Origin of the sequence: Chitinophaga sp. 22308, assembly GCF_052045305.1 — a bacterium.
GTDB classification, from domain to species: domain Bacteria; phylum Bacteroidota; class Bacteroidia; order Chitinophagales; family Chitinophagaceae; genus Chitinophaga; species Chitinophaga varians_A.
Genome location: NZ_JBQEOP010000009.1, coordinates 1 through 230,686, shown reverse-complemented (window position 1 = coordinate 230,686; position 230,686 = coordinate 1). Strand labels below are relative to the sequence as shown.

Sequence of the window (230,686 nt, the reverse complement as noted above, 5' to 3'; positions counted from 1 at the left end):
CTACGAGGATTATATACGTTACCTGCACCGCAGGGACAGGCAGACCGAAGAGGTGTGGTGGAAGGAGTATTTATCGGGCCTGCAGGAAGGGTGCCTGTTGCCGTTTATTGGCACTACTGCAGCCAGGAATAAGGGCACCGGTGAATACAGGGAACATGTCATCTATATGGAAAGTGCTGCTGCCGAGCGTTTCGCCCAACAGTTCCATATCACCCAGAACACCCTGATGCAGGGTTTATGGGCCTTCCTGCTGTACCGCTATACTGGTAGCAGGCAGGTGGCCTACGGCGTGACAGTGTCCGGCCGTCCGGCTGAACTGGAAGGAGTGGAACAGCGGGTGGGACTTTACATCAACACACTGCCGCTGCACACAGCAATAGACGATGGGCAGGAAATTGTGCCCTGGCTGCAGGACCTTCAGGCCAAACAAACACAGGTACGCAGTTATCAGTACACTTCCCTGATAGACATACAACGGTGGGCAGGCATCCCCGGTGATCTCTTTGATACGTTGCTGGTATTTGAGAACTACCCTGTGAACCATTTGCTGGCCGGACAGCCCTGGAAGCTGAAGGCAGGTAACGTAGAGATGAATGAGCAGACCAATTACCCGCTTAGTATGGCCATCTCCACCGGTGAAAAAATAACAGTACGCTTCAGTTATAATGTCTCCCTGCTGGACGATAGCTATGTAAATGCCATCGCCGGCCATTTTGAACAGGTGTTTACACAAATAGTAACGCAGGAGGCAAGTCACATCGGCGCATTGAACTGTATCACCCCGTCAGAAAAAATACAACTCACTGACACGTTCAACGATACAATAAAAGATTACCCGGCAGCCAGCAACCTGGTAGAGCTGGTGCGTAAACAAGCTGCCGGCAGGCCTGACGCCATTGCGGTAATAATGGATGGGCAACGCCTGTCATATGCTCAGCTGGAAGAGCAGTCCAACCGGTTGGCACATTACCTGCGCGAACTGGGGGTTACAACAGATACGCTGGTACCGATATGCCTGGAACGCTCACCGGAAATGATCATCTCCATACTGGGCATTATGAAGGCGGGCGGCGCTTACGTGCCTATGGATATCGATTACCCTGCTGACAGGATACAGTATATCCTGGACGATACCACTGCCGGGATAGTGATAACCAGTAAAAACGGGAAACATAATATTCCCGGAGGGCTCTCGGTTATCTTTATAGATGCTGACGGAGAGAAGATCAGCAGATATCCTGCGGTACCGCTGCCACATACGGTAGCTCCGCATGACCTGGCGTATGTTATTTATACTTCGGGGTCTACCGGCCGCCCTAAAGGCGTTATGGTAGAACATGCAGGCATGCTCAATCACCTCTATGCCAAAATAAATGACCTGCAGATCACTGATACATCGGTGGTCGCTTACACCGCTTCACCCACATTCGATATTTCTGTCTGGCAAATGATGTCGGCATTGCTGACAGGAGGCGCTACCGCCATCTACAGCGAGGAAACAGTATTACAGCCAACGACGCTGCTGCAGTCAATTGACCGCGACGGAGTAACTATATGGGAAGTGGTGCCGTCTTACCTCGGAGCACTGCTGCAGGAGCAGGCCACGGTCGCATTGCAACAACTGCAATACCTGCTGGTGACCGGGGAAGTACTGCCACGGCATATACTGGCGCAGTGGTTCGAGCATCCGCTGTATGGGCATATTCCGGTTGTAAATGCCTATGGACCTACAGAAGCGTCCGATGATATTTGCCATCATATTATGCACCAGACACCGGAGAGCCTGAATGTGCCACTCGGTAAGCCTCTGCAGAATATGCATATATACATACTGGACTACCAGAACAACTTATGCCCTGTAGGTGTGCCGGGAGAGATATGCGTGTCCGGCATTTGCGTGGCACGTGGTTATCTCAACCAGGCTTCGTTGACGGCCAGACGTTTTGTGGCGGACCCTTTCCGTCCGGGCGTGCGGATGTATCGTACCGGTGATGTTGGCCGTTGGCTGCCTGACGGTACTATTGAATACAGGGGCCGTGCTGACGACCAGGTGAAAGTAAGAGGATACCGCATCGAGCTGGGTGAAATCGAAAATGTATTACAGCAATATCCCGGTATCAAACAGGCCGTGGTGCTGGTGAAGGATACGGCCACCGGTAAACAGCTGGTCGGCTACATCGTCTGCCACAGCACATTTGACAGAGACGGCGTTTCCGCTTATCTTAAAGCACAGCTGCCTGCATATATGGTACCTGCCATTTGGATAGCGTTGGACAGTTTCCCGCTTACTGCCAATGGTAAAATAGATAAACAGGGATTGCCTGCACCTGACGCCTCCTGGCGTGCTGATAACTATATGGCCCCCCGCAATGAAAGGGAACAGCTGCTGGCAGGCATTTGGAGCGAGTTGCTGAACATTGAGGCCGTGGGCATCCACGATAACTTCTTTGAGATCGGCGGACATTCCCTGCTGGCCATGCGCCTGACAGCTGCCCTGCGGAAATATGAACAGCTGGACATCCCCGTCAGACAAATATTTGAACATCCCACTATTGCCGGGCTCTCCGTGTATATGGCCGGATTAGCAAAAGAAACGTTGCCGCCGGTAACGAAGACGCCAGCCTACCCGCAGCACCTCCCGCTTTCGTATAGCCAGGAACGTTTATGGTTCATTGACCAGCTTGAAGGAAGCGTGCAGTACCACATGCCCGCCATCCTGCGCATGGAAGGTGCATTGGACAGGAAGGCGCTATGGAATGCCTTGCAGACGATTGTCAATCGCCATGAGGTGTTACGCACGGTCATCCGCACATCCGGCGGACAGCCTTATCAGCACATCCTTGAAAAAGATAAATGGGACTGGACGGTCATCACCGGCGATTATGACGTGGACGCACTGATACGTGTGCCATTCAACCTGTCGGCTGATTATATGTTGCGCGCCCACCTGGTACAGGAAGGGAAAGAAACACACATATTGGTGTTGACGCTGCATCATATTGCCGCAGATGGCTGGTCTGTAAGGATCATCGTAAATGAACTGACAGCTTTGTACAAGGCATATAGCGCGGCAGAAAAACCATTACTGCCGGCATTGGAGGTCCAGTACGCCGATTACGCCATCTGGCAACGCAACTATGTCTCTGGTAAAGTACTGGAAAGAAAACTTGATTACTGGAAAGATAAATTAACCGGAACTACGCCGCTCCAGCTGTCAACAGATTATCCCTATCCCGCGGTACAGACGGGCAGGGGCGCCTCCAGCCATTTTCATCTCAGCAAGGAGATGGCTGATGCATTGCAGGGTTTTTCACAGCAACAGGGTGTTACGCTCTTTATGACATTGCTCGCCGCTTTCAAGGTGTTGTTATATCATTACAGTGGGCAGGAGGATATATGTGTAGGCACTCCTGTAGCCGACAGAACGCAACTGGAAACAGAAAACCTGATCGGCTTTTTTGTGAACACACTGGCACTCAGAAGCAACCTGGCGCATAACCCGGCTTTCACGGAGCTGCTGCAACAAGTGAAGCAAACCACTTTGGATGCCTATGATCATCAGGACGCACCTTTTGAGAAGGTGGTGGAAGTGGCCATAAAAGAGCATGACAGGAGCCGCAGCCCTCTCTTCCAGGTGATGATGGCGTTACAGAACATGCCGGAAGCGTCTATACTGGAGCTGGAAGACCTCCGCCTTTTACCGGTGAGCGCGGAACAGACCACCTCCAGGTTTGACCTTACATTTATCTTGTCTGTAACATCGCAGGGGCTGGAAGGTAATATTGAATACAGTACCGACCTCTTTAACGGTAATACGATCAACCGCATGGCAGCTCATTTTGAGCAATTGTTGACAGATATCCTCAGGGCGCCTGCAACGCCGGTAGCTTTGTTGTCCGTATTGTCGCCGGCGGAAACGCATGCCATAACAGTTGACTTTAATGATATACCTGCCAGTTATACTTTACAGCCGGACAAAACGGCCCTGGACCTCTTTGCTGCATGCGTAGCGAACGCGCCGGATGCACCGGCCGTGCTGCAAGGGGATAGCATGCTGACATATAAAGCGCTGGATGAGCGGTCTTCGCAGCTTGCCCGTTACCTGCAGGATAAAGGAGTGACAGCAGAAACTTTAGTGCCGGTATTTATTAACCGTACACCGGAAATGATCATCGCGGTCATGGGCATTCTGAAAGCTGGCGGAGCTTTTGTGCCTGTTGATCCGGAATATCCTGCGGAGCGTGTTCAGTATATGTTGTCCGATACAGGGGCTACATTATTGATAAGCAACCGCGCTACCATACAGCGTTTGCAGGTGAAACAGCAGCCGGATGTCATCCTGCTGGATGATGAACAGCATATTATAGATGCTTATCCTGTCACCCAACCTGCTACCTGTCCTTCCCCTGATCAACTGGCTTACGTGATCTACACGTCCGGTTCCACTGGTCGCCCCAAAGGGGTCATGGTAGAGCACAGAGGCGTATATAACCTCGTGCAGAGCCAACGGGACGCACTGCATTTACGCCCTGGCATGAGGTCATTACAGTTTGCTTCTTTCAGCTTTGATGCGGCCTGTTATGAAATATTCAACACCCTGACGAGCGGAGGTACGCTGGTATTGCCAGAGGAAGAAGACCTGTTGTCAGTCGCGCGTTTCGCTTCATTACTGGAACGTCAGCACGTGGAACTGGTGACGTTGCCGCCTTCCTATCAGCGCGTTGTAAAAGACGTGCTCGGACCGGTGAAAACGGTGGTGTCCGCAGGTGAAGCCTTGCGGGTGGAAGACGCCCGTCATATGATGAAAAAAGGTGTCCGCGTGGTGAATGCCTATGGACCGACAGAGAATACCGTGTGTTCTACGCTCACCGGCGACCCGGTACGACCGGATAACACAGTGGTGATAGGACGGCCTGTCGCCAATGTGCAGGTATATATTCTTAATGCCTGGGGTGGTCTGTGCCCGGTAGGTGTAAAAGGAGAGATATGCGTATCCGGCCCTGGCCTGGCGCGTGGCTACCTGCACCGTCCTGACCTCACAGCAGCCAGTTTTGTCACTACGCCATCCGGTTATAGGATCTACAAAACAGGCGATGTGGGCAGATGGTTGCCCGATGGTAACATCGAATACCTCGGAAGGGCCGATGAACAGGTGAAGGTGCGTGGCTATCGTATCGAGCTGGAAGAAATTGAGAATGTAATAGAAGAACACAGCGAAGTAAGCCAAGCGGTGGTGCTGGTCCAGCCCACTGACCAGCATGATAAAATGCTGACCGGCTATATCGTCCGCCAAGGCAGTATAGACCAGGAAGGCCTTTTGTCCTGGCTAAGGACCAGGTTGCCGCAATACATGGTCCCTGCCATGCTTACGTTCCTTGATGAGCTGCCGCTGACGCCCAGCGGGAAAATAGATAAGAAAGCCCTTTTACGGTTAGACCTTGGTATTGCGCGTACGAAGGAATATGTAGCGCCTGCTGGCGAAACAGAACAAACACTTGTCACGATGTGGGAAGCGCTGCTCAACGTGCAACGTATAGGCGTTCACGATAATTTCTTCGAGATTGGCGGACATTCCCTGTTGGCGATGCGTGTTCTTGCGGCTGTGCAGGAGACTTATGGCGTAACGCTTCCGGTAAGCACATTCTTCCAGCTGCCTACTATCAGCGCACTGGCGGTACATATCCAGGTCAACCGGCAGGACGTGCAGCTGAACAAGGCGGATACCAGGTCTATCAATTTGTAAAGAATAAATTATTACACATGACAAATACCAGGTTAACCGATATAACCAATCTGTTGAAACGCGCCAATGATAACGGTATAAAGATCATATATGACGAGGGTGAGCTGATCGTGCAAATGCATAAAGACAATGAACCTGATCCTTCGCTGCTGAATGAGCTGAGGCATAATAAAACAGACCTGCTCGATTATTTTCAGCAGCATACAAAGCGTAATACGGATATACCGCTTACTGTGGACCGGCCGTCAGGGCCGGTCCCCCTGTCGTTCAACCAGGAGCGCCTGTGGTTTATTGATCAGATGGAAGGGAGCGTGCCCTATCATATCAACGTACTGCTGCGTTTACGGGGCATCCTCGAAAAAGATAAGCTGGTAAATGCTTTGCAGGAAATTGTGAACAGGCATGAGGTGTTACGCACGGTGATAACATCAACCGCCGGTGTACCTCATCAGCAATTGCTGGAACGGTATAAATGGACGATGGACATTGCAGACATTCCAGGCATAGCGGACGATGCGGACAAACTGAACGGATATGTGAAAAGCAGTATAGAAAAACCATTCGATCTTTCCGCTGACTATATGCTGAGGGCACGTTTGATTGTGCTTGGAGAAGAAGAGTACCTGTTGGTACTGACCCTTCATCATATAGCCGCAGACGGATGGTCAGCGGGCATTATCGTCGAAGAGCTGGTAGAGCTGTACAATGCGGCCGTTGATAACCGTATCCCACAGTTGCGTAAGCTGGGGATACAATATGCGGATTATGCAATATGGCAACGCAACTTCCTGAAAGAAAGGGTGCTCGAACGGAAAATGGACTACTGGAAAAAAAAGCTGGCCGACGTCGCCACACTGCAGTTGCCCACAGATCACCCCCGCCCGCTGCTACCGGGTTTCCGTGGACGTGAATACCATTTCAACATCGGTAAGGAGGTGACGGACCAGCTAAAGGCGCTTTCACAACAGGAGGGGGCTACGCTGTTTATGACATTGCTGGCGGTTTTTAAAGTATTGTTATATCGCTACACTTTACAGGAAGATATCTGTGTGGGCAGTCCCATTGCCGGAAGATCATTAAGGCAGCTGGAGGGACTGATCGGTTTTTTTGTGAATACCCTGGCATTACGCACCGAAGTGTTACCAGGCATGTCTTTTACCGAACTGCTGAAAAATATAAGGGACACCACGCTGGCGGCTTATGACCACCAGGACGTGCCTCTTGAAAAAATAGTGGAGGCAGTCGTTAGAGAACGGGATGTAAGCGTAAACCCACTGTTCCAGGTGTTGTTTATCTTACAGAATACGCCTCCTGTACCGGATATACGCCTGAACGGCCTTCATATTTCTCCGGAGCCGCTGGAATCAAACACGGCCAAGTTTGACCTGACCTTTTTATTACAGGAACAGGCGGGCGAACTACACGGCTGTATAGAATATTGCACAGACCTGTTTGAAGAGGCGACCATTGAACGGATGGCCCGTCATTTCCGGCAATTGTCATATGCAGCGGCAGCCTCGCCGTTTGCTACGGTGGGAGCATTGCCCATGCTGGAAGCTACAGAGAAGCAGCAGCTGTTATTTGACTTCAATGCCACCGTTGCCGGTTATCCTTCTGAGGCCTCTATACCGGACCTTTTCCGGAAACAGGCCGCTCTTCGCCCGGAGGCGACGGCAGTGGTATTTGCAGATACTACGCTTACCTACGCTGCGCTGGATGAACGTTCTGACGCGCTGGCCTGCTACCTTCAGGACAAAGGCGTTGGCACTGAAACACTGGTGCCTGTATGTATGCACCGCGCTCCGGACATGATCGTGATACTGCTGGCCATCCTGAAGGCCGGCGGCGCTTATGCGCCTATAGACCCTGACTGCCCGGATGATCGTATCCGCTACATCCTGTCAGACCTGGGAGGCCCGCTGCTGATCACCGTCAGCGATCACGCTGACCGGCTGGCATCGCTGCAGCCAGACCTGGAGATAGTGTGTATCGATACTTTGGCGGATCTTCCGGCAACCGGCGCCCCGGCATCCGTGAAGCTACGTGCAGACAACCTCGCGTACGTGATGTACACTTCCGGTTCTACCGGCCGTCCGAAAGGAGTGCTCGTGGAGCATCGTAATGTAACCAGTCTGGTATGCGAACCGAACTATATTTCGCTTACGCCCGCAGATGCCATCTTGTCGGCAGGGTCTGTGTCTTTTGATGCAACAACGTTCGAATACTGGGGCATGTTGCTCAATGGAGGCCGCCTGGTACTAAGCCGGGAGCATGAGCTGCTGGACATCGCTGTATTGAAAGAAGAATTGCAAAGCAGAGGCGTAAATAAAATGTTCTTTACCACTGGTTGGTTTAATCAGCTGGTAGATACTGATATTACCGTCTTTTCAGGGATAGAAGCAGTCCTGACGGGAGGAGAGCGATTGTCTGAAAAACATATCGAAAAGTTACAGGCCGCTTATCCATTGATAAAGGTGAGTAACATCTACGGCCCAACGGAGAATACTACCTTTTCCCTGAGTTACCGTATCGACGAGCATGGTCTTCGTGCAGTTACGCCAATAGGTTTACCGTTGTCAAACAGAACGGCGTATATCCTGGACGGTTCACAGCAACCGGTGCCCTTGGGCGTTACCGGTGAATTGTATGTGGGTGGCGCCGGGGTGGCGCGTGGTTACCTGAACCAGCCGGAGCTGACGTCCACGCGTTTCCTGTCTTCTCCGTTCGTGGCAGGAGAACGTATGTACCGCACCGGTGACCTTGCCCGGCGGGAAGCAGACGGCCACATCACTTTCATGGGCCGTACGGATAACCAGGTGAAGATCCGCGGCTACCGTATAGAACCGGGGGAAATAGAAAGCGTGTTGCAGGAGCTTGCGGGTGTAAAACAGGTATTGGTAACGGTACGCAATCATGCCAGCAGCGGAAAACAGTTAGTGGCTTACATCGTGCCGGCTGAAGATTACAACAAAGATCATATCCGGTCTTCGCTCAGAGAGCGTCTTCCGGAATATATGGTCCCTTCTTTTATCATTGAGCTGGACGCATTCCCGCTGAATGCCAACGGGAAAATAGACAAGGGTTTATTACCATCGCCTGATCCGGATGCCGGAAACCAACGCGCATACGCGGAGGCTTCAGGCCCGCTGGAAACGTTACTGGTAGAGATATGGGAAGAATTGTTGGGTGTCGGGCGTATAGGCGTTCATGATAATTTCTTTGAGCTGGGAGGTCATTCCCTGCTGGCAATGCGTGAAGCGGCGGTGTTGCGCAACCGCCTGGAGGTGGAGCTTCCCGTCAGGTCATTATTCCAGTACCCGACAATAGCAGAGCTGGCGGCCTTTATAAGCGGGCTGTCACAAGAGAGCCGGTTACCTGCCATTACCGCAGGCGGGCGTCCTGACCGTATACCGCTCTCCTTTAACCAGGAACGCCTGTGGTTCATTGACCAGCTTAGCGGTAGTGTACAATTTCATATGCCCGCGGTCCTGAAGTTAAAAGGGCGACTGAATATTCCGGCCCTGGAAGCGGCACTGCGTGAAATTGTGAACAGGCATGAAGTATTACGTACTGTCGTCACAGTTACAGACGGACGACCATACCAGTACGTAAAGGCTCCGGACAGCTGGCAGCTGACGGTCATCAATGGAGAGGTGCATGATGAAGATATCGGCAACTGGACCACTAAGCCTTTTGATCTTTCCAAAGATGATATGCTGCGCGGGCTGCTGATTTGCGCCCCGTCGGAAGATTATACCGTGGTGCTGACCCTGCATCATATTGCTGGTGACGGATGGTCTGCCGGAATATTGATCAACGAATTATCATTGTTATATAATGCTATTGTTTCCGGCGAAAAGGCAGATCTGGCGCCATTGCCCATACAATATGCAGATTATGCGGTCTGGCAACGTAACAGGTTGACAGACGAGGCCCTTGGGCAAAAACTGGACTATTGGAAACGGCAATTGCAGGATGTCTCTCTTTTGCAGATACCGGCCGATTTCCGGCGGCCGGCAGTCCAACGTAATGATGGCGCCACTTTCCAGTATGTGCTGAATAAAACATTGTCATCGAAAATAAAGCAACTGTCACTTGATAACGGTGCCTCCCTGTTTATGACGTTGCTGGCAGCGTTTAAAGTATTGTTGTACCGCTATTGCGGGCAAACGGATATCTGTGTGGGCTGCTCCGCCGCCGGCCGGCAGCAGCAGGAATTGGAAGGACTGATCGGCTTCTTTATCAATACGTTGGCGCTTCGCAGTGATCTGTCAGGCGCGCCTGCCTTTACAACTTTTCTGCAGCAGGTAAAACAAACCACGCTGGAAGCTTTCGAACATCAGGACGTACCTTTTGAAAAAGTAGTGGAGGCGGTAGTGAAGGAAAGGGATACGACCCGTAATCCTATCTTCCAGGTGCTGTTTGGTATGCCTAACATGCCTGTAGCATCACAGCTTCATCTCAAGGAACTGAGTTTGTCTGCTGTTCCGGTAGTGCGCAATACCACTCAGTTCGACATTAACTGGTCGGTGATAGAAGCAGCGGAAGAATTGCAGGTGAGTATAGAATATCGTAGTGATTTGTTCCTCCCGGACACTATACGGCGTATGGTAATGTCGTATGAACTGTTGCTGACAGCTATCACCAGCGATCCGCTGTTGGCGGTGGATGTGTTGCCGCTGCTTACGCAGGAGGAAGAACATCAACTGTTGCATATCTTCAATGACACTGCGGCGCCCGCGCCGCAAGCCGCCACAGTGGTGCATTTTTTGGAGGCACAGGCGTTGAGTAATCCTGACAGTCCCGCGGTGGTCTCTGCTGCCGGAACGGTTACCTATCGGGAATTGAAGGACCGTGCCAACAGGCTGGCTGCATTTTTACGTCATCAGCATAACATAAAGCCTGGTATGCTGGTGCCGCTGTGTTTTGAGCGCGGGATAGATATGATAGCCGCCATATGGGGCGTCATGAAAGCAGGGGCCGCTTATGTTCCTGTGGACCCTGCCTTTCCGGCAGAGCGCATCCGTCATATACTCGAAGACACGCTTGCTGAGATCATCGTATGCAGCGAAGAAGGGGCCCGTGTTTTGCCGGATGCCGATGTGAAAATTATGATTGCATCACAGGCAGATACTGCTGAAGAAACACCGCTGACAGACTATCCCGGTGGTGAGGACCTGGCCTATATTATTTATACTTCTGGCAGTACCGGTGTTCCCAAAGGGGTAATGGTTACTCACGCCAATCTTTTACATTATCTCTGTAATAATAAGACAGCGTATGTTTCCGGGGAGAGTAAGGCGGCAGGTAGTTTTATACACCTGTCCTATACATTCGATGCAGCGGTGACCGCTCTCTTTATGCCGCTTATATCCGGGAAGCCGGTGGTGATAAGTGCAGCCCCGCAAACAATGGTGTTTGAAGATGAATTACTGTGGAAGCATGCGCCTTATGACTTTATCAAACTAACACCTGCCCACCTGCCTTTACTGGAAGAAGCCATGCAACGCCGTCAGGCGGCTTGTCCGGCGTCAACGCTTGTGATAGGAGGAGAGGCGCTATTGCCCGGACATGTGGCTTTCCTGAACGGACAGCAGGTAACTGTGGTAAATGAATACGGGCCGACAGAAGCTACTGTAGGCTGTAATACCTATACGTTCCGGCCGCGGGAAGGACAGGTAATCAATATCGGCAAACCGGTGGACAATATTCAGTTATACCTGCTGGATGCCCACCATCAGCTGGTGCCGAGAGGGGTAACCGGGGAAATTTGCATAGGAGGAGCAGGGGTTGCCCGGGGATACCTGCGCCGTCCGGACCTGACGGCGGAAAGGTTCACTGATAATCCTTTTCACGGTGGAAAAATGTACCACACAGGAGACCTGGGCCGTTGGCTGCCCGACGGTAATATGGAATACCTGGGTCGTACAGACGACCAGGTGAAGGTGCGCGGCTACCGTATAGAACCAGCCGAAATAGCGCATGTGCTGCAAACTTCCCCGCTGGTCAAACAGGCCGTTGTGGTGGCGCATGAGCAACAATTGACGGCTTATATCGTACCGCAGGGTGATTTCGATAATGACGGGATAATGACCTGGTTAAAACAGTTCTTGCCAGTATATATGTTACCGGAACAGCTCATCCCGATGGAAACCATTCCCCTTACCAATAACGGAAAGGTAGACAGGAGCGCCCTGCCCAAACCAGGCGACAACCCAGAGGGGGATGCATACACTCCGCCTCAGACGCCATTGCAGTTATCGCTCGCCGCGCTATGGGAGGACCTCCTGGAGGTAGAACGGATAGGGTTATACGACAACTTCTTTACCAGGGGCGGGCATTCACTGCTCACCATTAAGCTGATAGCATCCATCCGTAAAACGCTGAACAAGACGGTTACCATTACCGACGTGTTTGATCATCCCACCATTGCCGGTCTGTCTGATTTACTCGAGAAACAGGAAGTGCATTCCCTTGCGGTGCATAGTAGGCATCTGTTGCCCCTTAACCATAACAGGGACGGAGCACCGTTGTTTATACTTCCCGGCTCCGGCGGTACCAGCGAAGGCTATGGTGAACTGGCCGCTGCGCTGGATAAGACTTTTACTGTGTATGGTTTGCAGATGACAGGAATTTATGAAGATGAACAACTGTTGCAAAGCATGGAGAAGATCGCAGCGCAACATATCGCCTGGATAAAGGAAGTACAGCCTGCCGGCCCATACCGTTTTATCGGGCATTCCTTCGGCTGTTTTGTCGCCTTTGAAATGATCCGTCAGCTGGAAACAAAGGGAGAGGACGTAGCTTTCGCTGCTTTCCTGGACACGCCTCCGGACGCAAGGAAGGAAGTGCAGGACCATCAACATTTGAATGAACAGCTGTTGTCCGGACTGCAGCAATTCCTGGAGCAGCATCAGCTGATGGCAGTGCCTTGTCCCAATTGGTTCAACGAGCTGAAGGCGGCCACTGTTGATGGTCCATTGGCTGAAACAGTGGAAAAGATGAAGGCGGCGGTCAGGGAAAACGTACGTGATAATAACGGTATGCTGTCATTGGCTTTCCGTGTGCTGGACCTTGAGCTGAACAGCATCCGGATATCTTATACATTAAAACATAAGATGGCGGCCCCTTTGTTGGTGGTGAAGGCAGCTGGCGGAGCATATACGGCTGATGATATGCTTGGGTGGAAACAATACGCGCCGGAACTGACATTGGTACAAACGCCGGGAGATCATCATACGCTGGTTAAATCGCCATACGTACCTGCCCTGGCAGAAAACATACTTTCCTATTTCCATCATCATAAAATATAATACCGTTGTATGAAATTTGTCCGATCATCCCTTTGGCTGTTCCTATGTCTTTATTTAAATTTTGCCGGAGCCGGCGTTCCGGGACATTACTCAAAGAAAGCAGAGATCCTCTGGGACACCTATGGCGTTCCGCACATATATGGGAAGGATATCAGTGCTATGTATTATGCGTTCGGATGGGCGCAGATGCATAACCATGGCAATCTGCTGCTTCGTTTGTACGGCCTGACCCGTGGCCGGTCTGCGGAGTACTGGGGAGCTGATTTTGCGGCCGCTGATAAAAAGATAAGGCTCTTTAAAGTGCCGGAACTTGGCAGGGAGGCGTATGCAAAGCAGGGACATGAAATGAAAAAGTACATTGATGCATTCGCAGCTGGTATAAACGATTATGTGGCTGCCTATCCTCAGGCGATCAGTGCGCCGTTAAAAGAGGTACTGCCGGTTACGGGTGAAGATGTAATGGCCCATGCTATCCGTGTTTTTTTCCTGGAATTCCTGGCAGCAGAGGACAATGCGGCGCTCGGCCAGATATTAAGGCCCGGCTCCAACGCTTATGCTGTGGGCCGGTCCAGGTCGGCTTCCGGCAACGCCATGTTGCTTGCCAATCCGCATCTGCCCTGGTTCGATTTTTATACTTTTTTTGAAGCGCATCTGCAGGCGCCCGGGTTTAATGCCTATGGCGCTTCGCTGGTAGGGATGCCCGTACTGAATATTGCATTCAATGAAAATCTTGGATGGACACATACCGTAAATACCATTGACGCAGCAGACCGGTACGCCTATACGCTTAAAGATAACGGTTACCTGGTAGACAGCGCCCTCGTGCCTTTTAAGTACGACACGACAATTGTGAAAATAAGGCAGCCTGATTGTACGGTAAAAAACGATACGACCATCCTGCAGTATGCGGGTGATGAACCGGTGGTGGGAGTGAAAGATGATAAAGCATACACGCTGAAGATCGCGGGACTGGACAGCGCCGGCTTCTTTTATGAATGGCACATGATGGCCAAAGCCGATAATCACCGCGAGTTTAAGGCCGCATTGCAACGCATGCAGTTGCCTTTGTTCAATGTGATCTATGCCGATAAGGCAGGCAATATTGAGTATTTCTTCGGTGGCAACGTTCCGGTTCGTGCCTCCGGGGATTGGGACTTCTGGCACGGCACCATTGATGGCAGCCAGTCGAAGAATTCCTGGAGCCAGACACATGGTTATGCTGATATGCCAAAGTTATTTAACCCTCCTGCCGGATTTATACAAAATGCCAATGACCCCCCGTGGTATTGCACCTACCCGCCGGTATTGTCCCCTTCGGCCTACCCGTCGTACATGTCGCCCGTTGGTATGGGGTTTCGCCCGCAGCGCGCTGTGAATATGATCAGAAATAACTTTTCGGTGACTTTTGATGACCTGGTGAAGTACAAACTCAATACCGGCGTGGAAGTGGCAGACAGGTTCCTTGATGAGCTGCTTGGCGCAACAGATAAATATCCTGATCCAATCGCACAGGCGGCAGCGGGCGTATTGCGGAACTGGGACCGCACTACAGACAGCATGAGTATAGGGGGAATTCTTTATATCAACTGGTATTCCAAACTGGATGACTCCATGTTTAAACAGCCCTGGGACCCTGCGCATCCTACAGAAACGCCTCGTGGCCTGAAGGACTCGGCGACCGCAGTAAAACTGTTGTCCATTGCGGCCATGGAGATCCATAATATGTTTGGGTCGTTACAGGTGCCATGGGGAGCTATGTTCCGCTTTCGTGCGGGCGCATACGATTATCCCGCAAACGGCGGCCCCGGTAATTACGGTATCTATCGTACGATCGAATATATGCAGGATGCCGATGGCAGAATGCGTTCAGTGGCGGGAGACACATATGTGGCAGTGGTGGAATTCGGCAGGAAAATAAAAGCCCGTGTGCTGCTTGGCTATGGCAATGCTTCCCAGCCAGGCAGCCGGCATATCGGGGACCAGTTGAAGTTCATGGCACAGAAACAATTACGCACGCCCTGGACCGAACGCCGCGATATTTTGCAACACCTGGAAAAAACAGAACGTCTCGGGCATTGATGTTTTTGTGCTGGTTATGCTAATCAGCCCGCACAGCAAATTTTACATAGTCAACATACAATGTTGTATGCGCATCTGAATAAAAGCCAAAGGTCGTAAATGGGGGGACTTTCAACACGGCCTGGTGTACCATTTGACCATTGATGAAAAAACGAAACTCCCCGCTGTTTATTTCCTCGATGCGTAAAGTGTTGTATGCCGAAGTACCCTTGTTTATACAGGAGCATGCTGTTAATTCAGCGATATCATAAGCGGCGTTGTCCACCTTGGCGAAGATCGTATATTGACCTGTTGAATAGACACAAAAAGCAAACTCATTGAAGACCCCGGGTGTCTTTTGAACGGAATTCCATAAGATCCCATACCTGGCCTGAGGGGCATCCGCGGTCACCTTCATTTTCATTTCCAGGATATTGCAGCCAGGCACCTCTTCAGCAGGGGTGCCCAATCTGAGCGCCCAGAAACGGCTGGCCTTTTTGGCATCCAGGACATAGTGCCCGTTCTGCAGGAGGGCGGAGGCAGTATCGCCATGAACGATATCGGGCACCATTGGATTAGCGGGATCGTCAAAGTCCATCTGCAGCAATACTTTTTCTTTGGCCGGCTGAGTGGCGGATTGGGAGTGTGCTTTTCCGGTGGTGATAGCTAAGAGGACAGAGAAAGTCAGCAACTTTAAATGCATAGGGAAAAGGGTTGGTTAAATGTAGAAATTCCGGGAGAGGGAAAATCGGATTTCCTATAAGAAGTTAGGGAATAACTTTAAATCTACCAAGAAAAGGCTTCGGGTTTTATGCCATAGGCTTTACCCAAAATCAGAAAACCCTCCATTAAGGAAGGCTTTCTGATTTCCAGCGGTGAAAATCGCTCACTGTAAATCTTCCCGATAGGAAATTTTATCCATGATCAGCCATTTCCCGTCTAACTTTATCAGGTTAAACCGGTCAATGAACCGGAAGGTGGCAAAAGTCAATTGCACATGGGCAGACCCGGTATCTCCATCCCATGTAAAAGAAAGCAGTTCGGGCTGGCATTCCTGTATAGTTGCCTGGGCAACCAGGTCCAGGTATTGAGGCGCTGTCCATTGCACCAGCTTGCCGTCTATGACGGTCCTGACATGTGCATCGGGGTGAAATGCAGACCGGAGCCTTTCGATGTCTAATGCCGGACGCCCTTGTAGATAATCATTCAGCGTAAGTTGGATCAGATGTTTTTCATCTGCTGCGCCGACTTTGTTTGCCAGAGTTTTCATCATTTTTGTTTTGTTTTAATGATTCAAAGGTATGGCTGCATGCTGTGTTACTGGTTGGTGTTATCAAACCAATAATTGTGAAAATCAAAGAACGGGGGAGGGTAGCTCCGGTAAAAAGTGCTGTTTTAAACAATTCAGAAAAGCGGATGCTATTCCAGGGCCAATAGTTTCTCCACCAATAACTGTTTCATGGCAGGATCAATTGTTTTATGGCATGCTTCTTCAATATGTTGAATAAAGTTGGTGGCGGTTTTAGACCTGGTTGCCTGAAGCGCAGCGATATCAATGGGCGGTATTTCCGGTGTACCTGGTGGAGTATCGGTGGTCTCATAAGTGTCAGCTGTGTTGAGGGCGGTGCCCATAGGGTACCAGTTGAGGATGAATTGAGGATAACCTATGAAATGAGTAATCCTGTAAGTCAGGGTTGTGCCGCTGGATATAGGCAAAAACATGACGTTTAAATTTGGAATGCTCTGATTGCTTCTGACAACAAAGTTTCCCATAAGATTAAAATCATAACCATATATTGTTATGGTCAGGGTGGCAAAGCAGGGAGGAGATGCAGGGAGATATGCCAACAGATATCCATCTGTCTTAGCTGTGAATTGTTTGCCGTATACATCACCACCCTGGTAAATGGTGCTGTCGGCGCTAAGCAGAGATACTGTGCCCGCAAGCGTGTTCAGGCTTTTTGAAATTTCCAGCGTTTGAGTGGTGGCATTCACGGCATTTAAACCGGTGGCATCGAGATGGGCTACCTGCACTCCATTTTTGTTATTAAAATTGCCATTCACCTGAATATTACCATTTACGGTAAGGTTATCGATAGTGGCAGTTCCCTGCACATTCGTGTTTTGGGTGACCTTCATCGCACTGCCTGTATTTAAGTATCCGTTTATTTGCAATGAAGGGTCATTTGAATCAGGGAACACCAGCTGGCCATTGATGTTAAGTTGATTGAAAGTGGCATTGTCCATGGCGGAGAGGTCCTGTTTAACGGTATGTACCGTCGCTACTTTTATGCTGTCCGGTGTTAAGGTTGGGTTGGAGATGTATATCGTAACAGACTTATACAACGTACCGCTGCCAGGAACCGAAGCTTCAAGCGTAAACGTGGTGTCGACTGTTATATTGCTGACGGTGGTGGTGGTATCTGTACCTTCATATACAGGTTGGTTTTGGCCGCCTGCAAATAACCGGAAATAGGTTCCGGTGCTTTCCCACGAAACAGTAAGCGGTGTTTCGGCCTTGAAAGCGGTGGCTGGTACGCCATTCTGGCTTACCAGAAGGTAGGATATATCAAATCCGGGAGCAACATCGGTATTTAATGGTAAATGCATCATAAGCTTGATTTTGATTACCTGCGGATGATTAATCTGTGTTTTTTTTTGCTATCGTGCTTTCCGAAGCTGTGTTTTATGCGTCGCTTCAGCCAGCGTCTGGAGAAACTCGGCGTACCGTTGTGCCGTTACTTCCTGCAGATCTAAAGTCTTTGTACGGGGTGGGGTACCTGCCAGTTCCTTTACACTTGTAATTTCATAGGAGTCCTTGTTTGCTCCAAACGGTATCCAGTAAAGATAAGTAACTGGCGTCTGGCCACCACCCGTTACACTGCCACTGAATTTCCAGGAACTGCCCTTTTGAATGGGCACGCAACAATAGCCATACTTAAGGGTGTTATTGGAGTTGATCTGGTAAAAGTTAGCTCCGGTTGTCGAATATTGCTGGCCGTTACACGTGATAACCCCGGTACTGCTGACACCTGTATTACAATTCGTGGGATCTATGTAAATCATTACCAGCCCGTCAGTTTTGGCAGTTATCGTCATTTCAACGGAATTAGTGCCTTGCATGATGAGGTTCCAGCTGCCGATCATTGCAATGTTTGCCTTGCCGGCTGTCAGGTTGCCTTTAACAGTGAGGTCATTGATATTGCTGCTGCCGGGAGCGCTGACAGATGTGGTGTCCAGTTGGCTGACCGCTGCGTTGGGTTGTAGCGTCAGCGTACAGGTGGCATCAGTGGTAATGCTGCTGCCGCCGGCTATTGCATTTGCCTTTAACTGCTCCAGTGAAGCTTTGCCGCGTATGTTTGAAGTCTGGCTGACGGTAATGTTATTGAAAGCGCTGTTGTTGCCCAGGTTCAATACACCGTTTATTGTCAGCGTGTTTTTGGCATACAAAGTACCCTGGACCGTTAAGATAACGGGATTTTCCATCTTCCCCGCCACCGTCATGCTGTCAGGTGTAAGTGTCGGCTTACTGATAATGATAGTAAGAAAAGCATAGCGCGTGTCCGTTGTATTGCTTGCTTCCAGCATGAGGGTGGTGTTGTGCCGAAATCCTTGTGGCATATCGAAGGAGGTGCCGGTGCCAGTGTATATTGGATTGGGATTGCCGTTTGCATACAGTTTATACCCGGTGCCATTACTGCTCCATTTAACACTGAACGGACTTAACGCTATGAATTGGGTGACCGGTAGGTCCTGCTGGCTGCTTTGATAGGGAAATGAAATAAAATTAGTGAGATATAACGGGTCCTGGTCTGACTGTTTATGGGAAATATTATTATGCATGTTGGTAAGTTGATCGTGAATGTTTCAGAGTGTCATCAGTTGTTGGAGCATCTCTTCTTTAACGGAAACGTCAAATTGTACGTCCAGCATCATTTCCATGGCGTTGATCAGATCGCTCCGGCGTTGTTTTTTTTCTGTCGTATACTGTTCAAAAAACACGCGCGGATCATTTTCGGTAACCTGATTGTCTGTAACGGGAAGGGATACACCGTCGTTCAACTCTGACGCGGAGTCATTTCCAACGGGAAACCAGTATACGCTTATTGTAGGTGGTTTTGAAACGCTGGTAAGATTTTCACCTTTATAATACCAGGTAGTGCCGGCAGCGACAGGGATACTTAGGAAGCCATAGGTAAATGTCCCGGCGCCAAAATATGCCACGCTGCCATTTGTATAGAACCAGTCGCTGTTATTCAGGGAAATACCGCCATAAGCAAGCGTATTAGCCTGTTGGTAGGGGAGGTCTATGGTAAGTACTGCATAACCGTCCGTGTTTGCTTTTCTGCTTGTTATCGGAATGTTGGTGCCGGAGGCTATTTGCGTAAACGTTCCGAACATGGACACCTGTTGCCCGGTGAAGTTAATGCCATCCTGTATGGTGAGGTCATCCGTTTCGATATCGGAACTGTTAAGCGTGGTGATCGTGGGCTGCGCTAAAGAAAGCGGGGAAAGCACAGTAATTTCCGGATAAGTGCCATTAAAATCCTGTTCAACAATAAGGTCGCTGACAGTGGTGTTCCCAAAAGTAGCATCACCTCCAACAGAAAAATTACCAGCCAGGTTAAGCGGGCCATAGGATGTAGTGATATTAATGGTATTTGGATCACCATTTGTGGCAATGGCGCCGCTGCTCAGATTCACGGTATTGCAGTTGGCGATGTTGGTAGTCATTTCTCCCTGTACTGTCTCACTGTTCGCCGTGTTGACCATTAACGGCGCAAGGGCAGGGTTGATGACGGTCAATGTGAAGGACTCGAATAGTTTGTCTCCGTTTGCATTAGTGGCGATGCAGAAAAAAGTAGTCGTATCTGTTATGCCATTGTTCAGTGTGTAACTGGTGTTAGTACCGCTGTATATCGGCGTTGTGCTGCCGCTCTGATATAACTCGTAAGAGGTGCCGTTACTGCTCCATCTTATTTCTACAGCATATCCCTGTTGTATGGCGCCACAGGGATATCCGGAATTCAGAGGATCAATGGCGATCAGGTTCTGCAAGAAGAATGCCGGCACATTGCTTTTGATAATGGGAAAATCTCCCTGCCTCAGCTTATAGTCGTTATCCCCGGTATTTTTTGTTTTTTCTTTAATGACAACCTGGGCGGTCCCTGCATTGCTATTGACCATCCCGGAAACGCTGCAATTGGCGCCGTGCGGTACCAGGTGGTTAGGGTCCAGGTTGACAAGCGTCCATTGCATGTAGTCTATGTCCAGTTCATCGTCATGTATTACCTGGGATTTTCCTGTTGACCAGTATCGTTTGTCCGGCGGAGTTAGTGTGGCCGTAGATGTTTCAAAGATACAATCCGCGTCATCCCCTTGTGGCACTTTGAGGATGATCTTTTCACATTTTATGGTGCTGTTAGGCTCAAGTACAATGCAGACTTCCCCTTCGGTGCTGAGGGTTAACGGCTTATGGTCTTTGCCGTAAACCTGGTAGGTTAGTATCAGTGGATCGGTACCGGTTTGCATGGTATATATGTTTGGGTTTGTGAAATTTTTTTTATCTGAACGTCATTAGTTTTTCTGCTAATAATTCCTTCGTCGTCGCATCTATTGTCTTGCCGCAAGCCTGTTCTATAGTTTGAATAAAAGCTTTTGCCGCAGTTAGTTTTTTTGTTTTTCCGGATGCCGCCCGGGCGGCCATATCAATAGAAGCTGCTTCCATATGATCTGTTGGCAGATCTATAAGTTCATAGGTTGCTTTTGAACTGCTGTTTTGGCCAATAGGATACCATTGTACAGTAATGGCTTGGGGTGCTTTGACGAAGAAGGGGGAGTTATAGGTGGCACTGTAGGTTAATGACGTGCCTTTAGACAGGGGAAGGCAGATAACGCCTGAGTTGGCTGGCGCAGCCCACGCTGAACCGCCGGTTGTTTTAAATGTATAGGAATTCATTTGTATGGTAATAGAGGTCTTGAAGGAATATTGGGAAGGTACGTCATACGTGGTCAGGTACGCGATAAAATAGCCATCAGTATGAGCCGTAAATTGTTTGTTGGTAAGATTGTCCTGCCCCTGGTAAATGATGTTGCTTTCATTAAATAGCGATACCGTACCCTTATTGATGGTAAGTTTGCTCAGAATTTCCACTTCTTTTGAAGTAGTATTGCCTGCACTGAGGCCCGGCACGGTCGTTTCGCCCGTGACATTGATTTGGCAGCCGCTCCGTAAAGGACCATTTATCAGGAAAGAGGGATCATTGGAATCTGAAAGTACCAACTTCCCGTTTACGGAAAGCTGGTTGATAGTGGCATCTCCATTGGTGGTCATGTCTTTTTTGACCGTGTTGTTATCGGCGATGGTTATTCTGCCAGGTTTTAATGCGGGATTGTTAATGGTTACAGTAACAGATTTGTACAGTTTATTGTCGTTGTATGTCGCTTCAAGTATGAGGGTGGTGTCAACGGAGAATCCCTGGCTTACAAGAAAATATTTATCTCCACCACTGTATAGCGGTTGCGATTGCTTATCGTCGCCAGCGTATAAATTGAAGTAAGTGCCGGAACTTTCCCAGGAAACATAAATAGCGGCGTCCGCATCAAATGCGGTTGCTGGTATGCCGTTCTGGCTCACGAGTAAATAGGAAATAGTGAAGTCGGAAATTGCCGCTTCGGCGTATGGTAAATGCATAATAAGTTAATTTGAGATGAATGATTAAAGGCTCGCTGATTGTTGTGCCAGTGTGACAGCCAGTGCCGGGTTTTTATCCATTGCTTTAGCCAGGGTTTGATAGAAGTCCATATACCATTGTTCGGATGATATTTGTGAATCGGAAGTGCTGCTTTGTATTGGCAGGCTTGTTAGCTCAGGGGCAGCAGCGCTTATTTCATAGGAGTCTGTCCCTCCTCCCAGTGGTATCCAATAGATAGAGACGACCGGCGTTTGGCCACTGCCACCAATGACGCTGCCACTACATTTCCATTTGCTGTTTGCCCGGATAGGGACGTAGCAATATCCGAACTTGAGTACGCCAAAGTTCACTAGATGCATTCCATTGACAGTATATTGCTGGTTGTTGTAGGTGATACAGCCGGATGCGTCCTGGGCGCCGCCGGAGTGAGTTGGATCTACAAAAATTATCGCAAATCCATCGGTCTTCGCCGTTACTTCTGTTTCTCCGAATGACAGGCCCTGTTGGATGAGATGCATGCCTCCGGTCATGGCAACAGACGCTTTGTTTAAGCTGATGCTGTCACTCACGGTGAGATAATTGATTGTACTGTTTTCAGTAGCTCTTACAGCGCCTGCGTTTACATGCTTCAAATGTATCCCGGGGCCGGAACTGAGGCTGACCGCAATATTTTTGAATGAAGTATTGTTTTCCAGGTTCAAGGTGCCACTTATTGCCAGGTTAGCTTTCGTGTACAAAGTTTGCTGAACGGTTAATTGATTGGAGTTGATCATACTACCGGACACGGTTATACTATCTGGCGTAAGTACGGCATTAGTGATAATAATGGTCAGGTAAGCATAAAGCTTTGTTTGACCGTTATCAGCTTCCAGTACCAGGGTAGTGGTGGACTGCAGCCCTTTCGGGAAGTCGAAGGAGGGGGTGGAGTCCGTATATATCGGCGTCGGATTACCATTGGCGTATAAGGCGAACTGTGTGCCGTTACTGTCCCATTTGGTACTGAACGGGCCGCCCGCAGTAAACGCGGTAACCGGTACGTCCTGTTGGGTGCTTTGATAAGGGAAGGAAATAAAGCTCCTCAGGTATAACGGTCCCTGATCGAGTTGTATGTTGGAAGTATCGTGATGCATGTTAAGTTAATTGAGGGTGAATGTTTCAGAGCGCTGTCAGCTGCTGGTGCATTTCTTCTTTGGCGGCGACGTCAAATTTGATGTCCAGTAGTGTTTCTATAGCGGATATAAGGTCCACCTGGCGTTGTTTTTTTGCGGCTGTATATTGCTCAAACAGCCGGCGGGGATCGTTTGTGTCGTTGCTGTTATCCGGTACCGGGAGTGCTACGCTATTCTGTTGTGCTAAAGGGGTGCTCTTACCTATAGGTACCCAGAAAATGCTTATCATAGCAGGATGTGAAACGCTGGTAAGGTTTTCTCCTTTATAATACCAGGTGGTTTCCGCGGGAACGGGAAACCATAAAAAGCCATAAACGGGATCCAGTTCATAATTTGTTCCATGGGTGCTGAGCCAGTTGTTACCATCAAGTGAAAGCGCTCCATAGGCAGAGGTGTTGTCATCTGTTGATACGTCTACTGTAATGATAACGTACCCATCAGTGTTCGCTGTTTCGGTGGTAACCGGAATATTGGTACCGGAGGCCAGTTGCTCAAAAGCACCGAATATAGGCAGCTGCTGATGGGTAAGGTCTATGGAGTCTTGTATGGTCAGGTTGTCAGCGGTGATACTCGCACATTGCAACGTTTCTATAAGATTGCTGATATTACCATTGTCTTTAACAGTGAAAGTGCCGCTCACATCAATTCTGGAAGAATTATCAATAACATTGTCCACATTGGGGTTTGTACCGGTCAGCGTGATGGAATTGTCATGCAGGTCCAATGTATTGCAGGTGGCCTTTTGCGCTGTCATCTGCCCCGCAATGACTTCATTTGTGTTGGTGATTACTGCAGGCGGTACAAGGATAGGGCTGATGACGGCTAAGGTGAAAGACTCAAATATTTTGTTGTCATTGTCATCACTGGCAACACAGGTGAAAGTGGTGGTATCTGATATGCCGTCTTTCAACGTATAGCTGGTGTTTTTATCGCTATATATCGCTATTGTATGGCCGCTTTGATATAGTTCAAAGGAGGTGCCATTACTGTCCCATCTTAGTTCTACGGCATACCCCTGTTGTATGGCGCAACACGGATTTCCGGCGTTCAGGGGGTCAATGGCAATCAGGTTCTGAAGATAAAATGCCGGTGTTCCACTTTTATCAATAGGAAAGGCGCCTTGCCGCGGTTCATAATCGGGGTCTCCCGTATTCTGCGTATTTTCTTTAATAATCACCTGGGCTGTTCCCGCCTGGCTATTGACCATGCCGGTGACGCTGCAATTAGCGCCATGCTTCACCTTGCGATTGGGATCCTTGTTCAGAAGCTCCCATTGTACGTAATCAATATTCGTCTGGTCATCAGTAGTATCCTGAGATTTTCCCACTGACCAATATAGTTTGTCAGGAGGATTTAATACGGCGGTAGACGCTTCGAATATACGGTCGGGACCATCTCCTATTGGTATCTTGAGTGTGATCTTCTCACATTTTATGGTGTCGTTGGGCTCAAGTACGATGCATACTTCTCCCTCGGTATTGGGGATTAGCGGTTTTTGGTCCTTTCCATAAACCTGATAGGTGAGTATTAGTGGAATGGTGTCGGTTTGCATGGGAACGGTTTTAGGTTTTTATTGAGGGTCCTGGTCAGTAATGAATTGAAGGTATCCGTCGTGCAGACTGATCGGATACCTGTTGAAATTGGCAGTGGTAGTGGCTTTGGTAAGGGTAAACCCTTCCCAGGAAAAGCTGGCTTCAGCGGTACCCGGATTTGCCACTGTGCTTTGCCACCACGTCCAGGTGCCGTACTGGGCGCTTACGGGTAAATATGTAAGTGCTTTGGGATAGGGCGGCGTACCATTGGCGGTGTCTGACAGCTGCACGGCTGAGAGAATAGGCCCTGCCCTGAAAGTGATGTCCATGGCGGATAACGGTTTATCTACAAATTGCTCCGGCAGTTGTACTTCTTTGATGGGCAGAATGCCGCTAAAGGCGTGTATGGATGCCCGTGGGTCTGCCAGTACGGTGACGTATGTAGGATTGCTGTCCCCGAACGTCAGTTGAATGTAATTGCCATTATTGCTGTTGAGCGGCCCTATCTGTTGCAGGTAATTGTCAGAATTATCGGGTGTTACCACACAATTGAACTGGTCGTAATTTTCATCTTTAAAATACCCGATCACGCCGTCTTCCTGCGAAGCCTGATCACCAAACCGGATATCAAAAAGACAATCCTCCATTGCAGGGATATTGGGGTTGGGGGTGATTTCACTTGTAGGGAACGGCCAGTCCTGGCTTTGCAGCGGCTGAGCGTTCAGCTTCAATTGCAGGGTTAGCGCTGTCAGTGCCAATGGCCGTCCAATGAAGAATGAGAGGTCCTGGTTGGTGCGTTTTTCCAATGGATCTATCGTCCACAGCGTGCTGTCGATTGCTTTCAGAAAAGCCTGGAAGGCCGTAGCTGATTTTCCCGTTAAGGCGGTAGCGAATGCGCCCAGTTGTTTAGACCGGGAGGTAACATCTCCCAGTGTATTCACGTTGTTGTGTGGTGGCGGCGTCCATTGCACATGGCTGCCTTGTGTACCGGCCATCACCATAATTTCGCCGGCATTGCTGCCATCAGGAAAAAACAACAGCAGCGAGCGGTCAATATGGTTCACTACCACCCAGCCGCATACTGGGTTCACACCGGTATTGAGGCCCAGTATGTTAGTTTTGTCGCGATAATCTGCCAGTAGCATATTCAGCCTGGCGGGTTGTAATATGCGGGGCGGTACCTGGAATGGCGCCGTTATATTGGCAGACAACTGATGTTCGATACTGAAGGCGCTGTCTACCATCAAAGGATAAGAGTGATAATCGGATATGCCTCCACCGGTGGACTGTATCAGGTCATATCGGCGGCCAAACTTATCATAAATGGCCAGTTGTGTGAAGTAAAACTCACCGCCCCTGATTTGGTGGAACGGGTAGGGACTGGGACCACCGCCGGTTATGGCCGGAATGGCGTTTACCTGTCCCTGCGCAAAAGAAGGGGTGTCAAAAGGAGGGATGCTGGTAGTGTCATAATACCCCATGACTTTTGAAAACTTCAATGTCTGGTTTTCATAGTTGAATGAATCATTGTGTGGCTTTCGGTAGAGTTTCCTGTCACGCTGTGTCAGGTAATCGTTCGTATATGCCAGTTCCTGGGAAAGAAAACGCCACTGGTCCGTTTTATTAATTTCATCCCACAAATCGTTCAGGGCGTCATCATCATATTGCCGGGCATATGCTTTGAGCCGCGCGCCCAAAGTCATTTGCGTGTGAGTGCTCAGCGCGGCTCTTCCGGAAACGGTATAACCTGTTTGCGCGCCCTGCGGAGAGGCTATCATTTCATAGTCAGTACCGTTAAAGTTCCAGTTGGGCGTGCTCTGCTGGTCACCGGGATTTGTTTTCCAGGCAAATGGAACAGCGATATGCGTTAGTTGCCATTCCATATATACCGGCTGCCATTTCTGCCGCCATTCACTGAGGTCCGTCTGTGGCAGCACGCCGTTGTTATAGGCGGTCTTGTCATGAGCCTGCATGGTGCTGTAAACAGTTTGCTGCGAAAGCCCCGTTTTAACGGCTATTTGCGCGGCATTGGCAGGGTCCAGCAAAAAGAATTCGGTATAAATATCCTCTACATTAGATGGTAACACCTGTGTGTCGGATAAAGCGGGAATAATGTTGCCCAGTGTGGAGGCATCTATTTGTGTAGAGGCTACTGTAAATGATTTTATCAGTTGTGCCGGCAGCCTTACTACGAGCGCAGTCTCCGGGTCGACCAACGGGTCTGGCGAAATTCCGGATATCAGTATGTTAGGATTATTAGGGAGCCAGTAACGGGGCTGTGCTACGGATTTCAGTACAAAGCCGGGTGTGATGTTTTTGTTTTGTGCAAAGTCGTTGATGCCTTGCTGTAGTGCTTGTTGGGAGTTTGCGATACCTTGTCTGGGCTGCGGTACTTTGGGAAGCAGCGCATTCACTATCTTTAATTGTGCCAGTACCAATCCCAGCGTCTTATCAGCATTCTGGGGATCGAGGTATGGTGATAACTGGTCTGGCGATACACCTGGCCAGGGGTCACTAGAGTCGTAGTTGGCCTCGGCGTAGTGATATTTCCACCATACGGCATTCAGGTCCCACTGGAGACTGGAAAGCAATGTGAGTGCGTCGTCCAGCGACTGCTGGTCTTTGTTTAGTTGTTCCAGCCAGGCGGCGTCACTGTCGGGTATTTGCTGGTTTTTAGTAACAGGTGCAGTCTGAGGGTCATTACTGGCAGGTACGATCTGCCAGCGGTTGCCGCCAAATTTTGAATTAAACCAGGCTTGTTGTATCCTTTCCGCTATCAGTTGGTGGCCATTTTTGTTGTTCAGTGCCGGCAACAAATCAAACTGGAAGGCACGTAATAATTCAATAGTTGTTTGCTGATCAAGCGAATGTTCCAGTTGTGTGGCTACCAATGTACTGAAGGCTTCCAGCCCGGTATTGGCCACGCATACGGATATATCATCGGCGCGCAGGTTTTCAAGTTCGTCATTGGCAGGTGGTGTACTGGCGTTTTTATCCCAGGGCAGGTTAAAGGACATGCCGCTGTATAAAGTGATATTGCTGTTGCCCGCACTTTGCTGTGCTGCTACGTCCCAGTTCAATGCAGATAGTACTTCGTCAGCTGTTGCTTCACCGGTGAAGCCGGTGTTGCCGGTAGCCAGGATATCGCTGCTGCTGTCGGCATACCAGCCGGTTACCATATAGCTGAGCGCGGTGGTTTCCGGTACACCATTTAGCGGGTCATAAAAGGACAGTACGCCTGTATTAAACTGCATGTACCCGCAGAACTCTTCATTGCCGGGACCGAGCGCGGTCATGAACATGTTTTGGGGATAGGCTTCCTGCCAGCCCGGCATCTCAAAAGCCTGGCCCATGTTAAGGTAGTACGATTGAGTGTCTGTATTGCCATTATCGTCAAAAGGAGCCAGGGGAAAGTTTTTTCTGTTAGGGTCATTGCCGGCAGCCCAATTGTTTTTTACGGTTTCGCTGATAATAAAATTACACCAGTTATTATCTTGTTTTACATTAGGGCAATCTGCCTCCAGCACCCATGACTGTTGTACATTATTGCCGCCGGGGTCCCGGTATATGCGTACAATGAGCCAGCGGTTAGGAATGAGAGGGAAATCGCTGGTGCTATTGGACTTGCCTACACGCAACGAACGCGGTAGTGTCCAGTGCAGGTATGCACCCGGACCTGGCAGGGTATTGTTGTCATCCAGGTCAAAGGCGTCGGGCTCGGGGGAAGCCCAGGAATCGCCGCTCATGACAGGATAATTGTAGGACCACAACCTGAAATCATCCCGCTTCAGAAGGGCAGGATTGGCGAGCAGTACATCAAGCGTTATGGGAACTATGACAGGAGCGTTCATGTTAACTGATTTTAAGATTGACTTTGGAATACGACTGCTTCAGTTGATTTCATCATCTGCAGGGCGAAGGTGCCGGAAGTTAAGGCCCCATTGGGAGGAGGGGTGTTGTTTGCGCTCATAGCGCGCTGCAACGTTTGTACGAGGCCGTTGTTCTCGCCAGGCGACAGGTTCAGCACATGACTGCCTGCCGCCCGCATACAAAGCTGCTGCAATCCATTCAGGTCCCGAATTGCTACGCTGCCCATTTGTTGCCCCAGCGCATTGCTGCCGGAGACCACATTTCTGATCACTGCTTCTCCCGCATCATTCACGCCAAAGCAAAGGCTTTCCTGTGGCTCACTGAAGGTTACGTTATCAGGGACTTCATCGAATATGCATAACAGCAGGTTGGGGGCGAGGAGGTCTGTCCGGATAATATTGAGGGTGTTGTCGTTTGCGTCTTTGGCACGTATCGTGAGGGTAGGCCACGCTTTCACCATGTCGGACCGTAGCAGGAAGCCGCTCATCACATCCGGCGGTGTTGTGTCCCGTATATGCCTGCCTGTTATCTGCTGCCGTATTCCTTTTATCTTTTGCTGTGCCGCCTGTTGGATGACGGGCAGTGCCAGGTCATGCAGCATTTTGGCTTTGCTGCTGTCGATACCGAAGCTCATGGCGCCATCAATACCGGCGCTCAGCCAGTTCTTGTCTACATAGAAAAAACGCAGCGACTCATCAGGTAGCATGCGCAGATCGGCCACCATTTTGCCGAAAGGAACCGGGTAAAGTAGCTGGAACCTGGCCATCCAGTCAGATAGCTCGTCAGAAATGCTTGCTACTATCTGTTGCAGGCGTTCCTGTACGTCGCTGCGTTGCAGGAACGTAGCCAGCGTCTGTTGCGGATCTGGCGGTACGGCTTTTGTCTTTACGACATTAGCTGGTGCCGCCTGTTTTTGCGTGGCGGTGTTACCGATGGCAGCTATCAGTTGCGGGGTGATAATGGTTTGCAGCCTTTCCTCTACGGTTTCATAAGGGTCGATATCTGCGATGGTTTGTTGTGCAAAATAGGGAGAAGTGGACCGGTGCAGCAGCTTATCGACTATCAGGTTCAGCTGTTTCCTGAACTCCTTTACTTTGCTCATAAAATCTGCATCCGCCAGTGCTATTTCTCTGCCTGTTTCCCAGGCTGCGGCCAGCGTTACGTCAAATATGCCATGCGTTTGGTCGAAAATCAGTGCTGCGTCAGCGGTGTTGTAGTGAGAAGTGGATGGTGTGGGCAGCAGTGGTGCCAGTGGTCCGCGGTACCAGGCAAAAGTGCTTTCTCCGCTGCGGGTTTGCCAGGGCAAGGGAAGGTACCCATCGCTGATGCGCTTACGTACGGCGGCATTGGCGTCTGTATTCCTGTCTGCGGGTACGGGTAGCCGGAGCCACAACAGTGACGGATCTGCATTGTTGTTTACCACTTCTGCTGCTACGAGGTTTTCTGCCAGCTTGCCGAAACTATAGCCAGTATCCGATTGGGATTGAAAGGTCCAGCTGGCGAGGCTGAGCAAGGATACGCTCTGGTAACTGCTCAGGTCAGCGTTTTTATGCAGGTAGTCCTTCATTCCCTCCAGCGATACCAGGTGTACAATGTTTTTTACCTTCTCCTGCTGGCCGTCGGGCGGCGTCAAACAGAAACGGTTACACGCTACCACAGAAAATAGTCCATGCTCATTCAGCCCTCCGATGGCGCTGTTGCCGGTATTGATCCTGCGAATATGCGAGAGGTAGAGCAGTTCGTCAAGCATCGGTACATTTGCCTGGAAGGTAGCGGTAGACATACTGATCGTTTTACAGCTGCCTTTAGGATCAATATCATCTTCCCGCGTAAGCTGGGGCTGGAGCACGCCGGTCTGCCCCCGTAAAAAATCTCCTATTGTGGTAGTGGTAGATTTATCGTCAGTGTTGTCACCGGTATTCAACTCTTTTTCTTCAAATACCATCAGTGCCAGCCAGGGCGTTCCCCTGTTGGACTCATCCACGGCTCTTTCCCATGGTAGTTCCGCATCTTTCAGTACAATATTGGGAAGTACCTCGTTGTACCTGCCTGTACTGCCTGGTACAGGGTACATATTGATGACCTGGGCCTTATCAATAAAAAACTGTGGTGCTGTTACCATGAAATCCTGGGTAACACTTACACCATCGTCGTCCAACTGGTTGGTACTATACAGCGGTTGCTTGACGGTAATATGATAGTTGCCGGCTTCCAGGGCGGGAATGTAGTTGTCATACAACTCAAGGTCGCCCACAGGGATATCATTGGCAAAATCTTTTTGATGTTTCATAATCAATTGGTTTGTTCCATCGGAATGTCAATAAACAGACTGTTGACGGTAGCGCCCATCTGTAGCATGTTGTCGTTGCTCCCGGAATAGAGCTGGTCCTGTTGCAGCTCGGCATACAGCGTATTCCGTGCAGCCGCAAGCGTTGTTCCGATCGTGCTGATATCCGTTAAGGTGCTGCCGCTTGTTTGTGGCGTATAGTCGTCGGAGTAAGTGTGGGCTTTGCTTAGCGGGTTCTGTGGATTATCTTTTTGGGAGATATAATCCATTAGCAACAGCCGCATTTCCACAATCCCAAAAGTACTGCCAGGTGTTGAAACCGGGCCGGTAACAGTATAACCGGTGAGTTGCTGGCCCAGCGTATCTGCGGAAGGAGTAACAGGCGCCTGTACAAATTGTCCGTTATCAATAATGGGAGGCCCCCACAGCGTGGCAGCGACATTAGCACGGTTGGCAGTAAAGGTCCACCCGTCAATGTCCACCTGGACAGCGCCGTTAGCGGTATCTTTTGTGATGGTTACATTGTGTTCCGCTGTGGCCGAGGCAATATTCATGGGGCGGATGTTGATGCCGGACGCACCCTCCACCCGCTGTTGGCCGTCATTGCCGTAAGTAAGGCTGGTAGCGGGAATGCAGCTCTTGGTAGTGAATTGCAACCTGCCTGCTCTCACGAACCATACTTTTGTGGTAGGCGGATTGTTGGTCGTATCGCCATTGTGGATGATCTGACCGGTGGCGTCTTTCTCCAGTATTTTTGACAGTCCTTTATTGGCGATAATGGTATAACGGTCCTGAGGCACGGGCAACAACTGTTTAAATTCCGTCCAGTCAAGTGGCTGCTGGTTTGCATCCGCAGCGCTGTCGGAGCCAAACCGGATCTGGAAGGTGACAAAAACAACATGAATCCGCACAAGGCCCCCAATAGGCGGTCCCCACATATCCAGCGAAGCACCGATACTCGCACTGAGTGTTTTGTGAATGAACCATACATGAATGGTCAGCGATACGCCGATTTCCACCCATATATTTGCTACAAACGTTAATGGATGCCAGGTGACCAGGAAGTTGGCGCCTGCATCAAACCAGGCGCTCAGGGCGCCGGACTGGTATTGTGCCTGCAAACGCCCGCCGGCCATGGCACAGGAGGGCGTAAAGGCAAAGTAAGCCCCGCCCTTGATAGACACGTCGCTGGATACCTGCCAGTTAAATCCCAGCCGGGCCACCTCCGGATAATAGCTGGGCACTTTAAATGCCGGGTGATAACCGCCTGCGGTTACTACAAACTGGCCGGCGTTGGGATTATCGCCATACCAGAGATAGAAGGCAAAACCACCGGTAATATGACAATCTTTCGTTAATACAAATGAATTGCTGGTAAGGCTTGCGGCAATTCCCAGGAAACCTTCCTGTGGCTGTAGCACCGCTGACATCTGCAGTTCAATAAATACCAGTCTTTCATTGTCTATGGCTTTTTGTGGCAGGGTAAGCCAGGACAGCCCCAGCAGCGAGAACTGCATATCCTTGCCTAATTCTGCTGTCAGCAGCAGTTCGCCATTAATAATTTCAAATGAGTTGAATACAATGCCCACTGCCGCCCAGTAGTCTCCACTGCGCGGGCTTACCCACTGTTTAGTCGTTCCATCCTTACCCGCTTTCTGTCCTTCAAGTATTTCCAGGGTGTTAAGGGCGATATCTTTCTGGCTGTCTGTTTGTGGGGCGTCGACAGTTAGTAGTGGAAAGCTCTGTACCTGGTTAAAAGTAGGCAGGGTGAGTGTCCTGTTATAGCCAAATCCGCCCATTAATCCGGAGATCATAAAGAATGGCGGTCCACCCGGAGGGAAGTCGGCATTTAAAAAAATAAAGAAAGACGCCGTACCATCGGTCATCTGTGCATAAGAACCCAATGCTGCAAGCCCGAATTGCTGTATTTTGATGATCAGTGCACCGTCAAACTGGAGAGACACGTCCTGCGCCAGTTGACTGTCTGGAATACGTATCAGTGCGCCATCTATTGTGAAAGAAGCGGAAGTGAAGTCAAAGCTGAGACCGTCCAGGCTGAACGAAGGTGTAAATGCGCTCAGCGAGGTGCCTATGCCCAGCCCGTCCAGTGCAGCATTAAAAGGCCCTACGGTCATAGACCCATTGATAATGCCGTAAATGACCTGGTCTTTAAAGGTTAACGAGATGGAGCCGATATAGAGTGGTCCAAGGTTTTTTCCGATGTTGATGGTGTAGGCTGTATTGCCGGAACTGCTGTCGGTGTCTTCAACGGAAAAGTTGAACCTGCTCATAACTGCTGTGAAGTCCGGAGAATATGCCAGGATGGGCAGGGTGATGGGAATATCAGTCCCAATCAGTGTAATATCAAAATAAAAAGAGATGCCAGCAGGAGGGTTGGAGGGCAGGTCAGACGGCAGGTCCTGAGGGGGAATGCTTTGTGGTGATTGGGAAGTGATAATCAGATATCCCTTTTTTAATATGAAATCTCCTGTCAGCTCACTGCCGACCAATGGAATATGTGTACCTACGTCAAACGTAGGATTGAGGTCAAAGCCTGCCATCGCAATAAACTGCCATTTATCTGCGACCTTTTCACCAACGAGATGGAAGACGCCGGTAATTCCATTGTAATTGAGGGTCCCGTCTATAGAAAGTTTGCCTACAGGGTTGTTGTATGTAATATTGATTTCTGACAGCAGAATTTCAGGTAAAACGGTAAGGTCGATATTTATATCAGAAAAGATGCTGACCAGGAGGTCTGTCAGTGAGATATCCTGTGCAGTGCCGGTAAACACGATGTTACTGCTGCCCAGTGTGATATCTACGTTCAGCAGGGACTCGCCAACATTGATATGCGCACTGAGATTATAGGAAGTAATATTGTTGGAATGGGTAATAACCAGTGCGAACTTCGTATGTACCTGTACATCGAAAAGATTTATGTCCAGTTCTCCGTAACAAACACAACTATACTCATCACCTGTAGGTTCTATATTCAGTGAAAAATCGTCGAAACTCAACTCCAGCAAATCACCGGGTATTGTAATACCAGGTTCCAGCTCGTTTATCAGGTCGTTAAAGGAGATAATGCCCGGATAACTGGCGGTGATGGTATCAATCTGCCACTGACCATTAGTGTTGGTGTTATCGGAGGTGCTGATGTCAATTGTGCCAATAAAGTCACTGGTAAATGTTTTTAGCGGAATTTTCGCGGCCATCGACATATGCACATAGGCAGCAGGCGTAGTGTCGGGACTGGTGAGACGGAAATTCAACTGGAAATTGCTAAGTGTAAATAGTCCGAGCGGCATTGTAACGCCCTGTTTCGTATATACCATGAACTTTACTTCCCGGACTTTAAAGTCAGGCGAAAAAGTCAGCGATAGACCGGCTTCAAAGGAAATGCTGTCAAATACGCTGATGAGGGTGGCCGGAACAAAATTTTCAAAATGCCAGGATGGCCCGTTGATCAGGGCTGTGGCAATACTGCTGTTACTCAGCTGACTTAACGATGTTACCGTTTGTGCGTAAGCCGTGTGTGGGGTGCAGCTTACAGTTATAACAAGGGAGGAGGTGCTGTCCAGCTGGAACAACAAATCGAAGTGTCCATCGGTAGCTAATAACCCCATATGTATTTTCTGAATAAAGCCGGATGGAGCAGTGGTTTCAATCTTTAGCTGCAGACCTCCCAGTTTAAGGCTCTTCAGAGAAATGGTGTCAGCAAGGGGCACCCACAAGGTCATGACCGGATAGGCGTAATTGCCGGTAAGATCAACAGCGCCGTACAATCTGAGGTTATCAGAAATAGAGGCGCCAAGTATGTCCGGCAATTTAGGTATCTGGCTGACGTTTGTCAGGCAAGAGAAGTTAAGTCCTAAAGCAAGAGGTATCTGCCCGCTTGCTGATACCTGATAAGCAGATTGGGGTGTAGTGCTGTAAATAAAACAGCTGTCTGATAATGTGGTTAGTAAGGAGAAAGGTTTGATAGTAAGACGTGGAAAAGAGTCTGTCCAGGTCCAGGATGCAGGCAAAACCAGTTGGAGGATAATATCTACTGTGTCATTTGTTACGGTAAAGACGAGCTCCTTCACCGGCATCGCTGTTTGGTTCAGCAGGTCAGCCTGTCCAGCCGTAATGGTTACGGTGTTGCCGTCTGCATCAGGTATATCGCTGGCATTGAGTTGTTTGATGGTTACATACCGGGATGATGGGAGGCCCACCATGCCCTGCATGGTTGATACCTGCTTGTCGCTCAGGTAGTCGGTATTCAGCACTACCTGCTGGCTGGCAGCGGTGTCTGACCTGAGTTTGGCGATGAGCTGGGTGATGTCCATTGTCAGTTGTTTTTAGAGAGGGATGAGCAACGATCTTCTAGCTAACCGGCATTGATAGAGGTGTCCAGCAGACCGATACTGTATTCGATTTCTTCGTTTTCCAGGCCCATTAAGTCTTTATACTTCAATGTTGAGAAATTGAACAACGGGTTTAATAACTTTGGCGGTATATTATTAATAGCACTGTTTCCGTCGTTGGGGGCCAGGTTTGCTCCATTTTCATCCACCATCCATTTCAATAACAGTTGTTCTCCGGCTTTGAGGTAAGTGATGTTGGCGGGTTCTTTAAAGCCCTTCTTGTAATATTGGGTTTTCCTTTGATAGTCGTCAAATAATTTCCAGAGATCAGTATCCTTGTTATTATTGAAGGTGTCCTTAATGGTTATTTGTGTACTTTCTTTCAGTCTTTGACGAATTTGTTCCTTTCTGGTGGTAAGCGCTTTTTTAACCTGTTCTCGATCATCAGTCGAGGAGTTAATCTTATCGCTGCCTTTACAGATGTCACATTGTGTAAGTGCCTGGCATCTGTTCATTCCAAGGAAATAGGAAATGCTAAGATCTTCGCCGGAATTGACGAAATATGGGCTGTAATTAAAGTTGGTTTGCTGGACATTGTTCTCTTTTTTTAGTTGATCAACATTCCAGAACACCGCTTGTTGAAGAAAGTTATATGGTGTTGGATTTCCTCTTAAGGACACCCTTCTGTCGTTAAACTTGTTGTAAATTTTGACAACGTCGGTTTGTGCCATGTACATGTTTGTGCCATGCGCCCCCAGCGCCCATAAAGGCTCTGAATTACCTATTACCCTAACGTTTGTCATTTTAGCTTCGAATTTGTATAATTCGTCAACGTTTGTAATATAGAGTACATTATCATCCAGGAACCAGGCTTTGGGCACATTAATATGATTGAAGAATTTTGCAACTGCATAACGACAGGCGCCGAAACCAAGCATAAAGTCGGGGTTGCTTCCCACTTCATATCCGATAACGGTAATGCCCGTACCAGCGAGGTCCTCAACATATATTTTGTACTCTGCCGCCTGAACGAAGATATAGATCCCTCGGTTGTTGGCATCTTGTTGAGAAAGCCGGTAGGGGAAATAGAGAGGGATTTTATCGCCGTTCACAAAGGGACTGACATCCCCAATGTTCTTGAAGCGCTGTTTGCCGAGAGCTGTCAGAATGCTGTTGCCTGCGTTATACATGGATTTGATCCATTCGCTTCGCCCGGTTGAAATAATGGCTAGTGGAGGTTGCCTGCCTTTTTCTGTTTCGGCCATGCTCGAAATGTTATCAGCGTAGAAATTAAGTATATACAGGTTTATCGATGTTTTTGCAATGGCTACCATCCTTTGCTGCGCAATTTGTTCGATGGTGTTTGCTCCGTCATTGCCCTGGATGATGACTGAACTTTTAACTAAGGGTGAGTATTTTTGAAAAATAGCCCCTTCGGGGTCGTAAAAGGTGTTGAGTCTTGCCGAAATTGCCATGGTGAATATTTTGAGGGTACATGAATTTTCCATGCTGCCGGAAGCAGTTACATAGGAACGATAAGCTGATAGTGGGGGAGGCCGGCCACTATGGTCATTTGAGGATCATTACTGATAAAGCCGGAAGACACTGGGAGCGCTTCGGGATTTCAGGAAATTGATTATATTATCTGGGAATATGGGTGTCCTTTAAAAGTTTTGATAGGATTTATACGGTTTTGATTGGATATGAAAGTAATCTGATCTGTTTGGTCCGGAATGAAAAATTTAAATCTGATTGCTGCATGATTTAATAAGCGTCTGCTAGCGGGAAACATCCATACATGTAATTGAAACAAACAAATCGGGTATTAGAGATGCGTAAATGTTAACTGAAAAAATGTATTTAAATAATATGCATACCTAACTTATGAACAAACCTAATGAAAGTATTTCGGATTTGCAAAAAAAAACTTTAAAAAAATATACCCCCGGTTTTACCTTCACAAAAAACAGATATCTTATAACTATGTATTATCCGGTGAAATCAAACAATACAAGATGCTTGCTGCTCATCTGTTTGGCGGCGCTTTATGCCGCATGTAACCCAACCGGCATAAAAAAATATGCTGACTGGCGCAACACCGGTGGCAGCAAAGGAAACCTCCGCTATTCCTCCCTCGGCCAGATTGATACGGCCAACGTAGGCCGGTTGCAGGTAGCGTGGGTCTACTATTCGGAAAAACAGGATAGTACCAGGTATGGCGCCATGCAATGTAATCCGGTAATAGTGGATGGTGTGTTATATGGCGTGTCGCCGAAATTAAAACTGTTTGCTGTGGATGCCGCCACCGGAAAGGAAAAATGGTCCTTTGACCCTGCCGATACGGTCGCCAATAAGACCTGGCATCGCAACAGTGTTAATATGAACCGCGGAGTAGCTTACTGGGCCGATGGGGATGACAAACGGATTATTTATACCGTTGGCGCGGTGGCCCTTTGCGTGAATGCAGTAACAGGTAAACTGGTGACCTCATTCGGACAACAGGGTGGTATTGATCTGCGGGACGGGCTGGACAGGGACTCTGCGAAGGTTTTTATTGCCCCTACTTCCCCGGTGATGATTTACAGAGATCTTTTTTTTCTGAGTGGTCTTGTCAGCGAAGAAACACCCGGGCATATCAGGGCGTTTGACGTGCGGACAGGAAAACAACAATGGATATTTCATACGATACCTTACCCCGGAGAACCGGGACATGAAACCTGGGAAGATACGACAGCTTATAAATATATGGGCTCCACCAATAGCTGGGCAGGTTTCAGCCTGGATGAAGAAAGAGGCATATTGTTCGCGCCGACCGGCAACCCTACCAATGATTTTTATGGCGGACAAAGGAGAGGCGCAGGTTTGTATGGCAACTGCATATTGGCGCTGGATGCGGCCACGGGCAAATTGTTGTGGCATTTTCAGACGGTACATCACGACGTATGGGATATGGACATCTCTTCTCCGCCGGTTTTGGTGACTATCAAAAAAGATGGTAAAAAGATAGACGCTATCGCCCAGTCCACCAAGACAGGATTAATATTCGTGCTGGACCGCGAAACAGGCAAGCCGGTATACCCGATAGAAGAGAGGGCGGTAGATACCACGACTACGCTGACGGGAGAGAAGCTATGGCCCACGCAGCCATTTCCGGTATTGCCCAAACCTTTTGCCCGGCACACGTTAACAGAGGCGGACCTGAACAGGTTGGTGGACGACGCTTCTTATCAGGATATATTAAAGCGCTTCAGAAGTTACCGGGCGGGAACAATTTTTACGCCGCCATCAAAGGAGGGCACATTGGTGTTCCCGGGATATGACGGCGGGGGAGAATGGGGAGGCCCGTCCCTGGACCCGGAAACAAATGTATTGTATGTTAACGCTAACGAAATGGCGTGGGTATTGAATATCGTCGACAACGGTCCGCCAAAGGAAAAAAAGCGGACCAAACTGGAAGCCGGTGCGGTCCTGTACCATCAGTATTGTATGCAATGCCACGGACCGGAACGACTGGGAGGTGGCGATTACCCGTCCATTGTCGGAGTGGAAAAAAAATACACTTATTCCCGGTTGCTTGCTTTGTTGTCAACCGGAAGAAGGATGATGCCGGGATTTAATCATCTCGATTCTCTGGAGAAAGACGCGATCGCTTCTTTCATTCTTGATTTAAAACAGCTGCAGCTTCAGGAATACAAAGGGCAAAGCAAAAAAGAGGACGCTCCGCCCCAGGCGCTTTATGGGTTCACCGGATATAATAAATTTCTGACGAAGGAAGGGTATCCGGCTATCAGTCCGCCCTGGGGCACATTAAATGCTATCAATCTGAACACAGGGCAATATTTATGGAAGATACCATTCGGAGAATTTGAAGAACTCACGAAGAAAGGTATCCCCGAAACGGGCAGGGAGAACTATGGCGGGCCTGTCGCCACCGCCGGTGGTATTTTGTTTATCGCGGCGTCGGCGGACGGTTATATGCGGGCATACAACAAACGCACAGGCGCCTTGCTTTGGAAAGTAATGCTTCCTGCTCCGGGTATCGCTACGCCGGCCGTTTATGGAGTGAATGGACGGCAGTATGTAGTCATTGCCTGTGGTGGTGGCAAATGGGGCGGGAAGTCTTCTGATGCGTACGTTGCTTTTGCGCTGCCGCCCAGTTGACGCAGTGAAAATTTATCTTGTAAATGTTGAGTACGGAATATGGTGCGGTCAGACAGACAGTGTGTTTGTGAGGTAAGTTAGCACTCCGAATATTGTGTTGTGAAGTAGTATTGCAGTTAAAAATACTGTTTTTATTTTTATTTTTATGATGCGCAATTGGCCTGTGGTGGCTTGTTTGCGGCGTTGTGTGTTGTGTTGTTGGAATAAGGGTCGTGAAAATTTTATTATTTACTGTGATCTTGTTGCATTGATGGATTCTACTTTTATTTATAGATGTTCAATAGCCCGGTAGTGGCCCGTTCTGGACTGTTGCGTTGCTGGTGTTTTTGCTGTTAATAAATTATCTTAACATAAACCGCTTAAATTGTATCACTGAGAGAAGATGTAAGAGCCATGCTACAATTTGATGTCATTGGCAGAATACTATCCTGTAAAACATTGACCCGTGATCATTGTGAGTTTGTACCATGAAAATCCTGCGATCCGCCCGCTGTTTCGCAAGTATGTAGTTCAACAGGTATTTTTTTATTTATAGCAGCAGCAGACTGCTATATATACTTCATCCACTCCTTAGTGTTTGGCTGCGAAGCTTTGCAGCATATTGTTTCTTGCGTGCTGTGGCATTTATACCTTGCCATATCGTGTAAGTATACACGTAATTTTTTTGCTCACTTATAATATTTGGGGTAATGCCATATTACCCTCATGGTAGCCTATTGCAAACACATTTCATTAACGATTTTATTCTATGGAGAAGACAAACATCCCTCAAACACTGTCTGCGATTCTAATAGGACTGAAAGATGTTGAGAATAGAGGAATAACATTTATTGGGTCAGGCAATCAGGAAGAATTTATTCCCTATAACCAACTTTACGAAAGCGCTTTGTCCTGGCTGCATTATTTGCAGAAAGAAGGCGCACGGCCCGGTGACGAATTGATATTACAGGTAGAAGACAATAAAACTTTTTTACAGATTTTCTGGGGCTGCATTTTAGGTGGAGTCATACCGGTGCCTGTTTCAGTTTTTTATCATGTTGGAAATGCCAGGAAGTTATATAAGATCAGGGCATTTTTAAAGCGTCCTTTTCTGATGACCAGCCGTGCGCACTATGAAAAATTATGCCTATATAAAGATGAAAGTGAACATCCGGAAGGGCATCGTTTTGAAAGGGTGTTGTTCATGGAGGACCGTGCAGGAACACCGCAGGAGGCAATCATACACCCTGCCACTCCCGACAGTATCGCCTTTTTACAGTTTTCATCAGGCTCCACAGGCAACCCCAAGGGAGTGGTGTTGACTCATGCCAACCTGGTCAGTAATATTCAGGCGGCCTTGTCTGCACATGCCTGTACGGAAGCTGACCGCCATTTAAGCTGGATGCCGCTTACACATGATATGGGGTTGATCGGGTTTCACTTGTACCCGATTGCGGCCGGGGTGAATCATTACCTGATGCCTACAGACCTCTTCATTAAAAATCCGCTATTATGGATGCAGAAAATATCCGAGCATAGGGCCACTATCATCGGCTCTCCCAACTTCGGGTATAAGCACTATCTGGATTATTTTACAGAGGAAAAGGCAAAAACGCTGGACTTGTCCTGTGTCAGGATTATCCTCAATGGGGCGGAGCCGGTTTCGGCTACTTTAACGAGGAGTTTTATGGACCGGTTAGGCCCGGTGAAACTGAGTCCCAATGCCATGTGCCCGGGGTATGGATTGGCTGAAGCAACACTTGAGGTTACTTTTCCAGGCGCTCATGCGCCATTTGAAAGCATCCATGTTCCACGGGAGACATTAACAATAGGGCGATCGGTCATGGGAAAAGATGTGTCAAAGGGTGAATGGATAAAAGAAAGCATCGAACTGGTAAATCTTGGCAAACCCATTGGTGACGTGGCTATCAGGATCACGGATGAAAACGGGATTGTGTTGGAGGATGGTCATGTAGGAGTTATCCGGATCAAAGGTGAATTCGTTACAAGCCGGTATTATAATAATGAGGCAGCTACCAGGGATACGATTCAGGATGGATGGCTGAATACGGGCGATGCAGGGTTTATATGGGAAGGTTGTCTGTTTGTGACCGGAAGGGTGAAAGATATCATTTTTGTAAACGGGACCAATGTATACCCGCATGATATAGAGTATCCGCTGGAACAGCTGGACGGCCTTGGTGCTAGGAAGGTGGCCGTCTGCGGAGCGGCAGATAAGGAGACAGGGACGGAAGCCATTATGGTTTTTGTCGTCCATAAATCTTCAGTAGAAAAGTTTCTGCCCATCGCGGCTGCCATAAAGAGATTCGTTGCAGAAAGATTAGGCCTGGAGGTGAAACAGGTAATACCCGTGAGACAGCTCCCTAAAACGACCAGTGGTAAGATTCAAAGATATTTGTTAGCAGAGGAGTATACTAAAGGAAGCTATGATGCAGTCATCCGGGAGATAGCGGAAAAAAGTAAAATTGCTGCCGGCGAAGAAAAGCCGGTATTAACCAATGACCGGGCAAATCCGTTTTCCGTTGACACTATCAGGCAGTGGCTGCAAAACTGGTTGCAGCAGCGGTTTAACCTGACAGCAGCGGAACTGGCTGTAGAAAACACCTTTGCCGCCTATGGAATGACTTCGATGCATGCAGTGAGGTTGGCAGGTGATCTGGAAACATGGATGGGAGCTGCCATCGATAAAACAGTCATTTATAATTTTCCTACCATATCAACTTTGGCCGGGCATCTTTCTAAAGTCAGTGTGGCAGATAAAAAAGACTGGTCGTCTGACAGCCATAGAGAGGGTGACAGGCGAATCGCCGTAGTGGGCATAGGCTGCCGGTTTCCCGGAGGGATCAGTACGCCGCAGGCATACTGGGATTTTCTGAAGAAACAGCGTAGTGCTATTACCGTTATCCCCAAAGAGCGTTGGGACGCAGATGCATATTTTGATGCGGACGAAGACGCATTGGGTAAAATGTACACCCGGCAGGGAGGCTTCATTGAGCAGGCCGATGAATTTGATCCGCTGTTTTTCGGCATTTCACCGCGGGAAGCTGCCGGTATGGACCCGCAGCAGCGGCTGTTGCTGGAAACATGCTGGGAAGCGCTGGAGCATGCAGGGATTTGTCCGTCCGGATTAAGAGGCAGTGACAGCGGTGTTTTTATAGGTCTGGGAACAGATGATTATCAAAGGCTCGTTGCTGCTAATAATGGCACAGCCCAGGTAGAAGACGCATTTGGTGGCCTGGGCGTGGAAAGAAGCATTGCCGCTGGCAGGATTGCCTATGTGCTGGACTTTCACGGTCCTGTGATGCAGTTGGACACCGCCTGTTCGTCTTCACTGCTGAGCGTACACCAGGCATGCTTAAGCCTGTTGCAGGGTGAGTGTTCGCTGGCCCTTGCCGGCGGCGTGAACCTGATGCTGACGCCCGATACGACTATTAAACTATGCAGGTTAAAAGCATTGTCGCCTGCCGGACTGTGTAAATCCTTTGATGACAGCGCGGACGGCTATGTGAGGGGAGAAGGCGCAGGCGTAGTGGTATTAAAACGATTAAGTGATGCATTGGCCAACGGAGACAATATCCTGGCGGTGATTGACGGGTCCGCGGTGAACCATGACGGATTGAGCAACGGACTTACTGCGCCGAACGGGCTGGCGCAGCAGCAGCTGATTGAAAAAGCATTGCGGCAGGCGGGTGTAGACAGTGATATGGTGCAGTATGTGGAAACGCATGGCACAGGTACCCGCCTGGGAGATCCTGTGGAAGTACAGGCGCTAAACGCTGTGTATGGACATCGCCGTTCAGCTGACCGTCCGCTGTTGATCGGTACTGTCAAAACCAATATTGGGCATCTGGAAGCGGCGGCAGGTATCGCCGGCTTTATCAAAACGGTACTCTGCCTGCAACACCGGGAAATTCCCGCCAACCTTAATTTTCATACGCCCAACAGGTTCATTCCCTGGAAAGATATGGCGGTGAAGGTAGTTGACCGGTTAACGCCCTGGCCGGCCGATACCGGGAAAAGGCGGGCAGCTGTCAGCTCGTTCGGCTTAAGTGGCACCAACGTGCACGTTATCCTGGAAGAAGCGCCTGTAACAGCAACAACCGCAGCACAACATGCTGAAACATTGCTGCCTTCCTACCCGCTGTTGTTGTCCGCCAAAACACCGGAAGCACTGCGGGCGCTCGCAGAACAGTACCTTCATTATGATTGCTCCGCGGTTTCCTTAGCAGACGTGGCTTACAGCACCGCTGTAACGCGCGATCATTTTCAATATCGTTTGGCCTTTCCTGTTAGTACGACGCAGGATATCTGCCAATACCTGCAAGCGTATACCGGCGACACCTTCGCTGAGGACCTGCGGCAGGGTATGGTGCCGGCGCAGAAGGGGCAGCTGGTATGGCTTTTCACCGGCGGTGGATCGCAGTACTGGAATATGGGAAAAGAATTGTATGCGTCCAATATGGTATTTAGAAGTGTAATAGACCACTGTGACGCCTATCTGAAAACACGCTGGGATTTTTCTCTCACAACACTGCTCTATGAAATGAAGATGGAAGCGGCCAATGAGCTGCTGTTGCAAATGACCTATTTCCAGCCGGCAATATTTGCCATCTCCTGTGCATTGGCAGAGGTATGGAAGTCCTGGGGCGTTGTTCCTGCTATTGTTGCGGGACATAGCGTGGGAGAATACGCTGCGGCCTACGTGGCCGGAGTATTCAGCTTGGATGACGGATTGACGCTGGTGACGGAAAGAGCGCGGCTGATGCAGGCTGTTGAAGAGCCGGGGGCGATGGCGACGGTGTTTGCACCAGCCGCGCTGGTAGCGGAAATGATACGGCCATATGAAGGGCTGTCTGTTGCCGCGATCAATGGCCCGGAGCTGACGGTTATCTCCGGAAGAACGGCAGAGGTAAGGGAAGTGCTAAGATCGCTGGAGCAGGCCGGTATTAACGGCCGTGAGCTGCTGATCGCACAGGCATCGCATTCTCCCCTGATGAAGCCGGCGCGCGCTGCATTTCAAAGTACAGCGGACAGTATCCGGTACCATAAACCGGCATTACAGCTGGTGTCCAATATCACCGGCGAAGTGACGACTGATGAAGTGACCAGGGCATCCTATTGGTGCGACCATATTTTGTTGCCGGTCAATTTCCACAAGAGCATGAAAACCATCAAAGAGTTGGGTGGAGAAGTGATGATGGAGCTGGGGCCTCATCCCAATCTTTTATCAATGGTGCAATTGACAGCAGCTTATGATGAAGACTGCCTGTTGCCCGCCATGCAACGCGGACAATCTTCCTGGAGTAGCATGCTGAAGAGTTTAATGGCGCTGTACGTAAAAGGCTTTCCGGTAAAATGGGACCAGTTCTACGGTCACGGTCTGCACCGGAAAGTACCCTTGCCCGTTTATGCCTTCCAGCGGCAGCGCTATTGGATAGAACAACATGAAACCACACAACATTTACCTTCTCAAAATGCCATAAAGCATCCGGTTATGACCAACAATACAGCACATAATAACACAGCAGATATACGCGGGTATCTTGCCGAAGTATTTGGCCAGCTATTGAAGATATCTCCTGATAAAATTAATATTCATACCCGTTTTCTGGAGCTGGGAGCCGATTCCCTGACATTGGCCACCGCCGTACGGAGGATAGAAAAGAAATACGGGCTCAATTTCTCGATCCGGCAGCTGTTTGAAGAGGTGAACACCCTCGATCTGATGGCTCAATACGTCGTGAAACATGGCGCTTATACGGCACCGGTTGTGGAAGCGCCGGCAATACCTCAGGTGGAGGAAATTATTGTTCCTCCTGCCGCCCCTCCGGTGGCGGAAAATGGCGTTAAAGAAGCCGCTGCTGTCAGCCCCGATTATTACTCGCTGGTACAGCATCAGTTGACGGTCATGGAGCGGCAGTTGCAGGTGTTTACTCATCTGCCTCCTGCAACAGCGCACACAAATGGAGCGCCTCCCGCAAAGCAACATACGAATGGCCTGCCATCCGCAACACAGCATACCAACGGGGCGTCACCTGTAAAGCAGCATACTAACGGGGTGCCGCCGGCAAAGCCCTATACAAATGGACTGCCGCACACAAATGGTGACCATAAAGCTACACCTCATGCAGATGATGTGGCGATACTGGACGCCATTGTAAAATCCGCCCCTGCTGAAAAAAGCAAAACCCCCAAACAACGGGCGTCTATTTTTCCGAAGATAGAAACCACGCCGGGGCAGACAGGATTTTCCGCAGCGCAGCAAGCTTACCTGGATGATTTTATCAGCCGCTACATACAAAAAACAAAAACGTCCAAAGCGCTTACCCAACAGTATCGCCCTGTATTGGCCGATAACCGTGCATCTGCGGGGTTCCGGTTTTCGACTAAGGAAATTTTGTATCCCATACAGGCAGCTTCTTCTGACGGAGCAAGACTAACGGATGTTGATGGCAACAGCTATGTGGACCTCGCCATGGGGTTTGGCGTAGATCTGCTGGGCCACAGCCCCAAAGTCATAAAAACAGCCTTACAGCAGCAACTGGAACGCGGCTATCAGCTGGGGCCTCAGACGCCACTGGCCGGCCAGGTGGCCACACTGGTGACATCGCTTACCGGCATGGAACGGGTGAGCTTTCATAACTCCGGTACGGAAGCGGTCATGACAGCGATAAGGCTGGCACGTACCGTTACAGGAAGAAATAAGATCGCCGTATTTACAGGGTCTTATCACGGGCATTTCGACGGTACCCTCGCCGTGCCGGAAGATGCAGCGGCAGCACATACCGGTGTGCCCATCGCACCAGGCATCCTGCAGAATATGATAGCGGATGTGCTGGTGTTCGACTATACGAATCCTGGCGTGGTAAAACAAATACAGGCGCATGCACATGAACTTGCTGCGGTGCTGGTAGAACCGGTACAGAGCCGTCGTCCCGGCTATCAGCCGAAGGCGCTGCTGCAGGAACTGCGTGACATGACACGGGCCGAAGATATTGTACTGATCTTTGATGAGATGATAACCGGCTTCCGTATTCATCCGGGCGGAGCACAGGCACATTTCGGGATAAGGGCAGATCTGGCCACTTATGGTAAGATCGCAGGCGGTGGCCTGCCAATAGGCGTCATCGCGGGAAGCGCGAGGCATATGAGCGCGCTGGATGGTGGCATGTGGGAGTATGGAGATGCTTCCTATCCACAGGCCGACACCACGTTTTTTGCGGGCACGTTTTGCAAACATCCGTTAAGTATGACGGCCTCGCTGGCGCTGCTGCAGGAACTGGAACGGAGAGGCCCCGCCTTGCAGGAGCAGTTGAATGCCCGTACCACCCGGCTGGTAAATGATATCCGTTCTTTCTTTGAAGAAAACAATGTGCCCATCCAGGTAAACAATTTCGGCTCCCTGTTCTACTTCACCATCACCAGTAATATGGACCTTTTCTTCTATCACCTGGTAGAGAAAGGAGTGTATGTCTGGGAAGGAAGGACCTGTTTCCTGTCAGATGCCCATACCGACGAAGACGTTGATTTCATTGCAAAAGCAATCAAAGAAAGCATCCGGGATTTACAACATGCCGGTTTTTTACCAACGCCTGCCGTCGATAAATTGAAGCCTGCCTCTTCCCGTATACCCCTGTCCTTTAGCCAGGAAGGGCTGTGGTTCATAGACCAGCTGGAAGGCAGCGTCCAGTATCATGTGCCCATCGTTTTAAAACTCGCGGGGAAACCGGATGTTCATGCCCTGGCGTATGCACTGAAGGAGGAAGTACGCCGGCATGAAGTATTGCGGTTGGTAGTCCGGCAATCGGAAGATAAAGAGGGAGGGGTGTACCAGCAACTGCTGGACGCGGAACCGTGGGAAATGACAACCACCGTGTACAACGGGGAACCGCAGGCTTTACAGGAATATATAACCGGTTTGGTGAACGCTCCGTTTGATCTTTCCCGTGATTACATGTTAAGGGCCCGGCTAGTCCGGTTGTCTTCCGGGGAACACGTCCTGGTCCTGGTATTCCATCACATCGCGTTTGATGGATTATCGTCCCATATCTTTTTACAGGAGTTCTCTGAACTGTATTCGGCTTACACAGAAAAACGTACGCCCAAACTGGCGCCGCTGCAAATGCAATATGCAGACTATGCCATATGGCAGCGGACCCATCTTTCAGGGGACTTACTGGACAAACAGCTGACTTACTGGAAGGACAAGCTGAGTGGCGTGTCGCCACTGAACCTGCCTGTTGATTATCCACGCTCGTCTGTCAGAAGCACACGAGGGGCAGTGATACCTTTCCGTATTGATAAAACACTGACAGGACAGTTACAGCAACTAAGCCGGCAACAGGGTACTACCTTGTATATGACCATGCTGACAGCTTTTAAGGTGCTACTGTCCCGCTACAGCGGCCAGGAAGATATCTGTGTGGGAGGCCCGTTGGCCGACAGGCCTATGCAGGAGCTGGAGGGACTGATCGGGTTCTTTATCAATGCACTGCCCCTGCGCAGTAATTTGAGCAATAATCCTTCGTTCACATCGCTGTTGCAGCAGGTGAAGCTGACCATACTGGATGCCTATGATCACCAGGAAGCTCCGTTTGAGAAAGTGGTACAAGCCGTGGCGGGTGACAGGGATGCGAGCAGGAACCCGCTGTTCCAGGTGTTGTTTGGATTGGAAAGCGTACCCGAAGTGCTCGATGTGCGTTTGAACGGGGTGGAGTTGTCACAGATGCCCCTTGAAGACACCACTTCCCAGTTTGAAATCACAATTTCCATGTATGAGAAGGCCGGGGGACTGGCCGGTACTGTTTCCTACAGTACGGACCTGTTCCGGGAAGAGACCATTGAACGTATGATGGTGCATTATGAAGCACTGTTGTGTTCCATTGTGAAAAGTCCCGAGGTTGGAATAGGCGCTTTATCGATGCTGAGCGCTGAAGAAGAACAACAGCTGCTCATCACTTTTAATAAAACCACGGTAGTACGGCCCAAAGATAAGACGGTCATCGATTTATTTGAGGAACAGGTAAAGCGCGTGCCGGATGCTGTTGCAGTAGTGTTCAGAGAGCGGAAATTCAGTTATCGGGAACTGGACGCGGCGTCAAACCAGCTGGCGCATTACCTGGTCAGTAAAGGTGTAAAGCCTGACAGCCTGGTGCCGATTTGTATAGAACGCTCTTTTGAAATGATGGTAGGGATACTGGGCATTCTTAAAGCAGGAGGCGCCTATGTGCCCATTGAACCGGATTCCCCGCAGGACCGTATCGCTTATATACTAAACGACACAGGCGCTGCGGTGCTGGTAAGCGCTGGTACACGGGTATTAACGGTAGCGCCGTCAGTTACCATCATCAACCTGGATAAAGACCAGGACCAGATAAGCGCATACCCGGACACGCCACTGGCCCGTATTGCATCCCCGGATAACCTGGCCTATGTGATATACACGTCCGGCAGCACCGGCATGCCCAAAGGCGTATTGATTGAACATAACAATTTATTAAACTATTTATTGAATGGCCAATGCCATTATATCCGTGAAGGTGGCAATAAGGCCGGCAGTTTTATACACCTGCCTTATAGCTTCGATGCATCCGTGACAGGGATATTCATGCCTTTGCTCGGGGGTAAATTTATAGTGATCAGCAGCGGGCAGGGAGTGAGCATATTTGAAGATGACCAGCTGTGGAAATATGCCCCCTATGATTTTATAAAACTGACACCCGGGCATCTGCCATTATTGGAATCCGCCATGATGGCGTCTCCGGGCCGGCATTTGACGGACATACTGGTATTAGGCGGAGAGGCGCTACACCCCGTTAATATCCGTTATTGGATTGAGCACCGTCATGATGTGATGATGGTAAATGAATATGGCCCTACAGAAGGCACCGTTGGTTGCAGTACCTATTGGTTTAATACCCTGGGAGATATTTTAACAGGAAGCAACGGCATATCCATCGGGAAACCGCTGGACAATGTAACGTTATACATATTGGGCCCAAACCAGGAAGTGTTGCCCTTAGGCGTAGTTGGAGAGATTTGCATCGGAGGGGCAGGTGTGGCCAGAGGCTATTTAAACCGGCCGGAGCTGACAGCCGGTAAATTTATACCAGACCCTTTCAGCCCTGAAAAAGGCGACAGGCTTTACAGGACAGGGGACCTGGGAAGATGGCTGCCGGACGGCACTATCGAATACCTGGGCAGAACAGACAACCAGATCAAGGTCCGCGGCTACCGGGTAGAGTTAGGCGAAATAGAAAGTGTAATGGAAGGGTGCGCACTGGTCAGACAGGCAGTTATACTGGCCCGGAAAAGTGACGACGGTCCTGATACCGGTTTCCAGTTGATTGGTTATGTCGTTCCCGCCGGAGCGTTCGACCGTGAGGGGATTTTAGCTTATATGAAGGAAAAACTGCCGGAATATATGTTGCCATCGTTGCTGGTGGCGTTGGACGCCCTGCCGTTGACGTCAAACGGGAAAGTTGACAGGGCCGCTTTATCTGATCCTAACAGGGCGGCGCTGCTGACAAACGAGCAGGTGGCGCCGCGTAATAAGCTGGAACAGAAACTGGCAGATATCTGGTGTGAATTACTAAAGATAGAAGAGGTTGGCATATACGACAGCTTCTTTGAGCTGGGCGGCCACTCATTGCTGGCGGTACGCCTGATTTCAGCCATACGTAAAGAACTGGCGGTGGAGATATCCATCAATGAAGCGTTTGACAATCCTACCATCAGCGCTTTGTCTGCGTTGCTAGGCCAGCCGGAAGAGGAAGATACCGTACCCGTGGCAACCCGTTATGAAGAAGCGGCAGGCATTCCGTTATCGTATAGCCAGGAACGTTTGTGGTTTATTGACCACCTGGAAGGAAGTGTACAGTATCATTTGCCATGTGCGCTAAGATTGAAGGGGAAGCTTAACAGAGAAGCCCTGGCATACGCGTTACAGTCCATCGTAAACCGGCATGCATCACTTCGGACGGTCATCATGGAAGAAGACGGTCAGGCCCGTCAGCATATACAGGATAAAGACAATTGGCAGTTGACCGTAACGGATAATGAAGCTTACAGGAAAAATGATACGGCCCTGCAGGCGCATATCCAGTCGTTAATGGTGAAACCGTTTGACCTCTCGCGGGATTATATGCTGCGGGCGCAGTTAATAGTACTGAACGACGAAGAGCATATACTGGCATTGACGATGCATCATATAGCGGCAGATGGCTGGTCTGTTGGAATTATTATAAGGGAATTAGGTGAATTGTATGCATCTTATGTAACCGGGCGGACGTTGCAACTACCCGTACTGCATACCAGTTACGCCGATTATGCGATCTGGCAACGAAATTATTTATCCGGCACAGTACTGGATGAAAAACTGGCTTATTGGAAAAATAAATTGACCGGCGTGGCAACGTTGGAGTTGCCTACCGATTTTATACGCCCTGCAACCCGCAGCACGCGTGGTGCAAGCCTTCCTTTCAGCTTAAACAGGAAGTTGTCGGCGCAGCTGCTGACGTTCTCCCGGCAGGAAGGAGCCACGCTGTTTATGACTTTGCTGTCGGCCTTTAAAGTGTTGTTATATCGTTATAGTGGCCAGACTGATATCTGTGTGGGCAGCCCGACAGCAGGGAGGACCCGGCAGGAGCAGGAAGGGCTGGTGGGGATATTTATCAATATGCTGTCCCTGCGAAGTGATTTGAGCAATAACCCCTCCTTTGTATCGCTGTTGCAGCAAGTGAAACAAACCACCCTGGAAGCTTACAACCACCAGGAAATACCGTTTGAAAAAGTGGTGGAATCCGTGACAAAAGAGCGGGACCTCAGCAGAAGCCCGCTGTTCCAGGTGATCTTTGGACTGGAGAATGTGCCTGAAACGCCCGTATTTCACCTTGGGGAATTAGCATTGTCGCAGATAGAGTTGGAGGATACCACCGCCCAGTTTGATTTAAGCTTTTCTATGAATGAAGGTGCTGATGGCTTAACAGGAACGGTATCATGGTGTACGGACCTGTTCAGTGCGGAAACGATAAAACGTATGCTGGGGCATTTCGAAGTGTTGTTAAGCGCCATTGTAAAAAGCCCCAGGGCAAAAATAGGCTCCTTGCCGATGTTGGCAGGGGAAGAAGCGCAACAGTTGCTGCTTGGCTTTAATGACACTGCTGTGGCCTATCCCCAAGATAAGACGCTCACAGACCTGTTTGCTGACCAGGTGGCGCGTACGCCCGATGCAATTGCGGTACAGTTCCGGGATGCTGCACTAACGTATCGTGAACTGGATGTACGCACCAGTCAACTGGCTTATTACCTGCGCAGTAAAGGTGTCGGTACAGAAACACTGGTTCCCGTTTATACAGAACGCTCTTTTGAAATGATCATCGCCATATTGGGCATCCTGAAAGCAGGAGGGGCTTACGTGCCTGTTGATCCGGCGTATCCCTCAGAACGGATCAGTTATATGCTGAAAGACACCGGTGCAGCCATATTGTTAACACATACAGCGCCTGTATCGTTAACCGGAATACTGCCGGACAACGTGCAGGTCATTTCACTTGATGAAGCGTGGGATGACATTGTCCAACAGCCGGTAATCCTCACCGGTACAGGTTTGCAGCCACATCACCTGGCTTATGTGATCTATACTTCAGGCTCTACGGGATTACCGAAAGGGGTGATGAACGAGCATGGCGGTATTGTGAACAGGCTGTTGTGGATGCAGGACTATTTTAAGCTTGACAGCAGTGACGCCGTATTACAGAAAACGACTTTCTGCTTTGACGTGTCCGTATGGGAGTTGTTCTGGCCATTGATAACAGGAGCAAGGCTGGTTTTTGCGTTGCCGGGAGAACAGAAGGATGTTGACTATTTAAGTAAAACAATAGCAGCGCACCGGATCACAACGGTACATTTTGTACCGTCGATGTTAAATGTGTTCCTGGAGAGCATTTCAGCGGGGGATTGCGGAAGCCTGCGCAGGGTTATCTGCAGCGGAGAGGCTTTGCACCCGCAGCAGGTATCGCACTTCAGGAAGAAGTTGTCTTCAGCCGAACTGTATAATTTATACGGCCCCACAGAAGCCGCAATAGACGTAAGTTACTGGCATGCGCCGCAGCATGGTGGAGACATAAAAGTAGTACCTATCGGAAAACCGGTGGCCAATACACAGCTTTATATTTTGGATCCGTCAGGTAATATAGCGCCGTTGGGAGTGCCTGGGGAGCTGCACATTGGTGGTGTGCAGGTGGCCCGTGGTTATCTGAATCGCCCGGAACTGACCGCAGAAAAATTTGTGGCAGACCCGTTTGTCAAAGGGACCGGAGGGCGGCTGTATAAAACAGGAGATATCTGTAAATGGCTGCCTGACGGCAATATCGCCTATATCGGCCGGGCGGACGACCAGGTGAAGGTCCGTGGCTATCGTATAGAATTGGGCGAAATAGAAACAGTACTGGAGAAAAGCGGCCTCGTGAAGGAAGCCGTTGTGGTAGTAAAGGGAGATAAAGACACACACCGGCAACTGGTGGGGTATGTTGTGCCCACAGGCACTTTCAACAGGGAAGCGATCGTTGCTTATCTGAGGGACAAGCTGCCGGAATACATGGTGCCTGCCATGCTGGTGGCACTGGAGAAAATACCGCTTACCGCCAATGGTAAGGCCGACAAAAAGGCGTTGCCGGCACCCGGCGCGGATGAGTTGCTGGTAAATGAATATGTAGCTCCCCGTAGCGAAGCAGAGCAGGTGTTGGCAGGTATCTGGCAGCAGCTGCTGGGCGTGGAACGGGTAGGGATACACGATAATTTCTTTGAGCTGGGAGGCGACTCCATCATTACCATACAGGTAATAAGCCGGGCTAAACGCGCCGGATATGAGATGCGGCCCAAAGACCTGTTCACGCACCAGACAGTAGGGCGCCTCGCCGCTATGCTGGCGGTACAACAGGGTGGCAGTACCACCGGTGAACAAGGGCTGCTGACAGGAGACAGCGGGTTGCTGCCTTTTCAGCAACGGTATTTTGAACAGGCGGGCAAAACAATATCCCATTTTAACCAGGGGGTAATACTGGAGATAGATAAAACCGTAGATGCGGGCACGTTATCTGCTGCTATTACACAATTAGTACGTTATCATGATGCATTGCGCTTTGTATATGTTCACGGCAACGATGGCTGGAAACAGGAATATGGTAATGATGAAAGCGGGCTGGAAATAGTGGACCTGCAATCCATCGCTGTTGAAGAGTTGACTGACAAGCTCGAACTATATGGAAACGCCTGTCACCGGCAGCTGGACATTACAAAAGGACGGCTGATGCACGCCACATTTTTGTTAACGCCTGAAGGGCAGCCCAACCGGCTGTTGCTGGCCATTCATCACCTGGCCATAGACGGCGTTTCGTGGCGTATCCTGCTCAGTGACCTGGAATTGTTATTGGAGCATGACCGGCATAAACCAGCGGATGAAGTACTGGGGCCTAAAGGTACATCGTACCGGCAATGGTACCAGGCACTGGCCGAATATGCGCAATCCCCCCGATTGCTGGACCAACAGCCTTACTGGGAGCAAATAGTACACGGGTACGTGCCTTTAAGGGTTGATCATGCCTGGAATGGTGAGGTAACCATGGCGGATATACGTAGCTACAAAGTGAAACTGGATGCTGCGCAAACCCGGCGGCTGTTGCAGAACGCACCGCGTGCGTACCATACTGAAATCAACGATATCCTGTTATGCGCGTTGGCCCTTACTTTGTCGGCATGGAATGGTAACACCTATGTGAATATCGGTCTGGAAGGCCATGGCAGGGAAGATGTACAGCCCGGAACAGACCTTGGTCGTACCGTAGGCTGGTTCACCAGTTTATACCCGGTGCGGCTGAAAGCAGAAGCCGGTCAGCCGGAAGGAGCGGCATTAAAATCTGTAAAAGAACAATTACGGCGGGTACCGGATAAAGGCATCGGGTATGGCGTATTGAAATATATCAGTAAAGCAGCTGCCTTACAGGGTCAAGATGCCTGGGATATTGTATTCAACTACCTGGGGCAACTGGACCATGTCGTGGACAACGGAACATATGTCCGCGGTGCTGCGGAACTGCCCGGTACAGCCATAGCAACGGATTTCCCGGCGGCGGAAAAACTGTCTGTCAGCGGTATTGTACAGCACGGTGAATTGATATTTGAATGGGGATATAGCAGCAAACATTATGATGAGCCAGGTATAACCGCCCTGGCAGAACAGTACCTGGCGCAGCTGGAATCGCTGATTACGCACTGTGTGGCACAGGATGTTCCTTCATTTACGCCGTCAGATTATGACCTGGGGGGAATCATCAGCAATGAGGAACTGGACAGCTTTTGGGACGCTCCGTATAAAGATGCTGCGAGACGTACACAGGTAGCTGGTTTATACCGGCTCAGCAGCCTGCAGGAAGGGATATTGTTCCATGGGCTGTATGATAATCAGAGTACGGCTTATATGGAACAGATCAGCTGCGACCTTACGGATTTGAGAGAGGACATATTCCGGCAAAGCTGGGACCACCTGTTACAACAACACAGCATACTGCGCAGCTGCTTTTACTATGATGAATTTGCGGTGCCGGTACAATGTGTGTATCATGAGGTGACGTTGCCGGTAACACTGCTGGACTACCGGGGCATGACTGAAGCTGAGCAGCAACTGGCCGTGAAGGAATATGAAGCGGCAGACCTGGGCCGCGGCATCGATTTCAGTACTGCCCCCCTGATGCGTATCGCCCTGATACGCCTGAAAGACAATCACTACAGGATGCTGTGGACATTCCATCATATTTTGTTTGATGGATGGTCTTTGGCTGTTTTAATGGAAACGCTGTTGAATACCTATGAGTTGCTCGCAGCGGAAAAAGCAGTGCCGGCGCCAACAGTGGACCATTACTGGGATTACGTCCGATACCTGGGGCAATCTGACAAGGAGCGGGCGACTGCCTATTGGAAAAATTATTTGCAGGATGTGGAGGAAGGCAGCCTGTTGCCTTTTATCGGCCTTGCTGCTGAAAGAACAAAAGGAACGGGAATACAGCAATCAACATCACTGCTGCTGGATACTGTTGCCACGGGCAACATAACCCGTTATGTGCAGCAACACCGTATTACCATAAATACCCTGATGCAGGGCGTGTGGGCGTACCTGTTATACCGTTATACCGGCAGAAAGGACGTGGTGTACGGGGTGACAGTGTCCGGCCGGCCGGAAGATTTGCCGGGAGTGGAACAAAGAGTGGGCCTGTACATCAATACGCTGCCGTTATATGCACGGATAGATGAACACAGTCATATTGCAGCATGGTTACAGGAAGTGCAGACAGGGCAGTTGCAAAGCCGCGAATATCAGTATCTCGGACTGGATGTTATCCAGCGGAATGCGGGCATTTCGGGCGACCTGTTTGATAGTCTGCTGGTATTTGAGAACTTCCCGGTGAGCAAAGTCATTACCTCACATACATGGCAATTGCAGATAGATAATATCGTGGTGCGGGAGCAGACCAACTATCCATTGGATATTGTTATAGGAGCAGCGGAGGAAATAAATATTCAGTTTAATTATAATTCAACAATATTACCTGCCGCTTATGTCAACGCGATAGCAAAACATTTTGAGCAGGTGCTGTTGCAGGTAGCGGATAGTAGCAGTGCTACATGGCAGGATATTGAATTGTTGACGGCCGGTGAAAAGAAACAGTTGCTGGAAACCTTTAATGACACGGCTGTTGCTTATCCTGCGGATAAAACAGTGACAACCCTGTTCAGGGAACAGGTGCAATTATCTCCGGATAAAGTGGCCATTACTTTTGGCGGCCGGCAGCTTACTTACCGCGAACTGGATGAACGTTCCAACCAGGTAGCAGGGTATTTGGCCGCCAATGGCTGTGCGACCGGCCGTAATATCGCGCTGTTGGCCTACCGTAGCCCCGAGATGCTGATAGGTATATGGGGTATCCTGAAAAGCGGCAATGCCTACGTGCCCCTTCATACTACCTACCCTCCTGCACGGCTGCAACTGATGGCGGCAGATGCGGACATATCTTACATACTGTACACGGACAGTTCATTGTATGCCGCGTCCGGGCTGGAAGCACATCTTACAGGACTGGACATAGCAGCTGCCGAAGATTATCCGGCGCTCCCTGTTGCATTACAAGGCTCTGCAGACGACCGCGTATACGTCATGTATACTTCCGGTACTACCGGCCAGCCTAAAGGCATCGCTGTGAGCCACAGGAATATTGTGAAGCTGGTATATGATCCGGGCGATATTGCCATTATGCCTGAAGACCGGGTATTGCAATGGTCTAATTACGCATTTGACGGTTCCACCTACGATATATATGGCGCCTTACTGTGCGGGGCTACGCTTTGCCTGGTAGATGAAGATACCGCTTCAGATGTATTTGCGCTTTCAGACATCATCACCCGACAGCAGATAACCGTTTGTTTCCTGACCACGGCACTCTTTAATAATTTCGTTGATAGCTGTATTGATGGGTTAAAACCCTTAAGAAAGTTATTGTTCGGTGGAGAGAAGGCATCTGGCTGGCATATAAAGAAAGCATTTTCCTTACTGGGCCCCGGCAGGTTAGTGCATGTGTATGGTCCTACGGAAACAACAGTATATGCCACCTCATATCCTGTCAATACAATAACGGAGGGAATGCCGGTGCCCATCGGCCGTCCGCTGGCAAATACCAAAGCGCTGGTGCTGGATGAGCATTTACAGTTGGCGCCGGTAGGGGTAGCAGGAGAGTTGTATATCGGGGGAGACGGTGTTTCACTGGGATATATCAATAATAGCAAAGAAACGAAGAAACGATTCGTGTCATTGAAAGACATGGCAGGTCTTTGGTACCGCACCGGCGATCAGGTGAGATGGCTACCGGACGGTAATATCGAATACCTGAACAGGGCTGACGACCAGGTGAAGGTGCGCGGTTTCCGCATAGAACCCGAAGAGATAGCCTATGTGCTGCGGCAGTACCCACAGATATGGGAAGCAGCAGTACTCGTTAAAGCGGATGATAAAGGACATAAACGGCTGGTGGCCTACGTGGTGCCTGCCGGTGATTTTAACCGGGAAGCGGTGACCACGTTCTTAAAGGAAAGGCTTCCTGAATACATGGTGCCGGCGTTGCTGGTGGAACTGGCGGCCTTACCGTTGACCATCAACGGTAAACTGGATAAACAGGCCCTTCCGGACCCGGATGCAGGCGCATTACACCGGCAGGCCTATGTGGCCCCGGTTAATGATACGGAACAGCAACTGGCGGGCATATGGGAAGAATTATTGAATGTAAAACAGGTTGGCCGGAATGATAACTTCTTTGAATTAGGTGGTGATTCCATCATCTCCATTCAGGTGGTGAGCCGCGCCAAACGCTATGGCTATGCCTTACAGCCCAAAGACCTGTTCACCTTCCAGACGATAGCCGGGCTTTCTTCCCGTCTGCTGTCTCAAAAGGAGAATGTTGTCTCAGGGGAGCAGGGCTTGCTGACAGGCAGCAGTGGCTTATTACCCATCCAGCAATGGTATTTTGAATTATCGGGTACTGCCGAATCGCATTTTAATCACCAGGTTTTGCTGGGAATAGATAAGCAGGTAGATATTGCTGATGTATCCTCAGCTATCAGGCAACTGGTGAGTTATCACGATGCCCTGCGTTTTACGTATACCCGTAGCAGTGATAGCTGGGAGCAAACCTATGGTGCTTATGAAGGTGAGCTGGAAGTTGTCGATCTGCAATCCGTAGGGCAGGACGAGCTGTCTGAAAAGATAGCGGCGTATGGCGACCAGTACCAGCGCAGCCTTGACATTGAACAGGGAATACTGGTTCGTGCGGTATTGTTTTTAACACCTGGCAGTGAAGCGCGTAACCGGTTGTTGATCGTTATTCACCACCTGGCGGTGGACGGGGTGTCCTGGCGTATCCTGCTGGAAGACCTGGAATTGTTGCTGAAACGGGATGTGTCTGCGGTACAGGCCCGTAAAGGCAGCTCTTACCGCGAATGGCACCAGGCATTGACAGCTTATGGCCGGCGCCGCCGGCTGTTGGACCAGCAACCTTATTGGGAAGGTGTAGTGCAAAATGTTACTCCTTTGCGTGTTGATCATGCTTATAAAGGAGCGGTAACGGCCTCGGATATAGGTAATTACACCATCCGGTTGGATGCCGGCCAGACACAACGTTTGTTACAGGAAGTGTCCCATGCGTACCATACAGAAATCAATGATGTTTTATTAACAGCACTGGGACTGACGTTGTCAGCATGGAATAATACCGGTCGTATCGTTATCGGCCTGGAAGGACATGGCCGGGAAGATATTGTTCCCGGTGTGGATATCAGTCGTACCGTAGGATGGTTTACCAGCCTGTATCCTGTTTTACTGGAGCTGGAAGGTGACCAGCAGGACGGCGCGCTATTAAAAGCAATAAAGGAACAGCTGCGCCGGGTGCCGGACAAGGGACTTGGCTATGGTGTATTGAAATATATCAATAAGGCGGCGGCCTTGCAGGGAGAAGACCCCTGGGATGTTACGTTCAACTACCTTGGTCAGTCGGATAATGTTGTTAACCGGGAAGGTTATATCAATATCACCACAGAACCATCCGGAGATCCGGTGGCAGCAGACTTCGCAGTAAAGGAAAAATTAGCGGTCAGCGGTATGGTGCAGGGCGGAGAACTGGTGTTTCAGTGGAAATACAGCAGCAAACATTACGATGCAGCAAGTGTGGAACATCTGGCAGAAACATTTATCCAGCGTCTTACCTCGCTGATAGCCCATTGCGCATCGCAGGAAACGACGGTCTTTACACCTTCAGATTATGGCCTGGGCAGGGAAATCAGCAACGAGGAGCTGGATGCCTTCCTGGACGCTTCTTACCGGGGAGCGCCAAGACGCGGTCAGGTAGCGGGCATGTACAGGTTAAGCGGTTTGCAGGAAGGTATGTTGTTCCATGGCCTGTATGATGAGCAGGTAGGAACCTATATAGAACAGTTTGTGTGTGAGCTGTTGCATCTGAAGGAAGATAGCTTTAGAGAGAGCTGGAATTATTTGCTACAGCGTTATAGCATTTTGCGCACAGGTTTTTATTATGACGACTTTGATATTCCGGTACAGTGCGTATACAAAGACGCCGAGTTGCCTGTAATGGTGCTGGATTACCGTGGAATGGATGAAGCGGCCCAGGCAGCAGCATTCCTGGAGTATAAAACAGCTGATCTGCGGCAGGGGTTTGACTTTAAGGAAGCGCCGCTGATGCGCATTACGCTGGTGCGTTTGGAGGAAAATAAATACCGGATGCTGTGGACATCACACCATATTTTATTTGACGGATGGTCTTTACAGGTACTCGTAGGGGAATTGCTCAACACCTATGAAGCACTGGTAACCGGAAAACAAGTGGCAGCAGGCGCTGAAGATCGATATGAAGATTATATTCGTTACCTGGACCGGCAGGACAAAGAGAATATATCCCTGTATTGGAAAAATTACCTGGCAGGTATAGAAGAAGGTACGCTCCTGCCGTTTATCAATGCCACTGCATCAAGAACAAAAGGGGTAGGGGTATACAAAGGAAAGAACATACTACTCGATAGCTTTGTTACCGCCCAACTGGCAGATTACGTGCAGCGTCACCATGTTACCGCCAGCACACTGGTACAAGGCGTATGGGCGTACCTGTTATACCGTTATACCGGTCATCAGGATGTTGCCTATGGTGTTACCGTCTCCGGCCGGCCTGAGGACCTGCCGGGCGTAGAGCAACGGGTAGGGTTGTATATCAATACACTGCCATTACATGCAAAAGTAACGGGAAACAAAACGGTGGTGCAATGGTTGCAGGACCTGCAAACAGATCAGATACAGAGCCGGGAATATCAATATACCGGGCTGAATGAAATCCAGCAGTGGGCTGGCGTGCCAGGTGATTTATTCGACAGCTCTATTACTTTCCAGAATTATCCGCTTAACGAAGTGATAGATTCCAGGGAATGGAAATTGGAAATCACCGATGTGGAGACGCATCCGCATACCAACTACCCGCTGACCATCATTGTCCATATTACAACAGTCACCAATCTGTTGTTTAGTTATAATAGTGAGTTGCTGGACGAATTATATATAGAAAAAATAGCGGGCCATTTTAAGACGGTCCTGCACCAGATTATTGACCGGGATACCCTGACCCTGGCAGATCTTGAGCTATTGACACCGGCTGAACAGGCAGGGTTGCTGTCCGGTGGAAATAAAATGGCGGTGGAATACCCGCGTCATAACACAATTGTAGACCTGTTTGAGACACAGGTGTCTTCGAAATCAGCATCGGTCGCTGTCGTTTACGAAGAAAATACATTGACCTACGGGATGCTTGAAGAACGGGCCAACCAGCTGGCGGCTTATTTACGCAGCAAAAGCGTACGCAGAGGGTCATTGGTGGCCTTGTGCATGGAGCGCTCCACAGGTATGATAGTGGCGATAATGGGAATATTAAAAGCCGGCGGGGCCTATGTGCCGGTAGATCCGGATTTCCCGCAGGAACGGACCAATTATATACTCGAAGATACCGGCGCACATATCATAATAACAGACAACAGCTGTGCCGGCAGGTTCCGTCATATAACGGCAACGCCTGTACTGGAACTGGATGAAGCATGCACCGCCCTTGCAACGTATCCGGCTATTGCCCCGGAAGAGAAACCTGCGGGCAGTGACCTCGTGTACGTGATCTATACGTCAGGCAGTACCGGGAAGCCGAAAGGGGTAATGGTGACCCATCAGAACCTGATGGATTATGTGTTTGGCATAAAAGCCGCTTTACCGGTTGATGATTGCGGCTCGTTTGGATTGCTTTCCAGCATTGCTACAGACCTGGGCAATACCGTTTTGTTCGGTGCCTTGTCTACAGGAGGGACGCTGCACGTGTTCTCGAAAGCTGCGATTAATGATACAGACATACTTTTCGGATATCTGGACAAACATCCGGTGGACTGTATCAAAATAGTGCCTTCACACTGGAAGGGATTGTCTGCCCCGGACCGGTTATTACTTCCCCGGAAACTGCTGGTCTTTGGTGGAGAGGCGCTGGAAGCGGCCGTAACGGACAGTATCTTTAACGCTGGTGCTACCTGTGAGGTAGCGAACCATTACGGTCCTACGGAAACGACTATAGGAAAACTGCTGCACCGCGTAAACCGTGAGGCCGCCTATCATACCGGTATCCCTATAGGGAAACCGTTTTCCAATACCGTTGTTTACGTGGTAAGCCCTGATAACCGGCTTTGCCCGGTAGGTGTGCCCGGTGAACTGTATATCGGGGGAGAAGGTGTGGCGGCAGGCTACTTAAACAATGCAGAACTGACTGCAGGACGGTTTATTGATAATCCATTTGCGGAGGGCGCCGGCACAAAACTATATCGCACCGGCGACCTGGTGAAGTATCTGCCCGATGGTAATATTGTCTTCCTGGTAAGGGTAGATGACCAGGTGAAAATCAGAGGTTACAGGATAGAACCCGGAGAGATAGACCGTGTGCTGAATGGATGTGACCTGGTGCGGCAGGGCGTTGTGGTGGTCAGAACGGAAAGTAACGGGCATAAGCGGTTGATCGGATATGTGATACCGGAAGGTGATTTTGACCGGGCAGGCATACAGGCCTATCTGGAAGCACAACTGCCGGAATATATGGTCCCCGCCGTACTGGTGGCGCTGACACAGTTCCCGCTGCTGGCAAACGGTAAAATTGATAAAAAGTCATTGCCGGAACCGGGCCGGGAAAACCAGGAACAACACGCCCTGGTGGCACCCCGTAATACCCTGGAAGAAGTACTGGTAAGCATCTGGGAAGAAGTACTGGACGTGCCGGCGGTAAGTATACATGATAACTTTTTTGAACTGGGAGGAGACTCCATTATCACCATACAGATCGTCAGCCGGGTGAGACGCAAGGGGTATGAGTTACAGGTAGGCGACCTTTTCGATTACCAGACAATTGCCACCCTGTCAGCTGTCATGTCTTTGCGGGCGGGAGCTTCGTCTGCCTCACAGGACCAGGGCATGCTCACAGGCAACAGCGGATTGCTGCCGGTACAGCAATGGTATTTTGAAAAGGCAGACACGACTGCTTCACATTTTAACCAGAGCTTCTTACTGGAAATAGATAAGGGTGTCAGCAGCTCGGTATTGTCTGCGGCCATTACGCAACTGATGCATTACCACGATAGCCTGCGTTTCGTATACAGTAACGGAGCGGCAGGCCCTGAACAGACATATGGTGTTTATGAAGGCGCATTGGCCATCGTGGACCTGCAGGCGGCAACACCGGATGAATTGCCGGAATCGCTGACCGCCTATAGCGATGTTTATCAGCGCAGCCTTAATATAGCAGAGGGCGTCCTGTTCCGGGCGGTGTTGTTCCAGACACCTGCGGCAACCGCACATAACAGGCTGTTGCTGGTAATCCACCACCTGGCAGTAGATGGTGTTTCCTGGCGCATTTTGCTGGCCGACCTTGAACAATTGCTGGATGATCTGCAGCAAGGCAGGCCGGTATCGCTGGGAAGGAAAGGGACATCCTACCGGGAATGGTACCAGGCATTGGAAGCTTATGGTATCAGCAGCCGGCTGCAAAGCCAGCAAAATCACTGGGAACGGATGGTACAGCAATATCAGCCTCTCCCGGTTGATAAAACATATGAGGGACTACTGCATATAAAGGATACGACTACCTGTGAAACCAGGCTATCTGCCGTGCATACACGAAAATTGTTGCAGGAAGTACCCGCTGTATATCATACGGAAATCAACGATGTTTTGCTGTGTGCACTGGCGCAAACCCTGACGTCGTGGACAAATAACAACCAGGTATTGATAGGGCTGGAAGGCCATGGCCGTGAATATATTGCGGAAGGTATTGATATCAGCAGCACAGTTGGCTGGTTTACCATCCATTACCCGGTATTGCTGGATATCAACAGTCAGGATACCGGCATGCAGCTGCGTGAAATAAAAGAACAACTGCGGCAGGTGCCCGACAAGGGAATCGGTTACGGGGTCTCTAAATATATTAATAAAACGCCTGCACTACAGGGTAACGACCCATGGGACATTACGTTTAACTACCTCGGGCAACTCGACACTATCGGCCAGAAGGGCAAATGGATCAACCTTACGGACGAAGATACGGGCGCTAATGCCGGCGATGATTATGTAGTACGGCGGAAAATAGCGGTGAATGGAATGGTAGCAGGCGGAGAACTGGTGATGTCCTGGAGCTACAGCACGCTGCATTATGATAACGATACCATCGAAATGCTCGCCGCACAATACCAACGGGACCTCGAATCACTGATTACATACATCGTAGAGCAAGCGGCTGCAGGTCCGGTATATACGCCGTCTGACTATGGCCTCGCCGGGCTGGTAAGTAATGCGGAACTGGATGCGTTTCTCAATAGATGGACATCAAACGGAAAAGAACACCAACCGGATGCGATATACCGGTTGAGCGGATTACAGGAAGGCATGCTGTTCCACAGTTTGTATGAAGATGAAGTGAACACCTATACGGAACAGCTGGTGATAGAAGTCAAAGAAGTCAATACCGATGCATTGATTCAGAGCTGGCAGTACTTGTTGCAGGAACACAGCATATTCAGAAGCGGATTTTATTATGATGTGTTCCGTGTGCCGGTGCAATGTGTGCATCATATGGTGGAGATACCGGTACGGCAATTGGATTGTCGTCATCTGAGTGCCTCAGCGCAGGAAGAGGAATGCCGTGCATTTGAAATAGCAGAGCGCGACCGCGGCTTTGATTTTAATACCCCGCCGCTGATGCGCATAGGGCTGGTGCGCCTGTCTGATGAGCGTTACCGCCTGGTGTGGACCTATCATCACCTGCTGGTGGATGGTTGGTCATTGCCTGTAATATTGGAGAGATTAATTAATAATTATGAACAACTGTTGACGGGTAAGGCGCCGTTGACTGTGGCAGAAGACCGTTACGAAGATTATATCCGTTACCTGGAGCGTGCTGATAAACCTGCGGCAGCTACCTATTGGAAGCAGTATCTGTCTGATATTACCACCGGTACTTTATTGCCGTTTATTGACAGCGGGGCGGAAAGAACAAGCGGGGCCGGCGTTTTCAAAAGCCGCATACTGACGCTGGACCATAATAAGACAAAGAGCATCCTATCTTATGTACAGCAACAGCATATTACCATTAATACCCTGATGCAGGGCGTGTGGAGTTACCAGTTGCACCGCTATACCGGTAATGCATATATTGCCTTTGGCGTAACGGTCGCCGGCCGGCCGGATGATCTGCCGGGCGTGGAACGCAGGGTAGGGATGTATATTAATACGCTGCCGTTGCGTACAGGCGTGAAAAGAGAACAGCGTGTGACCGAATGGCTGCAGCAACTACAGCTGGAACAGGTGCAAAGCCGCAAATATCAGCATGTGCCGTTGAAAGAGAGCGTGCGGGGCGCCGCTGTTGAGGGCGAACTGTTTGATACGTTACTGGTATTTGAAAATTACCCGGTAAACAAAACGTTACTGTCCCATTCCTGGATAGTGGATATTGTGCAGGGCGAGGGGCAGAGCCATACCAACTACCCGTTGACTATCATTATTGTTTCGGGAGAAGAAACAAACATCGAGTTCCAGTATAATGCTGATCTGTTGACCGAAGACTATATTCTCCAGATACAGGACCAGTTTGTACAGGTGCTGGACCAGATCATTGACCACCCTTCGGGCAGGCTGGAAGATATTACACTACTGACCGGCGAACAGCAACAACAACTGCTGGAAACCTTTAATGGTACGACTGTTACTTATCCTGCGGATAAAACAGTGACAGCCCTGTTCAGGGAACAAGTGCAATTATCTCCTGATAAGGTGGCCATCACTTTTGGCGACCGGCAGCTTACTTACCGCGAACTGGACGAACGTTCCAACCAGGTAGCAGGGTATTTGGCCGCCAATGGCTGTGCGACCGGCCGTAATATCGCGCTGTTGGCCTACCGTAGCCCTGAAATGCTGATAGGCATGTGGGGTATCCTGAAAAGTGGCAATGCCTATGTACCGCTTCATATAACGTATCCTCCGGCACGGCTGCAACTGATGGTGGCAGATGCGGACATATCTTACGTACTGTACACGGACAGTTCGTTGTATGCCGCATCGGGCCTGGAGGCACATCTTACAGGGCTGAACATAGCAGCCGCCGAAGGTTATCCGGCGCTCCCTGTTGAGACACAGGCCACGGCAGACGACCGTGTATATGTTATGTATACTTCCGGTACTACCGGCAAACCTAAAGGCACAGCCGTCTGCCACAGGAATATTGTGAAGCTGGTATATGACCCGGGCGATATTGCCATTGTGCCTGAAGACCGGGTATTGCAATGGTCTAATTACGCATTTGACGGTTCTACCTACGATATATATGGCGCTTTGCTGCGCGGTGCTACGCTTTGCCTGATAGACGAAGATGCCGCTTCAGATGTATTTGCGCTTTCGGATATTATCGCCCGGCAGCAGATAACGTTCAGTTTCCTGACAAGCGCACTTTTTAACAATTTCGTAGATAGCTGTATCGATGGATTAAAACCGTTCAGGAAGCTGATGGTTGGCGGAGAAAAACTGTCGCCGTGGCATATCGGGAAAGCTTTCGCTTTGCTCGGCCCGAACAGGTTAATTAACGGGTATGGCCCTACGGAAACAACGGTATATGCCGTTTGTCATCCTATCAACAGGGTAACGAAAGGAATGCCGGTGCCCATCGGCCGTCCGCTGGCAAATACCAAAGCGCTGGTGCTGGATGAGCATTTACAGCTGGCGCCGGTAGGGGTAGCGGGAGAGCTATATATCGGCGGCGACGGTGTTTCACTGGGGTATATCAATAACAGCGAAGAGACTGGGAAACGGTTCGTATCATTGAAAGATATTGCCGGCCGTTGGTACCGCACCGGTGACCAGGTGAGATGGCTACCGGACGGTAATATCGAATACCTTGACCGGGCTGACGACCAGGTGAAGGTGCGCGGTTTCCGCATAGAACCCGAAGAAATAGCCTATGTTCTGCGGCAGTACCCACAGATACAGGAAGCGGTAGTTCTTGTTAAAACAGACGATAAAGGACATAAACGGCTGGTGGCCTACGTGGTGCCTGCCGGCGATTTTAACCGGGAAGCGGTGACCGCCTTCTTAAAGGAAAGGCTTCCTGAATATATGGTGCCGGCGTTGCTGGTCGAACTGGCAGCCTTACCGTTGACCATCAACGGTAAACTGGATAAACAGGCACTTCCGGACCCGGATGCAGGCGCATTACACCGGCAGGCCTATGTGGCCCCGGTTAATGATACGGAACAACAACTGGCGGGCATATGGGAAGAATTGCTGAATGTAAAACAGGTAGGCCGGAATGATAACTTCTTTGAATTAGGCGGTGATTCCATCATCTCCATTCAGGTGGTGAGCCGTGCCAAACGCTATGGATACGCCTTACAGCCCAAAGACCTGTTCACCTTCCAGACGATAGCCGGGCTTTCTTCCCGTCTGTTGTCTCAAAAGGAGAATGTTGTCTCAGGGGAGCAAGGCTTGCTGACAGGCAGCAGTGGCTTATTACCCATCCAACAATGGTATTTTGAATTATCGGATACTGCTGAATCTCATTTTAATCACCACGTTTTATTGGGAATAGATAAACAGGTAGATATCGCAGGTTTATCCTCTGCCATCAGGCAACTGGTGAGCTATCACGATGTCCTGCGTTTTACGTATACCCGTAGTGGTGAAAGCTGGGAGCAAACTTATGGTGCTTATGAAGGTGAGCTGGAAGTCGTCGATCTGCAATCCGTAGGGCAGGACGAGCTGTCTGGAAAGATAGCGGCGTATGGCGACCAGTACCAGCGCAGCCTTGACATTGAACAGGGAATACTGGTTCGTACGGTATTGTTTTTAACACCTGGCAGTGAGGCGCGCAACCGGTTGTTGATCATTATTCACCACCTGGCGGTGGACGGGGTGTCCTGGCGCATCCTGTTGGAAGACCTGGAACTGTTGCTGAAAGGGGATGTGTCTGCGATACAGGCCCGTAAAGGCAGCTCTTACCGCGAATGGTACCAGGCATTGACAGCTTATGGCCGGCGCCGTCGGCTGTTGGACCAACAGCCCTATTGGGAAGATATGGTGCGGCATCATGCTCCTTTGCGTGTTGATCATGCTTATGCCGGAAGGGTAACGTTGACGGACATAGGTAATGTTGAAGTCCGCCTGGACACCGCCCAGACACAACGTTTATTGCAGCAGGTGTCTCATGCGTACCGCACGGAAATCAATGATGTTTTATTAACAGCCCTGGGTCTTACGCTGTCTGCATGGAATGGGACCGGCAGTGTTATTGTCGGAATGGAAGGACATGGCCGGGAAGATATTGCTTCCGGCATAGATGTCAGCCGTACCGTTGGATGGTTTACCAGCCTGTATCCTGTTTTGCTGGAAACGGAAGATGGCAAGCAGGCCGGCGATTTACTCAAAGCGGTGAAAGAGCAGTTACGTCAGGTGCCGGACAAAGGCATCGGTTACGGTGTATTGAAATACCTCAATAAGACAACTGCTTTGCAGGGAGAAGATCCCTGGGATGTTACGTTCAACTATCTGGGGCAGTCGGATAACCTCGTTAACCGCGACGGCTATATCAATTTTACCACGGAACCATCCGGAGACCCTGTGGCGGCAGACTTTGCAGTGAGAGAAAAATTGTCTGTCAGTGGTATGGTGCAGGGCGGAGAGCTGGTGTTCCAGTGGAGGTACAGCAGTAAACATTACGAAGCGGCCAGTGTAGGACAACTGGCAGAGACGTTTATTGGACATCTTACCTCGCTGATTACCCATTGCGCATCACAGAAAACGACGGTGTTTACACCTTCGGATTACGGCCTGGGCAGGGAAATCAGCAACGAAGAGCTGGACGCTTTCATGGACGCTTCTTACCGCGGAGCGCCAAGACGCGGCCAGGTAGCTGGCATGTACCGGTTGAGCGGTCTGCAGGAAGGTATGCTGTTCCATAGTTTATATGCTTCCGGGGCAGGTATGTATATGCAGCAGTTCAGCTGTGAGCTGGGACAACTCAATGTGCAGGCGATGGTGGAAAGCTGGCAGCACCTGGTACGCCGGCATAGTATTCTGCGCAGCGCATTTTATGCCAACGATTTTAGTATACCCGTGCAGGTAGTATACCGGGACGTGCAGATGCCCGTGACGATGCTGGACTGCCGTCACATGGATGAAACCGCGCAGGCCATTGCTTGGCAGCAATTTGAAACAGAAGACCACGGTCGTGTATTTGATTTTAAAGAAGCGCCGCTGATGCGTCTGGCCTTTATACGGTTATCGGAAGACAGGTACAGGATGATATGGACCTACCATCACCTGCTGCTGGACGGCTGGTCGATACCTGTATTGCTGGAAGAATTGTTGCAGGCTTATGAATTGTTGCTGACAGGCGGCGTGGTGGCGGCTGATGGCGAAGACAGCTACGAAGAGTATATCCGTTTTATAGAACGCCGTGACAAGGAAGACGAAATTTCATTCTGGCAGCAATACCTGGCAGGAATTACCAAGGCCACCTTATTACCGATCGTTAAGGCTTCAACCGAAAGAACAAAAGGTCTGGGCGATTTCCGGATCAAACCGCTGGTGCTGGATGCGGGTACTACCCGGCATATACTGTCTTACGCCCGGAAGGAGCGCCTTACGGTTAATACCCTGATGCAGGGCGTGTGGGCGTATCTGTTATACCGTTATACCGGTAATGATCATATCGCTTATGGTGTTACGGTGTCTGGCAGGCCGGGAGATTTGGCCGGAGTGGAAAAACGTGTGGGCATGTATATCAATACCCTGCCATTACATGTGAAGGTGGATGAACAGCAGCCTGTGGCCGGTTGGTTGCAACAGCTGCAGGATGAACAGGCGCAGATGCGCACCCACCAGCACACGTCGTTAAACGACAGCCAGCAATGGGCTGGTATATCCGGCGACCTGTTTGATACCTTCCTGGTATTCGAAAACTATCCGGTGGGTCAATTACTGTCCACCCGGGAATGGAACCTGGATATAGGCGACGTCAGTGGAAAGGACCACGCCAACTATCCCCTGGGACTGGCCATCACCATAGAAGAGGAAGTCCGTATTGTGTTTAAGTATAATGCTATTTTACTGCCGGATACTTATATCACACAATTGTGCCGCCATTTCGAACAAATATTAAGGTATATCATCAGTCATTCCGGATGCCGGTTGATTGACATTGCCCTGATGTCTGCTGCGGAAGAGGCGCAACTACTGGAAACATTTAACGCCACCGCCGCTCCGCTGCCGGAAGAAAATACGATCATGGCTGTTTTTGAGAAACAGGTAGGTCTTTATCCGGACAACCTTGCCGTGGCTTTTGATGACCGGGAAATGACCTATCGTGAGCTGGACGTCCGGTCCAATCAGCTTGCACATTATCTTAACGGTAAAGGCATAAAAGAGGAAATGCTGGTGGCTGTATGTATGCAACGTTCACCGGATGTAATCGTGAGCATAATGGGCATCCTGAAAGCGGGAGCGGCATACCTGCCTATTGATCCTACTTACCCGCCGGCGAGAATTAACTATATCCTGGATGACAGTAAAGCGGCGGTATTGATTACTGCCGGGGAAATGGACCCGCAGTTGCAGTTGCCGCAGGGACTTACCGTGATCAACCTGGACGATCACCAGTCGCGGATCAGTGCTATGCCGGAATCGGCGTTTGCTGTTGACATCACATCCCGTAACCTGGCATATGTCATCTATACATCGGGCAGTACAGGTAATCCCAAAGGGGTGATGATTGAGCACAGAGGGGTACTGAACCTTACTGCTGACCAGATAGTACGACTGAAACTGTACCCGGGCATGAAAACGTTGCAGTTTGCCGCACTGGGCTTCGATGCTTCCTGCTATGAAATATTTAATACCTTATTGAGTGCAGGTTGCATTGTCCTGCCGCGGCAGGAAGAGCTGCTGTCTGTACAGGGGATTACAACTTTGATAAGAAAGCGCGACGTATCGGTCATCGTGGTAACGCCTTCTTACCTGCATACAATCAAGGATGAGCTGGACACGGTGACTACCATTGTGTCTGCCGGGGAACCGATGATCAAAGAAGATACAAGGTACCTGCAGGCAAAAGGAATAAGGGTGATTAACTGTTACGGGCCTACGGAAAACACCGTACTGACTACTTTCGCCGATGATCCGCTGAAAGAGGATATGGTTGTCATCGGTAAGCCGGTAAACAATATAGAAGTCTATATCCGTGACGAAAACAACAGGCTTTGCCCGATAGGGGTCGCCGGGGAAATATGCATAGGAGGGACCAGCCTTGCCCGCGGATATCTCTATCGACCGGAGCTGACAGCGGAGAAATTTGTAAAGAACACTTTCAGTACAGATCCCGGAAGCCGCTTGTATCGCACAGGTGACTTAGGGCGCTGGTTGCCTGATGGCAACATCGAGTACCTGGGCAGGATCGACGATCAGGTAAAGATCCGCGGGTTCAGGATTGAACTGGGAGAAATAGAGAAGGTACTGCAACAGCACGAACAGGTGAACAGGGCAGTAGTAGTGGTGTCAGGAAAAGAGAACAATAAGCGTCTGCTGGCATATATTGTTCCGGCAGGGGTATTTGATGCATCCGCTATTACAGACTATGCGAAAGTGCATCTTCCGGAATACATGGTGCCTTCGCAGCTGATTGAAATAGCTGTTCTGCCGCTGACATCCAATGGTAAAGTAGATAAAAAGGCATTGCCTGATCCTGACCAGCCGCTTACCACCGGCGACACGGTGGCGGCGCCCCGTAATGAGGCGGAACAGAAACTGGTTGATATATGGAAGGAAATCCTGGACGTGGAACAGGTAGGCATACACGATGATTTCTTCCATTTGGGTGGTGATTCCATCATGATCATTACCCTGGTGAGCAGGATGCGTAAAGCCTTTGGAAAAGAAGTGAAACTGGCCGATATCTATCAGGCGGCTACTATTGAAAAACTGGTGGCCCTGCTCGGAAACAATGCAGCTGCCGGTCCTGGTGACATTCACCAGGAAGTGGAAGCTGAAATTGCCGCCCTGAAGCAGGAAGTGCTGCAAAACAGGCCGGATGCTGCCCTGATAGAGGACGTATATCCAATGAGCGATATTCAGAGCGGAATGGTATATGCGTCACTGTTATATCCCGACAAAGGGATATATCATGACCAGATAGGTATCCTCATGCCTGATAACCTTGATAAGCGTGCGTTTGAACAGGCCTGGAAGCTGATGGTGGCCAAACACAGTATCCTGAGAACAGCTTTCGATTTCAGCGTCCGGGAAGAAGGCGTACAGATTGTCTATAAAACGGTACCGGTGAAAATTGACTATATAGATCTGTCGCAGCATGATAACAAGGCAGTGAAGGATTACATTAATACCTACCAGGCCATCGAACGTGCCGAGCCTTTTGAAATGGGGAAACCGCTGTGGAGGGTTACGGTGTTTCATCTCCGGGGAGCTACGGGGTTGCTGTTCCAGTGTCATCATGCCATCATTGACGGATGGAGCGAGGCTTCGCTCAAAACGGAACTGAATAACCTTTACCTGCAGCTGGAAAAACAACCGGAAATACCTGCATTGCCGGCGCTGAAATGCACCTACCGGGATTTCATTGTAGATAGTATGGTGGCGAAGCGTAATACGGAGGAATTAACCTACTGGAAAAATGAATTGGACGGTTATAAGCGCCTGGATATATTCTCATCGGAAGAAACCAGTGAAACATTGGTAAAAAGCCATAATACGGTCTTGTTGAATACACTGAAGAGCCGCGCAAAAGAAGATGGCATTTCTCTGAAATCGCTGTTCCTGGGCGCCTTCATTCATGTGTTGGGTATGTTTACCTATGAAAATGAGGTGACATTGGGCGTTGTAGACAATAACAGACCGTTGAGGGAAGATGGTGAGAAACTACTGGGCTGCTTCCTGAATACGCTTCCTTTCCGTTATATGGCTGCAGATGGGGTTACTACCTGGAAAGAATATTTTGAGGAAATTGAAAACAAGCTGACGATCATGAAGCAGCGAAACAGGTCCAGTTTGCTGGACATCACCAAAGCGGCAGGTGAACAGGGCCACCAGGGAAATCCGTTCTTTGATGTGTTGTTCAATTTTGTCAACTTCCACGTACTGGATGATCTGCAGGAGGGATTGTTTGACTTTGAAGATGCAGGCGGCGTGGCGGAAGGCGTGGAAGGTTATGGTAAAACGAATACCTACCTTGATTTTACAGTTAGTGTGACTGGTAATGAATTAATCATCATCTATAACCTCGGAAGAAAACTGAAAGCGGGCAAATCGCTGGAAACATGGCACGGTTACTTTGAAGCGGTTATGGACTGTTACCTGCATCGGTACCATCAGCCGGTAAACAACCTGGACGTGATATCCGTTGCTGAACAGGACCTGCTGCTGCGTGCATTTAACGACACGGCTGTTGCTGATAACAGCGATACGTTGCTGGTGGAACGTTTTGCCCGCCAGGTAGCGCTTACGCCGGCTGCTGTTGCGCTGGTGTTTGAAGCCCAAAGTCTTACTTACCGCGAACTGGACGAACGTTCTAACCAGCTGGCCCGCTATCTGTCCGGTAAAGGAGTGCGGGAAGGCATGCTCGTGCCTTTATGCATCACCCGGTCTGTTGAAATGATCATCGGAATACTGGGAATCCTGAAAGCTGGCGCGGCGTATGTCCCCATCGATCCGGAATACCCTGCGGAGCACATCAGGGCCATATTGGAAGATACGGCGGCGGAAATTGTTGTGACCGGCCATCAGGACATGCCCCTAACGGGCGCCGATGAGAAAATAATGCTGATAGACCTGCATGCCCACAGGCGGAAAATTGCTGCCTGCCCGGTGACAATGCCCGGAACAACATATCACGCAAAACAGCTGGCATATGTAATTTATACGTCCGGTTCTACCGGCCGTCCCAAAGGGGTGCTGATAGAACACGGTGCGGTGATGAATATGCTGAACTGCCGGATGCGCGAGTTCCGGATCACCAGCCATGACCGTATCCTGCAAACGGCCAGCTTTACCTTCGATGCGGCGGTAGAACAAATCTTCCTGGCATTGACAGGTGGCGCCACACTCGTACTGATCTCGAAGGAGACGCTGTTAGACCAGCGTTCGTTTATGGATGTCATTCTAAGCGAAGACATCACCCATCTGGACGTGACACCGGGGCTGCTGAGCAGCATTTCGCCGTGCAGTAACTACGGCCGTTTACGTAATATCGTAGTAGGCGGGGAGGCATGTACAGTTGAACTGGCAGACCAATGGGCAGGCAACACCAGTTTCTATAACGAATACGGGCCTACGGAAACGACGGTGGTGGCTACTGCGTATCTTTATAAACCAGGCGCTCTCAGTACATCCGAGATGCCTATCGGGAAGCCGTTGGACAATACGCAGGTATATGTGCTGGATAAACGGGGCGACCTGCTTCCGGCTGGTGTTCCCGGCGAAATTTATATCGGCGGGGATGGAGTGGCCCGCGGTTACCTCAACAGAGATGTGCTGACAGCCGAAAAATTCGTACAGGATATTTATAGCGGCAGGCCCGGAGCAAGGCTATACCGGACCGGGGACATCGGCAAATGGTTGCCGGACGGTAATCTCCTGTTCCAGGGAAGGTCAGATAACCAGGTGAAGGTCCGTGGTTACCGCATAGAATTGGAAGAAGTGGAAAAAGTGCTGGCTGGTTGTCCGCTGGTGAAACAGGCAGTAGTATTGGCGCCCGAAGATACGGCCGGCAGCCGGTACCTGGTAGCCTATGTTGTGCCGGAAGAGCAATTCAGCAAAACAGCCGTGGTGTCATGGTTGAGCAGTAAACTGCCGGCTTATATGATTCCTGCTGTGTTTGTGGAGGTCGATAAATTTGTGCTCACCACAAATGGTAAGATAGACAGGACCACATTGTCCGCCATTGATGCCAGGGAACTACGTACAAGCGCTTATACGGCCCCGCGCAATGGCATGGAGCAAAAGATGGCAGACATCTGGCAGCAATTACTGGGAATGGCCAGCGTAGGTATCGATGACAATTTCTTTGAGCTGGGCGGACATTCCCTCTTGACGGTCCGCCTGATAACAAGCATAAGACAGGAATGGCAGACAGATGTGTTGCTCCGGGATATTTTTGCATACCCGACTATCGCCTCCCTGTGTGCCTGCCTGGAAAGAAATGGAGCGGTAACGCTGAACGTGACGGGTAATAATGCGGCATATGATAAAAAGCATCTTGTTCTTTTAAACAAGCTTTCACCGGGACTACCTGCCTTTATACTGCCAGGTACGGACGGCTTCAGTGAGGGCTATGATACGCTTGCCCATGCATTGAATGAGGCAGGCGCCATATATGGCCTGCAACTGCCCGGAACAGTGAAAGGGGAGCCTGCACCGGAAGATATGGCTACTATTGCCTCACAATGTATTCAGTGGATGAAGCAGGTGCAACCTTCGGGGCCATACCGCCTCATGGCGCATTCCTTCGGCAGTTATGTTGCCTACGAAATGACCCGGCAACTGGAAGCCGCCGGTGAAGCGGTTGAGTCTATAGTCATACTGGATGCCGACGCACATCCTGAAAAAATAGTGACAGACGGCAACTATGCGGTGCTGATCAAGGAGCTGTTACAGGAAGCGGCCATCGAAATTTTGGAAAGAAACAATACCGTTTCACTGCCTGATCTTCGCCTGATGATTACCCAGGGTACTGCTGCACTGGCGGTAAATGAGATCATCCCGTACATCACCGGTTTGATAAAGGACAAAGTATCTCCGGATAAACTGGAGCAGCTGGAATTTGCCCTTAGTATGCAATATCTCAGGATCAATAATGCCAGGGTGTTGGACCAGTATACGGTTAGCGGTAGTATTCACGCACCCCTGCTGGTGGTAAAAGCCGAAGAAGCAGGATGGGAGGGATATGCGGCAGACAGCCTGGGATGGGAGGACCATACAGATAAGGTAACAACGGTTACTACGCCGGGTAGCCACTTCTCAATGATTAAAGATGACAACGCTGCTATATTGGCCCGGCACATTATGACTAACCTTGAAACACCTGGTAACGATGCGCACTGACTCGAATGATATGGCTTGTATAATTACTGCAGGGAGATTATCTTTGATTAATTGATTTGAATTTTGTACCTATAGGGTCACCATACGGGACAAACCGGATATACCGGTTTGTCCCGTTTTTAGATCTGAAGCTGTTTTAGTATTGTAGTATTACATTAAATCTATGGAGAATAAAAAAGGACTGTCACCTGTACTGTTAATTGTAGCCATCATTCTGGGGGCGGCATTGTATAAGCAATTCGACTTTCAACATTTTAAGTTTGAAAAGCCTGCTCTGGCTATCGTTTACCTGATCGTTTTTGTTGGTTGTATTTTTTTCCTGGTGAAAAGACCCAAAAAACAATAACAATAAACCTGTTTTATTTCACATAGGTGCTGCCTTTGTCCTGTCCGAATGTTTTGGGACGGTTGTTGGTGGTGGGCTTGTCCGGTACCGGAGGTGCCGGGGCTGTCCAGTCGCTCCAGGATACGCGGGAGCCGTCAGGGGCAGTCACTTCAAACCCGGCAAATTGCCAGTCGCCGTAGTAGTGATTATTACGGAAGATATTGTTTTGCTGAAAGGTGATGCGCCAGGGGATCTGGTAACCACTGAATTCAGGATAACTGCCGTACACTGAAAATATCCCGTTGATGCCGCAGAAGTTTCCGCCGCTGCATCCCAGTACGGCCTTGTCTATTCTGAATTCGTTATTCTCCACCACCACGTTTTCGGTAGACCAGCGACAAACAAATTTATCCGGAAGGCTGCCTGGGATCACGTCCGGCAGGCCAGACCGGCAGGGGGAGTCATCGTACAGGCTTTTCATTTTGATAGTGCCTGCCTGGTGGGTATTGGCGCTGGAGCCGCTGTACCGGTTGGAGTTTTCCCAGAGTACCACGCCGCCCCAGTTATTTTCAAAGTTATTGTTGCTGATCAGCATGGGGGAAGTTTTTAGGTTAAACCCGCGGGGACTGCCAGCTTCGGAGATGTATATAGCCGGTACCGGGAAATAATCCCCTTTACGGGCGCTCTCCATGCCGGCGATAATAGCGTTCTTTTTGAAGTTGTTGAAACGTACGCGGGCATCATATCCAGCTTCTATCATTAATCCGTTTCCGTCATTGTCATTGATGTAATTGTTTTCGATCACGAAGCCCCGGTTGTTATTGTCCAGCCATAAGCCTACTCCCTTGTTATGATGCACCCAGTTATTGGTGACGGTGGTGTTTTTGTTGATCCAGAATTTTACCCCGCCGGTGCAGCCACAGCCATCGATTTTGCTTTCCCAGTCATCGGTATTGTTACCGGTGATTTCATTATGGTCCAGCACAAAATTTACGATTTCGTTTGTTTCTGTTCCACAGCAGGAGTTGATACCATATTGACCATTGTCTTTTATACAATTATAACGGTACACGTTATTGGGACCTGCCATGAGGCCTGCGCCCTTGTTATTGCTGATGGTATTGTACTCAATGGTCCATTTGTCGCCTGCATCATGGTTTACCACGCCTTCGTCGCGGGGCGCCACGAAATTACGGATGGTAAGATAACGGATCGTTACGTTGGAAGCCCGCTGGGTAAAAGCATACTGGTTGATATTGCGGCCGTCCAGAATGGCTCCCGGCCCGCCGATAAATGTAGTACTGTCGGCAGGTATGATCTGGCTCAGGGGATTGTTGCTGAGTGTGTGTACACCGGGCGCCAGCCAGAAGGTGGCTCCTTTGCGGTCAAAGTCGAATTTGCTGTTATCGCCTGCCGGCACTGTTATCGCCCCCGCCGGCGCAGCATTAGGTCCTGTCAGCAATGCCGTGTTGCCACAAACTTCGGCAGGTGGCGATGACGGCCATATATTGGCGTCCGTATCGCCGGGCCCTTCGGGGCCATCTTTGCCGCCTGTACCCGGCTTGTGGCATCCGGTGGCGAGGATACATAAAAGAATGAAAGATCTGCAGATCTTTTGCAGCGGTAAATCAGATTTTCTCATAGGAATTGATTAATTGACATGGTTTGGACTGGTTAAATACTTTTAGTGTCCAACAAATGATTTGACAAATGCATCATGGGCCTGTACTTCCTTTTTTCGTCCAGGTGGCAATTTTTCCTGGTTATCAGGCCTCTTTTTGCTCAGTACAACAGGTATTAAGGATAATCTACACTACAGTCACGGTTCTTCAGACAGGTTTATGGAAGTAAGGTACAAATAAAATGAAATATTTATATCAGGAAGGTTTTTTTTAAGCAGATATTAATCGGTATGCCGGAGTGATCATGAAGGTTAAAGTAGTTTAACTTCATTTATTATAGTAGTTGAACTTGCCGCAAAAGCGGATGAAATAGTTTTGTGCCCATAATTACTTACTTATGGAGATGACAAAACACCCGATATTCCGGCCGTTGCCATGGCCGGGGCACTCAATGAAAAACAGGCTGGTTGTAGCGCCTATGTCGCGCATAAGTGCCACCGAAGAAGGACGGGCCACGGCAGAAATGGAAGCCTACTACACCGCTTTTGCGAAAGGTGGTTTCAGCATGATTATCACAGAAGGAAATTATACCGATGAAATAGCCAGCCGCGGTTATGCTCATCAGCCGGGGCTTGCCAATGCAGCGCACGCCGATGCCTGGAAGCCGGTTGTGGCGCAGGTGAAAGCGCATGGCTCACTGATGGTCGCACAGTTGATGCATGCCGGCGCGTTGTCGCAATATTTCCAGCATACGATTGCTCCTTCGGCCATACAGCCGGCAGGCGTTAAAATGGCGCAATACGGCGGCACAGGTGCTTTTCCTTTTCCCCGGACCATGGGCGCGGATGATATCGACGCCGTTAAAACAGGTTTTGTAAATGCCGCGAAGATGGCGATGGACGCTGGCTTTGACGGGGTAGAGCTGCATGCGGCCAACGGTTACCTGCTCGACCAGTTTCTGACGCCGGAACTAAATGTCCGCCAGGATCAATATGGAGGCTCTACCAGCAATCGTTTCCGCCTTTCTGCTGAAATTATACAGGCCATCAGGGCGGTGGTGCCGGCACATTTCCTGGTAGGCATACGCTTGTCGGAAGGAAAGGTGAATGACCTCAAATACCGCTGGAAAGACGGTGCCGATATGGCCGTCGGGGTGTTGGGGGAAGTGAGAAAAGCAGCGCCTGATTTTGTTCATATCGCCGTGCAAAGCGGGGAGTGGGAGCGGGACAGCTTCTACAGTGATGGCACTTCGTATGCCGCACTCGCCAAACAAATAACCGGCAGCGTGGTCATCGCCAACGGTGGCATGCACCAACCGGCGAGGGCTGCCAGAGTGATTGAAGCATCCCATGCTGATTTGATCTCCATCGGAAAGGCTGCCCTGGCAGACCCGGCGTGGCCCCTGCATATGCTGAACGGAACATCGCCCCTGGCTTTTCATCCTGATATGCTTTGGCCGGAAGCCACCATCAGTCACACCAATCAAATTATTACCTCCATTCACCCCGCTATATCATGAAAACACTTTTTTTAATGCTCGTCAGCTTATACAGCTTATGCGTGTCAGCGCAATCAAAAAATTCATCTCACCAATTAAAAAACAATAAAATGAAAATCTCACAAATAAAAATCAATCCCGACCCATATCAACCTTTTCGTCTCGCTCAGGGCTATCGCGCCGGTGATCTCCTGTTTATTTCCGGACAAACCGCCATCGACGACAGTGGCCAGTTGGTAGGTATCGGTGATTTCGACAAGCAGGCCGATAAAGCGTTTGAGAATCTGGAGAAGGTATTGAAAGCCGGTGGTTCCAGCCTTAAAAATGTAATAAAGGTGACTATCCTGCTGAAAGACATGGGCAACTTTAACAAGATCGTAGCGTTAAGGGGAAAATATTTTAAAGCGCCGTACCCGGCAGACACTATACTGGAAGTGTCATCCCTTTATTCTCCTGACGCGCTGATAGAAATAGAGGCGGTGGCCGTGGCTGATGAAGCGGCGGAATGGAAACAGTAAAGATCGGAACAATAAATAAGCAGTGGCAGGATATTTCTGTCACTGCTTATTTATTGTTTGTTATGGTAGGCGGCTATCAGCGTACCCTGGTGAAATTGCCGCTATTGTTCTGTAGTATATACAGTACCCCTGCGCCCGGCCGGTATAATACGAGGTGGCCGTTTTTGCTATTGCTCAGATAGTCAAACGGGAATACCTTATCATCCGTGGATTGCAGGTTGTAACCACCTAGTCCCTGTTGGGTTGAGTATACCGTTTGAAAAGTGCCATTGGTGTTTTTGATCACATACAATACACCCTGCCCCGGACGATACAATGCCAGATGGTCCTGTTTGCCACTATTGGTATAGTCATATGGAAACAGCCTGTCAGTAGCAGACTGCAGGTCATAGGTAGCTACACCTGAATGAGATGAAAATACTTCACTGAAAGTACCGTTGACGTTTTGCTCGATGTACAGCACTCCCTGTCCCGGACGGTACAAGGCCAGATGATCCGCTTTGCCTGTGCCGGTGTAGTCAAATGCCACTATCTTATCATCATTGGAACGTAAGTCATATCCTGCTATACCCGAGTGGGAGGCCCATACCTGGGAGAAATTGCCGTTGTCGTTTTTGAGGATATACAGCACGCCGTCGCCAGGGCGATATAACGCCAGGTGGTCAGCCTTGCCGCTGTGGTTATAATCGAAAGCAATAATCTGGTCTTTGACCGACATGAGGTTGTAGCCGGCAATGCCCTGATGAGAGGCATACACCTGGGAGAAATTGCCGTTGTCGTTTTTCAGTATGTAGATGACTCCCTGGCCAGGCCTGTACAACAGGAGATGATCGGCTTTGCCGCTGCTGGTATAGTCAAACGGTATCACCCGGTCGTCGGCTGACATGAGGTTGTAGCCGGCAATACCCTGATGGGAAGCGAATGCCTGGGTGAAGTTGCCTCCATTATTTTTGAGGATGTACAGTACGCCATCGCCGGGCCTGTACAATACGAGGTGGTCGGCTTTGCCACTGCTGGTATAGTCAAACGCAAAAGAGAGGTCACGCTGTGACAGGAGATCATATCCACCGATACCCACTTCAGGAGGTGTGCCATATAGTGCTTGTAGCGCAATCCGGTCATTCGTGTTGAATGGCCTGTTCGTGGTGGTGGAGGTACACGCCAACATCCAGCTGTTGGGGTCTTCCGCTGTAGGCGTACCGGGGATGTTAATTGCGCCAACGCCGGCATCTCCTTCATTATTGGGATTAGAGAAGCCGCAGCTGTAGCTTCGATTGAAATAATCGGTGTGCCGCAACCCGATGGTATGCCCTATTTCATGTGCGAACAGTGTTGCCAGAAAACCGGGGTCGGGGCTGCTGCCGATATATCCTGCATTCAACAGGATGGGACTGGGTGGATTGCCCTGTGCATCAGGGAAGCCGGCAGACCGGCCCAATACACCGGTACCCAGATTGGCATTCTGGACATCTACGTTGCCGCCGCTGGCCACTCTTCTGAAGGTAAGGCGCAGGTTCAGGTCATTGTAACGTTTGATCGCCTCGTCTGCTGCAGCAACATAGGCAGGCGGCAGGTTGGTAACGGAAATTGTAATTTCCCGCTGGCCTCCGGGAATGCTGATCAGGTTGTTGGTGCGGTATTGCTCTGATTGGGCAATTCTTATCCGGGATGAAGTTACCTGGCGGTCGATTTCTCTTTCATTGATAAAAATATCTCCTTCCACGATATAGCCGCCGTCAACCTTTATGATACCATTGGTGCTGTACCCGGCTGCTTTTATTTTTTGGAGCAATTCATTGGAGGGCTTGCTGCCGGCGTCGTCCGGGGCATTTTCCTTTTTACAGGATACCAGCACAGACACGACAACAAACAGACAGAGGACTGTCCGGAAAAGTCGGATAGGATGTAGCATGTTGATGATTTTGGGTTATAGAAAAAGTACAGATAATATAGCAGGGATATAGGGGGCAATGCCCGGGTTTACATGGCGCAATAGTTTTAGGTAAAAATAAAAACAGCCGCTGCATTGCCGCTTCAATGTAAAGAGATCTTTTCCGGACTTACCGGTGGTTACTCACTCACTCAACATATAATCCAGTATCGGCGCGCATTTTTCCCTGCATGGCTTGTAATAGGCGCCATGTTGCCAGGTGGCCGATTTGGGAGATAAGCCCCACCAGAACTCCACCAGGGCCAACGGTTCCATCTGGTGGCGAAAGGCGTGTTGCAGTAGTTTGGGGCCTGCACATTCTCCGGCGCCTGCGGGCGGTTGTTTATATCCGTGAGCAGTAAAGATATCCACCATGTTTTTCAGATGGCCGGCCTTGTTGCTGAAGTTGTATTGTTCCAGGAGTCGTCGTTGCAGCCCGGTGGAATGTGCTTTGCGCAATGCTTTCAACTGAGTGATGGCAGGATGATGAAGGGTGGCGTCTTCTTCGGAGAGTGCGGCAATTTCGCGATTGATTTCTGATAAACGGACCATGCCGGTATTCAGGAAACTGCCTGTTGTAAGCGCGTCAAATACCGGTCCCACGAACCTGTTGTGATGATTGCCATTGGCCAGTTTGCCGGAAAATGCCGACAGGTAGCCCAGTGTTCCGCCCTGGTCCTGTACGATCAGTATGCCGAACATTTTGCCAATAACGGCGCCATGGCCTTTGTCGTCCAGGCCGAAATTATGCATCCATTCATTTTGTCCGGCAAGATGTTGCTGAAGTTCTGTAACCGCTATTTCGCAAAGCGGATGGATGTCTTCATCCTGGTTAAAGGTGAGTGTTCCGGCCATCGACCTGGCGGCGTCCTGGTCAGCAAAAGGACGGAAGGCAGTGCCCGCTTGTTGTTCCTGTGCTGCTACAAAGGAGTGATCATCGTCTTCTACGTCGGTCATATATACGCTTGTGGCATAGTGCCAGCCTTGACAGGGTGGCTTAAAAAGACGCAAAGGTAAGTGACCGTGATCAAATTAAAAAGTACTTAAAAAGCGATTAAAGTTGGCTTAAATGAGGATATAAAGTAACACAGCAGACTGCTGCTGCACTACTAAGAAGATGGACGGGGACCATTTTAAAATATTTTTTTTCAGTAATGAGAAAGCTGTAATATTGATAAGTAAACACGATAGAAACCCAAACGACGAGCCATAATCTTTAAGCAAATCTGAGTAACCCGCTTTTAAAACCTGATACACTGGAGAGCCCGTCTGTCCATTCATTCTAAACGTACATAGCAGAAAGTCCATGACGGTCTTGTTTGCCGGTGAGTAGCCAGGATTTTTCTGTCCGCTTATGTGCGTGTATGCTTTAACGTTAGTTGTCAAACACAACTATAGTGACATCTATTTTTCATGCAGACACGATAACCATCTAAAATCCAAAAACCCAAAATCTCAACCGATGAAAAATCAAGCAATTTTTTTTCTGATCTGCCTGCTGGCCGGTTCACTTATGACTTCCTGCCGGAAAGACAACAACCAGGGCAGCAATGATAAACCCAACATCTCCAGCGACGTACTGGCACAAATCAAAGCAAAAGGCTTCAGCACCTCGAACGTACACGCCGTAAAAGACGGTTACCTCGTGGAAGGAGATATTTTCCTTAGTTCAAAAGACCTCAGCCGGAAAGCCCAAAACACTAAAGTAAGGGTTGCCAAAACAGAACAGTATTCCACCAATAACCTGGTAGTGGCCCTGCCCCGCGTGATCACCGTGAAAGTGGTCAGCCTGGGAAGCGCTTTCGTACAAGGCACCGACCTGGCCATCCAACGTTACAATGCATTGGGCCTGCGCATCCGCTTCCAGCGCATTACCAGCGGTAGCGCCGATATTACCATCCAGGGTTTCTATGAAGGGCCTAGCGGCGGTTATATTACTTTGGGGTCGTCCGGTTTCCCTACCGATGCGGGAGATCCGTTTAACCTGATTGAAATGAATACCCACCCCTACGCGTACGGCAGCAACCCGAACGTACAGTACGTGGGCTCCGTGATCCAGCACGAAATCGGACATTGCATTGGTATGCGCCATACTGACTATATGGACCGTTCCTACAGCTGCGGCGGTGATCCGATAGATGAAGGCGATGGCGGCGTAGGCGCAGTATACCTGCCCGGCACCCCCAGCGACCCTGATCCAAACTCCTGGATGCTTGCCTGCTCCAATGGCGGCAACCGCACTTTCAATTCCAATGACATCATTGCATTGAATTACCTTTATCGTTAATCCATCGCTTATCGTACATGCATGAAAAAAGGAGGGTTGCACCGCGGTTATTGTGCGGTGCAACCCTTTCTGTATTAAATTAAAATGACAAAAAAACAGATCACAAAACAGCCGTTAATCAACCTGTTAACGGCTGTTTTATGATGTGCCATTATTTGGTGTTCATGCTGTTGATCAGCGAAACAAGCGTGCTGGCGCTGACAGGGGCCGGGTTGAAAGTTACGGTAGTGTAATTGGTGCCGGCAGCAGGCGCTCCGATCGTTACGGTTTTCTGTTCGGCATAAAACTGACCGCCGATAGAAGAGATAGCGAGGAAAGTGCCTTTCTGTCCTACAGGGATGGCGTTCTGATAGCTCAGGAAACCTTCAAAGCCCGCAGGCGGAGTGAAGATGGTATTGTAAAATTTGATGATGCTGTTCACACCGGTAGGTTTGAAATACAGCATAGTAGGCTCTTCACCGCTAAAGCTGGTGCCGGTGGCCGGATTGTAGTTGGAGCTGAAATAGGCCAGTACGGTAGTTTTAGGGTTCGGAAGACTCATTAACTTGTCGCAGTTGGTCCATTTGATCAGGCTGTCCAGTCTGAAATTAAGGGTGCCATTGGTGCCGTCAAACAGGGCATAGGCGGAAGCTGGATTGGTCACCTGCTGCCAGTCTACGCCTTTGTTGGCGCTGATGGTGGTTGACAGGGTAATCAGCTGGTTCACATAATTGTAACCGCTGGTGGTGATGGTAATGGAGGTGTCACCGTTCCACATCGGGATACGCTGGTCGCCTACTTTGGCAGGGGCCTGAACATTGATGGCGCTGTCTTTACGCAACCGCAGCGGCGTGCTGCCTTGCTGGGCGGAAACGAAAAATTCGCCAAAAGACTCCAACGGCGCACCGGTGTTGGTGGCGGTAGGCCTGTCTGCGAAGATCATGCCGGAGGCATTGCTGATTTCTTTTACAGAGATCGTGATAGGGCCGGTAGCAGGGCTGCCGTCAGGCCTTACCAGGGAGTTGCGGGAAATGGTATATTTCCGGCCGCCTTTGGTGGTAAAGGTGGCGTTCTCCTGAAGGTCGACTGTATATGTTTCATACGCCGGCCCGTTGGCTCTCAAAAATGTGTGAAGTTTCAATCCGTCCGGATCAGGTGCCGCAGCTACATCTGCAGTGAGGTTTTTGGAAGCGTCAGAAGGACCGTTAACATCGTTTTTCAATTGTTTGGTACAGGCGCCAAACAGCAGGACTACGGCAACGCCGCCCGCAACGTAGAGGGAATTAATGCTCATAACTTTGTCTTGTGGGAATTTAAAAAATCGGGTTTCGAGTGATCAGTTGTTTTGCTAAAGATTGATAGGTTGAGCTATGAAGTTACCGTGCGTAACTGCGGTAATAATTCAGATTAAAAAATATTTTTATTTTATAGGAGTAGTAGGGAGACGGTATCAGACAATATATTTATATTCATCCTGTTAAAGGCGGCACAACGGAAATAAATTTTTATGAAGAAACTATTGATCGTACTGGGAGCGCCCAATGGCCCCATGGGCGACCTGTCGCAGATAGCGCAGGACAGACTGGCCTGTGCGCTTGGTTTTTACAAGGCTAACAGTGATTGCAGGATTGTTTGCACCGGTGGCTTCGGTCAGCACTTTAATACAACAGACAAGCCTCACTATTTTTATGCTGTAAAGTACCTGACAGACAACAACGTTCCGGCGTCTGCTTTTCTGGACTGTCCGCCTTCTTCCAATACGATAGAAGATTTTCAAATGACCAGAAGCCTGGTATGGGAAGAGCAGCCGGACGTCCTGGTGATCATCACCTCTGATTTTCATCTGGCCAGGGCCAGGGTCTTGTACACCAGGACCATCAACTACCCGAAGGTCATCTTCGTTCCTGCATCCTCTTCCTTACCGGAAGCGCAACTGGCGCCGCTGGTGGAGCATGAGGCACGGGCATTGAAAAAGCTGCAGGAGAACACGCTGTAATAGCGGTAGGGATATCGTAAAAAAAATAATCCGGGCGGAACTGCCCGGATTATTGTACGGATGTTGTCGTAGTTAATCTTTATAGGTCCCCACTTCGCACATGGCCGCAAACTGTTGACCGTCATAGGAACTTTTCATATTCAGTTTGAAGTACCGGAAATGCTGTACAGCGGAAAGCACGATGTTTTGAGGATTGGTGGTTTGTGCCAGCGTGAAATCGCCCAGGGAAGCCCAGGTGGCGTTGTCGTTGCTGGTTAGTAACTCCACCACTTTTACCATTCTGCTGTCGCGTTGTTTAAAGGTAAACCGGTTTACATCCAGCGCCTGGCCCATATCGATGGTGATGTAATGGGGATAGGTGGCGGCGTTGGAAGACCAGCGGGAATGCCAGAACGAGCTGCCGGAGCCGTCTATTATATTGATGGCAGCGCCGTTTTCGCTGGCTGTCTCCTGCGAACTGAAGGCGGTCACCGTCCAGGCGGTCTTATCGTATACCGGCTTATCGCCAAAGGTAATGACCGGTGTACCGTTGACGAAGCTATAGGCAGCCACGTAACTGGTGATGCTGCCGTTTTCATGGCAAAGCCGGATAGTAAATTCATAATTGGTATTGCCCTTGTCCCTGAAGTCACTGACAGGCATGACTATACGGAAACTGTCAGTGCCGATAGGCTTGGAAGCGAAGGTAACGGAATTATATCCGCCGTTGTCATTACCGGTATTACGGTTGTAATAGGCGATATCTTTCACCGGCTTGGTAGCGGAGAATTTGCCGGAAACAATAATGCTCGCCGCAGCGCTGTTGTATTCAGCATATACCTGTTTCACCTGGCAGCCGGGATCGGTGTACCAGTCGCCCCGGGTAACGTTGCTGAACAGCTGCCCGTTGGCCAGTATAGCTGCATCTGCAGGAGAAAAATAGGTAGGCGCTTTTCCCAGGGTGCCGTTGCCATAGCCCATCAGCGTAGTGCCGTACAGGATATTTTGCGATTGTGCGCCACCGTTATGCGGCAGATTAATGCCGTGTCCCATTTCATGGGCCATGCCGCCAATCCATTTGGTGGAAAATTTGTCATCCGGCTTTCCCAGGTTGATGGTGTCCAGGCCGGTATAGTCCAGGGCGAAGCACCACCGGCCGATGCCATAGAACGGCCCGCCGCTGGGGTCCCCATTGGCGCCATACGAATAGGTGGGGATGATCACCATGATATGATCGCTCTTTTTCTCTGTGGGGTGCGCGGCAAAGTAAGCGTTCACCTCGCTCATCACTGCGCCGGAACCTCCATCATACGGATAACTGCTTTTGCCCAACTGCCCGCGTATCAGCGATATTTTCAGCTGTCCGGTGCTGTCTGTCGGCAGTCCGAGTGTTTTGCCGGCATATCCCCACTGGTTCATCCATTTGGAGGTGAAGTTTTGCATGTACAGGAATACGCCGTTCAGCCTTGCCCGGTACCCCGGTACGGTATCCAGATCGGAAGGAACGAAATACACGATGTTCAGCATATAAGTGCCATTGGCCACGCCGTTGGCCAACCCTAAGGCGCTTTTGGCGTCCAGTTTTTGCAGGGTGGCAGATTCCGGCTTTTTCTGGCAGCTGGTCATTGCCATCATCAGTACTGTTGTAACCACCAGGAGAGGAAAGATTTTGGTCATTGTTTACTGTTTTTAAATGAAGAACTATGGTTTTGTCAGATAGTCTGTAATATCAGGTGCTAAAGACCTGCAAACGGAAAAGTCTGTCGAAAGGAATACTACTGAAAAGCGACAGGCCACTGCTGTGATACGGGTTTGATGTGCTCAGTGCTGCGGATTTGGGTTAAATACCAGCACAATGTTTTTTTATTACGGTAATAGTTCATTGTTCTATCCAAATATAATGATTAGTTCTATGCAGCAGTAATATTTTTTGTTTAATTTACATCGGATTCCAGTGAAAAATCAACAGCAATCTTATCACCAAATCCCTTCCAGTCGTGTCAATCCAGAATGCATTAAAGTTTTTAACACAATACCGGGCGCAGGAAAAGGTACTTCAGGTAAAACCTCAGACATTGAAGGAGATAGCGGATCTGTCGGTCGCTTCCGGCCTTCCCTGTTCTCCCGACGACCTGAAAAGAGCATTGCAAATTGATTGGCAAATGCGTTGGCTCGAACACACCAGACAAAAATAATATGCTAAGTATTGATCAACTGAAACGTTCCTATACAACTGAACAGTTGTTGGTGATCCTATTAACACGCTTGTATTTCAAAACGCAGGAAACAGCCAAAGTACATGAATTCCTTCGTAAGGAAACGATTGACTGGCTGTCTTTTTATAAGCTTATTTCGGTTAACGATATAAGAGGATTTATTTATCACGTTGTTACGGTATCACAGCTGGATATTGATCCGGGAGTGTATGATGCTTTGAAAAAGGATGTCATGGGAATCACGTTGTTTGGTGCATGCCAGGCCGATTGGTTACGTCGCTTTAAGCCGGCATTTGAATCGTTAGGCATTACTGCTATTCCCTATAAAGGGAGGACCCTGGCTGAACGTTATTACAAAAGCCCGCTTTTACGGGAAGGATCTGATATAGATTTGCTGATATCTGAAAAAGACCTGCGTCCTTTGAGAAAGTATCTGTTTGACAATGGTTTTACCTCTTTCTTTAATGTTTCAGACCATCAGATAGGATATGCATTGCGTTTTCATCGGGAACTCTCGTTCAGATCACCTAAAGACAAGATGGGTATTTCCTGTTCTGTGGAATTGCAATGGAAGCTGCTGGCGGATTATGTAGGGCCTTTCCTCCGATATGATTTTTTTGTTCAGCATATGCAGTCTTATACTGCTATTGATGGTACTGCGCAGGTTGGCTTGGAGCCAACTTACGATTTTTTATGTGTTGCTTCTCACCATTTAGTCAAAGAGGCGCTCATGCGGTTTAAGTATGTTATTGATTTGGCTGCCATGGTCCATACTTCCGGCAGTCAGCTGGACTGGAACGAAATCAACAGACAGTTTAAGTTGTATCATTTTTCGAATTTTCTGTGGTCGGGGCTGCGTGTATTAGAGGAAATTGTGGGGCTTCAGGTACCGGATGTTCCAGTGGTGCCTTACCATTTATTCGCGGCAACAGATTTGCGGTCCGGAAGGGCCTTTTATCTGGCCCTCGTCAAACACACCAATTTAAAACGATCACTTCCTGACAGCATAAAATTCAGCCTGAAGGCTTGGCTGTCTTTGCTGGTGCCAAATTACAAGGATCTGTCATCCTCAGAAGCCCCTGTATGGACGATTCCCTTTATTACTCCGGTAAAGTCGTTTAAATTTATTTATGCCTATATCACCAGGCAGCGGTAGCCTGTGCATATTTGTGCAAAGCATATAAAATGGTGGCTGTTGCGAAGTTGCTTTCTTCATCTTTGACGATGATTGTCTTTTCTCCCTTCTCATGGTCCGCATCATGGGGATGCGGAAACTTCATTTCCGCGGAAGGGGCCCAGCATCCGGAGGGCATTTGAGCTTTGATGAGGTAATCTGCCATCGGTTTCAACAGGCCCGGTTGCCTTTCCTGTTGCGGCGTGCATAGCAGTATCCTTAACAGCAACGCTGTTTTAAAGGGATTAGGCATAACGTTGGCCAGTTCTTCCCGTGCCTGGCGGGTTGCCCATTCTATTGCTTTGCCTGCTGTTTTTCTGTAGATAGTTGCGTCTTTGGAAGAAAGAGCTTCAACACAAAGGGCAGTAACATACTCATGCCCGTCCCACCAATAGCTATACCAGTATCCTGCCGAATGCTGTTGTTTCAGCAGGTAGTCAACAGCATGCTGATGGCCGGCCAGGGCATACGCAGCAGTGACACAACAGTGTGGTATTTGCCAACCGTGGAATGATCCGCCGGATTTTTGCCCGACAGGCGCATGCTGGGAATAGGTTCTGATACCCCCGTCTTCTGTCAGATACTGGCCTGTCATATCAGTCAGCGCTAAGGGGAATTCTTCGGAAAATCCCGCCGTGCGCGCAAAAAGCCATGTCCAGACGGTGCTGTCGGCGTCTGCAGGGGTTAATATATTATATCCCCATCCTTCTTTTATTCTGTAACGGGTTTGTAGTATCTTCCAAGCCTTCGCCAGCGCAGGAAGAGATGGAGGCGATTGTAAAAGCGCCAGGTGACAGGCTACATACGCGGTTATCCATTCGTCGCTTCTGCCAGGGGCCAGCTGGAAATCCTTCCACCAACCGGCTTGTTGTTGACTTGACAGAAGATAATCGATCCCTTTGTTCATCACTTCCCGGATACCAGATGTTGTGAGGGCTCCCTGTTGGCAGCAGCCTGCTTTGTCATCGTGATGCTGCCTGATTGTCATCCACAGGCTTTCATAACCGAGATAGGCTTTTAAGGCTATTACTTTGTCGGGGTGATAAGATACTTTCAAATGGGAAGCCCACTTCTTCAGATATGTAAATTCATGTTCAGGCCTGGATAAAGAGGCTGCCCATAGATGTTCAGGCCAGTCGTTTAGCTGGCCTGGAAATATTTCTTTGTCCCAATTCAGTATACTTTCGACCTTGTCCTGGTGGAGAAGTCGTTGCCCCTGGAGCGTTTCCATGAAAGCACGCCAGTATGGTTCACGATGGGGCTGGTTATTCCAAAAGCATTCGAAGCCAATTTGAGGAAGGACATTTTTTCCAATATCAACACATACTGTTATCCGGTCCGCGTAATTGTATATCAGCGAAATCCATGCATCGAGGGCCTGCCCTGTCCAGGTATAACCGATTTGCTGCAAGAAACCTGAAACAGCAGTAAACGGTAGTTTTTTGATGTTTACCCGCAATACTTCGGCATCCCGGGAAAAAAGTATTCCCAGGTATCCAATGTGCGCAGGATCGCTACAGGCGTTAAATATAGTTTCCAGGGTGCTAAAATAGATTTTGTTTTCACCCAGAATGTCCCGCAGGACAAAAAAACAAAAGTCTTTCGTTTGAGAGAGGGTAAGGCCCGGTTTCAGCTCAAAGAACAGCAGGGGTGTTTTGATACCGGATGGAAGTACATCAAGCTCAAGGAAGATTTCTGTAATATTCTGGTGGCACACAGATGCAGGGTTTCTCCAGTTTTTTAAAAAACGTAGCAGCATTTCCTGTTCCTCTTCTCCGGTAAACCTGCATTGAAACCAGTCATAGACCATATGAAGATCATCGTCCCTGCGCAGGCAGAGTTGAAGGTCAACCTGGTCATGGCTGTCCAGGCGGCATTCCAGCCCAAACCTGATTACGGGTGGTAGAAAGTCAGCAGCCTTTTTCAGTAATGCAAGCTGCGCCGGGGAAACGAGAGGCTGCGGCAACGTATCAAAAAATGTACCCGTTGCGTTTAACAGCGAATATTCATCACACATGCAGGGGAATACTTGTTGTTTCAATTATTGAATCGTATACTTCATGGATCCGTCGGATATCATCCGGCGCAAAGATGTTGTAACACGGTATGCATTGTAGTAATGTCATGACTGACTGAAAGTAGATATTCAGATAGGCCTTTGAATTCACGCCTGGAAGCAGCATTTCATTTAGCAATACGGTAAGGGCATCTTTGGGCGTAATGCTGGTAAGCAGTTGCTCCGGTGCATGCATTCGCTGATTGACAAAGCATATGGCAGCAAGCTTCCGGGGTTGGGCTTTTGCCAGGGATGGACTTTGCGTAAAATAATATTTTTCCGAGATGAAACCCGCTTCGGTAGTTTCTTCCCAGTCTTCAGGCAATTCGAATACCCTTTTAAGATTTGTCGGGGGGATAGACAAGGCGGCAGCTATGTCAGGGTTTATTTTCAGAGAGGTTTCTCCCTGGAAGACAAAAAAGGAACCGTCCTCCTGATGCAGAAGAGCGTAGTCGTCACACCATATGGCATGGCCTTTTAAATGGAAATAGGTAGCCAGTGTGGACTTGCCGGCTCCTTTTGTCCCAATAAACAGCACTACCTGATCGTGGATACAGATAGCGGATGCATGCAGGCAAAAATGCCCTTGCTCCTGGAGGCAAAATTTGGTAATATTCCCTCGGATCAATGACTGGACTGTTTCGACCGAAGCGGTATCGGTATGTTGATAGAAAACGTTTCGGCCTTCTGACAATATAAGGAAGCTTACAACGGATTTTTGGTGGTGATGATATTCAAACAGGAAACACCTCTCGTTTCCGGAGGTGCTTCCTGACTGAATATGCTCACCGAATACCGGCAGGGAAGGAGATGGTGTAAGCATGTTAAACACCATCGTTGCCTTTAGTGCGGCAAAATCGGTGCTGCTTAAACGGGTGAATTGAATAGCTGGATACACAGGAAAACCCACCGCTTAAGAGTTGTAGCTTGGACCGCTACCGCCATCTGGTGAACCTGAATTGCTGGTAGTGTTGGTAACTTCTCCGATTTTTCCCAAATCTTTTAATTCAGGTGATTGATACACTTTTTTGGTTTCGTTGTTGGTTACTTCTCTCATAGTGTAAACATTGGTTTTAAAGTGAGTGGTTATTTTTCCATGCCAAAACATGTAAAACAGACAAAAAATTATTATTGGGGCCAGAGGTGTCTCCGAGGTCACGGATGGCTGATTTCAGGCGTTGGACGTCTATCCTCCCTGTTAAAAAGTCGGCGGATTCCAACACTTTTTTTTCGATTTTATTCCGCATGTCGGGTGTCCTTAAATTCTGTACAAGCGGATTCCCAAAGAGAATTGTTTTAGGCCTTTTTACAATTTCGGCCGGCAGATAAGGTCCCATTGCCATACGAAGCAATGACTTTTTGTACAGCAGATGTGGTGGAAGCGCCAATACAAAAAGCAGCAGATCTAAAGAGAAAAACGGATGTCTGATCTTTATTTTATTACCGGTAAATCCCGGATGCGTAGTTTCAAACAGCCAGGACCAGAAAGGGTTTTCGGACATGCCGAAATACGAGCGGATCGTCACTTCATTCTTTCCGGACCTATCGCCCTGATGGAAGAACGGTGAACCACACCAGGAAGGCATGCCGGCATTAGTGATGGAAGCCTTTCCGGTCCACTTTTTTATTTTCCGCCAAATGGCCAGAGGGAGATAACCGAACGTTTTGTGGTACATCAGATCATCCAGAAAAGGTTGAAGCAGGTTGCCCTGTGCCGCATGTATTTTACGGGAGAATGGCTCATATTCAAACAGAGGGTCTCCTCCGAAACCTGTCAGGTATACTCCTGAAAAGGCGGCAGCGTCGGCCAGTATCTGTGATTCCGCTGTCGCTTCAGGAATACCGGCCGGCTCAGGAAGCCAGCCAGAGGATGACTGAATTATATTGCTGATATAATCTTCCCCGATATACTGCCTGGCAGGTATTTTCAGGTGACTGGCAATAAGATCTGCAAAATACCCTTCATTTTCAATGATCAGTTCCTGGTAGCGAATATTAAACGCTACTAAGCTATGTTCGCTTCCGTACAAGTCATCCTGCACCTTCTTTGCTGTGGCCGTTACTGAGGAACTGTCCATTCCTCCGCTAAGTGAGCTGGCTATTTTCCGGCTGCGTGTACGATCCTTCACCGATTGCTCAAACAGGCGATGGAAGTGGCTGACATACTCACTGGTTGTTTGATAACGAATAGGCCGGGTTGCGGCGGGGATTTCCCAGTAACGGCTGATATGAATTTTCCCTTCCTTATAAACCAGCTGGTGCGCAGGAGGTAATTTTTTGATCTTCCTATAGATCGTTCGGTCAAAACGCCTGTTGATACCGGTTGCCAGGTAGTCCTGAAGGACGGTATCATCCAACCCAGCTGTCACATGGGGAGTATCTTTAAAGGAGCGGTAAAAATTAGTGAAAAGAAAGCTGTTGTCTGATTCGGTATAATAAAAAGGGATAACGCCAAAATGGTCGCGCGCACAAAAAAGGTAACTTGTTTGTTCATTCCAGATGGCGAAAGCATAATCGCCCGAAATATGCTGCAGGCAGTTTTCTCCCCAATGCTGATAGGCGTATAGGAGGAGCCAGGAGTCGGGAGTGGTATTGTTGATGCCATCAAAAAAAGCGTTCAGCTTTTTTATAAGCTCTACGCGGTTGTCCAGTCGCACATCCCCAGTGATACAGAGACTGTTGTCCGTAGTCAAGGGTAGTCGCTCTTCAGTCGTGTCATCACCGGTTTTTAGCCAGCCAAACCGTAAATCGGCCTGATTACTATGCCATTCTCCCAGATAGTCACCGCACGTGGAGGCAATGACTTCCATTGAACGGTCGAGAATTTCCTTATCGGCTGTCCGGAGCTGAGTAGATATAATACCAATGAATCCGCTCATTTAACTGCGAGAATAGTTTTTATGTTGTTTTCAGGTAAAACTATATATTGTGCAATGACTGCAGGATGATCATTCAGAAGTTTTCCGTCTTTTTCTAACCAGGCATGGGCATCGAACTGTTGCCCGCGCCGCTGTATCCCGATTTTAAGTTCTGCCGGAATCCCTTTTCTGCTTAGGAGGCACCGCATGACCAATGACCGGGACAGGCACCTGCCTTTTAGAAAAGGCAACTGATTCAGTTGATGAAAGAGGGTGGCGTATTTGTCAAGGATAATCATCGTGTCCCGCTCATTTGGCGGAGGAACATTTTTACATAGTAAAGACAAGAGCTTTTCGGTCGTTTTTAAGCTGGTAAATCGCAGGATAGCCTCCGTAACGACCGTCATTGCCCGAATTCGGAAAAATAACTGATCATACGATCTTATAGATCTGTTAATGGCTATCAAATCGCGCTCAGGGTACATCACTGGTAATTAACTCAGCTTTATGCAAATCATCGATTAACCGGCAAAGGTCCGTCTGTAAACGTTCGGGACTTACTTCGTATTCTGCCTGTAGCGTATTGAATGTTGTATCATAGTCGTTGTTGCCGGTTAATAGTTCCCAGAAGCGTTTCCCGACTTCATTCAATTCGTAAAAACGTTCGGTGTTTAAGTTAAGGATGACAACGCAATTACCTATTTCCCGAACGACAGTGTTTTCGGATATTTTTAGCTGCTTCTCCAAGAAAATCATTAATAACAATTGGGGGTGTACTAGTCTATAAAATATATTATTCTTAAAAATCTGCCAAGCCTTTGTAGCTATGTTTCAATCTTTAAATTATAACATATGATTTGCCCGGTTTTCCGAAAAGAATGGTAAGAATTTTATGAATGGTTGATGGAAGATTGCCCTATTGAACAAGGCTGTTTCTTGCCACAATTATACTGCAATTATACATTCTAAACAAGTCTGGGGTAATTTTGTTGAGATTTTTTTAAGAAGCCGGCGGAAGCGGCTGTACTGTAGAGAATGACATCGCCTCAAAAAACAAGGGCGGCCTCCTTTCGGAGACCAGCCCTTTTATGACCGGCTCTATACTCTCAAGGGTGTATTAATAAAGGTCCCAGAAATGTTTGGCTGCTTTACTGTCTTTACCGCCGATAGACTGAACGGCTTTGTCGTAGTTGCTTTTGTTCAGCTGTTGTTCGTCTACGGGGTAGGTCATGCGGGTAGGCACCACCGTTACCTCACGGTCGAGGGAGCCATCCACGGGCGCTACGAACAGGTCCTGCCCGTTGGGCCGCTTAAAGTCGAGCCGCAGCCTTTCAAACCATCCTTCCAGTCCCTGCATGTACATGGCGATCCACTTCTGTGTGCCGATTACGTTTTTCCACTGGCCGCCATTATACGGTACGCCGGCGATGTAGGGATCGATGTCAGCGGGGGCAACGCCGCGGTCTTCCAGGGAAGCCCTGATGCCTTTTTTGTAATGGTCTTCAGCGGAGCCGCTGATGATTTTCCTTTCCACGGCTTCTGCCAGGATAAATTCTACTTCGGCGTAGTCCATATAAACGCCGGGCGCTTTGGCGTCCAGTACGGCGCTGCCGGGCAGTGAGATGGCGCTGTTGGGAATGGTTTCCCCGTTCTGCTGGTTTAGCCCGTACGCTTTACCGATATACCTGCCATTGTCTTTGGTGGGAGCGGCATATACAGGCAACCGGGGATCATTGACGTCCAGCATGTAGTCTACCAGCGTTTTGCACATGCAGAAATCGACACGGGACTTATAGGATTCATTCAGCGGGTTGTTGTTCGGCGGAGCTTCCACATATCTGAACAGGGCATTGTCTGCATTGGAGGTGAACACGCCGGAGGCGACGGCATCGTTGATGGCCTGGTTGACCAGCGTCTGCAAGGCAGGAACATCACTTACCCTCATCGCTATACGAAGTCGCAGGGAGTTGGCGAAGCGTTTCCATTTATTGATGTCTCCATTGTAGATGATGTCTGTTTTGGCAGGAAACGACCCTTTGGAAGGGTCCAGTTTTGCGGCCTGTTCACCGAGTACCTTCAGCAGATCGGTGTAGATGGTGATAGCCTTGTCGTATGGACTGTTGGGCCGTTCCAGGCCACCCAGGGATAATTTATAGGGAATGTCTTCATACACATCCACCAGCATATGATAGGTCCATACTTTCAGGATTTCCGCGATGGCTATCTGATTGGAAGAATACTCGAATGATTTTTCTGTATTGATTTTAATGATCTCGTTAAGATCTTTGAGGGAGCCGGCGTAGAGAATGTTCCAAAAGGTGTTGTTCTGGTTTTCACGGATCTGGTAGCGGCTTTCGTTGGAATATGTGGTGGCGGACCAGTACTGGGCGTAATGCATGCCGGTGCGTCCGTTGTTCCATTCGTTCCAGATATTGTCCATGGCTTTCTTCTCGGCAGAGACCAGCAGGTAGCCAGGATCAGTCGTTTTAGGATTGTTCGGGTCCTGGTTGATCTCATCAAACTTTTTGGTGCAGCTTGTCATCAGGAACATTAGTACCGACAAGAAGCATAGTTGCTTGAATATTGTTTTCATGACATGATTTTTAAAAGGAAACGGATAAGTTTACGCCGAAAGAGCGGACAGACGGAAGGGCTGCCGCTTCAATCCCCTGCACGTTGCCGGCGGATATGGCCAGGTTGGTGGGATCGAGATGCGGATTGTCGCTGCTGATCAGCCATACGTTCCTGGCGGACAATGACAGCCGGAGATGCTGTAGCCGCAGGGCCGACACGAATGATTTCTCAAAAGTGTATCCCAGGTTGATCTCCTTCAGGTAGAGGTAACCGGCATCCCACATGTCCAGTTCCTGCTCCACATATCCGTTATTGTTATTGAAGTGATCATACGCTGATATGACTTTGGTGTTCTTCTTCCCGTCTTCCGTGTAGCCGTCTGCGATAATACCGTTTTCCCGGATGCCGTTTTCAGCCGTTTCCGCCAGTAGTCCGGACTGACGGCCAAACATAGTAGTGGTGGAGAAATACTTGCCACCTACCTGGAAATCGAAGTTGACGCCCAGCGAAACACCTTTGTAGCTGAATACGGAGGAGAAGCCGCCGGTGTAATCAGGCAGCGCATTGCCCAGCACTGACTGGGTGGCGGCCCTGATGTAGAACCCGTCGGCACCTACCAGCTTGTTGCCGTTGGCGTCCCGTTTAACGGCATAACCAACGATGGAGCCATATGTTTCCCCTTCACGGGCATTTACGGATACGGCAAAGGGCGCATTGGCCAGCAGCAGGTTGGTGACCCTGATACCTTTGGAGGGGTCGTCGTACAGCCTTTCAATCTTGTTCCTGTTACGGGCGATATTAAAACCAAGGTCCCAGGTGAAGCCACTTTGTGTACGTATAGGCGTTCCTGTTAATGCGAGTTCAAAGCCTTTGTTCCGGATCAGGCCCGCATTGATGATCGCGGTGGTATATCCGGAAGAGGCGGATATGGTCAGCGGTATGATCTGGTCTTTTGATTTTTTGTCATAAACACTGAAATCCACGCCCAGCCTGTTATGCAGGAACCGTAGTTCGAGGCCGGCCTCTACTTCCGTCGTGATTTCAGGCCTGATGTTCGCATTGTTCAGCTGGTCCGGTACTGTGATATTGGCGGTGGAACCAAAGTTCTCTTCTGCCAGATAGGCCAGCAAGGTACTGTACGGGACCGTGCCTTTACCTACCTGCGCCCACCCGAGCCTTAGTTTACCGAAAGACAGCCAACTGCTGTTTTTCAATCCTCCTGCTTCAGAGAACACAAATGATCCGGACACTGATGGGAAGAAGTAGGAGTTGTTGGCGGCGGGCAGGGTGCTGGACCATTCGTTTCTGCCGGTCACATCGAGATACAGCATGCCCTGATAGCCCAGTGAGGCGCTGCCAAAGACAGCATTTTCGCGCAGTTTCTCTACGTGGTCATATGTGCGTGCCGGCTGGCGTGAGTTGGCAAGGTTGTACCAGCCGTCAATATTTAATCCGTCCTTGCTCTCTCCACCGGTGAATTTCAGGTAGTTCTCCCTTCTGTTGACGCCGGCAAAGGCAGTCAGGGAGAAGTGGGTGCCGATGGACTTATTGAAGTTGATCCTCCCTTCGTAGTTGTTTTCTTTTACGAAACGGGTGGCTTCAGTATAGGAGGGGATTCCCTGCGAGCCTATCGCTACTCTTTCCTGCCGGCTGTCTGTATAGAAGTCGGTCATGAATTTAGCTGTGACGGAGAGGTAGTCTGTCAGTTTGAAATTGAAGCCTGCATTGCCGAATACCCGGTCCCGGCGGTCTGTTTCATAGTTCTTATACCTTGTCCAGTAGGGGTTGTCAGTATACCGGGGAGGCTGGTCGTCCCATGCGCCGCGGTTCCAGGATACCTGTGAGCCATCATACGCATAGGCGTAGTTTTTCATTTTGTTCATGTCCCAGTCGCGGTGACCGAATTCAGTGAAGCCCTGCATCACGTTCCTGCCGTGGTAACCGGTGCCGGGCCTGCCAAGTGCATTGGTGCCGGCATAGTTGACGCCTATAAAGGCTTCCAGCCGGTTGGAGATGGCATAGGTGCCGTTGAAGCTGAGAGAATTACGTTTAAGTTTAGAATTGGGCAACACAAACTTCTGATCGAGGTTGGTGTAAGCCAGGCGGAAAGCGCCTTTTTCATTACTACCGGAAACGGATACACTGTTGGTGAGCGTCAGGCCGGTTTCGAAAAAGTCGCGGTTGTTGTTGGGATGTGGCTCCCATGGTGCAGATACGCCGAAATCCGGGTTTTGTTTGTTTGGGTCCCATGACCAGAAGTGACGAACCAGTTTGCCGTCCAGTTTGGGGCCCCATGACACGTCCGGTTCATAGTCCGGCACCAGGTCGTATGGGCCTTTGCCGTCATTGTCATCATAGGTGGCTTTGCCGTCTTTGAAGCCTTCCGGATGTTCTTTGACATACAGTTTGGTGAATTTATAACCACCGCCGTATTCATTCTGGTATTTGGGCATGATGTATACTTTTTCCATCTGCGCACCAAAGTTATAGGTGACGCCAATGCCGCTGGCGGCGCCGGACTTCGACTTTTTGGTGGTGATGGCGATCACGCCGTTGGAGCCACGGGTGCCGTACAATGCAGAGGCGGCGGCGCCTTTCAGGACAGACAACGATTCGATATCATTGGGATTGATATCCTGTATGGCATTGCCATAGTCGTAACCACCGCGGCCACGTTCCATGTTGAGGCTGTTGGTGGGGTCGCTGCCGGTAAAGGAACTGTTGTCCATCGGCACGCCATCTACCACGAACAACGGATTGTTGTTGCCAAAGATGGAATTGACGCCACGTATGGTGATCCTGGCAGATCCGCCCATGTTGCCGGAAGAACCTGTAACCTGTATGCCTGCTACTTTTCCGCTGAGTGAGTTGATGAAGTTGGCGTCTTTGGTCTGGGTAAGATCTGCACCTTTTACTTCCTGTACGGAATATCCGAGTGATTTCTTTTCCCTTTTTACGTTGAGCGCGGTCACTACCACTTCCTGCATGGTCTTGTCATCGGGCTGTAGGTCGATGTTGAAGCTGGTGGCGTCTCCTACATGTATTTCTTTCAACACGTAGCCGATACTTCGGACTACCAGTACGGCGTCCTTGCCGGGCACGGATAGTTTGAAATTTCCCTGTTGGTCTGTGATAGTGCCGGTGGTAGCGCCTTTGAGCTGAACGCTGGCAAACGGGACAGGTGCATTGTTGCCTGTCACCTTTCCGGTTACCTGCCGCTGCTGCGCAGGCAATAGGAGGGTGATCGCCATGAGAATGGCGATAAGACATAACGTCTTTTTCATGTGGTTTAGATTTGGTTGAAAAATATAGAGGGTCCGGTCATTATGCTTTGGTCATAATCGTCTTGGGTTTTCGTTAAAATAAAAACAGGTTGTTGATCACGGTTTCATGTAGTGAGCCTCGTGCGTTGGATGAGCTTACTGCAGTTGGGTTTCATACGTTGCTACAGGGCAAAGGTTCATCTTTTTAAAGATAGTAAAACAGAGTGCTACAATCCGTCACCGCGATGATAATTAGGAGATATTGCTGAAGAGCAGAAGGGAGGGAAGGGGAGGGTAGGAGTGCTGAGACGGCCTGCTGCAGGGCAACAGGACGCCTCAGCGAAATAATGATTCACTGCGCTAACGGAAACATTAATTGCAAAGAATGCGCGGGTTGGTTTCCGTATAGCAGCCAACGTTAGGCACCCAGGTGGGACATCCCCAGGTGGTTGCTGGCGCGCCGCCGTTTAACTGTTGTTGTTCCTGCTGGTTAAGAGAGGCAACAATAGCTCTCTGAAGAAGTAGCTTTTTGCTTAAAGACAGTTTTTTCTTTTTCATGTTTGCGTGTTTGAGGGTGTGGTAATAATATTACAGCATAACGCTGCTAATCAGGGGCACAGAATACAGAAAGGTCTTCCGGTAAGCGGTTGGGTTTCACAGTCCGGTGTACGGCTTGCAAAAGCCAGACCGCCGGCTAATTTGGTTTGTTGGTGCGCTGTGAGGGCAGTCAGCGTTTCTTTTTTCAGCGTGAGTTTTTTCTCCAGCTGGATTTTTTTCTTTTTCATAACATTTATTTTGATTACAGCCTCCCCTGTCTTTTACACGGAGTAGCGCCATGGGGTGGATTTTCAGCGCAAGCAGGTGGTGACTGACCGATTAGCGTATATGAGGGAATGTGGGCATAGTAACGGGTTATTTAACTGAGGTGATTAAGATAAACAAACTTTATGAAATAGTAACAAAAAATGTTGAACGCGCTTTTGTTTTTCTGAAATATTTGCAGTTATTTTACGCTGTAACCCCGGCCGCAGTGGACGATACTGTCTGTTGTGGTTTGGCCACCCGGACCCTTTCGGATCATGCTTTAAATACAACATGTATGGCATTACCATTTTTAGAGATTATAGAATCGTTAACTCCCGACCCGAATGTGCTCATGTGGAAGTTTGCGGATGCTGACAAAGAGATCAAAAACGGCGCGATGCTCACCGTCCGTGAAAGCCAGCATGCCATGTTGCTCAACGAAGGCCAGCTGGCAGACGTGTTTCCGGCGGGCAGGTACAGCCTGAAAACAGAAAACATACCGGTGCTTTCCCGGCTGCGTGGCTGGAAGTACGGCTTTGAAAGCCCTTTTAAAGCAGATATATACTTCTTCAATACACATCAGTTCGTAAACCTGAAATGGGGCACGCCTGCACCGGTACTCATGACAGATGCGGTATTTGGACAGGTGCGCATACGGGCTTTCGGCACCTATAATATACGCATCACGGATGTGGCGAAATTCTTCCGGGAATATGCCGGCACCTGGCCCAGGCTTACCATCACTGAACTGGAACTGCAGCTGAGGGATTTCATCGCCCCGAAGTTCGGAGAGGTGCTGTCGCTCGCGAAAGTGCCGGTGGTGGAAGCTGCCGCCAATATTCCCGCCCTGAACGAGAAGATACAACCGCTCATTCAGCCTTATTTTAATGATTTCGGCGTGGAAGTGACCCGCTTTACCATTACCAGCATCACGCTGCCGGAAGAAGTATTAAAACAATACGATAAGGTGACCGGCATGAATATGGTCACCGATATGAACAAGTTCTCGCAATACAGTATCGCCAATGCGATGGACAAGGAAGGGTCTGTGTTGGGAGACGGCGCGAGGCAGGGCGTCATGCTGGGCATGATGACCAATATGGTAAACCAGCAGCAGGCTGCGCAAAATCCACCCGCCCCGGCGGCTGATGATATCACCGAAAGGCTCCGTAAACTGAAGTCATTGTATGAGGCCACGTTGATCACAGAAGCGGAATACACCGCCAAAAAACAGGAACTGCTGAATTTGCTCTGACCCAACAGATAGCCTTATGACTGACGAGAATAAAAACAGGACCGCGTCTTTCCTGGAAAAACTCAAACAGAAAACCACCACGCAACAACACTATGGTGGCGACGTGCCCAATGAAGAGGCGAAAATGGATATCCGCGATTGTCCCAACTGCGGCGCCGGACGGGCCTTCCATAAAGGTCTTACTCATTGTGCCTACTGTGGTTTTGAATTCATGAACATCACCCTGACAGACGGTATCCATATCAAAAAAGAAAATAACTCCTGATAATGTTTGGTTTTTTTAAGGAGAAATATAACAACCCGGCACTGCTGAGTGAGCTGAAATCCAGGCAGGACCGCTGGTTTGTATTTCTGGACAAGCTCGAGGCCCGCATCGCAGAGCTCACCGCCGCCGGTATACCGGAGCTGCAACAGGTTTTTAAGGACGATACAGACCCGTACAAACGGTCGCACTCTCATATGTTGCAAGGCCTGAGAGGGCAGATCAACCATATGCGGGACAAAGCCAATGATGTAAAAGAGGAAAATATCATCTCCTTCATGTATCGCGCTGAAGCGGATTTACCGGCTATCACCACGCCGGCCGGCAGCGAGTACCGCAGGTACGTCCACGATTTCAGGATGGCCTGCCTGGACCGGTACCATCTCTTCGATGAAAGGCTGAACGAAGCACTGGAAGCACTGCAGCACGCAGCCGGTGAGCGGGACCTGGAAAGCGAGTACCGGCAGCAGCTGGAAGCCTTCGAAAAAATCAGGGACCAGTTTGCCTGCAAACAATGTGGAGGCCATCTGACCATTCCGAAGATGTTTTTCATTGATACTTACGTTACCTGCCCCTTCTGCCAGTCACAGAATACCTTCAGCCCGTCTTCAGGGGCCAGGATGGTGCTGCATAACGCACGGGAGCTGGCGGAGCAACGGACAGCGGCGCTTCGTACGGCCTATGAAAACAGCCGTCCGCAAGACCCGGAGCTGTATAAAAAATACCTGCGCGCCATGTTCGACGAGTGGAATAAGATCGTGCCGGACATGACGGCTGAGAATGAAAAATTTTATCAGCGACTATTGGAAGAGTATACCTTTAATCATTATAAATAAGATTGTTTATGTCTGAAAATCCGTTATTAGCCCCCATTCACGGCATTACCCTGGAAGATTACAGCGCAGCCTGTGCTAAATTAGGAAGCGGTTTGAGCGAGGCCGATGTGGCCACCGCCCTCGGCGTGGAATTGCCTGTATGGCAGGAGGCCAACCTCCTGTGGCCCGAGCGTATGAAGCAGGATGCTTCTTTCGAGATCGTTACCCTGTTCGGGCAATATTTTGGCCAGGCCGACCAACACCCTAAATTCAGCAACCTGAAAGCCAATACTTCCGCAGAAGGAAACGCGAACACAGAAAGAATTAAATCCGATAAAGCCTTTTACCAGGAACTGGAAGTGGCCAGGAACACAGCATACGAATACGGCCTGGACGGCGCACAGTGGGTGGCGGATAAATACGGTATCACGCTGGGCGATTTCCAGATTGCGGCATCTATCTGGAGTGAACAGATCCACCAGGACATACAGGCTAATATCGAAGCCTATACGTCTCAGCAGGATGCTTACAAAGCAAAATATCAGCAGCTCTTTGCAGACGCTCAGGGCGGCAATGTGGCAGATGACATCCAGTTTTAATGGATCAATAAAATTGGTCACCATAAGTGAAAGCCATATAAATCGCAGGATTTATACGGCTTTTCGGTTTGAAAGAGGAAGCATATCGCCCCTTTAATTCACCTCACATGCTTCTCCGAAAGTCCAGGGAATACAGGTCTTTCCGATAGTGGTGAGACGGCCTCCTTTCAGGGCTGCAAGCTGCTTCCCGGCCATCGCTATGCCAGGCTCCTGTAACAGTACGCTGACTGTTTTTTTGTTCAGGGACAATTTTGGGTTCAACAGGTTTTTCTTTTTCATAACAGTAAGATTTAGATGATGACGCCACCTTTGAAGGCGGCGTGGGTGAAGTGGCTGCAAATGGGTCTCAGAACGGGCTACAGGGCAAAGGTTCATCTTTATTAAAGATAACAAAAAGCCGGCCTTAAATATATGCATGTTGCAGATAGTGGCTCTTTGAAACTAAAAGTAGCGCGCTTCTGTGAGACGGGTATATGATAATGGCCCGTGTGCTGCAAAATATTTTTTTTGCCAGCTGCAAATAATTATCGGTTGCATTTGATAGTTGCATCAACCCAATGCCATTTTCGCTGCAGTGATCAGGATAATTTTCAGTATACCGGCGACGGCTATACTTTTCCGGCGGAGCTGCTGTATTGTAGCAATGAGGGGTTGTAGTTTAACGATCATTTTCCCACTCTTCAAATCAGCTAGTTATGAAAATCCCCCCTCTGATTACGATTGTATTACTATGTCTGTTATGCTGGGCACGTACGTCAGCCAGCGGACCCGCACATCCGGCGAGCACAAAGTTTGCCGCCGATACGTCTGTTTCTTCACTGATCAGCAGTGCAGAATGGGACGTGCTTTTTCCTCACCGTTTCAATCCCGACGACCGTACCGGCGCCGGAACACTGCCCACAAGCCCTGACAAGGATTTTTATTCCTACAGCAATTTCGTGGAAGCGGTACGGCGCATGGCTAATGTAAAGGTGCTGCTGGAAAGGCGCTGTGGTACTGATTACTACCGCATCACCCGTACAGACAAGACCACGGGTGCTACCACCGTGATCCGGACTGATCCGGGTTTTAATGACCCTACCTGGAGCGGACTGGCCATTATTACACAGGTGCTGGACTATGGCACCTTTGCGGCAGAAGGCGATATCAATGCCCGGAAAAGGGAATTGGTAGCCTTTCTGGCCAACATCTCCCAGGAAACAACGGGAGGCTGGCCCACGGCCCCCGGCGGGCAATACGCCTGGGGACTGTATTTCCGCGAAGAGCAAGGTTACGAAGGCACCAACAACATCGGTTACCGGGATGAGACTAATACCATATACCCTCCCGCACCAGGGAAGTCTTATCATGGCAGGGGCCCCATCCAGATCAGCTACAACTACAACTATGGCCAGGCCAGCGAGCTGATATTCGGTGACAAAAACGTATTGCTGGCCAATCCCGAAAAAGTGATACAGGATGGCGTCATCGCCTTCGAAACCGGTCTCTGGTTCTGGATGGCCCCTCAGTACCCCAAGCCATCCTGCCACGATGTAATGGTCCCCGGCAAATGGACGCCCACGCCGGCACAGCAGGCCGCCGGCATTAAGCCCGGATTTGGCGCTACGGTCAACATCATCAATGGCGGTATCGAATGCGGCAGCGGGCAGGAAAATACCAAAGTACTGAGCCGCATCGCACACTTCCAGCGCTATGCCACTATCAAACAGGTGAGCCTGGAACTGAATGGGGGCAACAACACCGCCAACTGCGGTTGTGCCAATATGTCCAGATTTACCGTTGACAACGGAGAGTGCGCCAGCCTTACATCCATCCGTTTCCTGCAACCCGCCAATGGAATCCTTTCCACTACGTCCCTGGGCCCAGTTACCGTGGCCGTCACCAAAAACGATCCCCGTAATGAAATCAGCAAAATCCAGATCATTGTAAACGGCCAGTTGTTCAATGACTCCGTTATTCAATGGACGCCGCCGGCGTACAACAAATACACTGCCACGGCAAAGGGTATACGAAACGGACTGGACACCGTTACTTCCACCGTAAGCTTCGCCGTATGGAACAGCACTACGTTTGAAGGCTGCGCCAACCTCCCGCCATGGCAGGCCTCCCAGAACTACACCACGGCAGGAAATATTGTCCTCTATAACAGCAACATCTACCGTAATAAATGGTGGGCAGGCAGCGCCAGCGTGCCTGGCAGCAGTGATACCTGGGAACTGCTGGGTGCCTGTACCGGTGCCCCGCGGACAGATACCGGCTGCAGCGGCATCGCTCAATGGATGCCGTCTAAAGCCTATTCCGCCGGCAACCTGGCCGTGTATAAAAACAAAATCTATAAGGCTAACTGGTGGACCCAAAACAATCAGCCCGACCAGAACAGCGGTGCAGGGCAACCCTGGACGTATGTACGGGATTGCGGCGCCAGCGCGGCTGTCAGCCAGGCGGTCAACAACACCGTGATATACCCCAATCCTGTTGCCGGTAATGTGCTGTATGTAAAATTCGCTGCGCCGGCAGGAGGGAAGTACTACCTGTCGGTGCTTCATAACACCACCTTGCAGCGCATGCAACAGGTGTATTACGAAGCATCCCACGATGGTTGGCATACCGTACAGCTGGACGTAAACCGTTTGCCGGCCGGCGTATGGATACTGCAAATCAGTGGTGATGGTGCCAACAGGAACAGCGCCGTCACGTTCATAAAAAATTAAACCTGTCAAAAGCCTTTAACAGCCCGTCTTCCGGCATATTCGCCGAAAGACGGGCTGTTCGTTTTTTCTCTTCGGATTGTTTTCGTATAATGCTTACATTTAGCCAAATAAAAAGACCAATGGATAAATTATTGAGTATAGGATCAGCAGCGCTAAAGAAAGCGGCCTTAAATGAACAGGCAAAGGCATTTATTCTGGAGAACGAGGTTTTATTTAACGTATTGAAAAAGGCGGCCGACAGGTACATCGGTGGTGAAACACTGGAGGAAACACTCGTGAAGGTAGTACAACAAAATCGGCAGGGCTTTAAATGCTCGGTGGAATTTATGGGCGAAAGCACCCGGAATGAGCAGGAAGCCCTGGACGCCACCCGGGAGTTCATCAGGATATGCCGGGAAATCGGCAGCCGCAAATTATATTCAACCGTATCACTGGACCTTTCCCATATTGGACTGGCCGTCTCTGAAGACCTGTGTTTTAACAACCTGATGGCTATCTGCTCGGAAGCTGCCCAAAGCGCGACAGAGGTGATCATCAGCGCGGAAGGCACCGAGCGTACGGACGCCATCATTAACACCTACAAACGCGCGGTAAAAGAATACAGCGGCGTAGGCATTACCATGCAGGCCTATCTTTACCGGTCAAAAGACGATTTTAAGGAACTCATAAAAGAGCCTGGAAGAATAAGAATTGTAAAAGGCGCATTTGAAACAGCCCCCGGGCTTTCCATGCCAAGGGGAGAACAGCTGGATGAAGCCTATCTCGGCTACGTGGCGCAACTGTTGTTTGATGGCCATCTGTGTTCCATCGCTACACATCATCATGAGGTGCAACAGCAGGTGAAGGAACTGATACGCCAGTATAAGCCGGCTAAAGACAGGTATGAATTTGAAAGCCTGTATGGCATCCAGACCGAACAGCTGGAGCTGCTAAAGGAAGAAGGACATCCCGCTAAATTGTATTTCGTTTATGGGAAAGAGTGGTACCTCTACTTATGCAACCGGCTGGCGGAATATCCTTTGAATATCTTCCGGGCATTGAACGATATCGTTAGCTGACAAGCCTTATTCAACGACCCGCGCTGCGATCTTCGCCGCGAATTCATCCAGGCTGGTAGTGGCGGTATTACTGAGGATAATGATTGTGGCGCCTTTTTCCAACACATGAAACAGCATGGCCTGCGCGCCCATGATCGAACCTGGCCTTTTGATGATGGTATAATGCCGGTGGTGAATGTCATAATCCTTGTAAACCCACACGCCGCAGCCATATTCGTTGAGTACGGGGGTAAACATCAGGTCGAGCGTAGCCTGTTTTAACAGTTTCTTTCCAAACAGAGCGTTGGCAAACTTCAGTACATCGTCGGCGGAGGCATACATGGCGCCGGAGGCATACCAGTTTTCCATGTAGGCCGGAAGATCGTTGACCAGGGCTTTGATATCGTCACGGTAGAAATAGGTGTCAGCAAGACGGGGAATTATCTTCTGCTGACAGGCAATGCCACTGTTGACCATCTCCAGCGGTTGCAGGATGCCGGCATGGAGATTTTCTTCAAAGGTTTTGCCCGTGGCACGCTCAATTATTTTTCCGAGGATGATATAATCGGCATTGTTGTAGTCCCATACTTTACCTGGCTCTGTTTCCAGTTTGCCGCTACTGTAAAGTGTTAGCATTTCGTCGGTGGTATGTGGCAGCTGGTACTGTGGCATGCCCTGCTTCAGCGCTGATTCGAGGGTGAGGTCTGCGTCCATATTATGGATACCTGATGTCATGTTCAGCAGCTGGATGACTGTCACTTTATTGGCAGCTTCTCCTTTGTAATCGGGCAGATAGGTATTGATGGTTTTATATAAATCAATTTTGCCCTGTTCATACAGCTGTAAGGTCAATACGGCTGTAAAGGCTTTGGTGATAGAAGCGATTTTATACCGGGTATCGGTTGTATTGGGAATCTGCTGCTGAAAGTTGGCGGAGCCAAAACTTTTTTTATACCAGGTGCTGTTTTCTTTGGCCAGCAGAATGGTCCCGTTAAAATTGTTTTTTGTTACAAGGGAATCAATGAACCGGTCTACGTTGAAAGATTGCCCGAAAGCATTGCCAATAGTGAAAAGAAGAAATGACAGGAAGACAATTTTTCTCATGATATAGGAGTTGTAATGGAAAACGAGCGTGCAAAATCCTCTCATTACGTACAGCCGGAGGTGTTAGGTAATAAATATAGCTAATTTTTCCGATTCTCAACTCCTTTTTGAGCACCGTTTTCTACCGGCCCTTCTCCATCTGTTCAATAGCCTTCCATCCTGCGGGTGTAATGCCCATGATCTCCGTAGCCACGCCCAGTGTCCGGTAAGTATCAAAAAAAGCCATGCGTGCAATAGGATGGTCCACTTCACTGATAACTTCATAACCCTGCCCGCGTAGTTCCCCGGTGATCCGTTCGAAGTCACTGACCGGCAAACGGAAAGCAAGGTGCTGTGTACCGCCCGCGGGGTATTTGGTGAGGTAGTCATGGAACATGCTTTGACCGGAAAGCGGCTGTATCAGCTCAATGAAGGTGCCGCCGTTATAGGTCTGCGTGGTGAGCCAGTCGGCCGCCACCACCTGGCCGTAGTAGGTCATGTTTAGGTCCTGCGCACGCACATGCTCAGGCTCCGGGAAGCCGGCGATGCCCAGGGTATTGGTCAGGAATGCGGCCGCCGCATGGATATCCGGCACTACCCAGCCTATCTGGGCCAGTTGTAGCCCGGCCAGGGTGTTGATCTGTTTCATAATATGATTGTTAAGGCAATACTTTCTCAAATGCCAGCCGTGCTGAGCCACGGAAGAACACCTCGCCGCAATACACATACCCCAGCTTCTCGAAAATGCGCAACATGCCTTTGTTATCGAAGTTGGTGTCTGCCCGGACGCTCCTGATATTGTTCGCGGCGGCGTACTCGTCCACGCGCTTTAACATCTCCTGTGCGAGGCCCTGACCTAGGAAATCATCTGAAATGGCTACACGATGGTATACCACAAAATCACCATCGGTCAGCCAGGAGCCTTTGATCTCCGCATAGACAGGTTCATCATTGATGAGCACTGCTATATAACCAGCTATTTTACCTTCGCCGGCCAGAACATAGCCATGGCCGTTTTCTATGTCGTGGGCCACTACAGCAGGATTAGGGTATCCGTCCTGCCACTGGTCGCTGCCTTCGGCTTTTCTGCGTGCGATAGCCTTCTCCAGTATGTTCCAAATCTGGTCTGCATCTGCTGATGTCGCTTTTCTGAATTCCAATGCCATAATTCCTGAATGTTTGTTACCAAAAGTACGAAACACTCCGGAACGTTGCGCCGCTTTAGTGCCCGCATTTGCCCATAGCGCCTGCCCGTAAGGGTTTGGACTTGTTTTAACATTATTATAACAAATGAAATTTTAACTTTCGCCTATTGCTATTGTCAGAAAAATCCAGTCTGCCAAACGGGGACGCACATATTTTTCTATTTGATTTTGTTTTTTAATCGATTCAATTTCATCTAGCATGAGGAACATTCTAAAAACCAAAACAGCACATCACAAGAGATTTGTAAAACCTGTACCCACAGAAAAAGTAACCAACGTCATTATTCCGGATATCACCCCCTTGCCGCCGCTGCGTACTTTCCGCTCAGGGAAAGACGGCCCGTATTGACAAAATCCCGCATTAACAGCATAAGGGACGGTGTTTGACCACCGTCTGTTGTCCTATTTAAGCTACTCCCGACCAGGAGCGGCCTACAGTATTTTATTTTCAACAACCAATATATTTTCTCCTATGTCAGTGTTATTACACCATCTGAAAATTTCACTTTTTTGTTTTTCTTTCTTTGTTTTCACGATGCCTGTGCATGCCCAGAAAAGTGCCGGCAGAGGAAAGTCCGCCTTTACAGTACGGTTGATGAACCTGGAGTCTGCCGCGAAAGAACCTTTCCGGTACAACGCCAGCCTGTATAACGGCAGCGGTCATACGCAGGTGTATGAATTAGGCGCCTCCGCACCGGAAGGCTGGAGCGTCCTGTTCCGGACTGAAGGCAGCCAGATAGCCGGGCTACGGATGGACTCCGGCAGAACGCAGGACATAGCCATTGAAATCACCGCTGCGCCTTTGGTAAAACCAGGGAAATATACCATCCCGGTGGCCGCTATTACGCCGGGGGACACACTCCGCCTGGACGTGGAAGCGGTGGTAAAGGGCAACTATGGCGTGGAACTAACCACGCCGTCTGGAAGGCTCAGTGATGATATCACGGAAGGCCGCAGCAAACAAATCCAGCTGACGGTTAAAAACAGCGGCACGCTGCCGCTGGAAGCGCTGGAGCTGTCAGCGCAGGCCCCGGTATCATGGACCGCCACGTTTGAACCGGCTAAAATAGACCGGCTGGAGCCGGGCAGGGAACAGCAGGTTACTGCCACACTGCAGGTGCCGGACAAGACGATCGCCGGCGATTATGTCACCAATTTTACGGTCAGAAATAACAACGTCAATAGCAACGCCACCTTCCGCATGACGGTGAAAACCTCTCTGCTGGCAGGATGGATCGGCATCCTCGTCATCCTGGCATCTCTGGGAATAGTGTATTACCTGGTTCGTAAATACGGAAGGAGGTAGCGCTTATGGAGAATCCTATTATTGAACTGGATGGACTGACAAAATACTACGGCGTTAAAAAAGCGGTGGACAATCTCTTCCTGAAAATCAATAAGGGAGAGATATTCGGACTGCTCGGACCTAACGGTGCCGGTAAAACGACTACCATCCTGATGATGCTGGGACTGGCGGAGCCATCTGCGGGCCAGGCTGTGGTGTGCGGTATCAACGCTACCCGCAACCCCGTTGCGGTAAGGCGTAAAGTGGGCTATCTCCCTGATAGCGCCGGGTTTTATGATAACATGACCGCGCTCGATAATCTCCTGTACATCGGCCGGCTGAATGGGATCGCAGAACAGGAAATTGCCGGCCGCGCAAAGAAGACGATGGAAATGGTGGGACTGGGGGCGGAGATGTATAAGAAAACAGGCGCTTACTCACGAGGTATGAAACAACGTCTGGGCCTGGCAGACCTGCTCATCAGGGAACCGGACGTCATGATACTGGATGAACCTACGCTGGGCATAGACCCCAGCGGGATACGCGACTTCCTGCACCTCATCCGGCAACTCAGCCGGGAACAGGAACTGACGGTCATCCTGTCATCGCACCATCTCCATCAGATGCAACAAATCTGCGACCGTGTGGGCATCTTCGTGGAAGGAAGACTACTGGCGGAAGGAAATATCGAAACCTTGTCCGGCAGCTTGTTCGGTAAAGATTCCTATGTGACGCAGATAACTGTCAGAGAAGCGCTGTCAGCGCCGGAAGAGGTGGAGCGGCAGCTGCGCCGCCTCGATGGCATTAACAGCATCACTGTCGGCGCAGACACCATAGAAGTGTCTTGCAGCACGGATATCACGCCGGACATAGTACGCTTCCTGGTGCAATATGGCCTGAACATTACCGGCGTGCATAAAAAGGAATATGGTCTGGATGAAATCTACCATCGTTTTTTTGAGAACAACATTAAAAAAGAAAATATCCAATGGGAGGCCCGCTAGTTTATTTCAATAACATTTTGTCGAAGCAACGTGCCCGGAGCCCGTTTGAAGTGATGGTCCGCAAGGAGGTAGGGGACCATATCCGCAGCTGGCGGTTTATCATAATGTTGCTGCTGGTACTGTTTACTTTTGCCGGCGCTATGTACATATCATTGTCCCACCTGGGGAAAGCGGTACGGGACGTAAATGACCCCGACCACGTTTTTGTGTACCTGAAATTGCTGACGACATCAGATAATTCATTGCCCACCTTTCACGTCTTTATCAGTTTCCTCGGCCCGTTGCTGGGCATAGCGCTGGGGTTTGATGCGGTAAACTCTGAAAAAAACAATGGCACGCTGGTACGCCTGCTGGCGCAGCCGGTGTACCGTGACAACCTTTTGCTGGCCAAGTTTTACGCGGCATTGCTCATTGTAGGCACGCTTTTTCTGAGCCTGGCATTACTGATGACGGGAGCGGGGCTTATCCTTACCGGCGTTCCGATGGAAGCGGCTGAACTGTTCCGCATATTGGCATTTATAGTGCTGAGTGTGATATATGTCGGCTTTTGGCTGAGTCTTTCGATATGTCTTTCCGTGGCTTTCAGACATGCTGCCACTTCTGCGATTACTGCCATTGGCATATGGTTGTTCTTTACCGTCTTTTACCAGATCATCGTGAACATGGTGGCCAGGGCGTTGTTGCCAGACCCGGCGTCATTACAGCCTGAACAGGTCATCGCCTACAACAATATCCTGCTCTCCTTTTTCCGGGTGGCGCCAAGCCAGCTATACACGGATGCGGCCACTACCTTGCTGATGCCGTCGGTACGAAGCCTGGGGCCACTTAGCATGGAGCAGATGGCCGGCGCTATCCCTGCACCGCTCCCTTTCAAAGAAAGCCTGATGATAGTATGGCCGCAGGTAACAGGACTGCTTGCGGCATCTACGGCTTGTTTTGCGTGGGCATACTATCTTTTTATGCGCAGGGAAATCAGGACGTAACTTAGCGGTGGCATAGATAAAAAGAGACCTGCGCTTACGTAGCGCAGGTCTCTTTTTATACAAATATTTTTCCTGGAAAACGCGGGGTGACGAAGTCCCTTTGCGCCGGGAAAGAACATATAGCCGTAACTGTTATCTGACGGATTCTTTGAAGATCCTGTTCAGCCAGCGCAGCATCAGGAAAATCACAGCGGCCGCGCCTCCCAGCAACAGGAAGTTGACGAGGAAATAGTTCGCCTTGTTGTCATAGGTGTCCCATAACGTTGCCAGGATACCTGACAGTTTGTTGCCAATAGAAGTGGCAAGGAACCAGCCGCCCATCATCAGGGAGGTGATACGCGCGGGGCTCAGCTTGGAAACGAGGGACAAGCCCATCGGGCTAAGAAACAGTTCACCTACGGTGATGATGCCGTAACATCCGATCAGCCACCAGGGCGATGCTTTGATAGCGCCGTTGCTGCATACATAGACCGCGCCCACCATCATCAGGGTGGAAAGGGCGGATATCAGCAGGCCCCAGGCTATTTTGGAAGGAGTGGAGGGCTCCTTGTTCCGTTTGCGCAACATGGCGAAGAAAAGTACGATCAACGGCGTCAGCGTGATCACAAAGAATGGATTGATGGACTGGAACAACTCTGTATTATACAGACTGATGCTTTGTCCTTCAGCGGGCATTTTCTCCGGCGCCACATTTTTGAAATAAGGGACTTTGTCCCATACTTTCTGTGGTTTGCCGGCCGCGTCACGCACTACTCTGAATTCTTCATCGTAGGCCGTCACGGAGTCGGCTTTGTTCACCACTGTTTCAGCCAGGTACAGCCGCTGGGCTGGTTGCTGGATAGCCGAGGGTATTTCCCGGTCGGTGTAATATTGCGCCCAGGTTGTCAGCGCCGTGCCGTTCTGCTTAAATACGGCCCAGAACACGATAGACACAGCGAAGATGGCCAGCAGTGCGGAGAGCGGCTTGCGGTCTTTGGCATCGGCCTTGACCAGCAGCGAAACAAAAAACAATAAGATGGGAATACAGGCGAAGATGAACGCATCCGTGGAGTCGGAGCCGAAGATATTGCCCGGAATAAACCATGCGCCCAAACCCACTACGATGGCTGGCAGGAACACCACCGAGAAAATTTTGCTCAGCGGCATGTCTCCTTCCTGTACGGGCTTGCGCACGTCAGCGTGACGGTAATGTTTCATACCAATAATAAAAATCAGTACCCCGAGGAACATCCCGATACCGGCGGCAATAAAGGCGGCGCCCCAGCCGATGGTGTTGCGCAGGAAAGCCGCAAAGAAGTTGCAGATAAATGCGCCGATATTGATCCCCATGTAAAAAATATTATACCCGGTATCTTTCCGGCTGCGGTACTTTTCATCACTGTACACATTTCCCAGCAAGGTGGAAATATTCGGTTTGAAAAATCCATTGCCAATACAGATCAACGCAAGGGACAGGTAAAACACGGTGAGGTTATGTACGGCCAGCCCCATATAACCAATGCCCATCAGTATTCCGCCAATGATAATCGACTTACTGTAACCCAGTTTACGGTCGGCTATCAGCCCGCCGAGAAACGGTGTCAGGTATACGAAAGCGATGAAAGTCCCGAAGATATCCGCAGCAGTGGCACGGTCCATACCCCAGCCGCCTTTTGCCGTGTCTGTCAGGTACAACTGGAAAATCCCGAGGATCAGATAAAAACCAAAACGCTCCCACATCTCGGAGAGGAACAGGAAAGGCAATGCTGCCGGATGATTACTTGCTTTTTTCATGTAAAATCAAATGGTGTACGTGATATAGGTTATGCATGACAGCTGCCGGCCGTACCAGCCACTGCCAAACCGCTAAAATAAGGGAAAGATGGAAATTATCAGCCTTTCTGTCCCTCCTTCCCGGAGTTTACACAAAAGCGGCTGAAAGAAAGGCAGACGACCGGGTTTGGACTAAAATTAAAATTTAGTCGAAAATAACTATCTTTGCGCCATTATAAGGAAAGATGGCCACTGATAAAAGAACATTTATATTATTAACAGCGCAGAAGCTTTTCCAGGATAAAGGACTGGGCATGGTCACCATGGAAGACGTGGCCAGGGCGGCCGGGATGGGAAAAAGCTCGCTGTATTATTATTTCAAAAGCAAGGAAGAGATCTTTAACGCAGTGCTGGAAACGGAAATCAGTGAAATTCTGCTGGAAACCATGAAACGTATCAGCAGCAGGACAACCCTCCGGGACAAACTGCTGACGTTTGCCACGGTGAAGTTCGAAATGGCAAGAAAGCGCAAATCCCTCTACCGCACCATGGAGCTGGGCATGGACGCGGAAGCGCTGTCCAGGTACAACGAAACGAAAAAAGCAGTACACCTGCGGTACCTGCAGCAGGAAAAGGTCATCCTGCAGCAATTACTCATACAGGGCGGGGAAGACGGTGATATTAAGCCGCTGAAAACAGGTGAACTGGAAGAGACGGTGTTTATTTTCCTGTCAGCGCTCAGAGGCATGAACAGGGAAATTAACGTGTTCGGAGCGGCTGAACAGGCAGACCGCATGCTGCCGGCATTTTGCCGGCTTTTCCTGCGGGGGCTGCAATAAAAATTTTTGTATAAAATTCGACCGAAAATTGATTTTAGTCTAAAAGATGAGCTTTCGACATACCTTCAGGGTTTTTGAATCACGCAACTATAGCCTGTTTTTCTACGGCCAGCTGATATCACGCATCGGGATGTGGATGCAGCGCACTGCGGTGATATGGGTGGTGTACACGCTGACGCACTCGGTTTTCCTGGTGGGACTGACCACCTTCGCCGAGCAGTTCCCTTCGTTTTTGTTGTCGCCGGCAGGCGGCATTGTGGCCGACAGATACGACCGGTATAAAGTGCTGATGGCCACCCAGCTTGTCTCCGCCGTACAGGCGGTGGCGTTAACGCTGGTCTATCATTACAGCGCCAATCCGCTCTGGGGGCTGCTGGGCCTGAGCGTATTGCTGGGCCTGGCCAACGCGTATGATGTGCCGTCCAGGCAGGCGATGGTCAACGATATCGTTCTCAACAAGGAAGACCTGGCAGGCGCCATCGCCATGAATTCATCCCTGAACAACCTGTCAAGGCTGGTAGGACCGGCCCTGTCAGGCATCGTGCTGGCCAGGTACGGCGCCACGGCCTGTTTTATCGCCAACGCGGTCAGCTTCGTGGCGGTGATCATTTGTCTGACACTGATGAAGTTCCCGCAAAGGCAAATGACCAGGCGCGATAAAAATGCCTGGGCGGATTTCAGGGACGGACTGGCATACACCCGCTCGCAGAAAGAGATCAGCCGGATACTGCTGGTGCTCGGGCTGATATGCCTGTTCGTGGCCACCTATAACACTTTGCAGCCTTTCTATGCACGGGACGTATTTAAAGGCAACGCGGCCACCTACGGCTTTATTAACGCGGCTACCGGGATCGGCGCATTGACCGCCACCTTGTTCCTGGCGTCACAGAAAAAAAGCGGCCAACTGAAAAGGATACTGTTCGTAAACCTGATCATTTTAGGTTTTGGGTTGATGCTAATGTCGCAGACGACCATCCTGCCGGTATACCTGTTCCTGTGTTTCGTATGCGGCTTCGGCACGATGTCTGCCCTGCCCATCTGCAATACCGTGGTGCAGACAGTGTCCGCTGAACACATGCGCGGCCGGGTGGTAGGGTTCTTTGCCATGGCGGCATTCGGCACATTGCCCCTGGGAAGCGTACTGGTGGGCTGGCTGGCCAAAATGATTTCTCCGCAGACCTGCACACTCTTACAGGGCGTCGTTTGCCTCCTCATAGCCGGGACATTTTACCGCTTTCTGAAGACGGATTATAAACGATCGTTATAAGTTTGAAGTGTCACCCCTCGGGTATCAGATGATATTTAAAAAAATAGTCTATCTCTTGTCATTCTTCTATTTCTTTTGAAGATTTAAACATAGTCGTTCTGTTTATTGTCAAAGGTTAAGCTAAGATGATAAATGGCATGAATCATTTGGGGAAGACAAAAACAATATCCATTTGTTTTTTACTCGTTTTTTGTGTTACTGTTCCGTTAGCAGCTGTTGGTCAACAAGTAAATGACAGTGTCACATCGTTATCCCTCCGGCAGTGCATTGACTATGCATTGCAGCATCAGCCTGCGTTACAGCAATCGATGATCAGGACGGAAATCACCAAAGCCTCTAATGCCATCAGCCAGTCGGGCTGGTACCCGCAGGTAGGGCTCACGGCCAATCTTAACCACTACCTGCAACGTCCTACCGCGCTTTCCAATATCAATGGCGTGGAAACGCCCATACAAACAAGCGTGGTCAATACCTCCACACCGGGCATCGGCGTTACCCAGAATATCTTTAACCCCAGCCTGATTTACGCTACCCGCCTGGCGCCACTCAATACCAAAGCGGCCCAACAGAGCGTGGACAGCAGTAAAATTGACCTTGTGGCCAATGTCAGCATCACTTTTTATGGCCTGCTGCTTACCCTGCAACAGATCGATGTGCTGAAGGAAGATACCGCCCGCCTGGGGGAAAGCATGCGCACGGCCTATCATCAGTATGTAGGCGGCATCGTGGATGAAACAGACTACGAACAGGCACAGATCACACTGAACACCTCACTGGGACAGCTGGTACAAGCCATAGAGAACGTCCGGCCCCAGTACGCTGCACTGAAACAGTTTATGGGATATCCGCAGGAACAGCAGTTCAACGTTACCTATGACAGCACAGCCATGCTCAAAGACATTGATATCGACATCTCGGAACCGTTACAATACGAGAAAAGAATAGAGCTTAAGCAGTTAACCGTGCAAAAAGCCATGCAGCATGAACTCACCCGCTACTACGAGAAAACGGCCATCTTCCCGTCGCTGTCCGCTTTCTTTAACTATAACGCGGCCTTCCAGAATAATAATTTCGATAAACTATACAACGCCGCCTATCCTAACTCCATGATAGGACTGACGCTTAGCCTGCCACTGTTCACCGGCTTTAACCGCATACAGAACGCCCACCGGTCAAGGTTGCAGGAACACGTGCTGGATTGGAGCGAGACCAACCTGCGGTCAACGATCTATTCGCAATATGCGACCGCCCTGGCCAGCTATAAAAGCAACGTGTACAACATGCGGCAGCTGAAGGAGAATGTGGCGCTGGCCAAACGGGTGTACTTTGTCGTTGACCTGCAATACAAACAGGGCATCGTTCCCTACCTCAATGTAATTACCGCCGAATCCAATCTGAGAACTTCTCAGTTGACATACCTGAACGCATTGTTCCAGACCCTTTCCAGCAAAATTGACTGGCAGAAGGCCATGGGGGACATTACGTATTAACATTATTGCTGCAAAAAGTAAAATACACTCTATGAATAGCGTAACACGATACGTTATCATGATATGGGGAACGGCCGCTTTCTTTTCCTGTAGGCAGAAACCACCGGCATCCAATCCGCCGGTGCCGGTCAACCTGTATACGGTGGAAAGCAAGGCGGTCCGCTATTACGACAAATACCCGTCCACCGCACAGGCGCTGAGCCAGGTCAATATCGTCCCATCCGTGGTGCAGGGCTATGTGACCGGCATCTTTGCCGCCGACGGCGCACAGGTGCACAAAGGACAGTTATTGTATGAGATAGATAAACGGATTTACCAGGCTGCCTATGACCAGGCTGCCGCCAACGTGAAAGTGGCAGAGGCCAACCAGTTGCAGCAACAGCAGGACGCAGACCGCTACGTGTACTTAAACAAATACAACGCCGTCGCCAAACAACTCTACGATCACGCCATGATTTCGCTGGAAACGGCAAAAAGCCAGACCAAAGCGGCGCAGGAAGCACTCCGCACAGCGAAGACCAACCTGAACTTCGCCAGTATCTATGCGCCTTTCGACGGTACCATCGGCATCAGCGCGGTAAGGCTGGGCAATGTGGTGACAGGCGGACAGACCATCCTCAATACTATCTCCACCAACGACCCGATGGCAGTGGATTTCCTGGTCAACGAAAAACAACTGCTGGCCTTTGAACGCTTTAAGGCAGACAGTAAAACGATGCCCGATTCACTGTTCACGCTGCAACTGCCGGACAATACCCTCTATCCTTATCCCGGAAAGATATCGGTGATAGACAGGGCGGTGGACCCGCAGACAGGCACTATCCGGGTGCGGCTGGTCTTCCCCAATCCGCAGTATCTCCTGAAAGTGGGCATGAGCTGCGTGGTACGGGTACGTAACCAGGAATCCACGCCGCAGATGGTAGTGCCGGGCAAAGCCGTCATTGAGCAGATGGGAGAATACTTCCTGTTTGTGGCCAAAGACACCGTGATAGCTGCCAAAAATAACACCGACGAAACAACGGAAAAGGGCCTTCATGCCATCCAGAAAAAAGTACAGCTGGGACAAACGATCGGGCCTGACGTGATCATCCTGTCCGGTGTGGCCGATGGTGACCGTGTAGTCGTAGACGGTATACAGTCCATACATGATGGCTCGGCCATCACCCTACAAAGTAAAAAAACACACGCAGGGACCGGTTCCGGCAAATCGAAATAAACAGATGAAAGGCGCCGCATGATTGCAAATACATTCATTAAAAGACCCGTTACGGCCATTGTGGTATCCATTTTACTGGTACTGACAGGGAGCGTTTGTATCCTCAACCTGCCTGTTGACCAATATCCGGACATCACGCCGCCCGTTGTGCAGATCAACGGGCAGTATATCGGTGCGGACGCACAGACGGTCGAACAAACAGTGGCCACGCCCATAGAGCAGCAGGTGAACGGCACGCCCGGCATGGAATACATGCAAAGCAACAGCTCCAACAACGGCAACATGCAGGCGACTGTCACGTACAGCATCGGCACCAATATCGACATCGCCACGCTGGACGTCCAAAACCGCGTCAGCATTGCCACACCGCTGATACCCAGTGCGGCCACCCGCCTCGGCCTCACGGTGCGCGCCGTCAACCCCAGTATGCTGATGATGGTGGCCATCTACTCACCCAAAGGCACACACGATATTACCTTCCTCGATAACTACACCAATATTTTCATCCAGGACGCACTGTTAAGGGTGCCCGGCGTGGGCACTATCAACAGCTTTGCCGATAATTTCAGTATGCGGGTGTGGATGAATCCCGAGAAAATGGCTGCCTACAGCATCACACCACAGGACGTCATCAACGCGCTGAACACCCAGAACGTACAGGTGGCCGCCGGCTCAGCGGGCGTGCCGCCGCAATCCGGCACGCAGACTTTTGAACTGGGCATACTGGTCAACGGAAGGCTTAGCAAAGTGTCGGAGTTCGAGGACATTATCGTTAAGACCATGCCCGCTACGGGAGCGCTGGTATACCTGAAAGATATCGCCAGGGTGGAACTGGGCAAATTCAGCTTTTCGAGCAACTCTTTCGTGGACGGCCATCGTGCGTCTTACCTGCGCATTTATCAGGCGCCGGGCAGCAATGCATTAAAGACAGCCGATGGTATTTATAAAGAGCTGGAGCAACTGAAGCAGTTTTTCCCGGCAGACGTGGAATACAAAGTGCCTTTCGAATCCGTAACAGTGGTGAAGGTATCCATGAGCGACGTGGTGGTGACACTGTTGATGACCCTCGCCCTGGTGGCGGTGGTGGTATTTGTCTTCTTACAGAACTTCCGCTCCACGCTGATCCCCGTGCTGGCCATCCCTGTCTCTATCTTCGGCACCTTTTGCTTTTTTATACCCCTGGGATTTACCATCAATACGCTGACCATGTTTGGTTTTGTGCTGGCCATCGGTATTGTGGTGGACGATGCCATCATTGTGGTGGAAGCGGTGCAACACTATATGGACGAAAAAGGGATGTCGCCCAAAGAGGCCACGTACTATGCCATGAAAGATATTTCCGCGCCGGTGGTGGCCATTGCGCTGATACTGGCGGCGGTATTTGTGCCGGTAGGGTTTATCCCGGGCATCGTAGGGCGGCTGTACCAGCAGTTTGCCATTACCATCGCCATTTCTGTGATCATCTCGGCGTTTGTGGCGCTGTCATTGACGCCGGCGCTGTGTACCCTGTTGCTTAAACCAACAGACCCTGCCAGGAAAGAAAAAGGCATCAGTAAACTGTTTTCAGGGTTCAACCGGTGGTTTGACCGTATCACGGACAGGTACGTAAATGGCGTGGACCGCAGTATTCAACGGGCTGCCCTGGTGATCGTGCTACTGTTGGTCATCTGCGGGGCAGCATTCTTTTTGCTTGCGCATAAATCATCCGGCTTTATTCCCTCAGAAGATGACGGCAATCTGTATGTCACCTATCAGCTGCCGCCTGCATCCTCTACCACGCGTTCGGTACAGGTGATGGACAAGCTGATGAAGGTGGTGGCGGAAACACCCGGAGTAGGCCACTATGCCGCGTTGTCGGGCCTGAACGTGATCAACAACGCGTCCAATTCCAACTGTGGCACCATCTACCTGCAACTAACGCCCTGGGACCAACGAAAACGTAGAAGGGAGCAGGTGCCGGGTATTATCACGGAGCTGAAAAAACGAATTGCCGACGCAGGTATTAACGATGCCAACGTGGAGGTCGTACAGCCGTCGCCGTTGCCCGGCGTGGGTGCTACGGTAGGCTTCAGTCTCCAGATAGAACAACGCAGCACCACCGACGATCTCCACGCATTCGAGAATGTGGTCAGTAAATTTGTGACAGAAGCCAATAAGGACCCGGCGATATCCGGCGCTTATAGCTTTTATAATGCGCATACCCCGGGATTTGCGGTCACGGTGGACCGCGAGAAATGCGAGAAGCTGGGCGCCGATGTAGGCGATGTTTTTACCACCATACAGGCGTTTATGGGCAGTATGTACATCAACGATTTTACGACCTACAACCGTACCTTCCATGTGGTGGTACAGGCGGATACCGCTTTCCGCAACGTCATATCCGATCTGAACAAGTACTATGTCCGTAACCAGGCGGGGCAGATGCTGCCATTAGGCACGCTGGTCAGCTATAAGCCCATGGAGACGTCGCCGCTGATCTCGCATTTTAATATCTTCCGCTCCGCGGAGATAGACGGTGTGTCGGGCGTAGGCTACAGTACCTCGGAAACTATTGAGGCATTACAGCAGGTGGCGGCGAAAGTGTTGCCGGAAGGGTATGCCTACGAGTTTTCCGGGCTTAGCCACGAAGAGATCAAAGCAGGATCGGCCACGATCTACATCTTTATATTTTCCATCACGTTTGTGTTCCTGTTCCTGTCGGCGTTGTACGAAAGCTGGTCGGTGCCTTTCTCGGTGCTGCTGGCGGTGCCTATCGGTGTGTTTGGCGCTATTTTCACTTTGTGGCTGGTGCCTGGCCTGACAAACAACGTGTACGCACAAATCGGGATGATCACGCTCATCGGTCTGGCTGCCAAAAACGCTATCCTCATTGTGGAATTTGCGAAGGTGCGGGTAGACAGGGGGGAAGACCTGATGCAGTCCACCCTGGATGCGGTTAAACTGAGGCTGCGCCCTATCGTGATGACCTCTATGGCCTTCATCCTGGGCGTGCTGCCGCTGGTACTGGCCACCGGCGCAGGCGCTGTTTCCCGCCGCACCATCGGTTTCACCGTATTGGGCGGTATGATCGCTGCCTCTACCATCGCCATTTTCGTAGTGCCGGTACTGTTTGTGGTCATCACCCGGCTGTCTTACGGCAGGAAGAAGCTGGCATGGTTAAAGGAACACCATGAAAGCCTGATGGAAAAAGCCAGCAAAATAGAACAGCAGGACATAGACCCTGAACTGGAATTTGAAATAAAACGCTCACGCGATTTTGATAAACCAGCAAACGGATGATTGCCAATACATTCATAAAAAGACCGGTTACCGCGATCGTGATATCTGTTGTACTCACGATCTCCGGTCTTATTTGTATGTATCAGCTTCCGCTGGACCAGTTCCCCAAAATCGCGCCGCCCGGCGTCAGCATCAACACCAACTATACCGGCGCTGACGCACAGACGGTGGAGCAAACGGTGACCATCCCCATAGAAGAACAGGTAAACGGCGTGCCGGGCATGATGTACATGCAAAGCACCAATACACAGACCGGTTCCGCCAATATCAATGTAACCTTCGACGTGGGGACCAACGTGAACATCGCCACGCTGAACGTACAGAACAGGGTGGGACTGGCCGCGCCGGTACTGCCTTCCGTGGTAAGCCAGCTGGGCGTGACGGTAAGGGCGCGCAACCCGGACCAGCTGATGAACCTGGCCATCTACTCACCCAAAGGCACACACGATATTACTTTTCTGGACAACTACACCAGTACGTTCATCGTAGACGCCCTGTTGCGTGTGCCGGGCGTGGGGGACGTGCAGTCGCGCGGTAACCCGTTCAGTATGCGTATCTGGATGGACCCTAAAAAGATGGCGTCTTATGGCCTGATGCCGGCAGACGTGATCACCGCTTTGCAACGACAGAACATCTACATCGCCGCAGGGGCAGTGGGCGCGCCGCCACAGTTCCGCGACCAGACGCATGAATACACCATTGTGGTGAACAGCCTGCTCACCAAACCGGAACAATACGAAAAAGTAGTGGTCAAAAAGGTTCCAGCCACCGGTGAGCTGGTGTACCTCAGAGACATCGCCCGGGTGAACCTGGGTAAGTTCAACTACGGCAATCAAGGGTTTGCAGATGGTTATCCGGCCACAACGGTCATGGTGTACCAGTCGCCCACCAGCAATGCTTTGCAGACGGCGGAAAACGTGTACGCCGAACTGGCGCGCCTGAAAAAATCATTCCCTCCCGATGTGGACTATGCTGTACCGTTTGAGAATGTCACCATCATACAGGTGTCTATCGCAGAAGTGGTGAAGACGTTGTTTGAAGCCCTGGGGCTGGTAGTGCTGGTAGTGTTCCTGTTCCTTCAGAACTGGCGCTCCGCTATCATTCCTATCATTGCTATCCCGGTGTCTATTATCAGCACGTTTATTTTGTTTATCCCGCTGGGGTTTACCATTAACACCCTGACGCTGTTTGGCTTTGTGCTGGCCATCGGTATTGTGGTGGACGATGCCATCATTGTAGTGGAGGCGGTGCAGCATTTTATAGACCGTGAGCAGATGTCGCCGAAAGAGGCCACCTACCGCGCTATGAAAGAGATATCCGGTCCCGTGGTGGCTATTGCGCTCATCCTGGCATCTGTGTTTGTGCCGGTGGGTTTTATTCCCGGCATCACGGGAAAATTGTACCAGCAGTTTGCCATTACCATCGCGATATCGGTGGTGCTGTCTGCGTTTATAGCATTGTCGCTGACACCGGCGCTGTGTACGCTGTTGCTGCGGCCTTCTCCGGTCGATGAGCAGTCAAAAGGCCTCAATCGTTTTTTCTTTCGTTTTAATAACTGGTTTGATAAAGTAACCGTGAAGTATGCCAATGGCGTCCGTTACTGCATCAAATACACCATGCTGGTGGTGCTGACATTGCTGGTGATCTGTCTGGGCACCATTGTGCTTTTCAAAAGCAAGCCTTCGGGCTTTATCCCTTCAGAAGACGGCGGCCGTGTGCTGATCGGCATACAGCTGGCGGAAGGAACGGCCACCACACAAACGGAGCAGACACTCATGAAGGTGATGAAAGTGGTGGCGGAAACGCCGGGGATAAAACATTACAACGCTATCTCCGGCATGAACGTGTTAAGCGGTGGGGCTACATCCAACGGCGCCAGCATTTTCTGTATGCTGCAACCGTGGAGCGAACGTACCACGCCGGAGACACAGATACCCGGTATCATGGCCGTGATCAAAAAACGTATAGAAGCGGCAGGAGTGCGTAACGCAAGGCTTACCATCAATGCATCGCCGGCCATCAGGGGGCTGGGCACCGCTGCGGGCTTTAGTATGCAGGTAGAGCAGGGCAATACCAGCGATGATATCCATGCTTTTGAAACGGTGATGAACAAGTTTGTGGCCGCATTGAAAAAGGAACCTGCCACTGCTACGGCATATTGTAACTATGCCGCACACACGCCGGCATTCGAATTGTCGCTCGACCGGGAAAAGTGTCAGAAGCTGGGCGTAAACGTAGCAGACGTGTTCAGTACTATACAGGGGTTTATGGGCAGCCGGCTGGTAGGCAACTTCACGCTGTATAACCGTACCTACCGGGCCATTGTGCAGTCAGACACCGCCACCCGTGCGCTGATCAGCGACCTGGAAAAATATTATGTCCGCAATTCAGCCGCAGAGATGCTGCCATTAAGCACGCTGGTAAGTTACAAGCCTATTTCCACGGCGCCGCTGATCACACATTTTAATATTTTCCGTTCTGCTGAAGTGGACGGCTCTACGCCGATGGGCTACAGCACCGGACAGAGCATCGAAACACTGAAGGAAGTGGCGGCGAAGGTATTGCCACGAGGTTATACGTATGAATTTTCAGGGTTGAGTTACCAGGAGATACAGGCTGGCTCAATGACGGTGTATATCTTCCTGTTTTCCATCATCTTTGTTTTCCTGTTCCTGGCGGCATTGTATGAGAGCTGGTCGGTGCCTTTCTCCGTGATGCTGGCGGTGCCTATCAGCGCTTTCGGCGCCATTTTCGCGCTCACCACCATGCCGGCGCTGTCCAATAATGTGTATGCGCAGATAGGGCTGATCACCCTGATAGGGCTGTCTGCCAAGAACGCGATATTGATCGTGGAGTTTGCGAAGGTGAGGGTAGACCGTGGGGAGAACCTGATCAAATCCACGCTGGAGGCGGTGAAGTTGCGTCTGCGCCCTATCATTATGACTTCCCTGGCATTTATATTGGGTGTGATGCCGATGGTGCTGGCAGAAGGCGCCGGTGCGCAGTCCCGCAAAACCATCGGGGTAACGGTGCAGGGCGGGATGGTGGCTTCTTCCTGTATCGCCATCTTTATCGTGCCGGTGCTGTTTGTGCTGTTTACGCGATTGAGCTATGGCAAAAAGAAGCTGGCGTGGCTGGCGGCCAATCATCAGCTGTTAATGGAAAAAGAGAAAAAGGTGGAAGCGCAGAACATTGATCCGGAACTGGAATATGATATCGAACAGGCGCGTAAAGAAAAGTAAGAAGATGATTATGCAATAGCGGTTTCGTTGTACTTGTTGCGATACTCTACAGGCGTTAAACCGGTCAGTCGTTTGAATATCTCCCGGAAGCTCTGGGTATCGGTATAACCTACTTCGTACATGACTTCGCTGACGTTCTTGCGGGTGGTTTCCAGCCTGCGTTTGGCGGCTTCCACCTTTACCCGTTGCACATATTCATTGACCGTATTGTTGGTGGATTTCTGGAACCGGCGTTCAAAGTTGCGCCGGCCGATAGCAAATTTATTGGCCAGAAAATCGATGGTGATTTTTTCGGGATAGTTTTGTTCGATGAACTCCTGCGCCATTTTGATTTCCTGGTCGTCATGGGCTTTTTGTCCTTCAAAAATAATAAAGGGCGACTGGCTCTTTCTGTCTATATCAATGAGGAATCCTTTAGCGATGTCGATGGCCATTTCCCGGCCGGCATATTTCTCAATAAGATATACCAGCAGATTGAGGTAGGCAAAAGCGCCGCCGCTGGTATAGATGCCGTCTTCGTCAGTGATCAGCTGGGAAGGCACCATTTTAGCATCGGGGAACATCCGGGAGAACTGTCCTGCCAGTTGCCAGTGGGTGGTGCAGGGTCGGTTGTCCAGCAGGCCGGTGGCTGCCAGGAAAAAGGCGCCTATACAAAGACAGGCAATTTCAGCACCCTGTTTACGCTGTTCCAGTATCCACGGAATAAATTCCTGGTTCATTTCCGCGGCCCGCTGCTGGTCGCCCTGCAGGGAAGGAATAATGATCAGGTCTGTCTGATGTACCTCGTCGATTAACGCGTCCGGGTTGATGGTGAACCGTCCGTTACGCTGGCTGGTATTGGGAGAAAGTCCTACCAGCTGGATATTGAACAGTGGCGCTTCGCCTCTGGTGGCACGGATGACATTGACCTCTGACAGTATTTGCAGGCTTCCTTCGATATTTACCAGGCTGCTTTGGCCTCTGGGTATCAGAATTGAAATGTGTTTCATACGGTTAGCTGTTGTCATAAACGGTGTTGTCGTTTTCGCCTTTCTCAATTGTCGTGAAACCCTGCCGTAGATCTTTTCGCGGCGGAGTAGTTTTGTGTTGTCACCAAAAATAGGAAAATGATACAAATTAGCGCATATCTCACCTTCGATGGTAATTGCCGCGAGGCGATGAGCTTTTACCGGGAATGTCTGGGCGGTGACCTGAGCTTTCGGACGGTGGCAGAAGCGGAAGGGGCGGCAGTATTGCCTGAACCGTTCAGGGACGCGGTGGTGCAGGCTACGCTGGTGAGCGGTGAACTGGTGCTGACAGGCTCTGATATGGTAGGTGAGGAGGGGTTGATCAAAGGCAACGCAGTTTCGTTATTATTGCATTGCCGGGGTGAAAAGGAAACGAGGGACTGTTACCGGAAACTGTCTGCCGGCGGGGTGGCCTGTCATCCGCTGCAGGACACCATCTCGGGAGGCCTGTTTGGGGTGCTCACGGACAAATACGGCCACCATTGGCTACTTACCTGTAATCACATCTATCCAAAAAAATAGTTAAACCACAAAAACCTGAAAAAATGAGAAAAGTAGTATTGTTCATGCACGTTTCGATCGATAATTATGTGTGCGACGAAAACGGCGGCCTGGGCTGGATCAGCTATGACCAGGAATTACAGGAATACGCCGATGCCATTGTAGACTCAGTAGGCATGCCACTGTACGGGCGTACCACTTACGACATGATGGCCGGTTACTGGCCTACCGTGCTGGAAAAACCGGAGACACAGAATGCGCGTAGTCTGAAACACGCCCAATGGGTACAAGATATTCCCAAAGTGGTGTTCTCCACCACCATGGAAAAGGCAGAATGGAACAATACCAGGCTGATCAAAGACAACATCACCGAAGAAGTGCAAAAGCTGAAAGCCACGCCGGGGAAAGATCTTGTAATATTTGGCAGTCCTGGCCTGGCCCAGTCTTTCGCGGACCTTGGCCTGATCGACGAATTGCAGCTGACGATTCAGCCCATTGTACTGGGTGCCGGCACCCGGATGTTTGAAGACCTGAAATCACCGGTGAAACTGAAAATGCTCCGTTCAAAACAACTGAAGTCGGGTGTGATCGGCGCACATTATGAAGTGATTAAATAGAGGCTTTAAACCTGCACGGGCGGCAGGTTTAAAGCTGTCCCCGCAGTTTCCGGAGCGTCCGGCCGGATATCGCTTCTTTGCTCCATCTGCGCCGCAGCGGGAACAGTCCCGCCCAGAAGGGAATAAAATAGATGATAGTGACACCTACATACAGATTTTCTGTGCCGGACATGATCGTTGCTCCCCCGATAGTAACCACCCAGAAAACAGCAAGAATAATATTGAACCAGATGGCCCATTTGACTTCAAGCCATATCAGGACGGCAGGCGCCACGTATATCGCCAGAATAATGAAGCCCACAATGACGAAACCGACCAGATAGCCGGCGTTGTCTTGTGGGAAGTTCTTGAAGGCTTTAATGGACTCCAAAAAAATCAGGAAGGAAAAAAGCAGGCCGAAGCCGATAGTCATCCAGGTGTATAATTTCAGCCACGGTTGCATCAGCTGGCGCCGGCGCAAGGTATGAACTTCGTCAAAACTCTTGTCAAAAATGGTCTGTTGTTGTTCCATGGTATCAGGCATATAGGAGCCACAAAGTAACGAATTCCGAGGCAAAATTGTGTATATTGTCCAGCCTTGATACCTAACAATAACGGCTACATGAATGTTAAGAACTGGATATTCCCATTGACTCTCCTGCTGGGGACAAATATCAGCCAGGCGCAGTCGACGCTGTCACGCCGGCAGGCTATCGCAGATATCGATGAATACACGCGCACGTTACAGGCTTCACACTACGCGCCGTTTATGCATGTCTCCCAAAAAGACTACAACGCCGGCGTAGACAAGATTAAACGCTCCATCGGAGATTCCATCCATACCCGTGATCTGGTGTGGACATTCTACCGTATTACGGCACTGCTGGGGGATGCGCACAGTACGCCGCAACTGGGGCAACCCTTTTTCAGAGATGAGCTGAAAAAAGACCAGTTCTTCCCGTATAAACTGGCGCAGGATAAACACCGGATATATATTCCCGCTAAACTGGCCGCCGACCTGGGTGTTCCGGCAGGCGCAGAGATCACCGATATTAATGGCCGGAAAATGGACGCCCTTTACGAAGAAATATTGAGTGGAATGGCCGGGTTGCCATCTTTCCGGGAAGAAGCGTCCAGCCGTTTGTTGAGTTACTTCCTGTTTTTAAAGGGGATACAACCTCCTTTTGTACTAAGTTACAAAGACAACAAGGGCCTGACCGGTAGCACTGTCATATCTGCCGGAGTACCGTTCAGACAGGCGCTTACCGCCACCATGCCGCATATCGCACAGCCGTATACGTACCGTTTACTGAACAACAAACTGGGTTACATCGATGTCAGAAGCCTGAGCGGTAATGTGAATGCTTTCCGTACCTTCCTGGACAGCTGTTTCCGCGAATTCAAAACAGCCGGCATCCGTCACCTGGTGATCGACCTCCGGCAAAACAGCGGTGGCAATACCCTGCTGGCTGATCTGTTGTTTAGCTATATCACCCGTAAAAAATACTCCTGGGGACGTAAAAGCTGGAAAATCAGCCAGCCTTATAAAGACATGCTGATAGCAGGAGGGGATACCACCGACAGTTATCTGCAACATGCCAACGGCACGGTGTGGGAAAGCGAAGACTGCATCCCGAAGGCGAGCCCTTTTAAAAGAGACACCGTGTTCGACGGAAAGGTATATTTCATCACAGGCGCCTTTACTTTCTCCAGCGCCATGGCCATGGCCGACGTGGTGAAGGTCTACGGACTGGGCACTATCCTCGGGGAACCTGCGGGTGAAAATGTGATAGATTTCGGAGAGGCGTTCCCGATAGTGCTCCCAAACAGCGGCATCAGGATACAATCCACCACGTCACTGAGCCATGGCGCCGATTGTAACAGAACTAAAAACGGGCCGGTACTGCCGGATGTGGCGATGAAGCCACAGTTACAGGATAAGGTGTGGGATAAAGACCCGGTGTTGGAGTATCTGTTAAAAACCGTTCATTAGCCTTTCAAATAATAATTCCACGATAAGAAAAACTTTTTTATATCTTGACCGGCTAATAAAATTAAAATTCCACTATTACACAAGCAGTTAACAATGACGAGATTTCCAGTCGCGTTGGCCTGTTCCCTTACAGCGCTCATCGCAGCAAAGCCGTTTTCAGGATACGCGCAAACCACGCCTGCTGAATTAGCTATTACAAAATTTTCCGGTCCTGCTATTACACCCAGTCCGGCCTGCCTGGCGGTGGCGCCCACAGGCGAGGTGTTTGTCGGCGTAGACATGATTGGCTCTCTCGGCAAAGATCCGGGGAAAGGCCGGATATTGAAGCTGGTAGACAAGGACAATGACGGCAAAATGGATGAGCATACGGATTTTGCCGATGTTGACAATCCCCGTGGCATTATCGTCATGGGCAACCAGGTATTTGTATTGCACACCACTTTTTCCAAAGAAACAGGGAAAGCCACGGGGATGGCCCTCGTAGTGTTTGAAGATAAAGATGGCGATGGAAAGGCCGACGGCCCCCCGAAGCCGCTTATTGAACATCTCAGCAACACCAAATATATCCAGGAAAGAGGAACAGACCACGCCACCAATGGTATCCGCATGGGTATTGATGGCTGGATCTATATCGCGGTGGGCGACTTTGGCTTCCATGATGCCACAGACCGTTCCGGCAAGAAACTGACCATGCTGGGTGGCGGGATCGTGAGAGTGCGCCCCGACGGCACGGAAATGGAAGTGTTCACCCATGGCACACGCAATGTGTATGACGTGGCCATCGATCCCTACATGAATGTCTTCACAAGAGAAAATACCAACGACGGCGGTGGATGGAACGTACGTTTCTCGCACCACCTTCAGTCCGGCGAATATGGATACCCGGTGTTGTTCCAGCATTTTACAGATGAAATAATACCTGCCCTGGCGGACCTTGGTGGCGGTTCCGGTACCGGCGCCCTGTTCATGGCCGAACCAGGCTGGCCTGAGAAATACAACAATGTTCCCATGATGGCCGATTGGGGCAGGAGCATGCTGTATATTCACCGGGTAACGCCCGACGGGCCTACCTTCACACAAAAAGAAGAAGATTTTATAGCGCTGCCGCAAATTACCGACCTGGATGTTGACGGGTCAGGCAGGCTTTACCTTTCCGCATGGGATGGCGCCGGTTACTCCGGCAGCGATACCATCGGCTTTGTGGTGCGTGCCGTGCCAAACAACTGGACTTATAAAGCATTTCCCGACCCGGCCAAAGCCTCAGTGGATGAGCTGATCGGCATGCTGAAGTCAGCCAGTGCGGTGGCCCGGTTAAGCGCCTCCCGCGAATTGCTGCAACGGAATGATCAGCAGGGAATTGCCGCTGCGTTGAAGATCGCATCTGATGCACAGCAGCCATTGTATGCCCGCGTAGCCGGTCTGTATACCTATGCGCAGGCAACGGGCAAAAATGGTATCCCCGCTTTAGTGGAATTGACCAAAGATGCGGCGATGAAGGAACATGCATTAAGAGCGCTGGCCGATCGTAAAGGCCTGCTGGCGGACGTGCCGGAGCAACCTTTCCTGGATGGCCTGCAGGACGCATCGCCCCGCGTTCGCGCTGCGGCGATAGTGGGACTGGGCCGTCTCGGCCGCATGGACGCGGCTACAGCTTTGTTGCAAACCAAAGTGCCCGCGTCATTTGTGGCACCGGCGAAAGACAAGGAAGGGCCGCATGCTACACCTAATGCAGCTATTGTATTGCCGCACCTCGCCGTGCGGGCGCTGGTGGAACTGAACGCCGTAGATGCGGCCGTGTCAGCAATAAACGGCCCCAATCCGGCGCTGGCCTTATGGGCTTTGCGTTATATGCATGATGAAAAAGCGGTGAACGGCTTAATCGCTGCCTATCAGCACTCAAAAGACATAAAACTGAAAAAACAGATACTGACCACCCTGGCCCGCCTGTATAAAAAAGAGGCTGCATACGATGCGTCCTGGTGGTGGGGCACCCGCCCGGATTCACATGGCCCGTACTACAAAGCTGTGCTGTGGGCAGGGTCACCGGTGATAGAGAAATTCCTAAAGAAGGAAGCCCTGAAAGCCGATCCGGCACGCATGGAGCAGTTCCGTGAGCTGGATGCCCGCCACAGAATGGAGATAGCCGCTTTTGCACCGCTGAAGAAAACAGAGGCTGTTGCTGCAAAAGAACCTAAAGTCGACCTGGAAAAAATAAAAAGCAAAAAAGGACAGGTGGGTAAATCATCTATCGAAGACGTCCTCCTGGCGGTGAAACAGATAAAAGGCGATCCTGCCAAAGGAAAGATACTGTTCGTCAACCAGGGCTGCGTGGCCTGTCACAGCCTTACCAGGGAAGAAAAGATGAAAGGGCCGTTTATGGGACAGATCGGTTCCATCATGAACCGCGAACGTATCGCAGAATCCATCCTGAAGCCCAATGCATCTATCTCCCAGGGCTTTGCCACGGTAACGGTGACGGCTAAGGGAAATAAAACCTACGTTGGCTTCATTACGGAAGAAACCGCCACCAAAGTGGTGATGAGAGACATTGCCGGCGAAGTGTATACAGTGAAAACAGCGGATATTCTCAGCCGTAAGGAAATGAAAACGTCTATGATGCCGACAGGCCTGGCCAATGCGTTATCATACGAGGAATTTGCGTCACTGGTCAACTTCCTGTCACAACAAAAGAAATAAACTATTACAATCAGTTGTTACTACCATACAAGGGGGCTGGCCGGAAAGGTCGGCCCCCTTGTTGTGATATTACTGTCCTTGTGCTGCGCGTTGTTGCGCCAGCGCCGGCAGTTGCAGGTCGCCTTCCTGGCGTTGCAGGTTGAATTTGAAGAAGGTAAGCTGCCATCGGTCACCTGTCTGTACCAGCCTGGTTTCATAGGTGCCTTCTACTATCCATACCGCCTGGTCGATCACGTGCGTGGCATGACCATTGAATTGCACCGCCACGGCATCGCCTTCTGCGGCGATCTTAAAATCGGAGATCCGGTGCTCGGTTTTATCGAAGCCGGGCAAAAACTGTTTCCACATACCGATAATAGCGGCAGCAGTAAGGGTAAGCGGTTGTCCGCCGGCCATGGAGGTATAGTCATATACCACTTCGGGTGCAAATGAACGTTCTGCTAAAGCCCAGTCCCGGGCGTCGGCGCCTTTAAACACCGCTTGTATGACAGGAAGGATGTTGGATGTTTCCATAGTTGCTTGTTTGAAAGAAGAGGGTGTGAAAGTAGAGTTTTTTTGTTCCGTTTTGTACAATTATGATCAATCAAAGGGTTATATTTTTGACCCCGGACCGGATTTGTCGTACCTTCCGGTACCAGCAACAGCCATGGAATACAAGGAAATAAGGCCGGGTGACAGGCTGAAACAGTATGTAAAGTGTTATTACACTTATGAATCAGATGCTGCCACAGCATTTGAAGATACCGTTTTTCCCAGCGGCAACATGGAAATCATCTTTAATTTGGGCACCGGCCACTGGCTGACTGACAACGGCACAGGGTTTAATACCACGCCGCCGGTGGAGCTGTGGGGCCAGATCACCAAACCGCTGCCGGTGCGTTCCGAAGGCCGTAACACGATGCTGGGCGTTCGTTTTTTTCCCCATGCCGCCGCATTCTTTTTCCCCGATAAAGTAGATCTCTTCAACGACCAGGTCAGCGACTTCCGCGAGGTATTTGGCAAGGAGGTGTCAGCATTGCATGCACGTTTGCAGGAAACACCCGCCTGGCGGGAACGACTGCTGTTGCTGGAGGACTTTCTGTGGCAACGGCTGTTGTGGTCTGAAAAAAGGCATACTAAAGTGAGCATGCTGGACAGCGTAATGCATGAAATCCGCCAGCCAGGCTTTTTTGATAATATAGAGAACGTGGCCGCCCGCTATGGCATTACTGCCCGTTACCTGCAGAAACTATTTGTACAATATACCGGTCTTACGCCCAAGCTGTACAGCAAAATTCATCGCTTTCAAAACAGTTTGCAGCTGGTGATCAGAAATGAAGCACCGCTGACGGCCATTGCCTATGATTGTGGTTATTTTGACCAGTCCCATTTTATCCGCGAATTCAAATCCTTTACCGGTCATACCCCTTCCGGTTATATGCCCGACCAGTCGCCTGTGACGCTGGCGGCGTCCAACAGTTAAGCTGTTCCGATCTGTACAATTTCACGCTTTCCCGCTGCAGTAGTTTTGTGTTGTCAACAAACAACATTTATTCATTTCAAACGAATGACCATGTCATCCATGTTTAATGTATTCAAAGCACTGCATCAGGAGAATTTATTACTGCTGCCCAACGTATGGAACCCGGAGAGCGCCCGTCGTTTCCAGGAAAAAGGTTTCCCGGCGGTGGCCACGTCCAGCGCGGCAGTGGCAGCAAGCCTGGGCTACGAAGACGGGGAAGGGATGCCTTTCGGCGACTACCTGTTTATGGTACGCCGCATCATGGCCGTACTGCGTATACCCTTGTCCGTGGATATTGAAATGGGCTACGGCCATTCCCCGGAGGCGATCTACGCTAATATCTCCCGGTTGCTGGAAGCCGGCGTGGCGGGCATCAATCTCGAAGACTCCACTATCGGGAGTAAAGGCCGTGTATTACAGGAGGCGACAGCATTTGCGGCCACTGTCGAACATCTCCGTAACAGGCTGGCTGCCGCTGGCGCTGCGCTCTTTCTCAATGTCCGCAGTGATACCTATTTACTGAATGTGGCCAATAAGGAAACTGAAACGGAACAACGGTTGCGGTTATACGAAACAGCGGGTGCCGATGGTATTTTCCTGCCTTGTATAATGGAAGAAGCGGCGATCGCAGCGGTGGTCAGTCAAACCAATTTGCCGCTCAACGTGATGTGTATGCCTGGCCTGCCTGCCCTGGGCACACTGGAAAAGCTCGGCGTAAAACGCGTCAGTATGGGACCTTTCCTCTACAATAAAGTATATGACACCATCGGTGAGCTGTCAGAAGCCATCACCACCGAAGGTAGTTTTGATCCTCTTTTTATCTAAACACATTAAAAATCCAGACATGCATTTACCCAGAAACGCAGAAGACGTGCATGCCGCGCTGGCGGCAGCTTTTAACACCGGCGACATCAACCAGGTGTTTACTATTTATGATTACAACGGCATCATTGTGCCGGAGCCGGGGAAAGTAGCATCCGGCAGGCAGCAGTTTGAAGAAGCCGTAAAGGCCATTATGGCCGTGAAAGGAACGATGGAGATTAAAACAGTGTATTGCCTGCAGACCGGCGATGTGGCAGTAGGCCGCTCTGAATGGAACATCACCGACGGTGACGAAGTGAAGGTCAGCGCCAAAGGAATAGAGGTGATGCGGCGTCAGGCGGACGGCTCCTGGAAAGTGGTGATAGACCACGCTTTCGGCGCGCTGGACACACTGAAGGCATAACCTCAAAGCTTCACTGGTTTTAAAACAACAGAATCCGTAAATTTGGTTATTTTGAAACCGGTGAAGCTATGCTGTCCAACGATGCCGAATTTGTATTGCTGAAAAATAATGAATGCCTGAAAGCCGGTCAGCCGGTGAAGAACGATTATTACACGCTGATGCTGGGTTTGCGTGGTGAGATGGACGTCACGGTAGGGTATCACCGGTTTACACTGGCCCCTGGCCATATGGCGATTATATCGCCGAAACAGATCTTTTCGGTAGACCGGATCACGCCGGATTTTGCCACGCAACAGCTGCTGTTTACCCAAAGTTTTTTGTACAAAAGCCATATCAGGGAACAGGTCATTGACGAGCTGCTGTACCTGCATCCGGAATACCCGCCGGTATTTGAACTGGAGGATAATGCGCTTCCCGGCGTACACCGCAAGTTTAAGACGCTCGCCGAAGAGTATGACGGCACCCGGCCGTTTCATTTTGAGGTGATACGCCTGGTCCTCACAGAACTGCTCTATGACTATAACAGGGCCTGCGAATACTGCCTGCTGCGGTTTCGCAAGAATATGAACCGGCAGTACCAGCTTACTTTCCAGTTTAAAAAACTGGTGGAAGAACAGTTCCTGGAATTACGCACCATCGCTGAATATGCGGTGCTGCTGGGCGTTACGGCCAAACATCTCAGCGAAACGGTCAAAGAGGAAACCGGTAAGACCGCCCTGGAAATAATTCATGAAAGGTTGTTGCTCGAAATGCAGTACCAGCTGAAATACAGCGCTTTGTCTGTAAAAGAGGCGGCCGGCTATTTTAAATTTGACAGTGCTTCCCATTTCACCCGCTTCTTTAAACTGAAAACCGGGCTTACTCCTAAGGAATACCGGCAACTTCCGTAAAATTGGCTATTCTTTCCGCTGTTTGGAGATTGATGCCGCCTGAAAAACGGCCGACTTTTGTGGACAAATCTGAATATACACAGTATGGACACAAAAGAACAGACAGCGACAAATGCCGGTTGGGCCGATTTGTTTGCGGAGAATAATAAATATAAAGCCATTGCGCTGGCTTTGGGCGTTTTACTGCATGTGACCAACATTTATATTGTGGCCACCATTATGCCTTCTATTGTCCGGGAGATAGGTGGGTTAGCTTATTACGCCTGGAATACTACCATATTCGTGGTGGCCTCTATTATCGGGTCGGTGGTGTCGGCCCGTTTCTTATCGGTCAGCGGCCCCCGGAAGGCTTATCGCTGGGCCATCCTGCTTTTTGTGGCGGGAGCAATTATTTCTATGGCGGCGCCAACGATGTACGTACTATTGATGGCAAGAGCCGTGCAGGGGCTGGGGGGCGGACTGCTGTTCGCGCTTTCCTATGGCATGATCCGGATCATTTTTGAATCACGGCTGTGGGCCAAGGCCATGGCGCTGGTATCGGGCATGTGGGGCGTAGGCGCCTTTGTCGGTCCCTTTGTCGGCGGCATCTTTGCCGAATATGGCAATTGGCGTACAGCCTTTGCCGTTATCCTGGTCATCGGTATCTTGCTATTGGTGTTCACCGAATTTATCTTGCCCGCCAAACATGCGGCAGGCGCTAAAACACCGGTCCCTGTAGGGAAACTGCTGTTGTTATTATTATCTGCACTGGCAGTGTCCGTGGGCAGCGTCATGGAAAGCCTGGTGTATAATCTGGCTGGCCTGCTGGCTGCGCTGTTGCTGATTGTGTTGTTGGTGAGATCGGAGAGGGGCAGCAAGGTGAGATTGTTACCTTCCGGCGCTTACCGCCTGTCTTCTCCGCTGGGCATGGTATACCTGGTGATTGTACTGCTGGCACTGGTGGCAGCGGTAGAGATATTTATTCCTTATTTCGAACAGACCATACACGGCTTCACCGCATTGGAAGCCGGCTACCTGACAGTGCTGGTGGCATTGGGATGGTCTGCCGCTTCTATGGCTTTCTCCGGTGTGAACTCCGCGGCAGTGATGAAACTGGCGCTCATCGGCGCTTTGCTGATGAGCGCCGGACTGGCGGGAGTGGCCTGGCTTTCCGGTATGGCGTATAGTACCTATGTGCTGGCAGGCCTCTGCGTTTCCCTACTGCTGATCGGCGCCGGTATAGGATTGCCATGGCCTCACCTGGTGGTTAGGGTGTTCTCACTGGCACCACCCAACGAAATTGAACTGACGTCCACATCTATTACGACCGTTCAGCTGATGGCCATGACTTTTGGCGCGGCGCTGTCCGGCCTTATTGCCAATGCCGGCGGCATGACGCACCCGGGCGGCGTTGCGGGCGCCATCAATGCGGCTACCTGGTTGTATGGTTGTTTTATTGTTCCACCTGCGGTAGCGGCAATAATGCTGCTCACGAAAATGGGTGTGAAGAAAACCACTGTAGCAGCACGAGAGATGGCGGAGATAGCATAGATCAAATTTGCGCGCAGACTCGTCAACTAATCGTACCTTGCTGTTCGTGATTTAAAATTGAGCAGTATGGAAAATTATTTTGAAAGCCCTTTTCGAGGTAAATTATTATCTGAACAGGTTACCAATCCTAATATTATCGTGGGCGCCTATAGTTATTACTCTGGTTATTATCACGGCCATTCTTTTGATGACTGTGCGAAATACCTGATGCCAGACAGAACGGATGTAGATAAGTTGATTATCGGAAGTTACTGTTCTATTGGCACTGGTGCTGCCTTTATCATGGCAGGCAACCAGGGACACCGGCATGACTGGGTATCCAGTTTCCCTTTTTTTTATATGCCGGAAGTAGCTGCCTTTGAAGGCAGTATTGATGGTTTCAGGCCGGCGGGTGATACAGTGATCGGCAACGATGTGTGGATAGGCACCGAAGCGGTGATCATGCCGGGCGTGAAAATAGGGCATGGCGCTATCATCGGCAGCAGGGCGCTGATCACCAAAGATGTGGCGCCTTACAGCGTAATGGGTGGCAATCCGGGCAAAGAAATACGGAAACGTTTCGCGGAGGAAGACATCGCGCGTTTGTTGGAAATGGAATGGTGGAACTGGCCGGACGACAAGCTGAAAGCTGCGATGCCATTGCTTTGCAGCAGTGATATCAAAGCATTGTATAATTTTCATAAAGCATAGTCACGATGAAAAGGACAGCATGGTTTGACCGGTCATTTCCGGCTATTACAGACAACGGCGTGATGCCGGACATTATTGAACGCCTCGCGGGCACGCCCGCCCGCCTGGAGGAGCTGACCCGCGGCCTGGCGGAAGCGGTACTGGTCAATAAATCCGGAGAACAATGGTCTGTCAAGGAAGAAGCAGGGCACCTCTCTGATATGGAACCATTATGGTCCGGCCGGTTCGATGACTTTGTCAACGGGGAGGCGGAGTTACGAGTGGCGGACCTGACGAACCAACGTACGCATCAGGCCAACCACAATGCGACCGCGCTCGCAGAGCTGCTGCAGCGCTTCCGGGAGCAGCGGACATTGCTGGTGAAAAAGCTGCTCGCACTGGATGACTCACAGCTGGATAAAACCGCGCTGCACCCACGTTTGAAGACGCCGATGCGCATTATCGACCTGGCATATTTTGTAGCCGAACATGATGACCATCATCTGGCAGGCATCCGGGAGAAGGCATCAGCCTAAAAATTTCTCCACGGCGCCATCGGTGAAGGTGAGCTGCCAAATAACGTATCTTGACACCTGACAATAAAAAAGAAGTAACATGTCTGATTCAACAGCCCTGTCCGCGAAGGACCTTATCGCTCAATACGGCGGTATTGCACTGGATAAACAGAATGATCTGTCAGCCGTTATCGGCGATAACAACTGGACCGTCGACCTCAGCGAAGGGGTGATCAGCTTCGGTGACCAGCTGACATTTCCTATCCAGATCATGGGCACTTTCTCCCATTCGTCTGAAACCTTCCTCTGGGGTTGGGCCAATACCCAGTCCGACCTCCCGGAAAACCTTTTGCAACAGGCAGCGCAACTAAAAGCCTACGGTGAAGAACATCAGCTGCCTTTGTTCACTACCGGCCAGTTTGAAGGTACCATCAATGATGTACATTATATCGGACTGATAGCCTCCGGTATGTTTGGCTCCAGCGCCTACTATGTGGCGGATTATGGCAGCGGCGCACTGCTGGTGACCATCAAAAGTGAAGTGGTCGACAAAGTGCGCACCGACAGCCCGCAACGGGTGTTGACTGTTTTTCCACAGCTGATTTCTTTATTTGAAATGGACCATCAACAGGCACTGGCCAGCTATCTCAAAGCCAAAGCATTTGACGTGATCATGAAAGAAAAGGAATTGTCTGCAACATACAACGGCAGTACCATTGTAGCCACGTTCGATGAGCTACACCGGCTCGCAAGCCTCAACGGCCAACTCTCCTAAAATACAGGTCCGGGAAAATTCCCGGACTTTTTTTATGCTGATATAAGGGTATTGTTCCATCATCGTGTATTAGTGGCAGTTAGTTAACAAACACTGGCCCCGCGCAGGCTGTATCACGAATATTTTATGATGATGGAACGTGCTTTTTATTATGCCATACTATGCTGGAAGGCTGCTGTCAGGCTTCTTTTCTTACCATGGTACCTGTTAGTGGTGACCGTGAAATTTTTAGGGAGATGTCTGCCGTTTGTCAACAGGAATAGTGCTGGAAGAAAGTGATGATTCCGCTTAGCTATTTCCGCCATGACAAACAACAAAACAGCCATTATTATCGGCGCCGGCCCTGCGGGCCTGACAGCGGCTTACGAACTGCTTACCCGTACAGATATTAAGCCTATTATCCTGGAAGCATCCGGAGATATTGGCGGTATTTCCAAAACCGTCCGCTACAAAGGCAACCGTATAGACATCGGTGGCCACCGCTTCTTTTCGAAGTCAGACCGTGTGATGAACTGGTGGCTGCAAATCATGCCTATCGGCACCCCGGCCGAACAGGTGCGTATCAGCTACCAGCGGAAAGAACGGACGCTTTCTGTGGCGGCTGAACAAAACACACCACAAAATCCCGACCTGGTGATGCTGATCCGCGACCGCTTGTCCCGCATCTATTATCAGCGCAAACTATTCCTGTACCCGCTCACCATGTCTGTAAGCACCATCTCAAAGCTCGGCCTGTTCCGGCTTTGCAGGATCATGGTTTCGTATGGGTATACCCGTGCCTTCTACCGGAAACAGGAAAAAACACTGGAAGATTTTTTTATCAAACGTTTCGGGAAAGTACTCTATAAAACTTTCTTCAAAGACTACACGGAGAAAGTGTGGGGAAAGCCTTGTAATGAAATAGACGCCGCCTGGGGACATCAACGGATCAAAAAACTGTCTGTGTCCAAAACCATTAAACATGCCCTGAAAAAAATGGCAGCGCCCAAAAAGCCGGCAGACATCCATCAGAAAGAAACAGAAACCAGCCTGATTGAACGTTTTCTGTATCCAAAATACGGACCGGGACAGCTCTGGGAAGAAGTGGCGGAACGCATCAAAGCCATGGGCGGGGAAATACACATGCACCAGGAAGTAAAAGGCATCCACCTGGAAGATGGTCGTGTCACCGGCGTGGAGACGGCCGTACAACGGTTTGAGGGGGACTACTGCTTCTCCACCATGCCGGTGAAAGACCTGGTGGCCGCCATGAAAGGCCCTGTGCCACAGCGCGTGCGCGATATCGCCGCTGGCCTGGAATACCGCGACTTTGTGACGATAGGGCTCCTGCTCGATAAATTGGTGATAGAACAGCAACACGGCCTGATCAAAGACAACTGGATCTATATACAGGAAAACGATGTCAAAGTGGGACGGTTGCAGATCTTCAATAACTGGAGCCCCTTTATGGTCAGTGATCCGGACCGCGTATGGATAGGGCTGGAATACTTCTGCAACGAAGGCGATGAATTGTGGGCCATGGAAGACCAGCGCTTTATTAACTTTGGTATCGATGAGCTCCATAAAATCGGCATCATCCGGCGGGAGCATGTGAGAGACAGCACCATCGTGCGCATGAAGAAAACCTATCCCGCTTATTTTGGCACCTACCAGCAGTTTGATGAGCTGCGGGAATATACAGACACTGTCCGTAACTTGTTCCTTGTGGGCCGCAACGGCATGCATAAATACAATAATGCAGATCACTCTATGCTGACCGCCATGACAGCGGTAGACAACATCATCCAAGGCGTCACCAGCCGGGACAACATCTGGGACATCAATACAGAACAGGAATATCACGAAGAAAAACAGGCAGTATGAAAAAATGGAAACAATACGATTATCTGATCTGCGCGCTGGTATTTGTGCTCGTTTCGCTGATATGGTCGCAGCTCTCCAATTACACCTGGGACGATGACGCCATCAGCCGCTTTCTGAACGTGCAGGACGCCGGTAAACATCCGAAAGAATTTCTTTCCTCCTGGAACAGGCCCTTGTTTGTGGTGTTGTTTTATTTGCCGGTGCAGCTTTTCGGAAGGATGGGTGTGGTGGTAACGATGGTATTGCTGACAGCAGGATCAGGTATTTTACTGTACAGGGCGCTCAAACATAAAGGCATGCCACATGCCCTGGTAGTCATGGTTTTCTTATTATTCCAGACATTTTTGTTTGGTATTTCCAGAGATGCGATGACAGAGCCGCTGGCCTCTTTTTTAGTCTGCTTGGGTATTTACTTTTTATACCGCAAACAGTTTGGCTGGTTTGCGCTGGTAGGAGGACTGCTGCCGCTGGCCCGTCCTGAAGGTGTGCTGTTCCTGCCTTTCTGGTTGTTCCCTTTGTTGCAGCAGCGGATGTACCGGTATATTCCTTTGCTGGGCGCCGGCCTGGCGGCCTGGGGCCTGGGACTGTTCATATATACCGGCCAACCATTGGCGCTGGTGCAGGAAATGCTGTCCAGCGGTGAGAAGAAGAACCGTTATGGGCATGTCAGTCTCACCCATCATATTGGCAAGTATGTGTACGTACTTGGCCCGGTGGCTTTTTTCTTTTTTCTCTGGGGATACCTGGAGCATTTAAAGAAGATGCTGGCCGATTATTTTATTGTGTTGCAGTTTACCGTTGGATTTCTGATCTATGTCATTTTCGCTGTGTATATGGACCTGGGACAGTCGGGCGGCGCCTTGCGCAACCTGATCACACTGGCGCCTTTTGCAGCCGTGATCTGCGTGTATGGTTTTAACTATTGGTGGGACATGTTTACAGCGCCTGCCGTTACCAAAAAGAATGTTAAGCCGGCGAGGCCCCGCGACCGCAAAGAGTTATGGGTATTCGTAGTGTTTATCCTGCTTGTGGCGTGGCTGAGTTTTACGAACGAATTGCATTTGCGGCAGACATACAACCCTGACAAGAAAGACTATACGATATTTAAAGCATTGGTGGTATGCTGTCTGCTGGCTGTTTTGCCGGTGTTCTCCAAAAAGAGAAAACCCCCGTATGGCATAGCCGCCGCGTTGTTGGTGTGGCAGGTGTTGTTTACGCTGTACTACGAAAATCCTGACAGTCATGGTAACCAGGAACGATGGGGCATGAACGGCATGACCGCCTTTGTGGGGAAGGGGCCGTTGCGACAGCAGAAAGTGTACTGCAACCATCCGTGGTATTTCTGGGCTGCCGGGCGCCATCCTAATGACACCGCGCACACCGGTAGCATATCGGCCGCCGGCAAAGCGGCGATGCAGCCTGGGCAACTGGTCATCTGGGAATCGCACTATACCGGTGAAAACTATACGAATATGCCGGTCAACGTCTTCCTGAATGACAGCACTTTTGCGCCCGTGTATGTCATACAGAACCGTGAGAGAGAAGCCCTGGCAGTGTTGTTCGTGAAGTTGTGGCCGCGGCCTGCGGACAATGACCATTTCTTCGCCTCGCTGATGCAGGCATATCCGAAAGACGAACGGCTGTTGTATTTCAAAGGCGTGTATGAGCGTGACAGGAAGAAGGACGTGGCACAGTCAATAGCTGATTTTACCGCCGCGCTGGCGCTGAAACCCGCGGAACCGGACGTGTATCTGGGCCGCGGGGTCAGCTGGCTGATGCTGAATGACCGTCCCAAAGCCTGTCAGGACCTGCAACAGGCCGCGATATTAGGTTCGCAGCAGGCGCCTCAATTACTGAAAACATATTGTAAGTAGCCAGTGAACTGGACTACCGGTCCGTTTAATACTGGACTACTACTTGCATTGGAGAGACTGCTATTTTTGTAGTCTTATCTGGAGAAATGGAACAAGAAGAAAAACATATTATCGGAAACCTGTTTGAACATTGGGCGTACGTAGGGGAGCGGGCGGGACTGCTCACTACGGCGCCTTTCTATAAAGCCATCATGCCGGAAGGGTCTGACTGGCCGAGGCGTGTATTCGATGTACAAAATACAACGGCACTGACGGAAATATCCACTCAAATCAAAGCGGGGCTGTTGCCCGATGCTGTCACCTTTACCGCATCTGTAGCGGAAGCTTTCGGACCACAGCTGGCCGCAGCAGGCTTTCAGCCTAAAATGACATTGCAGGGCATGATCATTTATTTGCGGGAAAACCCGCCGGGAGCGTGTTCTGACAAGATCGTTTTCCGGTTGGCGGAAAGTGAAGCGGATGCTTACTCCTTCGCCACTATTGCAGCAGGCTCTTTTAATTATCGTGTAGACGGCGCCGTGGTGGCCCGTTTGCTTGGACAGGAAAATAAAATCAAAGTCTTTACCGGTACGGTTGATGGCGCTCCGGCATGCAGCGGGCTGATATACTATGATGAAGCCGGCAATGCCGGTCTGCATTTTATCGGTACGCTGCCGGAATTCAGGGGCAAAGGCCTGGCTGCTGCGATGACAACGCGGTTACTACAGGAATGTGTGGAAGACGGCAGGCGTTACTGCGTGCTGCACGCTTCCAAAGCGGGGCTGCCCATTTATACCCGCCTTGGCTTTGAACCGGTGAAAGAGGTGATCACTTACGCACATACTATATAAAACCAATAATAAGAAGAAGGCTTCCCCCGTCTGAGGGAAGCCGTTATCTGAATGGGTTAGTAAGACAATTATCTGGCGGAAGAACCACCGTCGATCACATACTGGGCACCGGATATAAACTGGCTGTCGTCAGATCCGAGGAACAGCACCAGCTTGGCAATTTCCAGCGGTTGGGCATAGCGCCCCAGCGGAATACCGGCAGCAAACATTTTATGCATCTCTTCGCCTTTGCCAGGCTCATAGCCCTCTTCAATGGAGCGCATCATCCGGTTGTCTACCGGTGACGGGTGTATGCTGTTAACACGTATCTTACGGGGGGCGGCTTCCAACGCGGCTGTCTTCATAATGCCAAGGGTGGCATGCTTGCTGGTCGTATAAGCCACGAAGTTAGGCGATGCGCCAAGACCGGCCACAGAAGAAGTGATGATCATACTGGCACCTTCGTTCATTTGCGGCAGCACATATTTACAGCCCAGGAAAACACCTTTGACATTTACGGCCATCACCTTGTCAAATACGTCCTCAGGGAACTCGGTAATGGGTTTTACTACGCCTTCAATACCAGCGTTGTTAAAGAAAATATCAATCTTTCCGAACTTTTTGACGGCTTCCCTGGCATATCGCTCCACCTCGGCGGCCACGGTAACATCAGCTGTAATATAGGCAGCATCAGGGCCCAGCCCGGATACCACTTTTTGTAAAGCGGATTCGTCAAGGTCTACCAGTATTACCTTGGCACCTTCTTCAATGAATAATTTTGCGGTCGTCTGGCCGATGCTTCCTGCTCCGCCCGTGATAAGGGCTACTTTGTTTTCCAATCGTTTCATGACAATATATTTTTAAGATAATACCATCTCGACAAATAACAACAACAGGAATAGCAGTGTGTAGGAGGTAAATAAGCCCGCGGGGTAGTTTCCGATGAGGCAAATATACAACATAATGCCAGGGGCACAGGGCAGTTTACCGGAGTTTTAACGTTTTTGTAAGATATGGGAATAATAGTCTATGGTAATTGTCAATAGTTCTTTCTTATCTTAGTACAAAACCTATTTGAACATGAAATACAAAGTAATGTTGTGCGCACTGTTAATGACAGCCGGTCTGGCTGCGACAGCACAACCCCCGAAAGGAAAAGCGACCCTCAATACCACTTATGGCGCCGGTACTACGGCAGCCGGCGCTGTAGATGCGTCCAAACTCCCTTCCCTGTTGAATAACGACACTGGTAAAGTTGCAGTGAAAATAAAAGCACAGGTGCTGGACGTATGTCCTAAAAAAGGATGCTGGATGCAACTGAAAGTAAATGACAGCACCACGGCGTTTGTGAAGATGAAAGAGTATGCCTTCTTTGTTCCGCTCGATATCAAAGGAAAAACCATTGTGCTGGACGGCGAGGCCTACCAGCATATTACTTCAGTGGAAGAATTACAACACTATGCCAAAGACGCCAGGAAGCCGCAACAGGAGATCGACGCCATTACCGCGCCCAAAAGGGAAATAAGATATACGGCCAGCGGCATACGGGTAGTGGAATAAGAACAACCGCCGGTGGTATATACCGGTGGTGGAATAAAAATCAAAATAGCTATATGCAGGACAAAGCCTCAAAAAGGGCTACCATGCCAAAAGGAACGTCCATTATCCTGGACGACAGAACATTACAAACCAGTTACGCGACATTGCTGCCATTGTTGAAACCCGGTATGCATGTACTGGACGTAGGTTGCGGTACCGGCGCTATCACTGCCGGCATTGCAGACATTGTAGGAGAACACGGAAGCGCTACCGGTATCGACGCCAGCGAACACCTGATCGCTAAAGGACTGGAAGATCAAAAAGATGTGGCCAACCTGCAACTGCTCACCGCTGACCTGTACACCTGGCAGCCCCACAGAAAATATGATGTGATTGTTTCAGCACGGGTATTACAATGGCTGAATGATCCGCTGGCGGCGCTGCTGCGCTTCCGCGAATTGCTGGTGCCCGGCGGTTACGTGTCTATCCTGGACTATAACCATACAAAACTGGAATGGGACCCCGCCCCGCCGGCCAGTATGCAGCGCTTCTATGATGCCTTCCTCCGGTGGCGCGCAGATGCGGGAATGGACAACAAAATAGCGGACAATCTGCCGGCACTTTTTGAAAAAGCAGGTTACCGCAATATCAGGTCCTATAACGCAGATGAAAAGTACAGCAGGGCGGAAGCCGGCTTCACCAATAAGGCGGCCATCTGGTCAAAAGTGGCGGAGCTGAGAGGCCCGCAGGTGGTGGAACACGGGTTCATCTCCGAAGCTGAAAGACTACAGGCCATCGAAGAATATGATGCCTGGACGCTCCAGTCGGCGCAGTCCATGACCATGAAGCTGAAAGACGTACAAGCCAGCCTTTAACAGGGCTGATCATGATAATAACGGCCCGCCGGTAACACCGGGGGCCGTTATCTTTTTATCTACTGGTTTCCCGGTATTTTTGGTGCTGACCCTTCTTCATGTAAGGATATTGTAGCATTTTTACAGAAACTGTAGTGCCCATGTCGCTGATGAATGACAATATCGTCCTCGCCATTGTTGATGACCATCCTATCGTGATCGAAGGATTAAGGACCCTCCTGAAAGAAGAACCGCAGATATCCATTGCAGGCAGCTTTACGCGTGGCAAAGACTTCATGGACTTTTTACAACACAACAGAGTGGACCTGGTATTGCTGGACATCATGCTGCCGGACACCAGTGGAATGGACCTTTGCCGGGATATAAAAAAGCTGTCTCCGGAAACAGTCGTGCTGGCGTTAAGCAACCATACCGAACGCAGTATCATTCTCCAGATACTACAGAATGGGGCCAGCGGCTACCTTGTAAAGAATGTCTCCTCCACGGAGTTGCTCAACTGCCTGAAAGAGGCGCTGAAAGGAGAGATCGCTTTCAGCAGGGAAGTAAAGGAAATTATTACCCGTCCTTCACAACATGAATTCAAACAGGTGCCTGCATTGACCAAACGGGAAAAACAGATATTGCAATTGGTGTCACAGGGCAAAACCACGCCTGTGATGGCGCAGGAGCTGAATGTTAGCCCGTTGACCATCGAAACGCACCGCCGTAACCTGTTACAGAAATTTGATGTGAAAAATGTGGCGGAACTTATCATGGCCGCTGTTCAGCATAAAATGATCACCGGGTATTGACCCGTGCCCCTTTCTTCTGTTTATTCGGCAGTATGCATAACAGAATTTTTTTTCTACTTTGTACGCGCTGAATGCTACGTATGAAGAACTTTCCATTTTTATCCGGATACTCCCGGTGTATAGCAGTATTCCTGCTATTATGTCTACCCGCTGCAACATGGGCCCAACGTTATGTATCGCTGGAAGGCGCGCCTTTGCAGAAAGGCAACCCTGTAGAAAAAGACGACCTTGTCCATCTCGTCAGGCAGCCATTACTACAGTTGTTTCCCGCCAGCCACAGACCGGCGAAAGGCACGGTGTTACTGTTTCCCGGCGGCGGATACGAGGTGCTGGCCGTTAAGTCGGAAGGTAGCATGACTGCCGCCTTTCTCAATAAACTCGGATACGATGTGGCCATGCTGGAGTACCGCGTGGCGGCAGGCCCGGATACCCGCAGGCTCGCGCTGGCAGACGCCCTGAAAGCCTGGCAGCTGTTGCAGGACAAAGCCGGTAAACTGGGGCTGCACAATAAAACACTGAGCATGATGGGATATTCCGCCGGCGGGCATCTGGCCGCCAGCGCCATGCAACAGCTGCCATCGGCAGCCCAGCCACATAACCTCCTGCTGATATATCCGGCCTATCTCCACGAAACGCGTCCCGGCTCCGTATATCCGGCAGTGTTACCACCGCCGGTGCTGCACTCCCGGCTCTTTACCCTTATCGCCAAAGATGACAACCAGGAGTGGGTCAACAGCTGCATACAATATGGCAAGGTCTGGAAAGGCTATGACGGTAAAGGCCGTTATGAACTGCTGCCCGACGGTGGCCACGGCTTCGGCATGGAGAAGCCATTGCGCGGCGCTGCGGCAAATTGGCCGGTATTGTTACAGGCCTTCCTGGAAAAGCAGGACACCCTGTCATCCGGTGTGAACACGGCTGCTGTGCCCACAGAAGGGGACAACCGTAAACGTCACGACCAGAAGTTGAAGGAAGTCGCCTCCCAACAGTATGACCTGATCATGATCGGCAACTCCATTACCCATAACTTTGAAAAGGCAGCCTATCAACCGGTATGGAACCAGTTCTTTGCGCCCCGCAAAGCGCTGAACCTGGGCTTTAGCGGCTATCGGACAGAGAATATCCTCTGGAACCTTGAACACGGTGAGCTGAAAGGACAGTCGCCGAAAGTGGTGACGCTGGAAATAGGCACCAACAATATCGATGAAAAAAATTACCCGGTGCGTCATACCGCCGGCCAGCTGGCAGGCGGTATCAAGGCTATCGTGCAACTGCTGCGCGAAAAATTACCTGATACAAAGATCATCCTGCTGCGTTGTTTCCCAGGCAGCTATGACGGGCCTAATCCCACGTCGCACCGGATGATACTGGACAGGGCATCTGAACTGGTGTCCAAACTGGCAGACAACCAGCATATATTTTATTGCGATGTAAACCATGTGTTCCTTAACCTCGATGGCACTATCCGGCAGGACCAGATGCCCGACTGGCTGCATCCCAGCCCGGCCGGCGCCCTGGCCTGGGCCAAAGCCATGGAACCGCTGTTGTCACAACTGATGAATGATCACAGCCGGGACACCGCCTTGCCGGCGAATACGGCCATTATCCCCGTCCCAAAACTGGAAAATGACAGCTACGACTGGTGGGCCAGGCATACGGAAGTGTTACGCATAAAGGATTCCATCGATCCTGAAATTGTCATGATCGGCAATTCCATCACCCATTTTTTTGGCGGCTATCCCTTACTGAGGAGCGCCGACGGGCAGCTGCGTAAAGCCAATGGCCCCGAAGCCTGGGCAGCATTGTATGGCAGCCATCGGGTACTGAACCTGGGTTTTGGGTGGGACCGGACACAGAACGTATTGTGGCGGCTGGACCATGGGCAGCTGGACGGGCTGCATCCCCGCACCGTGGTGCTGTTGATCGGTACCAACAACACCAGTCAGACCAATAACGCCCGCGCCAATACGCCGGCGGAAATTGTGGAGGGCATTGCCGCAGTCTGTGGCCGCATCCGTTCCAAAGTGCCTCAGGCTAAAATTGTGCTGATGGCGATTTTCCCGCGTGAGCAAAAGCCCGATCATCCCCGCAGGGCGGTCATCAATGAAACCAACCGGTTGTTGGCAGCATTTGCGGCAAAAGAAAATATCCGTCTTGTGGACATCGGCCCGAAAATGCTGACGCCGGACGGAGTCCTGCTGAAGGAAATCATGTATGATTTTGTTCATCCGACAGAGAAAGGCTACCAGATCTGGGCAGAAGCACTAAAACAGGAAGTGTTTTAATGGCATACACGACAACTTCGGGCACGTTAATTGTTGCGGCATAAACCACCGCTAACATATTAAGAAATTGATTATGAAGAGAATAGTTACCCTGATTGTTGTCCTGCTGTATGGTTATACCGGTTTTGCGCAGTTTAGTGATTCCACACACTACCTGGTGAAATATGCTTCAACAGGGTCTATTAACCGCACCAACGATGGTAACTCTTATTTGTTGAATAATAACTTCGGCTTTAAAGTCAGTAAGAAAAAGGTCTCGCTCAATGCCGGGGCCAGTTATGTGTACGGTAAAAACAATGCATCGCTGACCAACAATGACGTAGCGGCAGCAGTGGATTTTAACCTGTATACCGATACGGCCCAGATTTATTACTGGGGATTGGCCAACTACGACAGAAGTTATTCCCTGAAGATCAATAACCGCTTCCAGGGCGGCGTAGGGGTTGGTTATGACCTGATACGCCGTCCCAATGCCATACTGAATATTACGGACGGGTTGCTGTTTGAAAACAGCGACCTGTTCCTGCATGACACCATTCAGGATATCTACAGTACCGTGCGTAACTCCTTCCGGGTACAGTATAAATGGACCATCCGCAATATGATCGTGTTTGAAGGCAGCAACTATTTTCAGAATTCACTGATGCACGGGGACGACTATATGATCCGGTGTGTGAACAGCATGTCTATCAAACTACGCAGCTGGCTGAGCCTCACCGCCGCGATGACATACAATAAACTGAACCGTACCGACAGGGAAAACCTGTTGTTCAACTACGGCGTCACTTTTGAGAAGTATTTCTAGCAGGCTAAAATACCAGCATCCTTCAGCAATTTGCTATCAACAATATACCGGTAATGGGAATATCTTGGAGTTGTTCTGTAAATACCCGGCTGTATGAAACACCTTATTTCCATGTTATGTACCGGCCTGTGCGCCGTTACTCACCTGTATGCCTATACGGGCAACAAAGACACTGTTACCGTTAATTATGCTGCTATCGCCGGTGCTGCGGACCTGGACTACGCCAGGCCGGTGCTGCGCTCCGAAGAAGGGATGCCGCTGGGCAACGGCCGTATGGGCACGCTGGTATGGACTGTGCCTTCCTCTCTTAAGTTTCAGTTGAACCGGGTAGATGTATTCGGCAACAGCTCTGCCTCCAACAGCTTTTTTGAAAGAAACACAGACTATTGCGGCGGTACTGGTTACATGGACGTGGACTTCGGGCAGGACGTGTTTTCGGCGCCGGCATTTCACCAGCATTTATCCTGTTATGAAGGACTGAGTACAATTTCCGGGCGGAACGTGTCTGCCCGCGGGCTGATATGGGAGCGGGAAGATGTGCTGGCACTGGAGATCAGCGACCGGCGCACCACGTCGCTGCCGGTGACGACGGAACTGCGCATGCTGCGTATGCCCGTTGCCCGTACCGGAAGCCATGTGGCAACGTCCAGACTGCGGCAGGAAGGAGATTATATCATACTCACACAGGAATTCCGGGAAGATGGTTATTACTGCAGCAGCGCATTGGTGGCGGCTGTCAGTGGCCGGCCGGTGGAGGCGGAGCAGAACACTGCCACGTCCGTCAGACTGAGAACGTTGCCCGGTGGTCCGGATTTTACCATATATAGCGCTACTGCGGCCAGCTTTGACTCTTCAGAAGATGTGGTGAAGACCGCAATAGGGAAACTGGAAGCGGCGCGGAAAAAGGGCTTTGCAGCATTATTAAATGATAACCGTGACTGGTGGCGGAAATTCTGGCAGCGTTCCTATATACAGCTGCACAGCGACGACGGACAGGCGGATTATGTAGCACAGCATTACGCCTGGTACCTGTATATCATGGGCAGCAGTTCCCGTGGTAAGTACCCGGTTAAATTCAACGGCATGTTATGGTCTACCAACGGCGACGAGCGGAAATGGGGCCACCTGTACTGGGGCGCTAATCAAAGTTGCCTGTACAACGCTTTGTTCCAGACCAACCACACCGAACTGCTGGACCCTATGTTTGACATGTATAGCAGGGCTTATGATTCCTATGCGCTGGCCGCGCGGCAACAATGGGGCAGCAAAGGTATTTATATCCCGGAAACGACTGGCTTTGACAATACGCCCGCATTACCGGACAGCATAGCCGGCGAAATGAGAGATCTTTACCTGGTCAGAAAGCCCTGGGAGCAACGTTCTCAGACCTTTAAAGATTACGCCTATACGCAGATGCCGTTCCTGAGCCGTTGGAACTGGAAAAAGGATGAAGGCTGGAAGAACGGCCGTTGGCATACCGGCAGTAAAAGCAACAGTACGTTCGGACATGTGAGCCACATCTTTTCCCGTGGCGCTAAAATAGCCTACCAGTACTGGTTGCGCTATGAGTATACGCAAGACACCGCCTGGTTGCGTCAGCGGGCGTACCCTATGCTGAAAGGCGTAGCGGAATTTTACCGCAATTTCCCCAACGTCCGGAAGGAAAAAGATGGCCGGTACCATATCTATCATATCAATGATAACGAATCCATATGGGACGGGCATAATACGGTGGAAGAGATATCCGCCATGCGCGGTATTTTTCCGGTGGTGATCAAAGCCGCACGGCTGTTGCAAACAGACAACGACATGCTGCCCGTATGGCAGGAGTTCCTGGACCATTTATCACCGTTGCCCCAGGTGAAGGAGAACGGTAAAACCACCTGGAGCCGTTCCCTGCTACCGGTGCTGCAGGGCAATCCGTCGTGGCATCCGGATGGCAACACTATGCCGGTGTGGTTCTTCGACCTCTGCACCCTTGAAAGCGACCATGATATACAGCAAACCGGGAATGACACGTACAATACCTATTTTGATAACGGCATCGACAGTACGGTGGGCATCTATGTGCTCTCCAAACTGCCAGCCACAGGGGCTTTGCTAGGAAGGCCGGAAGCGGTGCAGTATCTGGTGCCTAACCAGTTGCGCCGCCGTAAAAATGAAGCGGTGCTGGCCAATCGTATGGACCTGAGCGAGGGTTATCAGACAACGAACGTGCAACGGCTGGGAAGGGCCGCAGAAGCGCTGCAGCTGGCATTGTGCCAGAGTGTGCCCGCAGGCCCGGGACAGGAAAACGTGATTCATGTGTTCCCGGCCTGGCCCCGATCATGGGACGCGCAGTATGCCCTGTTGTGCCGGGGAGGCTTTGTTGTGACCAGCGTCATGAAGCAGGGCAATATCCCTTTTGTGAAACTGGAAGCTACACAGGGAGGAGTTTGTAAAATACGCAACCCCTGGAAAGGCGCCGTGGCGCTGTACCGCCAGGGTAAAAAGACACAGGTGCTGAAAGGTGAACTGCTGTCTTTTGCCACTGCAAAAGGAGAGGAGGTGACCTTGCAACGGGAACGGTAGTACGAAAGTGTAACGGTCACTCCATTGCACAACAGCCCCATCAACTACATCAAATAATTTCCAAACAATCAAAATACATTGAACATGGAAAAAGATGTGTTATTCATACAAGGTGGAGGTAACGGAGGCTACAAAGCAGACAAACCACTGGTGGCTTCCCTGCAAACTGCATTGGGACGTAATTACATTGTACACTACCCACAGATGCTTCCGGATGAAACTGCGCCTGATTTTGCACCGCAATGGTTGCAGCAGATTGGCAACCAGATTGCCGCCAGGAAAGAACTTATTTTAGCAGGACATTCACTCGGGGCTTCCATGCTATTGAAATATCTTTCTGAAAACAGTGCCCCAAAGAGCATCGCCGGACTTTTCCTGGTTGCTCCGCCATTCTGGAGCGGTACTGAGGACTGGGTACAACCGCTTAAGCTACAGCAACATTTTGCCAATAAACTGCCTAAAGAACTTCCTGTTTTCTTTTATCAATGCAAGGATGATGAGGTGGTGCCATTTGACCACTTCAAACGCTATCAACAACACTTACCATGGGCGGTTTTTCGTGAACTGCCAGTTGGAGGACATCAGTTTAATAATGATCTGTCATTAGTAGCGACCGATATCGAAAAACTGTAAACAATAAAGGCAGTCGTGAAAAAAAGTGCAACCAATTGAAGGTGATACACCCCCTTTTTTACTAAAAAAGAGGATAATGATAAGTCTTTGATTTTCAGATTTGTCTCTTATTTATAAATAAATAATATTAATAAATTAAAATAAAATATATATTTGAGAGGAAATAACTAAGCCCTATCCCTATACCCATGTGTAAAAAGCACTGTTGCCTGGCAGCATTGTCTGTCCTGTTGTTGCTGTTAACTTCTACTGTCGCACTGTCACAAGCCCTGGACCAGCTGGGCGTAAAAAGAGGAGTGACCATGAGTGGCTCCATCAGCGCCAGTACTACCACGTACACGGCCAGCGGCATCGACAGTCGCCGTGATCCGTTTGCCTGGTACCTTAACGGTAATCTCAACATCAACCTGTTTGGTTATGATATGCCCTTTTCTTTTAGCTACAGTAACCAGGGCCGCAACTATTCCCAGCCGTTCAACCAGTTTCGTTTTGCGCCGTCCTACAAGTGGGCACGTGCTTACTTCGGCACCACCAGCATGCAGTTCAGCAACTACACGCTGGCCGGCCATATGTTCGATGGTGTAGGGGTGGAGCTGACACCCGGCAAATGGCGCGCATCGGCCATGTACGGCAAATTGCTGAAAGCAGTGCCTTTTGATGTGCTGAACCCTGAGAGTTACAACCGCGCAGCATTTGAACGTATAGGCTATGGCGTGAAGATGGGATATGAAGATAACGGTAACGCCTATAGCATATCACTCTTTAAAGCGAAAGACAAGGCATCTTCTATTCCCTATATCCCGGACGACGCCACCATTACGCCGCGTGAAAACGTGGCCATGGCTTTTAACGTCCGCCAGAACCTCCTGAAACGGGTTTTCGTGGATGTGGAGTATTCCGTGTCTGCCCTCAATCGCGACACCCGTTCTGAAAAGAACGCCTTCGACAGCAGCAGAGGCACTTCCAACTTCCTTGGCAAATTCCTGTCGCCTACGGGCAGCACCCGCTACTTTGACGCAATACAGGCCGGTCTGGGGTACACCGGAAATTTCTACACCATACAACTGCGGTATGAAAGGGTGGCACCAGACTATGTCACCCTGGGGGCTTACAACGTAGTGAACGATATGCGAAACATCACCGTGGCGCCAACTTTCCAGCTCTTCGGCGGAAAGGTGAACATCGCCGCCAATGCCGGTATGCAGGTGAATAACCTTGACAACAGCAAAAACAGCGACGCACAACGGGTGGTGGCCAATGTCAACGCGAATATTGTACCGAATGAGCATTGGGCCATCAACGGCGGTTACTCCAACTTCAGCAATTACACCCGCGTACGGCCGCTGATAGATCCTTACTTCACCAATCCGCTGGACACACTGGATTTTTATCAGGTCAACAACAGCTATAACGGGATGATCATGTACCGCACCGGTACTAAACAGGTGCAGCATTCCATCTCCCTGAACTCATCCTATCAATATGCCAGCGATAAAAGCACCGCTAAAGATGCTGCTGAAAACCTCAGCAAATTTTTTACGTCTAACCTGAGCTATTCCTACAGCCTGCAACCACAGGCGTTGTCGCTCAGCGGCGCATTAAACTTTTACCGCAATACGGCCGCCGGACTGAACACCACCTTCATGGGACCCAGTGTAAGCGCCAATAAACAATACCTGGATAAAACCCTTCGTACAGGCGTTACCGCTACCTATAACATTACGCAGGCTTCTTCCCAAAGTACCGGCGTAACCACCAACAGCAACAGCAGCGTGTTCAACACCGGGCTGACGGTCAACTATTCTCCCAAACCTAAAGCCCAAAACGATGCTGTGGGCACGGACAGTAAGCGAAGACTGTTGAACAACAAAAGGACGCACAACGTCGGGGCATCTGTCATGTGGCTGCTGCGCAGCGCCAGTGGCACGCAACCGGGATATAATGAGTTGACCAGCACGCTTAACTATACCTATTCATTTTGATAACGGAAACCGCCCCCGCTCATGAGAAAGATCTGCCTATACCTTTTGTTAAACGCCTTCCTCCAGGGGCTGTGCCAGTCAGTGTACAGTCAAATCAATGAAAACGTTTTACTGCCCCAGCCGGTTACCTATTACCTCAACGTCAGCAATACAACGCCTGTCAGTGGTACACTGGCCATGGGTATTTATGGTAATCCCGACAGGTACCCGCTTGTTGGTAATTCGCCTATCGGTAGCGGGAGCACCTACAAAGGGACGACCAATTATACACCTCAGTTAGACTTTTATATTAATGGCGCCGCATCGGAGGCTTTTTCACTGGAGAACGGTTATCCGGTAGACCAGGCATGGATTCAGTCGGGACGGGACTTCCCGCAGGCCTATGTGTCAAAGAACGGATATCAGGTGAAGCTGATGTATGTGATGATAGCTCCTAACGCCGTGGGTGCAGCCTCCAATAATATCTGTGGTGATCAGCTCACCAGTATTACATCACCGGGCAACTGGGACCTGTTTCCCATTCCTAACCTGGGCGAAATGGCCGTGGAATGGCAGTATAGCCTTGGACAGCCCAACGATTGGACAGATTTACCTCCCTCAGAATATGGTTTTACTACGTATTACGAATACCGGTTCATCCCGGTAAAATTGTTCCCGCAGATCGCCGCAGGGACAACTAACATCACTTTTCGTTGCCGTGCCAGAATTAAGTACGGCAACGTTTTGTGTTATTCTCCTTATTCGCCGGGCACGAAAGTGATCACTTTCCAGCCGCCGGCACCTAAAGTGGATGGCGGCAAACTGACTGTCGTACCTAACTGTCCCGGACAAACGAATGGGACCGTGACACTGCCTGCCAGCGCTATTACCAGCGGCTTTACGGAGATGCGCTGGATATTGCGCAAAGGGACCAGCAATATACCGTGTGATCCCGGTTTGTCCGGTCCGGTGTCTACCTGTGGCGACCAGCAGGACTGGAGCCAGGGTAAAGTACCGGTAGCGGGAGGGATATCCATCACTAATATCCCTAAAGGTGAATATACTTTATGGGTGATCAATCCTTCCGCTAATGCCGGGAACTGTTTTACACCGGTACCTGTGACAATGACTGAATTAACGGAGTTATCAGAAAGCCTGGGCACGACTACAAATGTGAGCTGTTTCGGCGGCAGCGACGGCGCCATTGCGGTGACGGCTGCAGATGGCAACGGCGCTCTATCCGGTTACTTTTTCACCCTGAAAAAAGACGGTAACATTTTCCGTACAGAGCAACGGGCTGCCGCCAACACTATGAACTGGACGGGGTTGCCTGCCGGTTCTTATGTGGCAGAAGTAAGAGACGGCACCTGTAACGCTATCAAAACCGTCGCTACCACCATTACCCAGCCGCCACAGGTAAAAGGCCAACTGACACCGCAACACCCTACCTGCATCTCTCCAGGCAATGGTAGTATCAGTGTTGTGGCTGATCCGGGCATTACCAACTATCAGTACAAGCTGTATAAAGGTGCTGCGCTGCTGCAACAGAGCGCTGTCACCACTTCCAGGAACTATACCTTTTCGGGGTTGGCCAATGGCGACTACTCGGTGGAAATATTGAACATGGATTATCCCACCTGCACCGGCTGGATTAATACGGTGAGCCTGAACGCCGTACCCCCGTTGACGTTAACACAGGATGCACTTAATATGGTCACCTGTTCCGGTGGAAGTGATGGTTCGCTGAAATACTCCGCTGGCGGCGGTTCGGGTAGCTATATGTTTCTGCTGCAACGCACCGGTATGCCCACGGTGAGCAACAGTACGGGATCTTTTAACGGACTGACCGCCGGTACCTATACTGTTACCCTACAAAATAATGTGGCCGGTTGTAACGACGCGACCTCTCAACCGGTGACTATCACAGAACCACCAGTGCTGCAAGTCAGCCTGCAACCCGGCAATATCAGCTGCAACGGCGCGCAGGACGGTATCGTGAAAGCATTGGCCAGTGGCGGATCGGGACTCTATAGCTACAAATGGGAACAACTGAAAAACGGCGTCTGGACCACCAATCCTTTCTGGTTTGACAGCGATACCAAAATAGATGCACTGAGTGCCGGCACCTACCGTGTAACCGTTTCCGACACTAAATCCACCAACTGTTCTGTACAGTCTGGTGTGGTGACTATCACCGAACTTCCTGCTTTACAGTCTGGCGGAGTAACCATCACGCCGGCGGTCTGCCTGGCAGACGGTGCTGCCATTAATATCTCCGCCAGCGGGGGAGATAATACCTATACTTATTTTTATACCCTGAACGGGACCGACTATACGGCGTTTACACCCGGCAGCAGGGTACATACGGCCGGCAGCTACCATGTCCGTATCAAAGACGGTAAAGGTTGCACGCTGGACCTGCCCAATGCCTATAATGTGGACCTGCCGGCGGCAGCATTGGGTTTTACCACACAGTTGTCGGCCTACAACGGATTCCAGGTTTCCTGCAACGGTGCGGCAGATGGTAAAATTACCGTCATGGCAACAGGCGGTAACGGTGGCGCCTATACGGGTTATCAATATAAACTGAACAACGGCGCCTATCAACCGTCAAACATATTCTCCGGTTTAACCGCTGGTACCTATGCTATCAGCGTAAAAGACGCCCGTGGCTGTGAGGCTTCCGGCAGCATAACGCTGGCGCAGCCACAAATGAGCGTCAACGCCACTAAGCAGGATGTGACCTGCTTTGGCCAGTCTACCGGCAGCATCACCACCAATATCATGGGCGGCGCGGCACCTTACCGCTGGCAGATCAACGGTACCAACATCACTGGCGCTACAGCAACCAACCTGCCGGCCGGCAACTATGCTCTGCATATCACAGATGCCAACGGCTGTACTAAAGACACCACGCTGACGGTCCTTCATCAGTACCCGGCACTGGCCTTTACGGCCGTTACGGCAACGGATATACAATGTTTCAACACTACCGGCAGTATTGCCATGAACGCCACCGGTGGTGATGGCAGCTATCAATACCACCTCAGTACAGATAACTGGGCCACCGCCCAACCTTATACCAGCGGCGCCGCACTGAATGCCGGCGTGTATGCGCTAAAAGTGACAGACAACCACGGTTGTAGCCTGACTTACAACAAACAGCTTACTATCACCGCACCGCCGGCAGCGCTGGCCCTTTCCGGTGTATTCTCAGACTACAACGGATATAATATTTCCTGCGCAGGTGGAGACAACGGTTCCGTGCAACTGACCGCCACCGGCGGTAATGGCGCTACCTACAACGGCTATACGTATGCAATAGATAACGGCGCTTTTGGCCCGGCTTTCCTGATAACAGGTATCAAAGCGGGCATGCACATGTTCACCGTAAAAGACGGCCGCGGCTGTACCGCCACCCTCAATTACAGGTTTACCGAATCTGCGCAGGCATTGACCATACAGCTGGTGAGCAAACAGGATGTACGTTGCGCGGCTATTCCGGGCGGCAGCATTACGGTGGCGGGCAGTGGCGGCACAGGTGCCCTGCAATACAGCCTGAATGGCACCGATTGGCAGGCCACGCCGGTGTTCTCCGGTCTTACTGCGGGTAATTATACCGTCACTGTGCGGGATGCCAATAGCTGCGGTAACACGCTGGCAGTACAGGTACTTTCCGTCAACCCTGCTATTACTGTAGATAATATTACCAGCAACGATATTATTTGTTTTGGCACGACTGGCGCTATTTCTGTACAGGCCCATGGCGGCAGCGGCCAACTGACAAATGAATACGCCCTGAACGGTGGCGCCTATACGGCTTTTGCCAATGCAACGCCTCTGGGTGCGGGTGACTATACCATCCGGGTGAAGGACGCCATCGGATGTTATTCTGCTGTAAGCAGGGTGATAACCATTACCGAGCCTGCAGCGCCTTTATCAGCAACAGCCACTATTTCTGACTTCCACGGAAGGCAGATATCCTGCTTCGGCCTGTCGGACGGCGCTTTCAGCTTCATTACTTCCGGTGGCAACGATGGCGGATACCAGGGATATCTGTACAGCATTGACGGCGGCGCCTATACGGGGACATCACAATATACCGGTATGGCGGCAGGCAGTTACGCTGTGAAAATAAAAGACGGCCGCGGTTGCGAAATCACTAAAAATATAATACTACAACAGCCGGCAGCACCGGTATCGCTCACGGTGTCCGATATTACCCATCTGGCCTGTGGCGGTATACCTACCGGCAGCATCACGCTGCAATCAACAGGCGGTACTACGCCTTACGCCTATACGATGAACAACGGCGCGCCGCAGGCGTCGCCAACATTCAGCTCCCTGCTGGTAGGTAATTACACCCTGGCGGTAAAAGATGTGAACGGTTGCACAGCAACCATAGTTACCACGGTGAAAGAAATGTATCCGCCGGTAACCGCCACGGCCACGGTGACGCCAGTACGTTGTTACGGCGAAGCTAACGGCGCTATCGTGCTGCAACCGGCCGGTGGCGATGGCACTTACAACTATCAATGGAATAACGCAGGGGTGAGCGGCGCGCAGGTGCAAAGCCTCACCGCGGGCAACTATGCCGTCAAAGTGACGGACGGCAAAGGCTGCGGCCAGTCTTACAGCTACGAGGTAACGCAACCGGCGGCACTGGGCCTGACCGTCAACGGTTCGCAGATATGCGACGGTGTAGATGACGGTACGGTGGAAGCGATTGTGCAAGGCGGTACCCGGCCTTACCAGTATGCACTGAACAACGGCGCCTGGGTGGAGGGCAACAGCTTTGCCAACCTCCCGGCGGGAGCGTATACCCTCAAAGCTCAGGATGCCCGCGGTTGCGGCGCTACCGGTACAACTACCATCACTAAACGAAATGTGAAGCCGGACGTCAACTTCCTGGTAGCATCCCGGAAAAATGCTTTCGATACGCTGGTGATCAAGGAGATCAGTCTCCCGGCGCCGGACCTGGTCAGCTGGACATTCGACCCGCAGGCGATTCTGTTGGGCTATGACCGCGGTACACCACTGGTCCGCTTTACCACCGCAGGCACTTACTGGGTGGCCATGAAAGCCACTTTCGGGGAGTGTACCTATCAGGTGCGCAAAGATATCCAGATCAACGCCTACGACCCGCTTGCCGGGCCATCATACAGTGTGCCCGTTTCCGTGATAGATACCGTGATGTTGTCGCCAAATCCGAATGACGGCAATTTCCGTTTCCAGATAAAACTGAAACGTAAACAGCAGGTGATGGTGACCGTCTTCGACCTGAACGGGCGTATCCTTGTGAAGCAGCCTTATAGCCCTGCCTTGCAGATAGACGACCGTATCGCGCTGGGCAGTGTCAACAACGGCATCTTCATCCTGCGGGTAGTCACCGAAAATGAGAGCAGGGACGTACGGTTCATTATCAGTCATTAAAACATTTTATCAACTATTATAATCAGCATCCGCGGTATGCCTAACCTATTCCGTTACTTATTGAGTTATCTGTTGTTGATCTGTATCTGTCAGACGGCGGCAGCGCAGCAGTACCCTGTTACTGCCAGCACACAGATTATCCCGCCGTACAGTGTTTACCTCCCGGACTATGTGGTGCCGGGAAGTGACAAGCTGCGGGTCATCCTGGTGCAGAACGACCTGACCAAACCGTCCTACGATGTGAGACTGCAGATGACAGTGGAGCGGAACGGCGCGCTGATCATGCGTACAGCACCGGCTTTCACGCCACGGCCGCTCACCCTGAGCGCAGGGGTGCCTACCATCATCAGCGGCACCGACCTGGCTGATTATCTTAATACCAACAACATCGAATTCAGCGGAGGGTTTAGCCGTGACAGTTATGAGCGCACCCGCTCCCTGCCGGAAGGCTCTTACCGCATCACCTTCACGGCCTTCGACTATCGCCGGCCACAGGTGCAGGTGAGTAATGCCGGTGCTAATATCTTTTTCTTCCAGAAAAGCGACCCTCCTTTGCTGAACCTGCCCATCTGCGGCAGCCGCGTAGAGAAAAGAGACCCGCAGTTCCTCACTTTCAGCTGGAGCAGCCGCAATACGCCCAATCCACTGGAAGGAGGTGGTACCGAGTATATCTTCTCCCTTTATGAGATCAAACCGAAAAACAGCAACCCGGATTACATTGTACGCAGTACCCGGCCGATTTATACCATTACTACAGATAACACCACAATCCCCTATGGCCCCGGAGAACCGGCGCTTACAGACAGCATGGAGTACGTCTGGATAGTGCAGGCACGCGATAAAAGCGGCCGTGATATGTTCAGCAACCAGGGCTTAAGCCAGAGCTGCCGTTTTACCTATCTGGGCAACAATCCCTTTGAGACCAACAAAATAAGTAAACCGAAACTGTCAGGCGAGGCTACCGGTGAAAGGACCATGAAGCTGCAATGGCCCGCAGCACCTGCCAGCGCGGCCTACCGGGTAGAAGCCTATAGGGTGCAGTACCGTGCCGTCAAAAAAGACGGTGTGGAATTCGACTGGCAAACTTCAGAGTCTCCAACTGATACCGCCGTCAATGTACATAGCCTGGAGCCGGACCGCAGCTATGAAGCCCGTCTGCAATGGCGGGTGGCCGGCGTTTACGGTCCATTCAGTGACGTAGTAACGGTGACGACTAAACCGCTGCGTACGTTCACCTGCGGCGACCCTGCATTATTGCAGGCGCCACAAAACAACGCACCGCTGCCTTCTGCCTCCCGCGGCGCTATTTTCCGTATCGGGCATTTTGATGTGCTGGTGAGCGACATCTCCGGTGGTGATGGCGTATATAGCGGTCGTGGTAAGATCGTCACCCCCGGATTCGGTGGCGGTATGCTGGTGCAGTTCAAACAAATCGGCGTTAACACCGACATGGTAGTGACCCGGGGCGAGATGCAGGCGGTAACGGAAGGCATCGATAAATTCATCAGCGATGAACAGAAAAATCAACGTGGTGGAGATGATGTAGGCCATGTGAAGACCGGCGACGTGGTGCCCGACATCGTGACGAAATTGCACCTGTTCACCAAAGAAAGCATCAAAGTCAATACGGAAGACGGCACGATCACCTTTACAGACTCCAATACCGGCCAGTCTGAAACTGTCAACTATAAAGAAAAAGGTAAAGGCCTGCCGCTGGTGATAGAAGACACTGATGGTAACCTTTACAACATAGATAAAAACGGAAAGGTAACGTCAGCGGGCACACGTGACAAGAGCCTCGCCGGCAACCCCGAGGCTTTGGCAGCGCTCAATAAGTTAGACCTGAGCAATGGTATGTTCACCTTCTCCGGTAAAAACAGCAAGTATGCTTTCGATGCCTGGAAAGATAACTACTACGGTAAAGCGGTGCTGGACAGCAGTTACGAGAAACTGGCTGATGGCCGTTACCGTGTAGCTGCCAAGGCTATCCTGCCCGGAGAACAGGACCAGGTGATCGCCACATTATCAGGAGCGAAAGACATCGATACCAGCAAAATCAGGTTTGTCAGCGGTAAAGGCATTGTTTATCCATCCTCCCCATCACCGGAAGGATTTGTGATCACCCTTACCGGCGGCCCTGCGGGCGATGCGCAGGAGATTTATGCGGTGTACGCCAAAGGTGGCAAAAACATCAGTATGGGCAAATTGCTGGTGGCCAGCTATGCGCCTACACAAAAGCAGGTAGTGCTGATTCCTGTAGGTAGGGCCACGGTGCAGAAGGAAGCTGTGGAAAAAGCGCTGAAAGATGCCTATGAAAAAATAGGTGTCACCTATACAGTAACCGTGGATGAAAGTTTCCGCGATAACACTGCATGGGACCTGAACAAGGACAACCTGTTGCAGGACAGCCATAGTTCCTTCCTGGGCAATGGTTTTACCGGAGAGGAGAAAGCCATGCGCAAAGCTTACAGTAAAGACCATAAGGCAGATAAAAATACCAGCTATCTGTTTGTGATAAATGAAGCAGCGCTGAACGACGGTGACCTTCAGGGTAAAATGCCGCGACAGAGCCAGTTTGGTTTCATCTTCGCCAAAGGCGCCTCCGCGGAAAGCGTAGGCCGTACGGTGGCACATGAAACAGGTCACGGCGCCTATACGCTGGAACATACCTTCAGCGCCGGCATCGGGCTGGACATCCGTAGCACGGATAACCTCATGGATTACGGCAACGGTTACTCGCTGCTGAAATACCAGTGGGACGTGGTGCATGATCCGGGCCATGTATGGGGTATTTTCGAAAATGATCAGGACCAGCAGCTGGTGTCATTCGGCACTGTGAAGGTATTTGAGGAATTTATCAACAAACCTTCCAATACTTATACATTCCTCACGCCTGTGGGTACGATGATTACATTGCCACAGGATGCCACCAACCTTACCTTTTCTACACTGGACAGGACTTTCTACAAGGTGAGGGGACAGGTAGATATGAACCTGCCGTCGGAAGACCTGGTGCCGCTGGGTGCGCTGTTATCGTTCGATGTTAAACAGGTACATTATTCCGGCAGCTATGGCAGTGCAGCCTTCCATGGTTATATGAACGGGGAAGGAAGCTTCTATAAAGAGGATGTTTCCAAAACGCTGGGTGCAGACACCGGTATCGCCGTATTCCTCGGGGTAAAAGAAGGCAAGTTTATTACTTATGCCTCCCGCTTTAAGCCTAAATCACCAGTACGGGTAAACGATTTCTCGATTGTTGATCTTGACTTCGTGTTAGAGGAAAACAGCCTGAAAGCTGTATTGGAGAGAAAGAAAGTGGCACCTAAACTGATTGAACTGGATGCCGCCGGGCTGGCGTTTATCAATGGTAATGTAGCATTCCGCTATAAAGGCAAGGATGAAGCTACTATAGGCAGTTTCCTGCTCGAGGTACTGGACGAGAAGAGCACGGTGAGCCACTATATGACCTTCTACACCATTGCCAACCTGAAGAAGGAAGATCTGTTGGCCTTCGCCGGCTGCCTGGGAGAACAATGGGATATTTCAATGGCGGAAGCACAGCTTCGCAAGATCGTTTATGGGCCTACTGAAGGAATGGACGGCGGATATAAACTGTACCAGACGATCAGGGAGAAGACGCTGGTTGAAATGGCGAAGATAGCTGATAATAAATCGCAGCTGCATCAGCAACTGCATGATGCCGTGGCTGCCAGAAAAACAGTAGAATTCATTCATGACCTGATAAAAAATAATTACTCGCCTTGCGCGATGGTGCAGCTGAACCTGACTGACAGGTTGTATATCCTCAACCAGCTGTTGTCACAGGGGATGCAAAATAACAACTGGTATACAGATCCTGCCTGGTATACCTCCAATGACGGACACTTTATTGTGCTGGACCTGTTCAGGACGACCCCTAAAAGTGACCGTGCCGCATTGTTGAAGCAGGGTGTTATGGCCAACAAGTATTTGTGGCTGCGCACTTTGTGGCAGGAGGCAAATAAATGGTTCAATGGCGTAGGTTACGAGAATGTGAGGGAAGTGTTCGAAGAAATCAATCCCTGGATAAAGGAGAATTATACTGAACTGAAAGTGCCGATTACCGTGAAATACCACCACGTGGGCATGTTCGGGTTGGATTCTATTCCTTATCTGCCAGGTGAACAGGAATACCTGATCGGATTAAAATCCGGTGGTAAGCCAGTGTTTAACTATTACGAATACACTGTTGACAAGGAAGGAAGCGCGTCCCTCTCTTCAGAAGGTAAAATATTGCTGACGCAACGTTACAGCATGCTAAGTGTCTACCCGACCTTCAACATGCCGGGCAGCAGCTCCCTCGACAAACCAGGTATTCCGGTGGCTTACGACGAGGCAATGGACCCGTTTGAACCGATGACCATCATGTCCGTGTCCAACTTTTATGAAAATGGGGTGACTGCAGGTGAAAAGAAAGTGGTGCCCGCTTATATGTCGGTGGTCATCAACAGAGATCTGGAACGTTTCTCCAATGATCGCAAGATCAGGACTGTGTTTGATATCGCTACTGTAGTGGCGGCGGTACTGGCTGCTCCTGAGTCTGGCGGCACTTCGCTGTCGGCGATTTCCTCCGTACTGGCGAGGACATCGCAGGTGGTGTCCAGGGTGACAACGGTGGTATCTGCCGCAGATATCATGGTTCAGGCAGAAAGGAATGCGATGACTCCGCAAAAATACCAACTGTACAGAGGCTTTTATGAAGCATGGGACAAACTGAAAGCGACCGTCGATTACACAGCGCTGGGTGTTGATGCTATTAACATCTCTGTATGGAGCATTGGTAAAATCAGAGAGTTGCGCCGCATCAGCAATACTGTCAATGAAATCAGGAACACCATGGAGAACGGTATTACTCCTCCTCCCAATCTGGCTGACGGATGGAAAAGAGCGATAAACGACATCCCTGACGGTCCTCCTCCCGGCTATACTATCAGGGACTCCAGAATTTTGAGCAAAGTTCCTAATGCCGGGTTAGACAGCAGGGGGGCCAGCTTTGTATCTACCGTTACCAACATTGAAAAGCAGGCAGGCACCGTTATTTTCCACGTGGGTAAAGATGCCTCCGCCGGTTCGTCTGTAAAAGATTTCCTCCTTGTACTGGAAAAACGTGGTTTCGGAGGACAGCAACCTCGCGTGCCGAGTGGTACCATAAAAGACCTGGAAGTGCTGACCATGGAGGAAACAAGCAAAATTGTGGAAGGCCTGGGCACAGAGACGTTGCTGAAGGAAGTTCAAAGACTCGAGCATGTGCCGCTCAAAACAATGCAGGAAGAATTAGGCCTGTTAACAGAAATGAAACCGGCGCAGTTTACAGAAGAAGCCACTGTTAAAGTATACGTTGTGGCAAGTAAAGCTGTTAACGCAGGTAAGGCAGTTACGGACGCGGAGCCGGACATTGTAACGGTCACACTTCCCCAAGGAGAAACCAGGATTGCCTATGCCACACCTGAAGGCGTTACAGAAGTACTGAATAAACGGAAGTGCAATTTCTGTACAACATTCCAGAATGAAGCCATCTGCCGTAAGTTTGAACAACTGTACGTTAAATCAATGATGACCCATCGGGATGGTATTGCCAAACTATGTGCGAATCTGAAGAAAACTGAAGTCAATGCTGTATTGGATTATATGTTAGATGAAGATTTTGATGTGTATGACCTGAGAGATTTCCTGGAAGAGATAGAAATTCAGACAGGTGATGTCAAGCATATCACCAATCACGTGGGTGACATCAATGTTGGTTTACTAGCCGCATGGGAACTGGTAAGGGCGGCCAAGGCAGCTGTTTCCAGGAATTATGAAATGGACTATCCCGGATTGGAGGAAGTCAGGAAGGCAATGGCTGATCCCGGCTTTAATAATAACGTAGGCCGTACAGGAGGCCTGATCGCCGTGTTATCGGCCAATAAGGGGCTTCCTTGTAATACCTGTAAGAATCCGTCTAAAATAATTCTGCAGTTCCTGGATGAGTATATTAAAGATCTTAAGTATTTTTCCGATCATTACAATTTCGGAAAACTTTGGGATGAGCTGAAACAGCCCAGGGCGTACAGGATGGTGTATGGTGCCGCCTTCCAGTTGCGTATCCTCAGAGCATTCCCTTCCCAGTTTGCGGGCGGTACCGTTGTTTTTGACGATGAACTGGACAGGCTCACTGGCAGCGATGAAGACAATCTGGCGGATGATCAGACTGATGAGGGAGTAAGAAGCAAGTGCCGCTTTGATATCAAGGTCACAGGGGCAGGCAGGGAGAAATTGTTTGAATTCAAAAGCTGGGGCGCCACCACTGCACGGGATTTCTTGAATAATGCCAGCAAACGGGTATACTTCGGTAACCAGATGTCGGCATATTTCCGGAGAGCGAGGAACATCGCTGATGTGACGTATTATTTCGATGGCAGAAAAATCACGTTGAGCAGAGCGAAACAACTCGTGCAGGCAGTGTTTAGGGAAAGATACCGGGAATGGTACACCAATTCCGGCACTACCGGACTTGGGGCGACAAAAATGGAGGAGCTGTTCGGCATTAACATGCAGGATTTTGCCGATGAAATAGAAGATGTCAACAGTCCTATTTATAATTTTATCAAAGCAGAATAATGTACAGACTGAAAGAAAAACAAAGTGAGTGTGTCATCATAAATGAAAGTGAAGATCTGTTATATATTGAGCGGCAGTCGTCTCTTTGGGCCATCAGCAAAAAAGACCTGACGCAACAGTTGCTGGCTGACAATTTAAAGGATTGTCATACTGTCTATACCCTGGGAGGTAACCCTGTCCTGCATTGCAATGGGGCATTGACGGCAATACTGGCTGATGGTACACAAAAAGTGATGGGAGAGGGCTGGTACGCTAACGCTCAGATCGGAGACGATCTTCTGGTTACCGACCGGTCTGTGAGGCCCAACCAACTGTTGCGACTAAACGCTGCGGGTCAGGAAGTATGGAGACAGCATATTGCGCTGGGCGTTCAGCATATTGTACAGGGTGACTCACTGTATTACATCAAAAAGGATGGTCCCAGGGTCCGGCCTAATGTTATTAACCGGCTCTCCCTGGCCACCGGCGAACATCGTGAACTTATAGATCTGGACCCACGCTACCTGGCGGAAGTGCCGGACAAAGACCGCTATGACCATGCTTTTTACCAACTGATGATGGCCAATGACAAAGAAGTGATCGCGGTGGTTAACGGCAATAAAGTTATAGCAGTGGATGTCCATACAGGTGATGTGACCCGGGAGCTTACGCATTTTACAGACAGGAACGGAAATCTACTGCCGGTAGACTTATCAGGACCGGTAGATGGAGGCTTCTATGGTGGCAGAAGATATATACTCCTGGGCAATATGTTCGCCAGCTTTGATGCGTCTTCCGGAAGCCTGACTATGTTGCAGCATCCATTAAAAGATACCGCCGGCAGTGGTGTCTATGTCTATTCCAGCCATCTGGCGAAAGACAGGTTTCACATCAAAGCCAGGATGACGGAGGGTAGTCAGCATGCCATCAACTGCATCGGTATCTTCGATATTGCACAGGAAGCCGTAAACTGGATAACAGAGGTCCCTATGGCCCCCGGCGCCACGCTCCGCACGGCGCCTTACGGTAATGACCAGTATCTTTTTGTGGCAGACAGCAATAATGTGCTCTATATCTACGAACGAAATTAAACTCTTATAAATCACGTAACTTTAAGCCGGCTTTGTCACAAAGCCGGCTTTATTTTTGCCCTGGAAACACAAACTGTTACTCATGAAAAAGATTATTTATCCGGCTGCTGCCCTGCTGGTAATGCTGATGGCTGCTTTTACCTTTATCACCACCCAAAACTGGAAAATCAGCAACGGATATTCCATCAAATTCACTGGTAAGTATGCGGATGGCGCCTTCGAATCCATGAAAGGCACCGTCATATTCGACGAGAAAGATCCTGCTTCGGCAAAGTTCGATGTGCAGGTGGACGTCTCTTCCATCAATACCGGCAACGGCCTTAAAAACCGCCATGCCCGTGGCGAGAAATGGTTCGACGCTGAAAAGTACCCCTACATTCATTTCGTTTCTTCCGAAGTGGTGAAAACTGCCACGGGCTACGATGCGAAAGGCACCCTCGATATGCATGGCATTAAAAAACCGTTCACCATTCCTTTTACTTTCACGCGTAACGGTGACAAGGGCGTATTTCAGGGGGCCTTTAAAGTCAACCGCGGCGACTTTGGCATTACCACGCCCCGTGGCGATGAATCCGACTATACCCATCTTACCGTAACCGTTCCTGTTACTGCCCGGTAATATGCGGCCCGTTCTCTTTTGGTGTGGCATGGCCACAGGTCTTATGGCGGCGGCACTGTCCACAGGGTACGCCGTTTTTTACCAGGCGGCGCTGGGAGTGGATTTCTCCCGGGTGGCGCCGGTAGCGGCCATCATCAGCGCCAACATTGTGGCTGCCATGGTGATCATGCTGGCCTGCTGGCTGCTGGAGCGATGGAAAGGAGCGGTGCCCCGCAGCTTCAACGCCTGGCTGGTGTTGTTTTCGGTGCTCAGCGCGGGTATTCCTTTCATGGTGGACCTTCCGCTGGATATGCCTGCGCCGGAGCTTTTTCCGGGCCTGGCTGCACCCATGCACCTGCTGCCGGCCCTGATCTGGCTGGCTTTACAGCCCTGGTGGACCGTCAAAAAATAACTTTTGATGTTCGGCGGGTATTCCTATCTTCGCTACTGAACTTTGTTTGTGTACCGATAAGACTATAGAATGGACCTGATTATCAATGCCAGGCAAGCTGGCAGAAAACATGCACTGATAGAGAAACAAAAGATTGTCATAGATGATTTGCCCGTTAACCCGTCACTCCGCGACTTGCTGGCAGCTGTTGTCAAACAACAGGTGACTGCCTATAACGACAAACCTTTAGAGAAAAATCTTTTGCCCTTTCTCTCCAAAGAACAAATTACCGACCAGGCCGGCACCGGAAAGGTGGGCTTTGGCAGTATTTACAATGAAAATAAGGCCGATCTGGCGAAAGCACAGGAGACAGCGATGCTGGCCTACGAAGATGGCCTGTTCGCCGTATTCGCCGATGAGGAGGAGTTACAGGGACTTGACCGTACCTTTGTGCTACATCCCGAAACCGTGATCACCTTCATCCGGCTGACCTTCCTCGCCGGTAGTTTCTGGTAAAAAACACTGATGCCAACATTCATTTTTTAACCCGATTACCATACCTTAATTTGTTTGACCATGGACGTTAAAGAATTCCTGAAGACCAGGACTAAACCCCATTACATCGAAAATCTGGTCGCTGACCTGAAAGCCGTTTACAGTGGCGAAACCACGCATCCGCTGGTGACGAAAGACACCGCTGAAATCGTATTGATCCTGCTCAATGAGCTGTTGGTGCGTGAAAAGCAAAATGGCTATTATCAAACATTCGCAATTACCTATAAGGACCAAAAATATATCCGGCTTGAAGAGCTGCTGAAAAAGGGCTTCTGGGACACAACGGAAGCCGACAACCTGCTGGAATACCTCTTTGGCAGGGAAACCGGCGCTTACGTTAAACACGCCTGGCATCAGATCCCTTACCAGATGTACCAGACCGGCTACGCCCGCCGTTCCTTCCGGGCGCCCAATGATCCGGAGGTCTATTTCGTGCTCCAGCTGGAGTTCCTGCGACAGGCCATTCCGGGCACACATCAGTTCGCCTATTATCCGAAAGTGGAATTTACCTGCTTTGACCTGACCCTTGAAGAACAGCTGCGTTGTGAAGGACAGCTTTTGGAAATAGCGTTATTCCGTACATGGGCTGCTGCCATCGACCTGGGCAATGAATCCTTCTTTAAGGCATGCGAAGATATCATCTATAACAAAAATCCGGATGCGAAAGTGAGCCGTGCGCTGATCAAAGCGCTGCTGACCAGCAATAAACAGGCGGCATGGGAGCTGGTGGAAAAACTGCTACTCGCTGCACAACGGCAGGAAGGCCTGCGGCAGTCTGTCATGGAATCGCTCGATGAAACTTCCGTAGGGGCGCTGAAATATATGCTGAAAGTGGTGCTGGACAATAAGCTGACCCGCTTCTCGTCTGTAGTCCGCGCACTGGACGTATGGGCAGGCCTCTTCTGGGAGGCAGAGAAAGAAACCACGGTCCGCTCTTTCCTCGAAAAAGGCCTGGAATACCTGGAAGCGCCCAATACGATTCCTGCTGCCATGAACAGCAAAAACAATACGGAGGTGTACATGGCACTATGGGCGCTGGGCGTTCTCGATGTCATGGCCACACGCCCGCTGGTATTCCAGCTGCTGGAAGACAAGAGCGCGGAAAAACGTTCCCTGGCGCTGAAGTTCGCCGTGGAAACCAATTACTACAACGTGGACATGCCGGCCGCCTATGAAGGCCTGCTAGACACCGATCTGGCCGTAGTGGCCAGGGCGCTGGTGATCATCAATAACAAGGTGCAACAGAATGCCCCACATTATGACACCTACTTTCCTGAGATGTTCGACAGGCTCCATACCATCGTTCAACAGGTAAAAGAAAAGGAAAAGACATTTGAAGGAAATATTTTTTCGTGGCTGACCATCAGATATGAACGCAACAATGTCTTCAATGCGATGATCAAATTGATCAACGACCGGGACGACCGGCTGGAGATCGTGTTGGGATATTTTGATGAGATGAACGTCTCCCTGCGTGAACAGCTGTCCCGCAGCCTGCTCAAAGGTTATTCTCCATACAGCTTCCATCAGGAAGAAAAAGAAGGGGCACTGACCACTTTCCAGCGTAATTTTGCGCTGCGCCTGCTGAAAGACAGGGGAGAATATGTTGTGTCCATCGCGTTCAATGCCCTACAGGGCCAGCAGTTTACGCTGGAAGAGATGGAAACGTTTACGGATATACTAAAACGTAAAGGGGCGTCTGCCAGAAGTAAAACCATTGAGATGGTGCTGAGCCAGCAGGATGATATTGTGACTGCGGTAACATCCAAACTCCTGCAGGGCGATGTGGAGCAACGCCTTGGCGGACTGGACATCGCGCTGCGCCTGCAAAAAAGCAACCGCCTCGCTGCCCAACGCACTGCATGGACCGCCGCCTTCAGGGAACGGAAAAACATCTCCCAGAAAGAGGAAATATTATTGTCCCAGCTTTCGGAAGAGAGCAATGTACTGTCTTACTCCGCAGAGAATGGCTACGGACTGTACGACCCGGCTGCTATTTCACCGGTGGTGCTGCCGCCGGTAAGCCCCGACGACTACTATAGTAAATGCCTCGCGGAAGGGCCTTATGGCTTCTCCATGCCCATGGAGAAGTTGCATGAGCAATTCAATAAATTGAATGAGCTGTTTCTGCAACATGCTGCCTACGAGTATGAAGTAGAGAACTACGACAACTCCAAATCCATGGTGTTGCTGGCTAATAGCTTCCAGAACCGCAAGACGTACAGCTATAAATTTACTTCCAACGAGGAGCAATATTCGTATTTCCCGTTACCGGAAGTATGGGAAGCCTGGTACCAGGAAAGCGGCCTTACGCCCCGGGATATTTTTATACTGACCTCCCTGATGAGCGACCTGTATGACGCGGAAGAAGAAGTGAAAGGCAGTAATATCATGAAACAATACGTGCCGCTTTATGAGAACGTGATACCCGAGGCCTTAAGAGGTGGGCGCCGTTATAAATCCAGCGACCCCGTACTGAAGGTAACCACCGCGCTGCAGCTGATCCATCCGTTTGAACAGCGGGCAGCGTTCCTGTTGGGGGCCTGCAAACGGGTGTTTAATGAATTGACCCCTGAAATGCTGCAGTATACGGAAAATAGCTACTACGGCCTGAAAGGCTGGCAAGGCAACGCCCGGCTGGAACGTTTTCTGTCTTTCTTATATGAAATACCTTCTGACAAACAACTGCTGAAAGACTGCTGGAACCTTTACCACTGGCGGCAGTTTTCCGGTCTGCCTGAGCTGGCGCCGAAGTACCTGCCTCCATTATCGGTATTCGTCAAAGCCTTTGAAGCCGGAATAATATCTGAAAGTGAGATGTACCGCGGGCTGATCAGTCCGGAGAACATGCGCACATTGTCTAACGGCCGCAAAGGCAAAAACAAGGAAAATTATTTCGAAGATCATCCGTTCCTGGAAAAGATGTTCATTAAAGTCAGGGAACACTTCCTGGACATTGAACTGAAAAGGGGAGACTCCGCCACGCCTGTAACCAACATGGTGCAGGTGCTGGGAGTTATCTACGGGGTTAAACGTTTCGGTGAGATATGGGCCGGCCTTGGGAAAACGACGCTCAACCGGGGTTACGTCTATAGCTATAACGCCGAGGCTATGAGCAAACAGAAAATATTCAGCCTGCTGTTGAAATGCTGTTTCCCGTTGCCGGAAGATACACAGGAGCTGTTCGATGAAACCGTGAAGAAAGTGAAACTGACGGAAGCACAACTGATTGAAGCGGCCGTATATGCGCCACAGTGGCAGAAGTTCGTCAGCCAGCACCTGGGGTGGAAAGGCCTGGATTCCGCCATCTGGTGGATGCATGCCCATACCAAATCTGCCGGCAACGAACAAAACGCGGAAGCGGAAAGCGAGATAGCCCGCTACTCCGCGGTGGATTTACAGGACTTTAAAGATGGCGCGGTAGACAAGGACTGGTTTGTGAAAGCCTATAAGGAACTGGGCAAACAGCGCTGGGCCATCGTATATGAAGCAGCGAAGTATATCAGCGATGGTAACGCCCACCGCCGCGCACGTTTATACGCTGACGTTATCACCGGCGATCTGAAGATCAAGGAAGTGACGCAGAAGGTAAAAGACAAACGGGACCAGGACTATCTGCGTCTCTATGGCCTGATACCACTGAGCAAAACCAACCCGGAAAAAGATGTGCTGGCCCGCTACGAATACCTTCAGCAATTTAAGAAAGAAAGCCGCCAGTTTGGCGCCCAGAAACAATCCAGCGAAGCGCTGGCACTGCGGATCGCTATGGAAAACCTGGCCCGCAATGCCGGATATGCCGATCCGCAACGACTGACCTGGGCCATGGAAACCCGGCAGGTGCAGGGCATTCTGTCTAAAGAAACACAGGTGCAGTACGATGACGTGGTAATAGGACTGGTCATCGACGAAGAAGGACAGGCGGACGTGGTAGCCTTCAAGGGAGACAAACAACTGAAAGCTGTTCCCCCGAAATATAAAAAGGACAAGAAGGTAGAAGAGCTGAACGAGTATAAGAAAACACTGCGTGAACAATTCCGCCGCTCCCGTAAAGGGCTGGAAGACGCCATGGTACGCGGGGATGTCTTCTCCTTTGAGGAAATTTCCACCCTGTTCGACCACCCCGTGATTGCCAAACACCTGGAAAAGCTGGTGTTCATCACGGACCAGGCCAACGGTTTTTATCACAGCGGCAGCCTGGTAGACGCCAAAGGAAAAGCGACGAAGCTGACAGCCAAAGACGGCATCCGCATTGCCCATAGCAGTGATCTGAACCAGGCAGGCGTGTGGAGCGATTATCAGCGCTATTGTTTTGAGAAGTCCGTTCAGCAGCCGTTCAAACAGGTCTTCCGTGAGCTGTATGTGCCGCTGGAAGACGAGCTGAAAGAAGTGTCCGTGTCCCGCCGTTATGCCGGCCATCAGGTACAACCTACGCAGACAGCCGCCCTGCTCAAAACCAGGGGCTGGAAAGTGGACTACGAGGAAGGTTTACAGAAAGTATTCCACAAGGAAGGTTTTGTAGCTAAGATATATGCCATGGCCGATTGGTTCTCACCGGCAGAAGTGGAAAGCCCCACGCTGGAAACCATTAAATTCCACGATCTTAAAACCTACACACCGGTAGCGTTTAAAGACATCTCCCCGCTGATCTTCAGTGAAGTGATGCGTGACCTCGACCTGGTAGTAAGCGTGGCCCATGTGGGCGGGGTAGACCCGGAAGCCAGCCATTCTTCCATTGAAATGAGAAAAGTGCTGCTGGAAGAAACCCTCCGCCTCTTTAAGCTCTCCAATGTGAAAGTGAACGGCAACCATGCTACGATCAAAGGCAAGCTGGGCGAATACAGCGTACACCTGGGCAGTGCGGTGGTACACCAGCTGCCGGGAAGGTATATCTCCATTTTGCCGGTACATTCCCAGCACAGAGGCCGTATCTTCCTTCCGTTTGTGGACGAAGACCCGAAATCAGCCGAATTGATCTCCAAAGTGCTGCTGCTGGCCAGGGACCACGAAATACAGGACCCTACCGTCTTAGAGCAGCTATCGCATAATTAAGATAAACAATCGTAGCCCCGGGCTTTAGCCCGGGGTTGATTGTTTTTTTATCAGTAATATTCTGTATGTTTGGTTTTTACCGGTCAGGACGTAAGCCTAATACTGTCTGCTATGCACGGACTACAGGATGTTTCCAACGAGTTGATGAACCATTTTTCGCTAATGCTGGAATATGTAGCAGGTTTAAAAAACAACCATGCTGCATCCCTGAGCCCTGTCCTGTTGCTGGTGAATGCCCAAGGGCAGCAAATGGAAGAAGCTCCCGGCCTGGCAACGGCGGACGATTGGTTTGACCAACGCCTCCGGGAAAACGGTCCCCTGTATGCTGTGTATGCAAAAGATGCCCTTTATACCGATGATAAAATGCAGATCTCGGGGGAAGCGTTTATGTTTGTCCTCTACGATAAAGACCACCAGCACCGGATTATACTGGCCCAACCCTATGCGGGCAGCCCGTTTCAGCTGACCGGCGCACCGGTGATGCTGGGCCTGTTGTCCAACGAACTGCTATATACCCGGGAGCCGGCATTGCCCCGCCCCGGAAAGCCCCTATGGAAATTCCGTTGATTTGTGGCAATTTGCAGCCACATGACGCACCGCTATTTTATTATCTACAAACCATATGACATGGTTTCCCAGTTTATCAGTTCCGATGCAGGAAAGGTGAAACTGCTGGGTGACCTGGATTTTCAATTTCCTGAAGGGACGCACGCCATCGGCCGGCTGGACAATCATTCGGAAGGATTGTTGCTGCTTACGACCAATAAAAAGATAACCCGGCTGTTGTTCCAGGGAGAACAGCCACACCAGCGTACCTACCTCGTACGGGTCAAAGGGCATGTGCTGCCCCAGACGCTGCAACGGCTGCAAACGGGTGTCCGCATTCCCATCACCGGGCAGCTGGAATATGTGGCGGTGCCTCATAAAGTGTCTATCGTAGACAGGCCCGTCGGCCTGTTGCCCCGTCCTTCCGAAACGCCGGACCGGGCGCCGCATACCTGGTTACTGATCACCCTTACGGAAGGCAAATACCATCAGGTGCGCAAAATGGTGGGGGCGGTGAAACACCGCTGCCAGCGCCTCATCCGCGTGTCTATAGAAAACATGGAGCTGGGGGACATGCAGCCCGGTGAAGTAAGGGAACTGGACGAAGCCACCTTCTTCGAACGCCTGAAATTAGCCACTGACCTATAAAATAAAACCCGAAAATGGGAATATCCCATTAGGAAGCGCCTTCTTTTCTTGTTAGGTTTGCTTGTTGGAAATCATGCTATAACAAGAATTTTTTATGAGAAGAGTTTTCGTTCTGACGCTGTCTTTGGCGTTGGGGATAGGGCTTTATTCCGCCCACGCCCAGGAAAAACGTTATCCGGTTATTCCTTATCCGCAGCAGTTGGTCCCGATGGAAGGGTCTTTTACCATTACCGGCAGCACCCGACTGGTATTGCCTGTCAATGCACGCGCGTTTGCCAATGAAGTGACGCAGCTGCAGGCACTGGTGAAACAGGGGATTGGCACTACGCTGAAAACGGCTACTGCCGCCACCGGCAACACAATTGTGCTGAAACAGGACCTGACGTTGTCCGGAGAGGAAGACTACACCTTGCAGGTAACGCCGCAGCAGTTGCTGATCGGCGCTAAATCACCCACCGGTTTTTTCAGGGCCATTGTTACCCTGCGGCAGCTGATGCCCTCCACCATTGAAGGCCGCACGACCGGTAACCTGCGGTCTGTAGCCATTCCGGCCATGCAGTTGAAAGATCACCCGGTATATGCCTGGCGTGGTATGCACCTCGATGTGTCCCGCCATTTTTTCTCTGTCAGCTACCTGAAGAAATTTATCGATCTGCTGGCGCTGTATAAGATGAACAAGTTGCACCTGCACCTGACAGATGACCAGGGCTGGCGTATTGAAATCAAAAAATACCCGTTGCTGACTTCCGTGGGCGCCTGGAGAGAATGGAACAACCAGGATTCTGTTTGCATGGAGAAAGCAAAGGAGAACCCCGATATGGCGATTGACCAGGAGCACGTTATTCATAAAGATGGTAAAACCCTCTATGGTGGCTTTTATACGCAGGCGCAGATGAAAGACGTCATCGCTTATGCCGCCGCCCGTCATATAGAGATCATCCCGGAAATAGATATGCCGGGCCATATGATGGCTGCCATCCGTGCCTATCCTTTCCTCACCTGTGACGGCAAGTCCGGCTGGGGCAAAGATTTCTCCACGCCTATCTGCCCCTGCAATGAAAGCACTTTCCGGTTTGCGGAAGATGTATATACCGAGATAGCAGCGCTCTTCCCGTCCAAATACATGCACCTCGGCGCTGATGAAGTGGAAAAGACCAGCTGGGCTGTTTCTCCGCTGTGTGCGGAAGTGATGAAGGCCAACAACCTGAAGAATGTGGAAGAGTTACAGAGCTACTTCGTGAAAAGAATGGAGAAATTCTTCCATTCCAAAGGCAAGGTGCTGATCGGCTGGGACGAGATCCTGGAAGGCGGTATCAGCCCCACCGCTATCCTCATGTACTGGCGGGCCTGGGTGCCTGACGCCCCGGTAAAGGCTGCCCGTCACGGTAACAAAGTGATCATGACGCCGGGCAACCCGCTGTATTTCGATGCTGCGCCAGACAGGAACTCCCTCGGTAATGTATACCATTTCGAACCGGTGCCCAAAGGGCTGACCGCCGCCGAAGCGACCACCATCATGGGCGCACAGGCCAATATCTGGACGGAATACATTCCTTCCGAAAAACGCGCCGATTATATGTTCATGCCCCGCATGACGGCCCTGGCGGAAGTATTATGGACACACCGCCAGGATTATGATAACTACCTCCAACGGTTAAACGAACAATTTGCCCGCCTCGATCAGCTGGGGGTGCATTACCGTTTGCCCGACCTGGAAGGATTTACCGAAGACAACGTGTTTGTGGACAAAGGTATGCTGGAAGTGAAGGCCCCTTTAACCGGCACGACTATACGTTACACTACCGACGGGTCTGTTCCCGGGCCACAGTCGCCGGTATTGCCTGCTGCATTGCCGGTAACAGCTCCGCAGACCTTTAAGCTGGCCGCCTTCAGCCCGATGGGCAACCGCGGGGACATCTACACCCTTCGTTACCGCCAGGAGGCTTATGCGAAGGCGGCTGACAAACCCGCTACGACTGGCTTTCAGCTGGACTACTTCAAAGGCGCGTTTAAAACCACCGCTAAAATAAAAGCCACGCCGGACAGCACGCTGCGCACCGATAATGTGGTCATCCCCGAAGGGCTCGGCCATGGCGAAGCCTTTGGCGCCCGCTTGCAAGGGTACTTTTACGCGCCGGAAACAGCCATCTACAGTTTTTATCTCACCTGCGATGACGGCGGTATGTTGTACATCGGCAACAAAGCGGTGGTCAACAATGACGGCTGGCATGCTCCTTTGCAGAAAAGCGGCCAGGTGGCGCTGGAAAAAGGCTGGCATCCGCTGAAAGTGGATTTTGTGGAAGGCGGCGGCGGATACACCCTGAAGCTGGAGTATAGCGTGAAAGGCGGCCCGCTCCAAAAATTATAGGTATAATGGCCATGATTACTGCCGATGCGTAGTTCTACCGTCGTTTGTTTATATTGCAGGATGTTTCTGTAAGAAAATGAAATGTATGAGTATTAGCTGTAGGCTTCGATCAGCAGTAATCATGGTCATCATTGTAATGTTAACCTGTTCTGCATACGCCCAAACCAGGGATTATGACCTCGCACAGACCTTGTCGGGGCTTTCCGTTTCCCAGAAGAAATTATTGTATCAATATGGTACGTTGCAAACGTACGCCGGGCAGCCTGTAGCTGACAGTTTCTGGCAGCAGCATGCGCAGGAGCTGAAAGAGGTAGGCCATGCGGAGGCCGGCATCCTGGCGAAGGAGCTGCTGACCAACACGGAACTGGTGTACAAGGTAAAGCAGCCTTCGCGCCTGCAGGCGTTGCGTGGGGTGTTTACCGCCTCGCGGCTGCTGATAGGACTGGCCGCGCTCATTGCAGCTTATTCGCTGATACAGCTGTTAAGCCGTTACTGGAGCCGGATATATGGCTGGCTGTATGCCAGGTTGTATCGTTTGTTCCGCCGTATTTTCTCACCGCGCATGCTTACGTGGGAGCTGTTACTGCTGAGCGTGGCCGGCATCTACGGAGGGGTGCTGATCGGGGATGAGATGCTGCGGACCGTAGTTTTGCAGGTCTCCGTTTTCACCCTGTGGGCGCAACTAACGGCGGTGGCTACACGGCAGGACCAGATCAAGCGTTACCTGGAGCATGTGGTTGATCATCTGGAGCGGCGCAGCACCACGAAGGAATCCATCATCGAAGTGGGACTGCCGGCATTGGGCGCCACGCTGGCGCTGGGCTGGCTGATGTTCCGCGTTCCCGAAGAATGGTATGGCTATGAAGTGGTGGTGCCGGGCATGGTGGCCTTGTTTACATTGCCTCCTGTGGTATACCTGTATAAAATCCTGAGACGGCTGGTATTGCCGTTTCCGGTGGAATCAAGGCGGGCCGATAAACAACTGGCCATGTACGCTGCGGCGACCCTGCTGTTATGGATAGCGCTGGTGTTACTGCCGCCGCCGCGGCCGGAGATATTGATCGCGGTGTCTGTACTGCTGGCGTGTATGCTGCTGCCAATGTCCATCGAAGAAGTGACCCGCTGCGGAACGAAGAACTATGTCTGGCTGCAATTGCTTACGGTAGGGTGGTTGTGCGCCTGTGTACTGGCAGGCGGTCAACAGACCATCCCCATGCTTACCTGGACCGGTCTCGGTGGACTGCTGCTGTATGTCATCGCCAAATACTGGGAGGTGCCGGTATTGTTAGGTTACTCCTGGAAAAACCGTAAAGCAGTGGGCAGCCTGGGAATGGCGGTGCTCATCTGGGCCATCGCCAGCCTGGTACGCTGGCAGCCACAATGGTTTATCTGGTTTTAGTTGAATATTTATTTTAATTGTTTTATTTTTGCGCTCCGAATTATCTGACTCAAGATACGCGCAGATCTGAATAACGTACTGAAAAGGCTTCTCAGGGCCTCCAAGGCGTTTGCAGGGTCTGCGTTTTTTTGTCCCGGGGCTGAGAAGCCCTGGGCTGCCCTGTGTTTCGGGTTCATAAGGTTAAAGAACTGCTTATTATAACCTGATCGTACTTAAAAGCCGGCCTTTACACGGTCAATGCTGTTTAATTTCCGCCCAAAACACTAATCTTCGCCTGCAATACTGATTTGCCTGATCTCAGCAGCTACGGCTGAAGAGACATATAGCCCACAGCTTCAGCCCTGGGACGCCGTTCATCATTTTTCTCTTTCATTCCTGAAAAAGCTTGCTATTTTTCATAACTGTAAAAAATACGCTTAATATTCCCGTTATGAAGAGAATCCTGGTCCTTTTATGTTTAGGTATCGCCGGATACCGTGTACAAGCCCAGCAGAAAGCGCCCGCTTATCCGCTGATAACCCATGATCCGTATTTCAGTGTCTGGTCAAATACGGACACGCTTAACAAGGCTGCTACTGTTCACTGGACAGGAGCGCAGCAGGCGTTGTCCGGCCTGGTGAAAGTGGACGGCGTGACTTACCGGGTGTTGGGCGGCTCTGACGGCCCAGAAGCAGGTATTGTGCCAGCGCAACAGACGGACGTGGCGGTACATGCCACCCAGACTGTTTATCAGTTCAGGTGCGGGCAGGTTGCCCTTACGCTGACCTTTACATCGCCCTTATTGGTGCGTGATCTTAGGTTGATGTCCCGACCGGTGTCCTATATTTCTTACTGCGTGCATGCGATCGACAACAGGCAACACGCTGTAGACGTGTATTTCGGTGCTTCCTCTGACCTGGCCGTCAATGGGCCGTCGCAGCCTGTCACTGCCAGGCAGTTCACCAACGGAAAGTTGTCCTTGTTAAAAGCCGGCACCGTGTCGCAGCCAGTGTTACAAAAAAAAGGGGATGACCTGCGTATTGACTGGGGTTACCTGTATGTGGGAGTTCCTTTGTCGGCAAAGGCTGATCAATACGTCTGTTCTCCGGCTGAAGCGGCACAGCGCTTTGTCCATAAGAAAACCAGCGTGGCCAGGGGGGACCGGCAGCAGATGTTGAGCACCAGCGTGTCGTTGGGCATGGTAGGCACGGCGCCGAAGGAGCAGTTGTTCCTGCTTGGTTATGACGACCTCTATGCCATCCAGTATTTTAACACCAACCTGAAGGCGTGGTGGAAAGATACACCGGGGGCCACCATTGAAAACGAACTTAATACGGCGCTGAAGGATTACGCCACCGTGCAACAGCAGTGTGAAGCATTTGACCGGGAGCTGCGTGCCGCCGCCATCGCCGCCGGCGGAGAGCAGTATGCAGCATTGTGTGAACTGGCCTACCGCCAGAGCGTGGCCGCCCATAAACTGGTGAAAGGCCCTAAAGGACAGCTGCTGTTTCTGTCCAAAGAAAATTTCAGCAATGGTTGTATTAACACGGTAGATGTCACCTATCCTTCGGCTCCTCTTTTCCTCCTGTATAACCCCGATCTGCTGAAAGGCATGATGACCGGCATCTTTGACTATTCCGAAAGCGGACGTTACACCAAACCTTTTGCTGCGCACGACCTGGGCACTTACCCGTTGGCTAACGGGCAGGTATATGGGGAAGATATGCCTGTTGAGGAGTCTGGTAATATGCTCATCCTGGCGGGAGCTATTGCAGCGGTGGAAGGCAATGCAAATTACGCTAAGGCACATTGGAAAACACTGACCACCTGGGCCGATTACCTCCTGCAGGCAGGCTTCGATCCGGCCAACCAGTTATGTACCGACGACTTTGCCGGGCACCTGGCACGCAATGCCAACCTTTCCCTGAAGGCTATCATGGGTATTAAGTCATACGCCATGTTGGCCGGTATGCTCGGAGAAACGGCAACGGCTACACGATATAACGACCAGGCCCGTGACATGGCCCAAAAATGGCAAGACCTGGCGGCTGACGGTGACCACTACACGCTGGCCTTTGGCAAGCCTGGCACCTGGAGCCAGAAGTATAATATGGTGTGGGACAAAGTACTTGATTTTCATCTCTTTCCGAAGGCTGTTTATAGTAAGGAGATAAACTATTACCTCGGAAAACAACAACCTTTCGGCCTGCCGCTGGATAGCCGGAAGACTTACACAAAATCTGACTGGATCATGTGGACGGCCGTCTTGGGAGATGATATGACACCCTTTGTTCAACCGTTGTACAGGTATTTAACGGAGACGCCTACACGTGTTCCGCTGAGTGACTGGCATGAAACTACAGATGGTAAAAAAGTTGGGTTTCAGGCAAGGAGCGTGGTGGGAGGATATTTTATGAAGATGCTGGACCTCAAGCTGCACAAAGGAAAATAAGCATCAATCATATCATTCGTATTTCAGATTGTAGCCCAGGGCTTCAGCCCTGGGACAAAAAATAAGCCCCGGGTTTTACGCCCGGGGCTTTTTGTGTTATTTGCCTTTACGGTGTTCACCGTGTTTTTTTGAAGTTTCAATAGGTTGTTCCCGGTTCTGCATGTTCTGTTCGGATGATGATGGATTATTGGTCCGTTCATCCTGTTCATGATGAGAACGGCTCCGGTTCATTTTAGCCGTTCTGCTGTGACGGTTACGTTTCATAAAAAACGGTTTTAAAAAATAGCCGGGAAAAACATGCCGAAATATAATGCACTGGAAATTAATTGCTTGTAAAGGTTGTTGCGACCAATACTGATGCAAATATTGCACACAACGCTGTCTATGGTTCCCGCTTTTATACGGCCTGAGTGGCCTCCCGGCCACTGCCCAAAGAGGCCAGGTAACCGGTCACTACACAGATCACCACCGCCACGGCGGGGTACAGGAAAAAATTGATCGTGGTATAACGTTGCACAAAATAGAGGCTTACGGCGCTGATGGTAAAGCCGGTGATAATTCCCCGTGCATTCACCTTTGGAATAAAAATACCTGCCAGGAACATGCCTGCGAGGCATCCGCCAAACAACCCGATGATTTTCAGGTACTGGTCCCAGATAGAAGTGTTGTGCAGCGACACCAGGTAAAGCGCAATGCCACAGCCCAATACACCCAGTATCACAGTCATCCGGCGGGCAAATACAAATCGCTGTTTGTCATCGGCCGCAGGCCTGAACAAAGGATAAAAATCGGTGGTGATCACGGTTGCAATGGCATTCATGCTGGAACTGATGGTGGACATCGTAGCAGCGAAAAGACCGGCTATTACAAGCCCTGCCAGTCCTGCCGGCAGCTGCTGGGAGATATACCAGGGAAACACATCGTCGGTATTGCCATGCGGGTTCAGGTTGGCCGGATGGTGCCGGAAGTATACCCATAACGCCGTACCCACCAGAAAAAAAATAAGCGAAGCGGGGATGACCAGCAGCGCGTTAGTGTAGATCGACTGGCGGGCCTCTTTTTCGGTGGATGTGGTCAGGTAACGCTGTACCACCACCTGATCAGATGAATACGTGACCAGCTGTGTCAGGAAGCCGCCTACAAAGATCACCCAAAGCACCGGCTGTGTGATGTCCCATTGCAGAATGGCCAGTCTGAACTTGCCATGGGCAGCGGCTTCGGTAAACACCTGGCCGAAACCACCATCCAGTGAGCGGGATATAAAGACAAGGCTAAGCAGGGCGCCGCCCAGTAACACGCCTACCTGCATCACTTCAGTCCAGATAACGGCCTCAATGCCCCCCGAAGCGCTATACGCGGTGGTAATGGCACTGGTGGCCACAATACAGATAATGATGTTGACTCCGGTCACGGCGCTTAACACTAACGCAGGCAGGTAAATCACAATACCCAGGCGGCTGATCTGAAATACCAGGAAGGTAAAACTCCCCAGCAATTTTACACCGGGACTGAAGCGGATGGCCAGGTACTCATATACGCTGGTGAGCTTCAGCTTACGGAAGTAGGGCAGGTAAAAATAGACGATGAGCGGGGCCACCACCACGATCATCATATTATTAAGAAAGTATACCCAGTCGGTGGCGAAGGCTTTGGCCGGAATGGCAATGAACGTGAGCGCGCTGAGCTTGGAGCCAAATATACTAAGACCGGCCGCCCACCAGGGTATTTTGCCTCCACCAAGGAAGAAATCGCTGGTGGTGTTCTGCATGTTGCGGGAAACCACTACGCTGATACCCACCACAAGCAGAAAATACAGTCCCACCACCATCCAGTCTGTCAGCCGGAAGCCGCTGGGCGGCTGTGTAGGCGTAGCCGTTAGTATCCGTGGTGTCCTGGTGGCAGGTCTTACTTCTCCGCCGGGAATAATCAGCTGGCCCTGCCATACGACCGTAGGGGTAGTCACCGGCGCCCACGTACTGCCGTTGGGGTTAGTGACGCTGTCACCGGCTTTTTGTACCGGCATATGTCCGGTAACGGCCCAGGTGTCGGTGATGGTGTTGTAGCCGAGTATGTCGTCGGAGAAACCCGGATGCTGCTCTTTTAACTGGCTGCTTTGTTCAAAGTACCGGCCATCGTCACCGCCGAAGATCAACAGTTGTGACTGTCCCGACGCGAAAGCCGGACTGGGCGCAGCTGCGGCCGCATGAGGCAGGGACGTTATGCTGCGCCAGCCTTTGCCGGGTTCATAACACCAGGCGTCCGCCAGGAAGGTGCGGCGTATGGTGGCATCGCCGGGTAACGTATACGTATGTACGCCGCTGAAAAGGTAAAAATGATGTTGCTGCACGCCCGCTACGGCCAACATACGCGCCGGCCCGGGGAAGGGTGGAAGTTTCTGCCACTGGCGGCTGCCAGCGGGCCTGGACAGATCTATCGACCAAAAATATTTGACGGCGGTAGTATCGGAAGGCGTTTCCGTCCCGCCTGCAATATACAGGATGTCACCATCCAGGGCGCCGCTGGCGTTGGCACTTGCAACAGGCAGGTCGGGCAAAGGCTCCGTTTGTACCTGCCCGTTAGTATACCGGAGCAGGAACGTTGTAGCGGTATGACCGTCCTTATTACTGCCGCCTACACATACGAGCGCGTCCCGCCAGGTGGCGGACACACCGTAGCCCAGCGGCATCGGCAACCTGCCCGCCTGTTTCCATTGGCCACCGGGCTTTTCGAGTGCCCACACCTGATCATGCCACTGTTTAATACCGCCGTTCCAGGGCGCACCTCCATCGGGGAAGTTAGCGCCACCGGCCACCAGCAAAGCATTATTGGACACGCCGGCAAATGATCCGGCAAACCCATGGTCATCCGGCAGGACAGGAAGCTGCCCCCAGGAGAAATAGCCGGCCGGCGGCTCCTGGCCACGGCTGACGGTAGTTCGGAAAGACATACCCAATATCAATAATAAAGGAAGAATCAGTTTTTTCATGACGTGTGTTTTACGCTGGTCATTGTATCCAGCTGTTGGCCTGCATCCAGTGCAGGCATCGCTCAAACCAGTCGTCCCGCGTGGTTTTATTGTACAGCCCGAAACCATGACCGCCGTTCTGGTAAAGGTGCATCTCCGCCTTTACGCCGGCATTGACCAGCGCGTTATAAAACAGCAGGCTGTTCTGCACCGGCACTACTTTGTCGTCCTGTGCATGCAGCAGGAAGGTGGGCGGCGTATTGGCCGTTACCTGCAATTCGTTGCTGTACAGCTTTATCAGCGCGCTGTCGGGGTTTTCTCCCAGCAGGTTTTTCCTGGAACCGGCATGCATATACGAAGTAAAGCTGATCACCGGGTACACGAGTATCATAAAATCCGGGCGAAGGTTCAGCTGCGCAGGATTGTCGATCACGGGTTGTGCGAAATGCGTACCTACAGTAGAAGCGAGATGCCCGCCGGCCGAAAAGCCAATGATGCCGGTTTTGCCGGGCTGCAGGCCCCATTCGGCGGCATGTTGCCGTACAATTTGTAATGCACGCTGCGCATCCTGCAATGGCCCTTTGGACTTGTCAGGCATGATCCGGTCGTTTGGCAGACGGTATTTAACGACGAACGCGGAAATGCCTGCCTGTTGAAAGCGTCGTGCGATGGCATACCCCTCACGGCCTATCACCACGCTGCCATATCCGCCGCCCGGGCAGATCACGACCGCGGCGCCGGTAGCTTTGCCGGCCGGCGCGTGAAAAGGAATCAGCTCCGGTTGCGTGACCAGCCGTATGCGGTTGCTGTCGGCATCTTCCCGGTAATCGGCTGGCGCTGGCTTGGAATTGGGTACGCCTTCAGGGTATAAGAGAATGGGTTTGTCTTGTTGGGCCTGGGCAATAAAGGCGCTGACTGTCAGCATGCTGATCAAAAGGAACTTTTTCATGAACGTGGATTTTATGGTTTGGCGACCCGGGTACACCAGTCGAAGAAGCCGATGGCGCGCAGGTCTTTTTCCATGGAAATATACTCGTTCTCTTCAAAAGGTTGTAACGGTAATCTTACATCGCCGCAGTCGAGGCCTATCATACGCATCATGGCCTTCTGGGCACGCAGCCCGCCATATTTGACAATGATGCGCACCATTTCCACGGAGTGCAGCTGGCACTGTTGCGCCTTTTGCAGCTGTCCGTCGGCGAAAGCCTGTATCAGGTCGTTATACAACGGCGCGGCGAAATTATAGGTGCTGCCGATAAAACCATGGGAGCCGGTAGCGAGGGCGCTCAGCAACATTTCGTCCGTGCCATAGAGCAGTTCGTACCGTCCTTCACTGGCATGCATACACGCCTGGAAGTCATGTATGAAAGGCGCGGTGTATTTAATACCGGCGAGGGTAGGCAGTTTACCGGCGGCCTGTTCGAGGAATGCCACCATATCAAGCGATATGCCCGTGAGTGCCGGAATATTATAATAGAACAGCGGCAGCTGCGGGGCGCCTGCCGCAATAGTGGCCAGACTGTCTATCAGGCCTTGTATGGTCTGTATTTTAAAGTAAGTGGGCAGCGTGGCAGAGATAAAATCGGCGCCATGCTCCTGTGCATGGGCTGCCAGCTGTCGGGCTTCCTGCAGACTGTTATGTCCTACGTGTACGAATACTTTCAGTTTTTTATCTGCGGCGCGGATGAAGGCTGCGGCGGTTTCCATTCTTTCGGCCGTGGTCATGGAAGGACCTTCTCCGGTGCTGCCGCAGACAAACATACCTGTAATACCGTTGCTGATCAGTGTCTGCACTATTTCGTGTATCCGTTCGGTATGGATGCTTCCGTCGGCGTGCATGGGTGTAAATGGTGCGGCCACCAGTCCCTGAATGCGTGTTGCTGTCATGTCGTTCATGTGTTCGTTGTGCTTATTGTTGATGGATATGGCTTATAATTTTTTTGTTGATTTTTTGGAAGATGAGATGGCTGTAGGCGCTTTTTTCCCCGGCTTCGTACAGGCAGGCGATGTCCCCGCCGGGCAATACGGCCAGTGAGGAATAGGCCGCCGGTCCGGCGTGCAGCACGCGCAGCGGTTGCCAGCTAAGCCCATCGTCGCTGCTGGCTTTGAGCGTCATGTTCATCCTTTTGTCACTGGCCGGGTTCAAAAACAGCAGGATGCCGCTGCGTTTGCGGGAGGGCCAGCGGTATCGGACGATGCTGGCCTGACAGACAGGGTCTGTCAGCGAGGGCACGTCAGCGGGAGCGCCCCAGTTAAGACCGCCGTCATGGCTAATGGACTGGGTACGTAACCCGCGGCCGAAATAGGAGCGGAGGCTCATCAGCAGGCCGCCCCGGCCGTCGGCCAGTTCGGTCAACTGGCATTCGTTCACTTTAGGGCGGATGTTGCCGCCGCGTTGCCAGGACTTGCCGTGGTCGTCGCTATAGATAACGTGTGATCCGTATTCATAGGGCCCTTTGGCAACATGGCCGCTGCTGTCGTCATAACTATGGTCGCAGGGCACCACCAGGCGGCCCCTATGGGGCCCATGTTGCAGCTGTATGCCGATGCCCGGGCCGGTGGCATACCAGCCCCATGAAGGGTCTTTCGTGGTAGCGGTGATGTCTTCCGGCTTTGACCACGTGGCGCCGTTGTCGTCGCTTTTGCAGACCCAGACGGTGCGTGTATGCGTCGCCGTTTTATGGATGATGTCGTGTTCTTTGTCCAGTCCTTCGTTGCGGGTCAGCAGCAGCCAGATGGTGCCGGTGGCGGCGTCCAGCACCGGGCAGGGATTGCCGCAGGTGTGCGGGCCGTCGTCCCATACTACCTGCGTGGCCGACCAGGTTTGGCCGCCATCGGAAGAGCGTTTCAGCAGGATATCTATATCTCCGGCATCGGCGGCGCTTTCTTTGCGGCCTTCACAGAAAGCCAGCAGCTGGCCATTGCCAGCGGTCAGGAGCGCCGGGATGCGGTAGCTTTTGTAACCGCCGTCGCCGGCGCTGAACAGTACCGTGCTATCGTGCTGGCCCAGCAGCAGCTTAGGGAAAAACAGCATCCATAACAGGCAGGCATATACGGTAGTCTTCATATCTCTCTATTTAAAATCGGTAACAGGTATCACTTTATAGGCAATGCCTTCATAGGGCTTTTTATAACCAGCTTCATAGAAGATAGCAATTTCCGTGTCCGACAGCATCACGATGTCGGAGTAGGCCGAAGGGCCGCTGTATATCCTGCAGGACTTGCTCCAGTTATTGCCGTCGTCAGTGCTAAGCCGGATGGTCATGTTCTCGCGGGCGGTGCTGGCCGGGTTGGAGAAGAACAGCCATTGTTTCCAGGAGAGCAGGCTACCCTGGCAGACAGGTTCCACCAGCGTATAGTCGGCCCTTACCGGCAGCCAGGAAGCGCCGTCATCGGTGCTGGTGGTCACCAGCCTGGCGCCACCGGCGCTGTTGCGGATATTGAGCATGAGCTGCCCGTCGGACAGTTCGGCCACGGTGCTTTCCGCGCCACGGTCTTTATTGGCGATGCCGCCCAGTTTCCAGCTCTGGCCGTGGTCGTCGGAGTAAATGACATGCGCTGAGTCACGGGAAGGGCTGTCCGCTGTTTTGAGCGACATATAATCACACGGGATGACGAGCCTGCCGGCATGAGGGCCGCGTTTGAGCTGTATGCCATGGCATGGGCCGGTGCCATACCACGCCCATCCCGGTTTCTTGACATCTTTCGTGATTTCTTTGGCAGGCGCCCAGGTGAGGCCTTCGTCATCGCTGCTGGTGACGAACACGCGGCGGGTATCTTTGCTGGTGCCGGCGTTGATGGCGCCGATATTGTCTTCGCCCAGGTTCCATGTCATCAGCAGCTGGAGGCGGCCGGTCTGTTCATCGAGCACCGGCACGGGGTTGCCGCAGGTGTTGGCACCGTCGTCCCATACCATAATGGGAGCGCTCCATGTTTTGCCGCCGTCGGCAGAACGTTTTACCAGCAGGTCTATATCGCCTTCGTCCTTGCAGCTGTTTTTGCGTGCTTCGGCGAAAGCCAGCAGCACGCCGGTTTTTGTCTTAACGATGGCGGGTATACGATAACAGCTGTAGCCGCCGGTCTTCTCCCTGAAAATAAACGGGATGCTGTCGGTGGTATTACCGCCATTGTTACCGGGCGGTGGCGCCGGTGTCAGGTTTTCGCTGCCGCCACCCTTACAGGAGGCCAGCAGGAAAAGGCCGGTGGTGAGTAGTAGTAATGCTTTCGCGGTTGTCCGTTTCATGATGAATTGTTTATTGGTAGCCGGCAGTTTGTTTCAGGTTCGGATTCAGGTCTATCTGCGCTTTCGGAATAGGAAAATACAGCGGCACGTTTTTCCCGTTCAGATTAGGTACTTCCGTGTATACGTTGATGGTGCCTGCATAGTGAAAACGCAGCAGGTCGGGCCATCTTTTCTGTTCCAGCCACAGTTCCCGGAAACGTTCGTTCAATATCTCTTTTTCCACGCTTGTTTTGTCTGCCGGTCCGGTATAGTTGCCGATGCCGGCCCTTGTCCGGGTGCGGTTCAGCGCAGTAACGGCATCGGATACACGCCCCAGGGCCACCAGCGCTTCGGCCTTCAACAGGAATATTTCCGCGAAGCGGTAGATAACGATGTCAGCATCATAAAACCAGTCCGTGTCTTTGGTGCCTCTGAACTTGTTATCGAACACGCCTATCAGTTTATTGTTAGGCCCGATGGCTTTGATAAAAGAGGCATTCTTTCTTTTATCGGCAGCGTCAGTGAACATGGACTCAAACTTCGGGCTGGGCATATACTGGCTGCGGGCGCCGTTTTTAGCCGCCGCAATATCATTTTTGTTGACGGCGTCCTGTACAAAGATATCGCGTGGTTTCAGCTGACTGCCATACATATCGCTTCGTTCATCTTTCTTAAAATAAACAGAAAAAATGATTTCTGCATTTGCCCGGTTGTTGGTGGCGAAGACAGAAGCAAAGTTATCGAGGAGTGTGAGACCGGCGGTGCTTTCCACCTGTTGCAGCGCGGTCAGCGCCTCCTGTAGGTCGGCATCATTGCCTTTGAGTACTTTGAACTTCCACAGCAGGGCATCGGCTTTCAGCGTAAAGGCCGCGGGTTTGGAAGCCCGGTTTTTGTTGACGAAAGCGCCTTCAGGGAACAGCGCGATGGCGGCATCGATATCTTTTAATACCTGGGCCATCACGTCCACGGCAGGGGCGCGGAAGGGCTGTTGCTGGTTGCTGCTGGCCACAGGCTCCAGCATCAGCGGCACATCGCCCCAGGAGCGTATCAGCCAGAAGTACGTATAGGCGCGGATGAAATAGGTTTCCGCCATGGCACGGTCACGGTCGGTACTGTTAGGGAAATTGATGCCCGGCGCATTTTTCAACAGGAGGTTGCAATGATAGATAATATTGTAATAATTAAGCCAGTTGGGCGCATTGGCATTGTTAAGGTTCTGCTGCCAGGCGGTGGACATGCCGCCTTCCAGACCGGCGATAAAGGCATCGCTACGGTCTTCCATATAATAAGTGGTATTGAAATAGTTTTTATCGTTGACAGTGCCGCGTAGCAGGGCATAGATGCCGGTCAGGTATCCGGTCACATCGCCGGGCGATTTCCAGTAGCTGGCATTGGTGATGTCTGAAACGGTTTTTACGTCCAGCACCTTGTTACAGGAGAAGGCCGGCAGTAATGCGATCAGGCAGCTGTATAGAAGAGAGCGTTTATTCATGATCGTTAGTTTGCAGTTTAAAAATTGACTTTTACGCCCAGATTGTACTGGCGAGGACGCGGGTATAGGCCGGGGTCTACACCGGTGAACACTTCGGGCGACAGGCCGTCGTATTTGGTGAAGTAGCAGATGTTATAGATGCCGCCAAACACATCGATGCTGCTGATACCTGCCTTCAGCAGCAGGTCCGCACGGATACTGTAGCTCAGCGATATTTCACGCAGTGCCAGGTAGTCGCCTTTTTTGTAATAGAGGGAGTTGTTGCTCGCAGTCCCATCATTGCCCAGGCCGTTGGCAGCACGGTTATGGTTTTTGAAATTGTAATCATAATCGCTTTGTACGGTGTATTTGGGAATGTTTGCCTGATCGCCCTGTTGTTTCCAGATATCATCGCTGATGACATCGGTGAGCGCCTGGTTGTTGTTGCGGGAGCTGCCGTTGGCTTTCCCTCTGAAGCCGTTGTCAATCACATGTCCGAGGGCGTAGTCTGCCACGATGCGGAGGCTGATGCCTTTGTAGGTGAGGGTGTTGACGATGGCGCCCTGTTTATCAGGACGGATATATCCCATAAACGTCATATCGCGGTAGTCGATCGTATCGTTTTTATCGAAGTCGTGCCAGATCGCGTCGCCACCGGTTTTTTTGCGGCCGTTGGCTTCCACGTCGTAAGGTGCGCCGGCAGCGTCTTTATCGGTGGAGTAAACGCCGTCGAGCTGGTAGGCCCATCGGCCACCGAAACGTTCGCCTTCGGCGAGGCCGCCGACTTTCGTGTATTGGCCGGCGTTAGGATCAAAGACGTAGTTGCCGCCGATCCTGTTTTTCGCTTCGCCGTTGCCCGGCAGGGATACCACTGTACTGCGGTTGAAGGCAAAGGTGATACCGGTGTTCCAGGTGAAGCTGCGTGTTTTAACGGGTGTGGCATTTAGTTCCACTTCGATGCCGCGGTTGCGGATAGTACCGTAGTTGCTGCGAATTTTGCTGAAGCCGGTAGTGGCGTCCAGTGGTTTATCGAACAGGCGGTTATCGGTGATTTTGTTGTAGAAGTCCAGCAGGATGGTGATACGGTCTTTCAGCAAACCGATGTCCAGGCCGGCATCTACGGAGGTGGTGGTTTCCCATACCAGGTCGTTGTTGGGCAGGGTAGTATTGAGGATGCCGGTGTTGCCCATGTAACTCAGCAGGTTACCGCTGAGGGAGGTGCTGTACTGGCCCTGGGAGTCGAAGATAGAAAGTGCGTTGTTGCCTGCCTGGCCCCAGCTGCCCCTGATTTTAAACAGTGATATGACCGGTTGCAGCGGTTCCCAGAAGTTTTCGTGATGCAGGTTCCATCCGGCAGACACACCGGGGAAAGCGGCCCAGCGGTGATTGCCGGAGAACCGGGAAGAGCCGTCGCTGCGGATACTGGCGGAGAACAGGTATTTGTTATCGAAATCGTAGTTCAACCGGCCGAAGTAACTCATTAATATTTCTGTGGATTCGGAAGTGGACGTGCGTTGAGTTTCCACTTTGGTGGCATTCAGCGTAGGTATGTTATCGTTAGGTGCGCCATAACCACTGCCGCTCATGTTGTAGTCGTAGTCGTTGATGTAGCTGGTGCCCGCCATGGCATTGAAGTGATGGCGGTTGCCGATGGTTTTGTCGTAATTAAGTACTGCGTCTGCCTGCGTATGCCTGTTAAGGTTATGCGCAGCGGAAGCGTTCCTGTTAGGATTGGTTTCATTGTAGGCTTCAAATCTGTTTTCTTTTCCTTCCGTGGTGAACCAGGCGAAGGAAGGAGAGAAGCGCAGTCCCGGCAGGATGTCCCAGTCTGCGCCCAGCTGGAAAGTGGTGCGGTACACTTTGATATCGGTGTAACGTTCCTTGTAATAGATTTCATGCAGGCGGCTGCGGAAGGAGGCTATCCCTTCTCCCGGCGCGGGCGTGCCGTCTTCATAATAGAGGCGGTAGGTAGGCGGCATGGTGACGGAGCGGCTCAATACGTTGTTGTCGTTATTGGGTGAATTGGAGTAACGTACCTGGTAACTCATGTTGGTATTAAGTGTCCATTTGTTGCTCAGTTTATAGGTGCCGTTGAACAGGCCATTATAGTTTTTATAGAAGGTAGCTGCAATGATTCCGTCCTGGTTGGTGTGGCCGAGGCCCAGGTAGTAGGTGCCTTTGTCGCTGCCGCCGCTAACGCTGACATCGTATTGTTTTTTGTTGCCGTTGTTAAAGGTAATGTCCTGGTAGTCGGTGCCTTTGAACAGGAGCTGTTTACCGGTGACCGGGTCTGTCATGGTTTCCCAGCCTTCTTTTTGCAGGAGCTGGTCCACATAGGCCTGACCGTAGTTTTGTATATAGGTGTCGAGGAATTCCAGGGTGTTTTTGGAATTGCGCGGGTTGCCGGTAGACATGCCATAGCGGCCGCCGGTGAGGTAGAAGTCCGGATTGGTTTTGTTATAGTCCATCGTGTTTTTGCGGCTTACGTAGATGTAGTCGCGTGCGCTGAGGAACTTGTATTGTTTCGCCTGTTGTTCCAGTCCGTAGTTGAAGCCGAAGCTGACGCGTGGTTTGCCGGCTTTGCCGGATTTTGTTTTAATGATGATGATGCCGTTGGCGGCGCGTGCTCCATAGATGGCAGTGGAGGCCGCGTCTTTGAGCACCTGTACGGATTCGATATCGTCGGTGTTCATATCGGAGATGCTGCGCATGCCTTGTGACACCATGCCGTCTATGATCAGCAGTGGCGCGTCTTTTTCAGGAGAGGTAGTGGTGCCGCCGCGAAGAAATATTTGCGGATCGGCGCCGGGCTGGCCGCTGTTGACCTGCAAGGTAAGTCCGGGTACTTTGCCTTGCATTTGCAGCAGGGGATTTTGTCCCGGTGCATGTTCAAATTCTTTCGCGTTTACGCGGGAGATGGCCGTGGTAAGGGTGGCGCGGGACTGTTTACCGTAGCCGATGGCCACTACTTCGTTGAGGGCGGTGGATTTTTCGCTGAGAGATACCGATAGCTGCGGGCGGCTGTTGACCGGTATTTCGCGGGTGTCCATGCCGATGATGCTGAACAACAGTATAGCGTCTGCGGGTACCTGCAGGCGGTAGTTGCCGGCTGCATCGGTGATGACGCCGTTCTGCGTGCCTTTCTGGATGACGGTTACACCGGGCATGGGCCTGTTGGCAGCATCGGTGACCTTACCGGTGACGGATATATTTTTTCTGGCGGAAGATTCCTGTGGTGGTTGTTGTTGGGCCGATACCGGTAAGAAAGAAAACCAGGTAAGGGCTACCAGTAACCAGCTTCCCGGCCAGTGTAAACGTGGTAGATGTTGTTTTTTCATAACCGTGAATATTTAGATGTTGGTTGGGTTGTCCACTTTTAAGTATTACATATGTGGCATTGGTTGATTTTAATAGCTTGGTTTTGCGATCCTTTATTAATATGTAGTATTTAAAAGTGAAAAATAGTGAAATGTTGGCCATATTTCGCTCTAAAAGTATATAAATTAATTTATTTGTAGTACATATTAATTCGAATTTCTACCTTTATTGGTAGAAAATTGTCTGTGATTCAGCAAAAAGATTATTTTTAGGATCAATTAAAAACAATAAATACTACTTAATAGATGCAAAAGGACCTTACCCTGGCGGAGCAGATTGAGCGGAAAATACTGAAGTATATCTCTGAGAAAGGCTACCAGCTGGGTGATTCGCTGCCCAAAGAGAACGAGCTGGCGGAAATACTGGGCGTGAGCCGGGTAGTATTGCGGGAAGCACTGAGCCGGCTGCGCATTCTGGGCTTTATCGAAACGAAGCGCAAACGGGGCACTGTGCTCACGTCGCCGAATATATTTTACGGGTTTAAGACCATCCTTTCGTCCGGCACGCTGGACAAAGACTCGTTGAAAGACCTGTATGAAGTACGCCTGATGCTGGAAATAGGCATGGCCGATTTCCTGTACCTGCATAAAGAGGAACGTTACCTGAACGACCTGCAACGTATCATTGAAGAAGAAAACATGACGGTAGACTCAGAGCAGCTCATCAAACTGGATATACGTTTTCACAGCACGTTGTATAAGATGTCCGGCAACAAATCATTGTACGCCTTTCAGAACCTGCTGAATACACTATTTGCCACTTATGCCCCTCGTCGTAAAGACTGGAAAGTAAAACAGATCATCTCGCATGAGTCGTTGCTGGAGATCCTGAAATGCGGCACCGCAGATGCTTTCCGCACAGCCATGCGCCTGCATCTGAACACCCGCTTTGAGAACATGGGCACGTTGTTTCCGGAGAAGGCGGCCAATCCGGTGATGGAAGAAGAAGAGGAGTAGCCTGTTCCATTTTTCAAATATTATCTAATAAATATTCCGTACAGTGATCTGACTTAAAAATAAAATTATTACAATCGATTGTTTTTTATATTTTTGAAAAACACCACCACGTTACTGAGCATACGAAGTGTATGTGGTACACTTAAAGATGAGATCAGCCAAAATTGAAAATTGCCGGAAAACCATGTCCGGCAGCATTTAAACAGGACAGTAAATCATTATTCGTAAACAACCAAAGTTTAATCAGCCACAGTAAAGAGTAGCTATCTATCGTTCAAAAAAAGAGGATTAAAAATATCGCAGTTTTTATGCAAACGTTTGCTGACAGATGGAGGCTTATGCCTCCGTCGGGCCGTTCATGTCCCTTATACAGCTTAAATAAATTCCAATTATGAATAATCAATCACCACGTTACCGGACATCCCGTAACGACCGCGCTGGCTGGTGCTTCCTGGCCCTGATGGCCACCACCGGGCTTTTCTGCGCAGTCACGGTACCTGCCTACGCTGTGAAGGCACCGGTCTTTCAGACGCCGCAGGAAGAGCACCGGTTCATCACCGGCGTCGTTAAAGATGAAAAAGGCCAGGCCCTGCCAGGCGTGACAGTATCGCTGAAAGGCACTACTGCCGGTACTGTCACCGATCCGGAAGGAAAATTCACGCTCAAAACAACTGCCAAAACCGGCACGCTCGAATTCAGCTCCATGGGCTTCGTAAAACAACAGGTGGCCTATGCCGGACAAAAGAACATCAACATCACCCTGACCACAGACCAGAAGGCGCTGGGCGAAGTGGTGGTGGTAGGCTATGGCACGCAACGTAAAGTAAACCTCGTGGGCGCTGTTTCCGCTATCAAAGTGGACGAAAAAATTACCAGCAGGGCATTGCCCAATGCGTCCTCTGCACTCTCCGGACTGGTGCCTGGCCTGTCAGCGGTGCAGTCGTCCGGCATGGCCGGTAAAAACAGCGCCAGCCTCGTTATCCGTGGCCTCGGCACCGTCAACAACGCCAACCCGCTCATCGTGGTGGACGGTATGCCGGATGTGGACATCAACCGCATCAACATGAACGATATTGAAAGCATCTCTGTACTGAAAGATGCGACTTCCGCTTCAGTGTATGGTTCCCGTGCAGCCAACGGCGTTATACTCATTACCACCAAATCAGGTAAAGGTCAGCGTAAGACGGCACTCAACTTCAACGGGCTATACGGTTTCCAGCAACCTACACGGGCATACGATTTTATGGCCAACTACCCACGCGCGCTCACGCTGGAACAACGCCTGGGCCTCGTAGGCACGCTGCGCGACAACCTCACCTTTAAAGACGGCACCATCGACCAATGGATGGCCATGGGCATGATAGACCCGCTGAGGTACCCCAATACCGACTGGTGGAATATCATCATGCGCACCGGCAGCACGCAGAACTACAACCTCTCTGCTTCCGGCGGAAATGACGTTTCCAACTTCTTCCTGTCTGTAGGCGTACAGGATGAAAAAGGGTTACAGATCAACAACGATTATACCCGCTACAATGTGCGCTTCAACTACGATTATAAACTGCGTAAAAACATGAACACCGGCATCCGCTTCAACGGTAACTGGTCGAAGTTTATCTATGCTTTGGAAGACGGCTTCACGGACGCTTCCAGCAGCAATACCGCAGGTTTTGATATGCGCTATGCCATCGCCGGCATCACCCCGTACGACCCTGTCACCGGTAAATTTGGCGGCGTAATGGCCTACGGTGAAGATCCGCAGGCCTACAACCCTTATGTGGTGTATACGAATTCGCTCAACCGGCAGAACCGCCAGGAAGCCAATGGTAATATATACCTGGACTGGACACCGCTGCCAGGGCTCACCGGCAGGGTGGACTACTCGCTTAACTACTACAACCAGTTTGCGTACAGCGCAGCTATTCCTGCCACTGCATTCAATTTTCAATCAGGCATCAACGGTAGTCGGGTATATGTAGGCGAAAATGCAGGCATCAGCAACCAGACGTCCACCGGCTATAAAACCATGCTGAACGGCAGATTGACCTACCACAAGGCATTTGGCGTTAACCACGATCTTACGGTGACAGGCGTGTACAGCGAAGAGTTCTGGTACGACCGGCTGCAACGCAGCGGACGTAATGACCGCCTGTTCCCCGGTCTGCATGAAATAGATGCGGCCCTCACAAGCATACAGACTACCGGCGGCAGCAGCTCCAGCGAAGGGCTGCGTTCCTACATCGGCCGTGTGAACTACACCGCATTTGACCGCTATTTGTTTGAAGCCAACTTCCGCTATGACGGTTCTTCCAAATTCCTGCCCGGGCACCAGTTTGGGTTCTTTCCTTCTGTAGCGCTGGGATGGCGCTTTACGGAAGAAAGTTTTCTGAAACCTTTCCTCAGCCGCGTTCTCACCAGTGGCAAGTTCCGCGCCTCTTACGGCCAGTTAGGCAATAACAGCGGTGTAGACCGATATGAACAACAAAGCACTCTGTCCGGCAGCCATTATTATATTGACGGCGCCGTAGTGAAAGGGCTGGTGTACCAGAAAATGATCAACCCCGACTTTAGCTGGGAGAACACCGGTGTGTTCAACCTGGGGCTGGACCTGAGCTTCCTCGACGGCCGCCTTAATGCTGAACTGGACTACTATAACCGTCTTACTACCGGCATGGTAAGGCCTTCCGATTTGTCACTGCTGCTTAGCGGTGCGTACGTGGCGCCCCGAAAGAATATCGGCAACCTGCGCAATAAAGGCGTGGAGCTGAACTTAAACTGGTCTGATCATTTCGGGCCTGTGCGGTACGGTGTAAACCTGAACGCATCGTATAACCGCACCACTCTGGAGAAATGGAACGAGTATCTCGGTCGCGGCTATACGTTTCTTAACATGCCCTACCACTTCCTGTATGTATACCAGGACCTGGGCATCGCACAAACCTGGCAGGACATCTACAATAATACGCCACAGGGCGCATCTCCGGGAGATATCCTGCGCAAAGACGTTAACGGCGACGGCAGGATCGACGACAACGATAAAGTCGCTTATCCCAATGTACAGCGTGACAGGCCTACGACCAACTTCGCCATGGGCTTCAACGCTTCCTGGAAAGGATTTGACATTGCATTTTTACTGCAGGGGTCAGCAGGCCGTAAAGATTTCTGGCTCAACAACTACAACGATGTAAACTTCAGCGCCAGCCGCTATGCAGCTTCCTGGTCGCACTGGACCAACCCCTGGTCACTGGACAACAGGAACGGTGCATGGCCCCGTATAGGCGGCTCCGGTAACCGGGAAGAGAGCACTTTCTGGCTTGATAACCTCGCTTACCTGCGCCTGAAAAATATCCAGCTGGGATATATGTTGCCGGCCAGCCTGATGAAACGTATTGGCATCAACAGTTTCCGTATCTATGGCTCTGCTGAAAATATAGCCACTATCACTTCTTTCCGTGGCCTTGATCCGGAGCAGACAGGCAACAAAAGCAATGCTTATCCGCTGAATAAAACTTATTCAGTTGGTGTAAATGTGGGACTCTAAAGTAATAATCATGAAAAAATATACTTCTACGATATATATCATGACTGTACTGGCCGGCATGGCTATGCTGGTAGGCAGTTGTACCAAACACCTGCTGGACCAGCCTTCCAGCATGGAAGTGGACAAGGAGGTGTTCTGGAAAACAGATGCCGACGCGCTGGCAGGCATCATGGGCGCCTATGCAGATGTAAGGCCGCTTTTTGACCGCGACTATTATTTCGATGGGCAAGGAGAGTATGTGCGTGTCCGTGGTGTCAGCGCTGCCAAAGATGATCTCCAGAATGGCGGTGCCTATGCTGTTAACACCGGCTCTTCCGGCTTTAGCCCATCCGGTTTCGGGCAGCAGTTTGATGCCATGTACAAGTACCTGTACGGCGGTGTGAACCGCACCAATTACGTGATTGACAACGTCCGTAAAATGCTGGCCTCCGGCAGCAACGTGTCTGTGCCCAAGCTGGAGCGCATATTGGGAGAAGCCCGCCTGTTGCGCGGAATGGTTTACTTCCGCCTCATCTCCATGTGGGGCGATGTGCCTTACCTGGGACATACCGTTACCAGCAACGACGAAGTGGTATCGCTGTCACGCATGCCCATTGCACAGATAAAAGACTCCATCATGGCGGATTTTACCTATGCTATCGATAAGCTGCCTGCCAAGTCCGACCAGATTGGCCGTGCCGCCAAACCTGCCGCACTGGCCTTCCGTGGGAAGTTGCAGTTGTATTGGGCCAGCTGGAATAAAAACGGATGGCCGGAATTGAGTACGTTCAAATCCAGTACGGCCGCTGCCACAGCAGCCTACCAGGGCGCTGCAGACGATTTCAGGCATGTGATCAACGACTTCGGCCTGGACCTCTTCAGAGGCGGCGCGCCGGGCGTAGTCGGTCGTTTGGGCAGGGCCGACACATTGCCCAACTATTATTATTTATTTACACCGGTGGCCAACGGCGACGGAGAAATGATCATGGCATTTGCCCATGGCGGTATTGGTACTTTCCAGGGCGAGGAGCTGATGCGTGATTTTGCCGGCCGTTCCCATGAAGGTTCTCAATGTTGGGTAACGCCGCGTTATGAAATAGCAGACAAGTACCAATCTACCATCACGGGTGATTTCGCCCCTAAAATGATTCCGCTGAACCCTTCCACCGTGGCGGACGCCAGGACCCGGCTGAATTCCGCTGTGAACCCGCAGAGTTATGCCAACCGTGACTATCGTATGAAGGCTTCTATCATGTGGGATTATGAAGTAAGCGTAGGCATGGCTTCCCTGAAATCCACCGGCTGGGTGCCTTTCATTTATAAAACCTGGGCACAACCGTTTGTGATAGACGGGGAAACTTTCCTCACTTACAACACAGATGGCAGCAACTCTGGTTATGTGTTCCGTAAGTTTTTGCGCAACTACGCCGGTCAGGGCCGCAGTGACGGTGATTATGCGTTCCCGGTGATGCGTTTGGCCGATGTGTTCCTGATGTATGCGGAAGCTACCAACGAAGTGAATGGTCCGCAGGCGGATGCCATCGCGCTGGTGAACCGGGTGCGGCTTCGCGGCAATCTGCCCCCGCTGGCAGGCAGCAAGACGGGCACCAAAGATGCTTTCTTTGCCGCCATTGAACAGGAGCGTATTGTAGAGTTGCTGGGTGAAGGCCATCGCTCTTTTGATGTACGCCGCTGGAGAACACTGGAGAAAAACTGGAACCCGCCCGGAGGCCCCGGCGTATGGCGCATAGACACCTGGGGGGCGCAACAGCAACGCTACTTCCAGAACACCAACGACAGAGCCATGCAGCAGTGTTACATCTTTAAGATACCGCAGAGTGAGCGTGACCGTAACCCGAACCTGACACAAAACACGCCGTGGATGTAGGCATTATCTATCTACCTAAAAAAACAACAGATGAAAAAATATATCATTATAACCAGCCTCCTTCTCATGACGATATTGATATGGAGCAGTTGTAAAAAAGACCAGCCGATTGATGAAGACGGTTTGTTGATCACCACCCGGTCAGAATGTTACGTGAGCAATTTTGAGTTGCTGGGCGCAGATTTCCAGACCGTGCGTTCCAAAGCGCCGGTGATCGATACAGTGGCTTGTACCATTCAGCAGGAAGTTTTCTTTGGCACCGATCTGAAAAACCTGTGGCCGCAGTTCACACTGGTGACCGACGCCAAGCTGGACCCAAAGATCACCGGGAAAGTTGACTTTTCAGACCTGGCCAATCCGAAGAAATACACCGTCGTGTCCGGAAACAGGCAGGTAAGAAAAACATACACCGTTATTATCACCGTGCAAAAGTGAGTTGCAGTTAAAAACATGAATTATGAGAGGTAAATATTTTTCCTATATATCGTTGGTGTGCGCGTCGCTGCTGATGGCAACGGCCTGCACGAAAGACGGGGACTACGAGGTGCCCAAGCCTAAAAACGAATTACAGAATGACTGTATCAAACGGTCGCTAGGCCCCAATCTCGTTGGCCTCAACATAGAGTTTGCCTATGCCATCGGTATTCCGGCAGCCAAAGGGAAACTGGTGTCTGCACAGGTGGTAGCGTCTATCCCTGGTATGCAGGTGAAGCCCGGCGACCAGGCTAATTCGGCCACCTATTTGCAGGACAGCTCTTTTTATACCAATGGCAGCGGTGTAGACGTTCCCGTTAAAGTTGGCGACCGTTCCGTTACCAAAGAGGGAGCCAACGTGGTGACTTTCACCAAAGATACCAATGCCGTGACGCTCCGTTATTTCTACCGGATACCCGAAGAGGCGAGGGGCAGGACGGTGAAATTTACCTTCACCGCCACCAGCAGCAACGGGGAGAGCGTATCCTATGAAATGGGGCCTTATACCATTGCAAAAATGGACATGAAACTCAACCTGACGCCTACCAACAACAATAAGTGTTATTTGTCTATCGCGGACCTGGCTTTGTACAACGCCGCGGAAGCCGCCGCCAATCCGGACAAGATAGACCTGGTATACCTGTACCGCAACCTGTCGGTCCAGTTTGGACATGCGCTGGTAGCGCCGGCAGCAGCTAAAGATTATCTGCCGGGCGTAACGTTGCCGGCTAACGTCAACAGGGATACGAAACTGAGCAAAGCCTGGAATGTGCAGGACTTTCACCTGGCAGGCCTGAAATATGGCACCACCTTCGTGGACGATGTGGACTTTGAAAAGCTGGATATGTCTGCATCGCCTGATTTCGCGCTGGGATTAAAGGAAGAAGGCGGCGTGTGGGTGGAAACCAGCGATGGTAAATACCGCGCTTACATTTTTGTCAATAAGGTAGATAATACCGCGCAGTCAGCGCGTATCAGCATTAAGCGTTATACGCTGAAGTAGTTGTTTTCTGTACTGCGGATAATGAATGGCGGGCGTTGCTGCTGTTCATTGTCCGCATTTTTTTATACCCTCAGACCGATATCTTATGCGATCATTTTTTTGTTGGACGATAGTGTTGTTATTATCCCTGCCGGCCGTCTCACAGGATTTGCTGAGCAGCAAATACACCACAGCGCAGTTATCACAGCAGCTCATTCCCCGCGTCTCGTGGGTACCTTTTCCGCCTGCCGGTGACACAACCTGGACCGCAGACAAAGAGGTGGCCGATGCGGCCGTCCGCAAGGCAGAGCGTTATCTGCATTATGAGTGGCCGGGCATTCCCGCCACCACGTCGTTGTTGATTGTGCGTACCGGCAACCGCAGCGATTATCAGGCTATCGCCAACCGTAAACGGGAGGCGCTGGCAACCTTGCTGCTGGCAGAAATCTATGAACACAAAGGCCGGTTTATCGATGATATCATCAACGGCGTATGGTCTGTCTGTGAAGAATCTTTCTGGGGAGCGTCCGCACATTTGCCCAAAGGCGACAGTTATGGAGGGCTGCCTGATGTGGCAGATCCTTTCGTAGAGCTGTTTTCCGCCGAGACGGCCACCTTGCTGGCGTGGGTGGATTATTATGTCGGCTCCCAGCTGGATGCCGTTTCACCACAGATACGGAAACGGATATACTACGAAACCAACCGGCGCATTTTTGAGCCGCTGGCCACCAAACATCACAGTTGGATGGGCAACAGCAGCAGTACCGGCCGTCGTCCTAATAACTGGAACCCGTGGATCTGTTCCAACTGGCTGAATGCAGTATTGTTGCTCGAAAAAGATGAGCATAAAAGGGTAGCGGCCGTGCAGCAGGTACTGCGTACCCTCGACAATTTCCTGAATCCCTATCCCGCAGATGGTGGCTGCGACGAAGGTCCGGGTTACTGGGGAGCTGCCGCCGCCTCCCTGTATGATAATATCTCCCTGCTGGACCTGGCCACGCACGGCGCTTTCAGCTATGTGTTCCAGGATGCCAAAGTGAAGAAGATGGCACAGTTCATCTATCTCGCGCAGATCAGCGAGCGTTATTTCCTTGATTTTGCAGATGCTGATCCGCAGCCGGGAATGGACGGGATGATGATCTACCGTTTCGGCAAAGCTATCGGAGATCCGGATATGATGCGTTTTGGCGCTTTCTACTACCGGGACAACAAATCCGCCGGCACGTATCATTTCTTCCGGCAGTTTTTTACCCGCTTCATGCAACAGGAGGTGAAAGCCGCCGGCAAAGGATTGCCGTTGCCGCAAAACACCTGGTGGCCGGACCTCCAGGTGATGGCGGCCCGCGATCGTGGTGGCAGTGCCGCTGGTTTCTACGTGGCGGCCAAAGGCGGTAACAACGACGAAAGCCATAACCATAACGATATCGGCAATTTCATCGTATACTACAACGGGCTGCCGGTCATCATTGATGTAGGCAGAGGCACCTATACCGCACGTACGTTTAGCAGTAAACGTTATGATATCTGGTTCAACCGCTCCGATTATCACAATCTGCCGGACGTCAACGGTTATACGCAGTTGGCCGGCGCCCGGTACAAAGCGACCGGCGTAGCATACCAGTCGGCCGCCGGTTACGGCCGCATGTCTATGGATATTGCGGCGGCGTATCCGGAGCAGGCGGGTATCCGGCAGTGGCACCGGAGCGTTCGGCTGGACCGGGGCAGGGCAGTTCATGTGACCGACAGCTTTGCCTTGCAGGCGCCGGGCACATTCAGGCAGTACCTGATGACATGTTATCCGGTGGATGTTTCCCGGCCAGGACAACTGCTGATACAGGATTTCGTTGTTACTTATCCCGCAGGATTACTGGAAGCATCAGTGGAGAAGGTTCCCCTGCAACAGATGGAAGACGAGGGCATCCGGCAGAAGTGGGGCGATAATATTTACCGTATTATATTGAAAGCGAAAGCGCCTGTGAAAGAAGGAGAGATGGATCTTAGTATTACCAATTCTGGGAGTGTACAGTAAGTACGGTCATGGCTTGAATTTGGCCACAGTTCATGGTTTTGTTGAGTTTTCCTGTATCTGTGTAAATAAGATTTTATACACTGCAACTAATTCGCAGTCCTGACTGATGTTTTATATCATGATTAATTGCTGCTCTATGTAAGCAAAAATATTTTTTTTATCATGATTTTCTCCTTACAGATGGTTTATGGTATCCTACAATGCAGTGCCATAGCGTAAGTCAGAAGTGTAGGAGTTTGTCTGATGAAAAAAGCGATACTGTCTTTTTAATCCTCAAAAAAAACAACAATTTTTATCCGGTGGTTTTAATTATCTATTTTCAAAACGCCTTTTACCTGGTTGATCATCCCTGGTAAAAGATGCATGAAGGCTGGCAGGAAGAGCATGTTGCCATCGTTATACCCACGAATACCGGTTGCCCAATGATTGATGTACCGAAAGAAGGTTGAGACACGTCGTCTATATTAATTGTTTACATAAATTAAAACACACACTTATGAAGTCCCCCCGAATTTTCCCCTTGTTAGCCAAACCTATCTCCAAGCTAATGGCTGCTCCATTTCCAGTTGTACTGCTGATGCTTGTTTTTGCACTGGTGTTTTATTCATGCGGCAAAACACATCAGGGTGTGCCGGCTGTAAAAGAAGTTAGTGTTGCTGGTCAAAGGCTACTGGCCGCTGTAGAGCAGTATAAAAAACAGATCATGGCGACTCCTGTCAGGCCTGTAGCAAAAATGGGCAATGCAAAAACGGAAACGCTTACTGGTACATCAGATGATGAAGTCACCTATTATATCCAGTTTCCCACTATACCATCCGCTAATCTGCTAAACCTGTATAATAACGCCAGCACCATACAGGATGTAGTCAATTTAAGGGAACAGGGGCAGGCAGTTATTCAGTTTAACGCTAATGCATCCAGTTCAAATTATCCGATTACGTTATCAAAGCAGACAGCCAAAACAAGTCTTCAGCCTTTGATCACTGAATCAAGGACCTATTTACATTCCAAAGGACTGACGGATGCTGATATCAACGATATGATTTATTCCCAGGGCGGAACAGAAGAAGACCTGGTACCATTTACACTATCGCTGGTGCAAATTGAGAAAACACCAAAACCATTTATCAATTATCCGGACGGATATACCTTTCATAATGAACACGGTTATATAAACGGCCGGTTGACAAAGCTTGTAAACAGATTAACAGGTGACACTACCTGGTATGTCATAGGACAACAGGACCCGGGCTATGAGGTGCTTACTGTTGCCGCTATTGGTACTTGTGCCATGGAGGCAATTGGAGCAGACATTTTTTGGGCACTGGCTCAATCCAGTGCTTCTGCATGGACCATGGCAGCTATTACCACCGCATTCAGAACAGTTGCCAAGAAAGTAATTGGCCCTATTGGAGTGGCCATTGCAGTTGGCGAATTTTCATGGTGTTTGTACCAGCATAGCTGATCTTCGTTACCTATAATTAAGTAGCAAGACTTCAAAGTATCTGCCTTATGAAGTCTTGCTACTTTTATAATCACCCTACCTTGCCTTCCCACGAAGAATTATAGCAGAATAATTCCCTTGAAATGCCTATCATTGTATTCTTCTCCATTGCTTCTTCAATCAATTCCTAGGATTTTTGCAGCGCAAACTGCTACTACTACTGTTTGAGGATTAATTCGTATCTTCCATAAAGCTGCTTTTATTTTTAATCTCCAATATATAGTTGCTTTGGTTGATTTTTCCTGCAAAGATCAGCATCCAATCAGCGCATTTAATAAATACTATGTATTATGGCAATCTACCAAAAGATTATTGTTGGTATTGCTGTATGGTTCGGCTTTGTACAGATAGCGGCAGCTCAACATGGGGGCGACAGTACAGCACGTGCATCTAAATGGAGTTTTCATTTTCAGGCTACCGTTATTGGCCAGCAGCATTCCGGTTTCAGGTCAATGTATCGGGGAGACAACAGTCTGGCTGACTCCGTGGAGCCCACGGCGCAGAGCCTTACCGCCACTACTTTTGTTGGCCGCAGATTGTGGAAGGGCGCGGCGTTTTATTTCAACCCCGAGGTATCCGGCGGAAAAGGACTTAGTTCTGCTTCGGGTGTAGCGGGCGCATTGAATGGAGAAACATATCGGGTTGGCGCTGTGCAGCCACAGGTGTTTATTGCGCGCGCGTATTTGCAGCAACATTTCCGTTTAGGCAAAGCAGAAGAAAATATCGCAGATGATGTAAATCAGGTGGCAGACAAGGTGCCATCCAGCAGGATTACCATCAGTATAGGAAAGTTTGCCATGGAGGATTTTTATGATAATAATGCATATGGAAAAGATCCCAGAATACAGTTTTTAAACTGGTCTGTCTGGGCTAATGGCGCCTGGGACTATCCTGCCAATACCAGAGGCTACACGGAAGGAGTGGTAGTAGAGCTTATCAAACCGAAATATGCAATACGTATATCCACAGTGGCAGTGCCCCGGATAGCCAATTATCACCTGATGGAGTATAACGGGCACGCACATGCGGAAACGTTCGAATTCCAGCATCAACTTCAGTTCGGGCAACGTAGCGGTACGATCCGTTTCCTGGTCAGCGGCACCTGGAACAGGGCGCCCTCCTATAAACGGGGCCTGGCTGCTATTGCCAGCCAGGATACCTTTTTGCTGCATGTGATCCGTGGCGCTTCCGAAAATACTACTTACGGCGGGCATAAGTATGGGCTGGGATTAAATATAGACCAGCAACTGAGTGATGATCTTGGCTTCTTCTGCAGGGTAGGATGGAATGATGGAAAGTATGTTACATGGGCATTCACGGAAATAGACAGGACCCTTAGCGGAGGCCTGTCACTGAAAGGGACCAAATGGAAACGGCGGAACGATGTAGCAGGCATCGCAGGCGTGGTAAATGGCGTCTCCCCGGAACACCGGGATTTTCTGGCCGCAGGCGGCTATGGATTTATACTTGGAGATGGCCGGCTGAACTACGGGCATGAAGGCATACTGGAAACCTATTACAATGCTCAGCTGAACAGGTTTCTGCAACTTACATTCGACTACCAGTACGTAAACCATCCGGGATACAATAAGGACAGAGGACCCGTGCATGTGTTTGGACTAAGAGGACACATTATGTTCTAGTATGCCTATACAGATTTGTGAAAAAAGTACCCGTTGAAATCAGCCACAGCATTGATTATTTTTACTCTATAAATAAAAATGTTTCAAAAATATTTTGCAGGGAAAAATATTTTTCTATCTTTGCAATCCCTTAACAATGAGGGTGTTCGCAGTGTAAGCAGCGATATGATTCCGTAGCTCAGTTGGTAGAGCAATACACTTTTAATGTATGGGCCCTGGGTTCGAGTCCCAGCGGGATCACTACTAAAAAACGCCTTCAGATTCGTTGAATTTGAAGGCGTTTTTTATGCTCTTCCGCCAGCTGTTTAGCAGGTCCGATTCCTCGCTTAAACGCTTTACGGAGCCGGCCGTTTGAACGCCTGTAGGCTGGCTTAGTGATGACGCCGGCAACGGTCTTCCAATAAAACAAGGAACAATAACTTCTACTCCTCTGTACCTGATAGTTTTTCTTCTAAAGTTGTCCAGTAATCATTGTGCCTCTCTTTACTCACAGAGAATAAATGCACATTAATCCACCTTCGGATAGCCGTTGGGGTAGGTTTGTTTGTCAGGTTCCCGCGTGCGGGAAAACTATCGTAATATGGTGTACAGGCGCTATTTCCCGGGCGAAATGATCGTCGTTGCGGCATGTTGTTGCTTCCTGCCAGGGGAGTAATTCTGTTGTCTGAATTATTGAAGGAATATTGTATTTTAATGACACATTTTGTTGACCGATTGCCATAAATCTCCAAATTTTTTATCTATGTCACTGAGACCCATCAAATTAGCCACTATCATAAATGAATGTCCTTGTATCAGTAACGAAACATATTGTTTTCACTTGTTTAAATCTCCAAATTTTTAGCTTATGTCACTGAAACCTATCCATCTGGCTATCGTAGATGAGAGCTCTCTGTTTATTAAGATGATGAAGAACTACCTCCTCGGACAAAGAAATATGGAGGTTGTTTTTCATACATCGGAATTGTCTTCTTTGTTTAAAAAGTTACGGGATGTTGACGTGAATGTTTTGCTGATAGACGTCTTTGTCCATCAACAAAATGTACTCGACGCCCTGGAGATTATCCGAAGTGAATATCCAGAAATTAAAATACTGATACTATCGAAGTCCACAGACGTAAGCCTTATAAGTAGTCTGCTCGACCTGGGCATCCATGGGTATATTTCCAAAATGGATGAGCCGGAAGAGCTGGTACGGGCCATCGTGTCTGTTGCGGAAGGCGAAATACACCGTAATAAACTGCTGACAGAGGCATTGTACCTTCACAGGCACAACAATAACAATAGTAACAGCAGGATATATACGGTATTGGACCTGGCAGTGCTGGACGACCGGGAAAAAAGAATTTTGCAGTTGCTTTGGGAAGAAAAGAGCAATAAAGAAATCGCGGATGAGGTATTCCTGAGCGTAAGGTCAATAGAAAAGATCCGGCAAAATATGAAAGAGAAGCTGGGTGTGAAATCGACAGTGGGACTGCTGAAGTATGCGATAAACAAAAAGATTGTATTAATTGATCAATACACTTGACCTCGAAAACCGCTACTTCAGCTGGAGATCCTGACCTAAGTTCTGTTGTTATTAGCCGCATTCAAAAGAAAATACTAACTGTAAATCCGGGGCTATTAAAGAACCGCCAATTCCCTAAATATCATCATTGCGAGTCACTTTAGAGCAGTCGAACTCATGAGTTTCCTTTGAGAAAGGAGGCAGCAGCCTTTTTGTGCCATGCCGGCAAGCCTTTCATGAAAACGAAATATTTTTTTAGTAAAATCCGCAATGAAATATAGCGGAATTACGATCGTTTATTTTATGCATTTACAGTAATTTGAACATAGTTGAGACTGGACCGGTAGATAATTTCCAAACTCAGATAACCATTTTATAACGTCCTTTTTTCAATGAAAGCAGGTAATGTTACTTGCAGTTGCGATAGCTGTATCCTTTACAGTTCAAATTAAACCTGGCCAAATAACCATTAGTGTTTCACAACAATAGTTGCTCCACTCAGTGTAACCCATTCAGATTGACTTTCACCCCCTAAAAAAGACGGAATGAACAAATTTGTTGCCGGATGGTATGTCTTATATACCAGGTCGCGCCATGAAAAAAAAGTGGCAGACCAGCTGACGGAAGAAGGTATGTCCCTCTATCTTCCCGTAAAAAAAGAGTTGAGAACGTGGCATGACCGCAAAAAATATATTTCAGCTCCGCTTTTTGAATCCTATGTGTTCGTCTACTTGAATAACATACATGACTACTACCAGGGGCTGGGCGCAAGAGGTGTCTTGCATTATGTGAAGTTCGGCCGTGAAGTGGCCCGCGTCCCGGAAGACGTTATCGACTACATACGCACGCTGACTGAAATAGACGAGAATATAGAAGTGTCATCCGATTACTTCAGGCCGGGAATGCAGCTGTTTATCAAACATGGGCCGCTGACCGGTATTCCCTGCGAGATCATTCATGCCGACAACCGCAAAAAGATCCTGGTCAGGATACATATACTTCAACGTAACCTGCTGATGGAACTGCATCCCGAATATTTTTTAACTACCTCTGATTAAGCTGGTTTTACAGCTCCAACGGGTTTCCCGGTGTATGGGGGGACTACCCTGCACAATTGATTTTACAGTAAAAAATTTTATGTGATATGGACCAGGTAATCACTCTGGATAATATTTCCCGTGACTCTTTTTACAATGATTACGTTAAACCGGGAAGGCCGCTTCGCATCCGAAAGGCCACGGCGGCTTGGAAGGCCCTGAAGATATGGAATGCAGATTATTTCAAATCCATAGAAGGGGACCTGAAGCTGGCAGCCAAAAATGCAGATGTGGCTTCCGGAAAACGGGAGACGCTGTACCTCAGCGAATACGTTTCGCTGCTGGAGGAGCATGAGAGGCAGCTCCGCGATGGCAAGTGCCCGCCTCAACCGCTCTACCTGCACGACGTGCCGATTTTTCACCTGCTTCCATCGCTGGTACAGGACATTGAACCCTTCCCGCTGGAGCTGCTGCCTAAATGGTATTGGAAGAACTGGCATAACTATATACAGTTTTTCATGGGGGCAACGGGTAGCCTGACTCCCCTGCATTTTGACACGTTATATACGCACAATCTTTTTTTTCAGGTAGCAGGACGTAAAAAATTTATCCTGATCCCCGGCAACCAGAAGGCCATGTGCTATATCAAAGGATGGAGATGGTCTGATTTTGATCCTGCCAGGCCAGACTACGAACGCTTCCCGGAAGCAAAAGGGCTGACGCCTGTAGAGGTGGTCCTGGAGCCGGGAGATGTGTTGTATATACCTTCAGGTATGCTGCACCAGGTACACGGATTAAGCTATTCCATTTCGTTTAATATTGACTGGCATACGCCCAGGAGCGCCGGCAAAGGAGTGTTTTCGCTCTTTGAAGGTGCCCCCCGGAAAAATATCTATTATAATTCGCTGATACTTTTGGGGGTGGGATTAAAAGTTCCGCCAAAGATCATCTTCCCGTACTATAAATCTTACCTGAATTATATCAGTTAATCCCTTTTGCAGACCGGAGCCGGCAAAGCTTAAAAACCAGTTAAATGACGCAACACGTCCTCAGACTACTGTTCATCATCTGCATTACAGGCGCTCTAAGTGCAGCTTGCGCGGCGTCGGAAGTGCCCGGCCAACAGATCGATGAACAGGTAACACGGCAGATGAAGCAGGGGAAAATACCCGGGCTCAGCCTCGTTATGATAAAAAAAGGCCGGCTAACTATCCGCAGCTACGGATATGCAAACGCAGAACTGCGGACACCGGTTACTCCCTATTCACTGTTTGAAATAGGATCGTGCAGCAAGGCATTTGTTGCATTGGCGATACTTGACCTGGCAAACCGGGAAAAAATAGATCTCGACAGGAGTGTGTCTGCTTACCTTCCCTGGTTTTACGCCAGGTACAGGGATAGCATTGTAACGGTTACCTTACGCCAGCTGTTGCATCAGACGAGCGGTATTCCCTGGGAGACAATCGGGCTGATACCGGAAAGCGCCGACAGCAATGCGCTTGATCAGACCATCAGACGGTTAACAGGCGTCCGTTTACGGCGCCTCCCCGGAAAGGGCTACGAATATGCCACAATCAATTACGACGTCCTTGCACTGGTCATTGAAAAGGTAACAGGAAAGCCGTTTGATGATTACCTGCAGCAACACATTTTTCAGAAGCTGGGAATGGTCCATACGGCTGTGGGAGTGCCATCCGACAGCTCGGCAATGGCAAGCGGCCACAAAATCGGCTTCTTCAGGCCGCGTGTATATGCGGCGCCTGTCTATAAAGGGAACTACGCCGCCGGATATATTATTTCGAATGCCGTGGACATGGCCAGGTGGCTGCGCTTCCAGATGGCTGCAGACAGCTCGCTGCTTTCACGGTTGGCCCGAGCAACGCAGCAGCGCGACGAAAAAGTGCCCCTGCACAATATGGCGTCTTATGCCATGGGATGGGAAGTGTCGCTGAATGGCAACGGAGAAATCTACCACGGCGGACAAAATCCCAATTTCACATCTTATGTGGCATTCCGGCCGGAAGACAGTACCGGCGTTGTCGTACTCGCAAATTCCAACAGCAGTTCTACTGCCGCCATCGGGGAAACGGTCATGAAGTTGTTGTCAGGAGAACCCCTGCCGAAAACAAACGTGCCTGATGACGGAAATGATAAGGTCTTCTCCCTGCTGTCCGGTGTAATCGGTATATACGTATTGGGAGCGCTGGTCTTTTTATGCATCGCCATCGGCGGCATTGCAGGAGGAAAAAGAAAATATGCAGGTATTTCATACCGGCAGGTATGGAGGGCAATGGCTGCACTTTTTTTAACTGCTCCTTTTTTGTTCGGTATCTATCTTTTACCTGAGGCGCTGGGCGGCTTTTCGTGGAAAACAGTTGCGGTATGGACACCCATGAGCTTCACCGCATTGATCGTTCTTATACTTGCGGCCATCGCGGTCAGCGGTCTGGTATATGTTGTCAGGCTCGTCTTCCCGGAAAAGAATATATTCAGGAGAACAGTCCCCTCTCTGATCCTGATAAGCATATTGTCTGGCCTTGCCAATATGCTAATTATCATATTAGTGACTTCAGCCCTGGAAACAGCGTTGCCGCTCCGATACCTTGTTTTTTATTATGTGCTGGCTTTAGGTATGTATCTGATCGGCAGAAGGTTTGTACAGGTCAGCCTTATCAGATTAACCAGAAAGCTGGTATATGATTTACAGATAAAACTGATTGACAGGATATTTGCTTCCACGTTTCAAAAGTTTGAAAGAATTGACAGGGGCAGGATCTATACGGCTCTGAACGACGATGTGACTACCATCGGCGAGTCGACGAGTATGCTGGTCACGCTGATCACCAGCATTTTTACCGCCGCCGGCGCTTTTCTGTACCTCGCATCCATCGCTTTCTGGGCAACGGTGCTTACCGTATTGCTGGTGGCCGCTATCTCCATACTTTATTTCCTGGTGAGTAAAACTACCAACAGGTATTTTGAAGCGGCACGCGATATGCGCAATGTGTTTATTCACCTGATCAACGGAATGGTAGATGGATTCAAGGAGATCAGCATCCGCCGGAAGAAGAAACAGGCCTATAAGGCCGACATCTCCGGAACTACAGGGGACTACAGGGACAGGCTGATAAAAGCCGATGTCCGTTTCGTACATGCTTTTCTGGTAGGCGAGTCGCTGCTGGTAGCCTTACTGGGATTGGTAGCTTTCGCCTTCCCCAGGATTTTCCCTGATATACAGCGTTATGTGATTATGAATTTCATCATTCTGTTGCTCTACCTGATCGGCCCGGTCAATGCCATATTAGGGTCAGTACCAGCGATTTTACACCTGAGGATAGCCTGGAACAGGGTCCGCAGGTTTACCGCAGAGTTGCCTGCCGGCCAGGGGGAGGAACTGCTGCCGGAACCCCACGAACCGGTCGTGAACAGCATTGGGCTGGAAGGCGTTTGCTTCGGGTATAAGGATGAACAGGAGCAGTTGTTGTTTTCGGTAGGGCCGATTAACCTGGAAGCCCGGAAAGGGGAGGTGCTGTTTATCATTGGCGGCAATGGCAGTGGCAAGACCACACTGGCTAAACTGCTTTCAGGATTATACGAGCCTGACGAAGGGCGGTTACTGGTAAATGGCAAACCGGTAAATAGCCGCCAGCTAAGCGAGTATTTTTCCGTTGTATTCAGTCCTGCCCATCTGTTCAGAAAGCTATATGATATCGACCTGAAAGGCAGGCAGGAAGAGGTAGATAACTATCTGAAAATACTAAAGCTGGAAGGAAAAGTAACCATCAATGAAGATATATACAGCACCATTGAATTGTCAGGCGGACAGAGAAAGAGGCTGGCCCTTTTACAGTGTTACCTGGAAGACTCGCCGGTATATCTTTTTGACGAATGGGCGGCAGACCAGGACCCAGAGTACCGGAATTTCTTTTACCGCACGTTACTTCCGGAGATGAAAAGACAAGGCAGGATCATTATTGCCATCACGCACGACGACCATTACTTTGATGTTGCCGACAGGGTATTCAAAATGACGCAGGGCCGTCTTGAATTATACAGAAATGAATACCCGCTGCATGAAGTATTGTCTGAAAATACAACGATCCCTTTATTTAACAGGAAAAACAAGTAAGATGATCAACACCGACCAGGATACTGTCAGCTTTGAGATCTGGCACAAGCGCTTTAATCTCGACGGAAAAGACAACCTCGCTCAGCTGCCGTCGTTAAAGGCCGTATATGCCGTTTTTGGCATTGTAGACAAAGACCCGGTGAACTGTAGGTTCGTGGGGGAGGCCGAACACCTTGGTAATGCACTGAGATACCTGTTTGAAAATGCTGACGACAACGGTTTGAAAACTTTTTTGCAGGGACCCTGGATCAAAGTGCTCAAATACCGGCCTATGCCGGATTCTACCAGGGAGGAGCGCGAGCAGGCCGTCATGGAATGGAAGGCGAAATATGTACCGGGGGTCGACGAAAACGGGGAATATCCCGGTTACGGCCACTGATGCCCGCATACGTCCCGCAACACGGACCGTCAAATAGTTAACATGTAATGTAAATCTTTCTTTTTTATGGATAAGGTAAAATTGTTTTGTTTTCCTTACGCGGGCGGTTCAGCCGCGGTATTTAACAAATGGCACCGGCAGCTGCTTCCGTTTGTTGAACTGGTACCGGTGGAACTTGCAGGAAGAGGAAAGCGTATGCAGGAACCTTTATACCGAAGTGTGGACGAAATGGTGGATGATGTGTACCGGATCATAAAAGATGATGTGCGAAAAGGGCACTATGCTTTGTATGGACATAGCATGGGCAGCATGATCGCCTTTGAACTGGCGCAGAGGGTTGTACACGACAACCTGCCGGTACCTCTGCATATATTTTTTTCCGGAAGAGGTGCTCCCGGCGTGAAAGGCAAACCCGAAAAGAACTACGCTTTGATGACGGACGATGAGTTTCGCGCGGAAGTGATGCAGCTGGGTGGCACTCCCCGTGAATTTTTTGAGTATCCCGAGCTACTTGAGATATTTCTGCCTCTGTTGAAAAATGATTTCCGCCTTGCCGACGAAGAAAGATACGACCGGGAGACAAAGCCGCTTCCTTGTGATATTTCTGTCTTCCTGGGTAAAGACGATGAACTGACCCCGGAACAATGCGACGGCTGGAAAAAACATAACCATACGCTCTGCAGCGTGGTCTACTTTGAAGGCGGACATTTCTTTATCCACGATGATACTGATCAGATACTGGATTGCATCAATAATGTCATACAAAGGGCCTGTGCCCGCCGGGAAGACCGGCAGAACGCCGGACTGGCATCGTTCTCGTGAAATGCTATCCTGTTGTAAAGCAGTGGCCATCTTAATCTCGTCCTCTGACACTGCTGCGCGGCTTATGTCTGAGCCGTGTTCTCCCGGAAATTAAAAGAACCATTTTAGAATGCGCGGGCGCACGTCCGGTGGCCCGCTGTTGATTCCTTTTAGCTACCATGAAACCTGAAACATTGACCTCGCTTTTAGACCTGAGAAAATCAGGTTTGAAAGGGATAACCTTTATTGAACCCACCGGGAAAGATGAATTTCTTTCTTATGGCGACCTGTATGATGCTGCCCTGAAAGTACTGGGATTATTGCAACACAGGGGAATAAGCCCCGGCGACGAATTAGTGTTGCAGCTCCAGGAAAACAGGGTATTTCTGATCGTATTCTGGGCCTGTATGCTGGGTGGCATTATTCCGGTACCACTGTCACCGGGTGCAAAAGATGATCACCGGCATAAGTTATTTAACGTATGGGAGATACTGAATAATCCCTACATGATGGTCTCACAGCCTGATCTGCAGAAGCTGGGTGTCTATGCGCGGGAACAGGGAATGGAAAACAGCTGGTTGGCCATGTGCGACAATGCAATTGATACGGCTGATTTAAAGGGCTGCCAGGGTGTGGGAGTGGTAAAAGAAGTATCGCCATCGGATATTGCCTTCATCCAGTTTTCGTCCGGGTCCACCGGTAGCCCGAAAGGAGTTGTGCTGACGCACGGCAATCTGATCTGCAATATCGATGCTATCGCACAGGCGGCGGCATACACCGAAGATGACGCCACTTTCAGCTGGATGCCCTTAACACACGACATGGGACTGATCGGGTTTCATCTGAGCCCTATGTTCAGCGGGATGGACCAATATATCATGCCTACCCAGAGCTTTGTCCGGCGCCCCGCAGGATGGCTGGAGAAAGCGAATGAATACAAAGCCACTGTGCTCTGCTCACCGAACTTTGGATACCGTTATTTCCTGAAGCATGTACACGATCAGCATACCGGGAAGTGGGATCTTTCCGGGGTGCGGATCATCTACAACGGCGCTGAGCCGGTGTCTGAAAGGCTTTGCGCTGAGTTCCTCGAAAAATGCGCCGCTTACGGCGTCCGGCGCAGCGCCATGTGCCCGGTTTACGGGCTTGCGGAAGCCAGCCTTGCCGTTACTATTTCTGGAATGGCCGACCAGGTGGTATCGTTGTGTGTGGACAGACGACAACTCAATGACGGCGATCAGGTGGCACTCATTGCCCCCGGAGATAGTGCTGTTACGCTGGTTAATGTGGGAAAACCGGTAAAGAACTGTTCCCTCAGAATCACAGACAGGCAGGATATGCCGGTGCCGGCAGGGACAGTGGGGCATATACATATAAAGGGAGACAACGTAACCTGCGGTTATTATAACAACCAGGCGGCTACAGCGTTTGCCATTACCGCCGACGGATGGCTGCGCACCGGTGATCTGGGTTTTATGCTGGATGGTTGCCTGTATATTACGGGTAGAGAAAAAGACATCATCTTTGTCAACGGACAGAATTTTTATCCTGCAGATATCGAGCAGATAGCGGAAGATGTGGAAGGGATCGAACTGAACAAAATAGCGGTTGCCGGCCATTTTAACAGCAGCACGCAGCGCGAGGAATGTATTGCATTTGTTTTTCACCGGGGGGATATCAGCGATTTTATTTCGATAGCACAAGCGTTAAAGACGCTGGTGGGGGCGAAGGCGGGAATTGAACTGGACAGGGTCGTACCGGTAAAGGATATTCCCCGTACCACCAGTGGCAAGCTGCAGCGGTTCCGGTTGTTGGAACTATACCGGGAAGGCGCCTTCGCTGACGTCATGGAAACGCTGGAACAAGCGGCATCGCCCGGGGAGGTGGACCGTTTTTCTGCTGACGGATATGAAAGGAAACTACTGGACATATGCGAAAAAATATTCGGTGAAAAATGGAATGATGTGCACCGCAATTTTTTTGAAGCCGGCCTCAGCTCATTGAAAGTGGCGGAATTAAGCCTTCTCGCCGCAAAAGCATTTAACACTGCGCTGCCTGCTGACTTCATTTACACGAAGCAAACCGTCAGTGAGCTGGCAGCAGCGATCCGGCAAAACGGGGAAAACGGATACCAGCCCATACCTGCCGGCATTGAAAGACCATATTGCCCGTTGTCTTCATCGCAGCGGCGGATGTACTATTTCTGGCAGCTGAACAAAAGCACTGTTACCTATAATTTACCGGTGGCCTTCCGGATACGGGGAAGCGTGCAACATGAGAAGCTGGAGCAGGGCATAAAAGATTTGATAGCCCGGCATGATATGTTGCGGGCCGTTTTCAGTATGGACCCCGTTCCTTCATTCATTGTAAAGAAGACCACACATTTTACGCTGGAGAAGATCGTGTGTGCGCCAGACCAGGTCAGTGAAGCGCTGAGGGAACTGGTACAACCATTTGACCTTGGGCAAGGGCCGCTGTTTAGAGCGAAGCTCCTTCATACTGATGCGGAGGAATGTTACCTTTTCCTGGATTTTCATCATATCATAGCGGATGGCGTATCTATCTCCCTTTTTGTAAAAACGTTAATGGAATACTATAACGGCGAAGGGGGTACGCCGTCGTCCCTGCGATACAGCGATTTTGTGCAATGGGAAGAAGACAACCGGCAGTCAGGAAAGTTGCGGGAACATGCCGGGTACTGGCAGCAACAGTTGCAGGGTGATTTGCCGGTGTTGTCCCTGCCTGCCGATTTTCAGCGTCCCCCGGTGCTGAGCACCGAAGGAGGGAAAATCGCATTTGAGGCTGGTAAAGAGCTGACGGAAGAGCTAAGGGCACTGGCGCGCAGAATGGATTGTTCCCTGCATGTACTGCTGTTCAGCGTATATGCCGTATTCCTGTCAAAAATAACAGGGCAGGATGAGCTGGTGATCGGAATACCGGTATCCGGCAGGCGGCATCCCGATCTGCTGGAGATACAGGGTATGTTTGTCAACAACCTGGCTGTCAGGTGCCATGTATCGGGGGAAGACACTTTTGTGCGGTTCCTGGAAAAACAGCAGCAGCATGTGGCCGAAGCGCTGCATCATCAGGATTATCCCTTCGATGATCTGGTCCGCCAGATCGCGCCGGACCCGGACAGCAGCCGTAATCCGGTATTTGATACCATGTTCCTGTATCAGAATATGGAACTGCCGGTCTTCAGTAACAACGATTTCACGTTGACACCGTGGTTCTTCGACAACGGTACCTCAAAGTATGACATCTCGATGGAAGTCTTTGAGGACGGCCCCGCCCTGCGGTGTTTTATAGAATACTCAACAAAACTTTTCCGAAAGGAGACGATGGCGGCCTTTGCGGATGGCTTCCTGCAACTTGCACGCAGGGCCGTCAGTAACGGCACAGACAATATTGCTGACTGGTCCATGCTCAGCGAGACGGAATTTGAACGGTACGTCCGTAAATACAATGCCACCTGCAGGGAATATGCAGCTGGTAGCGGTATTCACCGGTTGTTTGAAGAGCAGGTCTGGCGAACGCCTTCAAATATTGCGGTGGAGCATGGAAATACGACCTACTCATTTCATGAATTGAACGAACAGGCGGACCGCGTGGCTGGCTGGTTGAAAGAACAGGGGGTAGGCCAGGACGCACCGGTGGCGATTTTATTGCCGGCCACACCGGAGCTGCTGGTCAGTATATTAGCCGTGCTGAAAGCCGGTGGATATTACCTGCCTTTGGAGCCTGGCTGGCCGGCAGAAAGGGTGCGTTATGTGCTGGAAAGCAGCCGTTGCCGTTTGCTCATCTGCGATGAGAGCAACAAAGACAGGAATGTGTATCCGGGGGTAGCTAATCTGTACATAAAAGAGGTGCCGCCGGCTGCGCCCAAGAAGGTGTTATCAGTTAGTTATCCTGATCATCTTTCTTATGTATTATATACCTCCGGCACCACCGGCAGGCCCAAGGGCGTTATGATCACCCATCGCTCGCTGATCAATTATACCTGCTGGGCGGCTGAAAGCTATATCCGCGGTGCACAGGTAACGATGCCGCTTTATACGTCCATTTCGTTTGACCTGACGCTGACATCGATATTTACACCATTGATCACGGGCAACAGGATTGTGATTTACGGCGAGGATGGCGATAACCTGTCGCTGGTGAATATGTTGACAGACAATAAGTGCGATGTGATCAAAGCCACGCCATCCCATCTTAGGATAATGGCGGCCGGCAAATGGCTGGAGAAACCCGGTAGCCGGGTCAGGCGGATCATCGTAGGAGGCGAGCAACTGGATACCGGCCTGGCCAGGGAGATATATGAGCAGGCAGGCGGCAACATTGAAATCTATAACGAATATGGCCCTACGGAAGCTACGGTTGGATGTATGATCCACCTGTTTAACCCCGAAGAGCTAACGCCGCAGGTGCCAATCGGCGTACCTGCTGCCAACAGCCGTATTTACCTGCTGGATAAATACCGGAAACCAGTAGCCTGCGGGGTACATGGAGAAATATATATCGCCGGCGGCGGACTGGCCAAAGGGTACCAGGCAGACGAAGCGCTGACGCGGGAGAAATTTGTAGCGGATCCTTTCCACGCAGGAGAACGGATGTACAAGACAGGAGATATTGGCCGGAGGTTGCCGGATGGTACCGTGGTTTTCCTCGGAAGGTCGGATGAGCAGGTGAAGCTGAACGGTCATCGTATAGAACTGAGGGAGATCGAACAATGTCTTAAACAGCATCCTGATGTGGACGATACGATTGTTACGGTGACTGCCGGCCTGGCCGGCGTAAAACTGCTTTGCGCGTATATCAGGTGGAAGGCCGGCAGCGTGGGCAGGGAAACGGCCCTGCGTTTTTACCTGGCTGAAAGGCTTCCGTATTACATGCTCCCGTCCTGTATAATAGAAATAGGAGAAATACCACTGACGGCAAACGGAAAAGCTGACCTGAAGGCGTTGCCTCAGCCGGAAAACATGGCCGCTCCCGAACAGTCCTTACCCACCGACGCAGCGGCTGCAGCATTGATAGAGGCATGGGAGGAGGTGCTCGAAACGCCCGTTCGCTCCGTCAGGGACAACTTTTATGCATCAGGTGGCGATTCCATCAAAGCGGTGCAGATAGCTTCCCGCCTTTTGGGCAGGAATATGTTGCTAAAGGCCAGGGACATACTAACCTACCATACCATAGAGCACATATGCCCCCACATCGGAAGGACGGGTGCGGAAAACAAATATGAGCAGGGTATAATCAGCGGCGAGCGGGAGATGACACCTGCTGAGGGCTGGTTTTTTGAACAGGCTTTTGAGAACCCTCACTACTTTAACCAATCAGTACTGTTGCGGCTCAAGAGGCCCGTTAATCATAAACTGCTGGAACAGGCTTTCTCGCATGTGGTACAGCACCATGATGGACTGCGCATGAACTATGACCCTGAACGGAAGACCTTATTCTATAATCCTGCGCATTTAGATACCCGGTCCATAGTTGAAAAGTACAGTATCGGAGATGTCGGGGGAGACGGTCTCACCACCATATACCGGAAGGTAAAAGGCGCGTTCGATATCACCGGTAGTTTGCTGCTGAAGGGGGCGCTGTTCTCCTTTGAAGCAGGCGAATCCTTGTTGCTGATAACGGCGCATCACCTGGTGACAGACGGGGTGTCATGGAGAATTATACTCGAAGATTTGTACCACGGCTACACCGCGCTGGAAAACGGCCGGGAGGTGGTACTGCCGGAAAAGACAGCACCATTGGCAGGGTGGCGGGAGAAGCTCATCCGCCTGTTTCCGGAAAGGGCCCTTTCGCAGGTAATAGAAAACAGCGGTTTTACCCTGCCACTGGATGTTCATACGCACGACTGGAGGATGATAAACCGCAGGGAGATCGTTGGTGGCCTCGATGCCGCGCAGACAGGCGTGTTGCTGAAGGATGCCTATCGCTTTTATGAAAGTGATATGCTGGTACTGCTGAGTGCCGCCCTGCTTCAGACTTTACACGAGTGGACAGGGAAAACTGTTGTGGTAGTGGAATACGAAAGCCATGGCAGGCACCCCGAAATGCCGGATACTTCCCGTACGGTGGGATGGCTCACCGAAATGTATCCCCAGGTGCTGGAATTGCCGGCAACCGGTATAGACGGCTTGTTGAAGGCTGTTAAAGGCCAGGTGCAAAGCGGCATGTGTTGGGGAACGCGATACAATGCCCATGCTAAAAGTGAAATACCGCAGACTGCGGTCCGTTTCAATTACCTTGGCCAGTTTTCAAAGGAGCTGGAGAATGATTTGTTTTCCTTCTGCGGACTTTCAACCGACAGCGATTCAGATCCCGGTAACAGCATGACGGCCCGGGTAGAGCTGCTGGCGATGATTTTAAACGGTAAGCTGATCATGCAGCTTCATTACAACCACCAGGCACATTTCCGGTCCACCATGCAGGCGCTGATGGACCGGATGCAGGAGCACGTCCGCTCAATTGCTGCGCATATCAGTCACAAAAAAGACCTGACGGCAACAATGCCGGTGTTTGACACGGCGGGACTGGACGATCAGGAAATAAACGATTTACTCCGTTAGTTATATTAAACCGCATATCATGATTGAAAAGATAGAAAGAACAAATGTAGAGGGCATTTTCGAGCTCAGCATGGTTCAAAAGGGAATGTTATATCACTACCTGAAAGAAGATGACCAGGGGTTGTATAACGTTCAATTGTCTTTTGATATCCGGGGGCAGTTGGAGCTAAGCCTGTTGCAGCAGGCGTTTGATGAAGTACAGGCCGCCAACCAGGTACTGAGATCGGTTTTCCGCTGGTCTGAAGTCAGCAAGCCTGTCCAGATCATCCTTCATAGCCATCATCTGCCGATTGCATTCGTCGATTTTTCACAGCAGAAAGAAAGCCGCGCTCAGGCCAGTGCAGGGCAGTTCCTGCAGGAAGACCTGCACAAACGACTGGACCTGGCCCGGCAGCCGCTCCGGCTGACCGTACTCAGGGTGGCGGAACAACAATTTGTTTTGGTGATTACACATCATCATATATTGTATGATGGCTGGAGTACAGCTATTTTGCTGAAAGAACTCTTCCGGTATTACAATGATCTGGCCGGAGGTCGTCATATAGTTCATGTCGAAAAGCCTGCCTATGGCGACGTGTACCGCGCATTGGCACAAAGAGTTTTACAAGGGGCCGGCGACACATATTGGAAAAACCACCTGTCGGGGTATCCCGTGACAGCCTGTTTCCCGAAAACGCCTGTGGGAGATGTTGTGGCCAACAGGCTTCAGAAGCGCTCCTTTCACATCGCTGGCCTGGATGTGAAGGCATTTTCAGCACTGTATGGCGTTACAGGGGCAGCTATTATCTATGCTGCCTATGGCGTACTGCTCCGGCATTGGTTCCATGCGGAAGATATTGTTTTTGGCACTGCTGTTTCGACCAGGGATGAAACCATCAGGGGGCTTGAAATGGTGATGGGTAATTTTATCAATACCGTTCCGCTTCGGATGGCGCCCGCCGCAGATGAAACTTTTGCGCAGCTGACGATACGGGTCAACAAAGCATTGCTTGAGCGGAGCGACTACTGTAATACATCTTATGCGGAGATCAAGAAGCTGCTGGATATGAAACCTTCAGAAGACCTGTTCGACACTGTGATAGCCGTGGAGAATTACCCGGTCACCGGGGCAACGACGGCACATGCCGGATGGGACGTCCGGTTAAGGGCTGTCTATGAGCATACCGGTATCCCGCTGGTCGTCACGGTATTTTTTAACGAAGCGCTGGAGCTGGAGTGTACTTATGACGCGGAACTTGTGAATGAGGCTTTTATCGGGTACCTGGAAACGTATTTCGGCCGCGTGCTCCGGCAGGGCTTACACCATCCCGGACAGGCAGTATGCTTCTCAGATCTTATTTCGGCAGCTGAAAGAAAATACCTGACGCAGGAACTGAACGACACCGCCGTTTCTTACCCGCAGCGGGACACCATTATCTCGCTGTTTGAACAACAGGTGAAGCGGACGCCGGGCAATACAGCCCTGCGATGTGGTAACCTGTCACTTACCTACATGGAGCTTCAATCTGCAATCCATAAAACAGCAGCTTTTCTAAAAAGCAATGCCGGCATTAACGCCGGCGATCTGGTAGGTGTGATGCTGCCGCGGGAAATACAATTGTTACCCGTCATCTTTGGGATTCTTAAAGCCGGTGCCGTATATGTTCCGATTGATCCTGACTTTCCTGCAGAACGTGTGAATGCCGTCGCCGGAGATGCTGGCCTGAAAGCCATGATTACACGTGCCGAACACGTGAAGGCCCCGTTGCCGGCTGCCATTGCGCTGATAGACCCGGATGAAGCCGCGGCCTGGTCAGACGATAGTCCGGTTGATTTTCCGGCTGTCGATGGGAATGATCTCGCCTATGTGATCTATACTTCCGGCTCCACCGGGAAACCGAAGGGAGTAATGGTGGAGCATCGTTCGGTGGTTAACAGAATCACCTGGATGCAGCAGCAATACCCGCTTACCGAAGATGATGTGCTGTTGCAGAAAACGCCGCTGGTGTTTGATGTGTCCATATGGGAATTGTACTGGTGGTCTTTCACCGGCGCGTCGTTATGCCTTCCGGAGCCCGGCGCGGAAAAAGACCCTGCAGAGATCATCAGGGCCATACAGGAACATGGCGTTACAACCATCCATTTTGTACCGTCGATGCTCAATGCATTTCTCGCCACCATGAACGATGGGTTTAACTTCGCAGCGATAAAGCGGTTGCGGCAGGTATTTACAAGCGGCGAAGCGCTCATGCCTGCGCAGGTACAATTGTTTGCTGATACGCTTCACAAATATTGCGGCAGCCGTTTGATTAACTTATATGGGCCAACAGAAGCCACAGTAGACGTATCATTTTATGAGTGCAGCTTTGAGCATGAATATCATGTGGTGCCCATCGGCAAACCTATCAACAATGTCAGGTTATATATCCTTGGAAAAGACCAGTCGCTTTTACCGGCAGGCGCGGTAGGGGAGCTGTGTATCGCCGGCGTGGGGCTGGCAAGAGGCTACCTGGGCCGCGAGGCGCTTACCGCTGAGAAGTTTACACAATGTCCTGCACTGCCGGGAGAGAGGATCTACAGGACCGGGGATCTCGCCAGATGGCTTCCGAATGGCAATATAGCTTTCCTGGGCCGGCAGGATGAACAGGTAAAGATAAGAGGTGTCAGAATAGAACCAGGAGAAGTGGCATCTCACCTGCTGGCACATACGCATATTACGGAAGCCGCCGTGGTTGCCAGAGAACGGAACGGTGAAAAATACCTCGTTGCCTATTATGTATCGGATAGCCCGCTGGAAAGGAAGGACCTGCGGGATTGGCTTTCCCGGAGCCTGCCGGAATATATGGTCCCTGCATGGTATGTACATTTGCGGGCGATGCCACTGACAGTGAGCGGAAAGCTGGACCGGAACATGTTGCCAGAACCGACGGCACTGACTGACTTCAGTGAAGAAGGAGACGCGCCCGCCAACGAGACGGAACAAAAGCTGGCGCAGCTATGGCAGGAAGTGCTGGGACATGCATATGTCAATACCAATAGCAGCTTTTTTGATACGGGAGGCGATTCTTTGCAGGCTTTACGATTGATCAACCGCATCGGAAAACAGTTTGATGTGGAACTTCCACTTAAAACCCTTTTCGATAATCCCACTATCAAAAGCCTCGCTACCTGTTTGCGCGCCAGGACAGGACAACACGCCGGAAAACGTGGCCGGTTGTTTAAAACAGAGAAACGGCAGTATTATCCCCTGAGCTCGGTACAGAAACGGCTGTATTTTTTATATCAGTTCGATAAATCTTCACTCGCTTATAATGCGCCGCTGGCCCTCAGGATTACAGGGCCGGTAGATAAGTCCCGCATGACCGAAGCGCTGCAGGAGCTTGTTCGCAGAAATGAAAACCTGAGAACGTTATTTGTAACGGTCAACGGCGAGCCATACCAGAAAATACTGGACAGCGTTACGGTTATGATGGAAGAGTATCGTTCAGACGGCAATACCGGCGCATTGTTGCAACAATTCATCAGACCTTTTGATGTGGGTATAGCCCCGCTGATGAGAGCGGGATGGATCGAATGTGAGGAGGAAGAGCATATTTTGTTGCTGGACCTGCATCACATTATCACAGACGGCGTATCCCAGGGATTGCTCGTAAGGGAGTTGATGGCTTTATATCAGGGGACGTCGGTAGCGGCGCCTGTTTTTCAATACCGGGATTATGCAGCCTGGCAAAACAGCGCTGGTTACCAGGCAGTAGTGTCGGGCTCGCGCGAGTTCTGGATAAATGAATTTGCTGAAGAGCCCCCCGTCCTCGGTTTGCCGTTGGACTTTAAGCGGCCGCTCATACGCAGTTATGAGGGCGCTAACGTTCATTTTTCGTTGAGCAGCAGGGAAACCGCAATGCTGAAAGCGTTGGGGGATGCGGAGGGCGCCACCATGTTCATGGTGGTCCTGTCGTTGTTCAGCATCCTGCTGGGCAAACTGGCCGCGGAGGAAGACGTGGTGATCGGTACGCCTGCTTCCGGGCGCGATCATGCGGATCTCGAAGCTGTAATGGGAATGTTTGTCAATACAGTCGTTATACGCACACGGCCGCAGGGAGAGATACCGTTCCGTAGTTTTTTAAGGGAAATTAGGTCACGTACGCTGGCAGTCTTCGACAGGCAGGCATACCCTTATGAACTACTGATAGACGATTTGAAGGTATCGCGTGATACCAGCCGTAACCCGTTGTTCGACGTGTGGTTTGTATATCAGAATTTTGAAACTGCTGTACCGGAGGTGCCGGGGCTTACCATAACCCCCTGTGAAATCGGGGCTCCCATCTCGCAGTTCGATATCTCGCTAACGGCGGGAGAAAGAGAAGGACGGCTGCACCTGAACTTCGAATATTCCACGGAATTGTTCAGCGCAGAAACGATAGATCGTTTCATCGGCTATTTCCGGGCAATTGTTACCGCTATTACCGGTAATGCAGGCTGCCGGCTTCGTGATATCGGGCTGGTGGGCCCGGCGGAGAGACGGCTGCTGCTGCATACGTTCAACGAAACAGAGACTCCATTCGAAAGGCAAAAGACCTTTTTTACGCTCTTTCAGGAGCAGGCGCAAGGCACGCCGGAATATCCGGCAGTGGTGTATAACGGAGCACAGTTAACTTACAGCGCGTTGCTGAAACGGGCAACAGACCTGTCAGCTTACCTGGCGGCAAAAGGCATCGGGCGGGGAAGCCGGGTGGCGCTGTACATGTCCCGAGGTATCGACATGCTTACCGCCATATTGGGCACATTCGGAGCAGGCGCGGCCTATGTGCCGGTAGAAATGGAATATCCCCCGCATCGCGTGATGGAAATACTAGCCGATAGCGAACCGGGTATTGTGCTGGTGGATGATCAGACGCTGTCCGCCGCAGAAGCAATAAAAAGCAAAGTACCTGCCATCGGCGAAATACGGTCTGTCAGCCATATGGAACAATGGAGCGCCGACGAAGACGCAGTGCCGGAGGTAGCAGGACCGGACGATATTGCTTACATCATCTATACATCCGGTACCACCGGGAAACCCAAAGGGGCCATGGTGCACCAGCAGGGGATGCTCAACCATCTGTATGCGATGATAGAGGCGATGGGCCCCGGCAACGGGGATGTGATCGCACAGACCGCCTCCTGCAGCTTTGATATCTCCGTATGGCAGTTTTTATGTGCGCTGCTCGTTGGAGGACAAACATGCATCATCGATAAAGATACACAGCTCGACGCCGGCAGCCTGCTCAGAGAAATGCAGGAAAGCAAGGTGACGATTGCTGAAATGGTGCCTTCGCTGCTGCGCGCTTTTGTGGACGAGGCGATGAATAACGCAGGGAAAAACCACCTGCCATGCCTGCGGTGGATGATACCTACGGCAGAGCAGATCAGTACTGCACTGGTGAACAAATGGTACGATTGTTATCCCGGCGTTCCGCTGATAAATGCCTACGGGCCCGCCGAAGCGTCGGATGATGTAACACTCTATTTCATCGGGAAAGATGTAGCGGAAGGAGAGATCATCCCTATCGGAAAGCCGGTAAGAAATACACGCATATACATTACGGACCAATATATGAACCTGTGCCCCCTGGGAGTGCGCGGCGAAATCTGTATTGCGGGGATTTCTGTTGGTAAAGGATACTGGAAAGACCAGGAGAAGACCCTCCGCGCTTTTGTGCCCAATCCTTTTTCGGGAGATGGCGAAGAAGATTATCGTTATCTGTACCGGACGGGCGATACAGGCTACTATCGGCCTGATGGCAATATCGTATTCACCGGCCGGCGCGACGATCAGGTGAAGGTCCGCGGCCACCGCATCGAATGCCGTGAGATAGAAAGCCATCTGCTGCAATGGCCGGGTATCAGAGAAGTGACCGTGCTGCCCCGCGAAAAAAACGGCGCCCAATACCTGGTGGCGTATTATATAGCTGATACAGCATTGGAAGACGCTGTATTGCGAGGCTTCCTGTCCGGCAGATTACCGGATTATATGGTACCCTCTTTTTATGTGTGGCTGAAGAGAATGCCCCTGACGGTGAATGGAAAGCTGGACAAAAAAGCACTTCCCGCGCCGGAACATAAACAGGCGCCGGTTGACAACGGGCAGGTGCTGACAGTGGAAGAAAAGCTGCTGGTGGAGACATGGTCTAAGGTACTGGCCGCGGATGGCATCAGCGTGACTGACAATTTTTTTGCGGTGGGCGGAGACTCCATCAGGTCTACCCAGATCGTGTCTGCACTACGCAGTGCAGGATATGAATTATCCGTGAAAGATATATTTATTCACCAAACTATCCGGGAGCTGGCGGTACGACTGAAGAGGACCGGAAAACAGGCAGACCAGTCGGCGGTAGTAGGCAGGGCCGCTCTGACGCCTATACAGCGGTTGTTTTTTGAAACGCCTTTTGCCCGTCGGCACCACTATAACCAGTCGGTGATGCTGTTGTTTCCTGACGGCCTTGGGGCCGACCGGGCACGGCAAATGCTGGCCATGCTACAGGAGCATCATGATGCGCTGCGGATAGTCTTCGCGGAAGAAGCGGAAGGTGTGTTCATGCATAATCAGGGCCCGGAGCTGGCAGTGTCGCTGGAGGAATATGACCTGCGCGGCGAGCCGGAAGCGGAAGCCTCGCTGCTGGCGCGCTGCGATGAAATACAGGCAGGTATTGATCTGGCCGCAGGCCCGCTGTTGCGTGGCGGACTGTTTCACCTGGCGGAAGGCAGCCGGTTGCTGCTGGTGGTCCATCACCTGGTGGTGGATGGTGTCAGCTGGCGTATCCTGCTGGAAGATATGCATACCCTGTATGGCCAGCAGCAGCGGAACGAACCGCTGCAGCTGCCGGGGAAAACGGATGCCTTCCTGTTGTGGCCGTCACGGTTGTCGGAATACAGTGCGGGCAAGGCGTTTGCGAAGGGCTGCCGGTACTGGAACACTTTCGATGCAGGCGCCTATCCGGTGTTGAACCGCGATTACCCTGAAGGCACGAACAAAACAGGTGGGCAGCAGGTAGAAAGATTCCGTCTAAGCAGGCAGTTGACGGGCCGGCTGCTGGGCGAAGCACACCGGAGCTTCGGCACCCGCATCAACGATCTGTTGCTGGCAGGTCTGCTGCTGGGCATGCACCGTTGTTACCAACAGCCGGGCATCCTGCTGGACCTGGAAAGCCATGGCCGCGAAGAGCTTCCGGGAGCGGATATCAGCCGTACGGTAGGTTGGTTTACCAGCATTTACCCTGTATGGTTGTCTGGAGATGTAAACAACCTTACGCGCCTGGTCCGCGAGGTGAAAGAAACGCTGCGCCGGGTGCCCAATAACGGTATCGACTATATGATCCGGCAATATGTATGCAACAGCGTAGAGCACACTCATAGACGTTCCCGTGTGATCTTCAACTACCTTGGCCAGTTTGATACAGCAGAGTCGGGAGAATATTTTACGGCGGTAAGCGGCGCCGGTGGCCGTGAGATCTGGGAGGGGGAAACAGCGGAATACGACTGGGAGGTGTCCGGCATGGTGCTGGGCGGGGAGCTGGAGATGACGCTCACGTACAGCCCCCGGCAATATGCCGCGGAGAGGGTGCGGATTTTTATGCAGTCGTATCGGGACGCGCTGGAAGAGATCACGGAAGCATGTTGTCGTCACGGGAAGGTAGAACTGAGTCCTTCAGACCTGGTTTACAAATCGCTGACGTTGTCGCAGGTGGATGCGTTACAATCGGAACATGCGCTGGAAAATATCTACCCGTTGTCTCCGATGCAGGAGGGTATGCTGTTCCATGCGTTATACGACAGAGAAGGCGACCAGTATTTTGAGCAACTGAGCTGCCGTTTGCAGGGCCGCCTGGACATCGCGGCGGTAGAACATGCGATGAACGGCATCATTGCGCGTTATGCGATACTGCGTACACAGTTTGTACATGAGGGTTATGAACGTCCGTTGCAGATTGTATACCGCGGGAGGAGAATGAAAGTGTCCTATGAAGATATGCGTGAAGCCTGTGTGCAGGAAGGAACGGCGGCAGTCGTTGATCGTATTCGTCAGCAGGACCGGAACCGTAAGTTCGACCTGGGCCATGATGTGCTGATGCGGGTGACCGTCCTGCGTTTGGCAGCATCTGCATATGAGCTGATATGGAGTTATCACCATGTGCTGATGGATGGCTGGTGCATGGGTATTATTATGCGCGATTTTAAAGCGCTGTATCAGCAATACAGCCGTGGCAGCGAGGTATTGCTGCCGGCGGTACGTCCCTACGGAGATTACATCAGCTGGCTGGAAGAGCGAGACGCCGCCTTGTCGGCGCAATACTGGAAAGAATACCTGTCTGGTTTTGAAAACCTGAC

At 50.6% G+C, this 230,686-nt stretch carries 122 protein-coding genes and 1 tRNA gene (1 of these 123 cut by a window edge); 79 read left to right on the top strand and 44 right to left on the bottom strand.

Going from position 1 to position 230,686, the window contains the following annotated elements; translation table 11 throughout:
• The 3 genes from ACTJJS_RS30825 to ACTJJS_RS30815 form a co-directional block, all read left to right on the top strand.
• Nucleotides 1–5,743: part of a non-ribosomal peptide synthase/polyketide synthase coding region (locus ACTJJS_RS30825; protein WP_440667625.1), annotated on the top strand (this coding region is incomplete at its 5' end). Its footprint begins 14,357 nt before the window's first position; the window shows 5,743 of its 20,100 annotated nt.
• A 17-nt stretch (nt 5,744–5,760) separates the two neighbouring features.
• Nucleotides 5,761–13,056, top strand: coding sequence for an amino acid adenylation domain-containing protein (locus ACTJJS_RS30820; RefSeq protein WP_440667623.1), 7,296 nt, complete (start codon nt 5,761–5,763; stop codon nt 13,054–13,056).
• Between the two features lie 9 nt (nt 13,057–13,065).
• Nucleotides 13,066–15,135, top strand: coding sequence for a penicillin acylase family protein (locus tag ACTJJS_RS30815; RefSeq protein ID WP_440667622.1), 2,070 nt, complete (start codon nt 13,066–13,068; stop codon nt 15,133–15,135).
• A gap of 19 nt (nt 15,136–15,154) precedes the next feature.
• Here the strand turns inward: ACTJJS_RS30815 and ACTJJS_RS30810 are convergent, their stop codons facing one another.
• The 12 genes from ACTJJS_RS30810 to ACTJJS_RS30755 form a co-directional block, all read right to left on the bottom strand.
• On the bottom strand, nt 15,155–15,817 hold the full coding sequence (locus ACTJJS_RS30810) for a hypothetical protein (RefSeq protein ID WP_440667620.1): 663 nt from the start codon (nt 15,815–15,817) through the stop codon (nt 15,155–15,157).
• A 183-nt stretch (nt 15,818–16,000) separates the two neighbouring features.
• Nucleotides 16,001–16,387, bottom strand: coding sequence for a nuclear transport factor 2 family protein (locus tag ACTJJS_RS30805; protein ID WP_440667618.1), 387 nt, complete (start codon nt 16,385–16,387; stop codon nt 16,001–16,003).
• A 146-nt stretch (nt 16,388–16,533) separates the two neighbouring features.
• Nucleotides 16,534–17,727, bottom strand: coding sequence for a hypothetical protein (locus tag ACTJJS_RS30800; RefSeq protein WP_440667617.1), 1,194 nt, complete (start codon nt 17,725–17,727; stop codon nt 16,534–16,536).
• Between the two features lie 48 nt (nt 17,728–17,775).
• Nucleotides 17,776–18,957, bottom strand: a complete 1,182-nt coding sequence (locus tag ACTJJS_RS30795) for a hypothetical protein (protein ID WP_440667616.1) — start codon at nt 18,955–18,957, stop codon at nt 17,776–17,778.
• 24 nt (nt 18,958–18,981) lie between these two features.
• Nucleotides 18,982–20,646: a hypothetical protein gene (locus tag ACTJJS_RS30790; RefSeq protein WP_440667615.1), complete on the bottom strand. Its 1,665-nt coding sequence runs from the start codon at nt 20,644–20,646 to the stop codon at nt 18,982–18,984.
• Between the two features lie 31 nt (nt 20,647–20,677).
• Nucleotides 20,678–21,808 carry a hypothetical protein gene (locus tag ACTJJS_RS30785; protein WP_440667614.1) on the bottom strand — a complete coding sequence of 377 codons (1,131 nt, stop codon included), beginning with the start codon at nt 21,806–21,808 and terminating at the stop codon, nt 20,678–20,680.
• 24 nt (nt 21,809–21,832) lie between these two features.
• Nucleotides 21,833–22,939, bottom strand: a complete 1,107-nt coding sequence (locus tag ACTJJS_RS30780; RefSeq protein WP_440667612.1) for a hypothetical protein — start codon at nt 22,937–22,939, stop codon at nt 21,833–21,835.
• Between the two features lie 25 nt (nt 22,940–22,964).
• Entirely contained in the window at nt 22,965–24,530 is a 1,566-nt protein-coding gene (locus ACTJJS_RS30775) for a hypothetical protein (protein WP_440667611.1), read from the bottom strand.
• A gap of 18 nt (nt 24,531–24,548) precedes the next feature.
• Complete coding sequence (locus ACTJJS_RS30770) at nt 24,549–28,361, bottom strand: hypothetical protein (RefSeq protein WP_440667609.1); 3,813 nt, start codon at nt 28,359–28,361, stop codon at nt 24,549–24,551.
• A gap of 11 nt (nt 28,362–28,372) precedes the next feature.
• Complete coding sequence (locus tag ACTJJS_RS30765; protein WP_440667608.1) at nt 28,373–30,670, bottom strand: hypothetical protein; 2,298 nt, start codon at nt 30,668–30,670, stop codon at nt 28,373–28,375.
• Nucleotides 30,671–30,672: 2 nt separating this feature from the next.
• The gene (locus ACTJJS_RS30760) at nt 30,673–35,001 is read right to left on the bottom strand and encodes a DUF6603 domain-containing protein (RefSeq protein WP_440667607.1); all 4,329 of its coding nucleotides are present in this window, start codon (nt 34,999–35,001) and stop codon (nt 30,673–30,675) included.
• Nucleotides 35,002–35,042: 41 nt separating this feature from the next.
• Complete coding sequence (locus ACTJJS_RS30755; protein WP_440667606.1) at nt 35,043–36,494, bottom strand: hypothetical protein; 1,452 nt, start codon at nt 36,492–36,494, stop codon at nt 35,043–35,045.
• Nucleotides 36,495–37,038: 544 nt separating this feature from the next.
• On the opposite strand from ACTJJS_RS30755, the gene ACTJJS_RS30750 reads away from it, so the two are divergent.
• From ACTJJS_RS30750 to ACTJJS_RS30740, 3 genes are all read left to right on the top strand, one after another.
• Complete coding sequence (locus tag ACTJJS_RS30750; protein WP_440667604.1) at nt 37,039–39,180, top strand: outer membrane protein assembly factor BamB family protein; 2,142 nt, start codon at nt 37,039–37,041, stop codon at nt 39,178–39,180.
• A 748-nt stretch (nt 39,181–39,928) separates the two neighbouring features.
• Entirely contained in the window at nt 39,929–75,445 is a 35,517-nt protein-coding gene (locus tag ACTJJS_RS30745; protein WP_440667603.1) for a non-ribosomal peptide synthase/polyketide synthase, read from the top strand.
• Nucleotides 75,446–75,608: 163 nt separating this feature from the next.
• A complete protein-coding gene (locus ACTJJS_RS30740; RefSeq protein ID WP_168873885.1) occupies nt 75,609–75,791 on the top strand; it encodes a hypothetical protein in 183 nt (60 codons plus the stop codon).
• A 13-nt stretch (nt 75,792–75,804) separates the two neighbouring features.
• On the opposite strand, the gene ACTJJS_RS30735 is transcribed toward ACTJJS_RS30740, so the two are convergent.
• Nucleotides 75,805–77,412 carry a right-handed parallel beta-helix repeat-containing protein gene (locus ACTJJS_RS30735; RefSeq protein WP_440667602.1) on the bottom strand — a complete coding sequence of 536 codons (1,608 nt, stop codon included), beginning with the start codon at nt 77,410–77,412 and terminating at the stop codon, nt 75,805–75,807.
• A 377-nt stretch (nt 77,413–77,789) separates the two neighbouring features.
• Between ACTJJS_RS30735 and ACTJJS_RS30730 the strand changes: the two genes are divergently transcribed.
• A complete protein-coding gene (locus ACTJJS_RS30730) occupies nt 77,790–78,911 on the top strand; it encodes an oxidoreductase (RefSeq protein WP_440667600.1) in 1,122 nt (373 codons plus the stop codon).
• Between the two features lie 89 nt (nt 78,912–79,000).
• Complete coding sequence (locus ACTJJS_RS30725) at nt 79,001–79,408, top strand: RidA family protein (RefSeq protein WP_440667599.1); 408 nt, start codon at nt 79,001–79,003, stop codon at nt 79,406–79,408.
• A gap of 76 nt (nt 79,409–79,484) precedes the next feature.
• On the opposite strand, the gene ACTJJS_RS30720 is transcribed toward ACTJJS_RS30725, so the two are convergent.
• Entirely contained in the window at nt 79,485–81,320 is a 1,836-nt protein-coding gene (locus ACTJJS_RS30720) for a M57 family metalloprotease (RefSeq protein WP_440667598.1), read from the bottom strand.
• 162 nt (nt 81,321–81,482) lie between these two features.
• Nucleotides 81,483–82,295, bottom strand: a complete 813-nt coding sequence (locus ACTJJS_RS30715) for a pseudouridylate synthase (RefSeq protein WP_440667596.1) — start codon at nt 82,293–82,295, stop codon at nt 81,483–81,485.
• Between the two features lie 505 nt (nt 82,296–82,800).
• Between ACTJJS_RS30715 and ACTJJS_RS30710 the strand changes: the two genes are divergently transcribed.
• Nucleotides 82,801–83,625, top strand: a complete 825-nt coding sequence (locus ACTJJS_RS30710) for a M57 family metalloprotease (protein ID WP_440667595.1) — start codon at nt 82,801–82,803, stop codon at nt 83,623–83,625.
• A gap of 151 nt (nt 83,626–83,776) precedes the next feature.
• Here the strand turns inward: ACTJJS_RS30710 and ACTJJS_RS30705 are convergent, their stop codons facing one another.
• Nucleotides 83,777–84,898, bottom strand: a complete 1,122-nt coding sequence (locus ACTJJS_RS30705; RefSeq protein ID WP_440667593.1) for a hypothetical protein — start codon at nt 84,896–84,898, stop codon at nt 83,777–83,779.
• 213 nt (nt 84,899–85,111) lie between these two features.
• Between ACTJJS_RS30705 and ACTJJS_RS30700 the strand changes: the two genes are divergently transcribed.
• A complete protein-coding gene (locus tag ACTJJS_RS30700; protein WP_440667592.1) occupies nt 85,112–85,600 on the top strand; it encodes a YdcF family protein in 489 nt (162 codons plus the stop codon).
• A 72-nt stretch (nt 85,601–85,672) separates the two neighbouring features.
• Here the strand turns inward: ACTJJS_RS30700 and ACTJJS_RS30695 are convergent, their stop codons facing one another.
• Nucleotides 85,673–87,256, bottom strand: a complete 1,584-nt coding sequence (locus ACTJJS_RS30695) for a discoidin domain-containing protein (RefSeq protein WP_440667590.1) — start codon at nt 87,254–87,256, stop codon at nt 85,673–85,675.
• 519 nt (nt 87,257–87,775) lie between these two features.
• Here ACTJJS_RS30695 and ACTJJS_RS30690 point away from each other — a divergent pair.
• Nucleotides 87,776–88,951: a nucleotidyltransferase family protein gene (locus ACTJJS_RS30690; RefSeq protein ID WP_440667589.1), complete on the top strand. Its 1,176-nt coding sequence runs from the start codon at nt 87,776–87,778 to the stop codon at nt 88,949–88,951.
• On the opposite strand, the gene ACTJJS_RS30685 is transcribed toward ACTJJS_RS30690, so the two are convergent.
• The 10 genes from ACTJJS_RS30685 to ACTJJS_RS30640 all read right to left on the bottom strand — a co-directional run bounded on the left by ACTJJS_RS30685 (nt 88,935) and on the right by ACTJJS_RS30640 (nt 100,505).
• Nucleotides 88,935–91,010, bottom strand: coding sequence for a hypothetical protein (locus tag ACTJJS_RS30685; protein WP_440667587.1), 2,076 nt, complete (start codon nt 91,008–91,010; stop codon nt 88,935–88,937). The two genes, ACTJJS_RS30690 and ACTJJS_RS30685, sit on opposite strands and share 17 nt — an antisense overlap.
• Nucleotides 90,979–91,923, bottom strand: coding sequence for a hypothetical protein (locus tag ACTJJS_RS30680; RefSeq protein WP_440667585.1), 945 nt, complete (start codon nt 91,921–91,923; stop codon nt 90,979–90,981). The genes ACTJJS_RS30685 and ACTJJS_RS30680 overlap by 32 nt, the downstream gene beginning before the upstream one ends.
• A 15-nt stretch (nt 91,924–91,938) precedes the next feature.
• Entirely contained in the window at nt 91,939–92,082 is a 144-nt protein-coding gene (locus ACTJJS_RS30675) for a hypothetical protein (protein WP_440667584.1), read from the bottom strand.
• 16 nt (nt 92,083–92,098) lie between these two features.
• On the bottom strand, nt 92,099–93,904 hold the full coding sequence (locus ACTJJS_RS30670) for an asparagine synthetase B family protein (RefSeq protein ID WP_440667583.1): 1,806 nt from the start codon (nt 93,902–93,904) through the stop codon (nt 92,099–92,101).
• The gene (locus ACTJJS_RS30665) at nt 93,901–94,368 is read right to left on the bottom strand and encodes a lasso peptide biosynthesis B2 protein (RefSeq protein WP_440667581.1); all 468 of its coding nucleotides are present in this window, start codon (nt 94,366–94,368) and stop codon (nt 93,901–93,903) included. Before ACTJJS_RS30665 ends, ACTJJS_RS30670 begins: the two co-directional genes overlap by 4 nt.
• The gene (locus tag ACTJJS_RS30660; protein WP_440667580.1) at nt 94,358–94,639 is read right to left on the bottom strand and encodes a PqqD family protein; all 282 of its coding nucleotides are present in this window, start codon (nt 94,637–94,639) and stop codon (nt 94,358–94,360) included. The genes ACTJJS_RS30665 and ACTJJS_RS30660 overlap by 11 nt, the downstream gene beginning before the upstream one ends.
• A 361-nt stretch (nt 94,640–95,000) precedes the next feature.
• Nucleotides 95,001–96,476, bottom strand: a complete 1,476-nt coding sequence (locus ACTJJS_RS30655) for a SusD/RagB family nutrient-binding outer membrane lipoprotein (protein ID WP_440667579.1) — start codon at nt 96,474–96,476, stop codon at nt 95,001–95,003.
• A gap of 10 nt (nt 96,477–96,486) precedes the next feature.
• Nucleotides 96,487–99,741, bottom strand: coding sequence for a SusC/RagA family TonB-linked outer membrane protein (locus ACTJJS_RS30650; RefSeq protein ID WP_440667577.1), 3,255 nt, complete (start codon nt 99,739–99,741; stop codon nt 96,487–96,489).
• A gap of 351 nt (nt 99,742–100,092) precedes the next feature.
• The gene (locus ACTJJS_RS30645; RefSeq protein ID WP_440667575.1) at nt 100,093–100,278 is read right to left on the bottom strand and encodes a class I lanthipeptide; all 186 of its coding nucleotides are present in this window, start codon (nt 100,276–100,278) and stop codon (nt 100,093–100,095) included.
• Between the two features lie 50 nt (nt 100,279–100,328).
• Nucleotides 100,329–100,505, bottom strand: a complete 177-nt coding sequence (locus ACTJJS_RS30640; protein ID WP_440667574.1) for a class I lanthipeptide — start codon at nt 100,503–100,505, stop codon at nt 100,329–100,331.
• A 314-nt stretch (nt 100,506–100,819) separates the two neighbouring features.
• Here ACTJJS_RS30640 and ACTJJS_RS30635 point away from each other — a divergent pair, with 314 nt between their 5' ends.
• Genes ACTJJS_RS30635 through ACTJJS_RS30620 form a run of 4 tightly spaced genes read left to right on the top strand, consistent with a single transcriptional unit; the run spans nt 100,820 to nt 103,455 of the window.
• On the top strand, nt 100,820–101,779 hold the full coding sequence (locus ACTJJS_RS30635) for an SPFH domain-containing protein (RefSeq protein ID WP_440667572.1): 960 nt from the start codon (nt 100,820–100,822) through the stop codon (nt 101,777–101,779).
• Between the two features lie 16 nt (nt 101,780–101,795).
• Nucleotides 101,796–102,044, top strand: coding sequence for a hypothetical protein (locus ACTJJS_RS30630; RefSeq protein WP_440667570.1), 249 nt, complete (start codon nt 101,796–101,798; stop codon nt 102,042–102,044).
• A 2-nt stretch (nt 102,045–102,046) separates the two neighbouring features.
• Nucleotides 102,047–102,877: a hypothetical protein gene (locus tag ACTJJS_RS30625; RefSeq protein ID WP_440667568.1), complete on the top strand. Its 831-nt coding sequence runs from the start codon at nt 102,047–102,049 to the stop codon at nt 102,875–102,877.
• Nucleotides 102,878–102,885: 8 nt separating this feature from the next.
• Nucleotides 102,886–103,455 (top strand): DUF6620 family protein, encoded by a 570-nt coding sequence (locus tag ACTJJS_RS30620; RefSeq protein WP_440667566.1) that lies wholly within the window; start codon nt 102,886–102,888, stop codon nt 103,453–103,455.
• 93 nt (nt 103,456–103,548) lie between these two features.
• Here ACTJJS_RS30620 and ACTJJS_RS30615 read toward each other — a convergent pair whose 3' ends face one another.
• Complete coding sequence (locus ACTJJS_RS30615) at nt 103,549–103,734, bottom strand: class I lanthipeptide (RefSeq protein ID WP_440667565.1); 186 nt, start codon at nt 103,732–103,734, stop codon at nt 103,549–103,551.
• A gap of 416 nt (nt 103,735–104,150) precedes the next feature.
• Between ACTJJS_RS30615 and ACTJJS_RS30610 the strand changes: the two genes are divergently transcribed.
• Complete coding sequence (locus ACTJJS_RS30610) at nt 104,151–106,166, top strand: glycoside hydrolase family 19 protein (RefSeq protein WP_440667564.1); 2,016 nt, start codon at nt 104,151–104,153, stop codon at nt 106,164–106,166.
• Between the two features lie 119 nt (nt 106,167–106,285).
• The gene (locus ACTJJS_RS30605) at nt 106,286–107,224 is read left to right on the top strand and encodes a proline dehydrogenase family protein (RefSeq protein ID WP_440667563.1); all 939 of its coding nucleotides are present in this window, start codon (nt 106,286–106,288) and stop codon (nt 107,222–107,224) included.
• Nucleotides 107,225–107,230: 6 nt separating this feature from the next.
• On the opposite strand, the gene ACTJJS_RS30600 is transcribed toward ACTJJS_RS30605, so the two are convergent.
• From ACTJJS_RS30600 to ACTJJS_RS30590, 3 genes are all read right to left on the bottom strand, one after another.
• A complete protein-coding gene (locus ACTJJS_RS30600) occupies nt 107,231–108,307 on the bottom strand; it encodes a serine hydrolase domain-containing protein (RefSeq protein ID WP_440667561.1) in 1,077 nt (358 codons plus the stop codon).
• 121 nt (nt 108,308–108,428) lie between these two features.
• Entirely contained in the window at nt 108,429–108,935 is a 507-nt protein-coding gene (locus tag ACTJJS_RS30595) for a VOC family protein (RefSeq protein ID WP_440667560.1), read from the bottom strand.
• A 10-nt stretch (nt 108,936–108,945) separates the two neighbouring features.
• Nucleotides 108,946–109,452, bottom strand: a complete 507-nt coding sequence (locus ACTJJS_RS30590; RefSeq protein WP_440667558.1) for an N-acetyltransferase family protein — start codon at nt 109,450–109,452, stop codon at nt 108,946–108,948.
• A gap of 238 nt (nt 109,453–109,690) precedes the next feature.
• Here ACTJJS_RS30590 and ACTJJS_RS30585 point away from each other — a divergent pair, with 238 nt between their 5' ends.
• The 4 genes from ACTJJS_RS30585 to ACTJJS_RS30570 all read left to right on the top strand — a co-directional run bounded on the left by ACTJJS_RS30585 (nt 109,691) and on the right by ACTJJS_RS30570 (nt 112,763).
• The gene (locus tag ACTJJS_RS30585; protein ID WP_440667557.1) at nt 109,691–109,840 is read left to right on the top strand and encodes a hypothetical protein; all 150 of its coding nucleotides are present in this window, start codon (nt 109,691–109,693) and stop codon (nt 109,838–109,840) included.
• A gap of 123 nt (nt 109,841–109,963) precedes the next feature.
• Nucleotides 109,964–110,797, top strand: coding sequence for a COG1470 family protein (locus ACTJJS_RS30580; RefSeq protein ID WP_440667555.1), 834 nt, complete (start codon nt 109,964–109,966; stop codon nt 110,795–110,797).
• 5 nt (nt 110,798–110,802) lie between these two features.
• Nucleotides 110,803–111,780, top strand: a complete 978-nt coding sequence (locus tag ACTJJS_RS30575) for an ABC transporter ATP-binding protein (RefSeq protein ID WP_440667553.1) — start codon at nt 110,803–110,805, stop codon at nt 111,778–111,780.
• Nucleotides 111,781–111,797: 17 nt separating this feature from the next.
• Complete coding sequence (locus ACTJJS_RS30570; protein ID WP_440667551.1) at nt 111,798–112,763, top strand: ABC transporter permease; 966 nt, start codon at nt 111,798–111,800, stop codon at nt 112,761–112,763.
• 132 nt (nt 112,764–112,895) lie between these two features.
• Here the strand turns inward: ACTJJS_RS30570 and ACTJJS_RS30565 are convergent, their stop codons facing one another.
• Nucleotides 112,896–114,536 carry a peptide MFS transporter gene (locus ACTJJS_RS30565; RefSeq protein WP_440667549.1) on the bottom strand — a complete coding sequence of 547 codons (1,641 nt, stop codon included), beginning with the start codon at nt 114,534–114,536 and terminating at the stop codon, nt 112,896–112,898.
• 224 nt (nt 114,537–114,760) lie between these two features.
• Here ACTJJS_RS30565 and ACTJJS_RS30560 point away from each other — a divergent pair, with 224 nt between their 5' ends.
• The 6 genes from ACTJJS_RS30560 (at nt 114,761) to ACTJJS_RS30535 (ending at nt 125,848) form a co-directional block, all read left to right on the top strand.
• Nucleotides 114,761–115,354: a TetR/AcrR family transcriptional regulator gene (locus tag ACTJJS_RS30560; RefSeq protein WP_440667548.1), complete on the top strand. Its 594-nt coding sequence runs from the start codon at nt 114,761–114,763 to the stop codon at nt 115,352–115,354.
• Between the two features lie 46 nt (nt 115,355–115,400).
• Nucleotides 115,401–116,621 (top strand): MFS transporter, encoded by a 1,221-nt coding sequence (locus ACTJJS_RS30555; RefSeq protein ID WP_440667546.1) that lies wholly within the window; start codon nt 115,401–115,403, stop codon nt 116,619–116,621.
• Nucleotides 116,622–116,746: 125 nt separating this feature from the next.
• Nucleotides 116,747–118,111, top strand: a complete 1,365-nt coding sequence (locus ACTJJS_RS30550) for a TolC family protein (protein WP_440667545.1) — start codon at nt 116,747–116,749, stop codon at nt 118,109–118,111.
• A 31-nt stretch (nt 118,112–118,142) separates the two neighbouring features.
• Nucleotides 118,143–119,327, top strand: coding sequence for an efflux RND transporter periplasmic adaptor subunit (locus ACTJJS_RS30545; RefSeq protein ID WP_440667543.1), 1,185 nt, complete (start codon nt 118,143–118,145; stop codon nt 119,325–119,327).
• Between the two features lie 18 nt (nt 119,328–119,345).
• Nucleotides 119,346–122,606 (top strand): efflux RND transporter permease subunit, encoded by a 3,261-nt coding sequence (locus ACTJJS_RS30540; protein WP_440667542.1) that lies wholly within the window; start codon nt 119,346–119,348, stop codon nt 122,604–122,606.
• Nucleotides 122,603–125,848, top strand: coding sequence for an efflux RND transporter permease subunit (locus ACTJJS_RS30535; RefSeq protein ID WP_440667541.1), 3,246 nt, complete (start codon nt 122,603–122,605; stop codon nt 125,846–125,848). The genes ACTJJS_RS30540 and ACTJJS_RS30535 overlap by 4 nt, the downstream gene beginning before the upstream one ends.
• 8 nt (nt 125,849–125,856) lie before the next feature.
• Here ACTJJS_RS30535 and ACTJJS_RS30530 read toward each other — a convergent pair whose 3' ends face one another.
• Nucleotides 125,857–126,837 carry a GlxA family transcriptional regulator gene (locus ACTJJS_RS30530; protein ID WP_440667539.1) on the bottom strand — a complete coding sequence of 327 codons (981 nt, stop codon included), beginning with the start codon at nt 126,835–126,837 and terminating at the stop codon, nt 125,857–125,859.
• A 117-nt stretch (nt 126,838–126,954) separates the two neighbouring features.
• Here ACTJJS_RS30530 and ACTJJS_RS30525 point away from each other — a divergent pair, with 117 nt between their 5' ends.
• Entirely contained in the window at nt 126,955–127,377 is a 423-nt protein-coding gene (locus ACTJJS_RS30525) for a VOC family protein (protein WP_440667538.1), read from the top strand.
• A gap of 23 nt (nt 127,378–127,400) precedes the next feature.
• Nucleotides 127,401–127,973: a dihydrofolate reductase family protein gene (locus ACTJJS_RS30520; RefSeq protein ID WP_440667536.1), complete on the top strand. Its 573-nt coding sequence runs from the start codon at nt 127,401–127,403 to the stop codon at nt 127,971–127,973.
• Nucleotides 127,974–128,001: 28 nt separating this feature from the next.
• Here ACTJJS_RS30520 and ACTJJS_RS30515 read toward each other — a convergent pair whose 3' ends face one another.
• Nucleotides 128,002–128,484: a hypothetical protein gene (locus ACTJJS_RS30515; RefSeq protein WP_440667534.1), complete on the bottom strand. Its 483-nt coding sequence runs from the start codon at nt 128,482–128,484 to the stop codon at nt 128,002–128,004.
• 90 nt (nt 128,485–128,574) lie between these two features.
• Between ACTJJS_RS30515 and ACTJJS_RS30510 the strand changes: the two genes are divergently transcribed.
• Together ACTJJS_RS30510 and ACTJJS_RS30505 are read left to right on the top strand one after the other, a co-directional pair.
• The gene (locus tag ACTJJS_RS30510; RefSeq protein ID WP_440667533.1) at nt 128,575–129,945 is read left to right on the top strand and encodes a S41 family peptidase; all 1,371 of its coding nucleotides are present in this window, start codon (nt 128,575–128,577) and stop codon (nt 129,943–129,945) included.
• A gap of 93 nt (nt 129,946–130,038) precedes the next feature.
• A complete protein-coding gene (locus ACTJJS_RS30505) occupies nt 130,039–132,642 on the top strand; it encodes a DUF7133 domain-containing protein (RefSeq protein WP_440667531.1) in 2,604 nt (867 codons plus the stop codon).
• Between the two features lie 69 nt (nt 132,643–132,711).
• On the opposite strand, the gene ACTJJS_RS30500 is transcribed toward ACTJJS_RS30505, so the two are convergent.
• Nucleotides 132,712–133,155 carry a nuclear transport factor 2 family protein gene (locus ACTJJS_RS30500; RefSeq protein ID WP_440667529.1) on the bottom strand — a complete coding sequence of 148 codons (444 nt, stop codon included), beginning with the start codon at nt 133,153–133,155 and terminating at the stop codon, nt 132,712–132,714.
• A 133-nt stretch (nt 133,156–133,288) separates the two neighbouring features.
• Between ACTJJS_RS30500 and ACTJJS_RS30495 the strand changes: the two genes are divergently transcribed.
• The 11 genes from ACTJJS_RS30495 (at nt 133,289) to ACTJJS_RS30445 (ending at nt 144,314) form a co-directional block, all read left to right on the top strand.
• On the top strand, nt 133,289–134,104 hold the full coding sequence (locus tag ACTJJS_RS30495) for a DUF6597 domain-containing transcriptional factor (RefSeq protein ID WP_440667528.1): 816 nt from the start codon (nt 133,289–133,291) through the stop codon (nt 134,102–134,104).
• 90 nt (nt 134,105–134,194) lie between these two features.
• Nucleotides 134,195–134,968 carry an isocitrate lyase/PEP mutase family protein gene (locus tag ACTJJS_RS30490; RefSeq protein ID WP_440667526.1) on the top strand — a complete coding sequence of 258 codons (774 nt, stop codon included), beginning with the start codon at nt 134,195–134,197 and terminating at the stop codon, nt 134,966–134,968.
• A gap of 19 nt (nt 134,969–134,987) precedes the next feature.
• Nucleotides 134,988–135,368 carry a YybH family protein gene (locus ACTJJS_RS30485; protein WP_440667524.1) on the top strand — a complete coding sequence of 127 codons (381 nt, stop codon included), beginning with the start codon at nt 134,988–134,990 and terminating at the stop codon, nt 135,366–135,368.
• Between the two features lie 68 nt (nt 135,369–135,436).
• Complete coding sequence (locus ACTJJS_RS30480; protein ID WP_440667522.1) at nt 135,437–136,258, top strand: helix-turn-helix domain-containing protein; 822 nt, start codon at nt 135,437–135,439, stop codon at nt 136,256–136,258.
• Nucleotides 136,259–136,342: 84 nt separating this feature from the next.
• Nucleotides 136,343–137,788: an MFS transporter gene (locus ACTJJS_RS30475; protein ID WP_440667520.1), complete on the top strand. Its 1,446-nt coding sequence runs from the start codon at nt 136,343–136,345 to the stop codon at nt 137,786–137,788.
• A 66-nt stretch (nt 137,789–137,854) separates the two neighbouring features.
• Nucleotides 137,855–138,478: a type B chloramphenicol O-acetyltransferase gene (gene catB / locus ACTJJS_RS30470; protein ID WP_440667519.1), complete on the top strand. Its 624-nt coding sequence runs from the start codon at nt 137,855–137,857 to the stop codon at nt 138,476–138,478.
• Between the two features lie 5 nt (nt 138,479–138,483).
• On the top strand, nt 138,484–138,993 hold the full coding sequence (locus ACTJJS_RS30465; protein WP_343746078.1) for a DinB family protein: 510 nt from the start codon (nt 138,484–138,486) through the stop codon (nt 138,991–138,993).
• A gap of 79 nt (nt 138,994–139,072) precedes the next feature.
• Nucleotides 139,073–139,747: a DUF6882 domain-containing protein gene (locus ACTJJS_RS30460; RefSeq protein ID WP_440667517.1), complete on the top strand. Its 675-nt coding sequence runs from the start codon at nt 139,073–139,075 to the stop codon at nt 139,745–139,747.
• Nucleotides 139,748–140,050: 303 nt separating this feature from the next.
• A complete protein-coding gene (locus ACTJJS_RS30455; RefSeq protein ID WP_440667515.1) occupies nt 140,051–141,610 on the top strand; it encodes an NAD(P)/FAD-dependent oxidoreductase in 1,560 nt (519 codons plus the stop codon).
• Nucleotides 141,607–143,484, top strand: a complete 1,878-nt coding sequence (locus tag ACTJJS_RS30450; protein ID WP_440667514.1) for a hypothetical protein — start codon at nt 141,607–141,609, stop codon at nt 143,482–143,484. The genes ACTJJS_RS30455 and ACTJJS_RS30450 overlap by 4 nt, the downstream gene beginning before the upstream one ends.
• 86 nt (nt 143,485–143,570) lie before the next feature.
• Complete coding sequence (locus tag ACTJJS_RS30445) at nt 143,571–144,314, top strand: GNAT family N-acetyltransferase (RefSeq protein ID WP_440667512.1); 744 nt, start codon at nt 143,571–143,573, stop codon at nt 144,312–144,314.
• Between the two features lie 68 nt (nt 144,315–144,382).
• Here ACTJJS_RS30445 and ACTJJS_RS30440 read toward each other — a convergent pair whose 3' ends face one another.
• Nucleotides 144,383–145,141 carry an SDR family NAD(P)-dependent oxidoreductase gene (locus tag ACTJJS_RS30440; RefSeq protein ID WP_440667511.1) on the bottom strand — a complete coding sequence of 253 codons (759 nt, stop codon included), beginning with the start codon at nt 145,139–145,141 and terminating at the stop codon, nt 144,383–144,385.
• 232 nt (nt 145,142–145,373) lie between these two features.
• Here ACTJJS_RS30440 and ACTJJS_RS30435 point away from each other — a divergent pair, with 232 nt between their 5' ends.
• The 20 genes from ACTJJS_RS30435 to ACTJJS_RS30340 all read left to right on the top strand — a co-directional run bounded on the left by ACTJJS_RS30435 (nt 145,374) and on the right by ACTJJS_RS30340 (nt 182,880).
• Entirely contained in the window at nt 145,374–145,853 is a 480-nt protein-coding gene (locus ACTJJS_RS30435) for a DUF4920 domain-containing protein (protein ID WP_440667509.1), read from the top strand.
• An 83-nt stretch (nt 145,854–145,936) separates the two neighbouring features.
• Entirely contained in the window at nt 145,937–146,707 is a 771-nt protein-coding gene (locus ACTJJS_RS30430; RefSeq protein WP_440667508.1) for a class I SAM-dependent methyltransferase, read from the top strand.
• Between the two features lie 140 nt (nt 146,708–146,847).
• Complete coding sequence (locus ACTJJS_RS30425) at nt 146,848–147,498, top strand: response regulator (RefSeq protein ID WP_168873939.1); 651 nt, start codon at nt 146,848–146,850, stop codon at nt 147,496–147,498.
• Between the two features lie 80 nt (nt 147,499–147,578).
• On the top strand, nt 147,579–149,783 hold the full coding sequence (locus ACTJJS_RS30420) for a GDSL-type esterase/lipase family protein (RefSeq protein ID WP_440667507.1): 2,205 nt from the start codon (nt 147,579–147,581) through the stop codon (nt 149,781–149,783).
• A 73-nt stretch (nt 149,784–149,856) separates the two neighbouring features.
• On the top strand, nt 149,857–150,588 hold the full coding sequence (locus tag ACTJJS_RS30415) for a DUF481 domain-containing protein (RefSeq protein WP_168873941.1): 732 nt from the start codon (nt 149,857–149,859) through the stop codon (nt 150,586–150,588).
• Between the two features lie 93 nt (nt 150,589–150,681).
• Nucleotides 150,682–153,159 carry a glycosyl hydrolase family 95 catalytic domain-containing protein gene (locus ACTJJS_RS30410; protein ID WP_440667504.1) on the top strand — a complete coding sequence of 826 codons (2,478 nt, stop codon included), beginning with the start codon at nt 150,682–150,684 and terminating at the stop codon, nt 153,157–153,159.
• An 84-nt stretch (nt 153,160–153,243) separates the two neighbouring features.
• Nucleotides 153,244–153,792, top strand: coding sequence for an alpha/beta hydrolase (locus tag ACTJJS_RS30405; RefSeq protein WP_440667502.1), 549 nt, complete (start codon nt 153,244–153,246; stop codon nt 153,790–153,792).
• Nucleotides 153,793–153,980: 188 nt separating this feature from the next.
• Entirely contained in the window at nt 153,981–155,774 is a 1,794-nt protein-coding gene (locus tag ACTJJS_RS30400) for a hypothetical protein (protein WP_440667500.1), read from the top strand.
• A 21-nt stretch (nt 155,775–155,795) separates the two neighbouring features.
• A complete protein-coding gene (locus ACTJJS_RS30395; RefSeq protein ID WP_440667499.1) occupies nt 155,796–161,186 on the top strand; it encodes a T9SS type A sorting domain-containing protein in 5,391 nt (1,796 codons plus the stop codon).
• Nucleotides 161,187–161,222: 36 nt separating this feature from the next.
• The gene (locus ACTJJS_RS30390; protein ID WP_440667497.1) at nt 161,223–167,825 is read left to right on the top strand and encodes a fibronectin type III domain-containing protein; all 6,603 of its coding nucleotides are present in this window, start codon (nt 161,223–161,225) and stop codon (nt 167,823–167,825) included.
• Nucleotides 167,825–168,895 carry a hypothetical protein gene (locus ACTJJS_RS30385; RefSeq protein ID WP_440667495.1) on the top strand — a complete coding sequence of 357 codons (1,071 nt, stop codon included), beginning with the start codon at nt 167,825–167,827 and terminating at the stop codon, nt 168,893–168,895. Before ACTJJS_RS30390 ends, ACTJJS_RS30385 begins: the two co-directional genes overlap by 1 nt.
• Before the next feature lie 82 nt (nt 168,896–168,977).
• Nucleotides 168,978–169,514 (top strand): YceI family protein, encoded by a 537-nt coding sequence (locus ACTJJS_RS30380; protein WP_168873948.1) that lies wholly within the window; start codon nt 168,978–168,980, stop codon nt 169,512–169,514.
• Nucleotides 169,515–169,542: 28 nt separating this feature from the next.
• Nucleotides 169,543–169,905, top strand: a complete 363-nt coding sequence (locus ACTJJS_RS30375) for a hypothetical protein (RefSeq protein ID WP_440667494.1) — start codon at nt 169,543–169,545, stop codon at nt 169,903–169,905.
• 69 nt (nt 169,906–169,974) lie between these two features.
• Nucleotides 169,975–170,400: a hypothetical protein gene (locus tag ACTJJS_RS30370; RefSeq protein WP_168873950.1), complete on the top strand. Its 426-nt coding sequence runs from the start codon at nt 169,975–169,977 to the stop codon at nt 170,398–170,400.
• Nucleotides 170,401–170,460: 60 nt separating this feature from the next.
• Nucleotides 170,461–175,488, top strand: coding sequence for a DUF4132 domain-containing protein (locus tag ACTJJS_RS30365; RefSeq protein WP_440667492.1), 5,028 nt, complete (start codon nt 170,461–170,463; stop codon nt 175,486–175,488).
• A 111-nt stretch (nt 175,489–175,599) separates the two neighbouring features.
• Nucleotides 175,600–176,055 (top strand): hypothetical protein, encoded by a 456-nt coding sequence (locus tag ACTJJS_RS30360; RefSeq protein WP_440667491.1) that lies wholly within the window; start codon nt 175,600–175,602, stop codon nt 176,053–176,055.
• A 21-nt stretch (nt 176,056–176,076) separates the two neighbouring features.
• Nucleotides 176,077–176,682, top strand: coding sequence for a pseudouridine synthase (locus ACTJJS_RS30355; RefSeq protein ID WP_440667489.1), 606 nt, complete (start codon nt 176,077–176,079; stop codon nt 176,680–176,682).
• 94 nt (nt 176,683–176,776) lie between these two features.
• On the top strand, nt 176,777–179,050 hold the full coding sequence (locus ACTJJS_RS30350) for a family 20 glycosylhydrolase (RefSeq protein WP_440667488.1): 2,274 nt from the start codon (nt 176,777–176,779) through the stop codon (nt 179,048–179,050).
• Between the two features lie 121 nt (nt 179,051–179,171).
• On the top strand, nt 179,172–180,449 hold the full coding sequence (locus tag ACTJJS_RS30345; RefSeq protein ID WP_440667487.1) for a hypothetical protein: 1,278 nt from the start codon (nt 179,172–179,174) through the stop codon (nt 180,447–180,449).
• Between the two features lie 430 nt (nt 180,450–180,879).
• Nucleotides 180,880–182,880 (top strand): glutaminase domain-containing protein, encoded by a 2,001-nt coding sequence (locus ACTJJS_RS30340; protein WP_440667485.1) that lies wholly within the window; start codon nt 180,880–180,882, stop codon nt 182,878–182,880.
• Nucleotides 182,881–182,976: 96 nt separating this feature from the next.
• Here ACTJJS_RS30340 and ACTJJS_RS30335 read toward each other — a convergent pair whose 3' ends face one another.
• From ACTJJS_RS30335 to ACTJJS_RS30300, 8 genes are all read right to left on the bottom strand, one after another.
• Nucleotides 182,977–183,144: a hypothetical protein gene (locus tag ACTJJS_RS30335; RefSeq protein WP_168873957.1), complete on the bottom strand. Its 168-nt coding sequence runs from the start codon at nt 183,142–183,144 to the stop codon at nt 182,977–182,979.
• A 133-nt stretch (nt 183,145–183,277) separates the two neighbouring features.
• Nucleotides 183,278–185,866 carry a sodium:solute symporter family transporter gene (locus tag ACTJJS_RS30330; RefSeq protein WP_440667484.1) on the bottom strand — a complete coding sequence of 863 codons (2,589 nt, stop codon included), beginning with the start codon at nt 185,864–185,866 and terminating at the stop codon, nt 183,278–183,280.
• Nucleotides 185,867–185,885: 19 nt separating this feature from the next.
• Nucleotides 185,886–186,794: an alpha/beta hydrolase gene (locus ACTJJS_RS30325; RefSeq protein WP_440667482.1), complete on the bottom strand. Its 909-nt coding sequence runs from the start codon at nt 186,792–186,794 to the stop codon at nt 185,886–185,888.
• An 11-nt stretch (nt 186,795–186,805) separates the two neighbouring features.
• The gene (locus ACTJJS_RS30320) at nt 186,806–187,741 is read right to left on the bottom strand and encodes a dihydrodipicolinate synthase family protein (protein ID WP_440667480.1); all 936 of its coding nucleotides are present in this window, start codon (nt 187,739–187,741) and stop codon (nt 186,806–186,808) included.
• A 13-nt stretch (nt 187,742–187,754) separates the two neighbouring features.
• The gene (locus ACTJJS_RS30315) at nt 187,755–188,912 is read right to left on the bottom strand and encodes a sialidase family protein (RefSeq protein ID WP_440667478.1); all 1,158 of its coding nucleotides are present in this window, start codon (nt 188,910–188,912) and stop codon (nt 187,755–187,757) included.
• A gap of 6 nt (nt 188,913–188,918) precedes the next feature.
• On the bottom strand, nt 188,919–190,088 hold the full coding sequence (locus ACTJJS_RS30310; RefSeq protein ID WP_440667476.1) for a sialidase family protein: 1,170 nt from the start codon (nt 190,086–190,088) through the stop codon (nt 188,919–188,921).
• Nucleotides 190,089–190,098: 10 nt separating this feature from the next.
• Nucleotides 190,099–191,559 (bottom strand): RagB/SusD family nutrient uptake outer membrane protein, encoded by a 1,461-nt coding sequence (locus ACTJJS_RS30305; RefSeq protein ID WP_440667474.1) that lies wholly within the window; start codon nt 191,557–191,559, stop codon nt 190,099–190,101.
• A gap of 17 nt (nt 191,560–191,576) precedes the next feature.
• On the bottom strand, nt 191,577–194,876 hold the full coding sequence (locus tag ACTJJS_RS30300; RefSeq protein ID WP_440667472.1) for a SusC/RagA family TonB-linked outer membrane protein: 3,300 nt from the start codon (nt 194,874–194,876) through the stop codon (nt 191,577–191,579).
• A gap of 285 nt (nt 194,877–195,161) precedes the next feature.
• On the opposite strand from ACTJJS_RS30300, the gene ACTJJS_RS30295 reads away from it, so the two are divergent.
• The 17 genes from ACTJJS_RS30295 to ACTJJS_RS30215 all read left to right on the top strand — a co-directional run.
• Nucleotides 195,162–195,872: a FadR/GntR family transcriptional regulator gene (locus ACTJJS_RS30295; RefSeq protein WP_440667471.1), complete on the top strand. Its 711-nt coding sequence runs from the start codon at nt 195,162–195,164 to the stop codon at nt 195,870–195,872.
• A gap of 391 nt (nt 195,873–196,263) precedes the next feature.
• The gene (locus ACTJJS_RS30290) at nt 196,264–199,413 is read left to right on the top strand and encodes a SusC/RagA family TonB-linked outer membrane protein (protein WP_440667469.1); all 3,150 of its coding nucleotides are present in this window, start codon (nt 196,264–196,266) and stop codon (nt 199,411–199,413) included.
• A 10-nt stretch (nt 199,414–199,423) separates the two neighbouring features.
• Complete coding sequence (locus ACTJJS_RS30285) at nt 199,424–201,280, top strand: RagB/SusD family nutrient uptake outer membrane protein (protein ID WP_440667467.1); 1,857 nt, start codon at nt 199,424–199,426, stop codon at nt 201,278–201,280.
• Nucleotides 201,281–201,310: 30 nt separating this feature from the next.
• Complete coding sequence (locus ACTJJS_RS30280; RefSeq protein WP_168873966.1) at nt 201,311–201,715, top strand: hypothetical protein; 405 nt, start codon at nt 201,311–201,313, stop codon at nt 201,713–201,715.
• A gap of 22 nt (nt 201,716–201,737) precedes the next feature.
• On the top strand, nt 201,738–202,757 hold the full coding sequence (locus ACTJJS_RS30275) for a DUF4466 family protein (RefSeq protein ID WP_440667465.1): 1,020 nt from the start codon (nt 201,738–201,740) through the stop codon (nt 202,755–202,757).
• A gap of 85 nt (nt 202,758–202,842) precedes the next feature.
• Nucleotides 202,843–204,765, top strand: coding sequence for a heparinase II/III domain-containing protein (locus ACTJJS_RS30270; RefSeq protein WP_440667463.1), 1,923 nt, complete (start codon nt 202,843–202,845; stop codon nt 204,763–204,765).
• Between the two features lie 496 nt (nt 204,766–205,261).
• Nucleotides 205,262–206,230, top strand: coding sequence for a hypothetical protein (locus tag ACTJJS_RS30265; RefSeq protein ID WP_440667461.1), 969 nt, complete (start codon nt 205,262–205,264; stop codon nt 206,228–206,230).
• 329 nt (nt 206,231–206,559) lie between these two features.
• Complete coding sequence (locus ACTJJS_RS30260) at nt 206,560–207,912, top strand: carbohydrate porin (protein ID WP_440667459.1); 1,353 nt, start codon at nt 206,560–206,562, stop codon at nt 207,910–207,912.
• 167 nt (nt 207,913–208,079) lie between these two features.
• A tRNA-Lys gene (locus tag ACTJJS_RS30255) sits at nt 208,080–208,152 on the top strand.
• A 607-nt stretch (nt 208,153–208,759) separates the two neighbouring features.
• The gene (locus tag ACTJJS_RS30250; RefSeq protein ID WP_168873971.1) at nt 208,760–209,440 is read left to right on the top strand and encodes a response regulator; all 681 of its coding nucleotides are present in this window, start codon (nt 208,760–208,762) and stop codon (nt 209,438–209,440) included.
• Nucleotides 209,441–209,964: 524 nt separating this feature from the next.
• A complete protein-coding gene (locus ACTJJS_RS30245; protein ID WP_168873972.1) occupies nt 209,965–210,477 on the top strand; it encodes a UpxY family transcription antiterminator in 513 nt (170 codons plus the stop codon).
• A gap of 86 nt (nt 210,478–210,563) precedes the next feature.
• Nucleotides 210,564–211,445, top strand: coding sequence for a cupin-like domain-containing protein (locus ACTJJS_RS30240; RefSeq protein WP_440667457.1), 882 nt, complete (start codon nt 210,564–210,566; stop codon nt 211,443–211,445).
• 44 nt (nt 211,446–211,489) lie between these two features.
• Nucleotides 211,490–214,585, top strand: coding sequence for a cyclic peptide export ABC transporter (locus tag ACTJJS_RS30235; protein WP_440667456.1), 3,096 nt, complete (start codon nt 211,490–211,492; stop codon nt 214,583–214,585).
• A gap of 1 nt (nt 214,586) precedes the next feature.
• The gene (locus ACTJJS_RS30230) at nt 214,587–214,964 is read left to right on the top strand and encodes a hypothetical protein (RefSeq protein WP_440667454.1); all 378 of its coding nucleotides are present in this window, start codon (nt 214,587–214,589) and stop codon (nt 214,962–214,964) included.
• Nucleotides 214,965–215,030: 66 nt separating this feature from the next.
• Nucleotides 215,031–215,786 carry a thioesterase II family protein gene (locus ACTJJS_RS30225; protein ID WP_440667453.1) on the top strand — a complete coding sequence of 252 codons (756 nt, stop codon included), beginning with the start codon at nt 215,031–215,033 and terminating at the stop codon, nt 215,784–215,786.
• Nucleotides 215,787–215,992: 206 nt separating this feature from the next.
• Complete coding sequence (locus ACTJJS_RS30220) at nt 215,993–222,343, top strand: amino acid adenylation domain-containing protein (protein ID WP_440667451.1); 6,351 nt, start codon at nt 215,993–215,995, stop codon at nt 222,341–222,343.
• Between the two features lie 19 nt (nt 222,344–222,362).
• On the top strand, nt 222,363–230,686 hold an 8,324-nt coding region (locus ACTJJS_RS30215), incomplete at its 3' end, for an amino acid adenylation domain-containing protein (RefSeq protein WP_440667450.1).

Excerpts from the sequence above, each read along its gene's own strand:
- ACTJJS_RS30425 (WP_168873939.1), top strand. The coding sequence starts at position 146,848 with ATGTCGCTGATGAATGACAATATCGTCCTCGCCATTGTTGATGACCAT.
- ACTJJS_RS30445 (WP_440667512.1), top strand. The coding sequence starts at position 143,571 with ATGGAACAAGAAGAAAAACATATTATCGGAAACCTGTTTGAACATTGG.
- ACTJJS_RS30765 (WP_440667608.1), bottom strand. The coding sequence starts at position 30,670 with ATGAAACATCAAAAAGATTTTGCCAATGATATCCCTGTGGGCGACCTT.
- ACTJJS_RS30410 (WP_440667504.1), top strand. The coding sequence starts at position 150,682 with ATGAAACACCTTATTTCCATGTTATGTACCGGCCTGTGCGCCGTTACT.
- ACTJJS_RS30590 (WP_440667558.1), bottom strand. The coding sequence starts at position 109,452 with ATGGCATTGGAATTCAGAAAAGCGACATCAGCAGATGCAGACCAGATT.
- ACTJJS_RS30510 (WP_440667533.1), top strand. The coding sequence starts at position 128,575 with ATGAATGTTAAGAACTGGATATTCCCATTGACTCTCCTGCTGGGGACA.
- ACTJJS_RS30440 (WP_440667511.1), bottom strand. The coding sequence starts at position 145,141 with ATGAAACGATTGGAAAACAAAGTAGCCCTTATCACGGGCGGAGCAGGA.
- ACTJJS_RS30560 (WP_440667548.1), top strand. The coding sequence starts at position 114,761 with ATGGCCACTGATAAAAGAACATTTATATTATTAACAGCGCAGAAGCTT.
- ACTJJS_RS30725 (WP_440667599.1), top strand. The coding sequence starts at position 79,001 with ATGAAAATCTCACAAATAAAAATCAATCCCGACCCATATCAACCTTTT.
- ACTJJS_RS30675 (WP_440667584.1), bottom strand. The coding sequence starts at position 92,082 with ATGAGAGAAGTAACCAACAACGAAACCAAAAAAGTGTATCAATCACCT.
- ACTJJS_RS30300 (WP_440667472.1), bottom strand. The coding sequence starts at position 194,876 with ATGAAAAAACAACATCTACCACGTTTACACTGGCCGGGAAGCTGGTTA.
- ACTJJS_RS30525 (WP_440667538.1), top strand. The coding sequence starts at position 126,955 with ATGATACAAATTAGCGCATATCTCACCTTCGATGGTAATTGCCGCGAG.
- ACTJJS_RS30595 (WP_440667560.1), bottom strand. The coding sequence starts at position 108,935 with ATGAAACAGATCAACACCCTGGCCGGGCTACAACTGGCCCAGATAGGC.
- ACTJJS_RS30735 (WP_440667602.1), bottom strand. The coding sequence starts at position 77,412 with ATGAGAAAATCTGATTTACCGCTGCAAAAGATCTGCAGATCTTTCATT.
- ACTJJS_RS30355 (WP_440667489.1), top strand. The coding sequence starts at position 176,077 with ATGACGCACCGCTATTTTATTATCTACAAACCATATGACATGGTTTCC.
- ACTJJS_RS30730 (WP_440667600.1), top strand. The coding sequence starts at position 77,790 with ATGGAGATGACAAAACACCCGATATTCCGGCCGTTGCCATGGCCGGGG.
- ACTJJS_RS30240 (WP_440667457.1), top strand. The coding sequence starts at position 210,564 with ATGGACCAGGTAATCACTCTGGATAATATTTCCCGTGACTCTTTTTAC.
- ACTJJS_RS30265 (WP_440667461.1), top strand. The coding sequence starts at position 205,262 with ATGAAGTCCCCCCGAATTTTCCCCTTGTTAGCCAAACCTATCTCCAAG.
- ACTJJS_RS30805 (WP_440667618.1), bottom strand. The coding sequence starts at position 16,387 with ATGATGAAAACTCTGGCAAACAAAGTCGGCGCAGCAGATGAAAAACAT.
- ACTJJS_RS30485 (WP_440667524.1), top strand. The coding sequence starts at position 134,988 with ATGCATTTACCCAGAAACGCAGAAGACGTGCATGCCGCGCTGGCGGCA.
- ACTJJS_RS30555 (WP_440667546.1), top strand. The coding sequence starts at position 115,401 with ATGAGCTTTCGACATACCTTCAGGGTTTTTGAATCACGCAACTATAGC.
- catB (WP_440667519.1), top strand. The coding sequence starts at position 137,855 with ATGGAAAATTATTTTGAAAGCCCTTTTCGAGGTAAATTATTATCTGAA.
- ACTJJS_RS30780 (WP_440667612.1), bottom strand. The coding sequence starts at position 22,939 with ATGCATCACGATACTTCCAACATACAACTCGATCAGGGACCGTTATAC.
- ACTJJS_RS30400 (WP_440667500.1), top strand. The coding sequence starts at position 153,981 with ATGTGTAAAAAGCACTGTTGCCTGGCAGCATTGTCTGTCCTGTTGTTG.
- ACTJJS_RS30540 (WP_440667542.1), top strand. The coding sequence starts at position 119,346 with ATGATTGCAAATACATTCATTAAAAGACCCGTTACGGCCATTGTGGTA.
- ACTJJS_RS30270 (WP_440667463.1), top strand. The coding sequence starts at position 202,843 with ATGCGATCATTTTTTTGTTGGACGATAGTGTTGTTATTATCCCTGCCG.
- ACTJJS_RS30745 (WP_440667603.1), top strand. The coding sequence starts at position 39,929 with ATGGAGAAGACAAACATCCCTCAAACACTGTCTGCGATTCTAATAGGA.
- ACTJJS_RS30650 (WP_440667577.1), bottom strand. The coding sequence starts at position 99,741 with ATGAAAAAGACGTTATGTCTTATCGCCATTCTCATGGCGATCACCCTC.
- ACTJJS_RS30375 (WP_440667494.1), top strand. The coding sequence starts at position 169,543 with ATGGCCACAGGTCTTATGGCGGCGGCACTGTCCACAGGGTACGCCGTT.
- ACTJJS_RS30305 (WP_440667474.1), bottom strand. The coding sequence starts at position 191,559 with ATGAATAAACGCTCTCTTCTATACAGCTGCCTGATCGCATTACTGCCG.
- ACTJJS_RS30575 (WP_440667553.1), top strand. The coding sequence starts at position 110,803 with ATGGAGAATCCTATTATTGAACTGGATGGACTGACAAAATACTACGGC.
- ACTJJS_RS30330 (WP_440667484.1), bottom strand. The coding sequence starts at position 185,866 with ATGAAAAAACTGATTCTTCCTTTATTATTGATATTGGGTATGTCTTTC.
- ACTJJS_RS30545 (WP_440667543.1), top strand. The coding sequence starts at position 118,143 with ATGAATAGCGTAACACGATACGTTATCATGATATGGGGAACGGCCGCT.
- ACTJJS_RS30670 (WP_440667583.1), bottom strand. The coding sequence starts at position 93,904 with ATGAGCGGATTCATTGGTATTATATCTACTCAGCTCCGGACAGCCGAT.
- ACTJJS_RS30625 (WP_440667568.1), top strand. The coding sequence starts at position 102,047 with ATGTTTGGTTTTTTTAAGGAGAAATATAACAACCCGGCACTGCTGAGT.
- ACTJJS_RS30705 (WP_440667593.1), bottom strand. The coding sequence starts at position 84,898 with ATGAGCATTAATTCCCTCTACGTTGCGGGCGGCGTTGCCGTAGTCCTG.
- ACTJJS_RS30315 (WP_440667478.1), bottom strand. The coding sequence starts at position 188,912 with ATGAAGACTACCGTATATGCCTGCCTGTTATGGATGCTGTTTTTCCCT.
- ACTJJS_RS30460 (WP_440667517.1), top strand. The coding sequence starts at position 139,073 with ATGTCTGATTCAACAGCCCTGTCCGCGAAGGACCTTATCGCTCAATAC.
- ACTJJS_RS30520 (WP_440667536.1), top strand. The coding sequence starts at position 127,401 with ATGAGAAAAGTAGTATTGTTCATGCACGTTTCGATCGATAATTATGTG.
- ACTJJS_RS30535 (WP_440667541.1), top strand. The coding sequence starts at position 122,603 with ATGATTGCCAATACATTCATAAAAAGACCGGTTACCGCGATCGTGATA.
- ACTJJS_RS30585 (WP_440667557.1), top strand. The coding sequence starts at position 109,691 with ATGAGGAACATTCTAAAAACCAAAACAGCACATCACAAGAGATTTGTA.
- ACTJJS_RS30695 (WP_440667590.1), bottom strand. The coding sequence starts at position 87,256 with ATGACCAAAATCTTTCCTCTCCTGGTGGTTACAACAGTACTGATGATG.
- ACTJJS_RS30690 (WP_440667589.1), top strand. The coding sequence starts at position 87,776 with ATGCTAAGTATTGATCAACTGAAACGTTCCTATACAACTGAACAGTTG.
- ACTJJS_RS30465 (WP_343746078.1), top strand. The coding sequence starts at position 138,484 with ATGAAAAGGACAGCATGGTTTGACCGGTCATTTCCGGCTATTACAGAC.
- ACTJJS_RS30610 (WP_440667564.1), top strand. The coding sequence starts at position 104,151 with ATGAAAATCCCCCCTCTGATTACGATTGTATTACTATGTCTGTTATGC.
- ACTJJS_RS30430 (WP_440667508.1), top strand. The coding sequence starts at position 145,937 with ATGCCAAAAGGAACGTCCATTATCCTGGACGACAGAACATTACAAACC.
- ACTJJS_RS30655 (WP_440667579.1), bottom strand. The coding sequence starts at position 96,476 with ATGAAAACAATATTCAAGCAACTATGCTTCTTGTCGGTACTAATGTTC.
- ACTJJS_RS30490 (WP_440667526.1), top strand. The coding sequence starts at position 134,195 with ATGTCATCCATGTTTAATGTATTCAAAGCACTGCATCAGGAGAATTTA.
- ACTJJS_RS30710 (WP_440667595.1), top strand. The coding sequence starts at position 82,801 with ATGAAAAATCAAGCAATTTTTTTTCTGATCTGCCTGCTGGCCGGTTCA.
- ACTJJS_RS30420 (WP_440667507.1), top strand. The coding sequence starts at position 147,579 with ATGAAGAACTTTCCATTTTTATCCGGATACTCCCGGTGTATAGCAGTA.
- ACTJJS_RS30365 (WP_440667492.1), top strand. The coding sequence starts at position 170,461 with ATGGACGTTAAAGAATTCCTGAAGACCAGGACTAAACCCCATTACATC.
- ACTJJS_RS30580 (WP_440667555.1), top strand. The coding sequence starts at position 109,964 with ATGTCAGTGTTATTACACCATCTGAAAATTTCACTTTTTTGTTTTTCT.
- ACTJJS_RS30340 (WP_440667485.1), top strand. The coding sequence starts at position 180,880 with ATGAAGAGAATCCTGGTCCTTTTATGTTTAGGTATCGCCGGATACCGT.
- ACTJJS_RS30600 (WP_440667561.1), bottom strand. The coding sequence starts at position 108,307 with ATGAGAAAAATTGTCTTCCTGTCATTTCTTCTTTTCACTATTGGCAAT.
- ACTJJS_RS30310 (WP_440667476.1), bottom strand. The coding sequence starts at position 190,088 with ATGAAACGGACAACCGCGAAAGCATTACTACTACTCACCACCGGCCTT.
- ACTJJS_RS30660 (WP_440667580.1), bottom strand. The coding sequence starts at position 94,639 with ATGATTTTCTTGGAGAAGCAGCTAAAAATATCCGAAAACACTGTCGTT.
- ACTJJS_RS30435 (WP_440667509.1), top strand. The coding sequence starts at position 145,374 with ATGAAATACAAAGTAATGTTGTGCGCACTGTTAATGACAGCCGGTCTG.
- ACTJJS_RS30345 (WP_440667487.1), top strand. The coding sequence starts at position 179,172 with ATGGTCATCATTGTAATGTTAACCTGTTCTGCATACGCCCAAACCAGG.
- ACTJJS_RS30250 (WP_168873971.1), top strand. The coding sequence starts at position 208,760 with ATGTCACTGAAACCTATCCATCTGGCTATCGTAGATGAGAGCTCTCTG.
- ACTJJS_RS30530 (WP_440667539.1), bottom strand. The coding sequence starts at position 126,837 with ATGAAACACATTTCAATTCTGATACCCAGAGGCCAAAGCAGCCTGGTA.
- ACTJJS_RS30800 (WP_440667617.1), bottom strand. The coding sequence starts at position 17,727 with ATGATGCATTTACCATTAAATACCGATGTTGCTCCCGGATTTGATATA.
- ACTJJS_RS30450 (WP_440667514.1), top strand. The coding sequence starts at position 141,607 with ATGAAAAAATGGAAACAATACGATTATCTGATCTGCGCGCTGGTATTT.
- ACTJJS_RS30395 (WP_440667499.1), top strand. The coding sequence starts at position 155,796 with ATGAGAAAGATCTGCCTATACCTTTTGTTAAACGCCTTCCTCCAGGGG.
- ACTJJS_RS30760 (WP_440667607.1), bottom strand. The coding sequence starts at position 35,001 with ATGGACATCACCCAGCTCATCGCCAAACTCAGGTCAGACACCGCTGCC.
- ACTJJS_RS30295 (WP_440667471.1), top strand. The coding sequence starts at position 195,162 with ATGCAAAAGGACCTTACCCTGGCGGAGCAGATTGAGCGGAAAATACTG.
- ACTJJS_RS30275 (WP_440667465.1), top strand. The coding sequence starts at position 201,738 with ATGAGAGGTAAATATTTTTCCTATATATCGTTGGTGTGCGCGTCGCTG.
- ACTJJS_RS30770 (WP_440667609.1), bottom strand. The coding sequence starts at position 28,361 with ATGAACGCTCCTGTCATAGTTCCCATAACGCTTGATGTACTGCTCGCC.
- ACTJJS_RS30740 (WP_168873885.1), top strand. The coding sequence starts at position 75,609 with ATGGAGAATAAAAAAGGACTGTCACCTGTACTGTTAATTGTAGCCATC.
- ACTJJS_RS30335 (WP_168873957.1), bottom strand. The coding sequence starts at position 183,144 with ATGAAACGTAACCGTCACAGCAGAACGGCTAAAATGAACCGGAGCCGT.
- ACTJJS_RS30390 (WP_440667497.1), top strand. The coding sequence starts at position 161,223 with ATGCCTAACCTATTCCGTTACTTATTGAGTTATCTGTTGTTGATCTGT.
- ACTJJS_RS30620 (WP_440667566.1), top strand. The coding sequence starts at position 102,886 with ATGTCTGAAAATCCGTTATTAGCCCCCATTCACGGCATTACCCTGGAA.
- ACTJJS_RS30415 (WP_168873941.1), top strand. The coding sequence starts at position 149,857 with ATGAAGAGAATAGTTACCCTGATTGTTGTCCTGCTGTATGGTTATACC.
- ACTJJS_RS30380 (WP_168873948.1), top strand. The coding sequence starts at position 168,978 with ATGAAAAAGATTATTTATCCGGCTGCTGCCCTGCTGGTAATGCTGATG.
- ACTJJS_RS30615 (WP_440667565.1), bottom strand. The coding sequence starts at position 103,734 with ATGAAAAAGAAAAACCTGTTGAACCCAAAATTGTCCCTGAACAAAAAA.
- ACTJJS_RS30325 (WP_440667482.1), bottom strand. The coding sequence starts at position 186,794 with ATGAAAAAGTTCCTTTTGATCAGCATGCTGACAGTCAGCGCCTTTATT.
- ACTJJS_RS30455 (WP_440667515.1), top strand. The coding sequence starts at position 140,051 with ATGACAAACAACAAAACAGCCATTATTATCGGCGCCGGCCCTGCGGGC.
- ACTJJS_RS30550 (WP_440667545.1), top strand. The coding sequence starts at position 116,747 with ATGATAAATGGCATGAATCATTTGGGGAAGACAAAAACAATATCCATT.
- ACTJJS_RS30360 (WP_440667491.1), top strand. The coding sequence starts at position 175,600 with ATGCACGGACTACAGGATGTTTCCAACGAGTTGATGAACCATTTTTCG.
- ACTJJS_RS30810 (WP_440667620.1), bottom strand. The coding sequence starts at position 15,817 with ATGCATTTAAAGTTGCTGACTTTCTCTGTCCTCTTAGCTATCACCACC.
- ACTJJS_RS30225 (WP_440667453.1), top strand. The coding sequence starts at position 215,031 with ATGGATAAGGTAAAATTGTTTTGTTTTCCTTACGCGGGCGGTTCAGCC.
- ACTJJS_RS30775 (WP_440667611.1), bottom strand. The coding sequence starts at position 24,530 with ATGCAAACCGACACCATTCCACTAATACTCACCTATCAGGTTTATGGA.
- ACTJJS_RS30350 (WP_440667488.1), top strand. The coding sequence starts at position 176,777 with ATGAGAAGAGTTTTCGTTCTGACGCTGTCTTTGGCGTTGGGGATAGGG.
- ACTJJS_RS30475 (WP_440667520.1), top strand. The coding sequence starts at position 136,343 with ATGGACACAAAAGAACAGACAGCGACAAATGCCGGTTGGGCCGATTTG.
- ACTJJS_RS30280 (WP_168873966.1), top strand. The coding sequence starts at position 201,311 with ATGAAAAAATATATCATTATAACCAGCCTCCTTCTCATGACGATATTG.
- ACTJJS_RS30565 (WP_440667549.1), bottom strand. The coding sequence starts at position 114,536 with ATGAAAAAAGCAAGTAATCATCCGGCAGCATTGCCTTTCCTGTTCCTC.
- ACTJJS_RS30495 (WP_440667528.1), top strand. The coding sequence starts at position 133,289 with ATGGAATACAAGGAAATAAGGCCGGGTGACAGGCTGAAACAGTATGTA.
- ACTJJS_RS30815 (WP_440667622.1), top strand. The coding sequence starts at position 13,066 with ATGAAATTTGTCCGATCATCCCTTTGGCTGTTCCTATGTCTTTATTTA.
- ACTJJS_RS30370 (WP_168873950.1), top strand. The coding sequence starts at position 169,975 with ATGGACCTGATTATCAATGCCAGGCAAGCTGGCAGAAAACATGCACTG.
- ACTJJS_RS30260 (WP_440667459.1), top strand. The coding sequence starts at position 206,560 with ATGGCAATCTACCAAAAGATTATTGTTGGTATTGCTGTATGGTTCGGC.
- ACTJJS_RS30605 (WP_440667563.1), top strand. The coding sequence starts at position 106,286 with ATGGATAAATTATTGAGTATAGGATCAGCAGCGCTAAAGAAAGCGGCC.
- ACTJJS_RS30820 (WP_440667623.1), top strand. The coding sequence starts at position 5,761 with ATGACAAATACCAGGTTAACCGATATAACCAATCTGTTGAAACGCGCC.
- ACTJJS_RS30290 (WP_440667469.1), top strand. The coding sequence starts at position 196,264 with ATGAATAATCAATCACCACGTTACCGGACATCCCGTAACGACCGCGCT.
- ACTJJS_RS30515 (WP_440667534.1), bottom strand. The coding sequence starts at position 128,484 with ATGGAACAACAACAGACCATTTTTGACAAGAGTTTTGACGAAGTTCAT.
- ACTJJS_RS30285 (WP_440667467.1), top strand. The coding sequence starts at position 199,424 with ATGAAAAAATATACTTCTACGATATATATCATGACTGTACTGGCCGGC.
- ACTJJS_RS30645 (WP_440667575.1), bottom strand. The coding sequence starts at position 100,278 with ATGAAAAAGAAAAAACTGTCTTTAAGCAAAAAGCTACTTCTTCAGAGA.
- ACTJJS_RS30720 (WP_440667598.1), bottom strand. The coding sequence starts at position 81,320 with ATGCTACATCCTATCCGACTTTTCCGGACAGTCCTCTGTCTGTTTGTT.
- ACTJJS_RS30790 (WP_440667615.1), bottom strand. The coding sequence starts at position 20,646 with ATGCAAACCGGTACCGATCCACTGATACTAACCTACCAGGTTTACGGC.
- ACTJJS_RS30755 (WP_440667606.1), bottom strand. The coding sequence starts at position 36,494 with ATGGCAATTTCGGCAAGACTCAACACCTTTTACGACCCCGAAGGGGCT.
- ACTJJS_RS30405 (WP_440667502.1), top strand. The coding sequence starts at position 153,244 with ATGGAAAAAGATGTGTTATTCATACAAGGTGGAGGTAACGGAGGCTAC.
- ACTJJS_RS30230 (WP_440667454.1), top strand. The coding sequence starts at position 214,587 with ATGATCAACACCGACCAGGATACTGTCAGCTTTGAGATCTGGCACAAG.
- ACTJJS_RS30320 (WP_440667480.1), bottom strand. The coding sequence starts at position 187,741 with ATGAACGACATGACAGCAACACGCATTCAGGGACTGGTGGCCGCACCA.
- ACTJJS_RS30245 (WP_168873972.1), top strand. The coding sequence starts at position 209,965 with ATGAACAAATTTGTTGCCGGATGGTATGTCTTATATACCAGGTCGCGC.
- ACTJJS_RS30480 (WP_440667522.1), top strand. The coding sequence starts at position 135,437 with ATGCTGTCCAACGATGCCGAATTTGTATTGCTGAAAAATAATGAATGC.
- ACTJJS_RS30505 (WP_440667531.1), top strand. The coding sequence starts at position 130,039 with ATGACGAGATTTCCAGTCGCGTTGGCCTGTTCCCTTACAGCGCTCATC.
- ACTJJS_RS30795 (WP_440667616.1), bottom strand. The coding sequence starts at position 18,957 with ATGCATAATAATATTTCCCATAAACAGTCAGACCAGGACCCGTTATAT.
- ACTJJS_RS30700 (WP_440667592.1), top strand. The coding sequence starts at position 85,112 with ATGAAGAAACTATTGATCGTACTGGGAGCGCCCAATGGCCCCATGGGC.
- ACTJJS_RS30715 (WP_440667596.1), bottom strand. The coding sequence starts at position 82,295 with ATGACCGACGTAGAAGACGATGATCACTCCTTTGTAGCAGCACAGGAA.
- ACTJJS_RS30385 (WP_440667495.1), top strand. The coding sequence starts at position 167,825 with ATGTACAGACTGAAAGAAAAACAAAGTGAGTGTGTCATCATAAATGAA.
- ACTJJS_RS30635 (WP_440667572.1), top strand. The coding sequence starts at position 100,820 with ATGGCATTACCATTTTTAGAGATTATAGAATCGTTAACTCCCGACCCG.
- ACTJJS_RS30665 (WP_440667581.1), bottom strand. The coding sequence starts at position 94,368 with ATGTACCCTGAGCGCGATTTGATAGCCATTAACAGATCTATAAGATCG.
- ACTJJS_RS30500 (WP_440667529.1), bottom strand. The coding sequence starts at position 133,155 with ATGGAAACATCCAACATCCTTCCTGTCATACAAGCGGTGTTTAAAGGC.
- ACTJJS_RS30235 (WP_440667456.1), top strand. The coding sequence starts at position 211,490 with ATGACGCAACACGTCCTCAGACTACTGTTCATCATCTGCATTACAGGC.
- ACTJJS_RS30785 (WP_440667614.1), bottom strand. The coding sequence starts at position 21,808 with ATGCATTTACCATACGCCGAAGCGGCAATTTCCGACTTCACTATTTCC.
- ACTJJS_RS30630 (WP_440667570.1), top strand. The coding sequence starts at position 101,796 with ATGACTGACGAGAATAAAAACAGGACCGCGTCTTTCCTGGAAAAACTC.
- ACTJJS_RS30640 (WP_440667574.1), bottom strand. The coding sequence starts at position 100,505 with ATGAAAAAGAAAAAAATCCAGCTGGAGAAAAAACTCACGCTGAAAAAA.